Origin of the sequence: Paenibacillus sp. F411 (genome assembly GCF_017582705.1) — a bacterium.
In the GTDB taxonomy this organism is placed as follows: Bacteria; Bacillota; Bacilli; order Paenibacillales; family Paenibacillaceae; genus Paenibacillus_AQ; species Paenibacillus_AQ algicola.
The window spans coordinates 1-230,126 of record NZ_JAGFIP010000004.1 but is presented as its reverse complement, the minus strand read 5'-3'; the positions used below and the strand labels follow the sequence as shown (position 1 = coordinate 230,126).

The following is a 230,126-nucleotide window of genomic DNA, read 5'->3' as shown; positions in this document are numbered from 1 at the left end:
CGCTTCCGACCTGGGAAGAAGTAGAGCAGGAACAGGGCATTACCGCTCACATCGAGCGATAGAACGCATGGAACCCATTTCATTGCATCCGCTTACTTAAATTGAAGAATGACCTAAATTGAAGAATGGAGTGTATCTCTTAATGAAAAAGCTAAAATTGATTCAGCAAATTCACGAAGCCGGCGTGGTCGCCGTTCTTCGTGCCGATTCACCGGAAGAAGTCGTTTCTATGGCCAAGCATGCCATTGAAGGCGGCATCAAGGTGATCGAGATTACATTGACGGTGCCTTTCGCTCTGGAAGCCATTACCGAGCTGGCGAAGACCTATTCCTCTGCTGACCCTGCGGCAGACAATTACGCAATCATCGGTGCCGGCACCGTCCTGGATCCTGAAACCGCGCGTGCAGCCATTCTGGCTGGCTCGGAGTTCGTCGTGGCTCCAGGCGTTCACCGCGAAACGATTCTGCTGTGCAACCGCTACCGGGTGCCGGTGATGCCGGGTGCCGTAACTGTATCGGATATTACTGTGGCTCTGGAGCTTGGCGTTGACGTATTGAAGCTGTTCCCGGGCAACCTCTACTCTCCTTCGGTCATCCCATCCCTGCGGGGTCCACTGCCACAGGCTAACATCATGCCAACCGGCGGCGTCAACCTGGACAACCTGGGAGAATGGTTCAAGGCCGGGGCGTTTGCAGTAGGCATCGGCTCCGATTTAACGAAGGATGCCGTCAAAACGGGTGACTTCTCCTTGATCTCGGACAAAGCGAGAGCCTATATTGAAGCTTTCCAAAAAACCAAGCAAGCGTAAGCTGCACGGCGTTCCGGCTTCATATACGTATAGCTTTCTGTTGTAGAAGAAGCGGCGATTTCCGGCTCATCGGGCCGGATCGCTGCTTCTTTATTTATAGACCTGCTTACGAAGGGTACACAGACCGGTAGCCAGTGCACCTGCCAGAATCGTAACCAGCGACTGGACAAAGGTACCGCCGCTTAACAGCACCCCGCCGGCACCTATTATAGCCACATCCATAATCAGAATAATGATCCCGACATTCAGCGGCACATATCGCGTCAGAAAGTGTGCCAGCAGGTCTGTCCCGCCCGTGCTTGTCTCAAATCGAAGCATCAGGCCGAGTCCGGCACCGATGAAGGCTCCCCCCGCCGCCGCATTGAAAGCAATGCTGCCGCCAATATAGGAGGGTGCCCAAGCCTGCAGCGGAGCCAGCAGATCAATCATGAGCGAAGAGATGAGCATCCCTGTCAGGCTGTTATAGAAAATATCCCGATTCAAAAGCCAGGCCGCGAGAAACATCGGCACACTGCACACAATAATGACAAAGCCGATTGGCAAGCCGCTCAAATAGTTAACGATCAGCGCAATGCCGATCACGCCGCCATCCAGCACATGGCTGGGCACGAGAAAAGCATTGGTTCCCATGGCGATGAACAGGCTGCCCAATACCATTATGCAATATTTGACCCAAGACATTTGCATCTTGCACAGCCTTTCATTTCAGGAATACCTATGTATATGCTTGTCTCTTGGCAAATATTGATCATGGACTGATTTTTATATAGCCCTGCTAGATGCCATTCTCCGTTTGTGCTCCACCGGTTTTAAACTTATACTAATAGAAGAAAACGTTCACAGTACAGAAGAGGTGACCTGTTATGGATCAGATGAAAGAAGCCTATGAGAAGCTTGGGCTTCCGGAAACCGCTAGCCGGGAGGAAGTCGAAGAGCGCTATACCCTTCTCATGCGCCAGGCCCGTTCCGAGCAGCGCAGAAGCCCGGAGAAAGCCGAGGCGGTAGAAGCCAGGTTCTCGGAAGCGACCCGGGCCTACCGATATATTACCGAGGAAGACGATCGTAAATCACTGGAAGAAATCAGCCGCCAGAAATACGGCAAGTTCAGAGGTCTCGCGGGCCCGGCTGAGAAAACCGAGCACTTCTTCCGTTACTACCGCTATCATGTGCTGGGCGCCTTAGCTTTGCTCGGGCTAGCCATTTACATTGTAATCAGCATTGTGAACTACCGCGCGGAGCAGGAGCGTCTCGCCCAGCTGCCTCCGGTCGATCTTTCTATTATGCTGCTCGGCACATATATGATGCCGGACGGCGGCACAGAGACCGAGCCGCTGGAGCAGGCCATACTGGAGCAGTTCCCGGAATGGAAGCGGGTGGAGGTCAATATGACCTACGTTCCGCCACTGAATTCCTCTAACCCCTCCGACGCCGCGCTGCTGCAGAAAGCGCTGCTCATGATTAGCTCCGAGCGCCCGGACCTGTACATCGTAGACCAGAATTCCTATGAGTGGGTTGGCAACCAGGGAATCTTCCAGCCGCTGGATGAGAAGATCAATCAGGACTGGAAAGACATCGCTGATCCCGGACTGCACATTAAAGGCCAGCTGGATGAAGATCCTGCGGAAAGGGTGTATGCGGTCAACATTACAGACAGCTCGCTGGTAGAGGGGCTGCCCGTAGCCAAGAATGAAATGTATGCCGGCATCAGCCCTGTCGCAGAGAATGAACAAAAGGCCTTCGCCTTTATCCAGGCCTACCTGGAAGCTGTGCCAAGTCAATAGCCGACTGCTCGCCCTCCCGGGGGCTGTCCCCATAGTAGATTCTTATTTACTCATATAGGACAGCCTCTGTTTTTATCTAGGCATGACAGCGTGATCTTGCTATAATATAAAGAATGAATTTCAGAGCGCTAATAAAGAGGAGATTATCTATGTCTGGACAAATTAAAATATTCGCCGACAGCACCTGTGATCTGCCGCCGGAATGGATTAGTGAGCATCAGATTGGCATAGTACCTTTATATGTAGTTTTCGGGGAGGATTCCTTGCGGGATGGCGTCGACATTACCCCTATTGAGCTGTACGCCAAGGTGGATCAGACGGGCGCACTCCCGAAGACCGCAGCCCCGTCTCCTTCAGATTTTATGGCTGCGTTCACTCCTTATATTGAGCAAGGAGATCAGATTTTGTACATCAGCCTCTCCTCGGAGCTGTCTTCTACCTACCAGAATGCCATGGTAGCAGCCGAAGAGCTGCCAGCCGGTCAGGTCACCGTCATTGACTCCCGCAACCTTTCCTGCGGCATCGGGCTGCTGGTAATGAAAGCAGTGCAGGCTGTGAAGAATGGCTCCGACATGCCGCAGATTGTCGACATGCTAACAAGCACCATCAACCAGGTCGAAAGTGAGTTTGTGATCGATACTCTGGAGTACTTGTATAAGGGCGGACGCTGCTCCGGCATGCAGAACCTCATTGGAAGCCTGCTCAAGATCAGGCCGGTGATCAAGGTCGATGACGGCGTCATGACACCAGCCTATAAGGTGAGAGGCAAGAAGGAGAAGGCGCTGGAGCAGATGCTCACGAATGCCTTGGCTAAAGCCGGGGACATGGATAATGATTTGATCATTGTCGTACATACAATGGCAGAGTCTGAGGCTAAATACCTCCAGCAGGCTCTCCAAGAGAAGACAGGCGCGCGCCAGGTAGCCTTATCCACCGCAGGCTGTGTCATCAGCAGCCACTGTGGACCGCAGACCGTCGGATTGATGTATACTAAGAAAATCTAGAGCCTGATATAATAAGAGCAGCCTGTGAAGATGATCTTCACAGGCTGCTCTCTTCTTTATGCTTCTACAGTTTCAACCGGCAGCAGAAACTCAAAGGTGCTGCCCTCCCCTTCCTTACTGTCCACAAAGATAGATCCGCCCATCAATTCCACCAACTGCTTGCAGATGGCCAGGCCCAGACCGGTGCCTCCATATTTACGGTTCATGACCGGATGCAGCTGGGAGAAGGATTTAAAGAGCTCATCCAGCTTGCCTTCCGGCACGCCCACCCCGGTATCTGACACCATAAACTTCAGGACCGCCATTCCATCTGTTCGGCGGGAAACCGTCTCGACGTGAATACTGATTCTTCCTTGTTCTGTAAACTTCACCGCATTCCCGACCAGATTGACGAGGATTTGCTTCACCCGCTGAGCATCTGCATGAATGATCTGAGGAACATTCTCTTTCATTGCCATATCCAGCGCCAATCCCTTGTCGCTTGCCTGACTTTGAAACAGACTGACGACGTCGTGAACGAGTGGACTCAATTCGAATACGGATGGGGCCAGCTGCATTTTGCCAGCCTCAATCTTGCTGAAGTCCAAAATATCATTCAAAATGCTCAGCAGCGATTCCGAGCTGCTCTTCAGCACCTCTGCATACTGCTGCTGCTCCTCTGTCAAGCCGCTGTCCATTAACAGATCTGCCATGCCGATCATTCCGTTCATCGGGGTGCGGATTTCATGGCTCATCACCGCCATAAACTCCGATTTGGCCCGTGCCGTCTGTTCCGCCGATTCCTTCGCCTTCAGAATTTCCCGCTCTGTGGTAATGTCGTTGAACACGACTACCGCACCCTTCAACTCACCCTGATCATAAATCGGATTGGTATGATAGCTGACGAGGAAGCTTGAGCCGTCCTTGCGCCAGAATACATCCTCATGAATGAGGCGCGGCAGCCCGTCTCTCAGTGTCTGATGAATTGGACAATCCTCAATGTCATGATGAAGTCCGTCGGCGCGGGTATGATGGATCACATCGTGCTGAGCTGATCCCATGAACTCCTCCGGCGTAAAACCGAGCATCCGGGAACCGGCAGGATTGACAAAGATCGCTTGACCCTCCTTGTCGAGACCGTAAATTCCTTCCATCACCGAATTCAAAATAAGACTGTGACGGCTGCTCAGCTCTTCCAGCTGCCTTAAATAGTGAATCCGCTCTGTAATATCCATCGCAATTCCGTAGACCCCGACAATATTGCCGTTGATAATAATCGGAACATTTGTGACATGGATTCGGCGCTCTTCTCCATCTTTACGAATAATGGTGCATTCATAGTATTGGGGATGTCCATCTCTCGCCAGATTAAAATGTTTGAGCGTGTGCGGCAGGTCGCTTTCCTTAATCTGCTTGTGAAAGCTCATAGATACCAGCTCCGCATGAGTATAGCCTGTTAAAGCCTCCAGCTGCTTGTTCGCGGACTGATAATTTCCATCCAAATCAAAAGAATATACGCTGGAGGGATTAAACTCTACTAAGGATTTATATCGCTGCTCACTTTCCTCCAGCTTTAACCGGGCCTCCCGCTGCTCTGTAATATCTCTGGTCACAGCCACAATCTGCTTCACTTGACCGGTCTGATCATAGATAAAGCGTCCTGTGCTCTCCATCCATACATAATGTCCCTCTTTATGCTTCAGGCGATAAGAAACCGTATACATGCCATCCCGGTCCAAAATCTTTTTCAAATACTGTACGACCAGAATCCGGTCATCCGGATGCTGGTAATCATACGCACTCGTCCCGATCAGCTCCTCCGGCTCATATCCAAGCAGCTTAAGCGAAGCGGGTGAAGCATATGTATATCTCGCCTCCGCGCTCGGTTCATGCAGGGATATAAAATCCATGGAGTGCTCCGCAATAATCTTAAATTTGTTCTCGCTTTCCCACAGTCGGAGCTGCGCTCGCTTCTCCTCGGTCACATCCCGGGCAATGCCGTAAACGCCGATCGTTTCCTGCTGAACGATAATCGGTACATAAGTGACATGCACCTCGCGGATGCTGCCGTCTCTATGTGTAAACACGGTCTCATAATCTTGTGGAGACCCCTTCAATGCTTCCCTCATCTTGCTGGATCGGTGATCCTGGGCCGTCTCGGCGAGAAAGTCCTTCGGAGATGATTGAAGAAACTCTTCTCTTGAATATCCCGTGAGCTTCTCCGTGGACGGATTCGCATCCAGATAAGCGCCCTTCGTATCCATAATATAGATCGCATCGGGATGATTCATATATAGTGAACGGTAAGCACTGCCCTCAGAAATCAATTGCTCCAGTACTTGATTATTTTGAATCAAAGCAGCCTCATCCTCTCAGAAGTAGTACCACAGAGAATATACCACATTTCTTGACAGATGATATCTAAATACGGCATAAATGCGTAATAAAACCTCAAATTTGTGTGACATGCTGATTTAACCCTGATTTAAAGACACCAGAGTCCTTAAGCATGAAGAAATCCTGGCATAAATAAAGGCGACACCAGGAGCATTCTTCCCGATATCGCCATATTTATATCTATATATTATGCAGAATCAATTCATTCACAGGTTAGCTCAGCCCGGCTTCCTTCACGCCCAGCAGCTCTTCCAGAAGCTTCATAAACTGGACTGCGCGAATCGGCTTGGTTACGTACTCTACAAAGCCGGCTTCAAGCCCTCGTTCAATGTCTCTTGCCTCCGCAAACGAGCTTAAAGCAATGACCGGAATGTCCCGGGTCTTCTCATGCTCCTTCAGGCGCTCCAGCGCTTCAAACCCGTCCATTCCCGGCAGCTGGATATCCATGATAATCAAATCGATCCTCTCTGACTGAGCGATCTCGATGCCCTGCTCCGCCGTTACTGCTTCTCGAAGTATGACCCCGTGCAGCCTCTTGATAACGTGGCGCATCACTTGCATGTTCAGCCGGTTATCCTCCACACACAGCACGCTTCGTGTCAAATCTTCACCCTCCTCCTAAACACAAAAAAACCAAAAAGAAACCACAGTCAGGCCCTTTTTTGGCTTGTGTCCGGCTCATGGTACGGTACATGTCCGATTCATTACCACCAAATATTTTTCTATGTTATCTAAATAGGTTAGTTAAAAACGTAAGCCGCAATACCTTTATCCTTGTCAAAATCCCAATCCACATAAACATCCGATAGTTCTTTCCCGAGTATTTCGCTCACCTGAATATCCTGACCGAACATTCTCTTCTCCAGCTTGCGCTTGGTCGTTCTCAGGACGTTCCCGTACCCGAGCTCCAGCAGCTCCTTCTCCAGCAGAATCAGAATGCCTTCACGGACGATAATCAATGTCTTGGGATTAACCCACCAGGAACGGATTCGTTCCGGCAGCTTCTGCACCCTTGCTGTCAGGATTGCGACTTGCTCGTGAACCTCGGCTTGCTCGTCATAGGTGTACTCGGTTAGAGATGAGCTTTCAAACAAACCCACAATAATTCCGGTTGCATTTTGAAGGCCCCAGTCGTAATACATCTCTTTTACATCAATACCTGTTTCATTCTTCAGATATTGCGTTAATTCAGGTAGAAGAGATTTCATTAAGAGCTCTCGCGTGTAACGAAATGCCTGTTCTTCCTCCTTACTGAGCAGGAACTTCTCCACGGGACCGATAAAATTGCGGATGTGCAGCGATATGCAGCCATCTCCGATGGAAACATGCACAGATTCAGGACCTTTACCAAAGCGGTCTCTGAGCAGCTTCCCCGTGTAGCTGGCAATCTGGTTTATTAGGGACTGGGTAACCAAAATTTCACTCCTACCAAACAGAATACATATAAACAGCTTCTCTTATCTATTGTAACGCTTTTAAACTATAATACAACCAAATGATTTGGTATAATGCCAAATATTTTGGATTCCTTCAAAATGAAATCTTCCAGATCTGGATAACCCTTACTTTGAGATACGAATTCTCACATGCTACGGGCTTTTTTTAGGTTGTGGATGTGAATTTCAATCTTTGGCCAAAACCTCATCACAAAAAGGCCGCTCCCTGCAGAATGATCCACAGACAGCAGCCTTCTTAACGATGCTAGAACGAAACGGCAGCATAGAGCGGGCTGTTCAATGACTCCAGCGTGTGCACGCTTCGGATGTAGCGAACGGTCCGGGTACGAGAGTACATCATCACAGAATGCGTTTCCGCGCGTCCGCCTGGCAGAAACTTGACACCAGGCAAGAAGTCTCCGGAGGTCACGCCGGTTGCCGTAAACAGTACCCCGCTTCCGCCAACCATATCCTCCATGCCAAGCAGCTGTCTCGGATCCTGAAGCCCCATACTCCGGCAGCGAATGTGATCTTCCGTTGTTTCAGGAATTAACTTCCCTTGAATCTCTCCTCCCAGACAGCTTAACGCTGCCGCTGCGAGTACCCCTTCCGGAGCTCCGCCAGATCCCACATACAGATCCACTCCGCTGTCTGTGCAGGTTTCGATAGCTCCCATGACATCTCCATGACTCAAGAGCTTGATTCTCACACCCGATTGACGCAGCGCGGCAATCATCTCCTGATGGCGTTCCCGGTCCAGGATGGACACGGTAATGTCTGCAAGAGATCTGTTCAAGATCTGGGATGCCTTGGCCAGTGTCACCTCGATCGGGTCCTCCAGGCTGAGCTTACCCGCCAGCGCAGGTCCTACCGCCAGCTTATGCATATAGATATCCGGTGCATGAAGCAGGCTGCCTTTCGGCGCGGCGGCAATCACAGATATCGCATTATTGAGGCCGTTGGCCACCGTCTCAGTGCCTTCCAAAGGATCGACCGCAATGTCCATCTGCGGCCCTTTCCCGCTCCCGATGCGTTCTCCGATGAACAGCATCGGGGCTTCATCCATTTCTCCTTCACCAATAACCACGGTTCCATCCATCGCCACTTTGTCAAAGTGGGTTCTCATGGCTGCCGTTGCAGCGCCATCCGCGCTGTTCTTGTCCCCTCTGCCTGTCCAGCGGGCTGAAGCCAGCGCCGCCTCCTCTGCCACTCTTACCAGATCCAATGCCAATGGACTTTCCATCGTAAATCCCTCCCGGAGAATTGTTTATATGCTCGGCATGCTGCCTTCTTGCGATAATGATTGAATAATGAGTCCTGCGGTTTCCTCAATAGCTTTATCAGTAACATCAATGACCGGACAATTCAGCTGTTGAAACAAATTATGCGCATATTGAAGCTCTTCCTCAATACGCTCCAGCGCCGTATACTGTACCTCATTGGGCAGCCCCATGACCTTGAGCCGTTCGGTGCGGATCTTGAGCAGATGCCGCGCATCCATCGTCAGTCCGAAGATCTTGCCCGGGCTAACCTCCTTCAGCTGTGAAGGGGTGGACAGCTCTGGTACAACGGGATAGTTCACGGTCTTGTAGCCTTTATGGGCCAAGAACATGGACAAGGGGGTCTTGGAAATGCGGGAAACGCCAAGCAAGATAACATCTGCTTTCAAAATAGCCCCAACATCCTTGCCGTCATCATATTGAACCGCAAATTCCATCGCTTCCACCCGGCGGAAATAGCCTTCATCCAGCCGGTGCAGCAATCCTGGCATCCGTTTCGGGTAATCATTGAAGGTATCGGCAATGGCCTGAACCATCGGTCCCATAATATCGACAGCTCTGACATTCAGCCGTACCGCTTCCTCCCGAATGACCTCGCGCAGCTCCGGCTGCACGAGCGTATAAGCTACAACGCCATTTCTGGCGGAAACTTCATTCATCAGCTGAACAATTTCATCCTCTTCACGTACATTCATATAACGCTTGATCTCGGCACCCTTCAGTTCAAACTGCCTTAGCGCCGCCTGAACGACGGCTTCTGCCGTCTCTCCGATGGAGTCCGAGCATATTGCAATAAAATGAGCCGATGACTGATACATCCCATTCCTCCCACTACTCTTCTGAAACCATGTCGAGCAACATTTTTATGATATTCGTCTTGGTGATCCGGCCCACTACTTTCCAGGCATCCGGATTGTCACTTTCGGATTTGACAACCACGGGAAGGCTGTCAATCTGCTGGGCAATAATCTTGCGGGCCGCATCCAGTACGGTGTCCTCCGGCTCAACCGTGGTCACATTTGCCCTGCGCGTCATAATGAGACTGACCGGCATGGACGAGGCGGATGGATTGCCCAGAGTAACCTTGAGCAGATCCTTCCGGGAGACGATCCCGGCGAGATGGCCCTCCGCGTCCGTCACGATCAGGTTGCCTACATTTTCAAGGAACAGGGACACAACCGCTTCCTGTATCGTTGTCGTCTCCCGAATAATAATGGGAACACTGTGCAGGTCTCCGACCTTCATCTTCAGCAGGCTCAGCTTCTGCTCCCGCTCTGCTGCTCCCCGGTTGCCGAGAAAATATCCGACCTTCGGCTTCGCATCAATATAATCCAGAATAACCAGCTTGGATAAATCCGTTCGCAGCGTCGCGCGGCTGACATTGAGCATTTCTGCAATCTGCTCTCCTGTAATGGGAGCATGCTTCTTCACAACATTCACAATTTCCATTTGCCTCGCTGTCAGTTCGATGTCCTATCCCTCCTGCACCCGACCCTCTGGCTCCATGAGCCGGACCGGACCTCAACATTCAACACGTGAAATGCAGCTGCGCTTTACAGTCACCAATATGCATTTCATATTTCATAATTAACGATATATTACGTCATATATAAAGAATGTGCAATATATTGAAAGCTGAAAATTATTAATCATCCTGATACATCTTTTTTATCAGAGACTTGATTACGCCTCGGTTTGAGGACTGCAGGACGGGGATTGGCACAGTCCGTGGATGATTTTCACTCCATTTGTCGGTAAGGTATCCACCATTTCTCCGCATTTGGAGCAGATCACTAACCCTAAATCCTGATTGCGCTGCCCTTGCAGCGACCCTGTACCCTCGTTAAGCATTGTTTTCATGATTGCTCCTCCTCAAATTTGAATTAATCATCCTGTTTGTTGATTTGATTATATAATACGTCATATATATTTATTATGCAACATATTTTAACCTATTTTTTTCCGGCATAATCATCGGGACCGCAAAAAAACCGCATAGCTCTATCAGCCATACGGTCATTCCATTCTATTGAGCTGTATTGGGAAGCTTGAAGCCTTTACGTTGAACTATGTTTCCTGCACTCATCCCGTCCGCAATAGCTGTGAAAGATTTTTACCCCATCTGTCGGCAGCGTATCGATCATTTCTCCACATCGGGTACAAATGACCAGCCCCCAATCCTTACTGCACTCATTTTGTCGCTGTGGTGCACCCATGCCTGCGAGCGTTTTCATAAGTTTCCTCCCTGCTCCCGATGGACAGCCGGCAAGGCTCATGCTCCGGGACTGTTCTTGGTTTGCTTACCTTATTGTATTTTGGTGTAAAAGATGTTATGCGTGATTTATTATGCAACGGAAGCCGTGATCCTGAAGTATAATGGAGCATGACATCTAAAATACATATATTGGAGGAATCACCTTGAGCCAGCTTGGTCAAATGATTAAACAGGGCAACACCTCATCAGGCATTGCTGCACTAGGCAACACCTGCCTGGCTATTATCAAAGCGATTGCCGCCGGGATTAGCGGCAGCGGAACGATGTTCGCGTCTGCCATGCATTCCATCGCCGACGCGGTGAATCAGGGCTTCGTCTTTGTCGGAAGCGTGCTCGCTGAGAAAAAACCGACGAAGAAATTTCCCGCCGGCTTTGGCCGGGTCATCAATCTCGTATGTATGGTCGCCGTCATTGTCGTTACGGTAATGGCTTATGAGACCATTCTGAAAGGCTTCAAGCTGCTGCAATACCCGGAGGAATCAAGCAATTTTCTGCTGAATCTGATCGTACTGCTTATTGCAGTCGTCATCGACGGCTCTATTTTACTCAAGGCCATGAAGGAGATTGTGAAGGAGACCAAAGCCGATATTAGCGCTGACGGTCTTGTCAGGTCTGCTTTTCAGAATGTGGGACGTGCAGCACCGCCGACCCGTCTTGTTTTTTACGAGGATATTGTTGCTACATTGGGCGCCTTATTCGCTCTTGTTGCGATCGTATTTGCGGAATTCTTCAGCTTCAGCCTGCTGGACGGCATCGCCACTATTCTGATCGGCTTCCTGATGATCGGCGTTGCGTTCAAGGTAGGCTACGATAATATGGTCGGATTGATCGGGGTATCAGCTCCCCGGGACGTAGAAGAGAAAATTTCAAACCTTATTCTTGGAAATCCCGATGTCACCGACATTCGCCGGCTGCGCATCATTCAGGAAGGCCGCACCTATCATGTGGAGGCTTATATTGAGCTCAGATCCGGCATGACCCTGAGTGAAGCCACACAAACCAAGACCCGCATTGCTGCAAAATTAACGGCAGATCACGACGTATCAGACGTTGTGCTGGGCATTCTCGAGGATGATGGCGTCCGATTGTGGAATCCCAAATATGATCTGGAGTAACAACATATCAGGCTGTCTCCCTTGCCCAAGCGGGCAGGAGGAGACAGCCTGTTTTGATGGTATACCAAGGTTAAGAGATGCTGTGCCGGTCGAGAAAATCTGCGATTCTGGCGTATGCTATTTTTTCGTTATCTTTTTTTGCAATGCCGTGACCTTCGTCTTCAAAGACGAGGTATTCTACATCTCTTCCCTTCTCACGCAGCGCTTCCACGATCTGATCCGACTCCTCCTTCACGACCCGGGGATCATTGGCCCCTTGGATAATGAGCAGAGGATTTGTCATCTGATCCAAATAAGTGATCGGGGAATCCTTGATAAATCGTTCCCGGTCACGTTCAGGATTTCCGATCCAGCGTTCCATCATCGGCTTCCAGTGCTCCGGCACAGAATTATAGAAGGTCAATAGATTGCTTACGCCCACGATATCCACGGCAGCCCGGAAATATTCCGGATTGCGCCCGGCAAGCAGCAGTGTCATGTATCCGCCATAGCTGCCTCCCATAACAAAGAGCTTCTCGCGATCAGAGATCCCCTGTTCAAACAGCCACTCCATTCCAGCAAGGCAATCCTTTCGAGGACCTTCGCCCCAATCCTGCTCAACCAGCTTGACGAAAGAGCTGCCATACCCGGTGCTGCCACGGAAATTAGGGCAGAAAATATGATATCCTCTCGCTAAAAGATATTGAAACATGGCACGAAACTGCTTCCGCTCTGCAGCCTGCGGTCCCCCGTGCGGCCAGAAAATGGTCCTGCCATTCTTGTTCTCTTCCTTCGCCCGGTAGAGCAAGGCTTCAATTTGCATGCCATCAAAAGAAGAATAGGTGACGGTTTCCGGAGAGGAGAGCTCATGATCCGTCAGACCGGTAATAACATTTTTGGTCAGCATAGTCCAGGCTTCATCTTGATAACGATAAATATTATGAGGCTTTGCTGCACCTCTGGCCAGCACGTACAGTGCACCGGAGCGCGCCGCGACGATCTGGTCCACGATATCTCCAGGAAGTGCTATAGCAGCAAGCCTGCCGGTACGGAGCTGATAGCTGTAGAGCCGATCCTCAACACCCTTGTCGGTAAGAATGTACAGCATACCGGAGCCCTTGTCATACTTTATTCGGCTGACAGCCTCCCGCTCCAGCTGAACCAGAGGACCGAACTGCTCCTCCTGTATGTTATATTCCGCAACATAAGCATATTCTGCATCATAATCTGTCACAAACACCAAGCGTTCTTGGTCAAGGTAAATCGCATCCCCGGACATATGTACCTGCTCTGGGTCCGGAGTCAGGCAGGTGCTCTGCCCATCCTTTAGCAAGTAGCTGACATAATAAGTGTTCGCATAGGATTGGGTATATACCAGGCTGCTTTCATCCGGGCTTACAGCCGATAGCTCTGTCGTGACATCCTTTCCTTCCAGCAGCAGCTCATCATGACCCGTGTCCAGGTGATATCTGCGAGTGTTCAGGCAGGATGGATTGTCTCTCGACGTGTTGTAGTACAGCCTTGTCCCGTCCTCTGAGAGATGAACGAAATAATGCTTATCCTCCGGTGACACATCATCAAACAAAGACAGGGGCTCACCACCATTCCAAGGCAGGGCATACAGCTGGTAATTTTCATCGCCGTCTCGGTCAAATGAAGTCAGAATATGCCTTTCCAGCGGATCGGCTTTAATGAATTGGCATTGCTGACCATTGTATGTAAGCGGATACGGATAGGAGCCTTCTCCATCCAGATCCATCGCCCAAAGATTGAATGCCCCGTTCAGATTACTGCTGAACAGCAATCGCTTCTCATCCCTGCTTAAACCGAAATGGCGAATAATATAAGTCTGGAAGAACTGCTCCACGTCAGGCTTGGGAAACTGCAGCATCCATAACCCCCCTTAATAGTTCAACTTTTTTTGTACAAGTTTTTCATTATTATAAGTCGCTGAGATCCCTTTTACAATCAAAAAAAACTCCGGCAGTCATGCACCGGAGCCTTCTTGATCAATGTCTCTCTGTCTATTAACCGATGGATTAATAGAAACAAGAATATGAGCTGATCCTGCGTAAATCAATCCCGAAATAATACCAGAAGCGGCCTGACCAGCGGAAGCCGGCAGCTGAATTACGGCCTACAAACGTAGGGTAATACCAGAAGCTTTCGCCGTTATTCAACCAGATATAAGTATTCCGGTAAAGACAGCCGCGGATCCCGCCCGGATCGACCGCCATCAGCGAAGGTGAAGACTGCTGGGGTACAGCGGCTGGCGGCGGCGCGGTTGGCGGCGGCGCGGTTGGCGGCTGGCCGGTTGCTCCGGGGCCGGGTCCAAATCCGGGAGGACCGAAGGGCCCTCCAGGCCCAGGTCCTGGTCCAGGTCCGGGCCCAGGTCCAAATCCGGGTCCTTGCGGTCCGGGCGGAAACCCTGGCAGGCTAAAGGGTAAGAACATTCCCATTTCAAACACTCCTTGTCAAAGTAGGCTGATACACAGTATGCGGGAGTGCTTGACTGGGTTTGGGCTCTGCCGGGTTTATTTCATGCGCTTTAGCAGGTTCAGAACCGACTGAGCGGTTTCTGCCCGATTGGCTGCCGATGCCGGATCAAAGACGGATTCTCCCCGTCCGGACATCAAGCCCAATAAGATCGCTTTGTTCACGTCCTCCCCAGCCCAAGGGGACACCTGAGTGCTGTCCATATAGTTAGAAAGGAGATTCCCCCCTGCCATTTCCTCATGAGACAGCCACTCATAGGCTCTTACCAGCAATACCGCGATTTGCTCCCGAGTAACCGGCTCAGAAGGTGCAAAGCTGCTGTCGGTTATCCCTTGCACCAGCCCTGCCTGTACTGCGGCCGCAATGTCATCTGCATACCAGGCGTTGTCCGGCACGTCTGTAAAGTCTGTATCCCCTGCAGACGCAGCCAGTCCCAAGGCTCTGACCAGCAGCGCGGTAAATTCTGCTCGCGTTGTTACTGCCCGGGGAAAGAACCGCTCCTCGGTCATGCCCTCTACAATATGCTTGGCGGACAAGATTTGCAGAGTCCTGTGAGCCCAATGCGTCATTGGCACATCCACGAAGGTTTTGTTATATTCAAGAATCGCGTAGGTTCCCGGACGATCCAGCTCGGCCGCTGCCTCACTGCGTCCCTCCATGATCTCGCCACCGACAAACACCCAGGTGCTGCTTGAATCGTTATACCTATACATACCGATCAATTCCTCATCTACCTGAGTACTCAGGTACGGCATTTCCAATTTCAGCGGTTCGCTAAAGGTATTCATATGCAGCTCCTCTCCCGCTGAGCTCCGAAGGTACATATGAACCTCCAATACTTCAGAGCCTGCCTTCAAGACGTCACTGTCTGTTCGCGGTGCTTCCTCATCAGGCTCTTGCAAAGAGACAATCATCTGTGCGTCTGTTACCGACGGATACAGTTTCTTCAGCTCTTGAAATGTAGAAAAGGGTACATGTAACGTTCCATGTTCCGATTGGACTTGAAGATGACTCCCATCCAGCCATTCATCGGCCTGATATGGCAAGACTGCTGCATCCATTCCTTGCTTGAGAGAGATGGATACGCCTCCTTGATCAGCATCCTTTTTCTGCAGCTCCGCAGAGCCAAAGCTCTGCTCCCCTTCTCTAACCGGGGGTTGCGGAGTCTGCGGACTTACAGGTGCAGGCGATGCCGGATTTTGAGTTACAGGAGCATTCGGTGACCCCGGAGGAGCCGGCTCCTCCGCTGCGGTGACCGTAATTTCAATCGTATTCGTAGTAGCAGCAGCGGTATCCTGCAGCACAGACGCAGAAATGGTAACCGTGCCCTCCTTCAATCCGGTCAATACACCGTCTTCTATTGAAGCAATCGAAGCATCACTAATCTGGTACGCAATGTCCGTTCCATCGGAGTTGCCATTAAGGCCGTTCATCAGCTGTAAGGTGACCGGCAGCTCCGTAGACTGTCCTACCGGAACAGAAGCCGATTCAGCGCTGAGCGATGCTCCGGTCATCCGCACCGGAAGCCTCATTAGCTCGGAGCCTTTTTTGTAATACACGCTGCCGTCCGGACCCAAAGCCATCACATGCACATCCGGCGTAATCAGCTTGTTGTAAGCCAGCGTCTGCGGATCAAACACCATCAGCTGTCTGCCAATGGTTGTATACAGCAGACCATCCGGAGCCCAGTACAGGAAGAACGGACGCCAGTTGCTCGCCTTCTGTCCGGTCGTTAAGATCCGGTAACGCAGGATATCCTTATTTTCCGGATCCATCACAAACAGGGCTGAGGAATTTTCCGACGCCAAGGACGTGCCCCACATGATCCCGTACAGATTGCCGTCCGGACCGATGCTGAGCTCTCCGATCATTTTAGGCTCAAAGCCAGGCACATTCGGGATAAACTCCGCTGTTTTGCTCGCTGTGGCCGCGTCCCATTCAAACATTTTTGCGGAGGTTTCACTTGGATCAATACCAAGCCCGCCCCAAATGGAAGAGCCTCCATACAGCTTCCCGTTATGATACGCAAGACCAATGATGCTCTGATTCTGAATGACATTCTGATACGTATTCCATTCATCGGTTGGCTCATGGTATACCGTCAGTGCTCCTCCAAGCTGTCCGTAATCCGCCACGGAGCCGATAAACAGGCGGTCATCTCCGCTTGTAAAGGTCATCGTCCGGCTCTGCATTGCCGGTATATCGTGATAGAAGCCAGGGTTTACCCCCAGATTGTACGGCTGAGATAGATCATAGCGCCAGATCTTGGCCCCTCCGTAGAGTCCGAAATACACCTTGTTATTCAAGAAGCCCGTGCTGGAGATCTGATGCGGCTCCTTTTCTTGTCTTTCAAAATAGCCTTTATTCGTATCATAGATGCTCATAGCACCCTGATACCCGCCCATATAGAACTTGTTATCCGGTCCCAGCTCGAAGGAATTGATCTCAATCCCGCTCTTCGCTACATCCGGAACCTTCGTTTCCAGCGTATGGCTTACAGGGTCGAATATAGCCAGGTCCACTTCATCGGAAAGCATGGACAGCACCTTGCGTCCTGCATTCGGACCTTCGGTCAGCTCCACCCAATTCATCGCCTTCAATCGCTTGTCTGGCAGAATCACTTGTGGCGTGACCGCTGCCGCTTCATTAGTGACCCGGTTATAGGTCCACAATTCAGACGTATGCTGATTGCGATAATACATCAGGTCGCTGTTGTGAGGAGATGGCGGGGAGATTTTGCCATCGGATGCCTCCGGATCCTCGTAAAGAAGACGTTTAACTGTAGTATAGGTAATGGTCTCTCCGCCAGCGTCATAATTGTTCTCATCTTCATTCATAATGAGCAGAGAGGTGCCATGAGTGAGGTACAGCTTCTGATCATATACCTCAATGCTGGAGATCCCTGCCCGGATTCCGGTAATCGGTGTATTGATCTCGATCCTGTCACCGGTTTGGCGGTCAATCCGGATAAGATGGCCCTCTGTCGTAATGCCGGCATAGAAATATTTGTCCGTCACACCGGAGCCGCGCACATACTCTTGTCCCGGATACAAGGTGCCGTAGTCACTATACTGTCCGGTCGAAATGTCATACTCGAATGCTTTGGAATCCGGATACGTGGAGCCGTAAATTTTACCGTCTGCGCTGGCGTCCAGATCCCAGATCCATTTGTTCGACGGATTTTCTCCCAGGCTTTCCAGCTCCTGCGTCGCTCGATTATAACGATACATAATACCGGACTGCGTCCCCGCAACATAAGGGTTTCCGTCCGACCCTACCGTAACGGCCCAGATCACGTCAGTAGATGGAATCTCCGCTGTGAATTTCACATCCCCCGTAATAGCGTCAAGTGCGTAGAACTGCGCGGGGGAGCCGCTCGCACCAAAATAAATTTCACCGTTACCGATCGCACCGCCGTTCGTCTTTGCGACTACCGTTGCATCTCCCAAAGAAACAGGCTCGCCAAATTCGGTGGTCATCGTAAGCACGGTCACTTCCTCAAAAGTGACGTCATCATAATAAGCATCAACATCAATCGTGCTGTATCCCGAATATAGCAGAATGCGTGCTTTTACCGCTCCGGCAGGGGCTTTGCCTTCAACTGTAACCCGGTTCCAGGATTGTACAGGGGCCTCTGCGCCCTGAGACATGGAGCCGACCTCATCGTTTGATGCATCGTAATATTTAATATAGATTCGCCCAGAGCCCTCGGCAATGTACAGATTGGTAGAAGCCCCGTACGACTTGCCCGCCTCGACATCCATATAGTCACTGTAAACCAAGACCGCAGATTCACTGTTATCATCGGTAATTCTAAGGCTGTGGCTGCCACTGGCTGCCTGTACCTGACTCACCTCTACCATCGTATTTGCCTTCAATGGATTCGGGCTCGTTGTCCAGCCCGGGATGACACCGTCATTCACCGGCTGCTCGAACCCGGCATTGGGAGGTGTAGTTTCCTCCGCGCTCACCTGGTATCTATACGCCTGAACATGATCGTAATAGCCTTTGAACGTATTGTCCCGATGCGAGTACAGGAACACAATCGCGTACTGCGCCCCTTCCGGAACCGGCGGTGTATCTCCGCCTAGCTGCACCCATTGCCCCTGAACAACCTCGGCTGCCGGAATTTTAAATTTGACGTCCTGGTACTGAATTCGGTTGGCATTGGTAATGACATCGGAGTTGAAATAGCGAACCCACATATCGATACCGCCATCTGATCCCGTCGTGCTGAACTGCTCTGCATATACACTGGCTGTAACATTCAGAATCTCGCCCTCTTGAACAGCAAATGCCTTACTTTCAACACCTACATTCTGCTGATCAACGTCAAAATGAATGCTTTGATTCCCCGTGGCATAGACGGAGTCACTGACCGTAACGTCAGCTGAAACCCCGCTGATCCAATATCTCCAATCCATCGGAAGCCCTTTATCGTTCAGCTCGCCCTCAAAGTCTCCATTCTCCAAGCCCACTGGAAGCAGCTGTGGACTGGAATCTCCATACACCTGCTTGTCCGGCATGTTCCATGGAACCATAGTCAGAGTCAATGCGACCGTCAGTAAGACAGCCATGCTTCTGCGGAGTGCTCTGTGCAACGTCATCTTCCTTCATCTCCTCGCTTCGTATTTGGGTTCACCAGCTTTGAATCCGCTTACAAAGGTAGATCCTTAGACCGTGCTGACTGCCTTTAGGCACCGCCGGATCCCCAGATCCAGGTATGTACGTGAGAGCTGCAGTCCCCTCAACTGGATCATATGATGATCATAACAGCCGTTTTTTGATTGCACAACCTTGATGTAATGTATTTACAATGACCAAAATATGACCATAAATATTTGAACCAGAGCACAAACTCTTCTGGTATTTCAATTTCGGCATACAAAAAAGCTCCCGCAGCGGAGGGGGCCATTGAAAAAGTCCTGACTAAATCGAAGAAGGTACTGCACCCGAAATAATTAAGGGGTCGCTGCAGGAAGAGGGGGCTTCCGATCGCTGTTGTCCCCAGATTTCTTGTTCATACCGCTTGGCGGATGAAATCCGGGGACAAAGGCGAGCGCTCCGCTTCTCCAGCCTCCCTCTTCCCTCCGCTCCTTCGTCATCTACTGCAAAAACCGTTAAGATAGAACCGAAGCCCTCTGTTCCAGAATCAACCTTCGTTTTCATTCAGCCCGTACACGTCCTTGTATGACCTGATCGTGCCTAAAGACAACCTGCTCCGCCAGTTGAACAAACAGGTGGATTTTTCGTTTGTGTACGAGGAACTGCGAGCGAACTACTGTCTGGATCATGGGCGTAACATCATCGACCCTGTACGGATGTTTAAATATCTCCTGTTAAAAGCCATTCTCGGCCTCTCCGACGTGGACATGGTATAGCGCTCACGTTACGACATGTCCTTTAAACCCACAGATTACGCAAGGGGGACGCAAGAAGAAATTTAACAAAGATGCGGGCATGTATGTTTGAAACGCAGGTCACATGGCGATTCGCAAAGCGCGTCAAGGCAAGACGTACTCCGTCACCATTAAATCCGGGGTGCACGCCGAACAAATGGCGTTTCAGGAAAGTGAGGCTTTCAAAGAAAAAGCCAAAGAGCGCTACAAAATTGAAGCGAAGAACAGCGAACTCAAGCACAGACACGGGTATGATGTGGCCACATCCTTGAAACTTAATTATGGTAGTTCTTCAGTGGCCTCCTATTCAGAAGGGACTTTCTATTCTTACGGTTTTATTCCTTGTATCTGTCAGGGTAAAGCTCCCGGTTCAGTTGGTCAGTTTCTTCGTAGAACTTTGTCAACAAGGATTCGCCGTTTACCGACTTGCTCATTTGCAATTTTTCGAATTGGGCGATCAACTTACCCTTTTCCTCTAGCTGGTGCAATACTTGCTGAACTAAAGGGTCGGTGGAATCTTTTTTGTCTTCGTAATGTGCGCTGTGAATAAGGTACAAGTCTTTGTAGCCCGCAAAAACTTCATTAAATTCTTCCAGTGCAGTTTGTGGATTAAGTTCCAGTTCCAAATCGGCAGCTCTGGTTGCCAACTCTTTCAGTCTTTGCTCGTCTTCTGTGGTTGCGCCGGGTGCATCAGCAATTTTCTTCTGTGCTTCGTAGCTTTCGACCGCATACGAAACTTTCTCCTTCAATGTCGGGCTATTCGCGTCAGCATGGTTGGACTTGAGATTAGCCAATGCTAATCCGCCGACGACGACAGAACAACATACCGTGAGTACAACCCATGTTTTCTTTTTCAACTTTTCCCACTCCTTCACGTTGTATTAGGATTTGATTTTGATTGATACCATCCAATCGCCATATGCGACGTACGACTTCAATGAAATGTTTTTATTCCATGTGCCGCCGGTTATAGAATGTTGGGCAACTTTAAGATCATTGCCGGGGCCGTAACCATTGACAATTTGCGAATGGATTGTGTCACCAGTTGAGTCCACATGCTGGACAAGGTCGCCACGATAAAGTTCATTGTATATTGGCTGGAAGTTGGCAGCCAATTCGGTTGCTGTGTATTTTGTGGCTCTGTATGCCTTTTTCCCACCGACGCCATTAATAACAGCAAAATGTTCCCGGAATTGATGCGCTCCAGTCCAAGAAGAAGTTCTTGGGTTAGTCGCTGGAGGGACATTCGGACCGTAGTAATACCAGTCGATGGTATTTCTATTTTGCCCTTTTGTGCTGTTAAATGCGAGCCCATGTGTGTGGTACTCACCATACGCGAGTCCATAGCTATCACAGTTGGTTCTGCAAGTGTGATATCCACTGGAATCGGTGCGACCAGGATGAGCCTCAACGAAACCAGGTTGCATCACAATTAATGCGATCAAGATTATTAAAAATTTCAACTGGTTCATATCCATTATAATTTTACAATTTAGGTACGCTGCTATAATAGAAATGACCGCGCACTGGGTGATCCAGATGTGCGGTCATACTATGTTCTCAAATATTTCTTTTCAATACATCCGAAACATCCAAACATAATTCGCTTAAATATCACTAATGCCATCTACTTTTACAACTATGCTATCCTATAACTCGTTACCGATAAATGCATCAAATCTCCACAACCCGTGCTTAGGCAAAGATATTGATGTTAAAACATATCGATCTGCTGGTACAGTTTGCAAATTATCCCCTGTAACATCGAGAGCTAAAGCAACATTTTCTTCGATTATAATTTCATCCGTTGTTTCTTGGTTTGAAGCCACTAGCTTAAAGTTTTTGTTTCCGCCGAGTTGTTCCTCGTTCCCCCAAAGGTGAAAGACATAGAATTGTCGTTTGTCGGTTATAAACGATTTATCAATAATACTCATTTTACTTGTTCCGCGCATAGTTTGCGCATTGTATTCATAAGTCGGACTAGGAACCCATCCTGCTTTAGAAATTTGTTCTTCCTTGTAACAAGATGCGAGGATACAACAAATTATGAGAAGTAGGAGATAAATTTTCTTTCTCAAATCAATCACCTCGTGGAAATTGTAACACAATAAATGAATTAATAACTGTACTTACTCAAAACCAGTTCCATGAAATGTAAATAGAGACATACTTAACTCTCAAGCGTAAAATAGAAGTACCACCAACTACCTACGCAGGAGAGAAAAGATATGTCTCATACGAATACGTTATCACAGCAGGGCCATTGGAACAACTATTTTAAGCAGTGGAAGCCCCCCTTTATTTCACTAAACCAGCGCTTCGTCACATCCATCATTTTGTGGATGGCATGCTTTCAGCGGGGTTCACTGGAACCTTGACCGACATTCATCGGGAAAGTTTACACGAACGAGACCGCAGAACGTTAAGCCATTTTTTGTCTCACGGCAACTGGAACAGGTCTTTTCTCCAGCGTATTACTCAACGTGTTGCTTTTCAAGAAATCAACAAGACTGCCAGGCAAGACCAGAGTCCCATTTTTGTCATCCTGGACGATACCTTGTGTGAGAAAACGAAGCCTTCGTCACAGGCTGTGGACACCATACAAGGAGCTTCGTTCCAGTATTCTCATCTTAAAGACGGAAATGTTTATGGCCATACGGTGGTTCAAGCGCTACTTCGTACAGGCGATGAGGTATATCCATTTGCTTTGGAACGTTACGATCCTGAAGGAAAGAGCAAAATTGATCTGGCCTGCGACATCACCTTCTTTGGATTTAAAACCCATTACGCTATGAGCGACGAACGGATCATTACCGCCGCGACCATAACGACGGGAGAGAAGAGTGATGGGAAGCAACTGCAGCCACTCATTGAAAAAAGCGTCGCGGCTGGCGTAACTGTAAAGACCGTGATTGGCGACACGGCGTATTCGGAGAAAGACAACCTGATCTACACCAAAGGGGAGCATATCATCGCTTTTATTGCGAGCTCGGTGCCCCTTTTTTTATATTAAAGTCTTTTGAAACTTAATTATGGTAGTTCTTCAGTGGCCTCCAGAGGAGCAGGCTTATCTCATTCGCCTGTGCTGTTAGGGAGCTGCACTATTATTTTCTTTTGGATAAATTGAACTATTTATTCACCGGGTTTCTCAACTCCAGCAGTTGCTGAACCCGCTCCCACACGGCCTCCGCCTCCTCCATGCCAGCCCAGAATAGCATCAGCTCCCGCCGAATAGCAATAATATCGCGGTGATGCAGACCCAGATCTGTCATCAGCTTGAAAGTGGGGATAATTTCACGATACATATGAAACCGGGAAGGCCGATGAAGCTCATCCACGCCCTTCCATTCTGCAGCCCGCTCCAAACTCGGAATCGAGAGTGTCTGCTTGCGGATCATGAGCTGCGCCTCCTCGGAGAGGAGAAAGTCCACCAGCAGCTTGGCTGCATGCTTGTGCCTGGATCTTGCATTAACCGCGAGCCCGGTGGTCAGCAGCAGTGTTGCGGGAGTGTCCCTTCTCGGGATCGGCGCAATGTCATAATCGACGTCAGCCGATTGCATTTTATTGAGGCTGTAATAGGTACACAGAATCATGGAGGCTTTGCCTCTTGCAAATAGCTCTTCCACATCGGCATTGCTCTCGGAGAAATGAAGCGGTGAGTAGCTCTGGTTAACAATCAGGTCCCGGCACTCCTCAATACTGGCTATGAACTTCGCCTTCTCTGCCTCTGCGTTCTCCGCACCGTTTACAAATCCGTTCTGCAGCAGCATGATCGGCCATCGGTTGCTCGACGGCATATGATAATAGAATCCGAAGCCGCCATGATCGGCAGCCAGCTTGGCAGCCGCTGCTTTCAGATCCTCCCAGGTCCAGCTGCTGTTCGGCTCTGTCAGTCCGCTTTGTGTAAAATGAGATTGATTATAAGCCAGGATGACCGGCGAGAAAATCCATGGAACGGCCAACAGCCGTTCATTATAGGTGAATAGTTTAGAGAGGAATTTATAGGTTCCCGGGAAGGAATCCAGCTCCTCCAGATACTCCGACTCGGTATCTGTGCTGAACAGCTTGAAGTCACTGTAATTCATCGTCATGACATCCAGCCAATCATTGTCCATGAACTCCTTCACTGTCGTATGATAGGGATCATACGGCAGAAGAAAGCTCTGCACCTCAATCTGGGGATATTTAGCGTGAAAAGCCTGCAGCAGAGCATCCAGCTTCGCTTCCTTAGCTATATTCTTATAGCAGCCAAGCTTGATCTTGATCTGGCGCTCCGGGACGGGGTGCAGCACCCGCGCTCCTACCTTGGGCAGCTTCATAATCAGTTCTTCCTCGCTTAGCAGCTCCAGCCCCTTGCGGACCGAATTCTTGCTCAGTCCATACTGCTCTCCAAGCTCGGCGATCGACGGCAGCATCTCTCCCGGAGCGTAATTACCGCTTACGATCTGATTTCTCAGCGTGGCGATCATATGATCCAGCCGTTTATGAAATGTGCTTCGCTGTGGTTTCTTGCCTGTCATGGATTCTATTGCTCCTTTTTACTGACTTTTCCTGTCCTCGACAATATTCGTAAAGCATACCATATCCAAAATGTTCCCGTCTATTTCTTCTAAGCCAAAAGCCCCCCAGCGCATAGTCCTGGAGAGCTTGTATCCAACTCGTATCCTATATTTGAAAAAAAGACTGTATCACCTGTTACAAAGTTACCAGCTGCGGCTTGCACAAGCGGATGTAGCGGTCGCTCATCGCTTCCACATCGGCCTGGTCATGCGTAACAAACAGGCAAGTCATCTGGGCTGCCTTGACGATGTCCCGCAGCTCCCGCCGAATGGAATGCTTCAGTTCTGCATCCAGGCTGCTGAACGGCTCATCCATAAGCACCACATTCGGCCGCGGGGCCATCGTCCGTGCCAGGGCAACCCGCTGCTGCTGTCCGCCGCTCAGCTCATGGGGATAACGATCCTCAAAGCCCTGCATCCGGATCAGCTCCAGGAGCTCGGCGACCCGCTGTGCCCGTTCTTTGCGGGATTGCTTATGCAGTCCAAAAGCGATATTGCTTCTTACATTCATATGCGGAAACAAGGCGTAGTCCTGACTGACCATGCCGACCCCGCGGTGCTCCGGCTGTACAAAGGTGTGAGCGCCATTCACCTGAACCCCGTTGATCCGGATGACGCCGGAGTCCGGCGCCTCCAGGCCGGCGATCAGGCGCAGCAGCGTGCTTTTTCCATTCCCGCTGCTGCCGACGATGCCGACGATTTCTCCCTGCTCCACCGCCAGGCTCAGCTCCTGAATGACCGGCTTCATCGCTCGAGCATAGCTGAAGGTCAGCTGCTCAATCTCAACAATACTCATGCTTCCCACCTCTTATCCAGATTGTGAAGTACATATACCGAGATAAAGCTGATGCTAATAATAAGCAGTGCCGGCACCGAGGCCTCATGAATCTGCTCATTATTGGCATATTGATACGTCTTCGTAGATAACGTTTCAAAATCAAACGGACGCAGCAGCAGCGCCAGCGGCAGCTCCTTGCAGATTTCAACAAAGGTCAGTATGCAGCCGCTGAGGACAGCTCCTCGAATCAAAGGAAGCTCGATCCTCCAAAAGGTCGCCAGTCTGCTTCTGCCAAGCAATCGTGAGGCTTCCGTATAGCGCGTGCCTGTCTTCTCGAAGCCAACCTCCACGGCATTATAGCCTGTCGCCATAAATCGGACCACATACCCGAAGATAAGCATCCCGGCTGTCAGACTCAGGATCACAGGGGTTCCTGTTCCTCCCAGTGCAGCATGCAGCTTAATATAAGCCTGGTCGAGACGGAGGAAGACGCCCAGCACACCGATTGCGATAATAGCACCGGGAATAGAGTAACCGGCAATAACCAGCCGGGACAGCAGTGCAGCCCCCCAGGTCCGTGAGCGGGTGGCATTGCCGACCACAAGCGACAATATCATGATGATGGCCGTTGCGGCAGCCGCTGTATATAAGGTTCTTCCTACATAATACATGAACTGATCATTCCACACATCCCGGAACGTCCAGCCTGCCCAGACAGAAAGCTGCACGATCGGTACAGCAAACGCTGCCGCCAGTACCGCAGCCCCGTATAGCAGAATACCCATTCCCTTGACCCGGCTCAGCTTCGCTGGCTGCAGCGGTTTAGACTTGCTGGTGCTGGAGCTGAATCGGCGGCTGCGGCGCAGCAGGCGCTCCAGCAGGAATACGCCGGCCAGAACGACCATCAGCCAGGCGGCAAGCCTCATGGCTGAATTCACATCATACATCCCGAACCAGGTTTTGAAGATGGCTGTTGTAACGGTCTGAAGTCCAAAGTACTGGGTAACCCCGTAGTCGCTAAGCACTTCAAAGACGACCAGGCTCAAACCCCCAACAATCGCCGGGCGGCTAATCGGCATGACGACACGAAAAAAAATCGACAGGCTGCCTCTTCCCAGCAGTCTTGCATTCTCAATAAAGGCCGCACTTTGCCTCTCCAGAAAGGCTCGCGTTACGAGATACACATAGGGATACAGAAATAAGGTGAATACGACGACGGCGCCGCGCATAGAGGTCAGGCTGATCCACTCCTGAGAGGGCTCAAGTCCGAAATCCCGCAGCGTACCCTGTACCACTCCGGTGTAGCTGAACATCGTACTGTACGTATAAGCCCCGATATAGGGCGGAACCGCCAGAGGCAGCACCAGCGCCCAGCGCAGAATGGATCTTCCCGGAAAATCAAACACGGTCACAAACCACGCCAGCGATACGCCCAGCAGCATCGTTGTAACCGCTGTTATTCCAGTCAGGATCAGCGTCTCCAGCATGTAATCCTTAATCAAGTATTGCTTGATGTGGGCCCAATGCTCACTCGGTGGTTCAAAGATAGATAGAAATACAAACAAAATAGGCAGCAGTATCACTGCCGCCCCCAACATGCTGATGAGCCACCAGCCGTTTAGCTTATTTATAAAATACGAACGTATCTGTCTAAAAAGCATGTATTATTTCCAACCTGTCTTATTCATGATTTCTACAGCTTCAGCGTTACGCTCACCCAGCTTGCCAAGCTCAATCACCTGAGTCTTGAAGCTGCCCCAGGATTTGAGAAGCTCCGGAACTTCAGCTTCCGGGTTCACTGGGAATTCGTAATTCTCTTTCGAAATCATACCTTGAGCTTCCTTGCCTGTCAAGAATTCAATCAGCTGAACTCCATAATCCTTGTTCTTGGCATGCTTGGTCAGGGCTGCACCGCTGACGTTGATATGAGTTCCGGTCGTCTCCTGGTTCGGGAAGAATACGCCAACCTGATTCCCAACCTTCACTTCTTCCGGATCTGCAGAGTTCAGCAGCAAGCCAATATAATACGTGTTCATAATCGCTACATCGCCAACGCCTGCTACAACGGCTTTGGCCTGATCGCGGTCATTGCCTTCCGGCGTGCGGGCCATATTCGCCACCAGACCTTGGGACCATTGCTCTGCCTGCTCCGCACCGTTCAACTCGATAAAGGAAGCCAGCAGCGATTGATTATACAGGTTAGAGGATGGACGAACTAGCACTTTTCCCTTCCAGTCGGGACCTGCGAGATCTTCATAAGTGGACAACTGCTCCGGCTTCACCCGATCCTTGGAATAGACGATGACACGGGCACGGCTGGACAAGCCAACCCATTGATTCTCAGGGTCGCGCAGCTCTTGAGGCACCTGCTGATTCACGGTTTCAGACGTAATTGGCTGCAGGATGTCCGCCTGCTTGGCCGTGTTCAGCACACCGCCGTCAACGGTCATGAACACATCTGCCTGTGTATTTTCACCTTCGCGCTTCAATCTTTCAATTAATTCCTCCGCCTTGCCGTCAATCACCTTGACCTCAATGCCGGTTTCTTCTTTAAACTTCTCGAACAACAGCTTGTCTACATCATAGCTGCGGGAGGAGTAAACATGAACCACTTTCTCGGTTTCCGCAGCCGTGCCGGCTGCGCCTCCGGTGCTCTCCTCTGCTTCTTTCTCAGCACCGCAGCCTGCCAGCAGGCCTGCTGCCATCACAATACTTACCATAGGCGCTACAAACTTCCGAAATTTCAATCTCGACACTCCCTTTTTTATGTAAATGATTATCATTATCACTTGCTACCCGAAATGAATCATAATTCATTACGTTTAACCTGTCAAGCATTACTTATGCGGCTTCTTCTACTATTCCCGGCGGCGGCGGAATATACATATCAATAGCCCTGCGAAGAAATGGAGGAACACACAATGCCATCCACGGACCTGAAAAAGCTGGAGTATGCTATTGCCGAAATTACCGAGGTCGCCGCAAGCCTTGGCCTGGATTTCTATCCCATGCGCTATGAGATTTGTCCGTCGGACATTATTTATACGTTCGGAGCTTATGGTATGCCTACCCGCTTTTCTCATTGGAGCTTTGGAAAGACGTTTAACAAAATGAAGCTCCAGTACGACCTGGGCCTAAGTAAAATTTACGAGCTCGTTATCAATTCCAACCCCTGCTATGCGTTTCTGCTGGACAGCAACTCCCTCGTTCAGAATAAGCTCATTGTGGCGCACGTGCTGGCCCATTGCGATTTCTTCAAGAACAATGCCCGCTTCTCCAAGACCAATCGCAATATGGTCGAGAGCATGACCGCGACTGCAGAACGAATCAGTGACTACGAGAAGCAGCACGGAGCCTTGGTCGTGGAGCAGTTTATTGATGCCGTGCTCGCCATCCAGGAGCATGTCGATCCTTCCATCGTGAAGCCTTACCGGATGTCGAAGGAGGATTATGTTTCTTCCATGCAGCAGCGCGCCTCTTCTAAAGGTAAGGCTGCCGCCGCTTCACCCTATGATGACCTATGGTCGCTGGAGAACTCCAAAGAGCCGGAGAAGAAAAAAGCGTCACCGATATTCCCTCCCCGGCCGGAAAAGGATCTTCTATGGTTTATTGAGGAGTATTCATCCATTCTTGAGCCGTGGCAGCGGGATATTCTGACCATGCTGCGCGATGAAATGCTCTATTTCTGGGCACAAATTGAAACCAAGATTATGAATGAAGGCTGGGCCAGCTTCTTCCACCAGCGAATCATGCGGGAGCTGGATCTGACCGCGGAGGAAACCGTGGAATATGCCAAGCTGAATGCCTCCGTCGTTCAGCCTTCCAAGCATACGTTGAATCCGTATTATCTGGGCCTGAAAATATTCGAGGATATTGAGAAGCGGTGGGATCATCCCTCCCCGGAGGAAAGGGAACGCTTCGGCCGGGTACCCGGCAGCGGCCGGGAAAAGATGTTCGAGGTCCGCGAGAATGATGCCGATATCTCCTTCATCCGTAATTATTTGACGAAGGATCTGGTTAAGGAGCTGGATTTGTATGTGTTTGAGAAAAAGGGCCCGGAGTGGAAAATTACCGATAAATCCTGGGAGAACATCCGGGATCAGCTGGTTTACGCCCGCGTTAACGGCGGCTTTCCTTACCTTGTCGTCAAGAACGGAGACTACCTCGGCCATGGCGAGCTGTACCTGCTGCATCAGTTCGAAGGACAGGAGCTGGATTTGAAGTATGTAGAGCGTACACTGCCCTATGTGTATCAGCTGTGGGGAAAGACTGTTTACCTGGAAACGGTGGTCGAGGAGAAGCCGCTGCTCATGGTATACGATGGCAAAAAGGTAAGCCGCAAATTTCTATAAATCTATACGAAACAGGGCTGATCCGCGGTCAGAATAAAGTCTGCCGCAGATCAGCCCTGCTTCTTGCGCTTCTTAAAGAATCCCGACTGCAGGCTCGGCTGCTGCCGCTGTCCGCACTTCGCTTTCATCCGGCTGACCGGTACGCTGCAGCGCCTCCAGATCATTCGCCAGCTTCTCCATCATCTTGACGAATGAGGACAGCTCCTGCGAGCTGGCCGCCTGATGGCGTGCATTCATCGCCGACTGCTCCGAGTCCTGCTCCACCTGCTCCAGCTTGGCGATAATGCTGTTCACCTTATCCTGGATCTGCTCCATCGCACCGCGCGAGTGACTGGCCAGCTTGCGTACCTCGCCGGCTACCACCTCAAAGCCTCGTCCAAATTCCCCGGCATGTGCCGCTTCAATCGCAGCATTCAAGCCCACCAGATGACTCTGATCGGCAATTTCCCGGATCAGGCTGCCCATTTCGTCAATCTGGCGGACCTCCTGGTTCAGCTCTCCCGTCAGCTCATAGGCTTTGTCCTGCGCTTCAGCGGCCCGGGCTGCATTATCTGCCATGACCGCTGCACTCTGATCCAGCTCCACAATCATCGCGCTGAGCTCCTGAACTGCCGCCGTAATGGTTTCCAGCATATGCTGCTGCTCGTCCGCCAGCTGCTGAATATGCTCCTTCTCCTTTAATTCATAAGCTTCCAGCACCAGCTGGGAATCCAGGTTAAACATTTTACTAAGTGCATGCACGACCTGCATCCAGCTTCCGGGCGCTTCCCGCTGAAGCAGCTCCGCTGCAATATCCAGATATATCATATATGAACCGAGATAATAGTCCGTCGTCAGCCCGATCCGTGAATGAATCTGACCTACGAAAATCCGGTTGTTAATATAGGCCTCATCAATCACACCTGCCGCCAGAGACATCCAGTACTGACGCTGCGTTTCCTTCAGACGCTCCAGGCTGGAGTGGCGCTCAATAATCACCTTCAGCTCCTGCCGGCTTGCCATCTGCTGATACAGCCGGTCCACGACCTCGTTGACAATCTTCTCAAATACCTGCTTGTGATCCGTAAGAAGCTGGAGCTCCTTCTCCTGCAGACCCATGTAGCTCAATTGCTGAAGTCTCTCCGGCGAAACATTAATCATCATCCACTCATCTCCTAAGGCTGTAGTCCGGTAGTCCTTCTCTTACATTCTTTACCTCGTCCCCCGGTTCATTATAGACCAAGATACCCTGAATTTCCCAAGCCTAAAGACCTAATTGGTTGTATATATGCACCAGAACATGCCAAAAACGGCCTCTTGAGAGGCCGTTAGGGAGATGGCTATGGAAATGAATTTACCGGTTCAGCAGACTGCCGACATACCGCAGCAGCTCATTGGCACAGACCGGACAGTAGCCATGCTCATCAATCAGGCGAGTACTGACCTCATTGATCCGCTTCAGCTGGACGGCATCCGGAGTTTTCGTGGATGTCGTAATTTTGACAATATCCTTCAGATCTGCGAACAGCTTCTTCTCAATCGCTTCCCGCAGACGCTCGTGATTGGAATAGTCGAATTTTTTGCCCTTGCGGGAATACGCGGAGATTCGAATCATAATTTCCTCGCGGAATGCTTTCTTGGCATTTTCAGACACGCCGATCTGTTCCTCGATGGAACGCATCAGGCGCTCATCCGGATCCATCTCCTCATCGGTCAGCGGATCGCGGATTTTAGTCCAGTTGCAGAACGCTTCAATATTATCGAGATAGTTCTCGAACAGCGTCTTGGCCGACTCCTCAAAAGAGTACACAAACGCCTTCTGCACTTCTTTTTTGGCCAATTCGTCATACTCCTTGCGGGCTGCCGAAATAAAGTTGAGGTACCTCTCCCGCTCCTCCTTGGTAATGGAAGGATGCTGGTCCAGACCGTCCTTGATCGCTCTGAGCATATCCAGCGCATTGATGCATTGAAGGTCCTGCTTGATCAGTGCGCTTGAGATCCGGTTGATGACATATCGCGGATCGACGCCTGACATCCCCTCCTCCAGGAACTCATTCTGCATTTCCTTCAAATCTGCTTCCTTGTAGCCCTCAATTTCCTCGCCGTCATACATACGCATTTTCTTGATGAGGTCCATTCCCTGCTTCTTCGTTTCCTTTAATCTTGTCAAAATGGTAAAAATCGCAGCCGACCGCAGTGCATGGGGAGCCACATGGATATGGCGCATATCACTTTGGCCGATCAGCTTCTCATATATTTTTTCCTCATCGGTGACGCGCAGATTGTACGGGATCGGCATGACGATCATTCGGGACTGCAGCGCCTCGTTCTTTTTGTTCGCAATAAAGGCCTTGTACTCGGACTCGTTCGTATGGGCAATGATGAGCTCATAGTTAGTGTACTGATAATTCTAAATAAGATAGGGGTTGTTTCGATGGAAAAGAAATACGTGACCGTGTTTAAGCATAGGGGGTTCGATATTCAGACCCTAAAGACAGCCACCCCTTCACGTGGTGATAACTTAGGGTATACCATAAACAACGGTTTTTTCGTAGGTCGCAATTACAGACTGATCGATGATGCGATTGATGATATCGATCGAAAACTAGAAAACGAACAGAATCAGTGTTTGATATAAGAAAGCAAAAAGCCGCTCAGTCATTCTGAGCGGCTTTCCTTTTGGCTTGTTTGATCGCAATATCTGCAATCGTTTTGTAGAGATCATCCAGAGCGCTGGTTGGTTCGTCACATGGAGGAATGACAATGCCAATGAGTCCGTTTTTACCTTGGATGTACTTCGTGACGCGCTCTTTAATATCGACCTCTGTCTCCGACGGGTTTTGGACATTCGCCTTCAAAGGATCCAATATGCTCTGCCCCCTCTGCTGCGCGCTAGTTTATAATTATTCAGGATTGACCCTCATCATGTTCGTCTTGTGGCGTGATTAATTTTTTAATATCGATGATTTTGAAGTAGTCCAGATTAAAGGCCAATCGATAAAATGCAGTCCATCTAATCTTTGCATATAAATCCTTGCTGATCGGCGGGTTAAAAACAAAGGAGTAGACTTTCATGTCGGTTATTGTTTCGTCCTTCATGTAGCGTTCTTGGATCAAGAGGCGTTCCCGAGGATACAGCTTGTTGACCGCCCGTTCCACCTTTTCGCAATAGTTTTGCCTGGCCTGTGGAACGTAGACGTTGTGAATAGCGATGTCTGCCGTTTGATCGCTTGTCACGTTGGTTGGACCGTGGAACCTCTCTGTGCTGCTTGCCGTTACGCTGGCTTCACGCTCTTCAAATGTTATAGATTTAAAGATTCTGTATTTTTCTAAAGCCGACTCGACGGCCGCCTGCGTCTTTTTCCTGTCCAGCTCTGGTAATTCAAAAGACATCTGACCCACTTTATCACCTCAATCTTTTGGGGGATCCCCGGCCGGAGCCGGGGAGTCATCATATTACTGCGGCAGCTCATCTTCGTCCGTCATTGGTGGCTCTTCCTCTGTAGCAGCAGCCTCATCGATCGTCATCTGATTCTGGTCCACTTCTACTGTGCCGTCATGGTTGATCTTGCCGCGGACGCCCTCTCTCGGCTCATTGAATTCCTCAATGCTCATCTGACCCGGAGCAACCTTCAGGGTGACGTTGCGGCCGGCGAATCTGTAAAGCTTAGCTGCTTTCTCATCACTATCACCCTTGATGCCAAACTTCATCACAGTCTTTTTGCTGTCGCGCTGAATGGAGATGAACTCAGCATTCAATTCGCCGCAGACATCGTCCCCTCCGACCTCCAGCGAGATAATTACGATATCACCGGACAGATCAAACAGTTCTGCTTCGCCGTCCAGATCCTCAGCGCCCTTGATTTCAAACTTCAGGATTTCTTTCTTATCATCTTTCTGCATCGACTTGAAAAGCACGTTCATATGGATCATGGTTTATTTCCCCTCTCGATTATGATTTGGATTAAACATGGCTGCACATTCGCAGCAGATGGCAAGTACGTTCCCATTCTTGGTGTTTTTGATTCTATGTCTTGCGGGCTTCTCTTTGCATAATTCACAGGTTATACTCAATACTCCCCACCTCGCTTCAGATACTTACCGTCACGCCCTTGGCGCGGAGCGGTGATCTCATATTGCATGGCGCTGCCCTTTGGCTGTGGCGGCTTGTCTGCTCCGATTGCCTTGAGATGTGCGGCGACCTGCTCCGGTGTCCAGTGTTCGACTTTGCAGGCGTTCACAGCGCCTTGCCTCCATGCCGCTGCGGCCGGGTCGCGTTATAGGCCATCTTTTCGGTGATGGCTTGTTCCAGGTCAATCCCATAACGGCCGCAGGCGTCGAACACCCGGATCACAATGTCAGCCAGCTCGGACGGGATGCCGCAGGGCTTCCATTCCGGGTATCTTTGCACATCGAATTGAACGACTGGCCCTTCATAGCCATCTGCCTCGTACCATACTTCCGCAAGTGGTTTCCCGTTCCGGTGGTCCTCCATCGCCTCCGAAGCTTCCGAGTGAATCAGGGCGATAATCTCCCCGAAGCTCCGATCCTCTTGCCACCAACCCTTGTCTACTGCATTCTGATGTGCTGCTTGCACCAATTCATTAATAGATTTCATCCGTTCATCTCTCCCTTGTATCATTTAACTTCCAGTAGTAAAGCTTCGAGAACAGTTCCATTTCCCGTGTCCACTTGCTTGCATCTATGCCTTTAAGACGTTCGTAAAGGTCTCGATAATCAATGACATTCATAAGTCCATGCGCGGCTGCACGATCGCTGTCCTGCGTTCCGCTATTTCCACATATTGCTCGCCCATCTCGATGATGGTGCATTCCCGGTTGTTCTCCAGAGCAACTTTAAGAGTCGTTCCGGATCCCCCGAAAGGATCAAGGACCCTGCCGCCGACCGGTGCGCCCGCCAAGATGCATGGCTCAATGAGTTTTTCAGGAAATGTTGCGAAATGAGCTTCTGTGAATTGAGCTGTGGGTACTGTCCAAACAGACCGTTTATTCCGCGATCCAAAGTAATCAACATCTTCCCTATCCGCACGGTGCTGCTTCGATTGTCCAGGTACATCGCCCTCATTCACCTTCCGAGCAAAACTGTATGCCTTTCCCACCGCCTTCATCGGTCCGTTGGTCTTGGCCCCGCCGTTCGCGCGTTCACTCCCGCGCTGCTTCTTGAGGTCCTGTGATAATCTTGCAGCGCTGGAGGCGGCCATCTGCTCCTTGATCGCAGCGCAGTCATAGTAATACCGTTCAGACTTTGCCAGCAGGAACATGTATTCATGAGCCTTGGTCGGCCGATCCCCTACACTCTCCGGCATGCAGTTCGGCTTGCTCCAAATGTTGTCCATTCGCAGGTACCAGTCGTCAGCCTGGAGCGCAAAGGCTACGCGCCAAGGGATGCCGATCAGATCTTTTGGCTTCAGATTTGGCGGCTGCTGACGTTTAGGACGATGTAGATCAGAAGCAGCCTGCTTGTCTGACAAGTAATGTTTGCCGTGCCATCTTTCATTCAAGCCTTCATCCCGTTTAATTCCGGCCCCAGAGTAACTGTCTCCGAAATTTATCCAAAGTGTCCCATCCTCCCGGAGCAACCGCCAGACCTCTCGAAATACCAGAACCATATGGGCAGTGAACATTTCAGGTGTAGGTTCTAGGCCAAGGCAGCCGTTCCATTCCGGGACCGTTACTGGCTGCAACCCGGGCATTGGTGTGTATGTCGTTTCCGGCCAGTATGTTGATGGTAAACCGTAATCGCGGAGCCCCCAATACGGCGGAGATGTCACACAGGTATGGAATGATTCAGCCTCGAGTTGCGGCATGACCTGAATGCAGTTACCTTGCAGAATCATTTTGTCTCATCCCTCCTGTATGTGCTGCTTATACTGCAGGAGTACCAGACATCTGCGTTTGCTTCTGCCGATTTGCCTCCAGCCTGATTCTTTAAAGCAGTAACCTGGGTTTGTGCTTAAAACTTTATCTGCGTCAACATAAGTAATGATTCCATCTATTGGCGGAGATCCCCATTCACTGATGGTCGCCTTTACAGCTAATCGAATTAATTCACTGCTAATGCATTTCGATTCATTCCGGAATATCGTGCATTCCCACGCGTCTAAACCGTCATCTCTCACACCAGACCACGTAACCCATACCGCATCACCGGCTGCCGTTCTCAACGTCAAATTCCGTCCTGGGCGTGTAAACATTGGATGTCCGGGATGCTGCCGGGAATAATGCCGATCGGCAAGGAGGCGGCAAGAGCGATCGCCCTTATGGGTCATAATCCATGGTCCATATTGCGGCATGTCCAGCATGAGTTGGTTCACGTCTTGTGCCCCTCCTTCGGCCCTCATCTAAGCATTTACTCCGACCACTTTATGACCGAAGATCTCCGCTGCCATTTGGAGACCAGTTCGAAAAGCAACGGCAGCTGCTTCTCCATACCGAGCACTCGCCTTTTCAAATTCCTGTAGCAGCAGTTCTTCAGGACTTCTCTCGATCTCATAGCCATAGTACAGCGCCTCGATCAGGACGTTCATGGGCAGATCGTTCAATGGACTCAGTTCGCCTTTCCACTCGGCCTGCACATGGAGTAAGGTCTGCGCATGGAGTAGAACGATCTCATGCGGTGCTTTAGCCGTCAGCACAGCCTTCAGAGCATCGCACTGGGGTGCCATGAGGGAAACGGGAAGGTGAGGGATTTCTGTTTTTTCAGACTTATTGGACTCAGGCTGCGCCGGCGGTTCCTCTTGTTGCAGCGATGGATCAGCTGCTGGAGCTTCCTCTTTCACTTCCGAAGGTTCCGACTTCTCTTCCTCAGGCTGATCGCTTTTTCCCAAACCCGATTGATGTTTGAACAGAGCAATCTCTACTTCTTCAGATGCCTCGTCCTTGATGCCCCACTTTTTAGCAAGCCAGTATTTTTCAATGCTGGCTAATGTCGTTCCCATTTTTTGTGCAGCCTTGTTACGAGAGTATCCTGCAGCTCTCAGTGCCAAGTAATCCTCTTTTTTGAGCTTTGCCATGGCTTCATGCGCCTCCTTAGGATTTGGATTGGGTCTTATATCAATTGGTTTTTTATGTGATCGAGCGATTGGCTGCCCGATGATTTTTGCGACCTCTTCCGGTGGCAGCGTGTATTCTTTGACCGGACCAGGCGGAGAGCCGATTTCGTTCTTACGGTTGGGTATTGACGTCCCCATACTGGGCCTCCTCTCCGGCAGGTCGGACCATGAATCTACGACCAGCTATGATGATCAACTCCTCACCTTGCAGGTCGTAAATGTAGGCCTCTGTGGCTGTGAGGCCATGGATTAACTCGGTGGCTGTTTTGAATTGTGCATCCTCAGTGTCGTTGATCGTCACTGTCTTAAGACCATCCCACTCTTCTCGGATCTCTTCGGCTTTCAGCAGCACCTGATCGACCATCGGCTTACTGATCCGAGGATGACACTCCATAGCCTCTTTCATGTGATTCATACCCTTGGCATAGGCCCGGGTGTGGACATCGTTCATCCATTGCCAGAAGGTTTTCATGCTTAGAGTTTTAATCCACTGAAATACTCGGCGTTTTTCATTCTCATCCATTTTCTATGCTTCCCTCCTCAAAATAAGATCGTTTGTTCCGCGTTTTGGGTGTGACTGTCCGCCGCCGCAGGCTTCCCCCGGCGCTTGGTCGTTTTTGATTTTGGCTTTTTTGGCTTTTTGACGGTATCCGGATCAATGATGGCCATGATGACCTCTTGCTGGTACACCGGATATTCTTCGAGCTGCTGGCCGTTTCTGACCCGGTACACAGCCTCTGCGATCATGGAGAGCACGTAGGCATCAGCGATGTTGTCCGATGCTGCTCTATATCCCCAGTGCTCATATACAGCGTCGATGACCAACTGTTTTGCAGCCTTTCCCTTCAGCCTCTTTTTGCTTCCAGGCTCCCCGACCCATTCAGAGACGTTTACGTATTTCTTCAGCTGGTTTGGCCGAGGGGAGACGAAGCTGCCGATCACCCGATCTGTGGCCATACGAGCAGCCCAGTTACATCCGCTGCTGACCTTGTTGGTGTCCTGGGCATCCAGCGCAAACCCTTCTATGCCGACCACATCACCTGGCTTCAGGTGTCGTAAAATCTCATCGTGCAGCGTCCGGACCATCCGAGGAGTGTCTGCCTTGATCCCAGTTATCTCCTTCGCTCTCAGTAGCGTGCCGTCCGGGTCCCGGGCGATAAATCCGGTTTTAGTGGCCGGGTCAATCCCGACAAAGCGAGTCATCTTGAGATCTCCCAATTCCGCTGCCGAGCATATTCCTTGATCTTATACAAGTGATCAGTGTTGGCCCGTCGGATTACGTTATCGACCACCCTGGTTGCTTCTTGTGGCGGCAGCATCTCCCGTGCCTGCTGCCGGATCAGCCCGATCGTTACCTGCAGCACATCCATCAGCTCGCTGAGCATCCGGCGCTGATCAAAGTCCGCGGCTTCGACTTCTTCAATGAGCTCATTCACTTCTTCCTGCAGCTTGAGCCGCAGGTCTCCAGGCTGGTACCCTTTCACCGGGTAGTCAATCACCGGCACGGCCAGCACTATAAATTCCTGCATCCGTTTCTCCTCGCTTTCTAATCATCCAGCCAGCTGGACATGTTTCTCTTTGATGGTGCTGGTGCCGTTTCTACCGGCTGCTGTGGTTCTTGCTGAGGCGGTTCGGGCTTTGCCTCTTCCTTCTGCTTTGGTGGATCTTCTACAGCCTTTGGCTCTCCGAGATCCTGCCATTCCCACTTGAGTATTCGGTACTGCTCACGCAACCCTGGGTAGGACTGTACCATTAGGCCACGGCGGTAATATTGGATGAGGCTTGCCGTACGGTCATAGATAAGCCGCTTCTTCTCTTTTATGCCTTCGGATAAAAGCGGATCCTCGAGCTCAATAGCCAATTTAACAAGTCCGTCCAGAGCCTTCTTGTATTGATCATCGTTTTGAATGAGTTTCCCTTTCACGCTCTCTCACCTTCTCTGCGAGCTTTTCTTTGTCTTCTTTCGTCAGGTTGATAAAGCGACCGTTTTTTCGATTGAACACCATTTCGATGGTACCGGTACCGATCTTCCGCCCTTTGGCGATGATTATTTCCATAATGCCTTTTCGGATGGTATCTGGATAATAGTAGTCGTCACGATATAAAAACATGATCACATCAGCATCAAATTCGATGTTCCCAGATTCGCGCAGATCAGACATCATCGGGCGCTTGTCCTGGCGTTCCTCGCACTTCCGGCCGACGGAGCTGATAGCGATCACCGGCACATCAAACGTTCGAGCAATCTGCTTTAGCTGCTTAGAGACGTAGTTGACTCGGTCGGCGTTCTGATTGAATCTTTTTTCGCTCTCGATGAGCTGCAGGTAATCAATGTACACGATCAGGTTTGCATGCTTTTTCTTCATTGCCTTGACCTGGCGCCGGATGTACTCAATACTCATTCCTGGAGTATCGTCAATGTAGAGCGGAAGGCTGTCCAAGATATCGAGCGCTTTGTCGTAGTTACCCCAATCATTTTCAGTGAGCTTCCCCGCTCGAACCTTCTTACTGTCGATACCGCCTATGGAACAGATGAATCGTTCAGCCACGTCTGCGCCAGGCATTTCTGCTGAGAATATAGCTGGTGTATATCCCGCCCTGGCTGCAGCCGTAGAGTCGTTAACGATATAGGCCGTTTTCCCGATGCTCGGCCGTGCCGCGACAATGGTCACATCTTGCTTTTGATGACCACCAGACATTTCGTTATAGTCATCACTGGCCGTCTTCACTCCAGTAATCCCTAACCTGCTTCCGCGGGCCATGATCTCCTTGTGATGACCATCAAGCACGGCTGACATTTTCTTCATTCCGTCCATTATGGTCTGACCCTGCAGCTCCTCTAATTGCTCCAGGCTCTCTCTCACTGCGCTGAGGTTCAAGGTCCCTCCATTCAGCGCAGCCTTCATGGCTTTGGCGGCTCTTGCCTGGATGCTTTCATCGCGTACAATTTTCTGATATTGATCAAAGTTTGATGTCGAAGGTACGGAGCCCCGAAGCTGCATCAAGTATGTGATCCCGCCGATCCGAGAGAGTTGGGATCCCCAATGCTCCGCAAGGAGCACCGGATCGAACGGATCTTTCACACCTGGCTTGTTTGACAGATTTTCATAAGCCCAGCCCAGAGCCTCAAACACCAGACCGTTGTTACCTTCAGAATCGAAATCATCAGCTCGGAGGAAACAGTCATCGAGTAATTCCGGCTTTTTTAATATGGAGCCTAGTACGGCCTGTTCTGCCTCAAAACTCACTGACCGCCCACCTTCTTTTTCTGGAGCATTCGATCACGCTTCTCCCGGATGTGGTCCGGCATAGGGACCGCATGATCGTTGTATTCAGCCAACGCCATCCGATCTGCTTCCTCCTCCGCTCGTTGAAGCTCGTAATAAGAAGGTTCCGATGTCGACTGATTCACGATGTCTGCAATAGCTGGAGCGAATCGGCTGGTTCGAATATGCTGCCGCAGCCTCTCTTGAGCGGTTTTGTAGTCCAAGTCCTGCAGCATAGCCTGCCATAAGCGGACGCCCGGCTCTGTAATCTCAAAAAAGGGATAAGCGGTTTTTATCATTGCCAGGAAGTTTGCGGTCTCCGTCTGTTTCACGCGCTGCTCCCTCCTCATAAAACTGGTTAAGAATATTCATCTCTTCTGTGTTCCGCTGCTGTTTGGATTTAAGAGAGGATTGATATTTATCAAGGTCCTTCTTGATCCAGACTCGGATTGTCTTGTTGTGATCCTTTTTATGCTGATTTGGCTTTTTATTGGTCTGCCATTCATCCAAAGCTTCAATCGTGTTATCGACTTTGGTTTTGCCAAACTCATTGCAGAGTTTTTCGTATTGCTCGATTGTCAGGAAAACAGTGTCGTGGAATTTAACCTTTTCAGAAGGGATACTCATATCATTTATCTCTTCTTTCTTTATAGTTTTCTTTAAAGACTTTCTTTTTTGGGTGTCTAATCCGACACCCCTAGAAGCGTCTAGAGGTGTCTTTTTAGACATCGGGGGGGTGTCTAATTCGTCACCCCTAGATAATTCGGGTAGTGATGTCTTTTTAGTCACCTCTAGCAGCCTCCATGAGTCATAATCTTTGTTGAATTGTATAATTCTTGAACGAGTTCCGGTTTGTTCGGAGACAACCTGTACTACGTTCATTTCGATCAATTTAGACAGTTCTCGAATCAGTTGGCGCTTGATGATGTCGGTTGCTTTAGCCAAGAATGATATTGATAACTCAGCGTCCTTCTTCCCAAATCCGTATGAATAACGCCAAATGATTAGAATAATTCGAAGTTGGGTTCCATTGAGTTTGAATTTCGGTACTTGCTCCAGCAACTCATTTGATACTTTGGTAAATTGATCAGGTTGCGGATTCGCCATGCCACCTCACTCTTTCAACTGCTGATGTCTTTAAATCTCATTCCGGCTTCTTCCGGTGTCCGCGCGCCCTTCCTCGAGTTGCACTCAGAGCATGCAGTGACCAAATTTTCTAAGCTTGCTTCTCCTCCGCGTGACTCAGGGAAAATATGATCTGCAGTTAAGTCCTTGTATGAATCGCAGTATCTACAGCGATATCCATCCCGTTCAAAAACCGACTTTTTAATTTTTGTAGGGATTTTGGTTTTTTTCTTGGCACTAATCTGTGTATGGGCTTCTGGAGATCGGAACATCAAATTGTATGCACTGTCCAGACAGGAGTCGCAAAGAGTAAAATCTCTTTCGGCCCAATATAGATATGGTCTTCCATCAGTTTTTTCTTCACACTGATCGCAGATATGGACATTGAGCTCGTCGCCACATACGAAAGTTGTTTCTTCTAATTTCACTTCGTTCACCTCACCCGTTCATTTTTATCCGACATTCCGAGGTTCGTATCTGTTGCTTGTACCAAACAAATCTGCATGAGCCGGCGCCCAATTAGGCGGTCCGTATTTGCTGAGGTATCCGAGCCGGTTAATGTATCTGTCTACCGGATCCTCATTGTGCATCGCTTCAAGCAGCTTCCAGCAGCCTTCAACATCGTTCAGAGCTCTGTGAGCTCCCTGTAACTCGACCCCATACTTACCGCACATGTCTGTCAGCTTGTGAGGGTATGTGTGACGCTCTCGGCTGATCGTGAGTGTGTCGATGAATGGATTAGTGAATGTTTTACCAGCCATTCTCTGAAGCGCATAGTGCAAGAACTGGAGATCAAACGCTGCATTGTGAGCGACCAGTAAACTGTCAGCCATAATATTCCGTAGGATCCGGAATGCAAGCTCTTCCTCCATAGCCCCCTGGAGCATTTCCGGATGGATGCCCGTGATTTCCGTGATCTTCGGCGTAACCTCCACCTCTGATTTAATCAATGCGTGAAAACCAGTCACGATCTCACCATTAACAACCCGTACAGCAGCCATTTCTATAACTCTATCGTTCACTGGATCAAGTCCAGTAGTTTCAAAGTCAAATACAGTCAAATTGTTAAGCACTATACCACCTCCAAGTGATAATGTTTTCCTGCTTCGAATCCTCGCTGCCGGAGTGCCATCTTCACGGTCATCTCGGCCAGCTGCGGCGTATTGTTTTCTCCAGACAAGTGAGTCAGATATATCCGCTCCCCGCGGCCCTGGATCAGTCTCTTGAGCACTGCCGCCGTCTGCTCATTGCTCAGATGCCCAATGTCGGAGAGTATCCGCGCCTTGACGCTGTCGGGCCTGCTGCACAGCTCCACCATATCTGGCTCGTGATTGGCTTCAATGAGAACGTAATGGCTGCCCTCCATGTACTCAATCATTTCTTCCGTCCATTTCCCGGTGTCAAAGACCACGCAGCAGCGATTGCCTACATCGTCCTCTATGGCATATCCGACCGGCTCCCTGGCGTCATGGTGAGTCTCGAAGGGATACACACGCACGCCACCCAGCTCGATCGTCTCGTACTTACTCCAACGGGTTTCCGCTACCTTTCGCAGCTCCTCGTCTACGCCGGAGATTCTCTGCCACTCGCCCTCCGTTGCCCATACCGGAATCCGAAATTTGTTGGCCAGTGGCACTCCCTTGATATGATCATTGTGAGCGTGAGTAATGAAGATCGCTGCGACCCGGTCAGGGCGGATGCCTGACTCCAGCAGCCGCTTTTCAATCTTGGTTCGAGCCACACCGGCATCGATCAGAATTGTTTTCCCGGCTGTCGTGATCGCCACGCAATTTCCAGAGCTTCCTGAGGAGAGGATATCAATCTTCATATCGCACGCTCCTTCTTCATCCGTTCACGCCACTCTTTCGGCAGCTCGCTCCCCTTCGCCGGCTCTTCATAGCACCGCCGCCCCAGGCAAAACGAGACAAATTTATCGGTGGACGCCTCGTAGTAAAATCCATTCAGGACCCGGGAAGGACCCGGAGGAGAGACGTCAAGGTCTCCGCCTCCGAATAGGTCCAGTTGAACCGGTTCGTCTTTTGCGCTCATCCTTGCTCCCCTCCAACGCCTCTTTGCAGATCCCGCAAACTCGGGTACCGTAATGATCTTCCTCTCGACCGGGATTGATCTCTCGGCCGCATATCTCGCAGTCCGGACAAAGTTCAAATATCTCGACCCGCGCCTCCATAATTACTCCGGCAGAGAGTCTGCTGCCTGATCCGCTGCCTGCTTCTCTTGGATCTCCATGTCCATGATCTTAAGGTAAGCTTTGATCTCGGCTTCGGTCGGTGCGTCGCCCTTCATTTTCAGGTACAACTGCATGTGATCGTTTCTGGCCTCTTGAGAAGTTATGCCAAGCTTTTTGTAGTTGGCTTTTACTTGAGCCTTGAGTGCATCGATGCGAGCAGTTGATTCATCTTCTTTGGTGGTTTGCTGAGAATCCTCGTCAACATTTTTTTCAGATGCCGGAGTGATATCTTTCCGTTCATATGGACTGACGTTCTCAGCCGGCGGACGTTCTAAATCTTCATCGCCAAACTCAAGCCCGTACTGCTTTTTCAGAGCCCGCTGCTCGACATGCTTGCCGAACATATCCGTGGTCCATTTATTCCAATTCTCTTTGTTTTGACCGCTGAACATGTGCTCAATCTCTGAGCGGTCCATGATCACCGTTACAGGGCGATAATCGTCCCGGTACGCGATAGAGTAAGCGCCAATGATCTTCCCGCGGGGGAATCCGATCTCGTGCAGGACCACTTCCATTTCCTTGGTCTCCGGGTTCTTTGCAATTTTGAACTCGTCGTTTTCACAGACCATTTGGGTGTCCGGAGGCTGGAAACCTTCCTTCTCCCGAGCCTTGGAGAGGTATGCTTCTGCCGCAAACTGGATCCGCGCCTGGTTACCATATTTGATGAAGAAGATTTCGTTTTTGAAAGGATCGAGCCGGTAAGATGCAGCCTTATGGGCAAAGAGCAAGAACTCCGGATCAGAAGCTGTGGGGCAAAGGGAAGTGCGGATTACCTCAAGGACCTCTACCGGGAATGCCTCCTTGATCTCGGGAGTCAGGGTCATGAGCTGAGCTTTGGGATTTGCCATATGGATAAGTGCCTCCTAAATGTCAATGATTTTTGTGGTACCGGTATTGCGGTGGATGATGTGCAGCTCGCTGCCATATTTCATGAAGACCAGCCAATTGTCAGGGTTAAACCCGGCTGCTTTGATGGCAGCCTTCTGTCGGCGGGTAGGGTTCTTGCCGTTCTTCAACGTTCGTATCCTCCTGCAGCAAGGTTAAGTACTTCCATTGCCTGCCGGATCGCTTTTCTCGCTGTCCGATCAGCCTCCGTATCTTTCGGATACTCGTCCAGCAGGGCACTCAGACGACTCTGATCGGCAATGCTGATGAATGTTTCAGGGAATAACTCCTTTGGCGGCTCCAGCTGCTTGATCGGACCGATTATTTCGTCGAGGGAAAATTTAAGTCCAACAGCTTCCGAGTGTGTCATTTCAATGTTTGGTGTATCTTCGAGGAAAGGAAACGCGATCGTTACACTTTGATCTTTCAAGTTTTTTTTAATTACGATAGCTTCTTGATCAACTCCATACCTCCAAGAGCTATACGTCACTGTTTTAATCAATCTGATCACCCCTGTTCAATTTTTAGTTTTTGATCTGCCACCACTCTGCAGGTGATAAGCTCGCCAGCGGGTGACTTAAAGCGCGTGATGCTCTCAGCATTGTCCACGAAGCAAGGTGCGATCATTTCGCTTTGAGTGCTGATCACATCCCGGACCTCTAGCCCCGCCCTGATTCCCTCGGAAAGCGAGAGCTGTGCCGGCGTCTTGCCGTCCATCTCGATTACAAAATCCGCTTTGATCTCGCCGTTCTTCTGTTCTTTGAAGAGCCGGATCGTCAGGGACTGGAACATGTTCTGCACCTTGGCTGCCTGCACCTCAGCTTCCTTGGCTTCAAATGCCTTGATCGCATCCAGGATAAAGATGGAGTCGTTGCGGCTTTCAAGCGTGGCTGCTTCTTCATCACGGGCTTTGGCCAGATCGGACATGAGAGCTTCCCGGCGCTTATGCCCGGCGATGGTGTCAGCTGTAACGTCTCTCCGTTGCTCAAGTGTCCTCATCTGCTGCCAGAGCTCTGATACATCTACCAGCTCCACAGCAGCCAGCTCGGCCTCGAGCTCTTTCCTGCGAGCGACTAGCTTGTCATGCTCCTCACGCAGCGGCTTCTTTCGATTTTCCTTGTTAGCTTCCGCAGCCTTCTTTGCCCCGTCGTCAAATGGGCGCTTACAGGTCGGGCACTCCTCAGCGATCTCCTCACCGTGGACTCTCATATATCGATCACGGGCAGCTACTACCTGCTGGCGAAGATTGTCGAGAGTCCCTTCGAGCACAGCTTGCTTCCGCTTAGGCTCATCAGCCAGCTCAATCTTTTCGTGTATCGCCCTGATCTGCGTTACAAGCTCGGCGTCCTCAGCCTTAATGGCTTCAATGTCTTCTGGGATGTCCGGCAGCTTATGGATCTGATCCTCCAGCGCTTCAGTCCGGCCTTGAGCTCGTTTGTGAGCAGCGTCCTTGTCGTTCTTGTTCTTCTTATGGATTTCCACTAACTGCGGCATCGTGTGTTTCTTGACCAGCTCCGCCAGTTTCTCGGCCTGTGGATTCAACTTGATGTCCTTATGTTTTTGGTCCGGGCTCGTCCGGCTCATTTCTGCAAATATTTCTTTCTGAGTCGGTGCCGCTGTATATCTCAGCATCAGCTCACGCTGTTTCTCCCAGTGAAGCGAGAAGAAATATGATGGGTTATAAAGAGCGAGAAACAGGTCCTTATCGAACAGCGACTTTACAATGTCATCAAAATCACCGGCCTTGCTGGGCACATCATTGACGTAGTAAGTGATCTTGCCTTTTTCGATCCCACGCCCGAATTTAATCTCCTTGCCGTCCACTTCCAGCAGCGTCTCAGCCATCACATGATCATATTTGTAATTGGTCGGAGTCGGGTCCATCTTGCTCCCAAACGTATCCGTGCCGTACAATGTCCATGTAGGGATTTCCAGTGTGCTGGACTTTCCCTCCGCGTTGTCCCCCGTGATCTTGGTCAGGTCGCCAAACTTAACGCAAAGATCACGGTGGGATTTGAAATTATGAGCAGTGCTCTCGATCAATTTAATTTGAGCCATGATCAACCTCCAGATTGTATTTTTTCTCCAACATTTTCATACTTTCGCGGAGCACTCGCCTTGCCGCAGGGTCCTGTTCATCAAGATACATCTCATATGCAAATAGGTAGCGGTTAATATCCATCTGGACATCAGGAGACAGTCTGTTTCTAAACTGCTGGAATAACTCGCTTTCAGATCGCAATCCCGTCGAATTTCGCATTACAACCTCCTTCAAATCGGGTTTTTGGCAAAAAAATAATAAGCTTAACCTTCAGCGACTTCTTGCCACTCCACAATCACCGGGCAGTTCTCGATGCTTACAATGACTTGAGCGTTCTCATCGACCACCCAAAACTCCGAGATATTGTCATCCCCAACCTGCTTAATCTCAATGACTTCTCTGCGATTTACCTCTGTCCCAACTTCAAACACTCGCGTTGGATTACTGACCACCGTCAGCTTCTGGATCACTTGCATTGACTTGTTCACCCCCTAATTTATTCGCAATCTTCACAGGTTCGTGGATAGCCAGGCTCTTCCATATCGTCCATGTAGCAACCGCATACCTGGCACATCAGACCTTCCAAAATCATTTCGGTCATCTCGCTCATCCTCTTTCTCACCTCCCTTCAGAAGAGTGCGGCCTATACGGCGTTTTGCGCTGGCTTGCGATCGCCCCAAAGCTTCAGCAGCTCCTGGCGGTATTTACGGTAATCGCCACGGAAATCGAGAGCCTTCAGGTAGTTTCTTTTCTCCAGCATCCGGCGCTCGTTTTGCAGGGCCTGTACCATTTTCATGCGCAGATAATTCTGTTCGTTCAAGTTCGCTTCTCCTTTCGTTCAGCTCGGCCACCAGCAAAACGCGACAGACCAACCATGCAATGGATAAAAGCCATAAGGTGATAAGCAGCCCGATCATGCCAGATACGGGTCCCATGTGCCCCGATCCACTCGATCCACAAAATCTTGAAATGTGATCCCGTAGCGGCTCCCGACGTTGTGATGCTCAAAGTACACCCCGAGCTTTTCAACGCGGTCCAGCTCGCAGCCGTTTTCCTGCAGCACCCGGTCCGTCATCGACTTGATTGTTTCCTGGGCTTTAAAGTCTGCAATCATGCGGGCAGCCTCGTAGCCTTTCATAATCCCAGTAGCGTAAACCGGACCGCGGGTAAGTCCCTGCGCTTTAAGTGCTGATGCTAAACTCATAAGTATTTCGCCTCCATTTCGTCGAGTTTCATTGTGATCTCTTGCACCCATTCCATATCTCCGGTGGTTTGAGCTTCTAGAGCTAAGTTCTTAAGCTCGTCCGATTCGCGTACCAATTCAAGGTTTAATCTTAGTAGCGGCAGGATCATACTCAGGTCCAGAAGACTCATCCGAATTACGCCGTTTGAATCGGTGTTCATTAGCGTTATGGCAGCCAGCTTACGGTGTGCCGGATGAATGAAAACGGCCATGGTCTGCTCACCACCCTTTCGTCAGCGCCTTGATCGCTGTCTTCAGATTACCGACCTCTTCACACAGTCGCTTGTTCTCAGCCAATACTTCTCGCAACCTTTCTGATGTGTGTTCAGGAAGATTAGGGGTTTGAGCACTAACCGAAGAAACAACATTCACTTCAAGTCCAATACTATGACACACCTTTTCCAATGACTCCTCGTTCCAGCGGCGCCGGCCATTAAGCAGATCGTAAATGTACTGATAACTGTAGCCCGTAGACTCCGCCAGTTGTTGCTTGGTGATATCAGCCTTTTTCATTGCTAATTTGATGCATTCTGAAAAGGAAAACATAACTTGTTCACTCCCTGCATATGCTATTATCAGTGACGTGTATTTCCGTCATCTTGATCAAGTTTAAATCCAGATCGAGGAAGTTTGCCAACTTGGACAAAGTTTCAACACTCGGCATATATCGACCGTTCTCGATATCCGAAATATAATTACGGGACAAGCCTGTTTTCTCGGACACCTCATACTGCCTGAGCTTTTTGCTTTTGCGTTGGCTTTGAATGATTTTACCAATCAACTTTTTATCCATAATTTTCATCACCTCCTGTGTTAATAATGTAGTGTATAACCGTCTATTTTGTAAAACATGGAATTCTCTTAAAAAAGAGCAAATCAACGAGAAAAGCATATATTACCGTGTATTTCCGTCTATTTCCTGTTAATTACTTGTTTTTCCGTCTTTTTGTGAATTGTATTGCCGACATTTTAACTTTATAATCATCATGAAAATAAAATAAACTGATAGTAGAGGTAGGTTAGCGCAAAAATGATTGGATCTAATATAAAAGCGTGGAGAAAACTAAGACAACTTACTCAATACCAGTTAGCTGAGAAGACTAACCTCTCAAGATCATATGTTGCTGACGTAGAAAGAGGGCGCTATAACCCAAGTGTGGAGACGCTGGAGGCTATTGCCAAAGCTCTGAACGTGAAAATCTCCGAGCTCATGGAAAATGAAAAAAACTCCGATCTTCATGAAGAGTCGGAGCTGGCGGATATTCCTATTGAAAAGCTGAACCAATACACACTCTCTTATAAAGGACACACACTGAGCCAAGAAGAGGCAGATGACGTCATTGAGCTTTTGGAGGCAGCGCTGAAACGGTGGAAGAAATAAGCTTATTCAAATAGCTGGTAACATCCTTCACTTCCAATCCTTTCAACTTCATTGCGTTCAAGTAGGCCTCCAAATCAATAATTTTCGAGCCGATAGTGCATCACTCCTTAGATGTAATATATTCCCGTTTTTGAAATGTTAAATTGAGTATATCATCACTCGTTTAAAAATGCGAACATTAAGCGAACATGAAGTGAACAAAATTTGAATAGAGATGAGGATTGCGTCTTGGCATACTCCCGTGGGAGGTGCCTGCTATTGTACTGGCTCAATAAACGCAACATCACACAAGCAGAGTTTGCCCGCCGGACAGGCTGGTCCACTCGTATGGTTTCATACTGGTGCAAGGGCGAGCGTTTAATGAGCGTCGAGGCGATGTATGCTGCTGCTATGATTCTTGAAATCCACATGGAAGATTTATATCAGTGGAGATTATCGGCCGACTAAGCAGGCATGTTGCGGATTAATCCGCCCCCTGGAGTTTTTGTGAACGTATAGGTTCACAAAATGCAAACAATCATCTTTATTTTAATCCCAGTTTGAGTTTCATTTCCCCCACATTAGCTTGAAAAACTTTGAACGACCTCCCCTCTATGCTGTACTTGCCGGCTCCCAGTCCGACCACCCATACGTAAGGGAATATCTTTTTTCCTGCCGGCTGCCACGCCTCTTTCTCCCATTCGCCGCTTAAATAATAGTTCTCATACCTGTTCATTTTTTCCTGCATTACCCTGTCCGAAAACTGACTCCGCTGGATCTCCACAAACCACGGAGCTCCCTTCCAAATGCAAAACACATCCGGCTCAGGTAGTCCCTTCCCGCCTAATTTCGGCTCCACATTAACTACCCGCGGCAGCTCGATCTGTCTGATCTCCTTATAGAAGTCCACGATCGCCAGGAAGTGCCCGATCTTCGCACTGTCCTTTTTGATGCCGGGTACCGGAAAATAGATGTATTTCCGGCGCTCCGTAGAGCAACAGATGATCTCATCCCGCCGCAGCCGCTTAAGGACCATGTTGGCTTGCGTCACTGGATTCTTAACGTTGGAAAAGTGGAGCTCCGCCACATCATCCCGCGTGAGGCAACGGAAACGCTCCAGGTCGGCCACAATAGCCTTATCACGCGCATTCACACCTACAACACCCCTATCTCTATCACATCGTCCTCTACTGGCTCTGGCTGCGGCTCCTGTGCCCCTGTCGGCTCCTCTACGGCCTTGTAAGGCTCTAGTAGTGTTTTTGCCTTTGGCAGGTCCAGATAAGGCCCCTGCACCGTCTTTGTGCCGTCCAGCTTGAGGATCATGCGGCCCTTTTGGCTCTGCTGGATGTCAGATGCCTCCCCGCTGCCAAGAGTGATGCGGCTGTTGATCTCATCGCTGTGCCTAAAGGCCATTCGGACTGTGAGGTTGTTTTTCAGCTTGCCGTCCAGGACGTCACTATCAGGCCGCTGCATGGAGAGGATTAAGAACACACCCAAGGCTCTGCCGATCGCGCTGATCTCCTCGATGCCGTCCATCAGATCCCTTTCTTTTTTTAGCAGCGCCACCTCGTCAATGGCCAGAACGATATACGGCGGCCGCTCTTTTCTTGGCAGCTCATCCACATGGGCCATCCCGGCCCGGTCCAAGACATCTCCCCTCTTACGCATATCCTTCCGGATCCGCAGCACGATTTGGTGCAGCCGGGGAGCTTCAACCACCACTTGCCGGGCTATGCCTTTAAAGAGGTGAAACTCTGACCGCTTGAGATCAGCGCAGTACAACTCTATACGGTCCCCGGCCGTGCGTATCAGGGTGGTAAGTATGGACCGCAGTGCGACGGACTTGCCGCTGCCAGTTTCTCCAGCCACCAGCAGATGTGGATGCTCCGTCATATCGTATACCTCGTCACCTGTCCGGCTGCGTCCGACATAGATCGGCAGCCTGAGCCCGGTCACAGCCCGCTCGACGGTAGCAGAATCGTAATCAAACCTCTGGACATCCTGCTGGTACACGTTGAGTGTGAAAGTCTTAGCTGTGCCGCTTAGATCAATGTTATCGCCAAAGGTCTGCTCAAAGAGCCACGCTCGCTTGTGGATCTCCTTTGGGTCCAGGCCATCCGGCAGCACAAACACCACCTGCACACAGTCATGGTATACAGTCACCCGGCTCACCTGCGGGTACCTGCAGACCTCCTCCCCTTTACGTTTCTTCCGTTTATAACAAATCTCCCCAGTGATAAACAGCCGCCGCATCTTGGCACGATATACCGATTCAGGGCCGCTGCGCCAAACTCCCCAAGCTCCACCAATGCAGCCGGCAGCCGTCGCCAACTTTAAAACCATAAGCCCCCCTGCTCCGCTCATTATCATTCGCTTCGCCCCTTTTCGCTCGCGCTCAAAACAAATTTACAATTCCCCATCATTTCAACGTTTTTGCTTGTATTACAAAAGTCACGATACTGTTGCACTTACAAAGCTATCTGCAAATGTATTGAGATGTATCTACAAAGACATTTACAAATGTACTCCAAACGTATGGGCAACCTCTCTGAGACAATCCCACCAGGCGCTAAACGCCACATAAGCGCAGGCCACATACGAGCCGATCCGGACGTACATCACTTTACCGCCGTGCCCGATGTGTTCAAGCACATTGCCGCTAAAATGAGCCACCACGCCAATGCCCAGCACTTCAAAAACTGGAGTCAGGTCCACCATCTTAATCGCTCCCCTCAAATAAAACCCTCTACCGCAAAATCATCTGTCTCCCGGATCGCTGCCGCCGGCTGCTGTTGTGGCAGGGCGCTATCCACATCTCGCTGAATCAGCCTCTTAAGGTAGCCGGATTTATTGGGCCGCTCCTGGACGTGATCGTAGAGCTGCAGCTGATCCGGATCCAAAATATTAAAGGCGACCTGTATGATCTTGATCTCTTTAGCCATACAACTTCCTCGCGATCAAATAAAATGCTTTGACGTTGGCAAAGCTGGTATCTCCCTCAATCATCAGGACACTCGGGAAGTACGCCCGCAGGCTCCCCAGGACGGCCCCTGCCCCTCCTCCGCATACAAACACCTTATCAGCGGCTTTCCAGCCTCCAGCAAGCGCCCTGAGGGCGATCTGCCGAGCAAAGTCTGCCGGCTGGACAGAACGCAACGTCTCCATGCCGGTACCGAGCGTGAAGCTGCCCCGATCGTTAAACCGGCGATCGATCAGGGTGCCGAAATTAACCGTGCCGCTGCCAACATCGATGATCCGGACAATTCCCCCGCCTGGTACCAGCAGGCCTGCCGTGACCCCTTCAGCAGCCACCTCGCACCGCCGGATCACGATGATCTTTCTCTGTCCATTCACCGTCAGCTCATGCCGGCCGCAGAGCATTTCCTTTATGGCCGCTTTCTCCGTCTCTTGGTGCGTGCTGATCGGCTGCCCCACAATGATCTGATGCTCGGTGCCTTCCGCAAACCTGTGCAGGGCCAGCAGTACTCTCAGGCGTGCATCCGGGTGTGCTTTGGTCTCTCCCTTGCGGCTGTCTGCACATTCGCTTTCATACATGGCCAGCGTACCGGCGAATCCTCTCTGCCCTTCATACTCCCAATCAAAGTCATAATCACTGTACTGCTGACGGAGATTGCGGTCCCGGTACTCCCCAATTAGCGAGGGGAATGACCGCAGCTGCTTACCGTCATAAAATTTAGTTTGATAGTTGCCCGCATCAATGGCCGATATCATGAGCATCCCGCCTTGTTGTATAACTGATTACGGTACCGGGCCGGCGCCGGAGCCCGTTGTGCCGTATCTGGTTACATATCTATGCCCTACAGCTTGCCTATGTTTCCTAGTTGCATGTATAAAATTTTCATAGATTGTCCATCCTCGAAATATAAGGGGGATTGGAGCATGATTGGATTCGGATTAGGGAAAAAGAGAACTAAGCTGGGAAGGTTTTTGGATAAGAATCAAATTACTCAGGGGTGGCTCGGGGAAAAGGCAAACTTGAATAAGAACACATTGACTATGCTTTGTAGAGATGATCAGTACGAACCTAGAGCGGAGACTGTGCAAAAGATCATTTCGATACTACGGAGTCAAGGGTACGACGTTAGGGCTCATGACTTTTGGTCATAAAAAAAGACCCCACTTTTGTGGGGCTAATTCATGTGGATGGCCATTCGCTGATCCAATAGCAATATTCTTTCAGCGTATCCATCATCATCGAAGGTTACTGATACCATATAAACGTCTTGCATTTGTTCGGCGTTCTCTTTGCGTTTTGATTTCTCAGTCAAGAAAACTCCTTCTTTTGTATCATAGGCGTAATCAAGACTTTTAGGAGCATTATAAAGAACGTTGTCTTCGCCGTACTCCTTTAAGATATCGCCTTTTAGCATTCCTATCTTTATGTCTGGCGTTTGAAATACATTGGCAGCATCTTCATCGATTGATATACCCGCGACTATGTCATCGCGATACATGACATTAACGCCAGAATCATAAGCGAACCCAAATGAAGATTTCTCCCCTTTACCGAGGACATTCTCTACATCAGATCGATCCATCCCATACACAATTTTAGCTTTACTGTCCTCGATCTTGCTAATCGATAGATCTTCTTTGGTTAGTCCTAATGATGAATCACCACACCCTCCCAGCATCATTGCAACTAGGATTAATAAAATGACTCCTCTTAACTTCAAAATTCAGCCCCCTCTCTTGCCCTAAATATTAACAAATAAATAGTTTCGAATCCATGAATTAAGAACCATATATTTTAATAATAAGTCCAATAATCCAAGTTGCTGCTATCCTGTGCCGGCAGCTGGGGCTGTTCATCTTCCTCTTCTCGGAGAACCTGAATACCCTGCGTAGTCCCCTTATCAGGCCAAGTAATGAACTCTTTACTCCTCAAGCTTTCCAGCCCCTGGATGATGTCCACTTTAGCACGGCCAGTTAACTGCTCAATCAGTTTCATCGTGGGCATGATCCGGCGGTGCGCCGGATAATTGACGAGTATACGCAGCAGCTTACGCTCCAGATCGGGCAGCATACCGGGCACCTCCCACTCTCTTTGTGGCCAGAATGTTCTCGATGACGAACACCCGCGGGGCTCCGGTCTTTAAGCACAGGGCTCTTACTCGTCCATCTCTAACCCCGAGCACCTCAATCTGCCTCTGTGTGATGTTGTTTTTGCGGTCTATGTAGATGATCTCAACAACGCCTCCGATGTACTTCTCCATCATGTTCGCCTCCAAAATAAGAACGTTTGTTTGTATTATAACCAAACACCGACATTTCAAGCAATCGAAATTTTAATTTTATGTTCTTGTTATGTTCGCTTGTATTACACAGGTGATTAGGGTATATTTATATCAGAGCAAAGGACATTAAAGAAAAGGAGCGAATGAAAATGAAAAACGTTATGGTGAGAGCTTGGGAGATCGCAAAAGCGGCTGTTGTGAAATTCGGAGGTAAGGTAAAGGAGTTCTTCGCTCGAGCTCTTGCCATGGCGTGGGCCGAAGTAAAAGCCCCTAAGTACACAGAAGTGGAATTGAAGGCCGATACTCGCAAGCACAGAACGTGGATGGCTCAAATCGTCGGCACACACCCAACCTTCAAACTGGATCGCAAATTCTTAAACGAAGATGGCACAGATGAGTTTGGTGACAAAATTTTTCGCTTGAAAGACGGCGCGTATGAGTTTAACAACGGTAACCGCCGTGGGTTCTTCTTGATCCAAAACGGCATGAAGGTCAGCGTAACGCAAAACGAGATCAACTCTTACATCGCATAATAAACCAAATAAAAGGAGCGATTTAAAATGAAAATCCAATTTGAAAACAAAGAAATCACCCTGAAGCAAGAGCCTTATATCGACGGACCGGCCGGAGAAACTCCGATTTACAAAGCACAAGCATCTGACGCTGAGGGCAACGAGTATTTTGTGACATGGGCAGCGGTTGAAGGCTGGGAAAACATCGAAGACGAATCTGAAATGTGTGATTGGGATCACCCTACTGGCCTGATGCTGGTAAAGTAGTACCGCCCCTTGAATACGTTGGAGCTGCGTGGGTCGCCCGGCACAAGGGCACCTCGCAGCAAAACGTCACTGAATCCGGCATGAGAGCATTGAATCCGAAATACCGAGGCTCCATGATCAAACCGGATGCATTGTTTGAGGGGCGGCCGCTGTGGCTGAGAAGCCGTTTTGAGGTAGATAAAGATGCCTAAAAAGATTGACCTGATCGGGCAGCGTTTTGGAAGATTAACAGTAATCTCTAAACTGCCCCCGAATGGGGGACCCTCACTTTGGCAATGCTTGTGTGATTGTGGGAACTCAAAAGTAGCGGCCGCTAATGTTTTACAACGTGGAGACTGTAAAAGCTGCGGATGTTTGCATCAAGAGTACCTCGCGAGTAGACACGCTAAAACCGATATTGATTTATCGGGCAAACGGTTCGGAAAGCTCATTGCTCTGCACAAAGTAAAAATTGAGGGCAAAAAGTCTATTATGTGGTTATGCCAGTGTGACTGTGGCAAACAGGTCCCCGTAGCAGCCAGTGAACTGAAACATAACCATGTCCGCAGCTGTGGCTGCCTGGTATCTGATCACGTTAGTTCTTTTTTTGATGAAGGTACGAATGTTGCTGCTTTATTAGCGAATACAGTCAGCTCCCGCAACAAAAGCGGAACAAAGGGCGTATTTTATGATGCAAGTCGGAATAAGTGGTCTGCGGAAATCATGTTCCAAGGGAAACGTTACCGACTTGGCAGGCGCTCAGACAAAAAGGATGCGATCCGTCTCAGGGAAGAAGCCGAGGAAAAACTGCATGGCGATTTTTTAGCATGGTACAAAGCAAAAAAAGACCCTGCCAGCGATTAAGCCGGCAGGGTCTATACTTATTTCTGTTGATTATTAATAAATCGACTCAGCATAACCGCCATTTCCTCCCGAGTAATCGGCGCACCCGGCCGGCTTCCATCCACGTAACCTTGTTCGGTCATTGCTTTCCAGGCTGATGCAGCCCACGGGCTTACAGCATTAATATCACGTTCATTCTTAGACACTCCTGCTCCCTCCCTTTTCTTCAGGCCTAGATGCTTAGCAACCCCGGTCACATGTCCCTGAATAATAGCATCCAGCACTTCCTGACGTTTCAGCAATCCGGCATCCTTTGCAACGTCAACAAACAGATTTTCTGTCAGCACAGCCGGCATCTTGCTCTCCCGAACCATGTGCAGGTTCGCACTCTTTTGCCCCCGATCCGTAACCCCGTAAGGCTTAAGCGCCGACATGATCTCGCGGTGCAGTACATTCTGGAGAGCTACGGAGGCTGCCATTGCATTAGTGAAGCGAAATGTCTCAAAGCCACCCGATCCGCCTGCAGCATTACAGTGAATGGATACCAGGATGTCAGCTCCCGCTCTGTTTGCCTTGTTTGTGCGGTCGGACAGCTCAAGAGATACGTCCGTGTTCCGGGACATAAGCACCTCCACACCCTCGTACTCAGCTTCCAGCTGCTGCTGGATCCCTTGGGACACCTTCAGCACAATATCCTTCTCCTGCAGCCCATTCGCTGTAGCGCCGGGGTCCTTACCGCCATGACCTGCATCGATCCACACTTTCTTCATTCTTGATCAGCTCCGATCTTGGCTTGTTTCACGGCCTGGTGACCAAAGACTGCAAATGCGCCGGCCAGGATACCCTGGATGACTGATTCCACAGACCAGCCAATCAAACCGATCGTTAAGAGGATGGCAACCATAACGACGATGTAAATAATACTCCAGTTGGGCACCTTCGGTGTTTGTTTTAACACATAGCCAATCACCCAACATGCGGCCACAACGATCAACAGCCGCGGATCAACCAATTCAAAAATCATGTTCCATTCCATTCTCACTCATTCCTCCCTTTATTTCATTGCAGCTAGCTTAAAACCAGCCCATACAGCCGCCACAAGCCCCGAGGCAGAGCTTGCAATAATCACACCGTAAAAAGCACGCTTCATCCACTTACGCCCCTCTGCCTGTTCTCGCTGTACCTCCAGCGCTTCTTCTGCCTTTCTGAGCGCCGTCTCTGCCATTTCGCGAGTGCTCGCCCATTCAGGCTCCAAGGCGGTTAACTTGTCCTTAACTTGCTGGGCACAAGCTAAAGCCTCCTTGGATGTATCCCTGACCTCCGCAACGGATGGTACCAAAGCAGCCAAAGGCTTCAATGTTTCCTCGATTCTGGCCAATGCGACTTGTAGGCTGACTAATGTATTGACGTCTGTCACGTCACCCACCCCTTCTGGTTTCATTCCCCTCTCCCCCTATCTCTCTATAATTAAAAAGCCCCCGGACCACCCAGGGGCATAAAAAATACGCCTTGCGGCGTAGCTGGTGAAACTATTCTTCAATCAAAAACTCCAGACCGCTGTCAACCAAGATATCACGCACGCCCGGCTGCAGCGTGGATGGTACAGCACTAAATGCTGTCTTACCCAAAATCACACGTTGAGCAAAAAACATCGCCATCATGACCTCACCTCCCTTCAAGCGGCATACAAGCCAATAAAGCAAGTTGAGTATCACTGGTACACCTGATTGGCCATCTCTGCGATGACGTCCTCGATAAAGTCAGCTCTTTCTGATAGAGCAGCGTTCTGCGCCTTGAGGAGCGTGTTTTCCTGCTTGAGCACATTGATCTGTTCTGACAACGGCGGCTGATACACTGGCGGCGCTTCGGGATCAGCCGGATCGGAGTACTGGAAAATAGGCACAGATTTTTCGAGATCGATTCCGACCCATACCCCTTCCGTAAAATCCTGAGAGTAATCTCCGTACTCTAGAACCACCACTCCTACTGTGTGCGGCTCTCGTTCCGCAAGACTTTTGTATATTTGAAAGTCTTCCTGTCTCGTAGTTTCTCTTACAGCCCCCATTCTCTCTCCGGTTTCGACGATGGCATTACCTGACGAGATATCATAATATAATTTTCTCCCAACCTTTACCATTCTGTAACCTCCGTATTCGCTAAGTCTTATTCTGAAGCGAGCCAGTTATACGTAACTCCGCCGTCGCTAGGGCTAAATTTAAACACACCATAACCAACTTCAGTAAACACGTTAGTTCTGTTAGATCGGTCATACGCTCCGTTAGTTCCGTTTAGTCCATACACCGCGTACCTTGAACCTGGGTTGTACACAACGATAACTCTAGGCGTGAAGTCCAATCCAGTTATAGGTACTACGACATTGGCACCAGTTGAGGTGAATGATCCTTCTGCCGTCTTCTTGCCTGTGTATATCTGCGATATCTTAGCTGCGAGTACTGCATTACTGTCGGCAGCACTAGCGGGAACGCCTTTCGAAACAATGGCAGATATAATCGCGTTGCGATCGGTCGTTGTGAGTCTTTCCAATAGTCCTTGGACGTTGAAAATATTAACATCCTTAGGTAAGTTACTAGATATTAAATCCGGATCTCCCAATATCGTAATCGGCGACGAGTAATACCCGGCATCTTTGGTTTGATTCGAAGTGCCCGGCGTGACGGTCCCGCCTGCGCCTCGGTTCGGCATCGTTCCTACCAATCCGTTCGCTCCCGCGTTACTAAACGTAGACCCCGATAATACCTGCGCCGCCGTCGCGTTACCTGTTGCGCGAATAACCGCAGAAATCTTCGGTATCAATTGCGCCCAGGTTTCTGATGTGGATGCCGTCACCCCGATGGAGTTAAGCGCGGCAACCACTTCCGCTTTACGCTCAACTCCAAGCTGCTTTCCCGCGAGGGCTTCGTCGTATGCAGCCTTGACCGCTTTTTCTGTGGCTGCGACGCTCTCTCTTGTACCATTCGTTGCATTCGAAAGCTGCACGAGTCCTTTTTGGGTTAGAGAGGCATCCGGGATATCAGGGTCCAGACCTGCCAATGCTTCATCGAGTTCTTTGTGTGTAACATAAGCAAGATTTGTATCGACCGAAAGCGTCACGCTCTGGGCTTGGCCCACATAAACCAGCACGTCGAAATTTTTGTTGATTAGATCCCCGGTCCCGGTAGGCGGAATATAGTCTGCTGTATCTCCCGCATTGAGGTAATAATATAGAATTTCACCCTCGTCCGGGTCCATGGCAAAAACGCCGATTTCTCGAAAGTAAAAGCCCGTTGTAACGTCCTGATTAGACAGTACAAATCCCACCGTAGCCTGATTCGGCGGCGTCATTTTTAAACGCGTGACGTCTATTGTCTTTTTAGAGCTGATCACGTTTGTAAGTGCTGTAATGGACTGCCCTCCGAGTTGACCGTCGCCGATTACGACCTTGGTATATTTTAGTTGCGCTCCTGCCTGAGCCTTGGCCTGTAATGATCGGCCCTTATTTGTTAATCCCTTTGCGCTAAATGATGACATTTGATCACCTACCTGATTAAGATGTACTCGCTAACGTGGACGCCCGCGCCGTGGTATAGGTTAAAGCTCTCGGTTTGTGACAAGATTACCTCTTCCATGTGAGCGGTGAGACGTTTTACCGATTCGACCGCACGGTAGAACTCCTGTGCACGGTCCAGGGTTACCTCCGGATTATTGGTGGTGACTCTGAAATATCCAGGCTCCCCACCATACTGAAACCACTCTTCGACCTTACCCTCACCAAAGAGGATTGTGATGAGGTCCTCGATCGCGCCGGGCGTCCCTTTGATCCGGTGGAACTCTTTTGCATTTTTGAGCAGCTGCACCTTTTGTTCCAGAGGCAGCGTGGTGTCCCAAAAGTCCACGTGATCCTGCCAGGCCCGCTCGTCTGCCTCTGCATCCGTGATCCGGCCCTGCATCAGCCTGCGATAAAAGGACAAGTCCTCTACCTCTTTGTTGAGCTGCTGCACATGACTGTCCAGCGCCCTGGCCGCAGCCGAGACGGTAGGATCTGCCTGTGCATTCGGCGGCAGCAGGTCATACACGCTGATCTGGTCTATGTTAATCATCTGCAAGCCCTCCAAATACCACATTCACGTTTGCTTCCTGCGCGACCTGCAGCTGAGACACATCCATAAACATCGGAGCCCTAACAGCAACCCTCAGTGACCCTGCCGACATGACACGCCAAATAAGCTCTGAGGGATTTACATCCCGCCCGAGCTTTGATCTTTGCCAGAGTTTATATGCCTCCACCGCCGCATCGACAGCACTTTGGATAACCGCTAATTCAGCAGCACGGTCACTGTCAATGTAATAGGTCAGGTCAATGTCATAGGGCGCTGCTTCAGGCGCCTGGACAGTCACCCGATCTGTTAGAGGGCGTATCCGCCTGCCGTTGACTTTGGCAGCCACTGCATCCAGTACAGCCTGCGTGGGGATTTGCCCCCCTTCCAGCAAAGGTACCACCGTAACCTCTCCCGGCGACTCGGAGACAGCCGCTACGTCCACGATGGCGGCGCTCGCTGACTTAGCCCAGTATTCGTATCCTTCTTCCGGTCCGGCCGTAGAAAAGGACTCAGGGGCCATTCTGATGCGCTCACGGTAAGAATCATCATCCTCGGTATCTGCGCCGCCTGCGGTTGTCGTCTGGTTTGTCACAGACGCCACAAACGGCAAGGGGTCGATGAGCGTGGTCAGCTGACCCGGCAAGAATCCGTTGCCGATGACGCCAGGCGTCAGACACTCGATCAGCACGTCTGCTGTAGTCACCCCTGCAGGGATGGTCGCCGCTGTTTTGGTGGCAAACAAAATGGAACCCTCTGCCCCCTCGGGAGCAATACGGGTTCCAGCTGGGATAATTTGCGGAGTGACTAACGGGATCGATAGTGTAAAGCGTTCTGTGGTGATCGCCGGTTCAGCCTGCAGCCGGGGTGTCTCTGGATCACCCAAGTAGTCCAGGACAATCCCCTTGGCATACCGAAGCAGCTCGCCCTTGGCCACCTTGTTGATCAGCACCCTTTGCTGGATGATTAGCTGAGCAAAGGCCCGCAAAGCCAGCATTTCCGGATCCGCTCGATTTAAGGTCCGCCCGGTAAACCCTTGGAATACGGCGACCATCTCTAAAAAGACCTTGTTAGCATCATCCTCGACAAATTTGATATCGGGTAACTCGACAAGTTGCGCCATTACTGCACCTCTCTTTGAACAAACTTGATGACAGCATGATATTTACCCTGTGCCGCCTCTTCCGGGGTCTGCTCATAGTCTATGTCAGTGATTTGAGCCCGCGGCTCACCCTCCTTGATGGCTGCCATGAGCTCATTCACAAAGAGAGCCTGAGCTATAACCTCGGGCTGGTCAACGACTCCCGGAGATATACCTAAGGCACGATCCAGAGGGACCGTGCCTGCGTATGTCGTTGCTATGACCTGTATGTTTTGCTTGATGGATTCAATGCCTGTCAACCCAAATCTCATGGCTGCCGGCTGCGTTACGTTTACTGTATGTTCGATCATACGTATTCCTCCAATGTGATCGATAAATCTGCCTTGATCAGGTTGCCCTCCCGGTCAATGTCAGCCCAGGATTGGGACAGGCTCAGGATCTTCCATTTTCCTTGCCCTAGCGGCTTCCCGCCTACCTGCAGCAGGAGTACTTTTCCATCGCGCTGATAGACCAGAAGCTTCTCCATTTCTTTCCGGGGGTTCATACCAAGCCGCGCATCTAATTGCATGGTGAACGATATCGTATCAAGCCCCGGGCCGAGAAACTGGCTGCGGGGCTTATGCAGGTGTATATCATTGCTCCCCCATCTGGCCGAGGAATCGCGCTGGAAATCCCGGAATGTGCGCACTTTAATCGGGGTCTTGAACGACGATATGAAGACCACATCCCCCAGTGCTCCAAGCCCTAACTTCATAGGTTCTCACCGCCTCGCGTTATGCTGCCATCAACCGTTAGATTACCGGCTATGGTCACATCTCCTTCAAGAGTCACGCCGCCTGCAGCCTTGACCTTCAGCTGCTGAGAGGTGCGATCATAATAAACATACGATCCGTCCTCAAACCACATCCCACGCTGATCAGCAGTTCCGGCGGGGTCTTCTTCATCTTCAATCACTCCGAGGCATATCCCATCGGAGACACCATTCGCCAAAAACAAGCATGCCACTACTTGCCCAGGTTCTGGCAGCTCGTTTCTACGTGCCCAGCCACCAGGAGTGAGAACAGGGAGGTCACCAGAAACCATATCCTGCCGATCCTCGAAGGTAGCCGTGATCGTGCCGGACTCTGGATCAGCTGTGGAGCAAACGCCGATACGAAAAATGTTTAAAAATTGACTCGATCCCATGGTTACCACCCTAGCACCTTTCTAATTTCAATATCTGTTTGATACGGGTTAACTCCCAGGCTATGTTTAGCGCTCTCGATAATGTACTTGCCGTCAAACTGTCCATATCCCTTTATGTTGACCGTTATTCCCGAGGCAAGCCGGACATCCCCATCCAGTGTAAACCGGGCCTTGCCAGCCTGTTTGTTTTGTTCTCGCAGCCGATTCCGGGCCATACGGTTGGCTTCTGCCACAGTTTCAACCCGCTCGTTGATGCGGAGTACCGGTAGATTATCTGAGTTGGGTAAGCTGTATTCTCCTGTTATAACCTTTGAAGTCACCGTTTTCGCCGGTACCGCAGCAGCTGTCCCTTTCGGTACGGTTTCTTTACCTTTCTTAGCATTAGCTTTTTTGACTGGAGCAGGCGGGCGATATGTGACTACACATGAACCATAGGCTGTATTGGTGCTACTCTCTCCGAAGCCATACATAACAATGTTACTCTCGCCCCTAACGATATCCAGGGCTGCTGGCTTCTTTTCATACTCAGCTTCGTCAAAAAGCACGAGCTTGCCGCCTGATATTTTGGCTGCTATGCCCTCATCTTTTGCTATCTCGACCAGAAACGAGAGATCGGCCTGATCCGTTTGATCAAGGCGGTCATATGTGGGGTTCACATTGGCCGAATACACCAAAGAGAGTTTCGCTCGGGATGCGATATCCTGGGCGATGGTCTTGAGCTTCACCTTTTCCCAAGCCTTTGTGCGGGGCTCCTGCTGCGCCTGAGCTCCCCCGAGGGGCAGAGCTACAGCCTGCAACATTACCTTGTCCGGAGGGCCGTCTATGTCGATGGCATCCACCTCGAAAGTGCCACAGGGCAGCTTCGCCTTCTGACCAGGAATATCCCAATTGACAACCGTGATCTCAGCGATCAGCTTGTCTCCGAATTCCGGCTTCCAGGCATTTAACCAGTTTGCTTCCCGATCATCCAAGGAGATTGATATGCTGTCCTGATCCCCGGGCGCTCCGTCCGAGTACGTAAAATCCATCAAATACTTGCTCAAATACTCGGTACCGATTTCCTTGCCGTTATACTTGAGCATGAGATAGGCGTAACGGCCGTCTACCACGGTTTTCATGATCCGTCCTCCTGCCGCCAGGGTGGTAAAGTGGATGCACGTTCGACAGGGATATCCGGCACCTGCAGCAGGACTCCTGCCGGAAAGATAACCACCTCGGCATAGTCTGGATTAGCATTCATCAGCTGGACCATAAATGACTCTTTTCCGGCAACAGAAAAGGCGATACTGTCCCACGTATCACCCTGAATTGTTCTGTAAGTTTTCATTGTGTCATGCTCACCCTCTGTCTATTGCGCTGATATGCGCCTAAATGCGACTCCCACTCTTTCTGCGCATCACCGATTACCCTGCGAACCGTTTGCTCATCAGCATTGCCCTGAATGACTATTGATGGGCTGTAGATAAATTGACCTCCGCCTGAATCAGACTGATCCACTCCAATCATCTTACCTGTCAAAGCATGGAGATCACGGGAGCGCTGATCTTTGCGAATTGGAATAGCCATCTCAGGCCCAGCCTCGCCGAAAATGGAAGGTTTGTTTGCCAGGCCGCCTTCAGCATACATCTGCATGGACTGCATACCCAGCCGCGGTCCGGCCACATCGCCATACTGTTTCCAATGAACGCCGATGTTGATTGTCTTCTCTAATGGCATGTCGGCCATCATCTGATTAAGCTCCATGATCTGCTCTTTGGCTGCATCAACACGTTGTTTCTCTGTTGCACTCAGTTCACCATACTTGCCCATTAGTTCATCAATAGGTGCACCAAGATTCAAATTGATCAATGCGACCTGCTTATCATACAGCTCTTGAAAGCTATCTTTGGCATTCGCGATGTCTTTCTCTGTGTTCTCAAAACTAATCAGGTTTGATTCGAAAGCCTTTTTAAGGTCCTGTGTTTCGAAAGCTAGATTGGCCCAGTTATTGCCGTAGTATCTACCAGTTGCAACTTCAATTCTATCGGCTAATTCAGAAAGCTTTCTAGCCTGTTCTTCTCCGGTAGTTGTATCAATAATTTTCTGTTGAGCTGTCAAAAATTCTTGATACTGAACATACGACCTGCGGGCATCCTCATAAGCCTGTTCAAAGCCAGATAAATTCGACGTCAATTCATCGTAATTTTCCTTGAGTTCAGGCAACTGAGACTTCTTATCGAGAATCTCTGCGTCAATCTTTCTCTTTTCTCGTTCAAGCTCGGTTGTGTTCAAGCGATTGGCTAGATCAAGTTGGTCCCGGAAGCTTTCCTTTTTTGCATCCTCGGCTTTGAGAATTTCAGGATTAAGCGCAATGAGCTCTTCCTCAACAATTTTCTGTTTCCTACGCGCCTCAGCGAGTATAGCAGCCGGCGTAGCTGTGTCGTTGATTTTCTCCTCCAAGCGATCGTACTCACGAATCAGATTCCTAGTCCTCTTTGTCTGGTGTTCAATGTCTTCATAATTATCAAAGACATGTTCCAGATCATCGCCCATGTTGAGCAATTCCTGCCGCGCCTCTTCCTGGTGATTTTTATATGCAATCACCCCTGCCGTCAGAGCGCCAACCGCACCAACAGCTATCCCAATCGGATTCGAAAGCAGCCCCAGCACTCCGCCGAATTTACCGACTCCCTTTGTGGTATCGAACACTGCTTTACCGACCTGACCCAAATCCTTTGCGATCCCAACGGTATTTTTCGCAAGCATGGCAGCCGGAACAGCGAGCCCGATAGCTTTAATGACGTCTTTATTATCTTTTGCCCAGGCTGTCATGTCTTTCAATACCGGCATAAGGTCCTCACCGATCGGGATGATCACCTCATCCATAAGTTCACGACCGAGCACCTTGAGCTCCTGCGTCAGATTGTCGTATTTGACAGCAGCCATCTCTTCCATGGTTTGTTTCGTCATATCAAACTGCTTGTTGGTTGATCCCAAAGCACCGACGACATCCTTCTCCAGATCCTCCCACTGGGAGCCAAAGAGCTCAACGCCGAGCTGATTACGGTAAACCGTGTCCTCAATGGTATTGAGCTCAGTGATGACCCGCTGCATAGCATCCTTGCCTTTGATGGCTCCAGATCTCAACTGGTCTAGGATGCCGAATCCTTCACCCAATCTACCGGATAACGTGGTTAGGGTATCTTCGGCGCTCTTTCCACCCTTCTGCAGATCCTTGACCATTTCCTTGGCCGTATCGGCGGAGACATGCTTCAGCAGCTCCAAGTATTGCGCAGATTTAGTACCACCTTTGGTTAAAGCAGCGGTGAAATCCTCGATACCTTCGGGAGCAAACAGCGCAGCCATAGCATCGCTTGTTTTTTCGCTGCCGTCCTGGAGACGGATGTTAAACTCTTTGACCGCATCTCCTACTTTATCGAGATTGAAGGCACCTGCTTCCAAGCCGGCAGAAAAGACATCAAACATCTCATTTGCGGAGTATCCAAGTGCTGCAAACTGAGGTGCATACTCATTTGCGGAGTCCAGAAGCTCCCCAGACTTATCCAGGCCCTGCTGCGCCCCCTGGGCGAGAAGGTTCATAGACTGTTCAGAAGTGATGCCAAACTGCCTCATCAAGGTGTCAGAGGTCTTTACAGATTCAGGGATATCAAACCTGAACACGTCCTGCAAAACAATAGCGTTCCTCGTCGTCTGAGCGAGTTCATCGCCCTGCTGTTTGGTGACATTGCGGGCAGTGATCAAGGCATCCGTGAGGTCATTGACGCCTTCACCGAGGCCTTCGCGGTACATTGACTGTGAAATTTCTTGCAGCTCTGCCAATTCCTCTGCTGTTGCACCGGTGGCAGCACCTAATTGACCAGACTGTGCATCCAGATCCCCAATTGTAGTGATCATACCACCGATAGAATCGGTTAATTTGTCAATAATGGCGTAGGCTCCGGTAAACTGTAGCGTACGTTCGAACACTTGACCAAACTCACGAACATCCTCTTTCAGCTCACCGAAGGCACCAGATGCTCGGCCTGCATCGCGTGTAATCTCATCAAAGCTCCCGCCTTTACGGAGGGAGTTAAGGTCTTTTTTGAGATCGAGCACATCGCTTCCAAGATCGCTAAAGGCTCTCTTTAGTCGGGGGTCGATCTCGCCGTTCAGCTCGAATGACATTTGATAATTCTTCGGCATGTCTATCCCCCTCCCTTTCGAGCTTTTTCTTCATCGTAAAATTCCTTAGCAGCCGCATGCCATTCGAAAAGCAACCAGATCGGTGTGCTCATCCAATATGAGACATCGCCTTTCATGGCTCGTGATAGCCCTATCGAGATTTTCATAAGACTGCGAATAGGGTTATCCGCTAAACCAAACCGTTCAAAAAATATTTTGCAGCACCTGTCACTTTCAGGAAGTCGCGTGCAGTGAGTTTTTTGAGCATTAACGGATTCACACCTGATGCTTTGGCAGCCACGACAGCGTGATAGCCCGGATGCTCTGTTTTATATTTCACAAAAACATTCTTCTGACCCGCGATGAAATCCATAAAATCCGATTCAATGGCCATAATGTCATCACCGGACAAACCTTCAAAATCAAGCGTCAGTTCTTTGTATTCCGTATCTTCCCAAGTAATAGCCCGGGACAGCTTAATCGCTGTTCCGGCCGTTTGGATTTCTTCCAGATTTTCTGTCCTTGCGACTACATCACTCATAATTCATTCTCCCTTCTTAATTAGGCCAAGCCCAGCGCTTTTCTTACGTCCAGCAGAGCATCTTTTCTATTGATCCGGCAAATGTAATTGAATTTGTCGAGCTCAAAAACCGCTTGGCCATCGATGAAGATTTTGAGGTATGTCGCCTCGATTGTATTTGTTGTGCCGGTAGTTGCATTTTGCGCAAGGGTTCCAAGGTCGAGGCTTTTGCTGAAGCCGCGAACCACCACTTTAATCGCTCTGGTTACCACGCTGCTTCTTGAGTTATCGAATTCGCTGAAAGCACCACGGATCTCTAACCCTTTAAAATCGGGACTCACCATGTCAAATGCCTCTTTATTAATTGTCCGCCAGGCGATCCCTACCTCTAACGATCCATAATGACCTTGAGAAGGAAGATCGACTTCTCCTAAAATAGACGCCCCGGACACTGTTGATGTCAGAGGCGTTAAATTCGGGAGGGTGATATCACCTGTTGCGAAGTTATTATTGCTCCCTTCCGGGAAAACAGATAAACCTTCGACCTTGATCGGAATAGTTTTCATGAAGTGAAGCCTCCTTAAGCCGCTGTCAAAGCAGCCAGATATGATACGTCGTAAGCGACGACAAATTCGATTTCCTGCGCCATGGATGGCGGCGTAATAAAGATACGGTAAACCATCTTTCCGGCGCCAAGCTGGTCGTCCGGATTATCTGCAGCAAGGAACTCCACGCGGCCGCCGAGAAGATACCCTGCACCAACCAAACCATTGAGCCAGACATTCGCTCCATCCGCGATCGATTCGATCAGGCGGCGATTCAGCGGGTTGTCCACCTGCTGCCAGTGCCGCAACACGAGCTGGTTTTTGATAAAAGAGAACATCCGCCGCACAGGGATGAATGTACGCTGTGCATCCGTGTACTCCGGATATGCTCCCGTGTAGTTGCCCCACGCCCTGAATCCATCCGTCCAGCGGATGCCGGTGACAATGCCATTGGCGTTCAGCGCATTAGCCTGGTCGTACGGGATCCGGACGGCTGTTCCATCTTTGTACACAAGCCCGTCAGCTGTGATAGGCTGATTCGATGGAGTCTGATAAGGCACGCCTTCGTTGAGGGCATCCGTTGCCACCATAGCTGCTGTGACCAGCGTGGACATGTGGTAAACACGGCCCTTATATGAGGCCATCGGGTAGGCATTGGTTTGGAGGTGGCTGACATATCCGTTATCCTCTTTCCACGACGCGGCGTCCACGTATTTCTGGCTTGCGTCCAGATCCGTGACCACATGAGCCTCAAATAGACCGTTAATGCCCTGTGCCTTTGCTACCATGACGGCTGCAACTACAGGGTCATCCGACCAGCCCGGCGCGACAACCAGGTTAGGCACAAATGATGTCTCCAGGAACACGTCCTCGATCAGTTCCAGGCCTGTTCTGTCACCAGTCAGCGCATCCGTGCCGCCGATGATCCGGCTGGCCGTCACATTGGATGGCTTCAGAGCGCTGTATCCGACCTGCAGGGATGTGGTCCCCGCCGGAATCGCGCCGCCGCTTACGATGGCAATCACCAGCTTACCAGCAGCGTTGAAGGTCAGCGTATAGTCAGTGCCTTGTACAAACGTCGTGGAGCCGTCTGCCACCGTCACAGAGTCCTTCAGCACGCCCTCTGTGTCGATTGTGTGCATGCCATCCTTAAACGTTGCTGCAGCCGCTGGCACTGCCTCTACGTCCGTCACATCCAGGACATTCACAAAGGCAACTGGTCCCTGCTCCGAGTCAACAAAATGAGCGTGGGCAGCCTCGCAGAGCGTGAAGGACTCCCAATCATCGGAATAGCCCAGCTTGGTGCGGAAATCGTCCAGATTCTTAGCAAGAATGACCTTATTCACCGCTCCGGCAGGGTTCGCGACCTGGTTGATCGGGGCCGTGCCGAAATAAATAGGCAGCGTGTTCGTCTGAACGACCGCTGCCTTCGGTTGAAACACCTCTTTGGCTTTTACACCGTGAAATTCAGCCATTGTTAAACTCCTTTCATCGACAGGGCAGCATGATTTAATGCCGTACCCGTCATTCTAATTTGTTTTAAGGAATCCTGCAGAGTATCCACCGGCACAAACAACGCCCTAATATGTGGATAATCTGTGTACAAGGGTTTGAGATACGCCGGATGCCCGCCGAGGAACACCTGATTTGTTCGTACCACGACTCCATTCTTGCGGATAGACGGCCCGATATAGATCAGCTGCACCGGCTTGTCGGTGGCTGCAGGAGCCTCTGGAGCAGATGCAGCCGAGACCCCCTGTTGTTCTGTTCCCTGCTGTGCTACCGCTTGCTGTTCCTTATCTCGTTCTCTTTTAGTAGCCATTCTTCCATACCTCCTGTTCGATTGATGGCATTTCCCATGTTGTAGAAAGGTACCCGGTCCAATACGGATCCGCCTGTTCTTCGTAAAAACCCAGTGATAAAGGGCGGGATAGCCTGAAGGACCATCCTTCCCATGTTTCCCGCAGCAGGTGAATACGGACGTGCTCCATCAAATGCAAAACGTCCATGTAGCCGCCAGAGCCGTTGCCGACACAGCCGAATATCAAGTCGATGTCTGCAGTCCGGTATCCTTCTTCGTTTTCCTCAGAATTAAGAAAGAAGACGATGATGTACGGCCAGCGTTCATCCCGCCCAGGCGCGATCGTTGTCTCTACTGGAGCAATATCAGTATTCTGCGAGACTGGGTCATAGTCAGGAGTAGCACGAGCTGGCAGGTCCACTTTATAAACATTAGGGCGCAACTGCTCTGGACCGAGAGACATGCCCTCCGTAATCTGCTGCAGGTACGCCTGTAATTGATCCATCATCAAGCTTGGGGTCATGTCTTCAGCCTCCCTAATGTCCGATCAAGCTCATGCGGCAGCCTCTTCAGCATTTCTTCGCCGTAAACACGCTGTACATGCTCCCGGACTTCATCGCTGGCCATCATGGACGGCACCGCAGGTCCGCGGAGCTCCTTGATTGGCAGCCGCTTCTTGCCCACGCGCTCAAACACGCCCGTATGATGCCCAGTTTGAGCGATAAATGCCCCAGGTATTGGTTTTCGAGCTCCGCCACGGAGTACGGCTGCTTTAATGGCTTTGGGAGCCCGCTTCAATTTACGTTTGGGGGAAACGTTGAACTTAATCAGAGGGAGTGTGTGACCCTTAGATGTCAAAGTCGCCGTCAGCGAGTTTCCGGCAGCCTTACGGACCCGGATCGTCTCGACAACCTCCCTCTGCTTGACCACATACCGTTCCCGAGTCTTTCTACCGGCTTCCGTCTTCGAACGCTGCGTGGCCCGGTTAAGGCTGGACAAGACCGCCTTACGAACAGCCTTGTCCATTTGCTTTAGCGACCGATTGACCTGGCTGAAATTGTCCTTTATATCAATGAAGTCACTCATGGCCGCTTACCGTTTGCCTCAAGGACAATCTTCAGGATGCCCGTGTCATTGGAGACGCCCTTGATCACGTATCGCATAAAGTCCAAATAAAAATACTGGTCAACCCTTGGGGTATACACCAGTACATCGGGATCGATATGGATAATGACATTGTGGGCGGAAACTCCCTCAGCGCTCTGAATCGGCTTGCCGTCCAGAGTAAACTTCTCGACGATCATCTCCAGCTGCCGGTCTTTACGGCCGGTTTGTTTAGCATCGTCGGTGTAGGTCGTGACCGTGTGGATCTCGGCGAATTCATTCGAGTTCATGAAGGTCAGTTGGACATCCTTCGCCATCTGCTCTCGAAGGTTCATAGCCTCTCACCGCCTTAGTTTTGGTCGTCAGCTGTCACTTGTTCGGTGTACCATTCTTCAAATTGGGCGACACGATCCTCCGCTTTCCCAGCTGGATCGATCGATAGTGATTCAAGGAACTCCTTCTGCTCCTCCGCCTTCAATTTTGTGAATTGTTCAGGTGTAGTCAGATCATTCAAAAGCGGATTATCCTTATCAGGTTCAGGCTCGTAGAATGTATCCCCTTCTTCCTCTGCAGCCCCCAGTTCAAGTAATCGCTGAGCTTCTTTTTCGGTCAAACCGAGGATTTCCTTCCCGTGCTGATAAAGTTTTCCGTTATGAATAACCTTGTTAATTGCTCGAATCATCGTATTTTCCCTCCTCTAAGTTAAAGTACTTTCGCGACAACCCAGCCAGCAACGTTTGCTGGTACAGGCAACGGGCGGGAGAGCATCTGCAGCCAGCGCTGAGCCGGCTCTACAGTTACCCAGGACTGCGGCGTGATTTTACCCATGACTCGAACGAATTGCTCTGAGCGCGGATCCATGATCACATTCGCTCCATAGTGGAACGTGAACTTGTCTCTTGTGGACATGATCGCGATTGTGCCGGCTGGAATGAACGGAACTTCTTGACCAGCATCGTTGGTGTAAGTGCCCGTGTAGCTGTATACATCCAGTCCAACGTCACGCAGGCGGCCGTGATAGGTAACGCCGTCAGGAAGCAGTGTCGTGTCGATCGTACCGACATCAACACCTCTGTTTTCGGCCAGCTTAAGAATCTTAGGGTGACGCATCAGTGCTACGGCTGCATCATAATCAGCCAGGACGATATTCGGAGTCGGAGCGTTACCATCCATGACCACTTTACGCTGAGACGCGAGGAATCCAATTGGATCAGAATTTGCGTCACTCCAGAGATCCGTACCAGACAGGGTTACGATATTCGTGAAATCGTAATCGATAACCTGGCTCACACCTTCACCGACCTGGGTTACTTTGCCGGTGAACATCAGTTCAGCTGCTTGCTGAACAAGACGGCGGGTGATGGTATCCCGGAGATCGATGATATCCTTTGCAAGCAGTTTACGGGCCCGCACCTCTGGCTGATCCGGATTGATCAGGTTCTCCCCGGCTGCTCTCACCTTAAGGTCAATAGCAGTGATCGGGCGAGCTGGTTTGATCAGGGCCGGCTTGTATTGTTTCGCCGTGAAGCCTGTCCGCTGGATGACCTTTCCCGGCTGCAGTTCGGACACATAAGGTGCGATCGGCTTATTGCCTTTCATCGTTTGAATTTCTACAGTCTCGGTTTCAAATGACTCGCCGTCTTGGAAGAATGTATCCAGGATATAAGTGCTTGGCGGCGGCAGCTGACCGATTACTTTCAACAGAGTCGGAAATGAATACAGATCTTTAATGGCCATCGTTGTGAGCCCTCCTTAGTTTACAACCCGTTTGGTATAAATTTTTGCGTTGTTGAGCGCAGCTTCGTGGTTTGCGATTGTATCGGTTCCGCCGAAAATCAGAGCTTCGCGATTAAACTCGCCTTGTGTGTAAACCGTAGCACGCTGCTGAACAGTCGATGCATCCACGATTTCATCTGCAAGAACAGCCACGGGAACCTTTTGAGCAGCACCGACAGCTGCTGAATCTACAATCGTGCAGATCCACGTTCCGTCAGCCGCGAATCCTGTTCTGGCCATTACGGTTCCGCGGGTAAAGACAGCTCCCGTAGCCGGCTCAATGATGATGGACTGGGTGACGATCGGCTGGACCATTCCGGCAATCAGGTTATCATAGGGTACACTTTCGTATGCTGGCATTATTTTCGACCTCCAATCATGTTATTGATTTCTGCAGTAAGGGCATCGGCTTCGGCTTTAGATACAGCTTCTGGATCTGGCTTCCCAGGCGCTTCGTCCGAATCGACATTGCCTACACCGCTGTTCTGGGCGTCGTTATTACGACGAGTACCTTCATTGGCTACACGTTCAGCAGAGGCCTTAACAATCTCCATCGCCGTTTCGCCTGCTGTTTTTCCTTCAGAAATGGCTTTGGCGACGATCTCAGCGGCTCCTGGCGCTGTGGCAAGAGCATTAAGTTCAGTGATGCGACCCCTTTCTTGTGTTACACCAAGATTCACAACCTCGTTGTATAGGTCAGGGTGCTGTGCTTTCAATTCTTCCAGTTTCATGGGCTGTTTTTCCTCCTTATTTTGTGGTTCAGCACTTTCTTGCTGTTCCTCATTTTGATTTTCAATACTATTTGTGATCTGAGGCATAATTGACGACAAGTCCAACCCTGCAAATAGACCGGACCTGTCGTTATACTTCGAGCCATCCTTCAGCATTGCGCTAATCAGCACATCACGAAGCTTTGCCTCGACGTCCGGCGGTATCTCTCCGCTGATACTGTTGGTAACGGTCATCAGCGTATTTTCCTCGTCGAACAAAATACCATCCGCAAAGCCGAAGCTCACCGCCTCCTGGGCATTCATCCAAGTAGTCTTATTCATCAGCTCCAGCAATTCATCCATATTTTTCCCGGTCTTAAGACGGTATGCGTTGGTGATTGAGACATCAGTACCACTTAACATATCTGCGTTGCTGTAATGAACGTTTTTGTCACCTTCCGCCCCATTCCTTGCATTGTGAATCATCAATTGTGATGTTGGCGACATCTTGATTTCGTCAGCTGCCATCAAAAAAAATGAGGCTGCACTAGCGGCGACACCGGTTACCTTCGCAGTGACCTTACCGGTATACTCCTTTAGGAGGGTGTATACTTCAGAACCAGCAAACACCATTCCTCCTGGCGAATTAATGTAAAGTTCTACATCATCTCCCCGAGCATTATCTAATTCTTTTGACAACCTTGAAGCGCTGATGTAGGGGATACCCACCCAATCGTATAGCCATGCGCTCCCATCACCGATAACCGGCCCGTTAAGTTTGATCTTCTTCGGCATCTTCTTCATCACCCCCCTTCAGGCCTTGTGCGCTCTTTCCTGAAACTAAGCCGTTTTGTTCCCGAATCTGCTGCTCATATGCCAGTTGCCGGACGTTGCTCTCATATTCCGTACCTGTCAGCTCTGCAGCTTCTCGAGCACGGGTACTGAATCCATTCTCAACCCGGATCACAGCCGCATTTGCTTCCTTCACCGGATCGAGCTGACCCTGCGAAGGTCCGTGCCACTCCGCTTTGGTGTAGGCCTTGAACAGCAGAGGATCATCGAATATACCTGGAGCATCGATCCGCCCTTTGATCACTGCCTCAGCGAACCATTCCTCATAGATCGGCTGACAGAAATCTGCTGACATCCACGCCCGCCGCATCCGGAACATCTTCCAAGCTTCCAACAAGGCTGCTCTTGACGCAGAGTAGGACGCTGTGAAGTGTTTTAGCAGCAGTTCATACGGAAGCTCAAGCGAAGCGCCTACCTGCCGGAGGATTGATGTGACGAACGGATCGAAGCCGCTGTTCGGACGCCCCGGATTCGCGATCGTCGCCTTCTCCCCAGGATTCAAGAACTGGACCGCCCCGACCCCTAGCTGTAAATCTTCATCGCCGCTAGGCAATGGTTCTCCTGTTGGGTTCTCTATCGGACCCTCAGGAGATAGACCGAAGGCATCAGTATCCTCGCTCTCCGTCTCAATAAAGACGGTGAACATCCCACTAATTACTGCCGCCATTAATTCGGCCTCAGTGTATCTCTCCAGCTGTTTCAGTGATTCGATAACAGGCGCCAAGATTGGAACGCCTCGGCGCTGCTCCGGCCGCTCTGTCTCCATGAGATGAAGAACATTCCGCCGTCCACTCTCTTCCCCGATGGCCGCAACCCGCTGCCACTTCATACCCGGGTCAAAGTGACCGGGATGTTTACTGGAGAACCAATAGGCAGCCACCATTCCATCAGCATCAACTTCCACACCGCTCTGCACCCGCTTGATAGACTCAAGTGGTTCATTCTTCGGTGTACTGCATCGATCGGCTTCCAGGATGCGGACCCTGAGGTCATAAACGGTATGTTTTCGCTCAAGCAATGGCAGTAGAACAAAGGCGTCACCGCTCATGACCCACGACAGGAAGGCCAGCTGCTGCAGCTCATAAAAATTTTGAAGCCCGCCGGCATCACAGTCTTTGGAGTCGGCCCACAAGGAAAACTCCCTTTCAATCTGCCGGCGAAGCAGTGCCGACTTCTCCTCAGACAGGCGCAAAAAATCGGCATCGAAGGAAGGCTTTAGCTTTAACCCCGTGCCGATTATATTGGTTCTGAGCGTCTTGAGCGCTCCATTTGCGAGCGATCCGCCCATGAATAGGTCTCTCGCCCGCGGACGCAGGGCTTCAAGGTTTGCATGAATGTCCTCATCGGCGTTTCCAGCTGCCGGGGTCCATGTTGTCAGAGACTTCTTTCTGCGGCTGGCTCCGTGATCACCGTAACCCTGGTTGAACACGTCCTGTACGGCCCGCTGCCGTGCAATCTCCGTTCGGGCCCTTTCACGCTTAGCAGCGAACCCTGGAGCAACAGCGGCCACTGTTTTATCCAGCCAGCTCATAGATCAATCGGAACATACCTGCGCACTTTTCGACGCGGGCCCAGTCCCTGCTCAAAACGAATGGCATCATTCAACTGCTTTTGCCAATACTGAATCTGCCGCATGACCTCGGTTAGGTTCACTCTTGTGAGCGATCGGCCGGCGATGCTGTACGATTGCCCCGTAGAGAGCGCCAGCTCCGCTGCCATCCAGGCATCCAAGTGTTGCTGAGCTACTTCTTTTGTGTACAATGGCATTTTCCTATTCACCTCCTCTCAAGCGTTAAACGCTGCTTGCCACGCCTCTTTTCTTGCTCTTCCTAGCGCGTTGCTGACCGCCTGTATCCGGATCCACCTTCGGGCCATTGGGCTGCTGTTCAATCGGTAAGGAAAGATTCGGACGGAGCAGCTCCACCACGGCCCGATTATAGACCGCCAAGTCAAACGGCTCGTTTCGATCACGGGTCTTCACCCAGACCTTATACTTGACGCCGTCTTTCTTGACCGTCCTGTGAGTCTCAGCAGTCAGGCCGAGGAAATATTCTTGCGTATATCCCTTGCCTTCATCATCAGGGAAGTGACAATACAGTGGTCCTGGCTCCTCGACCTTCAGGCTGTCGTATACCTTCACCTTGCCGTCATCCACACCTAAGTGGATAAGGATCGCATTGTACATCTGGGTCCGGGAATGCCGGGCGATAAACGGTACATGCTCCGCTGTTTTGGGGTTAATCCCCTGGCCTTTGATCGCGTAAATCCGGCGATGCTCCCGAGCACGGGTGAATTCGTACACTTCTTTGGTGTAGTGACCACCAGAGTCCATGCAAGCTCCAATGATGCGGAATTCCCGGCCCTCTGGACCTATCCAAGAACGACAAAGAAACCTGTCCAGGTCCTGCCACACTTCGGGCCTGTTCAAGTCTCCATAAATCCGTTGGTATTCGATACGCCATGATTCTTTTCCAGCCCCCCAGCCAATAATCTCGACTTCAAAGCGATCGTCCTGGGTATCAATGGCTGCCGTGAGCACCTTCACGCCTTCAGGCACCTCATACTCATATCTCTCGCGACGCTGCATAAGCGTTTTGTCGTCCATGCCTTTGACCTTCGTCTCCCACGGCTCTCCAAGAACCGTATTGACGAATACTTTCAGCTTGTCGACGCCCTCTCTCTTGGCCACCAAAAAAGCCTTTGCAACCTCGCGCCAATCTGACCATGGGCTGGAAAGCTGATTGATATGAAATCCCCGGCGGGTGGAGTGCTCTTTCCTGGCAACCCAGGCACCCTCGCCCCGCTTCCATTCCTTTTCTGAGCCAAGATTGCCGCAGTATGCGCAGCGATGCTCGGCTTTGGTCACAACGATCTCACCGGACTCCGAGACATAATGCTCGAATACGATGCCGTTGTCTTCGCCCCGCTTGAATTGCAGGGGCTGTAACTCCCCACAGTGAGGGCAGGGCAGGCACCATTGCTCCATCGTGCTGTCTTCGTACAGCTGATGGATGCGAGATGTTTCCTTGTCCACTGGCGTTGAGACGAATAGATGCCGGCGCTTATGCCGGAATGTCTTGGTCCGGGCCGTAGCTAGGGCAATCGGATCACCCTCCTTGCCGGAAGATACCGGGAACCGGTCCACCTCATCGCACAGAACAATCTGCACTGGCCGGGAAGACAGTCCCGAAGGCGCGTTGGCTCCGACGATCGTCACATAACCGCCAGGGAAGGATTTCTCTTCGATGGTGTTGCTGCTGTCCCTCGACTTGGCGACGCCGATCTTATTCCGCAGCACTTCGCTGTTATTAATCATAGGAGTGAGCCGCTTTTTGGAGTAGGCCTGGATCAGATCCTCGTTTGGAAGCACGTGCATAATCGGGCAAGGCTCCTGATCGATGTATGAACCGGTCACATTCAGCAGAAATTCGGTTTTTCCCACCTGAGCTGAGGCCATGATAACGACCTCTTCCCAGTGCTCTATGGAATCCATGATCTCCCGCTGATATTCCGCCCGAGACGTTCGCCAAGGCCCCGCTTCCGCGCTGCTCTCTGTGGTTAGTACCCGGTTCATATCCGCCCATTCTGAGACGCTCAGGCGACGTCTAGGCTCCCACTGCTTGTTGGCCTGTGAAAATAAATCAACCGTCTTCCGGGCTGCCATGTTCCAATTCGCCCCCAATCTTATCTGGGGTGTATTTTGCCAGGGATGACAGCGCGGTTTCGATCTCCCGGCGGACAATTGACTCTACTACATCCGCAGGCTCATTCTCGCATTCGGTAGCAATCCTGCTGGGCACCCCGAGCAGCCGTGATTTCGTAGTAAGGATTAGGCCGGACAAGAGGCGTTCCACATCTGCCGCTGCATGCAGGTTGCCTTTCATTTGCTCCAGCTCAAGCAGGGCCTTTTCTGCCTTCGTTTTCTCGTGCTCCGTCTTATAATCAATCAACCTCGGCTTCGCATCTTCCTCTTTACCACCTGAAACATGCTCACAGTATGCCTGCACCGATTCGCCGAGTTTGTATTTGCCCCGGCCGACCTGCCTCAGGATTCCATCACGGGTTAATTGACGCAACCATTGGGGCGTTTTCCCTACGATCGCAGCCAATTCGGATGTCAATATTTCTTTGTCCTGCAGCTTATCTGCTTTCGCCTTTGATTTTGTCAATCAACCCGCCTCACTTTCGTCTTTAGATGGAATTGTACTGTTTTGAATATTTCAGGCATTATTCGAAGCGAAAAATAAAAACGCCCTCGATCGGCTGCCTGCCAAGCGAAAGCGAAAGCAAAATTTTGAAAATAAAACTGCACCAGAATCGGGGTCATTCGCACCCGCACTCATTTCGAACCTCCAGAAGGACCCGTGAGCTACTATAAGCCTCGTCACGCCCTTATTTATAACTTTTGTAGATATTATTCATACAGACGTTGTAACGCTACAGGGCATCTTTAATTCGCTCTATACATCCTTCTTTTCAGGCTTGTTCGTTTTTAAACTGATATGGTCAATTTTATTAGGAAATACCCAATTCACTGATTTTAGGGCACTCTTATAAATGAGATCCTGCTTGCTGTCACGGTTTGTATATAACACTTCTGTATTGGATTTATAATCTACGATAAGAGTAAGTTGTTCGCCCCGTAATGAGACATAGTCAAACTTTACATACTCCTTCACAGCCGTTGTTCCGTTAGCCTTACCACCTGGTGGGATCAATGGTATAAATAGTTCTATATCTTTTTCCATTGCCCCAACAAAGAAATCGTATGTTTCAATTTGTTCTGAATCATTCATTACAAAAGACACTTTAAGTTGAATATGACAATCCGTTATAACTGGAGCAATACCGTAGTGTGATATTTTTAAATATGGGACTTGATAGGATTTATACTCTTCAGTGTGTAATTTATTTTTAAGTTTCTCAAATTCATTGGTGGAAATAATACGGCTGTTCTCATGTGTTTTAACACCTACTAACATCATCGTTGCCCTGAACTCTTGAATATCAACATAAGAACGGTTATTTTCAATTTCTCTCTGTTCATCTAACTCCCTTTGTTTTCTGAATTGGAAAAGTGCTATCAACACTGCTCCAAGTACGCCCAGGAAATTCGCAAAGAAACCTAACCACTCACCTGTACTTCCATGAACACCGGGTCCTCGCCAACTTAACAATCCATAATTGATCGCTATGGGGATTATTAAAACAAAACATATGCCCAACGTTATCCTTCGCCAATTCATATTTCATCCTCTCCTTCAGTCATTCATAATTCGACATAAGGAAAGATTTACCTGCATAAGTCAACGTCAAACCTCCTCGGAGCTGCATGCAGGAATGCAATGATATTCCCATTGTTGCTCTTTGGCAGCGTCTCGAAATGATCTCTGACCTCAGCTTCCCATTCTTCATGGGTGATGCCTGCGGATTGGATCTCCTCAATCTGACCATAGATCATCTGATGCTGCTCTTCCGTTATCCTCATATGCTGTTTGTTTTTCTTCTGTTGGAAGTATTTCAGATACGTTTTGATAAAAGAATGATCATCGTTTGTAAAAGCGATGTATTTATTTAATCTTTTATCATTCGTTGGTACTTTATCATTCGTTACTAGTGTTGGATTTTCCACAACTGGAAAACCCGATTCTGGATGCTCGTATATATCGATCTCCCAGGACATGATTTTACCTCGGCTGTCCTTGATGACGTAACGCTTGATATAACCGAATGATTCAAGCTCTTTGAGCGCTGCCCGAATGCTGTCCTTACCCTCGGTCGTATGCTTGGTCAGCTCATCCAGGTAAAAGCGGAAATGGTCCGGCTTGGTCAGCATGTAGGCGAGCAAGCCGCGGGCTTTGAAAGAGAGCCTGGCATCCTGCAGCGAGCTGTTGACGATCCGGGTGAAGGGCGGGGCTCTCTTGCCTGATTTGTTGACTCGGTGTGTTGCCACCTCACTCCCTCCATAATTAATGATTTATCAAGATGATCTTGCGCTCATTAGAACAACAGCAGGGTCTGATTCTGATAAATCTTTAATCCTGCGTGCTGGTACCCCGGCGTACAAACCATTAGGCTCGCAATCTTTTGTAACGACGGCGCCGGCTGCTATAATACAACCTTGACCCACGGTGACCCCGGGTAAGATTGTAACGCGTGCTCCTATCCAACATCCGTCATCAACTTTGATGGGGAGTAACTTCCTTTCTCCTCCTCTTTCGTCACTAGTGCCGATCTCGTGAGTGTCAGTGCAAAACATAACCTGCATACCAATACCACAGCGCTCTCCAATTTCAACCACGGCATTGTTTTCGAAATAACTTTCGTTGTTGATGAACGTGTTTTTACCAATGGTCACGCGGTTGGTGCGAAAAAAAGCACCCGCACTAATATTGTAAGTCGATATATTCATACCGCTTACTTTATAAACCAATCTCCTCAATACTCTTGGTGTTAATTTTGAAGAGGCCAAGATGTTTACGAATAGACTCCAAGGTACTTGAACAAGGTCTGCTTTAGTCCAGTGAATGATGTTCCTTAAACTCACAAAACCACTCCCAATTCCATCCATGATTTACCTATACTTATACCACGACACGGGTGGAATTATCTACAAAATCGAACTAATTTTTGTTGTCCATGAAACCGTTGAGTTAGCCAAATCAACCTTGAAATATGCTCCCGACCAAACAGGGAATGAGAGCATCATAATTTGACCGATTGGACCACCTTTTGGCACAATTAACCTCGCAGGCATAACGTTTCCACTAGATAGAGTTGATGAGCTTCCGACTGTAACAATTGCTGTAGCATCTGTATCGGCTGTTGGATCCAGTTTGATAGCCATATTAAAGAACAATCCCGATCCTGTTTTGTTCTGATATATAACGCCGTTCTGAATATTCGTCGAGATGTCGTTTCCTATCAATGTTTTTCCGGGCGTGAAGTAACAACCTGTACCATACGGGTAGAACGCCTTGCTGCCGACACTTGTTTCAAAATCTGGAGAAACAAATCCTATGTCTGTCAAGGAACCCAGACCAGCACTCAAATTTCTTTGTGAGCTCGTAGGTGGTGTTACTCCACTCGGCAGAGTACGTCTTCCATCGATCCATACCTGTGGTCGTATGAAAGTCATTAAATTAATTTTGTTGGTAGCATTGTTCGGGTTTTCCAACGATATGCCATGCGCAGACCCACCTACGAAAACCGAGCCATACAAGTTGGTGAACACGGCATTACCAGAGTTAACAACTCCCTCACCCAAGTGTCTTAACACTCCACCACCGTAACTTCTAAGATTAGTAAATGTGTTGTAGAGAGCATTGACCATGTTAAACGCATAATGATTTCCATCATGTCCGAATACTTTGATGTTTGACCAATCCGAGCTAAACAAACCGTCGTCATAACCGCCGGTGATTGCTGGAGATTCTACAGTGATCCCATGCCCTGTGTTTTGAAAGTTGCGGTCAAACAGAATCCCAAAATCACGCAGATTGACGACTGGAGCGACGCCTTGCACCTTGATGCCGTTTTTCCCTTCCCCTGTCTGTACAATGACAGATCCTTTAAGGTAAGGGGCTATTGTAGGGAAGTTTTGAGCGTCAGAGCCTGTTGTGGCAGATCCGAATAATTCATATACTCCAATTCCCTCAACAGTAACCAATGACGGTAATTCAATGTCTTGAGATATTTTGAAGTAACCCTCAGTTATAATCAGCTTGTAATTTTTGTTTTCATTCAGAAATTCAGCGGCTCGGCGAAACGCATCATCATTGTTATGACCTGTCTTTGTGCTGAAATTGTAATCTCCAATTCCGCCGAAATCCTCGATTGAGACAGAGCCCATTTTTGCCGAAAGAGCTAACGCCCTTGCAACTTTATCCACTTATCCCACCGCCTTTCCCTTAACCGCCACATTCCCACCTGCTACAGCCCCAATCCGCGCCCGGAATGAATACCCTGCTGGAACCTCAACCTGCCAGCTCTCTGGAGCTGTATTGCTGCCGCCTGTGGTCTGAGTGCCAAACTTGGTCGGATCAGTCACGTTAAAAGCTGTGTGCGGCGTGTAAACCCCGCTCGGCCCCGCAATCTCGAATAGGACTGTGCGGCTGGTGCTGGTGCCAGTGATCTCAAACGTCAGTGTATGATTGCTGTTCTCCGGCGCGAATGGGGTGCCGTTGCCGGCAGCCGTAGCGTTGTTCTGCAGCGTCACTGTTTGAGCTGCTGCCGTTCCCAACACTCTCACTCTTTGAGCTCCGTCCGGATCAACACCGTCAGCGGGGTTTACGATTTGTCCTGCACTATTGTACTGCCGGCCTGGTACCGGCGTTTCGTAATATGAGCTGCTCATGATATGCGTCACTCCTTCATCATTTTGATTGGTGGTTCTGCTGCTGGCCAGCAGGCTGTATGCTCTTTGCTCTGGCGACCCTTGGACTCGAATGCGCTGATTGGTGATGGACAGAAGGTGAATGGGTACGATCAGCCGCTGCAGCGCTGCCGATGTTTGCATCAGCTCGAACACCCTGCGCGGGATGCCGTTAAAAAACACTTGGCCGAAGGATAATCCGTGTTCAGGTATCGTCGGCCCGATATAAATGGACTGGTTTCGTATCACTTTGTATCACCTCCCTCCTCCCTTTGAGCAAAAGAAAAAGCACCCAGGTGGGTGCTTTTGTGCTTTAGGCTATAACTTTATCCATTCCCTGATTTCCTTTGCTACAGCGTATGCTTTGTTCCAGGACGAATTTTCTTTAATAAAGGTATGTCCTTCCGGTGTAATTGTTGCCGTAGTGTAAATATATGCGCGATCATCAGCAAACAATATATTTTTCGCTAAATTATTGCTCACTACGTATCTGAAAGCATCTGTGAATTCTTCTTCAGTAACGCCGAATGTTTCTTCGTCGTAGGTCTGATTACCTTTTTCAATTTCCTTCAGAATAGCGAATGCCAATTTCTCGGTCTTCATCAGTACCACCTCCTCATGCAACTTAAAGCTTAATCCATTCTCTTACTTCCTTTAGCCCTCTATACGTCTTTGACAAAGGGCTATTCTCCTCGAGATACTCCAGTCCAGCCATTGTTATCTTTGACGCATTCAACCATACGATTCTGCCACCTGCTATGGCAACATTCGACAACAATCCCTCGTCTTTGATGATTTGAGCAATATCAGCAAACTCGCCCTGTGTAACACCGAAATCATCTGCCTTAGGCTCATTTCCAGCTTGAACCTCTTTCAGAATACTATAGATGATTTTTTTCCTATTCAATACGATCACCTCCTCGACATCATCATTCGACGCCGATTCCGCGATTTCCTGCTTTTCCCAACAAAAGCGGACAGCGGGACTCGAACCCGTCTTCTCCAGCTTGGAAGGCTGGGGCACTGCCTTTATACCATGTCCGCAGATAAACGCCCCTCGCGAACCTCAGACACGTAGAACGTGCCCTCCAGCAGTCGAGAGGGGCGTTTGGTGATGTGGGCAGGACTTGAACCTGCATGCTCCTCTACCATATCGGGTGATCAGGCCGATCAGCCGCGTTACTGATTAACCGGAGGAGCCACCCGCAAGCGTCTACCATTCCGCCACCACATCAAAATATAGATACCAAGATAAGACCTCATCTCAGTATCTAAAGATTAATTACCAACTGGTTATGATTGCTCCAGTGTCTTTGACAAACCCAATTACGTCTCCACTATCATTTTCAATCCAGCCTTTCCAGCTGCCAACCTGCGACAAAGCAGAGTATTCACGATATTTCAAATCATTCACCCCTATTAATTAATTTAAGGAAACCGTAAGGGATCTTTGCACCACTCCAATAAAAAAGGCCGGCAGCTGCCGACCCGATCTGCAGAGCATTCATGCCCCTGTGGTGTCCTCTTATCGATTTCCTATGCTACAAATATATCACTTCTAAAACCTAATGAGGTATTTATAGTTACTTAATTTATTCTTTTTGATTACTTTTCTTTTTCTTTAAGTTTTCGTCGATATCATTGCGGCTATCCTTTTGGATTGGTTATAATAGAAGCGATCATGATAAAACCAAAAGGAATGAGGTTTGCTCATTATGGCATTAAGAGCTCAGGATTTATTGGATTTGGGAATTGAAAGCATCCTCAATTATCTGCGACGTTCACGAGCTGATGAAGAGCAAGAGCGGCGCACCGGTGAGGATGTGTTGCAGGCTCAGAAAGAGCTCATGGACCGTGTGCTAGAGCCTCTAGGCATCCCATACGACCAGAGATCAGAGGTTGGGTCCGGAGATAAAATATCCACCCGCCCCGTCTTCCAGACCGTCATCAAGGATCTCCAGTCCGGCAAATTCCAAGCCATTGCAGTCAAAGAGATATCTCGTATGGGCCGCGGTTCTTATACGGACATGGGAGTTATTTATGATCTTATTACAGATAAGCGGATATTCATCATCACGCCATACAAGACCTTTGACCCGAACAACCCATCCGATTTGAGACAAATCAGATTTGAGTTATTTATGTCCAGAGAGGAATTTGAGACGACCAGGGAAAGGCTGTTTGGCGGCCGGGTTAACCGCGCCATGGAAGGTAAGTGGGTATCCGGGGAGGCTCCCTTCGGTTTCGACTACAACCCTGCCACTAAAAAGCTTGATATCAACGAGCAGCAGGCAGAGCAGATTAGAGCAATTTTTGATTTGTATGTGAATGGCGTCCCTGATGGTGCAAATGGTAAGCGCAGGGATGTTAGCTTTAGAGCGCTGGCTACGTATTTATCGCGACACACCGTCATCTGCACGCCTAAAGGCAAAAAGAACTGGCATCCCACGTATCTAAAGGGCGTTCTACAAAATGAGCGGTTTATCGGGATCCTGAAGTTCAGAACCACCAAGCGCGTTAATGGGAAGATTGAGACTCGGCCTGAGGAAGAGCATATTATCGTCCATGATGCGATGCCCCGGATCATAGACCAGGAAACATGGGACAAAGCTCAGGCAAAGATCAATGACACCGCGCATAAGCCAAGAACAAAAATGGACTTCTCTCCCTGTGAATTGGCCGGTCTATGTGTGTGCTACAAATGCGGCGGGAGAATGGTTCGACAATACAGCGTACAAAAATACGAAAAGCAAACCGGTGATGTGGTAGAGTATCATAAGGAATTCCTATGGTGCACTCGACCTGGCTGCACATTTGTGAAATATCGATCTGTAGAGGAAGACCTGTTAGATGTTCTCCGGTATTTCAAAGATTTATCAGCAGATAGACTGCGAGAAGAATTGGTGGCCAACCTGGCGCAGGATGGACAGCAAAACAATTTTATTCCAGATGTAAACGAGTATATTGAGCAGCGAGCCAAGGAACTCAAAAACCGAATGAATTTCATCTTTGAAAAATATGAGTCCGGTCGATATACTGATGAAATGTTTGATGAGCGTAAAGCTGAGATCGATAAAGGGCTTGCGGAATTGTCGGAACTTGAAAAGAAGCATAACAGCGAAAAGCCCGAGTCCAAAGAATACAAAATTGATGTAGATGTCGTAAGAACAAACCTTAATTCGCTTCTCGATGCCTATGCAGAGGCCGAGGATAAGTCAGATAGGAATCGCATAATGCGGAGTGTGTTTGAGCACGTAACGATCGAATTGATCGAGCGTGGACGCGGCAGAATACCGTCAAAGTATAATATTTATCCCGTATTTAAAAAGGGATTGACTGATTCTGTGATTTTGGTATGATGATGACACCTACTATTCATCCGCGCTGATCAGTGCAAAGCGGCCGGCTTTGAAATTACCCTCCTGTGTCAGGGACAGCAGGTTCCACAGAAACTTCTCGTCACACTTCAGCATCTCCTGAAATTCCATCAGGCCGCGGTTCGCCTTGTTCAGTTCTCCGTCAAAGCGGTACGCCCGGGGATCTGATTCCGAGCCGAATTCAGTAATCGTTGAGAAATCAATGCTGCCGGTCAGATCGGCAATGTCCTGTGATTTGGGATCGGAAGGACTGAATGTGCCGATGCCGGTGCGGCCTTCCTCCGAGATCAGCACGCGCTCTACCATCACAGACTGGATGTCACCGCCGTATTCGGTTCTTAGCCTCATCTGGCAGGAGGGACAGAGATTGCCTTCAATTCTGACGCCGAGCTCCTGCTCCACCTCGGGCCTTAGCTCTAGCGGGATCAGATGCAGCGGCTCCTCGTGCATGGGACAGCCCGCAATCGCATATACTGCACCGCCGGGCGTTCGTGAATACTTCTCCAGTCCCCGCTTCAGCAGTGTAACGAGTGTCGATTTGCCGCCGCTGACAGGTCCCATCAGCAAAAGAATCCGTTTTCTAACGTCCAGTCGCCGGGCCGCAGAATGAAAATATTCCTCCACAAGCTTTTCCACCGCACGATCGAGCCCGAAGATTTCCTGCTCAAAAAACTTGTATTTTTTGCGTCCGCCGCTCTCCTCCACGCCGTAGGATTCAATCATGTCATAGACCCGCGCATGGGCGGTCTTCGCCGGCGCCGGGTTTGTTTTCAACAATTCTATATAATCTTTGAATGTACCTTTCCATGCCAAGCGGTCGCTTTCTGCCTGATACGATGCGATGCGTTCAAAAATATCCATCCCATGACCTCCTATGACTTTATACTTTGAGGATTGGTTCTTTTCGCTTCCCAAGACTCCTTCACGCCTTCAGCCACCGAAAAAAGTGTATTACATACCTATGCGGCAGGCGCGGAATAGTTGACCTCATTTCATAGGAAAGCCGCTCTTTTTTCGCCTAGAGCCTCCGGATTTGCGGCAAGGAGACCCGCACCTGTTCCCGGCATGTTATACTGATGGAACAAATAATTCGCGGCGCAAGCGGCCTGAACAGACTATGTATGGACATAAAGGAGAGAAGCCATGGCGATTCAGCACGAAGCCGAGCTGTATGCTCCATTAAAGGCTTTTTTTGAGGAAGAAGGGTATGCTGTCAAGGGTGAGGTACGCCACTGTGATCTGGTGGGCATAAAGGAAGGCAGCGAGGAGCTGCTCATTGTAGAAATGAAAAAAACGTTCAACCTCGCTCTGCTGCTGCAGGGCATCGAACGTCTGAAGATGAGTCCGTTTGTGTATCTGGCGGTGGAGAAGTCCCGCGCCAAGAAGGGGGCCGTCAACCAGCGCTGGGGCGAGCTTACGGCTCTGTGCCAGCGGCTGGGACTGGGGCTCGTGACGGTCACCTTCTACAAAACAAAGCCGCCCTTTGTCGAGAAGCTGTGCCGTCCTGCCGAGGAGCCTCCGTCCCCGCGGGGCTCTGTCCGCAAGCGGGACCGGCTGCTGCTGGAGTTTCACGAGCGGAGCGGAGATTATAACACCGGCGGCGTCACGCGCGCCAAGCTGATTACCGCCTACCGCGAGAAGGCGCTGCGCGTCGCGCAGGCCGTTTCCGCCTTGAATGCCCATGCAGAGGGCGCGGCAGACAGCCTGAAGGGGACATCTCCGGCGGCGGCCAAAGAGGCGAGCGGCATCGGGAATGCCGCCGCTATATTGCAGCGCAATTATTACGGGTGGTTTGAGCGGACTGGCCGGGGCCGGTACGTCCTGACCTCCGAAGGCTTTGCGGCGCTGGACAAGTATGCTGCGGTGCTCCCTGCCCCGAAGGCCTGATCTCTCTGATTTCTCTGATCTCTAGCTGCGGGCCGTAAACTCTCTCAACGCTTCGCTGATCAGATTCATGCCGAGCATGAGCTCATCCCGGCCGGGATGGGTGAAATTCAGGCGGATATAATCATGATTCTCTCCGTCCGGCGAGCACATGGAGCCCGGCAGGAAGCTGACCCCCTTCAAGGCCGCAGCCTTGAGCAGGACATCGCCGCTCAGTCCGCCCGGCAGCCTGACCCACAGGAACATGCCGCCCTTCGGCAGCTCATAGGAAGCACCGCTCCAGGCACTGCGCCGCAGGAGCTGATCCATCAGCTTCAGGCGGGTGACATACTCCCGGTTCAGAGCGCTGAGATGCTCCTCCAGATGGAAGTGCCGGGATAACAGCAAATGATGCAGCATCCGGTGGATGAGCATGCTGGACTGCCAGTCTGCCATAAGCTTGACAGCCGTCATCATGGAGATGACCTCGCTTGGCCCCGCTGCCCAGCCCGTACGCAGCGCCGGCGCCACCGTCTTGCTAAAGGAGCCGACATACAGCACCTGCTCGCCCTGCCTTTCCTCCAGCGCCGCCAGCGGCGGAAGAGGCTGGGCCGCAGGACTGCCGGGAAAGCAAAGCTCGCCGAGGGAATCATCCTCTACGACCAGCAGAGAAGTTCCGGCGATAACCTTGAGCACCTCAAGGCGCCGTTCCAGCGACCAGAGGGCACCTGTCGGATTATTGAAGTTCGGGGCCGCAAAGAACAGCTTCGGCTGATGCTTAAGCAGCAGCTCGGCCAGCTGCTCCGGCAGCACGCCGTCATGGTCGCTTCGAACGGGGATCATGCGGACACCATGAAGGCGCAGCACCTGCAGGAGGCCCGGCGATGTCGGATTCTCGACCAGTACGGTGTCTTCGGGGTTCGTGCAGGAGCGGACCAGCAGATCCATCGCCTGCTGAGTTCCCGTCGTCAGCAGAATGCGGTCCGGCTCCATATGTAGTCCCTTGCGCCGGCTCCAGCTCTCGCTGAGCCACTGCCGCAGCGGTCCGTAGCCCTCCGCCTCCCCGTATTGCAGGGAGCGGGGATCGGCGGAAAGCACAGAGCCGGCGGCCTCCGCCAAGGCGGATACCGGAAACAGCTCCTCCGCTGGCAGCTCTTCCGCCAGAGAAATCAAAGAATCCCGCTTCGCAAGCTTCTGGACACTGCGCAGCGGGGAGGTTAGTAGAGAATGTGTACGGGAAGCAAAGGAATACTGCATCTAGGCCTCCTCCTTCATCCGTGAATACGTGAATACGTGAATATCACACCCACTAAGACTATTCTTGGACCATCCAGATTATAACTCAGTGAAGCACCTAGGCATACTGCTGTCGCCCCTTGCGGGTGTAAAGAGCGTATTTCTCGATCGCTTGAGCTCTCGTATTCACACCCAGCTTGACGTAAATTTTACGCAGATAGTTGTCGATAGAACGGCGGCTGACCTCGATTTCAACTGCGATTTTATCATACGTAATGCCCTGCACGATTCGTTCCATAATGAAGGTCTCTGTTTCAGTTAACGGCAGATTGCCCTCGGCGATTGGCGAGGCAGGGAGCGGCCAGATTGCCTGCTTGACCCACTCCAAAGGCAGTGCAGTGACCTCTTCGCGCAGGCCGGCAATCAAATGAATGAGCTGAAAGGGCGATGCCTGCTTGGACAGCATCCCGCTTGCCCCCCGGCTGATCAGGCCCTGGAGAAGCGATAAGCCATCATGATCGGTCATCATCACGACATGACTTTGTGGAGACACCTGCTTCATTTGCTCCAGCACCTGCTCTGCGGATTGCTCGCCCAGACGATAATCCAGCAGCACGAGATTCGGCCTGTGGTCTTCGACAAATTTCACACCCTCCTGGCCATTCTGTATCATTCCGATCACCTGCAAGTCTTTTTGTTCCTCCAGAATCAACTTGGTGCCCAGCATACTCGTAGGATGACTTCCAATGATGGCGATCTTCCAAACCTGACTCATGTTAACCCCCCTGTTTCCTGTTTCAACACGTGGTAATTTTCGTTAAACAATGTAGTGTGCCCTAAAACCAGCAGAACTCCGAGCTAACTTCGCACGAATTCCGGTTGTTTCCCGCTTTGGCGTATCAGACACGAAGAGATCCTATCCAGCGCAGGCAGAGTAAGGCATTAGGCTCAGTTCATGCATCTATAACATGGCAAATGGCTTATATGTATCTCTCTTTGCTAGCAAATCTATACAGATTGTATCCTATTCTTGTTATTATAGGCAATCTCTTTTTCGTCAAATGTCATTTTTTGTTCGTCTTTGCGAAATATATGCACGCGTGATAGAATGATGATTGGAAAAATTGATAGGAATTACAAGGGGTGAAGAGATGCCAATACTGCAAACAGAGAATGAATCTCCCTATCCATCCCGCGAAGCTTCCAGAAAGAGCCCGAAAGCGCGTTACTTTTGGTTGTTTTGGCTATTCATGATCGGAGCGGGAGTGGCTGCCGCCTACTATTACAGTAATCATCTGCAGCAGGAGATGATGCTGGGGCTTCAACAGGATACACAGCGAGAAATGGCAGCATTGAAAGCTCAGTACGACAGCCGTTTTGCAGAGCTTTCAGCACAGATGAGTGAGATTGACAGCAAGGTGCAGTCGTTTAATGAGCTGCTTACCTTTACGAAGGATCAGGCCACCGGGGAGACGGACAATAGCAACAAGCTGTATACACAGCTGAATGATGTCAGGCAGCAGCTTTCCAAGCTGGAGAAGAAGCTGGAGCTGTTGAAATGAGATCTATGATTCAGATGACACCCAAGCAAGTCAACCGGTTGTTCCTGCTGGTGCTGGCCCCTTTTATCGGGATCGGGCTGAGCATCTGGCTCTTGAGCGAGCCTCCGCGGCTGCAGCTGGATATTTCGAGCTATACTCCGCAGCAGAGCCTGGAGACGCAGACCGGAAACGTCAGCCGAGGGCTGGAGCTTGCCAGTGCTACAGTCGATCAGACGATTGCTTCTATTGAAAGAACAGGTCAGCTATATCGTCAGACCACCTCTGCCATGAACAGCATCCGGGCCCAGGCGGAGTCTCAGGCTGGATTACCGGAATACATTTATAACCGCCGGATTACGAGCAAGCTGGGGCGTCCCATCGAAACGGTGAATACCGAACGGATCACGCTGGAGCTGTATAAAGTGAATCCGGGCTATTATCAGGGACATGCACTGAAGATCAAGCTGAAGGATCCGAACGCCATGACCATGGTTCTCGGCAACGGCCAGCCGGGCAAAGCCATCACCACCCTGCAGGCGGTACGAAATCATGGAGCGGTGGCCGGCATTAATGCTGGCGGGTATGCTGACGGTAATGGCGGACGCCACCCTTTAAGCACCACCTTCATCAACGGAAGCTATGTTACCGGATTTCAGCCCAGCTTCAAGGATCTTGCCTTTGTCGGCTTGAATGAAGACGGCAAGCTCATCGGCGGGAAGTTCAAGAGCCGGGATGAGCTGGATCGACTGAAGCCGAAATATGGCGCAACCTTTGTGCCTGTCCTTATGAAAAATGGGGTGAAAACGCCAATTCCGGCGAAGTGGAAGACCGATCCTACGCGCGCGCCGCGCACTGTGATTGGCAACTACAAGGATGATCAGCTACTGATTCTCGTCACGGAAGGATATAATGAAACCGGAAATTCAGGTGCAACCCTGCAGGAGCTTCAACGAAAGCTGGAGCAGCTCGGCGTGAAGGACGCTTACAATCTGGATGGAGGAGGCTCCTCCTCCCTCATTCTGAACGGCCGGGTAGTAAACCGACCTTCGGATGGACAGCTTCGCCCGGTACCGACACACTTTCTCTTTTTTAAATAGAACACATGTGGCATGAACTTGCATGCATATTGCCATTTCTTTTTTGGGGCATGCTGGGTATAATAGAGAGTAGCTTAGCAGGAGGTGGCCTTAAATGTCCTTTTCATTAACGTTCTGGATTATCATGCTGGTGTTTGCACTGTATACCGTCGGTATTCTGACCGCCGCATACAATGAAGACAAAACCAATGGCCTGTAAGGCGCGGCTTCCTCATTCGGGGAAGCTTTTTTTCATGTCATGGAGCAGTTATTTCAGGCCCTTATATATAAAAAAGCACCGCTTCTGCGGTGCCGTGGCTGCTCTCTATTAACCGTGCTTCGGAAGCTGGGTCATCTCATTCATGCAGGAAGAGCAGATATAACGATCCTTGAACTCGCTGACTCCATCCATCGAGCCGCAGAATACACATTTCGGGCGGTAGCGCTCCAGAATAATATGGTCACCCTGAACCAGAATTTCGACAGGGTCTCCTTCATTCATCTGATATCTCTTACGCAGAGACTTTGGCAGCACAATTCTCCCCAACTGATCCACTTTACGTACAACACCGGCCGGCTTCATACGATTGAAACACCTCTTTCATTCAACAAATTCTAAGTATACCGACAATATGATCTTATAGACCTAGTATAATAGTTCGATAACATATTGTCGAATCCTGCTAGTTTTTTTATAAAACATAAATTTTTTAGGATTTTCCCTCTGTTGAATGCAAGAGGCTGTTTCGGGGCAAGCTCGGCCGAGGCTGCTAGAAGATCTTAGTCTCCTCCCCCGCCGCCAAGCAGCTTGAGAAGGTTGCTCGGAAGCGCAAACTGCTGATTCTGGATGACGATTCGCTGAAGCTCCTGCTCTGCCGCATCATCCGCATCCTTAATCTCCTGGATTTCACGGTGCAGCCGCTCCATCTGAAGATCCAGTGCATTCGCGGCGTCTGCGGCACATTTCAGCTCCTGGGTCAGCCGCTCCGGCACCTCTTTGTTGTATTTATAAAATATTTTATGCTCCAAGGAAGCCCAGAAATCCATCGCAATCGTACGAATCTGAATTTCTACGCAGGCCCGCTGCTCACCATCGGACATATAGACCGGAACATCAACCAGAACATGCAGGCTCTGATAGCCATTAGGCTTCGGGTTCTTGATATAATCCTTGACCTCCAGCACCCGCAGATCACTTTGCCCGCACAGCAGCTCCTGGACACGATAGATGTCGGAGATGAAGGAGCAGGTGATCCGGAGCCCGGCGATATCCTTGATGTGATGCTTGATGCTGTCGAAGGAGAGCTCGTGGTTTTTGCGGAACATTTTGTTCATGATGCTCTCCGGGGTCTTGAGCCTGGACTTGGTATGCTCGATCGGATTGTAGTCATGGAGGGACTGAAATTCCTCCTTCAGCACATCAATTTTCGTCTCCATGTGATCGAGTGCAAATTTATACGTCATTAGAAATCGCGTAATGTCATATTTGAATTTCTTGAATTGGTCGATGGGATACGGTGCATTCATGATACAGCTCTTCCTTCCTTGATCCGTTTGACACTATTATATAAGAAACCGCACCAATACTGAAATGAGACAGGTGCGGTTCTTATTAAAGGCCCTCCCTCCTCAAATGCTTCTGGCATCATCGTGGAGCAGATCATGGCAATGATACCTCCTCCCGCTAAAGCTCCCAGGACGGCCTCCATTTCATCTGTGAGCTGTTCAAGAAACAAAAATCCTCCCATGGAGGATAAAGAGGCACACAGGAACACAGCGCCCCACATCAACAGGATTTTGCGGCGGGAAAAACCACTTTTGACTAAGCCGTCTGTACTGGATATCCCTTCTGAAATATTGCTGAGGAAAATGGAAACGGCAAGAACGATACTGACTCCATTCCCTGTCAAAAGGCTGGCACCGAGCATAATTGATTCCGGAATGGCATCCATCACACTACCTGTGTTTATAGCAAAAGGAAGACCTACTCATGAAAGATGGAGTCGCTACAACACCAATTCGATGAGAGATCTCGCCTTGAGCCTTTTGAATCAGATTTTGTTTATGCTCTGCGCCTGGCTCCATACCGTAAAAGGACCTCTTCCGTGGCCGCAGCCGTTAATCCATCGTGATTGCAAAGCCTACCGGATATGGGGTGGGTGGGATATTGGAGGTGTCGATCACAAGACCATCCTCAGAAAGCTGCCATGCCACACCTCCTTGTCCCAGCACGGCTACGTTTTTAATCACGCTCCGAAAATGCCGTGAATCCAGAGATAAGGATGATATGACCACTTCTCCATGGCTTGGCAGCTTCAAGACATAGGCGTATAACGTCCCTCCCTTGAAGGTAAAGCGGATATCTTTTTCCGTGTAGGGACTGCGATTCCCTTCCGTGTGCATCTCTTCGCCCGACTGTGTGGGGCCCTCCCCATAGATTTTCCAATGAGTAGTATCAAAAATGCCTTCTCCGTTCACCGCCAGCCATTCACCTATAGCGAGCAGAATCGACTCATCCTCCTCCGGGATGGTTCCATCTGCCTTGGGTCCCACATTTAATAACAAGCAGCCGTTCTTGCTTACAATATCGATCAGATCACATACGATGTCTGCGGGGTCCTTATATTGATTGTTCACGCTGTACGACCAGGAGTTACGCGCGACCGAGGTGTCTGTCTGCCAAAGCTGAGGCCGAATATCATTCAGTTGCCCCCGCTCAATGTCAAAGACTGCCGTCCCGTGCATAAAGGCGTCAAGCTTGTAATTGATTGCAACCTCACTTCCCCATTGGGCAGCGCGGTTGTAGTAATACGCAGCAAACTTTTTGAGATACGGCTTGAAGCGGACGTTCATGATCCACCAATCGAACCATACAATTGAGGGCTGATAGAGATCCACAAGCTCACAGGTGCGAAGCAGCCAATCGGTAAGGAAGGCCTCGTCCGGCCCTTCCCCGTGAATGGTCCATTCCGGGTCTCGCGGCTGTGCCGGTCCGTATAAGCCCCGGTAGCTGTCATCCTGTACGTCAGATTGAAACGCCATGCCCCCGTCAAAGAACCACCAGTTCTCGGCCCGATGTGAAGAGACCGCAAAATTCATATCCTTAGCTTCTACAGCGTTCTTCAGTTCCCCGATCACGTCCCGCTGCGGTCCCATCTGCACGGCATTCCATGGCGACAGTTTGCTGTTATACATTTGGAAGCCATCATGATGCTCAGCAACAGGCATTACATATCGTGCTCCCGCTTTGCTGAATAGTGCTGCCCATGCCATGGGGTCAAACTTCTCTGCTTTAAACAGGGGAATGAAATCCTTATATCCGAATTCATGCTGCGGCCCGTAAGTCTGAAGGTGATGATCAAAAATGCTCACCACCTGTTTATTCTCCCGATTCGCACTGTCTTTCAAGTACATTTCCCGAGCATACCATTCATTCCCGTAAGCGGGAACGGAGTATACTCCCCAGTGAATAAAAACACCGAATTTGGCATCCTTGTACCATTGCGGTATGGAATAGCTGCTCAAGGATTCCCAATTGTCCTGAAACGGCCCCTGGTTTATGACCTTATCGATCTGCTGTATGTTTATCATGATCATTCATTTACTCCTTTTGCACATCATAACGTGATAGAGCTTCATAGATAAGGATCAATATCGACCTCCAGTATGCAAATCACGACTTTTTGCGTCATAGCCTGACTGCAACTTTCTAGACTCATTAAAAAACCTGCAGTCCCATAGGACCACAGGCTTCATTTCATGAATATATCCAGCATTTCATTTCTCAGCACTCAACACCCTTTAAACTTTGGAGCCCTCTTCTCTTGAAAAGCCGCCTTGCCCTCCTGTGCATCCTCTGTGGTAAAGCAGAAGGAGAAGAGGCTGTTCTCATATTGCAATCCGGCATCCAGCGGCATGTTCATCGCTGCGCGCAGCGCGAGCTTGGCATGCTGGACCGCAATAGGACTGTGGGCGGCAATGGCTTCAGCCGTTTCATAGACCAGCTTCTGCAGCTCCCCTTGCTCTGCAACCTGCTCCACTAAGCCGTAGCTCAAGGCCTCTGCGGCACTTAGCAGCCTGCCTGTCAGCACCATTTCAGCTGCTTTTCCCGGACCTACAATTCGAGGAAGCAGCTGTGTGCTCCCGCTGCCTCCAATCCAGCCCAGCTTGATTTCCCCCGCGCCGAACCTGGCACTTAAGGAGGCGTACCGGATGTCTGCATGCAAGGCAAGCTCCAGCCCTCCGCCAATAGCATATCCACGGATCATCGCTATCACTGGCTTGCGAATGCTGCGAACGGCCATGCAATAATCCTCGCGATTGCTCAGCTCCCAGGGACTTCCGTAATCGTCCAGCACCTCAATATCGCTGCCCGCTGAGAAGCTCTTTTCCCCTTCCCCCGTCAGCACGACGACCCTGACATTCTGGTCCTGATTGATCTCTTGGCAAAGCTCGTTAAGGCGTATCCCCATCGCCCGGGTGACCGTATTCAGCTTCCCGGGTCTGTCTAGAGTAATCGTTCCGATGTGATTGGACAGCTCATATCTGATCCCCGAATGCTCCATCGACCTAGCTCCCGCCAGCGTTTTCTGCTGCGCGCTCAAGACCAAAATCTCTATTAATAGCAGACGTGTCTTCGCCGATTGGAGGCGCGCCCTTGCCATGCTTGAGCAGATGGCCGTTCACTCTTGCGGGGTATCGGGTCGTCTTAAACACAGCACCGCTCGGCCTTACGACCTCCTGAAACATGTCCAGGGCTTGAATACCCTCATGCTGGAGAGCCCGCTCCCAATCCAGCACTTCCGCACACCAATAATCAGCCGGCTCCAGAATATCCAGCCAGTGCTGTGTCGTTCTCGTCTTTAGATGCTCATTCAATCGCTGCTTGATTTCATCCCGTTCATGAAACCAGGAGGTCTGGTCGGTGTATTGCAGCAGATCTGCACGCCCCAACAGCTCACCTAAAGCGATTATCGAGCCCATAGCCAGAGCAAGGTGACCATCCTGTGTTTCGTAAATACCGTACGGTGCGCCTAAATAAGCATGGGCATTGCGGAACTGACTGCGTCCTTGAAGCTCTCTGGGCTCCTTGTTTATATAAGCGCTCAACACTTCAAACTGGAAATCCAGGGCAGCCTCCATCAGGCTGATTTCCACCTGCCCCCCGACACCGGTCTTTTCGCGCTGGTACAACAGTCCGAGCACGGCTTGAACAAACATGGAGCTTGTATGAAGATCAATGGTCGCGAGGCCAAAAGGAACGGGCGGCTGATCTCCGTCTCCATTCAGCCAGGTCAGACCGGACATCGACTGTACGAGCAGATCCTGCCCCGGCTTGTTCTTCCAGGGACCTTCTGTGCCATAGCCGGTAATGCTTCCGTAAATAATACCGGGATTTAATGCCTTCACCGACTCATAATCGAGACCAAGCTTGTGCATCGAGCCGGGACGAAAGTTCTCAATCATGATATCCGCCTGCTGAATCAGTTTCTTTATTTTGGCCAGATCGTCTGGATCCTTGAGGTTAGCGGCATAGCTTTCCTTGTTCCGATTCATGGATTGAAACACCGTGCTCTCACCGTCGACCCGCAGATTCGACAGGGTTAACTGACGGCTGCCATCCCCTGCATTCGGTCTCTCGATCTTAATAACGCGGGCTCCCAAATCTGCTAGGCGCAGCGCAGATACAGGACCTGCAAGATATTGACTGAAATCCAATACAACAATGCCTTCCAGCAGCTTCATCTCATTTCCCCCCTGACTCTTGCATCATTCCCCCTGCTTTGCCGCTGCATTTCATTCAAGGCTTGAATCACGGTGCTTCGGTCTGGCATTGCACTAATCAGTCGATTACGAATCAAATGTCCGGCCTGCTCCTGAAAGTCGATATATCCGGGATATCGAGGCCGCATGGAGCCATGGGTTAAGGTATCCAGCGTATTTTTGAAAAAATCGCCGGACAGCCGGTTCACCTCCGGGTCCAGCCATGCCATCCGGTGGCCCGGCTGACCTCCATGTTGAAAAAATGAAGTCCGCTGAAAATCCGCAGACGCAACCATGACAGCAAATTTTGCCGCAAGCTCGGCATACTGACATTGTGAAGAGATGGCAAGCCCTACGCCGCCGATCATACTGCCGCAAGGGTTGCTGCGATCCGATGGAATATTTCCGAAGCTCGTCACAAATGGCCTGAAGCCTGCCCTTGCATAGTTGGAGTAGCCGTAAATGAGCGGAATGTAGGCGATCTCTTCACTGCTCCCCATTCGGTCCAGCATCTGGATGGGATCCTGATAGAGAGACTCTTGGTGTACATAAGGCATCCAGCTTTCCATGAGCTCCAGTGCCTGTATGCCAACCTCTAATGGAAGATCCAGCCCCTCACTCCAGTACGCCCGGTTTGACAGCTGGGCACACAATGTGAAAAAGGTGGAGTAGGCATGTACCGGCACAAGCGGCAGACCGATCTGCTGCCCCTTCGGCAGCGTCCTGGCCAGGGTGAGAACATCCTCCCAGCTACGAGCCGGCTCCAGTCCTGCCTTATCCAGCAGGTCCTGGCGGTAAGCGCTCACTTGAGCTGCTGCATCTACAGGCAGCGCCCATTGCTTTCCTTCATACGTATAGCTGGCATAGCTTTGACCCGTGGAGTGAAGCTCCTGATCCTGCAGAAACGAGGCTTCCATGAGATCATTCAAGGGCAGCAGGAGCTCTTTGTCCACAGCCGTCCCGATATGGGGATGATCAATCATGATGAGATCATAGGTTTCTGCCAGCAGCTCCAGCGGATAAAGCTCAAAGTCCGCCAGAGAACGGGCGTCCCATTGTATTTCAACGTCAGGCTCCAGCTTGCGGAATGCTTCGGAGGCGGCCAGCAGCGGGTTTAGGCCTCGCTCGTGAGACCAGGTCATTCCTTTTAATTGCATATCAGCACCTTCTCTTTACTCAAATATTACGATGATGGTCAGCTGTATTCAGAGAACACGCTTGAGATTCGATCCAAGTATTATGCTCTCCAATCCGTGGAGCCCCTTTGGCGTATTGGAGGCGATACCCATTGAATCGAATAGGACACGCTAATGCGATCATGTCGATGTCAGGATCTCTCTTTATGTTTTGCGTCATCTGAAGCTTGTGAAATACGTCTTGGCTCCGCAGCTGCTCCCAGTTCAGCAGCTTCTCACAGGCAATGCCATGCTTTATGAAGATATCCACCCAGTAGTCTGCAGGCTGTGTCAACAGCCGCTCTTGCATGAAGATGACCGCTTCATCTCCGCTCATCGAGGATGCCAGCTCCACATCAAGTGCAGCCGCGAGCACCTCTAAAGGCATATCTTTTAGAGCGATATATTCCGTTGCTGTTGGATACAGCCCTTTGACAGTCCGCCTGAATTGAATCCGCCCCGAGGATGCATGAGCATGGGCGGCTGGCATCCACAGCTCATCCCATACCTCCTGCATCACATCCAGCGTAGACTCCAGCATATTGACCTCCACCAGCGCACTCTTACCTTGAGCAGATCGTCTTACTAGAGCCGCCAGAATGCCCTGAACCAGATGTGCACCGCTTATCATATCTGCTATTGCCAAGCCAAACGGGATTGGCCGCCGCCGGTGATTGCCGCCATGCAGCCACGGAAGTCCGGTCAGCGCCTGCAGCAGCAAATCCTGTCCGGGTCTGCTCCGCAGAGGTGTTTCTTTTCCGTATCCACTAATGGAGCCGTAAATGAGCCGCGGGTTGATCTGCTTGGCCTCTTCATACCCGAACCCCAGCTTTTCAATGACACCTGGTCGAAAGTTCTGGATCATGATGTCCGCATGCTGCAATAGCTTGCGCACCTTGATCTTGCCTGCTTCCGACTTCAAGTCCACCGCGTAGCTCTCCTTATTTCGATTAATAGAATGAAACAGCGTGCTGTCACCGTCCAGCTCTAGGTTGGATATGTACAGCCTTCTGCATAGATCTCCGCCGTCCGTGCGTTCAATCTTAATGACTCTCGCGCCTAAATCAGCTAATCGCAGCCCGGCGTATGGGCCCGAAAGAAATTGACTGAAATCCAGCACAAGCAAGCCTTCTAACGGTCTTGGCATCATGACACTTCACTCTCGCTTCATGGTATTCTGCGGTGACGCAGCTAAATCAGCTTGAATTCCTCTTCAATGGCTGCATTATCCTCACCGGCCCGGAGAATGCCGCGGCGACTGTTCAGGTGAGTGCTGTCGATCTTTATCGGGCAGTGTGGAGTTACAAATAAGCCCTGATCCTCCACCTCAATCTGCTGCAGATGCTGCAGAGCCCGAAACCCTTCATGTTGAAGAAGATCCTGAGTAGTCTGCACCTCAGCACACCAGTACCCGCCAGCTTCCAAATCCTTCTCCCAGGCCGAAGCAGGCCTGCTCTTGAGATGCTCCGTCAGATTAAGCTTGATTTCGTCCCGATGAACAAACCAGCTCGCAGGATCTTTATATTTCGCTAATGCATCGCAGTGCAGCAGCTTTCCCAGCTCTAATACAGAGCCCATGGCCAGCGCCAAATATCCGTCACTCGTCTCATACACTCCGTAAGGCGCTGCAAGGTAAGCATGTGCATTGCTGACAGCACTTCTTTGCGGCTGCAGTCCGCCATCATTCAAGTGCGTAGTCAGCACCTCGAACTGAACATCAATCGCAGATTCCAGCAGGCTAACCTCAACGAGCATCCCAGAGCGGGTATGGGCACGATGTACAAGCGCAGCCAGAATCCCCTGCACGAGATTAGCGCTTGCAAACATTTCTACCGTGGACAGCGGAAAGGGAATTGGTGGATCATCTGCATTCCCGTTGAGCCAAGGCATACCGGTCAAGGCCTGAATAAAGAGGTCATCATAGGCCTTGGTGTCTTCCACGTCCCGGCCACCGCAGCTCGTAATCATAGCGTGAATGAGCTGGGGATGATTGGAGCGCCACTTCTCCCTGGAAGCCCCTCCGAAAGGTAACGCCTGAAGAGAAGGACCGTCTAAATAAATATCAGCTGCAGCAATCAGCTGGTTCAGCTTGCGGGTATCCTGGTCACAGGCAGCATTGTACAGAAAGCGTTCCTTGTTACGATACAAGCTGATCAGAGGCAGTGAGCCTTCCTCTGCCTGCTCAATCCGGATGACACGGGCTCCAAGATCCGCGAGTCTTACGCCGGCAAAGGGTCCAGCGAGCCCCATACTATGCTCCACAACGAGTATCCCTTCTAAAGGAAGCAATGGATCCCTCCTTAGCGATAATGCGGTCGTATTTTGTTGATCATGCTATGTTACCCGCAGCTATTCTAGTTCCCAGAGCTCCGGGTTATATCGATAATAGCTATGTCCGTATTCTTCACGCAGCGTATTGCTCTCCTGGAGATGCTTGAGACATTGACGCTTTGCTTCTGCCTGATCACCGATCAGCAGCAGATATTCATTGCTGGCTAATTCCACGCCGCCTTGCTTCAGCGTAAGTGTAATCGTGAACTGGCCTGCAGCATTTGCATGGACCTTCCAGTCAATCTCGCCGAATCGGGCGGAGCTGTTGGAAGCCACGGAAGCGTGTAGAATCCCACTTTTGACAACCTCGCCTCCAGCATCTGCTAACGTCCATTCCAGCACCGCATCATGATAAGCCTCATGATAATCATTAACGATCCACAGCTCGCCTTGGAAGGCTTCGCCCGGATTCCATCTTCTCTTAGTGAAGGCCAAGCTTGGAAGAAGCGGCTGGTAGCTTCTCTTTACATAATCAAAGCTAATCTTCTTCTGACCGTAATAGTCAATCAGGCCCCACTTGATGTCTGGCCAGTGTGTAATGAAGTGACAAAGAGATACCCCGCTCATCCGCGGCTTCCGTCGACGGTACAGCTCAAGCGCAAATTGCAAAATCGTTCCGTGCGCAATCTGAGTCGATTCTACAAACTGCTCCAGAGAATCCATTCTTTTGTCTCCAAACACCTCGATATTCAGTCCTTGAAGGATATGAATATCTGCCCAATGATAGCCCCAGCTGGGTCCCATCGGCCATAGCTCATTTTCCGGAATGAATTTTTTGAGACTCTCGATCGATGGGGCCGATGCAGCCGTTAATTCAGGAATGATGGAGCAATCCAGAGCCGGATAATATTCCTCCATAAAACTGTGGCCGCCGCCGTAGTAATGGTCATTCGCATGCTGTGACTCTTTAGGCTTGAAGCCCATGCTCTGGCCGAACTCATTGCTGAGCGGGGATGCCAGTCCGTAAGGCGTCGATGTGTAATCTCCAATGGCTACCCCAATTGCCTCCATCAGCTCTTTGTTACCACTTTCGATGTGAGCGTCTGTGAAGAACACCTCTTCTCCGCCCATCCAAAAAATATTTGAGGGATGATTGCGCCGCAGCTTCACAATTTCAATACATTCCTTCTCTACAGATTCTACAAATGCGGGATCATTGGAAAATGCTTGTGTAGAGAACGTAAAGTTCGTCCATACGGTAATACCGAGCTCGTCGCACAGCTTATAGAAGGTCGGAATCTCTGGCGGGTGCCAGCCGAAAATTCGCAGATTGTTTATGTTAGCTTCTTTCACCTGAGTCAGAAGATGCTCATATTTACTCGTGCTGTTCCGGCCGTAGAAAAAGGACGGCTGTCCACCCCAGCATGCAGAGCGCAGAAACTGACGTTTTCCATTAATTACAAAGGTCCATGGGTATTCACATTCCTCATCCGTGAAGCCCGGGTTCTTCTCCATTTCAAGGGTCCGAATCCCGATTACATCCTCTACTCGATCCAGCACCGTGCCGCTATTCAGCACCTTCATCTCCAGATGATACAGATTCGGCGTTCCCATGTCCCAAGGCCACCACAGCTTCGCGTCTGAAACGTCCACGACGGCATTGGCCATCTGAGTGCCGGCGGGAACCTCTACCTCCACCGTCTGGGTGATGGTGTCTGAATCAAAGTTGTGGCCTTTCATTGCAACCTCGATCTGAACCGTTTGAGACTCTGCCGTCATATTGTCCAGTTCAATCTGCAAATGAACAGCAGCGCCTCCTTCTTTCAGTTCCGACTCACTGCGATAGTTCACGATGCGTACATGGTCTGTTGCAATCAGGCGTACCGGACGCCAGATCCCGAAGGGCACTAGGCCCGTAAAATAATCACCGGAGAAATTCACTTTCTTGCCGCCCACGTTGCGGAAATTCTTAGGAGGCGGGTCCAGCTTGACAGCGAGCTGATTCGAGCCGCCCGACCAATGATCAAAATTCAGAAACTCACTGACCTCGAAAGAAAATGGGGAGAACATACCCTCATGACTTCCCAGCAGCTGACCATTCAGCCACACGGTGCAGCTATAATCAACGCCTTCGAACTCCAGGTGAATCTTCTTCCCCTTCATTTCCGGAGAAACGTTGAAGCTGCGAATATACCACCATTCATATTCCTGTACCCATTTTGCTTTATGCATATTGCGCCCATAATAGGGATCTTCCAATTCACCTGCACGCTGAAGATCGGTATACACATCCCCAGGAACGCTCGCATAATTCCAGCTGAAGATGACGCCTTGACGTTCCGCAGGCAGGATATGAAATCCTTCCCGCTCTCCTTCGCCAACTCTCATTTTTTCCATTTGCCACAGCTTGCCGCTTAAATCCTTTACGATTCGAGACATCTTCCGACCTCCACTATGATATAATTTAAAAATCAAAACTAATAACCATAAAAAAAACAAAATAATATTCTTTTCGGAATACTGTTCCATTTTTTAATGATTATACTGCTGAACCTAGTGGGCGTCAATGATGTTTTTGTGCATTAACGTTGGTCCCAAAATAATAAATCGTTCAAGGGAGAAATTCGGGGTCAAAGGCGACCGCTACCGCTGGTCCGGAATCTTTTCGTCCTCTCTGCTGCTTAATGCATATCCATCCCCCAAAACATAGGTAACACAAAGAAACCGTCCTTTGATAGAATGGAAGTGTCTAGCAACCATCTAAAAAAGAGCGGTTTCATTTGTACATTCAATACTCCATGGATCAATTTTATCTGCCCATGGTGCTGGGATCACCTCCCTGACTCCACCATGTCTTTATTTTTTGCTTCCTACCTCACTCAAGTGAGCTGCCTCGTTAAACAACTGCCGAAACTGTACTGATCGGCACTAAAACTCTACCATTTACATTCTTGGGAGCAACATCAGTTGCAACGTTCTGCCCGATTACCAAGATATCTTTCCTGAACCATAAGCATAGACTCCACCGAAGATTAGAGAAATTCCTAAAACAGCAGATGACACAGACAATAGCATCTTTTTCTTCACTACAAAATCCTCCTTTAGAAATCGACTTATTGTTTATTGATTTCAAGAAAAATAACCGTCCCCATTATAAGCATAGCGACTTCTTTCCTTCACCGCTTACTTTGGTCAGTGATTCATACGTGTATTGTCCGGCTTCGCCATTGTTCTTTTACTAAAAAAGTCACCCCCTTCTAAGCAGCTACTAAAAAAAGCACCCCCAACCATCGTTGGAGATGCTTCCTTCCTTTACTCCATACCCGGAAAATCCAGCTGCCGCAGGGCCTCGAAGGCGACAATGGCTGCGGAGTTGGACAGATTCAGAGAACGGACCTTGTCTGTCATGGGCATGCGGATCAAATGCTCCCGGTTAGCTGCCAGCAGCTCCTCCGGCAATCCCTTGGTTTCTTTCCCGAACACTAGAAAGTCACCGTCCTGAAACTGAACGTCGGTATAGCGCTTCTTCGCCTTGGTGGTCGAGAAGAAATATCGGCCATCCGGATATTTCTCCTGCAGCTCCGCAAAGGAATCATGGTACTCCAGATTGACGGCATACCAGTAATCCAGTCCGGCCCGCTTCAGTGTTCTGTCGTCCGTATTAAATCCCAGCGGACGCACCAGATGCAGATGAATCCCGGTTGCCGCGCAGGTTCTTGCGATATTTCCTGTGTTAGCCGGAATCTCCGGCTCCACGAGTACGATGTGTAATGCCATATGTGCTGTCTAACCACCTTATCGTCTATTTCTGTCTATTATAACGCATTCTGTCATGAAAAAAGAGCCTCCTGCTGCCATTAGCAGAGAAGGCTCTTCTCTTTCATGAATGCGCCAGCCGAGCGGCTTGAACGGCTCCCGGCATGCTTAAGCAATCTGCCAGGAACTTATTGGTTCTTGGCTTTGAAGTCATGCATGAATTCCACCAGCGCCTTGCAGCTCTCGTAAGGAACCGCATTGTAAATGGATGCGCGCATCCCGCCCACGCTCCGATGTCCTTTCAGACCGATAAAGCCTTCCTGCTCAGACGCTTTGGCAAAAGCCTTCTCCAGCTCCTCTGAGCCCAGGCGGAAGGTTACGTTCATGTCCGAACGACTGCCTGCTGCTACGCAGCCACGATAGAAGCCTTCGCTGCTGTCAATGGCATTGTAGATCAGCTCAGCCTTTTTCCGGTTCATGGCCTCTACACCTTGCAGACCGCCGTGCTCTTCAATCCACTTCAGCACTTCGTTAATCATATAAATGCCAAAGGAAGGCGGTGTATTGTATAGAGAGTTATTGCCGGAATGAGTATCATAGCGGAGCATCGTCGGCAGATGGCTCGGTGAGCTCTCAATCATCTCTTCGCGAACCAGCAAGACGGTTACGCCGGAAGGACCGAGATTCTTCTGAGCCCCCGCGTATACCATACTGAACGCATTGAGATCGAAAGGACGGCTTAAAATATCACTCGACATATCGCAAATCAGCGGCACCGAACCGGTGTCTGGAAATTGCTTGAACTGGGTGCCCTCAATCGTTTCATTCGAGGTCATATGCAAGTAAGCCGGCTGTTCCGACAGCTGAAGCTCGGACAGCTCCGGCACTCTCATATACTGATCCTGCTCGGTCGAAGCTGCGATGTGAACCTGTCCAAGAAGCTTCGCTTCCTTAATCGCCTTATTCGCCCAGCTGCCGGTCTTCACGTAGTTAGCCTGCTTGCCCTCTTGCGCGAAATTCATAGGAATCATGGCAAATTGCGTACTCGCTCCGCCTTGTACAAATAGCACCTTATAACCCGAAGGGTTCCCGAGCAAGCCCAGCAGCCTGTTCTGTGCTTCATTGTGTACGGATTCATAAATGTCACTGCGATGGGACATTTCCATAATAGACATGCCGCTTTCCCGGAAATCCACAAACTCTGCCTGGGCACGCTCCAGCACTTCCAAAGGCAGCGCTGCCGGTCCGGCGTTAAAATTATATGCTCTCTTGCTCACTCCACTCTCCACCCTTTCGTATGTACGCTCATTTCATGTTATCGAATATCATAGCAATAACCCGGAGGGGTCTGCAAGTGCTTTTTTTCTCTATTTAAAGACGCCATTCATAAGTAACGAGAAAACGCAGGAGGATGTACCTCCTGCGTCTCGTATTAACAATTATTACAGATCGTAGTAGAGCGAATACTCATGTGGATGTACCCGAATGGATACTGATTTCGCTTCGCCGCGCTTCAGGGAGATGAAGTTCTCCAGGAATTCCTTCGTGAACACGCCGCCCTCGGTCAAGAACTCATGATCCGCTTCCAGAGCGTCCAGCGCCTCATCCAGGGTGCCAGGCACACTGCGGATTTCCTTCTTCTCCGCATCCGACAGCTCGTAGATGTTCTTGTCGAATGGACCGTAGCCCAGCTCTTGCGGGTTAATCTTGCGCTTGATGCCATCAAGGCCAGCCATCAGCATCGCGGAGAAGGCCAGGTACGGGTTGGCTGTGGAGTCCGGTGTACGGAACTCAATACGGCAGCCTTTCGGTGTTACTGCAGCTACCGGAATACGTACGGCTGCAGAACGGTTACCTTTGGAGTATACCAGGTTTACTGGAGCTTCATAGCCAGGTACCAGACGCTTGAACGAGTTCGTGCTCGGGTTCGTCAGAGCGATCAGGGCCGGTGCATGGTACAAGATGCCGCCGATGTAATGCAGTGCAGTTTCACTCAGGTTAGCGTAGCCGCCTTTTTCATAGAAGAGTGGAGTATCGCCATCAAAAATGGACTGATGCACGTGCATTCCGCTGCCGTTATCGCCAAAGAGCGGCTTCGGCATAAAGGTTGCTGTCTTGCCATACTGGCGAGCTGTGTTGTGTACAATGTATTTATAAACCAGCAGGTTATCAGCCGTTTTCTTCAATGTATCGAAACGGAAGTTGATTTCCGCTTGACCTGCAGTAGCTACCTCGTGATGGTGACGCTCTACACTCAGGCCCGCTTCATCCAGCAAACGGCACATTTCACTGCGGATATCCTGCTGTGTATCTACAGGAGCTACCGGAACGTACCCGCCCTTTACTCTTACCTTGAAGCCGAGGTTGCCGCCTTCTTCCTTGCGGTTTGTGTTCCAAGCTGCTTCTTCGGATTCTACGTAGTAGCTGGAGCTGTTCATGCCGCTTTCGTAGCGAACATCATCAAACAGGAAGAACTCCGATTCCGGTGCGAAAAATGCCGCTGTGCCTACGCCGCTGTCCTGCAGGTACTGCTCGGCACGTGCAGCAATGCAGCGAGGGTCACGCTCATAGGATTCGCCGTCTGGTGTGTGAATGTTGCTCATAATATTCAATGTAGGATGTGCAGTGAACGGGTCCACATAGCAGGACTCCGGATCTGGCATCATCACCATATCAGATTCTTCAATTCCACGGAAGCCCGGGATCGACGAACCGTCAAACGCTACGCCGTTCACGAAGGTTTCACTGTCTACCGCGGATGCCGGCAGGGTAATATGGTGTACCCGACCCGACAGGTCAACAAAACGGAAATCCACCCATTCAATGTTATTCTCTTCAATTGTCTTTAACACGTTCTCTACCGACATGTCTCTTCCTCCTAATACCCGAACATTAAGCGAATAAACCTCTGTGAATGTTCATGATTTTCGATTTCTTTTCAGTTATTATATTCTGTCTAGAAGCAAGTCGTCAATACTCATGTAAGGTATTTTTCTTCATTTGTGTTATATAACATAACATTTAGACTATTATCCTCCTTCGACACGAAAAGACGTCTTTCGCAGGGAAAGACGTCTCGTTAAAGCGATGAGAAGCATCGTTATCTCTTGCTGTTCAGGCGTGACTCAGAGACCTCCAGAACCTCTTACACTCTCGCAAAATCTGCAGCGGGCGCCTTTGCGGTATTAAATGATTTACCCATCAACGGAGCCAGCTGCTCCAGCTCCTTCAAGAGAACTGCAAACTGATCCGGGAACAGCGACTGAACTCCGTCTCCCGTCATGGAGTTATCCGGGTCGGTGTGCATTTCCACAATCAGTCCGTCTGCCCCTGCTGCTACGGAAGCCTTTGACATGGGAGCAACCAGCTCACGGCGGCCCGTGCCATGGCTCGGGTCAGAAATGACTGGAAGATGGCTGAGCGATTGCAGCACTGGAATGGCAGACAAATCCAGGGTGTTGCGGGTGTAAGTTTCGAACGTTCGGATTCCGCGCTCACACAGCATAACATTCTGATTTCCGCCAGCCAGAATGTATTCCGCCGCATTCAAGAATTCATCATAGGTCGCACTGAAGCCCCGTTTCAATAGCACTGGCTTGCCGCAGCTGCCCAGCTTGCGCAGCAGATCGAAGTTCTGCATATTACGCGTCCCTACCTGTAATATATCAGCGTATTCAGCGCAAATGTCTACATACTCCGGAGTCATTACCTCGGTAATGGTCAACAGCCCGTGCTTCTTCCCGGCCTCTGCCATCATAATCAGGCCTTCCACCCCGATGCCCTGGAAGCTGTACGGCCCGGTACGCGGCTTGAACGCACCGCCGCGAAGCACCTGAGCACCCGCCGCCTTGACCAGCTTCGCAATGTCGTCAATCTGCTCCGCCGATTCTACCGCACAGGGCCCGCCCATGACGACCAGATTTCCGCCGCCGATCTTGACGCCCTTCATTTCAATCACCGTATCCTCAGGATGGAAGTCACGGCTGGCCAGCTTGTAAGACTTCGTAATCTTCACCACGTTCTCGACGCCCTTCATCTGCCGTAAATGCTCCGCGAGCTTGGGGTTAACGCTTCCGATCAGTCCAATGACGATGCGGTCGGTACCTCTGGAAATATGAGCCTGAAGGCCTTCCTTCTCAATTTCGGTTACGATATGCTGAAGCTGCTCCTCTGGCACTTGGCCCGATGTGATGACAATCATGTGAGATCCCTCTTTCATATAATGGATTCTGCAACAGCCTTCCGGATGCCCGGTGCCTGTTCTGCAGGATTACGCTTTATCGCTTGTTCGCTTTTGTGCTTGTGTGCTTTTAAGCTTTTATGCTTTTAATGACTAAAGTAAATATACAGGATTACAGCTTTACCGTCAAGCCCAAGCTTACACTTCACGGAAAAGCCGTATTGGTAATTAGGTTAGCCGCTTTTGTCGGATTGTCTTCTGGGTTTTGGGAATGAGCGGAATCAGGATGGAAATATTCGTGCCTGCCCCCGGACGGCTATACAGCGTTACACCATATGGAGCGCCATAGTGAAGCCGAATACGCTGATCCACATTACGAATGCCATAACCGGCGTTCTCCAGCTGATCTACAGACAGCGGCCCGCTGAGCGTCCTCGGCGGAAAGCCAACTCCGTCATCAATGATGTTGAATTGGAGACCCTCTTTACGCACTTCCCCGCAGATGCGGATATAAATCCGATCCCCTGTCCAGGCATGCTCCAGAACATTCTCGATAAATGGCTGCAGGATCAGCTTGACCGTTTCATACCGCACCACCTCGGGAGCGAAGCAATATTGTACCTCCAGTCTCTCTCCATACTTGATTCGCTGGATATCAATATAAGCCTGAACCTGCTCCAGCTCATGCTGCACAGGAATCATGTTTCGACCCTCATTAAGCGACAAGCGGTAAAACTTCGCCAAATCCAGCACCATCCGCTGCAGCTTGTCCAGTTCACCAAATTTGGCAAGACGGCTGATGGAAGACAAGGTATTGTATAGGAAGTGAGGATTAATCTGGGCATGAAGGGAGTCCAGCTCCGCCTGCTTTTTTTGAAGATCAGAAAAATACACCTCCTGAATGAGTCGGCCAACATTCGCTCCCATCTCATTCAGCGCATGAGCGATCTTCGAAAATTCATCATTTCCCTGGAAATGAATTCGCTTGTGAAACTCTCCTTGCTGAAATGAATCCAAGACCTTCACAATTTTATACACTCTTCTGCTAAAGTAACGGGAAAGTCCGGTGCCTAACACTAAAATAATGAGGATACAGCCCAATCCAATCAATAAAGTGAGATTTCGGACCTTGATCGTATTTTGGTCCAGCAGGTTCTCCGGAACGATGGCGACCAGCTCCATGTTAAGACCCTGAAGCTTCTCTCGGATTACCAGATCTCCCTGCTTCCCTTCCGGACCTTGGATTTGAGCCTCTATATCCGAAGACAGAGATGCGTCATCTTCTGCTATGCTTCCTGCTCCGGATGAAATCATAACCCCTTGCCTGGAATCGTAAATATAGATGGTAGTACCGTCTCCGATTTTTTTAAAATCAACACTGTCAAACAAATCCTTGAGCGAAACGCTGATTCGCATAAACCCGATCTCATCATGCGGATACTGCATGCTTCCAATGTCTACAAGACGGCGCAGCAATGAAATTCTTCCGTACTGTGCATCATCCTCGATCTGCTTCCATTGCATTGTGGTTCCATACACTTCATCCCGGGGATAGGAACGATACCACTCCTTCTCTACAAGCCGGGGGTATTGATACACATCGTAAAGTCTGGATTTGGTCGAAAGCGGATCGGTACCTTCATAAATATTGTAGGTTTCCCGGAATACCTCATTCTTCAGGTATATAGACAGCCATAGGCGTCTGTTTGCCGTTTCGACAGCCGTCTGGAATTTGGGAAACAGAATATTCTGGGTCGCATCATAACTCTCCCAGCCTTCCCGGTTTGCTCGCAGCGCCCGAGCAAGCCTCTCGTCAAAATAGAGCATATCCGAGATCCGCTTCGTATCCTCCAGCTTGAAGGCGATGTTGCTTTTCATCTGGGAGAGCGTACCCTGAATGGTGCTCCCCGTCTGCTGCCGAATCGACTCTACGTAAATATCATTCACGAGCTTTCCGATGAGCAGCACCGGAACCATCAGCAGCACACAGTAGGACAGCATCAGCTTGATCCCGAAAGGAAGACGCAATCTGCTCATGAATGCTGTCTCCGGTAGTCCAGCGGCGTCATCCCGAAGGTCTCCTTAAACTGCCGGCTGAAGTATGGCAAATATTGATACCCGCATTGGGCCGCGACCTCATAAATTTTCAGCTTCGTCCCAGTAAGCAGACTCTTCGCGTGATCCATACGCAGACCGATGACATAGTCACTGAAGTTGTGCCCGGTCTCCTCTTTAAACAATACGCCCAGGTAATTCGGGGAGAAGGAGAAGCGGTTCGCCACATCCCGCAGAGTAATGCTCTCATGCAGCCGTTGCCGGACGTCGTCAACCATTTCCTGCACGAGCCGGCCGTTCTTGGAGCTTTTGCGGTTATGCAGCTGCTCTGAGATTTCAAACACCTTTCGGCGCAGCCAGCTGAAAATATCGTCAATGGTTTCAAATTGCAGCAGCACGTCCAGCTTGGCAAGCTCTAGCCCCAGCATCTGAAACAGATCTTCCTGCATCGTATGCAAATGATCATTAAGCTTCATGAGGATATACAGCGATAAGTTACGAACCGTAAACCGTGAGCGCATGCCGGATACGAGCACAGCCATCTGCTCCAGCTCATCATGAATAGACACCAGGTTATAGCTCGTCATAGCCTGCATCAGCGCGTCCAAACGAAGATCCAGCGTTGCTGCATGCTGCATTTCTTCTCGCGGGATATCGGTGAAATTAATCCACTGTCCCTTCCCCCGGAACATCTTGTATTCCAGAGCGGTCACCGCCTGCTCATAGGAGGCATGAAGCTCCTGCAGATGATGGGCAGGCTCTCCCGTTCCGATAGTTAGAGTAAAGGGGAACTCCTCTGCCAACTGCTCTCTGATGAAATCAAAATCCTCTGCAGAAGCTTCTGCCGGCAAGAGCACGGCCGTTCGGTGAGGCTGCATGGTGCAAATATACTCCAGGCCTTTTCGCAGGAGAAGCTGCTGCAAGCGCAGATGCACATCCTCAATCAGCCGCAGCCGCTCCTCCTTCTCTACGTGATTCAGCAGCAGTGCAGCATCGTCGAGTTCAAACAGGCCCGCACGCACCGGCCAGGCAATGCGCTGAAATCGATACTGCGGATTCATAGCTTCCCGCGGAACCCGGTGTAGAGGCTGCTGCAGCAGCTGAAGCAAGTACTGGTGCTTGACCACAGGAATCGCTTTCTGATAAGCCGTCTCGGTCTCCTGTCGTCTGCGCAGATGATCCAGCTTCAAGCGAACCTTGCCCAGCGCCTCTATCAACTCACTGTCGTCCATCGGCTTCAGCACATAGCTGCAGGCCTGTAGTGCCATGGCCTGCTTCACATAGCTGAAATCCTGGTAACCACTTACAAATATGATTTGCAGCTGCTCCTGCAGCTCCAGCGCCTTCTGAGCCAGCTCCAGGCCGGACATATTCGGCATCCGGATATCAGATACGAGCACATCAATCTTCTCGCGCTCCAGCACCTCGCAGGCTGCAAAGCCATTATTGACACCCGCTACCACAGTCATACCGAGGCTTTCCCACGGGATAAACTGCTTCATGCCCTCCAAATCCAGAATTTCATCATCGGCCAGCAACACTTTATACATGAAATGCAATGCCTCCCTATGAAAAAACCCAAAGGTATACTGCGCAGCGCAGTATACCTGTCCATGGGTTTACGTGTATATCCAGGGCACTTTGTGTTTCCAAGTGTACCTGTATCTATTTGCCCTGCATTTTTTGAATATTTTCCTGCCACTTCTTGGTCTTGTATTCCAGCAGCTTGTTGTAGCCCGCGGACTGTGCATCGGCCTCGGCCTTATCCAGCACCGCATTGACTTCCGCATCATCTTTAGCATACAACGCTTTCGCTCTTGACTCCAGGAAAATGTCCTCTACGCGCTGACGGATAATGCCTTCCTCGCTGTCTGGCATCGGATCGAGGTTAATGAACGGTGTGCCGTCTCCTTGCGTTTTCCAAGTAATCTCATACTGCCAGTGAGTCGCCCAGTTGCGCTGCTCGATTGGCAGGGTGCTTTCATATTTCGCTTTAGCCTGGTCCACATATACCGTATTACCGTTCCAGATCAAGTTGATGGTCGCATTCTGCAGCTTGACGAGCCCTTCAGCGTCCGTCACGTACTTGTCAGTAAATTTCGGAGTCTGGTCTGCCTCTACACCATCCCAGTATCCTCCCTCGGGTCCCCACATCATGGTGCGCTGGCCCTCAGGTCCGGTGTACCAGTCCAGGAAGGCAAAGATCGCTTCCGGGTCCTTCGCTGCTTTCGTGATGACACTGACATTCCAGCCCAGCTGAGTGTACGTACCTGCCAGTACCTTCTTCGGATCCAGCCCCGGCTTGTGAATCGGCCAGATCATGAAATAGCCTGCATCCGGGTCACTCTTCGTCAATTCAATATGTCCCAGCTGACCGAGCTCTGTCGGGCTTGCAGAGGCCAGGACGGCAACGCGTCCGGAAACGACCTTTTCCTTCACCTGGTCTGCAGTCTGAGTCATAGCGTCCTGAGACATCAGCTTCTCACGGAACAGCTTAGCCGAATACTGCATGGACTCCCGGTAAATCGGATCCGTGAAGATGGAGGTCAGTTGATCGCCATTGGGTACACCGCGAATGCCAACCCAGGTATTCAGCACATTCTCGCCAAAAGCCGTGTACAGCACGTTCAAGCCCTGACCGTCCTTCGCCAAATGCGGCTCAAACGGCACGACATTCGGATAATTCTCTTTGACCTGTTTCAGATAATTGTACAGATCCTCCGTCGTTTCCAGCTTCGGAGAGCCGAGCTCTTCATAAATTTTCTTATTGACGACATAGCCGGCATTGCCGTTTGGCTGGCTTGTGTACCAGTTCGGGAACTGATACAGCTTGCCGTCTTCGGAACGAAGCAGATTCAGCCCGGATTCTCCCAGCCATTCCTTCAGATTCGGATATTTATCCAAATAATCATCGAACGGGACGAGCATGCCTGCCTGGCGAAGCTTCTCGACATCCGGTCCCCGCTCCATCCACATCACATCCGGCAAGGATGCGGAAGCAATCATCGTATTCAGCTTCTGGGATGCATTGCCTCCGCTATGAATGGGAGTTATGTTTACCTTCATGTTTTCCTTGACCCACTTGCTGGAATCATCGGCTCCCCATGTAGGCATTGTGTACCAGTCATAGTTGCCGTAGAAGGAAAACTCCAACGGATTTTGACCAAGCACATAAGCACTGGAGGAGCTGCCTTCACTCGGTTTGTTGTTTCCGGAATCTGCCGGGGGATCCGAGGCTGTCGTGCCTGAGCCTCCGGTACAGCCTGTCAGCAGCACGGCTCCAGTCAGCAGCAGCGTCATCGAGGATTTCCAAGCCTTTTTCATAAACATGTTATATTCCCCTTTCGTTGTATCTGTGTGACGATATGTGCAGGCTGTTTCCAGCCCTTGACACTGTTCCAATAGACGGCAGGTGCTACTCCTTCAAGGAGCCCACCAGCACGCCTTTGACAAAATATTTTTGCACAAACGGATAGACCATAATAATCGGCAGCGTAGCAATCATCATCGTAGCCATGGAAAGCGACTTGGAGGAGACCGTCTGCATCCTGGCCATCTGGCCCTGAGCAGCCGAATCCATATTCGCCATCTGATCCGAGACGATATTGGTGTTCAGAATTTGCTTCAGCATCGTTTGAATCGGGAGCAGGTTTTCATTATTGATATAAATACTCGGCAGAAACCAGTCATTCCAGTGTCCTACCGCCGTAAACAGAGACAGAGTTGCGATGACGGGACCAGATAATGGGAGAATAATTCGAAAAAAAGTGCCCCAGTTGCCGCAGCCGTCAATTTTTGCCGATTCCTCCAGCCCTCCCGGTAAACCTTGAAAAAAAGTACGGAAGATAATCATATTCCACACGCTGATCAGACCTGGAATAATGAACACCCAGAAGGAATCCATCAGCCCCAATCCCCGGACTAGCAGGAAGCTTGGAATAAGGCCGCCGCTGAAATACATGGTGATGATACACATAATCATGTAGAACTTGCGGCCGATCAGCTCGCGCTTGGTCATTCCATAGGCGAACAAAGCGGTGGCGATAATCGAGAGAACGGTTCCGATCACCGTGCGCAGCACAGAAATCATAAAGCCGTTCAGCAGGCGGTCGTCATTGAGGACGACATGATAGTTCTCCAGCGTGAATTCCCGGGGCCAGAAGGTGACCCCGCCCAGTGCTGTGTTGGAGCCCGTATTGAATGAAATCACTGCCGAGTTCCAGAATGGATAAAAAGTGGTAAACGCCAGCAGGGCCAGAAAAATATAGATGAAGATGACCATCAGCCGGTCGCCATAGCTCAGCCGAACCAAATGCATCCACTCCTTTCAGGTTCAAGGTGTTTGAGTCCTACCATAAGCTGTTACCGGATCGGCGGGCGATATAGTTCGCGATGGTAAGCAAGCCGACACTGATCACAGCCTTGAACAATCCTACAGCCGTAGCATAGGAGAAGCGCGTGTTCTGAATGCCGATTCGATACACGTAAGTGTCAATCACATCCGATACCTCTCTCAGCACCGGATTGACACCCAGCAGGAGGATATCCTCAAAGCCTGCCGTCAGCAGATTCCCAATGGACAAAATCATAAAGATAATGACCACCGGCATAATAGACGGCAGCGTAATCGTAAAGATTTGGCGGAACTTGCTGGCTCCGTCCATGTCGGCCGCTTCATACATATGCGGATCAACTCCAGCGATCGCTGCAAGATATACGATCGAGCCAAAGCCAATTTCCTTCCATATTCCAGTCGTTACCAGAATAGTCCAGAAGTACTCGGGAACAGACAGAAAGCTGATCGGCTCTTCAATAAATGACAGCTTCTGCAGGAAAATGTTAACGCTTCCATTATCGGTGGAAAGCATCGACATCACAAAGCCTGCTACAATGACCCAGGATAAAAAGTGAGGCAGGTAGCTCACCGTCTGTACAACCCGCTTAAATGCCATACTCCGAATCTCATTCAGCATCAAGGCGAGTATAATAGGAGCCGGAAAGCCAATGAGAAATTTCAGCAGGCTGATAACGATCGTGTTTCTCATCACGGTATAAAATTCCGGAGATTCAAAAAACATCTCGAAATGCTTCAGCCCTACCCAGGGACTCTCGCTCATTCCTCCGAAAATATTATAGTCTTGAAACGCCATCAGCACCCCGTACATCGGAATATAGCTGAAAATAAAGACCAGAATCAGAGCAGGCAATACCATGAGCTGGATATCCCACTGCCTCGCAAACCTAGTAATCAGGCTGCTCTTCTTCGGCTTGGCGGCGGCAGGCTTGGATTCAACAGATATTTGTGACATAACCACCCTCCCATGACATCTTCGTACGTTGTTTGTCATCTGATAGCTTTATTGTAGCGGAAGGGGGACATTCAAACTATTTGCCTGAGCAACGAAAAATGATACTATTCAATTCATTTTTGAAACGCTTACATTAATAAGGGAAGAAGAATGAGAGCCCTATCTACCCTTTTACCGCACAAAAAAGCTACCCCTGCTGCGCACCTCTGTGCAGGGATAGCTCATCCTCAAACTGTAATCAGCTCTTCGTCGCTGCCTTGACAGGCGGCAGCAGCTTGTTCATCTTCACTGTCCGCTTGATTTCCCAAGTCTCCGGCCGGTCATGCTCATACTGCTCCAAATAAGCAATGACCTCCTTCGTAATCGGCGTCGGCGTGGAGGCGCCCGAGGTCACGGCCACCTTCTCGACCCCGCTCAGCCATTCCCGCTGCAGCTCGGTAACATCGCTGATCCGGTGAGCAGGCACCCCAGCAATATCCAAAGACACCTGGGCCAGCCGATTAGAGTTGTTACTGCGCGGATCTCCGACGACGATGACGAGGTCGGCCTGACCGGCCTGCTCCGCCACCGCTTCCTGACGAACCTGGGTCGCCAGACAAATCTCATTATGAATCTCGGCACCCGGAAATCTCTCCAGCAGCCGGCTCATAATATGCTTGATGTCCCACTGACTCATCGTCGTCTGATTTGTAATGATGATCCGGTCGGCGGGAATGTGCAGGCTTTCGATTTCCTCCAGCTTCTCAATCAGGTGCACGTGCTGCGGCGCAACTCCAATCGCGCCCTCCGGCTCCGGATGGCCCTTCTTGCCGATGTAAATGACCTCATAGCCATCAGCGGTCTTCTCCCGAATCAGATCATGCGTTCTGGTCACATCGGGACAGGTAGCATCGAGCGTCGTCAGCCCTTTCTCCCGCGCCAGCTGTCTGACTTCCGGAGACACGCCGTGAGCGGTGAAAATCACTGTGCCGTGCTCCACCTGCTTCAGAATGTCCATCCGGTTCGGCCCATCCAGAGTAATGATGCCTTCATCCTCAAACGATTGGGTCACATGGCTGTTATGCACAATCATGCCAAGTATATATATAGGCCGGGGAAGATCCAGATTCTGTGCCGCCTGGCGAGCCAGCACCATCGCGTCAACGACGCCGTAGCAATAGCCCCGGGGTGATATTTTGATCACTTCCATGGTCCTCACCTGCTTTCTGTCTGCTAAATTACACTCCCTGTATTATAACGCTATTCCAGCGGCGGGGCAAAGATTGCCGGCAGCCAGACTATAAACGTGCTTCCCTCTCCCAGCTTGGTTACGACCTCTACCGAGCCGCCGTGCACGTCGATAATCCATTTTGCAATAGAAAGTCCGAGTCCTGTACCTTCCGTGGCGCCGCGAGACTGATCTGCGCGGTAGAAGCGCTCGAAAATATGCGGAACCTCATCCTTCGCCATCCCGATTCCCGTATCCGCCACGCGGATGCCAACCTGACCTCGGTACAGGACAACATCCAGAGACACTTCTCCTTCCGGCGTATACTTGAAGCCGTTCTCTATGAAGATAAACAGCATCTGCTGCAGGTAGTCCCGATTCCCTTCTACATAAACGCCATTCAGGGAGGAGAGGTCACCGGCGCTCCAGGCAGCCGTCTTCGGAAGAAACTGGGCGCGGCGGATCACCTCGATCAGCAGCGGCTGCAGGGCGATCGGTACCTTCTCAAAGGTTTGGCCTGTATCCGCACGGGCAAGAGAGAGCATATCCGTAACCAGCCGTGTCATGCGTTTCGCTTCATCCGAAATATCGCCGATGGCTTCAGCTGATATTTGACGGAGCGTCTCCTCATCCAGATCGGGACGATCGCCCTGCGGCCCGGTCCAGATCTTGTGGAGCAGATCCACATTTCCGCGGATGGTCGTCAGCGGAGTCCGGAGCTCGTGCGAGGCATCCGAGACAAATCTCCGCTGAGCCGCGTAAGCATCATCTAGCTCTTTGTAAAAGCTCTCCGTCCTCGACAGCATGTCATTGAAGGTGCCGATCAGGCTGCCAATCTCATCCTGCGGACCGTCATATTCAATCCGTACACTGAGATCGGTCCCCTTCTGAATCTGATTGGCCGCATCTGCGACCTTCTGAATGGGCTTCATGGACTTGCGGGCCAGAAACAAGCCGAGCGTCGAGGCGGTAATAAGCGTAGCGAGTGTTCCCATAATCAGAATGGACTGCAGACGGTCCAGTGTATTCTCCGAGGTGCCTGTGTAGGCTCCAACCTGAAGCCAGCCGTACACCTGCCCCGTATTGGGCAGAACAACATAATCCTGATAGATCAGAAAAGGGTTGCCGGATACATGGATTGACTTGAAGCCGCGCTGCTTCTGGCCATCCTCCATGGACGGCACTTCATATTCCAAGCCGCGAAGCCTCATATTGTCAGACTGCCATGCTTTTTGATTATGATAGGTATACGTCTGGACATAGAAATCCGCTTCCTCCATCCGCAGGACTGAAGATCGGTCAGGAATGAAGACCAGACCGCCATCGTCAGCGTTGATTGAGACCACAGGGCGGATTTTGTTATACTGCTGCTGAATGCGTGATTTCAGCTCATCGTACGTATACAAATGTACGAATCCGTAGACGGCCAAGCTGAACAGAAGCAGCGTGACGAATAAAATGCCGGAGTACCATGCTGTAAGCCGCCAACGGATCGACATGCTAGCGCTCCCCTCTGAGTATGTAGCCTGCCCCGCGGATCGTCTGGATCAAACGCTTGCCTCCATGCTCCTCTGTCTTCTGGCGCAGCATGGCAATATATACTTCCAGGACATTGGACTCGCCGCTGTAATCATATCCCCAAATCTTATCCATGATCAGATCTCGCGATAGCACTCGCTTCGGGTTCAGCAGGAACAGATGAAGCAGCTCGAACTCCTTCGCGGTAAGCTCCAGCCGCTGTCCGCCGCGAAGCACCTCTCTGGCGCTCACATCCATACTGATATCTTCGAACGTCAGCTTGCTGGTGCTCTGCTCGTCGCTGCTGTTTCTGCGAAGCAATGCCCGGATCCGCGCCAGCAGCTCCTCCAACGCAAAGGGCTTGACCAGATAATCATCCGCTCCAGTATCCAGGCCCTTTACCCGGTTCTCCAGCTCATCCTTAGCCGTCAGCATAAGAACGGGAATACGGCTTCCCCCCTCACGCAATCGACGCAGCGCCTCAAAACCATCCACCTGCGGCATCATGACATCCAGTATGACGGCATCCGGCTCCTCATTGAGCACCATCTTGAGGCCCTCTGCACCATTGGCTGCAGTATGCACCTCATAGCCCTCAAAGGCCAGTCCTCTACGGAGCATTGAAATAATCTTCTCATCATCATCCACAATCAAAATACGCGGTCTCATGAAATTCCGTCACCTCTACCGTTCTGTCATTGTATAGTTATTATAACGATATGGCTGTAAACAGGACAAGCGGAAGGGAGCGATCCCTTCCGCTTGTCTATTGAAATACAGCTTACTGCTGCTCTGTCAGATCATAGTCGTTGCGGTCACCGATCTTGATCGGCAGATCCAGTGCTTTGCCATTGCGGTTCACATTCAAGGTCATTTCATCGCCAACGCTCTTGGATTGAATGTACTCAATCAGCTCCGCAGCCGTGGCGTACTTCTGGCCGTCTGCACCAACAATGATGTCGTACTGACGCAAATCGGCTTCATACGCCGGGGAACGGAAAACGACCGAGTTCACGTAGGTGCCTTCTGTAATTTCGGTTCCCAGCTGTTCTGAAATTTGAGGCGTCAGTGTACCCAGGCTGGCCCCAATAAACGGCTGCGGCTCTTTCGGAACTTCTTCATTGTTCTTCAAATAGTCAAGCACTTCATTAATCGTCTCCGCCGGAATCGCAAAGCCGATGCCTTGAGCTTCTGCACTAACGGCTACGTTCATACCGATAACCTCTCCTCTCAGATTCAAGAGCGGCCCGCCGGAGTTACCAGGATTAATGGACGCATCCGTCTGAAGCAGATCCTCATAATTCCGGTCGGCTTCACCGTTCTGACCGGCAATGTCGATCTGGCGCTCCTTCGAGCTCAGTACCCCGGCGGTCACAGTATGCGAGAAGCCGTGCGGGTTACCGATCGCCACCAGCCATTCACCTACCTCCAGATCCTCCGAGCTGCCCAGCGGAATAGCCGGGAAACCGTCCTCGCCCTCAATCTTCAGCACGGCCAAATCCAGCTCATAGCTAGATCCCAGCAGCTTTGCTTCGTAAGGCTTATTCGTTCCCTCAACGGTAACCTGGATAAGATCCGCTCCGTGGATAACATGTTCATTCGTCAGGATATAGCCCTCTTTGTCAAAAATAAATCCGGAGCCGATGCCTGAAGGCTGCAGCTGCGAGGAATCGGTGCCGCCTTCGCTGCTACTGCCGCCTCTGTTACCTTGGGAGCCGTACTGGTCTCCAAAGAAATAACGGAAGATATCGTCATCCATGCTGCGGCCGCCCTGTCCCTGGCTGCTGACCATCGTCTCGATCAGAACGACAGAGGGGCTCGCATGATCGACCACAGAGGCTACGTCGCCCTGTCCGGAAGGTATCATTGCGGCTGCCGTGGACGCGCCGCCGCCTTGATTAGACGGAGCCAGCGCTGCGGCTACCTCACTGCCACTCCCCTGCGTGCCCAGCGGCTGGTCCGGTGTAAACAAATTGCTGCGATCAGCCACATACATGCTGCTTACCATGACAATCATACCGGCGAGGAAGGAGAGGAGCACTGCTTTTACCGGGTTCTTTTGCTTGCGGCTGTAGTTCCAGCTCCCTTTCGGCTTCTCACCGCCTCCATTACCGCCGGCCGGGCGCTGCGAGCGGCCCGCTTCGAAGGAGGACATGGATGGAACCGGCTTTACCGGCTGGGGATGACTAACCTCCACCTCCTGCGGATCTCTGCGGACATAGTGGCTTTGGCTGCCCTCGTCTTGTTTCTCGGAGTCGCCCAATGACTTAAACGGTCCATATGAATAATAAGATGATGAGTTCGATGGTGATTCTGACTGGGTCTCAGATGCTTGACGAGGTTCAGCCTCGCGTTCAAATTCGCGGCCAGCTTCAGGCTCCCGCTTGTGCTCCTCGTCCTGCCCGTCTCCGAAGCCTCCAAACCGGTTTCTTTGATCGTCCATGCTTCTACCTCCTATAAGATCACCGTGCCTGCGGCCGGTGGCTGTGTTTGATATGCTCTTATTGTGTACTATAAACCTTAACGACACCTTAAAAACAATTAAAAAGGAGATAAAAGCTGTGTACGATCACCTATGATTTTACCCAGCCCTTGCGGTGGGCAAAGATGGCCAATTGTGTCCGGTCCTCCAGCTCGCACTTCATCAGCAGATTGCTGACATGGGTCTTGACCGTCTTGATACTAATATGCAGCTCTTCTCCGATTTCCTTATTATTCTTGCCTTCGGCGATCAGCAGCAGCACTTCCTTCTCCCGCTCCGTCAGACCTGCCTGATCGTCCTGGGCTTGATGCTGACGGATGCCCCGTGTCAGTGCCTCCGATACGTCCCGGGTCATGACCGGCATCCCCCGGCAGGCTCCCTGCAGGGCGTAAATCAATTCATCCGCAGATACCGTCTTGAGAACGTAGCTTACAGCTCCGGCTTCGACACACTCCAGCACCAGCTCATCCTCCAGAAAGCTCGTTAAAATTACAATTTTCTGATCCGGGAACTCCTGCATGACCGCCCGAGTCGCCTCGGCCCCGTTCATCACCGGCATCATGAGATCCATCAGGATCAAATCCGGCATATCTTCCGGCCCGCTGCTGCGCAGCATGTCTAGCAGCTCCATACCATTCGCGGCCTCGCCGATGACCTCAAAGGCGGGCTCCAGCGACAAATATGTTTTGAGTCCCATCCGGACCATATCATGGTCATCGACCAGCAGTATTTTTACAGCCGTCATAGCTACCTCCCCCTGTTGCTCTTATTTCCTGCGTGGACCCTGCTCAGTATGTTCTGCTCCGCCCGCCATAAACAGCGGTATATGTACTCTCACCGTTGTGCCTGCTCCCCGGCGGCTCACAATCTCCACCTGTCCCCCCAGCTTGTCGGCGCGCTCCTTCATCGTGCTTAGCCCATAAGACCCCTGCTTGGGTCTGCCTTCATCAAAGCCCTTGCCATCGTCGCTGACGCTCAGCACGACCCGCTTCTCTTCCTCCCGCAGCGACAAGCTGATCATACTGGCTTCTGCATGCTTGACGATGTTAGCAATTGATTCCTGGATAATAAGAAACAGCTGATGCTCGATTGCATCCGACAAGCCTCCGTACAGCTCGACCTCGCGTATCCCCTTCAAGCCGTTCTGGCGGCAGTAATCCGGGAACCAGCGCTCCAGCGCCTCCTCCAGCGTCTTGCCCTCCAGCTCCACCGGGCGCAGCTGGGCGATAAGTGCCCGCATCTGCTTCTGCGCCGTATGGGACATGGAGACGAGCTGCTCCAGCACCTGCTGTCCCTGAACAGGATCCTGCTTCAGGACCCCCGACAGCGAGGAAGCCGACATATGGATAGCGAACAGCTGCTGGCTTACCGTGTCATGAAGATCCCGCGCCATCCGGCGCCGTTCCTCCAGCACCGCAGACTCTGCTGCAAATTCCTTCTCCAGCACCTCTTGCTCGCCCAGGCGCTGCAGCAGCTTCATTTTGTTCTCAATCGCTTCTGTCATGGCATTAAATTCAGAATATACGCCGGCGAAGGATTCATCCTCTGCCTCCGGCATCCTCACAGTCAAATTTCCCTTGGCCACCTGCAGCATGTTCAGGTGCAGGAGATCCAGCGGGCGCTGAATGCGCTGCGCGGCAATATATCCTGCAATGACAGTAAACAGCAGGATACCGGCTGTGTAATACCACCACAGCCGGTGATCCCGAATCGTCAGATAGCCTCCCTCGCCCGCAAGGTACAGAAACAGCGCAACAACAGCCCCGATGGTCAGGAAGTACATGACAATGACCCACTTGGTATTTTTGACAAATCCCATCCGGTTACCCTACCTTGTTCACTTTGACATCGCCGATGAAGGCGCTGATATGAATCACGATCTTCTTGCTAGACTCGCGGTAATCCGGACTTTCCAGCCCGACACTGCTCAAGAAGCCGCTGCGCTTCTGTCCCAGCACCGACATATCGCCAATGAACGAGGTGGTAGAGACTCGGATGCCCACATCGAGATCATTCGGCAAGAACACTTTAATGTCGCCGATGAAGGCTGAGATATTAATCTTGGTCTTGCCGTACGGAATCTGCGCCCGGGTAAGATCAATGACCGTATCTCCGATAAATTGCGAGATGTTGGTCGGCTTTAGTTCGAAATAATCCTTACCCAGATGAATATCGCCGATGAAGCTGGATTTATTCGTGTAGCGCTTGCTGTTACCGCAGTTATGGTATTCCTTGTACGCTCCGTCATCGTCCTGATCTCCATATTCGTAGTGACTGTCACCCTTGCGGCGGGATCTCCTGCGGCTGCTTTCGTATTCCTGCTCCTCATGACGGTCGCTGTAATCCCGATAGCTGCTGCCCCCCTCCCGCCTGTTACGGTCTGCATCCCGGGGACCCTTGAGATCCCGGTCGCCGGAGCCAAATCGCTGCTCAAACACCTCATCCAGCGACGATTCCAGCTCTCCCGGTGCGGGAGGAGGCGGCGCATCATGCGCATCATATGCATCATATGCATCATTCTCACGCCCAGGCTTGCGATAGTCATCATCACTTGCCTCCTTAAAGGCTTTATCCCGCTTGCGCTTCGGACTAAAGATAACGTACAGTCCGCTGCCGATCAGGATCACAGGCACTGCAATCCGCAGCAGGTCTCCGAATGAGAACCAGAGCAGGTTCAAGTTATGCCCCAGGAAATACACGCCGATAATGAGCGGGATGAAGGAGCCTAATACGGCGCACCCGTCTTGCTTTGCACTGAAGATGCCCTGCAATCCTGCATAAATCAGAATGACCGGCCAGAATGTGGAGAACAGCTCACCCAGACTGAAGCTCTGGATTCCCAATTCATTTAAGATAAACAGCGCGCCGATGCCAATCAGCAGCAAGCCGCCAAACAGCTGGTTCCATGTTTTTTTACTCATCCCTGCATCCCTTGCCTTTCTTTAGTTCCTTATGTGATATGTACAGTGTACGACAACCAGCCTTCGATTGAACAGCTGCGGCGGGATGAAACTGGAATCGGTCTACAGACCGATAGGCTGGGAATGGATACCTTTTTCAGCAGTTGCCGGCCATCGTACTCCAATCGTAAAAAAGCTGTCCCCTGCAGATGACACTCTGCGCAAGGGACAGCTTCTGATGGGTACCATCATATAAAATGCAGGTTAGCGGTTCGTTTTCGGGTTGTTCGTCTGGCTGAACTCAGCAAACTCCGCATCGTATTTCTCGTTCGGTGTGCTGTAGCTCTCCTGTACCTTTTTGGCACCCTGCTCGGATACCTTGCGGCTCACGTTTTCCTGGCCAAACTCCTCGTTGTACTTCTCGTTCGGTGTTTGGTAGCTTTCTTGCACTTTTTTCTTGCTCATGATTGTCACCTCCCTGTAGTCTCAATACCTCATCCTCTTCGGGGACTGCTCCCCGAACCATAGTATGTGACGGACCGATGCTCAATATACAGGGATTGCGAAACCTCCGCAGTGCGAAAGCAGCTCGCAGAAATGACTTAAATGGCCTCATCCAAAAAAGAAGAAGGCAGGTAGCGGTACGTAGCTATGGCTTCGCCCACGCGCTCCAGCATTTCCTGGGTGCAGCGGCCGGAGCCCCGTTTGATGACCTGCACCTCGACATCTTTTTTGCCCCATTCCTTAAATACCTGCTGCGTCGTAGTAAAATACAAATCGATCTTGGAGCCTTTAATGGCTGAACCGATATCCGCCACGATGCCGTAGCCGTAATCCGGAATATATATAATGCTGCCGATGGGAAACACCTTGGGATCTGCTGCAATAGTGGACAACGCTTCCCGGTCCCGCTTCACCTTCACGCCGGAATACGTAATCCCGTACTGCGGATGTCCCGGCTTCTTGCCGGTTGATTCATAACCGGCCGTGTAGCCGGTCGCCGTTACCTTTACCGTTCTCAGCACCTGATTCGACCGCGGCGCCGAGACGGGAACGGAAGGATCGCGCTGCTCCTCCACAGGCCTATGAAGCTGCCGCTCCTTTGCATGATGCACGAGATACTGCCCCAGCTCGCCCATGCCTGCGGCATGAAACGCGTACAACCGTGAAATCTCCACAAAATAGCTGCCCTGGATAACCTCTTCCCCGGAATCCGTAACGCTATAGGAATCAGCGGACACCGGCAGCAGCCGTGCTGCTGCTTCTGCGGGTGATACTCCGCCCCACCATATTAACGCCAGACCCGTGCATAACAAAAGCCTCTGCCATAGATTCCAATGCTTCATGTGAATACCTCCCCCTTACTAGCGAGGGTTCCCACACGATCCTTGAAATATACCTATGAACAGAGGCTTGCTCTTACCTGTACCTTGGCGTTAGACCGCGCGGGTCGTCAATTCTTCACGAAGCTTTTGGATGACCTCGCTCAGCGGCTGCGCCCCGAGATCTCCCTCACCGCGCTTGCGGACCGATACAGCCTGTGCTTGCTGCTCGTTCTCACCGACGATGAACATATACGGAATTTTTTCCAGCTGGGCTTCACGGATCTTGTAGCCCAGCTTCTCGTTCCGAAGGTCCGCTTCCACAGACAGTCCGGCTTTTTGCAGCTGCTCGGTGACCTCCTTGGCATACCCGTCAAATGCGGTCGATACCGGGATGACCTTCACCTGAACCGGAGACAGCCACAGCGGCAATGCCCCTGCAAAGTTCTCCAGAAGGAACGCCGTGAAGCGCTCCATGGTGCTCAGAATACCGCGGTGAATCACGACAGGACGATGCTTCTGTCCATCCTCACCGACATATTCCAGCTCAAAGCGCTCTGGCAGCAGGAAGTCCAGCTGTACCGTGGAGAGGGTCTCCTCTTTGCCCAGGGCAGTCTTGATCTGAACGTCCAGCTTCGGACCATAGAACGCCGCTTCGCCTTCTGCCTCGAAGAACGGCATGTCCAGGCTCTCTACAACCTCGCGAAGCATACGCTGTGACGTTTCCCACATCTCGTCATTCTGGAAGTACTTCTCTGTATCCTCCGGATCGCGGTAGGACAAGCGGAAGCGGTAGTCTTCAATGCCGAAATCCTTATAAGCGGTCTTGATCAGCTCAATTACCCGCGCGAACTCTTCCTTGATCTGATCCGGACGGCAGAAGATGTGCGAATCATTCAGGGTCATCGCGCGTACGCGGTGCAGACCGGTCAATGCGCCGGACATTTCATAGCGGTGCATCATTCCGAGCTCGGCGATCCGGATCGGCAGATCCCGGTAGCTGTGCATGCTGCTCTTATACACCATCATATGATGCGGGCAGTTCATCGGACGGAGCACGAGCTCCTCGTTGTCCATGACCATTTTGGGGAACATATCCTCCTGGTAGTGCTCCCAGTGGCCTGAGGTTTTGTACAGCTCTACATTTCCGAGGACCGGTGTATACACGTGCTGATAGCCCAGCTTCTCCTCCAGATCTACAATGTAGCGCTCCAGCGTACGGCGCAGCTTCGCACCGTTCGGCAGCCAGATGGGAAGTCCCTGTCCAACGAGCTGCGAGAAGGTGAACATCTCCAGCTCCTTGCCCAGCTTGCGGTGATCGCGCTTCTTCGCTTCCTCCAGCAGGCGCAGATGCTCATCGAGCTGTGCTTTTTTGACAAAAGCTGTACCGTAAACACGCTGCAGCATCTTGTTCTTGCTGTCTCCACGCCAGTAGGCGCCGGCGACGTTCATCAGCTTGAACACCTTGATCTTGCCTGTCGAGGGCAGATGCGGACCGCGGCACAGGTCGAAGAATTCACCCTGCTCGTAAATCGTAATAACACTGTCCTCCGGGAGCGCTTCAATCAGCTCCACCTTGTATGGATCACCCAGATCTCCGAAGATCGACAGTGCTTCCTGCCGGCTGACCTCCTTACGGACAATCGGAAGGTTCTCGGACACAATTCTTTCCATTTCCTTCTCCAGCTTCTGCAGGTCCTCCGGATTCAGCGGCTCCTCCAGATCCATGTCGTAATAGAAGCCGTCTTCAATAACAGGACCGACGCCCAGCTTTACGGATTTCTCCCCGTACAGGCGCTTGGTCGCCTGTGCGAGCAGGTGAGCCGTGCTGTGCCGCATGACCTCCAGGCCTTCCGGTGAATCCAGCGTTACAATTTCAACCAGGGCTCCTTCTTGCAGCGGGGCCGCCAAATCCACAACGATGCCGTCCATTTTGCCAGCCGCCGCGTTCTTGCGCAGACCGCTGCTGATGGAAGCGGCTACGTCTTCAATACTGCTGCCTTCTGCATATTCCCGGACCGAGCCGTCCGGCAGCTTGATGCTGATTGCCATGACACATTCCTCCAACATAAAAGTGGTGTATTTTCGCTCCGTCACCGGAGCCGGATATTTTCACGTCTGAACGCCATCACTTTTTGCAGGACAATATAAAAAGCACCCGTCCCGCAAAGGGACGAGTGCTACACTCGTGGTTCCACCCTAATTCGATCCCGCCGCGCAGCCTGCCATCGAGGTCATGGTTGCTTGGAAGAATCCTTCATTGGCATGAGGTAACGGTCATGATCCGGCGAAGCCTACTGGTCTCATCAGGACTAGCCTTGGAGCTTGGTTCGACGACGCAGCTACAAAGGGGTAAATCTGCAGGTTCACCGGAGGAAATTGCAGCCTGGTTTCCTCTCTCTGAAGCGGTGCTGTCTTCTGAACAGATTCATGTCTTTGTCGGTGCTTTTCTAACGTAAACGTGAATTATCAGTTATTATAATCCCGTCCGGCGTGCAGCGTCAAGCCTATGTGATTCAGCCCCTCGATAAACGGAGTGCACTCCTGACAGCTGTAGCAGACCTCAGCCCGATGATCAAAAATCTGAAGCAGTGTCCCGATGACCGGTAATCCCGGCTGGCGGGTATGAATGATAAGCCTTGCCGGCGCCGCCGAAATCAGCGTGCTGACGACCATATCCTCGACTTCCATCTCCTGATCGAGCCTTTCCATGACGAGACCCTCCTGCTTGCCGGCCTCAATCGGCTTCAGACTTCCGTCGAGCAGAAGCAGATCTTCTCCGCCCCGATGAATCACATGAACCAGCGGAGTCAGCGGCTCTTGAAAATAGACGAAATATTTGAGCAGGCTAATAAATTCTTCATATTGCTGGTCCAGCATATACTCATCCACCGCATACTCGGCCAACTCCCGCAGCTCCTGCTCATAATCGCGAAGCCGGAACGCCAGCAGCCCATCGAGATTCAGCTCGGCGCTTTCGGCAAGGCACTGCCGTATGGTGCGGTCCAGCTTTTGCCGGCGCCGCCGGGCGAATTCCGCCGAGGTGCCCTCATCCTTTTCCAGCAGCTGCAGAAAGCAACGGAGCACCTGCTCCAGCTCCTCGCCATCCTGAAACTCAAACTCCTCCTGCAGCAGTCTTGCCGCAATCTCCTGCTCCTTCTGCTTGGCAATGTACGCGGTGACGGCCTCCGATATTTCAGCCCGCAGCAGCTCCCCGCTCATGCCCCAGGATGTCAGCGGCAATTTACCGGAGCAGGTCCAGATGACCCGGTTCTGACTGGCACTGAATTTGAATTTCAACGGCTTGCACTGCTTATGTAATGCCTTCTGCTTGTCTAGAAAAATGCGGTAAAAGCTTTCTTTCTCCAGCTCGGTGCGCGTGTTGACCGTAATGCTGAACAGCTCCATGGAATCGCTCCTTTCGGGTTCCCTTGTTCAGTATATGGGAAGCCTGATGGGGATATACGGAGCCCGCTTTTGGAAAAGTGTGTTATGTCTCTTCCAAGCATCAAAAAGCCCCCTCAGCCGTAAGGGCCAAAGGGGCATGTCCTGATCCCAAATCAGCAGCCGACATCCTGCAGATTATGGGGTCCGGTCTTAGTTTTGCATGATAAAGTCACGCTCTACAGAGGAATTACCGTCAAATGTACGCAAAATCTCATATCGGGTGTTCCGCTGTGCCGGAATATATCCCGCTTCCCGAATCATCGTCAGAATCGTTTCAATGTTGACCTTGTGTACAGCCCCTGCTGCTGACACTACATTCTCCTCCATCATGGTGCTGCCGAAATCATTGCAGCCGTAGGAGAGCGACAGCTTGCCGACTTCTGGCCCCATCGTGACCCAGGAGGACTGCAGGTTCGGCACATTATCAATCGCCAGCCGGCCGACGGCTACGCTCTTGAGGTACGCCTCCGGCGTTTCGCGCTCGCGCTTCAGGTTCGTATTGTCAGGCTGGAACGTAAATGGAATAAAGGCCAGGAAGCCCTTGGAATTCCAGCCGTTCTGAATGCACTCGTCCTGCGCATCCCGTATCCGGTGCAGATGCAGAGCCCGCTCCTCCATCGTCTCGCCCAATCCGATAACCATGGTCGCCGTCGTATTCATGCCAAGCTGATGCGCTGTCTGCATAACGTCCATCCATTGACGCCAGCTTCCCTTCAGCCTGCTCACCTTGGAGCGAATCCGGTCATCCAGAATTTCTGCGCCGCCGCCCGGCAGGGAATCCAGTCCCGCATCACGCAGCTCCCGTACAACCTCGTGCAGCGGAAGGCCTGATACCTCGACCATTTTCATAATTTCTGCTGGGGAGAAGGAGTGCATGGTAATATTGGGAAACCGCCCTTTAATTTTGCGGAGCAGATCTGTGTAATAGCTGAACGGCAGGTTTGGATTTGTTCCGCCTTGCATCAGGATTTCGGTGCCATTGACATCCTCGGTTTCCTGGATTTTTTGCAGAATCGTTTCGTCCGACAGCACATAGCCCTCTTCATGGCCCGGTCTGCGATAAAATGCACAGAAACGGCAGTACACATCACATACGTTCGTATAATTAACATTCCGGCCGATGACGAAGGTCGTCACGGGATCCGGATGCTTGCGCTTGGTCATAATATCGGCGGCGTGGCCGATCTTCTCCAGCTCATCACTTTCAAACAGCCGTGTGGTATCCTCCACCTGCAATCGCTCGCCCCGGAGCGCTTTGTCTAAAATACGGTCAATTGTGCCCATATGTAAATCCTCCTTTACTCCTTCGACGAGAAGGCCTTTCCTCATTTACGGTGTATACATGTCTTCCTTCCCATCGTATCACATCAGGACCGCAAAAACGACATCCCTTCGCTTTCAGGGATGTCGTTTATGTTACAGCTTTAGATGCTTGCCTCCAGCGCCTGGCTTAAATCGGAGATCAAATCATCAATATCCTCCAGTCCTACGGAGAAGCGGAGCAAGCCGTCTGTAATGCCCCGTTCATGACGCACCTGCTCCCCCATCGCGGCGTGAGACATCATGGCCGGGTACGAAAGGATGCTCTCGACCGCGCCCAGGCTCACCGCAACCAGCGGCAGCTTCACCGCATTCAGCACCTCCTTGGCGCGCTGGCCAGAGCCAACATCAAAGGAGACGACCGCGCCATAGCCGCTGCTCTGCTTCTCATGAATCTCCCGGCCGGGATGGTGAAAAAGCCCGGGATAATGGACAGCTTGTATATCGCTGCGCCCGCTCAGCCAGGCTGCCAGCTTCGCTGCACTCTGCTCACTGTGCGCCATCCGGGCGCCCAGGGTCTTCATGCCGCGCATCAGAAGCCAGGAATCCTGCACGCCCAGCACGGTGCCCAGTCCGTTTTGCAGCTGCTTGAGGCGTTGTCCCAGCTCCTCTGTCCGGGCCACCGCAAGACCTGCCAGCACATCACTGTGTCCTGACAGAAACTTGGTGGCGCTGTGAAGCACAATATCAACACCAAACTCAATCGGCCGCTGGTAAAGCGGCGTCATAAAGGTATTGTCCAGTATTGTAAGCAGCCCCTCTTCCCTCGCCCAGCAGCTGACCGCTTCGATATCGGTAATTTTGAGGGTAGGGTTGGACGGAGTCTCCATGTATACAGCCTTCGTGGTGCTTCTTAGGGCCTCCTTAACCTGATCCAGATTCGTCATATCGACGAAGGTACACTCAATGCCCAGCCGGCTCAGAATGCTCGTCAGCAGCCGGTATGTGCCTCCATATACATCCTCTGTGACGATCACATGATCACCGGAGGAGAGCAGCATCAAGGTGCTTGAAATGGCAGCCATGCCTGATGCGTATGCGAAGCCGCAAGCGCCTCTTTCCAGCTGAGCAATGTAATCCTCCAGCACTTGGCGGGTTGGATTGCCGGAACGACTGTAATCATGGAGCGGCGGGCTGTGGATATCATGATGGTGAAAGGTCGAGGCCTGATACAGCGGAACACTTGACGCTCCAGTGGCCTCGTCGATTTCCTGCCCGAAATGCAGAAGCCGGGTTTCAAATTTCAGCTCGTTGGGGCCGGCTGCGTTCCGATGCCCTTCCCGGTTACAATGCTCCCCGCTCATGACCGCGTTCCTCCTTCAACCTCAGCCGCCGCTTTGGCAAGCGCCTGGCCCAGATCCTGAATAAGGTCCTGCTCATGCTCAATCCCGACCGAGAAGCGCAGCAGGCGTTCATCAACACCGACCGCCTCACGGATTTCAAGAGGAATATCGGCATGGGTCTGCACCGCAGGATACGTCATAAGAGACTCTACGCCCCCCAAACTTTCGGCAAAGGCAATCAAAGAAATATGGCGGAGAATTGGCTCTACATAGCGCGCATCCTTCACCTTAAAGGACAGAATGCCTGTATTTCCGCTGGACTGCCTGCATTGAATGTCATAGCCAGGGTGATCCGGCAGGCCGGGATAGAACACCTGCTCCACAGCCTCATGGCTGCTGAGGAAGTTGGCTACAGCCAGCGCATTCTGCTCATGGCGCTCCATCCGCAGCGCAAGGGTCTTCATGCCACGCATCAGCTGGTACGAATCGGACGGACTTAGCACGGCGCCGATGGAATTGTGAAGAAAGGCCATTTTGTCCGACAGCTCTTTACCTTTCGTTACGATCAGACCCGCCAGCACATCATTATGTCCGCCCAGATATTTCGTCGCACTGTGCACAACGACATCTGCCCCCAGCTCGATCGGGCGCTGAAAGAACGGTGTCAGCAGCGTATTGTCAACGATGGACAGCAGGCCGTGCCGGTGCGCCCAATGGCTGACGGCTTGAATATCAGTAATCATCATAAGCGGATTCGTCGGTGTCTCGATAAACACCGCCTTCGTGCTCGGCTTCCGGCAGCTTTCCAGTGCGTCCAGGTCGTTGGTATCCACGTAGCTTGCGCTGACGCCAAAACGGGACAGGATCGCCTCCAGTAGCCGATAAGTCCCGCCGTAAAGGTCCAGCGAGACGATTAGATGGTCCCCCTGGCTAAACAGGGCAAACACCGTTTGCAGGGCAGCCATACCGGAGCTGCAGGCGAAGCCGGCATCGCCGGACTCAAGTCCTGCACAAGCCTCCTCCAGCACCTGCCGGGTCGGATTTTTGGTGCGGATGTAATCAAAGCCCGTGCTCTGGCCAAGCCTTGGATGGCGGAACGCCGTAGCCTGGTATATTGGAAAATTGATCGCGCCGGTAACCGGCTCCTCCACCGACCCAATCTGTGCCAGGCGGCTTTCTATGTTCAACTGGTTTTTGTCCACGCTTGGTATACTCCTCTCCAGATACCTATCCTTGACATGATATTTTAGTTTTGCGGACCGATGTCATACGGCGTCGCTTGATAGACATAGTAATTCAGCCAGTTCGAGAACAATAAGTTGGCATGGGCCCGCCAGATTGCCGGCGGCTTGCGCGAAGGATCATCTGAAGGATAATAATGCTTCGGAAGCTCGACCTCCTGGCCCTTGGCGGCATCTCGTTCATATTCCCACCGCAGCGTATCCGCGTCATATTCGGAATGACCGGTAACGAAGATCTGGCGGCCATCGCGGGAAGACACAAGATAAATGCCCGCCTCCTCGGACTCGGACAGAATTTGAAGATCCCCGTGCTGCTCAATATCCTCCCGGCGCACCTCCGTATGGCGGGAATGCGGAGCATGAAACATCTCGTCAAAGCCGCGCAGCAAAGGCACCGTGGGGTCACTGGTCGTATGCGGGAACACCCCGAAGCATTTGTCAGGCAGTGTGTACTTCGGCACGTCATAGTGATAGTACAGTCCCGCCTGGGAAGCCCAGCAAATATGGAGCGTCGAGGTCACATTATCCTTGGTCCACTCCATAATCTCCCTCAGCTCATCCCAATAATTCACGTCCTCAAAATCCAGCTGCTCCACCGGAGCACCTGTAATAATCATTCCGTCGAACCGGCGGTGCTTCACTTCCTCGAAGGTTTTGTAGAACGCCTCCAAATGCTCTGCCGACGTGTTCTTGGATGTATGTGAGCTCGGATGCAGCAGTACGACATCGACCTGCAGCGGGGAGTTCCCGATCAGGCGCAGCAGCTGGGTTTCCGTCGTTTCCTTGTTCGGCATCAGATTCAGGATTGCAATCCGCAGCGGACGGATATCCTGTTGAAAGGCATGACTCTCATCCATAGTGAAAACATTCTCCCCTGCAAGCACTTCCTTAGCTGGCAGGGTATCCGGAATTTTAATGGGCATAAAGTGTTCCTCCTTCTTGGATTCCATCAAAAAAATGACCCTTCTCTATAACTGAGAAAGGTCATATGTACGTAAACGTAGATTATGATTCTCTCTCATCTGTCAGGGTGCCGTAAATGCCTGTCCCGGCATTCACTTCATCCTGCAAGAATTAGCACCGTGCGATATTGCTGCCGGTTGCCGGGTTTCATCGGGCTAGTCCCTCCACCTGCTCTTGATAAGATTGACAACGATATGAAATTTTAATAATGACTGACACGAATCACTTCTGACATTACTTTAAAACATTCTTTTTTTCCCGTCAAGACGGTTTAAGGCGCATTTTGAAGAACCTGTTTCTCTTTTCCTTCATACGGTGAGATGAGGGCCTTGAATGCGCGGAATTCAGCCTTGAAAGGTCCCTAACCCGGCGTTATACTAGACGAGTGCTAATCGTTTGCAGGGAAAGAGGTGACATAAAAATGGACGGTGACCCGGGCCAGAGGCTTGTACTCCGTGACATACAATCGCATAGGAGACCCATCAGCTTCCCGGCCTGCGGCGACGTTATTTTTATGGTGATTACATAAATATAATGAACCCATTCAGGCTGGCTGCTGATACCTGTGCCTTATTCAACGACCGTATCCACGTGTTCTGTGAAAAGGAGGATATCAGATGAAGATCCGACTGGTAAACGCCGGCGTTTTTACTTCGGTGGATGACCTTGAAACGACCCTCACTCCGCCAGCCGAGGGCTTCTACTGGATAGATGCGGATCTGGAGGATCTGGCTGCGCTTCAGCCCTTATTCTCTCTGCATGATTTGGCGGTAGAGGACTGTTTGACGGAAGAGGAGCAGCGTCCCAAGATTGAAATTTATGAAAGCCATTATTTTATCGTTGTGAACAGCATCCGATTTGATGATGAAGAGATCTTTCTGCGGGCGCTGAATATTTTTCTCGGACGGCATTTTATTATTACAGTGACCCGCCAGAAGATTCATGAGCTCCGTGCCATCAAGCCTCTGCTGTGGGAAGAGGAAGTGAACTCCCCGGACCGGTTCCTGTATGTTCTGATCGATCTCGTCACCGATAATTACTTCACGGTGGGCGACCGGATCGAGGTGCGGATCGAGCAGCTGGAAGAGGATATTCTAATGCATACCAAGAAGTCGCATCTCAACGAGATTGTCGGGCTGCGCAGTGAAATTCTGTGGCTGAAGCGTGTTCTCGGGCCGCAGAGGGATGTGATCCATACCTTAAATAAGAAGGATCTGCGATTGATTGACGATCAGCTTCAAAAGTATTTCAGCGACACGTACGAGAATGCGGTCAAGATCTCGGAAATCTTCGAAACGTACCGCGATTTGATGGGCAACCTGCGGGAGGCCTACCAGTCCAGTATCGCGATCCGCGCTAACGAAACGATGAGCATTTTTACCGTAATCACGACCATCTTTATGCCGCTGACTGTCATTACCGGCATCTATGGCATGAATTTTGATTTCATGCCGGAGCTGCACTGGAAATATTCATATTTCATTGTACTGGCGGTCATGGTTGCCGTGGGCTTCGGAATGTATTATTTGTTCCGCAAAAAAGAATGGCTTTAGTTACAAGAGAGGCTGTCCCAAAAGATCCAGGGTCTTGCGGAGGCTACTGAAAAAGTCCTGACTGAATCGAAGAAGGTACTGCACCCGAAATAATTAAGGGAGCAATACCTTTTTTTGTTGTAAAATAAGGTTCACGCAAAAGATGGTGTATCCGCCAACGAAGGCGTGGTCGCTGCAGGAAGAGGGGCTTCCGATCGCTGTTGTCCCCAGAAAACAGGTAACACAAAGAAACCGCTCTTTGGCAGAATGGAAGTGTCTAACAACCATCTAATAAGGAGCGGCTTCATTTGTACAAATCTTTATTTTTTGCTTCATATTTCCTTCAATTGAGCTGCCTCGTTAAACAAGATTTACTTTTGGGACAGCCTCTTTCAAATGAAGCGCTCTGCCTACACGGCCCGCCGGCCATGTGACTCCGCTTCCCGCCGGTACCGGATTCGTATGAGCCGCAGCCGTTCGTACAGCTGCTCCTGGGACAGCCCTTCTCTCTCCTCTTCCCCGTAAACACGCTGCAAAATCGGCTTTAAAAAGGTGTCCCCAAGCTCCTCCAGCGCCTTCCATACATGGTCCTGCTCCTCTTCCGGCATGACGGCAAGCTCGGCAGAGATCAACGGCTCCGTATTATATCCTGCCTTCTCCAGCGCTTCCACAGCCTCAATGACCGCGCGCCGGGACATTCCGGTGACCTCGCTCAGTGCCTCCATATTCAGGCTCCGCGCAATGCCTTCCAGCAGCTGCCGGTTGGTCCGATATTTCTCCAGCTCCAGCTTGTATTTCTGCTCCTTCTGCGTATATAACCAGGACATGAACTCATCCTCCTCCAGAGCAGCCTCAACCCAGTTTAAGGGAAAGCCATGCACCCTCTCCACACGGGATGTCATTTCAAGCCAATCCTCCCCGTGCTCCTGCGCCTTGGTGCTGCCGATGCCCGGCAGCTGCAGCAGCTCCTCCTGCGTCTTCGGAATGAAGGCGCTGATCATTCGCAGCACCCGGTTACTCGCGATGAAGTAGGGTGCCTTTCTGCCTGCCGCCGCCTTTCTTCTTCGCCAGGCGCACAGCTCACTGTACAGCTCTTCACTGCCGCTGCGCTCGCTGTAGCATTGCAGGCGCAGTGCGTGCCGGTTGCTGCTCCCGCTCTCCTCCGGCTCATGGAAGACACCGGCAATGACCGGCCGATAGCCTAGTGCAAGCTTCTGCGCGAGTCCATGGCGGTACACACAGAGCAGCTCCTGCCAGGACCCTCCCTCATACCAGGCTTCATCGCCGCCTTCTCCCTCCCCTTCCGATCCGCGCCAGCCCAGGTACCAGCTGCCTTCCTCCTCACCAATCCATAGCTGCGCTGTTTCGTGTCCACCCGACCCCGGGCGGCTCATCTGGTTCATAAACACGATATCCATACCTCTTCCTCCCTTATTCCTGAATATTTCAGCACACGCACACGCAAAAAAAAAGCACCCTCCATCTCGCTTTCGCAGCGAATGAAAGGTGCTTCCCTTTAATACTTACGTCCGTTATACTGTTACTCTATATATTATCCAGGATTTGTAACAAGGTCAATCCCTATTATTTTGAAGCTTTGTTTTGTCCCATCTTAATTTTGCGTTATAATGTTTCGTATTCAGAGCACGCAGAAAAGGAGCATTTCTACTCATGGATCAAGACAAAGAGCAGCTTGACTATTTATCCGACAGCACGGAATCAACCTCTACACGGTTCGTTACCTTTATTGGACCGTCCCTGAAGCGCTTCGATCTCGCAGTGACCTCCACAGATCGTTTTTACGGCAAGAAGCTCGTGACCGATTTGCAGTTCGGACGCTCGGCGATCCTGGCCGATGATGATCTGGAGGAAGAAGGCTTACTGGAGCGCACCTTCCGGCTGGAGCGGGAAGAGGCCGACGATATGCGCAGCTTTTTAAGCCTCGTACTGGGCAGCCCTCATTTTACGGACTGATCTGCGGCAGAATTCATAGGCTACAATAAATAGAAGACATGGCAGCGCAGGATGATCTCCCGCATCGCCATGTCTTTTATAGGTTTGATTTCAGAAGAGCCTCACTGCAGCTTCAGCCTGTCTTAGCCCTTCGCAGCCAGCTTGCCCAGCATCAACGCTCCGCACAGCCCTGCATTGTCTGCCAGCTGCGGCGGCACGATATACTGGTCAATGCCTTCATTCAGGCTCGGATGAGGGACATAGCCGTTCAGCAGCTCCTGCAGCTTGGTCCGAATCAGCGGGAACAGCTGCGGCTGCTTCATCACACCGCCGCCCATAATGATCCGCTGCGGAGACAGAATCAGCACATAGTTCATCAACGCCTGCGCGAGATAATAGGCTTCCATGTCCCATGCCGGATGATCCGGCGTCAGCTCTGCTCCGGCAACGCCCCAGCGTTTACCAAGGGACGGACCTGCTGCCAGACCCTCCAGGCAGTCCTTGTGGTACGGACAGGTGCCTTCATAGCGGTCCTCCGGATGACGGCGCACCAGGATATGTCCCATTTCGGGGTGGGATAGTCCATGCACGAGCTTGCCGCCTACCACGGCCCCTGCACCGACGCCTGTGCCAATCGTAATATACAGGCAGCTATCCAGACCCTGTGCTGCACCCAGCGTATACTCGCCCAATGCGGCTCCATTGACGTCGGTGTCGAAGCCGACAGGGACATCGAACCGCTCCTTCAAGGCATTCACAACATTAAAGTTGCTCCAGTGCGGCTTGGGGGTTGTCGTGATCGATCCATACGTCGGACTGCCAATCACGGGATCAATCGGTCCGAAGAAGCCCGCTCCGATCGCTTCAACCCCTTGATCTGCAAAAAAGTCATATACCTGCGCCATCGTCTCTTCCGGTGTCGTCGTTGGAAAGCTTGTTCTCTCCAGAACTGTCCCGTCCTCCGTACCGATGCCGCATACAAATTTGGTTCCTCCTGCTTCAATGGCTCCCAATCTCATCTCTGTCATCCTCTCGCAAGCTGTTTATATGTAATTAAAAATAGCGCCTTAAACAAGCCAAGCACAGCTCAAGGCGCTGATTCAAACTTGTAGTACCCCGTGTTGCTACGACACGCTCGCCGCGCCAATCAGATGGCTAAGGCTCTTCATCTCCAGCTCTTCCAGCTTGGCATGCGCCACCTGATCGTCAATGTGAAGCAGACACTGCCTGATTTCACATTCCAGCGGGACCTCACAATGAATTTCAGCAAGCCGGCGGGACAGGTGCAGCATGTCGAGATCAGCTTCGATCTTGGCCCGCACGCCTTTCGCCAGAGCATCCATATTCGCAAGGATCCCCTCAATGGATCCGAACTGCTGAACCAGCTTTAATGCCGTCTTCTCTCCAATGCCCTTCACTCCGGGGTAGTTATCGCTGGTATCGCCCATAAGCCCCTTCATGTCAATAATTTGCCGCGGGGTCAGCCCCTTCTCCTCCAGGAGCACCTGCGGTGTATATTTCAAATAATTGCCGTGGCCCTTCTTCATAATAATAACCGAGGTAGAGTCATCAACCAGCTGCAGCAGATCATGATCTCCCGATAAAATCATAATATGCATCTGGTCTTTATACCGGCAGGACAAGGTACCAATGCAGTCATCCGCCTCATAGCCCTCCATCCCGAGATTCGGAATGCCCAGGCTGTCGGTCACCTCACGCACCAATGAAAACTGCGGCACGAGATCCAGTGGTGCCTCCGGTCGGTTGCCTTTGTAAGCGGCAAATTCTTCACTTCTGAAGGTCTTCGATGCCATATCCCAGCAGCAGGCAACATGGGTCGGCTTAAACTGGTCAATTGCATCCCATAAATATCTCAAAAACCCGTACACCGCATTTGTGGGCAGGCCGGATTTCGTTCTGCGGATATATCCGCTCGACGCTGTGGCATAATACGCGCGGAACAATAGAGCCATACCGTCAACGAGCATCAGGGACGGCTGCGGTAATGTTGTCATATCTAAAGCTCCCCTTTCTCTCAGACTTACATACAGCTCGTTTCAGTATATCATATTCCGCATTTCGAATGGCGGGGAAAACGCAGCTTACGCCTTCCAATTCTCGTTAAAGACCTCTTCCTTGAAGCCGACCGTCGTCTTCGCTCCGTCACTGACGATCGGGCGCTTGATCAGCATTCCGTTAGAGGACAGCAGGCGGATTTTTTCATCATCGGTCATGCCGGCGAGCTTGTCCTTCAAATTCATTTGCTTATAGACTTCGCCGCTAGTGTTGAAGAACTTCTTGATATCCAGCCCGCTTCCCTGAATCAAGGCCTGCAATTCCTCTGCAGACGGCGGTTGATCCTTGATATGCTGAAGCTGCAGCTCATGGCCTTCGCCTTGCAGCCATTTCACGGCTTTTTTGCAGGTCCCGCAGGCGGGATAATGATATACGGTTAATAAACTCATCGCACGACACTCCTTTAAAGAAATCTAATCTTATAATATAATCCAGCCGTATGCTCTCACATCTCACATCTCACATTGGAAACAGCGTCTCGATCTATCTGTCATCGCCGTGCTGTATCAGCCGGCTTCGCAGCAGCGACATATCCTGGGGCAGCGGCGCCTTGAAGATCATTTCCGTTCGCTGGATCGGATGAAACAGCGAAAGGCTGGCGGCATGAAGAGCCTGCCGCGGGATCAGCGCATCCAGACGCTCCCACTCTTCTTTACGCTCCGGCTGCAATAATTCCTGAGGATACATGGTATCGCCGATCAATGCATGGCCCAGGCTGCTCATGTGCACTCGAATCTGATGGGTTCGCCCGGTCTCCAGCTTCAGTCCCACCATGGACGCCCAGTCTCCGTAGCGCTCCTGTACCTCATACCGGGTCAGCGAGGGATAGCCGGAGGGTGTGACTATCCGGCGGTGCGGCTCCTCGGGATCACGATCGATCGGGCCGTCCAGCTCGCCTTGAGCCTTGGCGGGAACCCCATGCACCAGCGCTATATATCTTTTGTCTACGGTATTGGCAATCATTTGCTCTGAAATATGCTGATGAACGTATGGGTTCTTTGCAATGCAGAGCACGCCGGAGGTATCTTGATCCAGACGGTGGACCGCCCGGAAACGATACTTCAAGCCCTGCTTCTCCCAATAGTCCACCACACCATTCGCCAGCGTTCCCGTGTAATGTCCATGAGTCGGATGAACAATAACTCCCGGAGGCTTGTTCAGCACCAGCAGATCCTCATCCTCATAGAGGATGTCCAGCTCCATCGGCTGCGGCAAAATATCCGCCGAGGTCTCCTGCTCCATCCGGATTTCGACCCGGTCCCTCGCTTTGACGGCTGCGCTGATATATACCCGGACACCGTTAAGCTGAATTCCTTCCTCCGTCAGCTTCAGCCGGGACAGGAGCTTCCGGGACACCCCCATCCGCTTCTGCAAAATGGTCTTGAGCAGCATCCCGTCCTCCTGCTCTGAAACCATATAAGTGATTGGCGGGTAATACTGCGTCATACGTTTACCGGAACACCTTTCCGCTGCGCTCATATTCTACATCCGGCACACCGGCACGAACATTCGCGGTTCTCGCTGCCACGAAGAAGTAATCGGATAACCGGTTCAAATATCGAGTCACCTCATGGTTAATGTCCACCGTACGGGACAGTGTAACCGTCAGTCGCTCGGCACGGCGGCAGACGGTGCGGCAGACATGAAGGGATGCCGCAAGGTGGCTGCCCCCCGGAAGAATAAACCGTTCAATCGGCGGATTCTCCTCTTCAAAGAGATCCACCCACTGCTCGAGCTGCTCCACCATTCCGGCATGAACCTTAACCTGATCTTCTTTAGGCTTGGCATAGGCCAAATCCGAGCCGCAGTCAAACAGCTCGTGCTGAATCTGAAGCAGCTGTTTCGCCAGCTCGGTAAAGCCGGCGTCCTGCGCAAGGCATAGCCCCTGACCCACGAAGCTGTTCAGCTCATCGATGGTGCCATAAGCCTCGATCCGAGGATCATCCTTGAGCACGCGTCCGCCAATGATGGAAGTCTCTCCAGCATCGCCGGTTCTTGTATACATTTTCATGAATTTTGTCCTCCATATCACTACACAATTTCGTGGTTCAGCTATTCTCACGTCTCACTATATCATATCCCGCTCTCGACGAAAAAGAGGCCCTGCAGACTGCCGCAGGGCCTCATAAAGGCTCAGCCTACTTCTTCTTCGGCTGGGCTTTCATATATTCATTAATCTTGAGATCCAGCAGGCTGCTGATCTCGATCACAATTTCAGAAGTAAAGGATTGCTCTTCCAGAAAGATCTGCTCCATTCTCTGTCGAAGCAGATGGATTTCTTCTTCTAGGGAAATGTCCTGCGGTTCAGAGTCTGCCGTCTCTACGTTCCACTCTTCACGGTCAGAACGTTCTGCTGTGAGATCACCGCTGTAATGCGACAGTTCGTATTCACAGAACATAAGCTTCCCTCCTTGATAAAGTATTTCTTCTCCCGAAACAAAATTATATCATAGTTTTGAGTTATGAAAAGATTTATTTTTGCTAAATCAAGGAAAAGGAACAACTATCTTCTTGTCATACTAACTTTTCGACAAATTTCCCCATACGCTTCAATGCTTCGTCAAGCTGCGCAATCGACGTAGCGTAGGAGCAGCGAATAAAGCCCTCTCCTCCCGAGCCGAAGGCTGTGCCTGGAACTGCTGCTACCTTGGCTTCTGTCAGCAGGCGCTGCGCGAATTCCTCAGAGGACAGGCCCGTGCGCTTGATGCTCGGGAAGGCATAAAAGGCGCCTTGCGGCTCATGGCAATCCAGTCCAATCTCACACAAGCCTTGAACAATCATTCGGCGGCGCTGGTTGTAGGACTCCACCATCCGGTCCTTCTCCCCCAGTCCGTTTCTCAGGGCTTCAAGCGCTGCCACCTGGCCCATAGCCGGTGCGCACATGACCGTGTACTGGTGAATCTTGGTCATGGCCCCAATCAGGTCCGGGTGGGCACAGGCATAGCCCATTCTCCAGCCGGTCATGGCGAATGCTTTGGAGAAGCCGCTGACGAGAATCGTCCGGTCTCTCATGCCCGGCATCGAGGGGAAGCTGACATGAGTGCCGTCATACGTCAGCTCTGCATAAATTTCATCCGAAATGACGATGAGATCATTCTCCTCCACCACTTTTGCAATGGGAAGCCAATCCTCATACGTCATTGTGGCCCCTGTCGGATTGCTTGGATAGCACAGAATCAGTACCTTGGATTTCGGTGTGATCTTGGCTTGAAGATCTTCTGCTGTCAGCTTGAAATGGTTATCCGCGGTCGTCTCGATGCCCACGGGAATGCCGCCGCTAATCGACGTAATGGGTGAGTAAGAGATATAGCACGGCTCCGGAACGAGAATCTCATCTCCCGGCTCCAGCAGCGCACGCAGTGCAAGGTCAATCGCTTCACTGCCTCCGACGGTAACAAGCACCTCGTCTTTAGGATCATACGAAACCTGGAACCCCTTCTCCAAATAACGGGAAATCTCTTCTCTCAGCTCCGGCATGCCCGCATTTGATGTGTATTGAGTAAATCCCCGCTCCAAAGAGTACACGCACGCTTCTCTGACATGCCATGGAGTTACAAAATCCGGCTCCCCGACGCCCAGTGTAATTATATCCTTGTTCCCGCTGACCAGATCGAAGAACTTGCGGATTCCTGACGGCTGAATATTCTTGACTCCCGTGGCCAAATAAGAGCTCATTGATTTGTTGTCATTTCCGGTTGAACGTTCCTGATTCACAATCATATCCACTCTTCCTTTACGGCGAGATCAGCAGACGCTTGTCTTCTGGATTTTCTTCGAAAATAATCCCGTCTTGTTTATATTTTTTGAGAATAAAATTCGTCTTCGTGGACAGCACCGAATCAATGGGAGACAGCTTCTCCGAGACAAAGTTCGCGACCTCTCGAAGACTGCGCCCCTCTACCTCTACCAGGAGATCATAGGCTCCGGACATCAAGTATACCGACTTCACCTGAGGGAACAAATAAATACGCTCCGCAATTCCCTCAAAGCCTCTTCCGCGCTCCGGTGTAATCTGTACTTCAATCTGTGCGTACACCTTCTCCTCTTCCACCTTGCCCCAATTCACAACCGTCACGTATTTGACGATAACATGATCACGCTCTAGCTCCGCGATGGCTTCCTTCACTTCCTCTTCAGATGCCCCCAGCAGGGTCGATAAAAGGGCCGGAGTCCTTCTCGCATCCTCTTTCAACAGGTCAAGCACTTTCAATTTAAACGGGCTCAGCTCTTCCATACTTGCCATCCTCCAGCGCATTTATCAGGCCATTCGGCTGCATTCAGCCGGTTCCTGTAAAGAGATTAATACCTATATTACAATAACTTTTGCTTTCTGTGCAAAGAAAAACCGATGGCTCGGATAAAGTCCGATCAAACCATCGGTTCATGGGTGCTGAGTCGTCGGTCAACGGACCGGGTACAAGAAATTAGTGACCAGGCTGTACGTTCGTAGGATGACTGGCCACGTTGGGCGTATGCGAGTACGACTCCAGCCCCGAGGTTCTCTGTGCTGTAAAGTCACGGGTGGCTTGACTCGTTTGCTGCATAGCCTGCAGCTGCTTATCGACATCTGCTTTAATCGCCGTCGGCACGGAAGCCGGGTATTGCTTCTGCCGCTCAATAAGCTGATACAGATCACCCTGCATTTGCAGGGTTTCGGCCGTCAGCTCCGAGAACATCCGGCGAATTGCAGGACAGGAAGCCTCGGTCGTTGCTGTGGTGTACTCACGTACGGTACGCTTCAATTCATTCAGGATGCTGTTGAGCAGATCTTCTTCCGGAAGAAAGGATGTCCCTTGTTGGGATGGCATGTTGGCTCCTCCTTTAATGGTGGTCATAGATTGCGATTGAATCATGCAAAGCTAACCTTTAATGCGACGGGGATACAGCCAGGCTTTGGTGCTGCTGCAGGGACTGAACGAGCCTGTCCATATGCTGCTCGTGCTTGTGCATCATACCAAGCAGAGATTGCTGCACTGCCGGATTTGTTATCGCTGCAGTTGTAGCTGCGCAGTGCTTCGCAAGCGTGCTTTCATTAGAGATGCAGTCTACAAGGTAGTCCAGCTCCTTGGACGTCAGCGGCTTCATTTCTGCGTTGTTCACGGTTTCCATCCACCTTTCCCTTTGAAGTAGCTTCAATAGTATGGCTTGGATTGTATGGTTCTATGTGGTAAATAGTAAAGCTTGTGCAAGAGAGCTGATATCCCATAAAAAGAAAGAGGGTATTTGACATGAAGCTTACCAGCGGGCCAAGTCCATGGGAACAGGAATTCAACGATACGTATCCTTCCTATCCACAGCTTGAGGACAGCGTCACATGCGACGTTCTCGTCATCGGCGGCGGCATCAGCGGAGCGCTCGTCTCTTATGAGCTTACAAAGCGCGGACTGGATGTCCTGCTTCTGGAAGAGCACACCGTAGCAGGCGGCAGCACCTCTGCCAGTACAGCTCTGCTGCAATTTATGAATGATGATTCCATAACCGAGCTGATGAAGAGGTTCGGTGAGTATAAAGGCAGCCGTTTCTATAAAATGTGTCTGGAAGCCGTAGAGCGCCTCGCCTCCGTTGCCTCCCAGCTGCCGGAAGATATCGGCTTTCGCCGCCGGAGCAGCCTCTACTGCGCCAGCACCCGGCAGGATGTGAAGCTGCTGCAGCAGGAGTATGAGAACCTGCGCCGTTACGGGTTCGATGTCGAGTACTGGACGCCCCAGGACATTGCTGCAAGGTTTCCGTTCACGAAGCCGGCGGCGCTGTACTGCCATGGAGATGCCGAGGTAAATCCGGTACATATGGTCAAGGCATTGCTGAACTACAGCCACACCCGGCAGGGCCTGCGTATTTATGAGCACAGTGGTGTAGTCCGGGTGGAGGAGGATCATCTGGGCGGTGCCATCGCATATACTCATGGCATGGGCAAGGTTCACGCCAAAACACTGATTTGGACCGTCGGCTATGAAGCCCAGGACTGGAAAAAGGACGCCCAGGCTGTGCTTGAATACACCTATGCCATTACGACCGAGCCTGTCGAGGATCTTTCCTCGTGGCATGAGCGGGCGCTCATCTGGGAAGCAGCCAGGCCTTATCTGTACCTGCGCACAACGGTTGACGGACGCATAGTAGCCGGCGGGCTGGACGAGCCGCTCGCCGAAGGCGGCTTGACCGAGGAGATTGTACAGGAGCGCAGCCAAAAGCTGCTGAAGGAAGTCATGGCACTTTTTCCACAGCTCGGTCCTTTAAATATAGAATGCAGCTGGTCCGGCGTATTTGGCTCCACCAAGGACGGTCTGCCACTGATCGGACGCGACCCCCGTTTTCCAAGCAGTTATTTCGTAGAGGGATATGGCGGCAACGGCACGGTATACAGCATGATCGCGGCAGACATGCTGGCAGATACGCTGACTGGAAAGGAGCCGGAGGAGCTGTCCTGGTTCTCTCCGATTCGGAGAAAGCAGAAGCATTAAATCACAATTCAGCGGGAGACTTTCCATGTTTGAAGATGCTCGTACAGCGCAGGAAAATCATCAAATCTTGCCTGTACGAACCTTCACCTTTATATACAGATTTCAGATTTCGCTGTAAGCATACGTTATACACTTTTCCTGCGAGTCATCACATCAAAGACAACGGCAGCGGCCAGAACTCCCCCGCGAATCATATATTGGTAGGAAATTCCTACCCCTAACAGATTCATGCCACTAGATAGAGAGGCCATAACGATTGCTCCGATGATGGCGCCAGTAACCTTCCCGACACCTCCGGCAGACGATACGCCGCCAACATAAGCTGCAGCAATGGCATCCAGCTCGAACAAGGTTCCTGCCGTCGTTGTGGCCGACTGTAAACGTGAAGTGAACAAAATTCCTGATAATGCTGAGAGCATACCCATCGATCCGAAGACGATATACGTTATTTTTTTAACACTGATCCCGCTGAGATGTGCCGCTTCCGGATTGCTGCCCACCGCATAAATATGTCGGCCCAGTACGGTTTTGGTGGTAAAAAAATGATAAATCAGCACGACCAGAACCATGATGACCACCGTCCACGAAAATCCGTTGTATCCTGCCAGTATCCAGGTGATATAGGCGATGATGGTCGATATAAATATTAATTTCAAGGCAAAGATCGGTTTGGACATGACTTCAAATTGATACTTCACTTTGTTGCGGCGCGTTGAAATTTCACTTATGACATACAAGATGATACAGATCAGACCCAAGGCCAAACTCAGAACATGCAGACCCTGTATTTGAAACAGAGAAGGAATAAATCCATTGCCGATCGCATTGAAATGAGTATCTTTTACAATAATGGTTCCTGTTTTCTCAGTGATCTGCAGCAAAGCTCCGCGGTACACAAGCATGCCCGCCAAGGTGGCTACAAAAGACGGAATCCCGATCTTCGCCACCAGCAGACCGTTGATCATGCCCAGCGCGATACCAAGTATCAGAATTACGGGTATTGTGATATAGACCGATACGCCAGCTTGCGTAAGCAGGATCGCAGCGATGGCGCCAAGAAAACCGGCGGCAAATCCTACCGATAAGTCAATCTGGCGGATCACAATGACGAGTGTCATACCTACGGCAAGTACAGCGATATATCCGGTTGCATCTAGCAGGTTGCTGATATTACGGGAGGACATAAATAATCCGTTCGTCATAATGGTAAACGTCAGTATAATGACAAACAAGGCGATAAACATGCCGTAATCCCGAATATTATCTTTAACCAAATGTCGAGTTTCTTGAAATAAATTAGGCTGCGGGCCGGATGTGACCGGATCCCGGTTTGGATTGATTTGCATGTGCACCCCTCCTATTGTGTCGCCAGCTGCATAATTTTTTCCTGATCGGCTTCGGCAGACAAGAGCTCGCCCTTTAACTTGCCTTCTGCCATCACATAGATGCGGTCACTCATACCAAGCACCTCGCCAAGCTCCGAAGAAATCATAATGATGCTCATGCCGCTGCTGATTAATTGATTCATAATAGTATAAATTTCAAATTTGGCTCCGACATCAATCCCCCGTGTCGGTTCGTCCAGAATTAACAGCCGGGGACTGGCAAACAGCCATTTGCCCAGAGAAACCTTTTGCTGATTTCCCCCGCTTAACTTTCCGACAAGCTGTTCTACAGAAGGTGCTTTAATATACATGGAATCTTTATATTTGTTCGCCTGCTTAATCTCTTCATTATCATTAATGATGCCTTTTTCCGATATCCCCTTTAAATGTGCAGCTGTAATATTGCTCTTAATATCTTGGGCTAGAAACAATCCGTTGCCCTTCCGGTCTTCCGTAACATAAGCAATACCGGCCTTGATCGCATCACTCGTGTGCGAGAACTTCACGGACTTACCGGCAAGCAGTATATCTCCTTCGAGTCTGTAGTCTTTCGGATTACCAAAGACGCTAAGTGCTAACTCGGTTCGCCCCGAACCCATTAGTCCGGCGATCCCGACGATTTCACCTTTTCGCACATGCATACTGATCTGATTGGCCACAGGACGACCCAGCATGGAATCATACGCTGTCCAGTTTTTCAGTTCAAGAATGTTATCACCGTATAAGGGGTTGGGACGTTTCGGATAAATATCCTCAATCTTGCGGCCGACCATATGCTGAATAATGGTTTGTTCCGTAATCTCACCCTTGGCGGCATCTAGTGTACAAATCGTCTTTCCGTCCCGCAGCACGGTAGCAGAATCAGCGATCGAAATGACCTCTTTCAGCTTATGAGAAATCATAATGCAGGTAATGCCCTGCTTTCTCAGTTCACGCAACAGTTCCAGTAAATTTTCGCTGTCATCTTCATTCAGTGCGGCAGTCGGCTCATCAAGTATCAACAGCTTCACTTCCTTGCTTAACGCTTTCGCAATTTCAATCAGCTGCTGTTTCCCGACGCCCAGATCCTTGACCAAGGTTTCCGGGTTTACTTTCAGCTTGACCTTCTCCAGCATTTCTTTGGATCTCTTGATTGTCTGATTCCAATCGACAAGATGGCCCCGCTTCACTTCATTCCCTGCAAAAATATTCTCATACACCGATAAGTCCGGAAACAGTGCAAGCTCCTGGTAGATGATGACAATGCCAGCCTGCACACTATCTTTAATTTCATTAAATTGCTGGATCTCGCCATCAAAATAGATATCTCCCTCATATGAACCGTAAGGATATACCCCGCTGAGTACTTTCATTAATGTAGATTTTCCAGCTCCATTCTCACCGACAAGACAATGGATCTCCCCTTTTTTCACGTCGAATTGAACGCTAGACAATGCCTTGACCCCTACAAACTCCTTGCTGATCTGATGCATCTCCAAAATGTTCTCACTCATGGCTTGCCTCCTTCGATGGGACGGTCATTATGAATTGCGTAAAAGGGATAGAGTCCTCTATCCCTCAACGCTTCCATGCTCGTGCTTACAGACCGGTGAAGTCTTCCGCTTTGTAATATCCGGAGTCGAGCATTTCCTTTTGTACATTGGATTTGTCGACCACGATGACATCAGTTTGCTTCGCTTTCACTTCAGTATTTCCATTGTTATAGGAACCCGTTGTTTCCGGTGTGTTACCATCCAGAATTGTAATGGCCATACCCATAGCATCTTTAACCAGCGTCCGCACATCCTTGAATACGGTCATCGACTGCTTCCCGTCAATCACGTACTGAATCGACGCCTTCTCCGCATCTTGACCTGTGATTACGTAATCGGTAATTGCGCTGTCGGAGCCAAACACATCTGCGATGTTACGAGCCGTACCGTCATTCGGTGCCAGAATGGCCACATTCCCTTTCACATCGCTGCCGGCTGCTGTCAAATGCGTTTGAGCTTTGTTTTTCGCTTCATTCGGATCCCAGTTCGTTGTCACCTGACCAATAATCTTGCTCTGCTGGTCCCGGGACAGGTCGGCTGTACCTTTCAGTGCTTCTGCTTCACTGGAGTTAGCGATTCTAAACGTACCGTCCGCAATCTTAGGCTGAAGAACAGTCCATGCACCTTGGAAGAACAGGAATGCGTTATTGTCTCCTGCGGAGCCTGCATACAGGTAGAGCGGTACATTGGTTCCGCTTACATGATCCACCAGGTACTGCGCTTGTGCCGCTCCCACAGCTGCACTATCAAAAGTGACATAGTAGTCAACGGCATCCGTGTTGGTGATCAAGCGGTCGTAGGAGATAACCGTGATACCTTCTTTCTTGGCCGATTCCACCGCTGCAGCCGCTGCATCTCCATCCTGAGGACAGATAATCAGTACTTGAATACCGCGGTTAATGAGCGTTTCCACATTTTCCTTTTCTTTAGCCGATGAACCTTGGCTGAACAAAATTTCCGTTGTGTATTTCGAATCCGACAGTGCTGCTTTGAAACGTTCTTCGTCCTGAATCCATCTAGGTTCGTCTTTGGTTGGCAGAACAATACCAACACTTACTGTACCGCTGCTGTTTTGATTGCATGCTGCGGTAAAGACAGTCAGCATCATCACAACCAGCACAAAAGCCATAGGTTTAAGTATCTTTTTCATGAATTGGTGAGCCCCTCTCCATCTACAAAGTTTTAAGACACCTAAAATATAGCACCGTAGGGTGAAGCAGCAGGAAAGCATTCATAGCACTTTTTTTAGATCATCTGTACTTTTTTGTACCCTTCCAGTTCGTCCCAACTCCTATTTGGTCAAATTCTTGTCTTAAAAAAACACCAGGAAGTGTCCTGGTGCTATGCTATAAAATTCGAGCGTAAGCGTGATCGCAGTATGGTTATTAATCGAAGCGGACCAGTGTGAATTTCAACTTAGCCTATATCGTTTGAGCTTATTCAGTGCCATACACTTCTGAACGAGAATGAAAGCCATCCGCAATGATCGTATCATTCATTGTTCTCCGGTTTACAACAATGGGGGTCAACAAGAGTGAAGGGACGCTTACCTGGCCATTGCTCATCAACCGGTTCGCCGTCACTGGTTGATTCTTCGCCATTTTCACTGCAATTGCAGCCGTTGCTTCAGCCATAGAATGTATCGGCTTATATACCGTCATGGTTTGTGTTCCTTCCACAATTCGCTTTGCTGCTGTTAAATCGGCATCTTGCCCGGCAACCGGAACTTTTCCGGCAAGGCCTCTTGCAGCAAGCTCTAAAATCACGGCATTCGCTGTGGCATCATTGGCTGCGATGACTGCATCAATGTCATTGCCGTTCGCGTCCAAAGCAGCCTTCATGTTATCCCTGGCATTCGCTGTTTCCCAGTTCTCGGTCCACTGGTCATACACCACGCTAATATCACCTCGTTCAATGAAGGGCTGCAGCACGTTAAACACCCCCCTTTTCAGCAGCAGCGCATTATTATCAGTCTCTGCTCCTCCAATATATGCATATTTACCGCGGGGAACGAGTGCAGTAATCGCCTGCGCCTGGAGCTCTCCCACTTTCTCATTATCAAATGAGATATACATATCTACACTAGCATTGCGGATGAGACGATCATAAGCGAGAACTTTGATACCTGCGGCATGTGCTTTATGCACAATCATCGCCATGGCTTCCGCATTATGAGGAACAACGACAAGCAGATCAACACCTCGGCTGATCAGTTCTTCGGCCTGAATAATTTGCAGCGCATCATCCCCATTCGCCGCCATCACGTCGACTTCAGCGCCCAGCTTCTCGACTTCTGCCTTGAACAAATCACGGTCCTTTAACCATCGTTCTTCCAGCAACGTATCCATTGAAAATCCGATAACGACCTTTTTCGTTTTTGCTGCAGCTTGAGTGTCCGGTATATTGGTGGTGACTGCTGGAACATCGTTTTCGGTATTCAAGTAGTCAGTAAAGTAAATGGCTCCTAGTACGGACATTATAATGGCAAGCAAGCACAATCTTTTCGGAACCTTCGCCACTACATCAAACCATAATGTTTTCTGATTTTTCATAGAGCCTCCTTCTACCGCACGGTTGATCCATTTTCCGGCTTTTCTTCATTTCCCTGTAGCAGAGCTTTTCTGTATTCTGTAGGAGATTGGCCGCTCGACTTCTTAAACACTTTGCTAAAATAATTCGGGTCATGGTATCCGACTTCGAATGTGATTTCCTTCATACTCTTGTTTGGATCCAGCATCAGCTGCTTCGACCGTTCGATGCGGCATTCCGTTAAAAAATCAATATAATTGATGCCAAGCTGCTCCTTGAACAGCTTACTAATATAAAAGGGATTCAAGCCTACCTGCCTGCTGATCATATCCAGAGAAATGTTCTCATGCGAATGCTCGAAAATGTATTGTTTCATCGTATGAATCGTTTCTGTCGATGCATGCTGGTAAAATTGTTCATATGCCTGCTCAAGATGTTGCAAAATATGCAGAGTTTCCGTACAAAACTGCCGATAATCCTGAGCCTGAAAGGTATACATGGGTGCCGGGAGCATAATCCCAAGCTCGCTTAATATTCGAGTGGTCAACCACAACACCTCTAAAATCCGTTGCTGAGCCTGAATCAGTGGAATTTGCTCTTGTTCAAATGAGCGGATCAGTTCCATCACACTACTTAGAACCTGTTTCCAACGTCCCAGCCTGATATGATCCAGCAGCTGCCTTTCCTGCTCTCGATTCAGTATTTCTCTAACGGAATTGATTACAGGCAAATCTTCGTAAAATCGGTACTTAACTGCTGATGTTGTTGTATGAATTGAAGAAAGCAAGGCTTCTTGAAAAGATTGTTTACTATCATGCAGGGAGCTGCATACACCACCGATGCCCACAAACCATCCTTCCTTTGAAGGCGAAGCCACACGCAGTATCTCTTGGGCAATATCTACCGCTTGAGCGCGGAAGGACCGGTCCGGTCGACGAAAGACGAATACAGGAATTTGTAGACCGCACATTGCACCAACCCAGCAGGAGCAGGCATTTTTCAATCTTTTTTTAACTGCTCTATACAGTAACTCTTTGTTTTCAGATAGTGTGATTTGGACGGCGAACATTTCGTTTGAAGAACTTTCACCAATCAGGTCCAGCAATTCTTGTAAATGGATATCATGCACATGATCAAATAATAACTGAGTCACGATGTCAGTTTCGATCAGCGGTATAGTCTTCTCCATAGCAGCCTGCTGGCTGGAAAGCTGGGAACGGTACAATCGTTCTTCTCCAATCTGCTCCAGCACTCTGCTAACCGTCGCGACAATTTCGCGGGCTTTACTTGGTTTGAGCAGATAATCCTTCACGCCCAGCTTGATGGCCTGACGAGCATATTCGAAGGTGTCAAACGCAGTAACCATAATAAAACGAATCCACGGATTCTCCTCAGCAATGATCTGTATCGCCTCCAGACCCGTGATGCCTGGCATTTTGATATCCATTAAAACGAGATCCGGTTGAAACCTGCGTACCCATTCTATCGCAGCATTGCCGCTGGAGGCTTCTTCGATCATCAGGTTGGGATAACCACGCTGCAATATCAGACGAAGTCCTTCCCGCTCTATTCGTTCATCATCCACGACCAGTATTTTGTACATCGTTTTCGCTCCCCCTTATCTTTGGCAGATTTAAGATGACTTTTGTTCCCGCACCGGAAGTACTTTGTATAACAATCACATTCGATATATGATAAAACAACCTCAGTCGCTGGACGACATTGCTAAACCCGATCCCGGTAGAATGACTGCTGACCTCTATCTCCTGCTCGTTAAGAATAGAATGTATTAGATGTTCTGGAATACCCGGACCGTCGTCTTCAATGATTACACACACATAATCTGTTTCATCCCTGATTCTAAATTGAATGACTCCGCCCAGCTCCCTGGGCTCCACAGCATGTGTGATAGCGTTTTCAATTATGGGCTGAAGAGTAAGGCCGGGAATCTGAATGTGCATACAGGACTCATCTATTTCTGAGTGAAAATGTAATCGTTCCGAAAACCTTGCTTTTTGAATCTCGATATACTGATTTATCACGCGTACTTCCTCATAAAGTGTTACGGAACGGTTTAAACGTTTAAGATTATATCGAAGAAGACCTGCAACATTGACCAGCAGATCACTTGTTTCTTCAGATCCCTCTAGATAGGCTTTTTTTGAGATCGTATCCAGTGTGTTAAACAAAAAATGCGGGTTGATTTGACTCTGCAGACTGCGAAGCTGGCTTTCCTGGAGCAGTAGCTTATTATCTCGGAGTTCTTTTTCGAGCTGAGCCTTTTCCTGGATTTCTATGATCAGGTTGTTGATATTTACCCTCATTCGCTCAAACATTTTGGCAAGGAACGATATTTCATCACTGGACTGCACTTCAATCTTTAAATCAAATCTACCCTGGGAGAGCTCTTTGGCAGCTCTGCTGAGTGACAGCAGCGGCCTTGTAATACTCAACGAGAACCAGTATGTAAATATGATCAGCAGGAATGTAATCAACAACAGCAGCCACAAGCCCAGCCTTTTTAACGCCTCTGATTTTTCCATAATTCCTTGATAAAACGGATAATACGTATTCAATTCCTTATTGATCAGTGTCAAGGTCATTTCAGAGATGTACATGGAGATTCGAGTAGCTTCTGCAAACGTCTGACCAACTTCTTCTGTATCTTTCTCCGCCTGTAGCACCAGTGTGCGGTCCGCGGCCTCAGCGAGACTGTCCATCATATGAATATAATTGCTCAGTTCAAATTCATTATCAGCATTGCGTAGCTTGTACACTTCATATTTCGCTTCATGAATTTTTTGTTTACTGGTTCCCAGAACTTCTTTTTGCGCCGTCTCCGATGAGTGCAAATAATTGTTTAATGAAGAGATCAGTTCTTTACTAGCGATGCTTGCTTCATTCATACTGATGTATCGCTGCAGTATTTCGTTGTACTGCTCTTGGGTCTGCTGATTGTAGTAAGTTAACGCAATCCATATGGAAGCCATAAGGCTGAGAACGACGGCGGCAAGAATCCAGATTTTTTTCAGAATACTGATATTCATGGGCGGCTGATCGCCTTAACCATCGTGATATCTGTATAATAGCCGTCCACATCCAGTGGAATAGTCTTACCTTCCAGCCATCTCACCATCAGATTCACACTGGTTTTTCCTATCTCTTCGGGCGATTGTTCTATCATCCCGTCCAGCTTGCCTGTCTCCAGCAGAGACCTCGTTTCAGGACTGTCATCAAACGAATAAATAAGATATCTTCCGTTTTGATAGCGCTTACCTATCGCATTAACCAAGGCATCCGTAATATTCGAGCTTACGGCTACGAAAGCATCCGCATTCGGATATTTGTTCATCATCTCTCTTGCAGAGCTGATGACTTTCTCCCGCTCATCAGAGGTCTCCGAATAGACAGTTACGAGCTCGGGATAGGCTTGAAACACTTCGCGAATTCCTTTTAGACGCTGATCCTGATCATACTGCTGCCTGCTGCCACCGATCAGGATGACCGTGCCTTTAGGGCCCAGTTTGGAAATCAGTTCATTGGCGACCATGCGGCCTGCTGCTGTATGATCTGACCCGACGTAGGTTCTTCTCAAGCTATCGTTCATTGGTACGTCGCTAGCCACGGTAATAACCGGAATCCCGCTTCGACCAGCTTGAATTTTAGTGAGCTCCTTGAATTCTGCCGTGTCCAGCCCCTGAACAATGATACCGTCAACTTTTGAGGCAATAGCGATTTCCATGTGTTTTAAGAAATCATCCTCATTGTTCTCATAACTTCCCCATACCTGCAGGCTGACATGGTTCTTGGCCGCTTCCTTCACTGCTGTCTCGCCGACCGTATCCCAGAAGGGTGTGTTCAGTTCCTGTGTAACTAGCACGAATCGGTACTTTACCTGTTTCTCCTTTAGTTCTGCGGGTACAAGACTGCCGGCTTCATACATACGTTCAACAGACAGAAGGGTAAAATAACAAAGGACCAATCCTGCGATGCTGCACATCACTACGACCGTCTTGCGCAATTCCAGCGACCTCCTTAGCCGAAATGAGATTTTTCAGTTCGCATTGTTTTACAATTATAAAGGCATCGGATATATAAATAAAGATGAGATTTGTGATCATCGGCGAACTCAAAAAAAGCAGCCCTGAACGGGCTGCTTGATTAATATATGCATGCTTATTCCACAGACGGCTTCGACAGCCTTTGGATCAGTCGCTGACGATCATCCTCGTCTAATGTGTACTGCACCTGGAAACAGCCAGAGCAGACGTACATATTCACATGAATCGGCGAGGATAGCAGCGGGCCCTGCAGATGGGGGAGCTGGACAGGCTGGAAGCCTTCTCCGCCCATAGCCTGCTTGCCGGCAAACAGCATGTACTCCCGGCAGTGAATGCATTCAGGCACTTCATCCTGATGATCCAGCGCTTTTTCGACCCCCTCTTCGTAAGAAATGAGGTCATAATCATCACCGTACTGCTCCAGCACCCGAACGCCCGGATCCAAAGTGGTTTCACCGCTCCAGAAAGGCTGGTTAAACCCTACAACCTCTTCTGGATCTTCACTATATTTATCCTCTGAAGCCTCATCTGCCTCAGCTTCTATATCCATCTCTACATTGATCGTCCGGTAGCCCTTCAGCTCATTCTCGCAGTGCGGGCAATGCTCCTCCGGTCCGATCTCTTCGTCCCACACAATCTCACTCTGACACCAGGGACAGACTATCGGTTCCATTGTTTCATTCATCCTTTCACAGCCTTTGGCGTCATCGCCAATGCAGTCTTATGACTCCTAATTAATTCATCGACAAGTATACAATGCCTGACACCATAAAAAGCAAGGCGGCCACAAACAAAATTCTAGGTAAATATTTCAAGCTCCTCAACCTCCGTTAAGTAATGCCAGCTCCGATCACATAGGAGAGAGAAACGGTGATAATCAGAACAATCAAGCCGACAGCCCGATTGTCACGTCCGATCTCCTCATCTACGGAAAACACCGGCGTCATAAATTCCAGCAGCAAATAAGCAGCCAGCAGTAAAATGAAGCCGAAGAACGACCATTTCATCATGCCATATACGGTCTCATTATGCTCAATGCAGAAACGTATGATATTGCAGATGCCAAAAATTTTGCCGCCCGTCGCCATGGCCGCCGCCACATTGCCTTTCCGAATCTCGTCCCAGCATTTGTACTTGGTGACCCATTCGAAGCAGGCCAGATATACGATCAAAGCCAGAATAGCGACCGAAAAATAGCCGATTAGCGCTCCCACCGGATGGGACAGCAGCCCATCAACGGCTTCCATCATCTCAGATTCCCTCCCCCGCTGCGTTGCCACATCACCTGGCGGTTATTTCAGCTCTGCAATCGTCACGCCGGTACCGCCTTCGCCGTAATTGCCAAGCCGGTAGCTCTTGACATGACGGTGTCTCCGCAAATATTCCTGAATACCGGTGCGCAGTATGCCCGTCCCTTTGCCGTGGATAATGTACACCTGTCCGAGATTGCCAAGAAACGCCTCGTCAATAAAGCGGTCTACGGCGATTAACGCCTCTTCCAGGTTCTCGCCCCGCAAATCCAGCTCACTTCGGGTATTGGCGTCCCGGGTACGCTTGAGGACGGTTGCTGTTTTTTGCGGCTTGGCGGCCTCTTTGCCGTTTCCGCTGGACACCAGCTCCAGATCACTTAAAGCGACCTTCATCTTCATAATCCCCAGCTGAACCAGAGCTTCCTTGCTCCCTGCCATTTCCACAACATGGCCTTTTTGATTCAGGCTGTATACCATAACTTCATCCCCGGCGCTGATGGCCCGCTTCTCATTCGCGCTTCGCTTCGCCGCCGATTTCTTCTTCTGCTCCGGTTCTGCCTCATCCAGCCTCTTGCGGGCGGCGATCAGCTTATGCTCCTTCACAGAGGCGCCTTCCTCCTGCGCCAGCTTCCGTAGATCCGCGATAATCTCCTCTGCCTCGCTGCGTGCTTTGTCCACCAGGCTGCGGGCTTCCTGCCGCGCCTTGTCCACCAGCTTGTCACGCTGCTCTTCCAGCCTCTCCAGCTCGCGGCTGTGCCGCGCCCGAAGCTCCTCCAGCTCTTGACGCACCGCCTGAGCCTGCTCCCGCTCTACCTCGGCTCCGTGACGGTTCTCCTCCAGCGATGCAATCATATGCTCGATACGCTGATCCTCTTCCTTCACTTCTCCGCGGGCGAACTCCAGAATGTGCAGGGGCAGTCCCAGGCGCTCGGCAATCGCAAACGCGTTGCTTCGGCCCGGTACGCCGACAAGGAGCCGGTATGTCGGACTCAGCGTCTGAACATCAAACTCCATGCTGGCATTGATCAGCCCTTTGCGCTCATAGGCATAAGCCTTTAGCTCGGAATAGTGAGTTGTTGCAATCATGCGGCAGCCCTTTTGATGAATGTGCTCCAGAATGGCAATCGCAAGCGCGGAGCCCTCAGCAGGGTCCGTGCCGGCACCGACCTCATCCAGCAGCACCAGACTCTTCTCTGTCATCCGGCCAAGAATAGAAATAATGTTTGTCATATGGCTGGAAAAAGTACTCAAGCTCTGCTCAATGCTCTGCTCATCGCCGATATCCGCATAAATGGCATCGAAGACGCACATGCGGCTTCCTTCCTGCGCCGGGATGAACAGCCCGGACATGGCCATCAGGCTGAGGAGACCGACGGTTTTGAGCGTTACCGTCTTACCGCCCGTATTAGGACCTGTCACAATAATTGAGGTAAAATCATTGCCCAGCTCCGCATCCAGCGGCACGACCTGCTCTGCAGGAATGAGCGGATGGCGACCCTTTTTAATTTTTAGATATCCTCTGTCGTTCATCACGGGCAGGGTGGATTTACTCACATGAGCCAGGCGCGCTTTAGCAAAAATAAAATCCAGCTGGCCGCATACATCGACATCATAAGCAAGCAGCTCGACCTGTTCTCCGACAAGCGCAGTCAGCTTCTGCAGAATGATCTCAATCTCGCGCTCTTCCTTCATTCGCGTTTCGCGGAGCTTGTTGTTCATCATGACAATGGACTCCGGCTCAATGAACAGTGTCGCTCCCGAGCCTGACTGATCGTGCACGATCCCGCCGAAATACGAGCGGTACTCCGCCTTGACCGGAATGACGAACCGGTCTCCCCGAATGGTGATGAGCTGATCCTGCAGCATTTTGGCGACGGTCTGGGAACGGATCATGCCTTCGAGCTTCTCCCGAATCCGCGCCTCACCGCCCCGCAGCTCCCGGCGAATCTTGGCAAGCTCTGCACTTGCCGTATCCACCACCTCTGCGCTGTCATCAATGCACAGCCGGATGCTGTCCTCAAGCGGCTTCTGCTCCGAAATGAAATCACTCAGCTGATACAGCCGTTCAATCTTCTCATCCTCATGAATCTGCGCGATCAACCGCTTCAGCCGCCGGGAGCCAAGAATGGTATTGGCTATTGCGAGCAGCTCATGCGCATTGAGCGTACCGCCGATCGCCGCTCGTTTGAGAGGCTCGTTTATGTTACTAATTCCCCGGAAGGAGGGCGTTCCCTTCAAGCGATCCACCGTGTACGCTTCATCGGTAATTGACAGCAGGCGGATCACGTCATCCAGCATCACGCTGGGCCGCAGCTGCTCACAGGCCTCCTTGCCCATCGTAGTCTGGGTATATCCTGCCAATGTATTTAAAATTTTACGGTATTCAAGTGTGTGTAGAATCTTTTCGTCCAAGAAGCACAACTCCTCTCATGCATGACCTTATTATAACGAAGTGCTCCGTGTTTCGCTATTTCTAAACCTCTAAACTCTTGTTCACCAATTCTACATAATGAACATGAAGCATTGTCCCGCATTTTACGTTATCATAAACAAAGATACGGTTTTACATTATTTATGGTAAGGGGAGAGCTATTCATGAAAAAAGCCTTAATGTCTCTGTTATCCCTCATGCTTCTGTTCGTGCTTGCAGCATGCGGTGGAAATAATGACGCGTCCTCCGGGGGAGCAGTTACCGATCCCGCAGTTGCACCTGAAGCGGAGCTGGTCATCTCGGCAACGAACTATGAGTTCAATCAGCAGGAGTATACGCTGAAGAAGGGCGTTCCGGTTGAAATCAAGTATGAAAATAAGGAAGGAAATCATGGCATTATGATCCCGGCACTTGGTGTGCAGCTGGATCGCAACAAGGATTCGATCGTGGTGACCCCGGACAAGACTGGCACCTTCGACATTTCCTGCTCGATCATGTGCGGAACAGGACATTCACAGATGATCTCCAAGCTTATTATTGAAGAATAAACAAGACAACAACCTCCGGCATGTTCGATGGCGATCCATCGAAAGCCGGAGGTTGTTGTTTGTCAGCTCTGATCTTGCTCAATCAGCTCAATCCACTCATTATATTCTACCTGCAGCTTAGCATATTCATCCTGAAGCTTCTGATGCTCCTCTTCAAGCTGGGCTGCATGTCCGGACTGCATTTCCTGCTGCGTCTGAAGCAGCCGGTATTGATGGGAAATAATCTCATACTGTTCCCCTAATTCCGACAGCTGACAGGATATATCCTGTTTCTCCTGCAGCAGCTGATCCTGGCTCTGCTCGGACGCTGCAATCTGCTCCTGCCAGGATTTCAGCTCTTCCTTCCATGCGGCTTCCTGCTGCTCCCATTGATCCTTAAAGCGTGATAAGGAGTCCGCCTCCGACTGCCATTCCTCTAGCTCCGCCTCCACCTGCTTCAGGCGGTCTGTCAGGCTGCTCTCCTTGGCTTCCTGCTCGGCGGAACGTCTGCGCAGCTGCTCCAGCTGCACGGATGCTTCATGATATTCTTCCTCCAGCATTCCATACAGCTTGCGGGTCTCTTCTTCCTGACGATACGCTTCGGCTCTTCCTTGCTCAGCCTTCTCCAGCTGCAGCTGCAGCTCTTTGCGCTCCTGCTCCGCCGTCTGGCGGCGGGAGCTCTGAAGGCGTGCTTCCTCCTTCAGACCCTCAGCCTCTTCACGCAGCTCAGAGAGCTCCTGATCCTGCCCTTCAGCAGCCTCCAGTGCCTGTACAAGCTGAAGCTCCAGATGATCCTTCTCGCCCTGACGCTCTTCCGCCAAGGACTTCCAGGTTGAGCATTCATTCACAGTCTGCTCCAGATCCTCATGCAGCTTGCGGGAATGCTCATTAGCATCGACCACCAGGCGCTGCAGCCGCCGCCGCTCCTCTTCCGAAGCAGCAGCCTGGCTCTTCAGGCCATCGCGTTCTTGAATCAGCTTCTCTGCCTGGGTCTTTGCAGTCTCCAGCTGCTGCTTGAAGGCTTGGTGCTCCCCGGTTACGGTCTCCAGCTTCTTCCGAGCCTGCTCCAGCTGGTTCTTCAGCGATGATTCCTGCTGCTTCAAGACGGCCAGCTCCTGATCCCGGCTGGCAGCCTGCTTATGCAGAGCTGCTGCTGCCTCCTGCTGGGAGGCAAGCCTTGTTTCTAGCTCCTTCACGGCGGACTGGTGTCGCGATTCCTGCTGGGAAGAAGACTGCTTGTACTTCTCTTCCATTTCCCGAACACTCTGAGTATGGCGGCTTTCGGCCTCTCTTAACGCCTTGGAATGGCTGTATTCCAGCTGGCTTGCAGTCTCGGTATGCTGCTCTGTCAGCTGCTTCACTGCCTGCTCCCGGCTTTGCTCCAGCTCCTCCACCTGCAGTGCATGCTGAAGCTCCAGCTCTTCGAGGGCCTCCTGGCGCTCCCGCTTCAGCTCCTCTTCGGCGGCTCGATGTCCCTGCTGCAAGCCTTCCACCTCGTCCCGATGCTGCTGCTCCAAAGCCTCCACCTTCGCCTGGTGCTGCTGCTTCAGCTCTTCTATGGCTGCCTGATGGCGGCTCTCCAGCTGCTGAACAAGCTCCTGCTGCTGGGTCTCCAGCTGCTCGGCCAGCTCCAGATATTCGCGCTGCAAGGACTCCACTTCTTCCGCATGCTTCTGCTTCATCTGCTCCGCGGACTGCACCGCCTCAGCAAGCTCCTGCTGCAGCTGCTCCAGGAGCTGCTGCTGATCCTGGGTAAGCTTGTCCATATCGCCCTTGTACTTCTGCTCCAGCTCCTGCAGCTTGCGCTTGTAGCTCTGCTCCGACTGCTCGGCAGACTGCTTATGGCTCTTCTGCAGCGCCTGCAGCTGTCCTTCCTGCTGGGCCTTCCATTCTTCCTGCGCCTGCTTATATTTCTTCTCCCACTCCTGGGTTTTGTTTCTCAGCTGATCCTGCAGCTGCTGCTTCTCCTTGGAAAGCTCGGCAGAACGCCCGCTCTCCTTCTCCTGCAGCTCCTTGCTGCGCTTGGCATCTGCAGTAAGGCTCTCCTTGGCTGCTTGAAGCTCGGTTACGAGCCCCGTCTTCTCCTTCAGCTGCTGTTCCAGGCTGCTCTTCGTCTCCTTCAGCTGCTGCTCTAAGCTGCCCTTCGTTTCTTTCAGCTGCTGCTCCAGGCCACCCTTCATCTGCTCAAATCGCTGCTGCTGCTCAGAGAGCAGGCCCTGCACCCGGGCGAGCTCGGAACGGAGCTCGCTGCGCTCAGACGTAAGCAGCTTGACCTCCTGCTGAAACTGCTGCAGCTGCACAGCCTCTTCAGCCATATGTACGGCAGCCAGGACCGCGATCCGCGGCGTGTCGAGGCGGGAATGATTCTTGGATATAGAGCGCATACGCTCATCTACATAATTGGCAACCTGCTTCATGTATTCACTGCTGCTGCCGACAAGCTTATAGGAAGTGCCGTAGATTTCTACGGTCACGCGATTACGGTCCGGTGTAGTCACAGTTGTGCCCTCCTTGTATGGTCTGTGGATTCTAGGATGTCTTCACGGCCTTGCCGGGTCTTCACTATGCTATATATATGATTATATAGGAGATGCCTGCCCATGAGAAATTCCTGCCCGGAAAAGAGCCGCCTATCCAGTCATGTATAGGTTCGTGAATGCTCATATTCACGCAAACGGGAAACCTTAGGATGCCAAAAAAACCGCATCGAATGGTGTAATTCGATGCGGCTTCTATGAATTCCTGCTATTTTCTTAATTCCGCTCCAAAAGATTGCTCCAGTGCCGCAACCGCTGTCTCGACAGCGCTGCTAACCTCTTCATCAGTCAACGTACGCTCCTGATGGCGGAAGCTTAGGGAGATGGCGATGCTTTTCTTGCCTTCGCCAAGCTTGCTGCCCTTAAACACGTCAAACACCCGGACGCGCTGCAGCAAATCACCGGCATGCTTCTGCACCGTCTCGATCAGCGCGGCTGCCTCTACCTGCTCATCCACCACAATGGCCAGATCCCGCTCCATTCCCGGATATCTTGGCAAATCACGATAGACGACCGTACTGTTGACAAGCTCATACAGCGGAGCAAGCAGCAGCTCGGCCACATACGTGTCCTCCAGATCCTTATCCTGCTGCAGCTGAGGATGGAGCTGACCCAGTGTGCCCAGCTTGACCTCTCCCAGCGGTGTATCCGCATAGAGTGTAGCTGAACGTCCCGGATGATAATCAGTCGGCTCATCCGCTTTATATTTCACCTGATCTGCAGTCACTCCCAAATAATGAAGGATAGACTCTACCGCTCCCTTGAGATCGAAGAAATCCACAGGCTGCGGCTGAACATTCCATTGCTTCATCCCTTGGCGTCCTGTCAGCAGCAGCGCCAGCGCTGGCTGCTCCTCCGGCTGGCGGGTCAGCTGGTCCTCTTCGGTGTGGAACAGATTGCCCAGCTCAAACAGCGCCAGGTCCGGCTGCTTGCGGTTCATATTATAGACGGCCATATCCAGCAGCTGCGGGAGCAGACTTGTGCGCAGCACGCTGCGGTCTTCGCTCATCGGCATGGACAGCGGAACCGCTTTGCGGCCGGGAACCAGCGAGTGGAAGGTCTTCGCCTGCTGAGGGTCGATGAAGGAGTAGCCCAGCACCTCCTGCCAGCCGCCATGAGTCAGGAAGCGGCGCAGCGCGCGGCGCACCATCTGCGGCTTGGTCAGGGAGCCCGGTGTGGTCTCGCCCTCAATCGCGCTCGTCGGAATGTTATCATACCCGTACAATCTTGCAATTTCTTCGATCAGGTCTACATCCAGCGTAATATCTCCGCGGCGGGTCGGCACCTCCACCTCGATGTGATCCTCGCCGGCATCGCCGAATGGAAAGTGCAGGCGGCTGAACAAGGTTTTGACCTCCAGCAGCGACAGCGCCGTGCCAAGGAGCTTGTTCACTTTAGACAAGGACAGCGTAATCGTCGTCTTCTCGGTCACATCACTGCCGGCCTGGACAACGCCTTGATGAACAGCTCCTCCGGCGTACTCCGCCATCAGGGCTGCGGCGCGGTTCAAGGCAGGAATCACGGCAGCCGGATCCACTTCCTTCTCAAAGCGGGAGCTGGCTTCCGATCGTAGCCCCAGCTGTCTTGATGTCTTGCGCACTGTACCGCCATCGAAACGGGCAGACTCCAGCATAATATTTACGGTCTGATCTGTAACCTCGGAATGAAGTCCACCCATCACGCCTGCAAGCGCAGCAGGACCATTCTCACCCGCAATGACGAGCATATGAGGCTCCAGCTTGCGTTCCTGTCCATCCAGTGTAACCATGCTCTCGCCTTCACGGGCCAGGCGCACCGTAACCCCTCCGCCCGGCAGACGGTCGGCGTCAAACGCGTGCAGCGGCTGACCGTACTCCAGCATGACATAATTCGTAATATCGACGATGTTGTTAATAGGGCGGATGCCGGCAGCCATGAGACGGTTCTGCATCCACAGCGGCGATGTGCCGACGGTTACGCCGGTAATGTAGCGCGCACTGTAATGAGGGCACTGCTCTTCGGCCTCAATGGCTACAGAAATATGCTCTGCCGCCGCTCTGCTCACCTCGACAAGCTGCTCCTGTGGATCAGGCAGCGCCAGCTCGCGGCCCAGAATAGCACTCACCTCGTACGCGGTGCCGAGCATGCTGAGGCAGTCTGAACGGTTGGGCGTAAGATCGAGCTCCAGCACCTGATCATTCAAGCCCAGTACGTCTTCAATCGGCAAGCCGATGACAGTCTGCTCCGGCAGCACCAGAATGCCCTCCTGCAGTTCTTTCGGGAGCAGCTTGTCGTTCATGCCCAGCTCTTTGGCGGAGCAGATCATTCCTTGGGACACAACACCGCGGAGCTTCGCTTTTTTAATATCCAGTCCGCCGGGAAGCTTCGCCCCCACCAGAGCAACCGGCACCTTCTGACCGGCATCTACATTTTTCGCGCCGCATACAATCTGAATATCCTCATCCAGTCCGGCATCCACGATACATACGTTCAGCTTATCGGCATCCGGGTGCTTCTCTTTGCTTTTGACATAGCCGGTAACGACCTTGTGAATCCCCTGATTCCGGTTCTCGATGACATCAATTTCGATGCCAGCCGCTGTAATACGCCGGGCAAGCTCGGGCGCGGTTACCTCGCTCAGGGAAATATATTGGGACAACCATTCGGTTGATACTCTCATGACAAGCTCACTTCCTTTTCACCAAAAATTAAATACGCGCAAACTGCTTCAGGAACGTTAGATCGTTATTGTAGAAATGGCGGATATCATCGACACCGTATTTCAGCATCGCAATCCGCTCTACACCCATACCGAAGGCGAAGCCGCTGAGTGTCTGCGAGTCATAGCCACCCATTTCCAGCACCTTCGGATGGACCATGCCACAGCCCAGAATTTCCAGCCAGCCCGTGTGCTTGCACACCCGGCAGCCGCTGCCGCCGCATTTGACACAGGATACATCAACCTCGGCACTCGGCTCGGTGAACGGAAAGAAGCTCGGACGCAGACGTATCTGGGTGTGCTCGCCGAACATTTCCTGAACGAACTGCAGCAGCGTGCCTTTCAGGTCACTCATGCGGATTCCCTCGCCAATCACAAGCCCCTCAATCTGATGGAACTGGAAGGAATGCGTCGCGTCGTCGTCGTCGCGGCGGAACACGCGTCCCGGACAAATAATTCTGACCGGTGTTTCTCCCTTCTTGGCTAGCATCGTCCGGGCCTGAACCGGGGACGTCTGTGTGCGCATCAGCAGGTCCTCGGTCAGGTAGAAGGAGTCCTGCATGTCGCGTGCCGGATGGTTTTTGGGCAGATTGAGCGCTTCGAAGTTGAAGTAGTCCGTCTCCACCTCAGGTCCTTCTGCCACCTGATACCCCATGCCGATAAAAATATCCTCAATATCCTGAATCACGCGGCTAAGCGGATGCACTGCACCTTGAGTCATCGGGCGGCCCGGCAGCGTCACATCCACCTTTTCGGCGCGCAGGCGCTCTTCTGTCTCCCGGCGCTGAAACTCCTCCTGCTTCCCGGTAATAAGCTCCTCAATCGCACCGCGAACCTCGTTGCCCACCTGTCCGATGACCGGACGCTCTTCGGCGCTGAGTGCGCCCATCCCTCTCAGAATTTCCGTGAGCGCTCCCTTTTTGCCTAAATACTTGACGCGCAGATCATTCAGGGTCCCGGGGTCCGTGACTCCTTGCAGCTGTCCAAGCGCTTCTTCCTTCAATGCCAATAATTTGTCTTTCATGGTCTTTCACGCCTCCTTGCATAATTGTCCTCTTCCACGCTGTGCACAGAACCAGCAAAAAAAGGCCTTCTCTCCCGTAAAGGGACGAAAAGACCGTGGTACCACCCTTGTTAACCCGTTCTCCATGAAACATGCCATGGCTATGGGGCTCACTTTAACCGACGTAACGGATCGGCGCCCGATATCTCCTACTGTCTCGCGTCCATAGACCCAAGAGTTCAAAGAACTGCTCCGGAGCGAACTTCACCAGCCTGATTCTATGCAGACACTCTCAATCCAAGGCGTCCGCTCCCTGTACAGAAGCACTGCTTACTCTTCTCCATCCCAGCATTTCAAACTATGCACAAAATGATCTGGTATCATTATATGCATTATTGGTGCAGATGACAAGCTGGTGAGCTTATTGCCGGGAGCTCTGTCCACAGAATTGACGTCACACCCCGCGGATAATATTTACTGCCAATCGCAACTCCTGACAACATTTGATCACTCCAGCTCCAGAACGCATTCCGTGGATCTGTCAGCCATGCGACATGAGCTTCGTCAGCTCGACGCCCTAGCTCATCCCAAGGCATTCCCAGGATACGGGTAGCGACGAATTGACACAAGTAGATTTTGCTCAGCCAAGAATTATCACTGGTTGAAGAAAGCTTCCAGCCTCCATCCTCAAACAAACAGATGCCGGGGCGGAGCACATGCTCAAGATGGCGCTTCATGGCAGCGATGTAGGATGCGAAACGTCCATTCTTGTCAAGCGCATCAATACAGCCGAACGCGTACGGAAATACAAGTCCTTCAATAGCAGGAATAATCTTGGAATCGTTATTTTCTCCCAAGATGGCAGGAATATAGCCGTCTTCCTTGGCGAAGGAGACTATTGATGTGGCACAGCGATCTGCCTGTTCCGCAGCAATGCCTGCGGAGACGTCGTTGCCGGCATTGCGAAAGATTTGCTCGAGAGCCACATAGGCAGCCCAGCATTTACCGGCCAGGTAGATGTTGTTACGCGCTTGACCGAGCGATTGATCCAGACTGTCGTACGTCGTAATTTCTGCCCCTCCCTTGCAGCGAGAACTGTCTAGTCCCATAATGCCGTTGCGCTTCGAGGGATCCGGATGATCCCTGTTCAGCATGCTGGTCAGACATTGCTCCAGTAGCGGGAGCCGTTTCTCAAGCCACAGCGTGTCATTCGTACGATGAACGTATACCGCAGCGCATAATAGCCAATTAACCAGTTGCTCGTGAGTCATCTGGGAGAAGCAGTCATCCAGCCCCGCCAATTCATACGCAGAATGGCCGGGACGTGAAAAGGAGTTACCCACACCCATGTCGTGCGTGAAGCTGATCCCGCCGGGATACAGCGTATCGTCATTGGGGAACAAGACCTGATCCTGATAGCTGTAGCGGTCTGCATAAAGATCCAGCTCACAGCGAACCGTCCACGGATTCATCCGGATTTCATAGAACAACTGGTCCACGGTCAGATCAAATGTATTCATCATCCGATACTCGCCTTCGTTCACATTCCAGAGCGGCTTGCCGTTCCAATCCAGCAGTTGAGTGCTGCCGTAGTAGCTTCGGATCGATTGAGCCAGCATGAAGCGCTGATCCTCGGACAATCCGGTGCCAGCCAACCAAGTATCCGCCTCGAGAGCACGGGACTTTAATTCCTTAAAGTACTCCAGAGCAAACCTGGCGGCTGCTTCAATATTTGCGAAGTAATTCGTATACCAGTAGCTGGCATCGATATCGGTTGTCACATAACCGCCACGATAGAAACAAAGGGCGAATCGGTACGTTCGTTTCATCCCTGCAGGTGTTTCCATCAGCAGTGCACCGACACCGCCCAACCCGAAATCGTAATTTTCTTCATGTTCATTTGTAATCAGCTTCTCCATCGAGAAATGCTGTGTCGGCGTCACGTCTTCATCCATGGTCGCTATCAAGGACATGCGTCCTTGCCCAACGCCGCAGATGCCACCGGTTAACTCCGGCTTTAGTCTCCTCATTACGCTGTACGGATCCGCACCCTGATATCCGAACCATGCCTTGCGCGGTTGAGTCCCTTGAGTATTGTCGACTGTCACCTCAGCGATCACGGCCGGAACAAGTACCATACGCAGCTCTTCTTCTCCAGCTTTCTCTGGATCGGGAACAGGACTCATCTGAGAATAAATCGAGAAGGTCAAGTCGCCAGCGCGCCATACGTCACTGCCGACACTGAAGCTCCTCTGAATCTCCTCCTGGTCGTACCTTTGCAGCAGTCTCTGTGATTTAGGCTCATCCGGAGAGTGCTCTGAGCTGTACCGTTTACTTTCATCTTCACCCGCCTCAAAAAAAGGAAGCCCACAGTAGACTGCACCAGCGGCGTCTTCAAGCAGCAAGAATACGTTCTCCTTTGGTGGCTGGCCTCTCTCCAAGTCAAAACCTCCGCTTGCCCCTGGAAATCCGAGTGTAAAGCTCGAGAATGCCCCGATCGGAGAATGATGTGCGTTGAAAAATTGTGGAGTTGTCATTCAGTTTTTCATCCCTTCCTTCATAATAGTCTAACAATACGAAGGAAATGAGTAAAAATGGATGGGCAAACCGTGCAACTTTATGGACAAAGCTTACCTGACTAATAATGAATTGACTATAATAGAGAGCATGAAGAATTCTAAATCTAAAGGCGGTTTATCGATGGCGAACAAACAGACTGATTCAAATGAAAGCAGATTCGAGGAATTGTTCCTTACGGACGTGGACATTGCCGTGAGGTCATATGCTGCTCACAGCCGGATCGTTGAGCCAGGATGGTTGTTTCAGAGCCACAACCATCCCATGTTCGAATTAAATATGGTGCTTTCGGGGCAGCAACTTTGCCGCGCAGATGGCAAAGAGTATATCATGGAGCCAGGCGATATCGTGCTGCTAAAGCCGGAGGTAAAGCATGAGTGTGAGGCCACGGGATTGTTGAAGGTGCATTATTGCTGCGTTCATTTTGATCTCGACGAGCCAGCGCTGCGCCAGGCTCTCTGTAGCATTCACCATACATATCATAAGGCGGAGTCCCCGCTTGCAGCCGCGCTTCGGCCGATTCTAGTGCATCTTGCTGAAGCGAAGCCTACGAAGTGGGAAGCGCTCCCGTTTATTTTCCAGCTGCTCACCGCCTTAAGCCGCCTTTTGTCAAATCCACCGGAAGGATTGTTAGGATCCTCGCAGGAGTCTGGTGGACTCGCAAACCGGATTGCAGAGCGGCTCAATGGACTGCTCGCTGAGCGACATGGAGATGCTGACGATGATTATCGTATATCTGCCATCGCGGAAGAACTCGGCTACAGCGCGGCATACTGCAATCGCATCTTCCGCAAGGTGTTTGGAATGTCTCCGAGACAATATCTATCTAAGATGAAATTGAGAGAGGCACGGCTGCTTCTATTGAATGGAGAGCTAACGATCGACGCCATCGCGGAGAGGTTAGGATACAAGGACACTTCCCAGTTCAGCAAACAGTTCAAGCGCTGGACACAGATATCCCCCTCGCAATACCGACAGATGTTCCGGTAATGTTACTTTTGCGCCTGCGATTAGCTATTACACCGAGAGTTTCACTCCGATACCATGCTCCATAGCGTTACGCCAGTAATAGCCCGCGACAGCAATATCGAAGATAGCAAGGCCCATCGGGTTAAAAAAAACCGGCTCCAATCGATCCACAGAACGCAAGCGCTGCCCGCAAACGACATCTGCAAGCGTGTGAACATCCTCTTTGTGCAAGCCATGCTTCTGATGCAGCTGTTCAATATCGGTATTTTCCCGGCACACCTCATCCCAGTCGTCCACCACGATCGCTTTCAAATGGGCGACGCATTCCGGAAGATAATCCCGAAGAGAAACGCCCAGCAGCAGCATACCCTCTCTCGGCTTTTCATTAATATAGCGGGAGGAGGCTACCGTGCAGGTGGCCATGATGTCTGCATGCCGGTATACCTCTTGCCAATTTCCTGCGATGACGGTCTTAAAGCGCAGGACCTCAGGAATCGTTATGGGATCGATTCCCCGAGGATCATAAATATACACCTGCTCCAGCTGCTCACCCAGCATAGCGGCACACATCTCTAGATGAAGACGTCCAATCGGTCCCCAGCCGAGAATGCCCAGACAGACGCTGACAGGCTGCCGCGCATCCATATAGGCCTGCACCATCAGGCTGCTGACGGCGGCGGTCCGCAGTCCGCTAAGCCGGGCACTGTGAAAGAAGGCCAACGGCTCGCCCGTATCTATATGGTTCAAAATAACTGTGTTATGCGCACGCGGAAGCCCTTTTTCCACATTACCCGGAAAGCTTGCAATCCACTTCATCCCGGATAGTCCGATGTCGCCCCCGACGTAAGCCGGCATAGCAATGATGCGATTCTGCGGATTTTGGAAGCGTAAATATGGCTTGATCGGGTGAGCACTGTCCCCGGCAGCATCCATCATCAGCGCATGCCGGACCGTATCCCTCAGAGCATGCCAATCTGTACCCATAGCGGCAATATCATTATCATTTAAATACAGCATCATAGACCTCCCTTGCTACCGCGGGGATTCCAGCCTAGCACCCGCTGCACCCAGTCATCGTTGTACACTGTATCCAGATACCGCTCACCCCGATCCGGCAAAATAGCGCAGCAAACAGCATCCCGCGGAATGGATGACTTCATCCCCAGCAAGGCTGCGATGACGCCGCCGGAGGAGGCGCCGGCCATGATGCCTTCTTTTTCCACCAGGAGCCGGCAGCCCTCTACACAATCCCGGTCGGTGACGTACCGGACCTGATCCGTCATCCCGGATCTGAACTGCCCCGGAACCATGGCTGCTCCCAGGCCCGGAAATTGACGTGAACCCTTCTCTCCGCCAAAAATAACACTGCCGCGCGCATCCACCGCGACCACCTTCGTGCTCCAGCCCTTCGCCGCGATATAATCGGCACAGCCGCGAATCGTCCCGCAGGAGCTGACACCGCAGAACAAGTAGTCCACCTCGCCAAGCTCATCTCCAATTTCAGTCATGGTCGTTTCATAATGCGCCCGGCTGTTATCTGGATTACCATACTGATTGGTCCAATACGCCTGTGGAATCTGGGACAGCAGCTCCTGGACTCGCGCGATCCGTGCAGGCAGATACTCACCAGTCACCGGGTCCGGCTGCTCCACCAGCTCAATCTCCCCTTGAAAGCTGCGAATAATTGACTTATGCTGCTCGGTCGTGCGCGGGTCCACCACACAGATAAAGCGCAGACCAAGGAAGCAGCACAGCTGGGCCAGGCTGATCGCGAGATTCCCCGAGCTGGACTCGATCACCACGCTGCCCGCAGTAAGATCACCTCGCCGAATGGCTTCCTTCAGCAAATAGAGCGCCGGGCGGTCCTTGGCACTGCCGCCGGGATTCATGCCCTCGAGCTTCCCGTATACAGCAAACGGCTCGCGGGCAAACAGAGACGAGAGCCGCACCAGCGGGGTCTTCCCGATGCTATCTACAATGCCTCCCTCCAGCTTCATGCCGATCCCTCACGATGGTTATAATGTATTTTTTTCTGTTTGACCGCGCTGCGGTGGTCCTGGTCCTGAAAGCGCTGCTCGGTGACGGTAATCCTTCCGATGATTCCAGCCTGAACCATTGCGGCGATTTCCGGAATCCGCTGCTCCAGCTCTCTTCCTGCCGCTTCCAGCTCAGCCGATGTAAATGCAGGCTCGCCGCTAGTAGGATGGTCAGGGGAATAGACTTTCACCTGCAATCCGTGAAGATCCATATGAACCCGCACACTTCCCGTTCCCAAACGACGGTAAAGGACATCCTCAATATCGTAGATGCTGATTTTTTCGCCATGCTTCAGGTCTGGCCCTACCCGTTTAACAATGCTGTCAAAGCTCATCCGCTGCACCCCGTTTACCTCAATCGGCCTCAAGTCCCGCACCACATCGTAGGTGACATAACGGATGGCGGGGAACGCCTCTCTGACCGACGAGGTCAGCACCAGAATCTGCTCTCCAGGCGGCAGCGGCTCCAGCCCCTCTCCAAGCTCCTCAGCCCCCACGCCTTCGGCTGTAAGCCCGTCTGTCAGCACGTATCGTCCGTGCTCGTGAGAGTAATAGGCCATCGTTCCGATCTCAATCGAGCCGTACGTATCTGTCATGTCCGCAAGCGTCAGGTTTAGCTGCTCCGCAGCGCGGGCCATCCAGCCCTTCGGGGCGATTTCACCGACGAGAATCACTTTCCGAATGCCGTAAGCCGCCGGGTCGGGAGAGGTCAGCAGAATCCGCTCCAAAATGGAAGGCATGGTATACAGCACCTCTGGCTGAAACTGCAAAAGCTTCTCCAAATGCTGCTCAATCGGCAGCCTGAAGGAAATGGACTCCGCCGTCATCCCGAGCCGCTGAAACACCTCCACCGCTGTCGCTTCGGCGTGACCGGTACCCATGTCTGCCAAGGCAGAGCGGTAGGAGTCAGCGCCCAGGATGGTACGGTATACGTCCAGCTTGATGTTTACGTAATGATGTTCATCAGAAGGGGTATAAAAAATCGACTTGCGCCGCCCCGAGCTCGTACCGGACGTGCGGTACTCCAGCATCCCGCTTTGAGCAGACAGGCCGGAATCCGGCGTGTAGTAATACTGCTCCAGCACCGAAGAAGTCATCAGCGGAAGTGAGGATAGCCGGAGATTCCGATTTTTGAAATCCAGCCCGGCCCAGGTGACATACCAGGGACAGCAGCCGCTGACCCGGGCAATCATTTCATGGCATTGTTCCGAGGATATCATGGGCAGAAGCTCCCCTTTCATGGATGTGCGATTCAAATCAGCTTATGCAAATCCATGCCGCACGGTCCGTCACAGACGGCTATGCTTACAGCATCTGTACACTTTCGGAGATCATTCTCCTCCGCCTCTCTGGGCTGTAAACCATACCCAACACGGTTTAGCGCCATATAATAAGGTGCTGATTGACATCCTGAATCTGTGAAAGGAAGGAAACCAAGGTGGCCAAAAAGCTTTTGGGCGGGAAGCTGAAACGAACAGCCCTGATGCAGTCCAGCCGCATGCTGGCTCAACATATCCCCCACACCCAGCGATTGAATCGACAAGCCTTGTTCCACATGCTTCATCAATACGGCATGGTGTACGTGAAGCCCGACTACGGCTCCCAGGGCCGCGGCGTGATCCGTGTAGAGCGGCTCAAAAAGAGCTATTGCTATCAATATGGCACCAAAGTTTACTGCTTCAAGACGTTTCAGGACTTGTATGTATCGCTGAGCCCTTACTTCAAGCAGCGCAAATATCTGGTCCAGCGCGGAGTACATTTGCTTCGCTCTCAGGGAAGACCGTTTGACTTTCGGGTTATGATTCAGCGCAATCCTGCGCGGCAGTGGGAGTGCACGGGCACCTTCGCTCGACTGGCGCATCCTCGCAAAGCGGTAACGAACGGCAGCCAAGGCGGCTCGATCTATCCGCCATCGGTACTGCTTCGCCGGTTCGCCGGCCAGCGCCGGACGCAGCAGCTGCTTCGGCACATGAACCGGCTCGCCCACGTCACTGCATCCACACTCTCAGTGCATCATCGTGAACTGAATGAGCTGGGCCTAGACATATGCCTCGACCGCAATCTTCGGCCCTGGATTCTGGAAGTGAATACGATCCCGGACCCCAAGCCATTTATGCTGCTGCCGGATCACCAGCGGTTTATTCGCAGAATCGTTGCATACGGCTGCGCCTATGGCAGACGCTACAATCTGAAGGTAACCAAAGCCAAGCGGGGATAAAGGCTTGTTCCCTGCGGACAGCAAAGAACGCCGGACCCCATCCTGTGAATGGGGTCCGGCGCTCTTTAGTCGTCGTGGTTTAGGATACGCTATTCTTTTCTGGCTGCCGGATGAGCAGCCAGACATGATATCCTAAAGAATGTGCAAACAAAAAACCCTTGCAGCGCAAGGGTTCTTCATGATTAAGCGGGTGATGGGAATCGAACCCACGCTACCAGCTTGGAAGGCTGGAGTTCTACCATTGAACTACACCCGCATCAACTAAAAAATCGGGACGACACGATTTGAACATGCGACCCCCTGGTCCCAAACCAGGTGCTCTACCAAGCTGAGCTACGTCCCGTTAGCAGTAAGCCGTCTTAACGACAAAAATAAATATATCACGCAGCAATATAAATTGCAACTCTTTTTTTATGCTTGAAGCGCGCAGTGCAACGGAATGACTCCAGCAGTTCACCTGCTCTTGAGCAAGCAAAAAAGCCCCAAGCCTCTTCAGGCTCGGGACTGTCAGTGCACTTACTTGTCAAACGTCACTTCAGGGGTAGTCAGCTTGTCATAGAAGTCTACAGCCTTATCTTTGTCCTCGGAGGCCCGAAGCGCCATCGCGGATCTTGGATGCTCGTCCAGCGTACCTGTAATCATGTACGGGATAATGTAGCCCCACTCTTCCTTCTCGCGCAGTGGGATCATGAAGCGCTCAATAATATCGAGCACAGGGCGCAGCTGATATTTCGTGCCCTTCAGGTGGGTAACCAGCAGCTCGGTTGGGCAGTTGCCCGCCGCACGGCCCATGCCATATACCGAGGCGTCCAGCAGCTCTACACCATGCTCTGCAGCCACCAGCGTGTTGGAGAAGGCCAGCTGCATATTGTTATGCGTGTGCACACCCAGGCGCTTGTTCGGCAGATGCGTCTTGAACTTGTTGACCAGGTATTCAATATCCTTGTGATCCAGGCTTCCGTAGGAATCCACGATATAAACGAAATCCACCACGCTGTCCTTGATCATCTCAAAAGCTTCCAGCAGCTCGTTCTCCATCACATTGGACAATGCCATAATGTTGATGGTGGTTTCATAGCCGCGTTCATGGAATACACGAACCAGCTCCAGCGCTTTGTCCACATCCTTGATGTAGCAGGCTACACGGATCAAATCCAGCATGCTTTGTTCACGCGGCAGAATGTCGTCCACCTCAACGCGGCCGATATCGACCAGCGCGGACAGCTTCGTGGTGCCCTTGTTCGGAATGACTTCACGCAGAAAATCATCGTCCAAAAAGCGCCAAGGTCCTGCCTTGTCGGCTCCCTTCAGCAGCTTTGGTGAATTCTTATAACCGATTTCCATATATTCTACGCCTGCCTCATTCAAGCCGGCATATAAATTCTGAACAAATTCCACGCTGAAATCCCAATTGTTGACCAAACCGCCGTCACGGATGGTACAATCTACGATTTTGGTATGACTACTTTTCATCCAAGCTAAACTCCCTTCACCCCGGTTTTTCTCTTCATCATACTTGAATGGCTGTGGAAAAGTAAAGCAAAAAGTCCGCTGAACGCGGACTGCACAGAGCAGGCAATGCCTGATTTTGCCTCTTGCCTACGGCCTTATGTCGAAGATTTCCTCTTGGGAGCGTACCCATTCCGTAAGGGTCCGCACCATGACACCGGTACCGCCCTTCGCTTCCAGGCCGCTTTCCTTCCGGCTCCAGGAGGTGCCAGCGATATCCAGGTGAATCCATGGCAGTCCGTCTGCAAAGGTGCCGACAAACAACCCCGCTGTAATCGCGCCCGCCATACGTCCCGTGGAATTGCGGAGATCTGCTACATCGCTTTTGAGCATATCCCAGTATTCCGGATACGATGGCAGCGGCCACACATTCTCTCCCGCTCTCCGGGAAGCGGTGATCAGCTCCTGCATAAACACATCATCGTTGGTAACCGCTCCCGTCGCGGCCTGTCCCAGTGCCACCTCAACCGCGCCGGTTAATGTCGCTACATCGATAATTCGCTCGGCTCCCAGCGCCTTGGCATAGGTTACCCCGTCCGCCAGCACCATCCTCCCCTCGGCATCGGTGTTGAGCACCTCAACGGTCCGACCGCTCAGCGTGGTGATCACATCGCCGGGCTTGACGGCATTGCCGTCTGGCATATTTTCTGCTGTTGGCACTACCATGACCACATTCACCTTGGGCCGGCGCTGTCCCAGCACCTCCATGACGCCAAGGACGGCAGCAGCGCCGCCCATATCACCGATCATTTCCTCCATACCGCTGCCGCGTTTTAAAGAAATGCCTCCAGTATCAAAGGTAATCCCCTTGCCGACAAGTCCTGTCACATGCTCCCACGTATCTGTCCCCTGATACTTGATCACGATCATCTGAGGAGGGTGGGCACTGCCCTTGCCGACAGCCAGCAGTGCTCCCATGCCTAGCTGCGCCAATCTTTCTTCATCTATAATGTCCGCTTCCATACCATACCGCTCAGCAAGCTCCAGCGCAGCTTGAGCCAGGTCAGAGGGGACCAGCAGATTGCCTGGCAGGTTCGTCAGACGGCGCGCCAGGACAACCCCATCGCCGATTGAGCTGCCCCAGCGAACCCCTTCCTCCCATGCCTCCAGAAAGCCGGGCTCCACCGGTCCATCCAGCTGAAACGTAATCTCCTCAAGCTGAGCCTGCTCCGGCTGCTCTCTCCGATAATGCTTAGCCCGTTGCGATCCCAAAATAAAGCCTTCGCACAGCGCCTGAGCGCATCCCTCCGCATCCTGCTCCACCATAAATTCCTGCATCGTAGAGGGAATGTCCATCTCCAGCCTTCTAGCCCCCAGCTTGATGGCGGCTCTTGCGGCATAAGCTGCCGCCTGGCGCAGCTCTCCAGCGGTCAAGGGGCCCTCCGTTCTGCCTGTCAGAATATAGGTCTCAAAGTGATCCTTTTTCCAGACTGGCAAGATATAGGTAGACCCCGGCTGGCCCTGAAAGAGTCTTTTTTCCACCAGAGATTGAAGTACCGGTTGAAGCTGGCGATCTAAACTGGCATGGAATATCTGATGTCTGCTGATCAGCAGCACTCGTGCATCGGGCCCCGCGCTTTCTAAAGGGTCGTGAATACTTCGCAGCTTCCATTTCATCGCTGTCCCTCCCTGTTTTGTATCTGCTCCGGATTTCACCATCCCTTTACCCTTTTCTTACTCTTGCGCAACATCCATAACTGGAAGCGTTATCATAAAGGTTGTCCCATTTCCGACCTGACTCTCTACTGCAATTGAACCTCCATGGTTCCGTACAATGCGATAGCTGACAGACAGTCCAAGTCCGGTTCCTCCCTCTTTTGTCGTAAAAAATGGATTAAACAGGTGATTCAGCGTATGATGGTCCATCCCCTTTCCATTGTCCGCAATTCGGATATGTACTTGCTTCTCCACCCGCGAGGCCCAAATTTCAATTCTGCCCTGAATGTGGCTGTGATCGCCGTCCATGGCGTCCAACGCGTTTTTGACCAGGTTCAGGATGACCTGCTTGATCTGCTTCACATCGACAGAGATGGCTGTTTCATCGACTTCATCCATATGAAGAACAATCTGACAGCCTTTCATTAGAGCCTCACTCTCTGTAAGAAGCGCAACCTCTTTTAGTAACGACAGCACCGAAATCATGGTCGTTTGGGGAGCAGACGGCTTGGATGAGTTCAAAAATTCGTATATGATATCGTTCGCACGATCAATTTCCATCAATATAATGCGTACATATTCATCTTTTCCCATCGTGATCAGGTGTGGACGAAGGAGCTGAATGAATCCGCGGATTGAGGTGAGAGGGTTCCGGATTTCGTGGGCAATCGAAGCTGATATTTTACCCAGCATGGCGAGCTTGTCGTTCTGGTAAGCGGTTTGCTCGATTTGTTTAAACTCGGATACGTCCTTGACACTTATTAAAAAATCTCCTTCCATCTGGTCACCGTACGTCATAGTAATGAGCCAGGATCGGCCGTATTCATCAACCAGCTCGTGGTTTTTTTTGCGGTGAAAGACGGTTTCGCGAAAAATCCGTATAATTTTCTTTCGTTTAAAGCGGGTAATTCCGGGATGTCTTAGCAGCTGTGTCAACGTGCACCCCGCCATAGATGTCCTAGGCACTCCCAGCAGTCTGGCCATCTGTACATTAACAAACGCAAGTACCCCTTCACTGTCAAAAAGAATAATTCCACTGTCCAGGTTCTCCAGAATATTCTCATACTTATTTCTCACCAGCTGACTGCTTTGTAAAGCCCTCATGTCCTTCGGGCCGGCTTGTTGAACATCACTCAACAAACGAGCTCCCCCTCTCTCCATCAGATAATGAGGTCGAAAATGGTAACGGCATACGACAAAACAACATAACGGCGGCGGAAAAATTGTAAAATCTGTATTTTCTCCATCATAGTCACTGGAAGGAATAGCCGTCAATCAGAGAAACTGTCGAAATACATCAAATGCGCAAAAAAACATTACGGGTTATGTAAAGGTAAATTTATATGGAAGAGCCGCCTTGTTCATAAAGTGCATGCTTCCGGCCTCTTGAGAGACTATTGTCGGGTTCGCTTTTTCGCGTTCATATGGCGCGGGGGCAGGCGAGCGACGCATCGAGTTCGGTTTTTCGCGTTCGTTTGGCGCGGGGGCGGACCTGCGACGCATCGAGATCGCTTTTTCGCTTTCGTTTGGCGCGGGGGCAGGCGTGCGACGCATCGAGTTCGGTTTTTCGCGTTCATTTGGCGCGGGGGCGAGCGTGCGACGCATCGAGTTCGGTTTTTCGCATACGCTGCGCCTCCGGGCCGCCTCACGGCCCCCAACGACAACAAAAAGGGGCTGTCCCTCAACGCACTGAAGCGTTCCCGGGACACCCCCTAGATCTATGCTATGCCTTATGCTGAAGCTGCAGCCTGCGCTGACTCATCACCGCAAGCCGGCGCTTGAGCTCGCCTTGCCATTTCTCATCCTGCATCCATTTGGCTACGGCCAGGAGATCGAGAGACATGTCAATCTGGCTCTGTACAACCTCCAGCGCATCCTCGGATTCGCGGTTCACCACATTTTCGAAGATCGTCTCTTCATCTTCCATCACGTAGTCTTGAAAATCCACATGGGCTGCACCGTCGCCATGAGCGTATTCCGCGAGGATCTCATACTCATTCTCTACCCGATGATGAACTTCAATACGCTGACATACCGGACAAAACAACAGGGGAACATTATGCACCTGGGTCCGATAATGCTTCAATGTACCTTTTGTTCCCACCATACTAGCTCCGCAGCAAAAACTCATACTGTTCACCCTCCCCTGTCAATCCATAGCTTATGCTTTCGATATTGTATTCGCTTTCAGCCCCTATGATTCCTTCAAGCTGTCCCGCTTACCTCAAAATTGAGTCAAATGACCCTTACGTTATGTTATGAAAGAACTACACGAATATACAGATCCTATGCTAACCAGAATGTCTACTATCATATACACTAAACTTGTGCTACTTATATTTCAACCCCGCGGGGATCAATTAAACATCATTATTGAAACGAAAAAGCTCTCGTTCCCTTCCTCTATCAAGGGATTGAGAGCTTTCGTATGAAAAAGTCCAGGTTCAATTACAGGTTCGTGTCGCCTGGCTTCCAGTTCATTGCACACAGACCGCCGGATTGCAGAGCTTGCAGAACACGCAGCGTCTCTTCTACACTGCGGCCAACGTCATTGTGGTTAACGACTTGGTACTTCAGTTCGCCTTCCGGATCGATGATGAACAGGCCGCGCAGAGCTACGCCTTCTTCCTCGATCAGGACGCCGTAGTCACGAGCAACGTTCTTCGTGATGTCAGAAGCCAGCGGGAAGTTCAGCTGACCCAGGCCGTTAGCATCCTTGGAGGCATTGATCCAAGCCTTGTGGCTGTGAACAGAGTCCACGCTTACGCCCAGAACCTCAGTGTCCAATGTCTTGAATTGATCATATGCATCGCTCAAAGCTGTAATTTCAGTAGGGCATACAAAGGTGAAATCCAGCGGGTAGAAAAAGAATACAAGCCACTTGCCGCGGTAGTCGGACAGGCTGACTTTACCAAAGTCTTTGCCATCGCCGGATACGGTTTCCATTGTGAAATCCGGTGCAGCTTTACCAACCAAACGTTCTGCCATGATTGATTTTCCTCCTTAAGGTATACAAGCCAACAGCTTGTACATACACATAATTTATGTTCCGGGAACAGTTCCTTAATGATGTTATCATTGCAAAATGGCAAAGTCAAGATTATAGATGTTATTTTATTATAATCATTATAATTAAGGAAATCAGTCCATTACGCTTTGCGGATGGCCTTCGCAATCAGGTCGCCCATCTCTGTAGTGCTTAGCGCTTGGCTCTTGTCTACCGCAATGTCCGCAGTGCGGTGACCGGCATCCAGCACCTCAGCTACAGCCCGTTCAATCGCATCTGCAGCGTCGGAATAACCGAAGGTCAGACGGTACATCAGCGCTACCGAGAGGATCGTTGCAATCGGGTTCGCAAGGCCTTGGCCTGCGATGTCCGGAGCTGATCCGTGTACCGGCTCGTACAAGCCATAGCTGCCTTCGCCCATAGAAGCCGAAGCCAGCATGCCGATCGAGCCTGTCAGCATCGCGGCCTCGTCGCTCAGGATATCACCAAACATGTTCTCCGTTACGATGACATCAAAGCTTGCCGGGCGGCGCAGCAGCTGCATCGCACAATTGTCAACCAGGACATGCTCCAGCTCGATCTCCGGATACTCTGGCGCGATGCGGTTGACGGTTTCACGCCACAGGCGGGAGGTTTCCAGAACGTTCGCTTTATCGACCGAAGCCAGCTTCTTGCGGCGCTTGCCCGCAATTTCAAATGCCTGACGTACAATACGCTCGACCTCAGCCGTGTTGTATACGCAGGTATCAACTGCTTCTTCGCCGCCTGCTCCTTCACGTCTGAACTTCTCACCGAAGTAGATTCCACCAGTCAGCTCACGGACAACCATCAGGTCGGTGCCTTCCAGCACTTCCGGCTTCAAGGTGGACGCATCCTTTAAGCAATCAAAAATAACGGCCGGACGAAGGTTCGAGAATAGTCCCAGCTCTTTGCGAATGCCGAGCAGACCGGTTTCAGGACGCAGCTCCTTCGAATTATTGTCCCACTTCGGACCGCCAACCGCTCCAAGCAGCACCGCATCCGCATTCTTACACACCTCCAGCGTTTCCGCCGGCAGTGGAGTTCCCTTCTCGTCAATGGCAATGCCGCCAAACAGAGCATGCTCTGTGCTGAAGGAGTACCCGAAAACCTCTTCCGTTACCTTTATAATTTTCTCTGCCTCTGCTACAACCTCGGGACCAATCCCGTCCCCAGCAATAACCGCAATTTTCTTCGTTTCTGACATGTAAATCCACTCCTTCATATGTAAATGCGTAATTCATCCGTTTTATCCTACTCACTGTTGTATCATAGTTTAGTCAAGCTTGACCAAGATATAGAATCTATGAACTTAATAAGCTTTGCCTATAAGTTAGCTGCATTCCCCTAGATTTGCTATCATCCGTGATCCTTCTTTAGAATAGAGAGAAGTACGCTGCAGTTCATTAAACTACGAAGGAGATGACAAAATGCAATTTGCTCCGCTCGGAAAATCCGGCATGAAGGTCAGCCGCCTCTGTTTAGGCACCATGAATTTTGGACCTGTCACTGATGAAAAAGAGGCCTTCCGGATTATGGATACTGCGCTGGATGCCGGCATTAATTTTTTTGACACCGCCAATGTGTATGGCTGGGGTGAGAATTCCGGTTTGACCGAAAGCATTATCGGGCGCTGGTTTCAGCAGGGCGGCGGACGCCGGGAGAAGGTGGTTCTCGCCACCAAAATGTACGGTACGATGAGCGATCCATTAGATGGACCGAACGATCATGCCGGTCTGTCCTCCTACAAGGTGCGCCGTCATCTCGACGCTTCTCTAAAGCGCTTGCAGACTGATCACATCGAGCTGTACCAGATGCATCACAGTGATCTTTCGGTCACCTGGGATGAAATGTGGGGCGCATTTGAGGTCGCCGTGCAGCAGGGCAAAATCGGCTACGTTGGCTCCAGTAACTTTGCAGGCTGGCAAATTGCAGCCGCGCAGTCTGAAGCCAAGAGCCGGCACTTTCTGGGCCTGGTATCCGAGCAGCACAAATATAGCCTGAACTGCCGCCTGCCAGAGCTGGAAGTGCTTCCTGCCGCTCAGCATTACGGTCTGGGTGTCATTCCGTGGAGCCCGCTGGACGGCGGACTGCTTGGACGCAATGCATTGAAGAAGATTCAAGGCTCACGCAGCGGCGGCAATGACGAGCGGGTTGAGCAGCACCGGACACAGCTGGAGCAGTTCGCCTCCCTGTGCCTGGAGCTGGGCGAGCCGCAGGACGTTGTAGCGTTGGCCTGGGTGGCCGCCAATCCTGCGGTGACGTCTCCGATTATCGGCCCTCGTACACTGGAGCAGCTGGAAAGCTCTCTGCGTTGTCTTGAGGTGACGCTGGACGAATCCGTCATGAAGGCTCTCGACGACATTTTCCCGGGTCCCGGAGGCACTGCGCCACAGGCCTACGCCTGGTAACGGATACGACAATCTCTCTTGTACAAAAAATGGTGCCGGATTCAAACATCCCGGCACCATGTTTATACACTTTCCTGCGGTTGTCAGATTATAATGTCACGCGGTCCCGCTTCCCGAAGGTCTTCCGCTTCTCAATCAGCTGATTGACCGCATCCACATAGGCTCTCGCGCTGGCTTCCAGAATATCTGTGCTCAGCCCGCGCCCTTGCGCAGACACCTCGTTCTGCGTCAGAACGACATGTACTTCACCTTGAGCGTCCTTACCCTGCGAAACCGACTTGATGGAATAATCAGACAGCGTAACTTCTTCAGCCGTGACCTTGTCGATGGCGTTATAAATTGCATCCACAGAGCCGTTGCCCTCAGCTTCCTCTTCAATCAGGCCGTCAGCAGTTTCGATCGTAATCTTGGCCGTCGGTGTGGCTTCATTGCCGAACGTCACGAACATCGTTTTGAGCTGGAACACTTCCGGAGTATCAATGAGCTTCTCCTCCAGAATCGCCAGGATGTCCTCATCCGACACTTCCTTCTTCTTGTCTGCCAGAATTTTGAACTTGGCAAAAGCGTCGTTCACCTGCTCTTCACCCAGCTCATACCCCAGCTCCAGCAGCTTCTCGCGGAACGCATGGCGTCCGGAGTGCTTGCCCAGCACCAGCTTGCTTTCCTTCAGTCCGATGGATTCCGGAGTCATGATCTCGTACGTGGATTTCTCCTTCAGCATACCGTCCTGATGAATCCCGGACTCATGGGCGAAGGCGTTCGCGCCTACAACCGCTTTGTTCCCCGGTACCACCATACCCGTCAGCTTGCTGACCAGACGGCTCGTACGTGCAATCTCCGTCAGCGTCAGATCGGTCTTGGCCTGGAAAAATTCCTGACGTGTTGCTAGCGCCATCGCTATTTCCTCGATCGCTGTATTACCGGCACGCTCTCCAATACCGTTAATTGTGCCTTCAATCTGGTCGGCACCGTTCAGAATTGCTGCCAGGGTGTTGGCTGTTGCCAGACCCAGATCGTTATGACAGTGGGCGCTGAGCTGTACTTGCTCAATACCCGGCACACTTTGCTTGAGGTGCTTGAAAATAGCTCCGTATTCCGCCGGATTCATATATCCTACGGTATCCGGAATGTTCACAACCTGAACACCCTCGCGTACCGCCATGCCTACAACCTCGGACATGAAGTCCAGCTCCGTCCGGCCAGCGTCCTCGAGCGAAAATTCGATTTTGGAGAAGTATTTCTTGGCATACCGGATCGCCGCCTGCGCGGTTTCCAGCACCTGGCTTTTCTCCATCCGCAGCTTAAACTTGCGGTGGATCGGCGATGTCGCCAGAAACACATGGATGCACGGGTCCTGTGCACCAATCAGCGCTTCCCGAACGGCGTCAATGTCATTCTCTCGGGAACGGGACAATCCGATGACAGTCACATCCTTAACCGCTCGCGCTACAGCATTTACCGCGGCCAAATCCCCGGGTGATGCGGCTGGAAAGCCTGCTTCCATGCGGTCGATTCCCAGCTTTTCAAGCTGATGGGCGATCTCTACCTTTTCACGCGTGTTCAGGTTCACGCCCGGTGATTGCTCCCCATCCCGCAGTGTCGTATCAAACACATAAATCTTACGCATGCTGACACCTCCTTAAAGTTCTTTGGCAGAATATATAGTTCCGGCGGCAGGAACAAGGCTGTCCCTAGCCGCCGGCGCTTGGTTATGAATAGTCCAGTATACGCTGTTACTTCTTGATCCAATGCATCATTTCACGCAGCTGCGCACCCACAACCTCTACCGGATGCTCGGATTCGTTGCGGCGTGTAGCGGTCAGGAACGCACGGTTGGATTGGTTCTCCAGGATGAAGTCGCGGGCAAATTTACCCTGCTGGATGTCGGACAGTACTTCCTTCATCGCTTTCTTCGTTTCGTCGGTAACGATGCGTGGTCCGGTTACATAGTCACCGTACTCGGCTGTGTTACTGATGGAATCACGCATGGAAGCCAGGCCGCCTTCATAGATCATGTCAACGATCAGCTTCAGCTCATGCAGACACTCGAAGTATGCCATTTCTGGAGCATATCCAGCTTCTGTCAGTGTTTCAAAGCCTGCTTTGATCAGAGCGGATACGCCGCCGCACAGAACAGCCTGCTCCCCGAACAGATCAGTTTCGGTTTCTTCACGGAAGGAGGTTTCAATAACCCCTGCACGCGTGCAGCCAATACCCTTGGCATAAGCCAGGCCGATAGCCTTAGCATTGCCTGTAGCGTCCTTCTCGATCGCGATCAGGCCAGGTACGCCAAAGCCTTCAACATACGTACGGCGAACCATGTGTCCAGGGGACTTTGGTGCTACCAGCAGCACGTCATTTTCTTTTGGAGCTACGATTTGACCGAAGTGAACGTTAAAGCCGTGGGAGAACATCAGGGCTGCGCCTTTTTTGAGGTTCGGCTCGATGTCGTTCTTGTATACTGAAGCTTGAGTTTCGTCTGGCATCAGGATTTGAACCACATCAGCTTGCTGAACAGCCTCGGCTACGGAAAGAACCTCGAAGCCATCATTCTTCGCCTTGTCGAAGGATTTGCCTTCACGAAGGCCAATCACAACACGGAGTCCGCTGTCACGAAGGTTTTGCGCCTGGGCATGTCCCTGGCTGCCATAACCGATTACTGCGATCGTCTTGTCTTTCAGTACACTCAGTTCTGCGTCTTGTTCATAGTACGTTGTAATTGCCATTAGTATAAATCCTCCTTTAATATAAAGCCCCTTCATGAATGAGCGGGTATTTCAGCAGACCTGAGAATGTCGTCCAAAATCTACTCAAATTCCCGCTCATTCCAGGCAGGCTTGCGGATCAATGATAACTTGCCCGTATTACAATGTTACTGTGCATTGCCCCGGATCATCGCGGTGACACCGGTTCTGGTAAGCTCCTGAATGCCATATGGCTTCAAAAGCTCAATGATGGCATCAATTTTGCCGGTATCGCCTACAGATTGAACCATCATGCTGTTTGCACCAATGTCGACAACGGAGGCCCGGAAGGTCTCTACTACGCCCAGGATCTCCGGTCTTGCCGAAGGCTCGGCTTTGACCTTGATCAGTGCCAGTTCTCTGGCTACCATCGGCTTGGAGCTGAGATTAATCACCTTGATGACGTCAATGAGCTTGTACAGCTGCTTCTCAATTTGCTCCAGGGTGGTATCGCTCCCTGTGGTAACAATGACCATCCGGGACAATCCGACCTCTTCGGACTGTCCCACCGTGATACTCTCAATGTTGAAGCCGCGGCGGCCGAACAAACCTGCAACCCGCTGGAGGACACCAGGCTGATCGTTAACCAATACGGCAATCGTATGTTTAAAACCGCTCATCTCACGCATCCCCCATCAGCATTTGGTCAATAGTGGACCCTTGGGTCACCATCGGATATACATTCTCGCCTTTGGCAACGACAAAGTCGATCAGCACCGGCCCTGGCGTATCCATGGCCTCCGCCCATGCCTTGCGAGCTTCTTCCTTGTTCGTCGCGCGCAGTCCCTTGACACCATAAGCTTCAGCCAGCTTTACAAAATCCGGACTGCCGGAAAGATCAATATGGCTGTAACGGTTATCGTAAATGAGCTCCTGCCACTGGCGAACCATGCCCAGCACCTGGTTGTTAATCACTACGATTTTGACCGGAATCTTGTTGATCGCGCAAATCGCCAGCTCCTGGGAGCACATCTGCATCCCGCCGTCTCCGTTGATCGAGATGACCAGCCGGTCCGGGTGAGCCATCTGGGCACCGATCGCAGCAGGGAAGCCGAAGCCCATCGTTCCCAGTCCTCCGGATGTAATCCAGGAGCGCGGCTGGTTGAACTTGTAATACTGGGCTGCCCACATCTGATGCTGTCCCACGTCCGTGCTTACAATTGCTTCTCCGTTCGTTGTTTCATTGAGCATCTCAATGACCCATTGCGGCTTCAGCACTTCCTCTGAATCCTGGTACTTGAACGGGTGAGTCCCTTTCCATTCGGAGATCTGGGCTCTCCAGGCATCGGCTTTGGCTGCAGCCGGTGCAATCGGGTTCAGCATTTCCAGCACCGTCTTCACATCGCCAACGACCGGAATGTCTGTCGGCACGTTCTTGCCAATCTCGGCAGGATCGATATCAATGTGAACGATCTTGGCATGTGGTGCAAAGCCGTCCAGCTTGCCGGTGACACGGTCGTCAAAGCGGGCACCGATGTTAATGAGCAGATCGCTCTGCTGAATCGCATGGTTCGAGGTGTAGGTACCGTGCATGCCCGGCATGCCGGTCCACAGCTCATGTCCGCTCGGGAAGGCTCCCAGCCCCAGCAGCGTAGTCGTAATCGGAATCTGCGTCCGCGTCACGAATTCATACAATGCTTCATGGGCACCGGAGTAGATCACGCCGCCGCCAGCGAGAATCAGCGGGCGCTCTGCCTCGCCAATCGCCCGGCAAAGCTTGTCGAGCTGCAGGCGGTTCGGCACGGTCCGCGGATTGTAGCCTCTCAGCTGTACGTCACCTGGCGGCTGGAACAGCTCCTTCGCGGCGGATACATCCTTCGGAATATCAATCAGCACCGGTCCCTTACGGCCTGTCGAGGCGATATGGAAGGCTTCATGGATGATGCGCGGCAGATCCTTCACATCGCGCACCAGATAACTGTGCTTTGTAATAGGCATCGTAATGCCCGTAATGTCCGCCTCCTGGAAAGCGTCGGTGCCGATCAGGCTTGTTGCCACGTTGCCGGTAATGACAACCATCGGCACAGAATCCATATATGCTGTTGCAATGCCGGTGACGAGGTTCGTCGCACCAGGACCGGAGGTCGCGATGCAGACTCCGACCTTGCCGCTGGCACGGGCATATCCGTCAGCCGCATGGATGGCTCCTTGCTCATGGCGTGTCAGGACGTGCTTGAAATCCTCAAATCCATACATGGCATCGTAAATATAGAGAACGGCGCCGCCGGGATATCCAAAGACGCATTCGACACCTTCCAAAAGAAGACTCCGAAGCAAAATTTCCGATCCGGAAATTACTTCAGGCTTCATCCATTTCTCACGTAATTGCTCTGTAGACCGCACTTCTGGAGTTTGCGCGCTCATCAGTCATCCTCCTCTCAAAAATTACCTGTCAAACCTACATTACATCAAAAAAACCTTCCGCCCCCACTGCGGACTATAGCCGCGTGAGGGACGAAAGGTTTACGCTTCCGTGGTACCACCCATATTTGCTTCACATTTCGCAATGTAAAGCCTCAGCAGGTATGAAGGCCCTTTGTTGACATACAAAGGCTCCAATATCTGACGTTCGTAACGTGAACCAAACGATTTTCCCTAATAGACGGTGAACCTTTAATGCGTTGAAGCGTAAGGTTCTGGGTTTTTCAGGAAAACAGCTCCGAGGTGAGCTCGTATAAAAGGGATTTTGGTGGAGGTTGCAGCAAATCTCTCCACTCTCTGAGCAAAAGAGCCCTTTAAACTTCGTCCTCATCATTGCCGATGGAATATATTTCGTTAAAATGTTTAGAAACATTATATGATTCATTGAATCCAGAAGTCAACTGTTTTATTTTACGTTCAGCGTCAGCTTTTTTATTCGTGCCATTTACATCAACGGCTTCACGCTCCGTCAAGACTCCATTTCACCTGCTTCAGCCTTGCAGCATACAATAATGCAGCCCTTGAAAGTTCATGGAAGGGAGGCGTTCAGAGATCATCCGCTACCGTCATCCCGGCCTCGATGATCCTGCCATTGTCCAGCTGATCGAGACCCAGCTTGTTCCCCTGACCCACCTGAAGCCCAAGGAGGTTGAGGTCATCCGCAAGGATATGCCGGCCCGGCTTCGCCGCGGAGTAACCTTCGTAGCCTGCAGGGACTCAGGCGAGGCTCCGGTTGGCTTCATTCACTTCATGCTGCATGGGGAGCTGATGTATATTGATATGCTGGCCGTGGCTCCTGCGGCCCAGAGAAGACGCTTTGGAGCCGCCCTCATGGAGCAGGCTGAAGGCTTCGCCCGCTCCAGGGGCTGCAGGCTTGCCAAGGTTATGGTGGATGCCGGCAACCGCAAAGGGCTCCGGTTCTACCACAAGCTCGGCTACCAGATTATTCGTACCCACAGCACCAGCCACTGCTATGAGCTGGAGAAGACGTGGTGAAGCCTACCAGAAGAACCCTCCGTACGGCGGGTATCCTCCGTAACCCGGCCCGGCTCCCGGGCCGTACCCGTATCCTCCTGCGCCATAGCCGCTGCCATAGCCACCATAGCCTCCACCATAGCCACCGCCATAACCGCCTTTATATCCGCCTCCATAGCCGTATTGACCATAAGCAAACGGCGCTGTCCCGATCGCTAGCAGATCAAACAGCACGAGCGGAGCAATCGCTTTGATCCTGGCCTCTTTGCCTCTCCCGGCTTCAAGATAAAGCCGGTCTCCCGAAATTCTGACAAGCTTGCCCTTTACCACTGTGCCATCCTTTTTATATGCCACAATGGTCTTACCTACATACCGCTTCGCCTCTTTCTTGCTGACAGGCTTCTGCATGAAATCCCTCCTCGGGTAATATAGATCCAGTCTATGTTCCCTGTACCGATTTCGCTTGTTTCATCGCCCTCTGCCAGCAACATAGGCAAAGCATAAATAAGAGAACCGCTCCATACCGGAGCGGTTCTCTTATTTAACAAAAGCTATAATTAAGCATTTACCTTTTCTTTAGCAACTGTAGCCAGAGAGTTAAATGCATTCAGATCATTTACAGCCAGATCAGCCAGCATTTTGCGGTTGATGTTCACACCTGCAAGCTTCAGGCCATGCATCATTTTGCTGTAGGACAGACCATTTTGACGTGCAGCCGCATTGATCCGAACGATCCACAGCTTGCGGAAGTTACGCTTCGTCTGACGACGGTCACGGTATGCATACAGCATGGATTTCATAACTTGTTCTTTAGCTGTTTTGAAAATGCGGTGTTTGGAACCGAAATAACCCTTTGCAAGCTTCAATACTTTTTTATGTCTGCGACGAACCACAAAGCCGCCTTTAACTCGTGCCATATTTAAGAACCTCCCAATATATGTTGTTTACTATTTCAGGTTGGACAGACCTTGCTTCAAACGCTTTACATCCCCAGGTGCCATAACCGGGCTTGTTCCAAGAACACGCTTCGCACGCTTGGACTTGTGGGACAGCAGGTGGTTTTTGTAAGCCTTATAACGCTTTACTTTACCAGTACCGGTGATTTTGAAGCGGCCTTTCAGGCTGCTGTGTGTTTTCATTTTAGGCATTGTACTTCTTCCTCCTCTAAATGTCTCTTAGGCTTTAGGAGCCAAGATCATAATCATGCTGCGGCCTTCCAGCTTCGGCTGGCGCTCGATCACGCTGAGCTCGGCCACTTCCGTCTTCACGCGCTCCAGAATCTTCTGGCCAATATTGGCATGCGTGATTTCACGGCCGCGGAAACGAACGGAACATTTCACTTTGTCGCCGTCCTTCAAGAATTTCACCACATTGCGAAGCTTCGTTTGGTAGTCATGCTCCTCAATGTTTGCACGGAACCAGACTTCCTTGATATCGACAACCTTCTGGTTCTTGCGCGCTTCCTTCTCTTTCTTCTGCTGCTCATAACGGAATTTACCATAGTCCATGATGCGGCAGACCGGCGGTTTCGCCTGAGGGGCTACGTTGACCAAATCAAGATTGAGGTCGATTGCCATCTGCAGCGCTTCCCGAATCGGCTTGATTCCGATCTGTTCACCTTCCGCGCCAACCAAACGTACTTCCCTCGCCCGAATTTCGTCGTTGATCATATGTTCCTTACTAATCGTTCTCCACCTCCGATTTTTTGTTCGTGAGAATACTAAGGTCAGAAGACTTAAAAAAATAAAGGGATGCCGGTCAATCGCCGGCATCCCGTGTGATACACAATCTTAACATGAACGTAAATGTTCGTTAGGGTTCGTGATCATACCAGCCGACAGGAGTCGATCAGGTGAGAAGCGGCGCTTCTGCTTGCAATCAGTATTCTGTTCAAGACACCCAATGAGTGTATCACAGAGAACATAACCCTGTCAACCTTTTTCAATACTGAGCTTACCCCTGCTTGCTCTGCACTTCCTCCAGGCGTACTACCCGGGTATGCTGAGTATGGCTCCACTGCTTATTGTTCTGCGTGAAGAACGCATACACCGTGATTGGATACCACGACAGCAGATACACCGGGAAGAGCACCAGATAAGCATATACCTTCTTGAAGGTAACCTTCTCCAGAATCATAGCCGTCAGGAAGGTGAGCACATTCGCCGCGATTGCGGTAAAGCTCAGCCACACTGGAAGCTGTCCATACAGATTCGCGATGTTCGGACCGTCGAAAAAGGCTGCATCTGCCCAAAGCACGGCTGTCAGGATAAAGGTGAGCAGTACAATATATACGTTCGCTCCATAGAGCGCCAGATCCAGCTTCACAATGCTGCGTTCCTTCAGTGCGCGCCACAGGAGCGGGAAGAAATATCTTCTTGCTACGGTGAAATGACCTTGCATCCATCTCAGGCGCTGTCTGGCAGAAGCCTTAAATGTGAGCGGCTTCTCGTCAAACACCTTGGCATGATAGTTGAACTTCGGATGAATGCCCCGCATCACGCTGCGCATCGTAAACTCCAGGTCCTCTACCAGGCTCGTTGCACCCCAGCCGATTTCCTTCAGCAGGTTGGTTTCGAAGCACATGCCCGTGCCGCCCAGGAAATTCGCCATATTCAGATTATGGCGGGAATTTTGCCACAGACGGTTAATATACCAGTAGGATACTCCGTAAGCCGCAGTAATCCAGGAATCCTCCGGATTCTTGGTATCAATGTAGCCTTGAATGACCTTCGCGCCGGAGCACAAATCGTCATTCATTTCCTTCAGAAAATCTGGATGAGCCAGATTGTCGGCATCAAACATGACAACGGCGTCAAACTGCCGCGGCATAGCCCACAATTCCTTCAGCATCCACTCAATCGCATACCCTTTGCCGCGCAGGTTCTGGTTCGTACGTACGCAAGCATGCATGCCATGCTCTCGGACGATGTCTGCGGTACGGTCTGTGCAGTTATCGCAAATGACGAATACCTCGTAGAGCTCCCTCGGATAATTCAACTGCTTCAGGTTCTCCATCAGTGCACCGACGACCTGCTCCTCGTTATGAGCGGCCACCAGGACGGCGAACGATTTTCTCGGTTCAAAATGCTTCTTTTTCTTTTTGGTGTACATCCCAAATATAGAGAATACAAACTGGTACACACCAATCGCAGCCAGCAAGACCTGCAGTGCGATAAAAATGGCGTCTGTCATGATTCCCCGCTACCCCCTTTTTTCTACCCTGAGAATGTTTTTTTCTCTCTGATGATTGTAAAGCTGCATGACCCTTTGTGGTGCCGGAGAAGCTGACGTAAAAAGCTTGGGTTCTTTGTATTGTATCAAGCTCTGCACGTCATTTCGATTTTCCATCCTTTACGTGCGTTTGTCAAAAGCGCCAGAAGCTCTAATTCGTGAGATTTTCTGTTAAAAAGAGCTTTCCCGCCGAGCTTCATGCCAGCAGGCTCTTCCTCAGCACGCTTTAATTTCTATTTTCATCCGTTTTCATGCTTTTTATTTCATGCCGCGTTCATTTTTTTCCTGAACTTGTTGTCCGCCCCATTTCTTTAACGCTAAAAAGACCCAAAAGGTTTGCGTTCATGTTCAGGTTTTAATAACCTGTCTTGCCATCTTTTGAATCACGCAGCTCTAATTGTAGCGATCCTTTCGGAGGCAGTCAAAAGGCCTTAGACCCTTCTTGGCAGGTAAGCTTTGGGAACGGCAGACCTATGAACCCGGGACTGCACCCTGTCACCTATAGCGTCAATCAGGCAGCGCGCATAGCAGCATTGGTTTGCTTTCCTCAACAGAACACATTATGTTAGGATTACAAAAATTGCATCAGGAACAGGTGACGAAACGTGGCACAAAAAAGAGTCCTGCTATTGTCCGAGGGCTTTGGCGCCGGCCATACCCAGGCTGCTCATGCGCTTGCAAGCAGTCTGCGCCAATGCGCACCGGACGTTCAAACTAAGGTGCTGGAGCTCGGCAGCTTCTTGAACCCGAAGATGGCTCCGCTCATCATTTCAGCATACCGCAAAACCTTGATTTCAAAGCCTCGCCTGATCGGATATATGTACCGTCATCAGAAATCCTTCAACCGCTTTACGTCTCTCGCGCTGCACCGGATTTTTTATACGAGCACCCAGGACGTCGTGCAGCAGCTGAACCCGGATCTGATCGTCTGCACACACTTCATTCCCAATGCCGTCATTGCCAGGCTCAAGCGCCTGGGCGCCCGTGTCCCGCTGTGCACTGTGATTACGGATTACGATGCTCATGACACGTGGATCAGCCCGGAGGTAGACCGATACTTTGTCTCTACACCGGAGGTCAAGCGGAAGCTGCGGAGCAGAGGCGTGTCCCGGGCCAAAATTCAGGTTACAGGCATTCCCGTCCATCCGGACTTCTGGAAACGCCATAGCAAAGATGAAATTCGCCGGGAGTTCGGGCTGTCCGACCTCCCGGCGATCCTGGTTATGGGCGGCGGATGGGGGATGATGAAGGATCAGGTGGTCCATGAATATCTGGCTCGCTGGAAGGATCAGGTCCAGATCATCTTCTGCTTCGGCAGCAATGAGGAGGCACGCCGCGAAATGGAGGCACAGGACCGCTACGGTCATCCTCATATTCATATCCTTGGCTTTACCAAGGAAGTGGACCGGCTGATGGAGGTGTCTGACCTGCTCATTACGAAGCCCGGCGGCATGACATGCACGGAGGGACTGGCCAAAGGCATTCCCATGCTGTTTCATCACCCGCTGCCGGGTCAGGAGGAGGAGAATTTTCAGTACTTTACGGCACAGGGCCTGGGAGAGCCCATTGATTCTCTAGAGGTGCTGGGACGCTGGATGCACCGTTTAGTGGAGCATTACGACGACGTCGTGCAGGAACGGCAGAAGAACCTTGCCAATACCGAGAAATATTTTCCGAAGCAAAGCGCACTCAGCATCTTGGAAATGCTTCAGGAACAGCCTGTCCAGCACTGAGACAGGCTGTTCCCATAAAATAAAAAAGAGACTCCCCACCACGTATGGTGAGCAAGCCTCTCTCCGCTTAGGCTAGACGCCGTATTTCGAAAGACGCTGCTTCCGGTAACGCTCCAGCGCTTCCTGTCCTACGATCGCCTCACAGCGATGAATGTTCATGCCCTGCGAGTAGAACTTCGACTCATACTCCGTCATGACAAACTCCTCGTTCGGCCCTTCCGCATGCAAATCCAGCGAAATGTTGGTCATTTGCAGTCCGTAATCGGCAAATGCATTCAGCGAAAATTGAAAAAGGCTGACTGAATCCGTCTTGAAGTGGATCTCTCCGCGCTCATTCAGAATGCGGACATATTTATCCAGAAATCTTGGATGCGTCAAGCGGCGGCGGCCATGCTTCTTCTTGGGCCACGGATCACTAAAGTTCAAATAAATTCGCTCCAGCTCGCCTTCTTCAAACACATCCTCGACGTTCTCAATATTCATCAGCGCCAGCTGCAGATTAGGAGGAGAATCTACCTCTTCCTCCGCCCACGCGAGGCGTCCTTTCTCACTGGCACGGCGAATAAGCTCATCATACATATCCACGCCAATGAAATTAATCTCCTGATTGCGGTAGCTCATCTGACTGATAAACTGACCCTTGCCCATCCCGAATTCGACATGAATCGGCCGATCATTGCCAAATAGCGACGACCATTTTCCTTTATATTCCTTGGGATTCAGAACAACAATATCCTGCTGCTCCTCCAGGCTTTCCCGGATCCCTTTTCGTCCCCGTAAACGCATAATATACCTCCGACCCTATTGCTATAAAATTACGAACCTTGTGATATTGTGCCGAACTTGACCTCAAAAGTAAAGAGCTGCCTCCAACTTTGGGACAAAAAGAAAGAGGACCCCTCTCTCTTTGCAGAGAAAAAGGCTCCTCCCTCAATATATTTGGAATTGGGGTTCCGCGAATGTCAGTCTGTGGTTAATGTGACGGATGAGAAGGGGCAAATTCAAAGGTTTTCTCAAATGCATCCCTGATCTTGCGCTGGGCGCTTGATTTGACCTTCGGGTTACCGTTAAACTCCACACCGGTCAGGGCTAGTGCTTCCTCCGGAGTTAGTTCCACAGAGATTTTGTCCTTGCTGGTACTGCTGGTTGACGATGAATTCATTCTAATCACCTCTTCTGTAGATGTAGATCAGTATATCCACCAAACTCTACACTTATGAGATAATCCTGAAGAAAAAATTTCACGTCCTGCTAATATTATACCCATGAGTCAAGCTGCTGAAACTTTGTCGTACAGTACTCTTTCTAAAATATATCAAATGGCAAATGAAATGATCAAGTGACAACTATTTGTTACAATGGGTACGATCATATATAAAGGAGATCCTATGCTGACATCCACTCATGAAGCTCCCCTGCTGTGGGGCGACAAACGATTTCATACCTGGAATGCAGAAATGCGGGAGGTGTTCCAGGAAAAAGTGTTCAAGGTGACACTGGACGCCGGCTTTACCTGCCCGAATCGTGACGGCACGATCGCCAAGGGCGGCTGCACGTTCTGCAGCGCAAGGGGCTCCGGTGACTTCGCTGGCAGCCGCCGCGATGACCTGGTGACACAATTCAACACCATCCGCGACCGGCAGCACCAGAAATGGCCGCACGCCAAGTATATCGGCTATTTCCAGGCCTATACGAATACTTACGCTCCCGTAGAAGAGCTGCGAGTGTATTTCGAAACCATTCTAAAGCAGCCGGGTGTCGTCGGGCTGTCGATTGCTACTCGGCCAGATTGTTTGCCGGATGATGTCCTGGAATACCTCGCTGAGCTGAACGAGCGTACCTATCTATGGGTAGAAATGGGTCTGCAGACGATACATGAATCCACCTCCCAGCTGATCAACCGCGCCCACGATACACAATGTTATTATGAGGCCGTAGAAAAGCTGCGCAGGCACAATATCCGGATCTGCTCCCATATTATTTACGGCCTGCCACAGGAGGATCATGAGATGATGCTGTCCACTGGCCGCGCGGTTGCAGGGATGGACGTTCAGGGCATCAAAATCCACCTGCTGCATCTGATGCGCAAGACCCCTATGGTCAAGCAGTATGAGGCGGGGTTGCTCCGTTTTCTGGAGCAGGATGAATATATCGGGCTTATTGCAGACACACTGGAATTTCTTCCGCCGGAGATGATTGTCCACCGGCTGACCGGCGATGCTCCTCGCGACCTGCTGATCGGTCCCATGTGGAGCAGACGCAAATGGGAAGTTCTAAACGGCATTGATGCCGAGCTGAAGCGCCGTAATACATGGCAGGGCAAGCTATGGAAGGAGCTGGGCTGATGGGATTTCTATCTGTGCTGAGCTTTGCGCACAAGCTGGTAACCGATCGCCTCTCTGCCGGGGGCATCGCCGTGGACGGCACCGCCGGAACAGGCGCAGATACCCTTTTTCTTGCGGAGAAGGCTGGAAGCAGGGGCAAGGTCTATGCGCTGGATATCCAGGAGCAGGCGCTGCAATTAACCCGGGAACGCCTGGAGCGAGCGGCTTCAAAGAAACTTGCCGAGGTGGAGCTTGTGCTGGGCAGCCACCATGCCATGCTGGAGCTGCTGCCTCCCTCCTGCCGCGGCAAGGTGTCTGCGATCATGTTCAACCTGGGCTATTTGCCGGCAGAGGGGGCTGACAAGGCATTAATCACCTCACCTTCAAGCACACTGCCCGCACTGGAGGCGGGCCTTGAGCTGCTGGCGCCAGGCGGCATCATGACCATTGTCCTCTATCCCGGCCATGAAGGCGGCAGAGAGGAAGCTGCTGCTGTAGAGGCCTGGTGCGCCGGCGTTCCACCGCTTACCGCGCAGTGTATTTTGTACCGCGGGCTGCAGCGGGATGATGCGCCTTATCTTATTGCACTGGAACGAAAAAAGCCGTTATGATAGATTGAATCCAAAAAACACGTGAAAGGCAGATGATTACATCATGACAAAACCGTATCCGCTATTATTTCAGCCCGAATTCAAGGAACGCGTCTGGGGCGGACGTGCCCTGGAGCAGTTCGGCCTTAACCTTCCGGAAGGACAAATCGGCGAAGGCTGGATGATCGCCGATCATCCCAACGGCACTACGACGGTTGCGAACGGCGAGCTCGCCGGAACCGGACTGGACCAGATCCGGGAACAAATGGGCCGGGAATGGTTCGGAAATAAAGGCTTCTCTGAGAAGAACGGCCGTTTCCCCCTGCTGATCAAGCTGCTGGACTGCAACGATGATTTGTCCGTTCAGGTACACCCTACAGATGATTATGCAGGACTGCCTCAAGGAGAGCTCGGCAAGACTGAAATGTGGTATGTGCTTGACGCCAAGCCCGATGCCAAGATCATCTACGGCTTGAAGGAAGGCGTGAAGCGCGAGGATTTAAAGACGGCTCTGGAGAACGGCACCGTCATGGATTCTCTGCAGGAGGTCCCTGTTAAGGCGGGTGACACCTTCTACATCCCTGCCGGTACCGTTCATGCTCTTTGTGCGGGTGTTGTCGTTGCTGAAATCCAGCAAAACTCCGACACAACGTACCGGATTTATGATTATAACCGTCCAGGCCTCGACGGCAAGCCGCGGGAGCTGCATGTGGAGGATTCCCTGAATGTAACTGCTTATGAAGGCTCCGGTGCGACAACAATGAGCACAGACCAGGCAGTACCGGGCCAGTGGCTTCAGCTGGCTGCCTCTCCTTATTTTGTCGTGGAGAAGGGCATCGTGGAGGGAGAATGGAGTCTCGGCACTACCCAAGACAGCTTTACGATTCTTGTAACCTGTGAAGGGGAAGGCACCCTGACATGGGAAGGCGGCTCCCAGAAGTTCACTTCCGGCCAATGCTTCCTGCTTCCAGCGAATCTGGGATCCTACTCTCTTGAAGGCCATGCAGTGGTGCTCCGCTCCTACCTGCCTTAAGCCATTTTATGATGTCATCAGATTCATAACCGCTTTGCTTCAAACCAGGACAACGCATGTGGAGGTGGCTGAGTGATGCAGCACGAAAGCTTCACCATGCTGAACGATGCCGGCATGGACATTTTCGTACAACGGTGGACCCCGCCGGCCGGAGTCCCTGTCAAGGCTGTGCTTCAAATTGCCCATGGTATGTGCGAGACCAGTGATCGTTATGCTGAACTCGCCGCTCTGCTGAGCTCAAACGGCTATGCGGTGTATGCCAATGACCACCGCGGCCATGGCCGCACTGCGGGTCAGATCGATCGGCTAGGTGATGCCGGGGAGAACGGCTTCAACGGCATGATCGCCGATCTGCTGCTGCTGCAAGGCATCATTCGGAAGCAATATGGGGAGCTTCCGCTCTTTATGCTGGGACACAGTATGGGGTCCTTCCTTATCCAAAAAATCATGTGTACCGAAGGGACTGCCTATGACGGCTACCTTCTATCAGGCTCGAACGGTCCCCGCGGTCTATTGTCATTCGGGCAGACCCTTGCCGCACTGCAATTACGGCTTCAGGGACAAATGCACCGCAGCCTGCTTCTGAACACGATCGTGTTCGGACCCTACAGCAAAGGCCTCGGCCCCATCCGAACCGCCTTTGACTGGCTCTCTCGGGATGAAGAAGAGGTACGTCGATATGTTGAGGACCCGTACTGCGGCCAGATCTGCTCCACCCGCTTCTTCATGGAGTTCTTCTCACTGCTGCGTGAGATTCACCAGCCGAAGCTGCTGAAGGGGCTTGTGAAGAACAGGCCGATTTATATTTTCTCCGGGGAGGACGATCCCGTCGGGATGCGGGGCAAGGGAGTACGGAACCTGATCCAGATGTATCGGGAGCGCGGGGTACAGCAGCTGGAATACCGCTTGTATCCCGGCGGCAGGCATGAAATGCTGCATGAGACCAATCGGCGGGAGGTCGAGGGAGATGTGCTCCACTGGCTGGACAGCCATGTGCAGTGTGAAGAGCCTTTGAATCCCGCGCCTCTGATGTAACCTAAAAAACGTCCGGAAGCCACTCTTATGAGTGATTTCCGGACGTTTTGGGTTCTGTAATGCTTTAGATTTCTTACCGTTCCAGCTTGGCGGTAAAATACCGGGGCTTCCCGTCCGGCGTGTGCTGCTGATACAGCACAACCAGCAGCGTGGCCTGAGAAGAATGATCCCTGCTAAAGGCCGCGGAAGCAGCCGCATTCCCTGACCCGCCTGCTGCATCCAGCACTTCTGCTTCTGCCAGGCCGCGCTTCGCCACCACTTCTTCCAGGTCGAAAGGCAGCACCTCGATCATCGCATGCTTCTGCAGCTCCCGCTCTCCAATGCCTAATTGTGCGAAGTCGCCAGTAAAGTCCTGAGCCCGCTCGACAGCCTTTTTGACCAGTGAAGTCCACTCGTCTTTATTCTGCGTGAAGTCCCACCAGATTTTGCGCGGCTTATATTTATGACCCAGGAAATAATCGAGCTTCATCAGTCCCTGAATGACATCCATTTGCGGCGTGCCCCGCTCCAGCAGGAAGGCGTTCAGCCGAGTGAACAGATCCTCCAGCTGATGACCGATCTTCTGCCAGCCCTGCCCCTCCCAGTAGTCTCCAAAGGCCTGGAAGAAGTCGAAGGGGGACGGAAAGCTGTGGGTCATTAGATAGTTTAAGGTATGGTCCATCCGGTGGGCATTCCAATACTTCTCCAGCACGTCCTCCAGCCGCTTCAGACGGACAATATCGGTGAAGGGCATCACATCGCTGCTCAGCATCTCATACGGCGCATGGTCCATGTACGTGTAATTGTATTTGGCTGCATCAATTCGCAGCCCTGTACCGCGAAGCATTTTCAGGAAGCCGAGCTGCAGCTCCTCCGGCCCCAATGCGAATACGTCATTAAACGTTTTGCGGAACGTATCGTAATCCTCCAGCGGCAGGCCGGCAATGAGATCCAGATGCTGGTCAATCTTGCCGCTTTCTTTGATTTTGGTTACCGTGCGGGTCAGCTTGGAGAAATTCTGTCTGCGCTTCACCAGCTCATTCGTCGGGTCATTCGTGGACTGTACCCCGATCTCGAAGCGGAAGATTCCCGGCGGTGCATGCTCGGCCAAATAATCCAGCACCTCCGGCCGCATAATATCAGCAGTAATCTCAAATTGAAACACACAGCCCTGATGATTCTCAATCAGAAACGCGAACATATCCAGTGCATAGTCCCGCTTGATGTTAAAGGTCCGATCCACAAATTTGATGAGCTTGGCCCCTTGGTCAATCAGATACAGAATGTCCGCCTTGGTCCGCTCAATATCATAGTAGCGCACGCCCACCTCAATACTGGACAGGCAGAACTGGCAGTTAAAGGGACAGCCCCGGCTTGTCTCGAAATACACGACACGGTTTGCCAGATGCGGAACATCCTCTTGAAACCGGTGCGGCGAGGGTAAATCCTTGAGCTCCGCCTTCGGGCGCGGAGGATTGATGACCGTCTCACTCCCCTTGCGGTATGCAATCCCGTACACGAAATGATACTTCTGATCTCCCTCGATCGTCTTCAGCAGATGGTGCAGCGTCTCTTCCCCTTCGCCCATGACGATAAAATCAACGTTGACGAGCCGCTCCATCCAATACCCGGTATCGTAGGACACCTCCGGACCGCCGAGGACGATGGTCACCTCCGGCATTACTTTTTTGAGAATATCAATAACCTTGATCGTCTCTTCAATATTCCAGATATAGCAGGAGAAGCCCACCACTGCCGGCCGGCGCTGAAACAGATCGGAGACGATATTCATCACCGGATCCTTGATCGTATACTCTGCCAGCTCAATGTCAAAGTCATGCTCGCTGTACGCCTTCAGGCAGCGAATCGCCAGGGAGGTATGGATGTATTTTGCGTTTAATGTAGACAGGATGACTTTCATGCTTCACGACCTAACTTTAATTTAGTATTCATCCGAACCGCCGTCTGCCCCCTGGCTTTGAAAAAACTGCAGGAATGGCAGGCCGTATTTCCGGTATTTCACTTCTCCGACCCCTTTGACCTGGAGCATATCCTGCTCCGTCTGGGGACAAATTACGCTCATCTCGCGCAGCGTAGCATCATTAAAAATAATATAAGAGGGAACATGCTCCCGACTCGCCAGCTCCCGCCGGATCAGGCGCAGCTGCTCGAACACCGTCTCGTTCACAGCAGACGGAGAGGTATCCCTCGCGCTCCGGCGCTGGGAGACGGCCTTGGATGGCCGCGGCACCCGCTGCGTAACCTCGCGCTGTCCGCGCAGCACCTCAGCGGCAAGGCTCTGCAGCCTCACGACCGGATACTGGCCTTCCGAGAGGGCCAGATAGCCTTCCGAGATCAGTACATTGATACTTTCGGCAATCTCCTTCTCTGTCCGGCCATTCATAACGCCGTAGGTAGGCAGGCGGTCAAAGCCGTACTCCAGCAGCTTTTTGGCACGGGAGCCCTTCAGCACGGAGGCAATCATCGACACCCCGAAGCGCTCGCGCATTCTGTGGATACAAGAAAAAATCTTCTGCGCATCCACCGTAATATCAACAAGCTCGCGATCATCCGTGCAGGAGCTGCATGTGCCGCAGCGCTCGTCGCCGTGCTCTTCTCCGAAGTAATCCAGCATCGCGCTGCGCAGGCAGCGGGTCGTGTAGCAATAATCGATCATCTGCTGCAGCTTGCGGTATTCATTATGCTTGCGCTCCCCATCCTGGGGATTCTGCTCGATCAGAAATTTTTGGGTCATAATGTCCTGGGCGCTAAACAGCAGGATGCACTGGCTCGGCTCTCCGTCCCGGCCCGCGCGGCCTGCCTCTTGAATGTAGGACTCCATGTTCTTGGGCATATTGTAGTGAATGACATAGCGGACGTTAGATTTATCAATCCCCATGCCGAATGCATTCGTAGCGACAATCACGCGAATGTCGTCATACAGAAACGCTTCCTGGCTCGACGCCCGCTCGTCATCGCTCATCCCTGCATGATACCGTCCTGCGGCCAAGCCTTTCAGCTGAAGCCGCTGACATAGATCATCGACCTCTTTGCGGGTTGCGGCATATACAATGCCCGACTCATGAGCATGCGAGGCCGCATAATCCAGCACGAACTCCTTCTTGCTCTCACCGCGGAGAACGGACATATGCAGGTTGTCCCGACCAAGTCCGGTAACGAATACCTGCGGAGTCTGAAGCTGCAGCAGTCGCTGAATGTCCTCCATGACCTCCGGTGTTGCGGTCGCGGTAAATGCGGCGACAATGGGACGTCTTGGCAGTCCCCGCACGAACGGTGCCACAGACAAATAGCTTGTCCGGAAATCATGGCCCCATTGAGATACACAGTGAGCTTCGTCCACCGCTACACAGGAGATGTCCAGGCTCCCCATTTCCTCGCGGAACCAGTCCAGCTCCAGCCGCTCCGGAGCTACATAGAGCAGCTTCAGCTCTCTTGCCTTGGCTGCACGGATCCGGTCGTTAACCTCACGGCCGCTCAATGTGCTATTGATATATGCTGCAGCAATGCCGGCGCTTTGCAGCGCATCCACCTGATCCTTCATCAGGGAAATGAGCGGCGATACCACGAGAGTCAGGCCCTGATAAATAAGCGCCGGAATCTGATAGCAGATGGACTTGCCGCCTCCGGTCGGCATAATGCCGAGCGTGTCACTGCCTTCCAGCAGGCTGGCGACAATCTTCTTCTGGCCTTCACGAAAATCAGGATACCCGTAATATTTCTGCAGATACTCCTTCGCTGTATGAAAATCAATAGATTGTTTATGGATCAATGATAAAACTCCTTCTGTTCACCTTTAAGCCCCTAGGAGACATCCTCTCTTGCTGCGTGATCACGGGATGCTCCGGGCTTTACAGCGCTCCCTATTCCTCTCTAATTTTACCGGGCTTTGGCAGGATGGGCAACCACGAAGGAGCACTGCTTTTCCCCCTGTGATCCCGGATCATGGTCAGAACGGTTAAAAACGTCTTCGAAACGGGTAAAACAAAGACATAGTCTGTCTGCCCAAAGGATTAAGAACCAGGGTTCCTGGAAAACCTACCTTACAAACTCGATGTTAAAGGGGAAAATGCTATGAAACCTGTTTCCGATGAACGTATTACGCTACACGGGTTTAACAACCTGACGAAATCACTGAGCTTTAACATGTACGATATTTGCTATACGAAGACGAAAGAAGAACGCGAGGCATACATTGAATATATTGACGAGCAGTACAATGCCGACCGCTTGACCAAAATCCTGACCCACGTCTCTGATATTATCGGCGCCCATGTGCTGAATGTCGCCAAGCAGGATTATGTGCCGCAGGGTGCGAGCGTAACGGTCCTCGTGTCCGAGGGTCCGATTGTAGAGGTGCCGAACGAATCCTATGAGGAATCACCGGGGCCGCTGCCCGACAATGTCGTTCTCCAGCTGGACAAAAGCCATATTACGGTGCATACCTACCCGGAGTACCATCCGCATGAAGGAATCAGCACGTTTCGGGCAGATATCGACGTGTCCACTTGTGGAGAAATATCTCCGCTAAAAGCACTGAACTATTTGATTCATTCCTTTGACACGGACATCATGACCATTGATTACCGAATTCGAGGCTTTACGCGCGATATTAACGGCCAGAAGCTGTTCATCGACCATGATATCAGCTCCATCCAGAATTACATTCCCGACGAGGCCCAGGAATTATACGATATGATTGACGTCAATGTGTATCAGGAAAATATTTTCCATACCAAATGCAAGCTGAAGCAGTTTGATCTGGACAACTATTTGTTCGGCTACACGAAGGACAAGCTCTCCCGCAAGGAGCAGGAAGCCATTACCGAGCGGCTGAAGCTGGAGATGGATGAAATCTACTACGCCAAAAATATCGAGCGTTCCTGAAGACTGCACGGATATGTATTCATAGTGCGGCGCCTTGCCCTAGTGCAAAGGCGCCGTTTGCTTGTATATGGGGCTTGCAGCATGTCCCCAGACAGCAAAAAAGACCGGGAGGCCCGGTCTTTTTTGCTGTCTGTATGTTGTGAAGTCATAATGTTAAAACATTGGAAACACGTAATTGATCAGGAAGTATAACAGCCCGAAGAAAATAATAAGGTAGGCAGCATATTTAATAAACGTGGAAGCTACCATACTGTTATCGTTTCGTTCTTCAACATTACGGGTTTCGACTTCAACATTTTCATGACGCTGGCGGGAATCCATCTTCTATTCCTCCCTTTTCTCCTGGTCAGCCAGGATCTGGTTTGCAGCTGCTTGCTTATTCTTACACATTATGCAGGCGCTTGAACCAATCCTACCCCATGACGCCAATCAGCACGGGCAGCAGGATAAAGGAGGACAGCGTCGTCCACAGGATGCACCGCGATACGAGCTTCGGGGCCGCGTCATACTGCTCCGCCAGAATTACCGCGTTTACAGCCGCAGGCATGGAAGAGAGGATGAGCAGCACGGCAAACAGCGTACGGTCCACCGGCAGCAGAACCAGGAGCCCCCAGGCAGTTAACGGACCAATGATCATCCGCATTGCCATGCCGGACCAGAACCCGGCGGGTGTGACAAGGGCTGTTTCCTTGCCTTCTTTTACCCCCATCATCTGTGCACCCAGAATGACCAAAGCTAACGGCGCATAGGCCGCAGACAGCATAGACACCCCGGTATCCAGCGCCTCCGGCAGCACGGTTCCGCTCATCCGGAGCAGCACCGCACACACCGCTGCATAAATCGAAGGAAGCGTGAAGACCGATTGAAACGCCTTCGCTGCGGAGAAATGGGAACGTGCGGCGACAAATACCCCAAAGGTGTTCACAATAATAATCTGGATAATAACATAAACCGAGGCCTTATCCAGTCCCAGCTGACCGAAGGCCAGCAGCACGAGGGGCAGTCCGTAATTGACACTGTTCGTGAACAGGGTCGTCAGCGCAAGGCCTGCCTGCTCCGGCTGGGACAGCTTCAGCAGCTTTCCGAGCAGGGAGCAGAGCAGCCATAGCACCACCACATTGGCGACGCAGAAGACGGCCGTCACTGCCACATCCGATGTCGTGATCTCGGCATGCAGCAGGGTGTCAAAGATCAGTGCTGGACTCATGATATAAAGCGACACTGCAGACAAGGGCTTGGTCGCCAAGCCCTTGTAATATCTCAGTAAAGCCCCTGCCACCACCGGCAGGGAGATCGGAAGAAACACATGATATAGCGTAGTTAAGAATGATGTCAGCATGCTGCAATATAACTCCTCAAATTCATTAATCCGCTCCTGTTCCCGCGCTTCCGCCATCAGAGCTGCTGGCTGCATGAGTGCTATGAGCTCCCGTAGCTGCTGAAGAGGCCGTTAGAGGCATCAGATGGCTCTGTGTATACAGACATGCTGACAAGGCAGCATGCTCATCCAAGTCCCGGTGGGTGCCTGCAAGCTGCTGATCAAGCTCGGCCTGCTTCCTAAGCCACCCTCCGGCATCCAGCAGCACAGCCATTTCCCATACAAATTTCCGGTTAGGCCCTTCTTCCTGAAGCGGCCCTGCCTCTGCATCCAGCTGCGCCTTCCAGCGAAGCAGGAGATAATACATCTCCAGTCCCTGCTTGCTTAAGCTTTTCTTTGGCATACTGAGCAGCCCCGCGGCGGTGCCCAGCACCACCATAGCATGATACGCAGCCAGTCCGCCATACATAACCTGATAGCCGCCGAGCATGCTCAATCCCAGAAAGAGCAGCATGACCCATTTCGGCTGTGGCGAACGCAGAGCCCATAGCCCTGCACCACCAAGCACTAAGGTAGTCCACAGCAGTGAAGAATATGGAGCCGCATCGAAATACTTCATCAGAATTACGATTGTGAAGTGCACCGCGACCGCAGCGATGAGCGCCACCCTGTACATGCTCGATGGGGCTGCGAACCGGTGGTATGCCTCCATGGAGGCAAGCTGGCTGCTCCATTCCATCACCTTGCGCTGAGTAAGCTTCCATAAAGCAGCATAACGCTTGTTTGCCAGCTCATTGCGGCTGTGCTTCTCTGTGGAAGTCGGTCCCGTGATAGACTCAAGATAAAATATCCTCCGCCCTTCCTGCTCTGTAAACAGCCAGTCAATCAGGAGCACATCTTCTTCACTGAGCGCCGGCAAGTCCGGGATCAGCTCGAATTGCAGCATGACCTTCGGTGCATAAGGATCGCTTGCCAGCCTTGGCGAGGCCTGGACCTCCGAAATGTGAAGCAGGCCGCGCTGGTGCAGTGAGAACAGGCCGGAGATGAAATCCCGTTCCTGCAGCCGGCCCCTGCGGTAAATATAGGCTACCTGCTTGGGATCCAGGGTCCACACCAGTGACAGGTCCTTCCGCTGCGCTGCTCTTCGGGCCGCCACCTTCTGCGGCGCCAGCCACAGCAGCACAACGCCCCCCCAGACCGCAGCGCCCAATCCTAGTAGCACCCACCGCAGTCCTTCGAACCGCTGTTCCCGCTCGATTCTTCGTTTCATCTGCTCCTGCTCGGCCGCCAGCGTAGCACGGAGAGACAGACTCTGCTTGGCAAAAGGCGCATCAACTACCACCTCCTGCGGAAACAGCACCCGCAGCCGCGCATTGCCGATTTCCGACAAGGTGTCATAGTGTACTCTTACAAAGGCTCCGGAATGGGGGTTTTTATGCATGACTCCGCCCCTGGTTCGGTCCTTGATGAAGGTGTGTACATCCACCCCCGTAAACCGGTCCGGCAAAAAAACATCAATATTGACCTGGTTCAGCTCCTGGTCATTCTGCTCAAAAAAGCTCCAATCGAGGTCTGCAGCCTGCTTGGTACGTTTCACCACCTGACTGATCCGATAACGGTAAAAGTAATGCCTGGTTTCGTCTTCGGACGGGCTGGACGCGTAGAAGAAGCCACTCTCCTCATCATACCCTGAGTCAAGAAGGGGCAGCTCATCCAAGGGTAGCGAGCTTCTTTCATGCGACTCCAGCTCATACGCCTCAAAGAACTCGACCTGACTGCGCTCCTCCACCGCTAAATGGCGGGTAACCCTGTTGTAAGGACCGTTAAAACGATAGGTGTGTATTTCCTCCACATACAAATCCCCGTCCGGCATCACGTAAGCATAAACGTCGCTTTGCTCCATGGAATACGACCGCTCGTGATCACAAGCCGTGGTGAACAAAGCCAGGAGCAGCAGCGCTGCACTGAGCATATACCGGTATATCCGCCGGCTTATCATCATGTCATGGGTCCTCCTCCTTGTCCCAAAGTCAAAAAACCGTCCGTGGCATGCGACATTTCCGGACGGTCTTTTGGCAAAGAGAAGCTGCTCTATACTTTACGTCCGACAATTACGAGGTCGCGCTTGATACCATCCAGCTCTGCAACACCCGGAAGCAGTCCCCATTGCTCAAACCCGAACTTGCGGAGCAGGCCCAGGCTGGGATCATTATGGCCGAATACAAAGCCGACCAGATTGCTCACCTCAAGACGCGGGCATTCCTCTAGCGCTTTCTCAATTAAGCGGCTGCCCGCCCCGCTCCCGCGGTAATCCTCATGTACATAAATACTTACCTCTACCGTTGCATTATAAGCTGGCCGGCCGTAGAAGGACTGAAAGCTCATCCATGCCGCAACCCGGCTGCCGTCCTTCATGACCCAAAGCGGACGGTGCGCCGGATCATGCTCCTCAAACCAGCTCAGCCGGCTCTCGGCTGTCACTGGATTAAGATCCGCCGTGACCATCCGGCCGGCGATCGTTGAATTATAGATGTCGACGATGGCCGGCAAATCGGCCTTGGCCGCAAACTCAATCGTGAATAAAGATGCCATTGAATAATTCCCCCGTTAATATGAGCTCACAACATATTTATTTTAACGGAGGTGGATTAAAAATGCTTTATTTTTTTATGAGAATGGTATGATAAAATGCAAGCTATTGAAGGATACAGACCCTATTTCCAGGAGAAGGAGACTTCTATGAATCCAAAATTAAAGGATATCATTTCCACAATGGAGCAACACGGGTGGGATACCGTGCTCCTTACAGATCCTAAACATATCTATTATTTGACAGGTTATGCCAGTGATCCCCATGAGCGATTCCTCGGACTTGTTCTGCAGCAGTCGTGCGAGCCGTTCCTGCTTCTTCCTGCACTGGACGCGGATGTCGCCGCTGCGGCCTCAGGGGGGATCTGCATTCTGACACATCGCGATACCGATCAGCCGTATGACATTTTGAAGAGCCGGCTTGAGGCGCCGGTCGGTGTCTTGGCACTGGAGAAGTCACATATGACGCTCAGCCGCTTTGAGCAGCTGCAGGAGACGCTCTCAGCGCATCATTATGCCGATATCGGTCCGCTGCTTCAGGACATGAGAGCCGTCAAGTCGCCGCATGAGATCAGCATCATGAAAGAAGCAGTCCGCATCGTTGAGCAGGTGCTTACCGAGGGATTAAGATCTGTACGCCCGGGGGTCCGGGAGCTGGAGCTTGTTGCGGAGCTGGAATATCTCATGAAGAAATCCGGCGCCCAGGCTCCCTCCTTCGACACCATGGTGCTTACCGGCAGTCATACCGCCCTCCCGCACGGCGTTCCGGGAATGCGTGAGATTCAAGAAGGCGATCTGCTGATGTTTGATTTGGGCGTGTATTACGGCGGCTATGCCTCCGACATTACCCGAACCTTTGCCGTTGGCCACCTTTCGGCAGAGGCACGTCACATCTACGATACCGTTCTCGCCGCTAACCTTTCTGCTATTGCTGCTGTAAAGCCAGGTGTTTCTTACGGCTCCATTGATCAGGCCGCACGGTCACTCATTGAGCAAGCCGGATACGGAGAAGCATTTCTTCACCGCCTCGGTCATGGCCTTGGTCTGGATGTGCATGAGGCGCCTTTCATCCACGGCCTGAACAACGAGCTGCTGCAGCCGGGCGCTGTGTTCACGATTGAGCCGGGCATTTATATCCCGGGGATCGGCGGTGTCCGCATCGAAGACGATGTATGGGTCACCGAGCAGGGGGTTGAAATTCTAACGACTTTTCCCAAAGAGCTGACCGTGCTCGGCTAAGGCCACTGCACAAATAGCGCGCAGGATTGATACAGGCACATCCTCTCTTTTGAAGAAAGGTGAGACTGTAACCATCCTTGCGCGCTATTTTGCTAGATCTATAGGCTTATGCCTGCATGACGTCGATTTCCTGATTCCGCTCCTGATACACCTTCTCATCGACCTGATTCAGCGCTTTGCCGGTAATCATCCCGGCCGTCATGGAGCCGTTGACGTTCAGTGCTGTACGTCCCATATCAATCAGAGGCTCTACAGAGATCAACAGACCTGCCAGTGCAACCGGCAGATTCATCGTGGACAGAACGATCAGGGAAGCAAAGGTCGCTCCGCCTCCGATGCCCGCCACACCGAAGGAGCTGATCATAACCACGACGACAAGCGTCAGCAGGAAGGTCCAGTCCAGCGGATCGATGCCCTGGGTCGGCGCAATCATAACCGCGAGCATAGCAGGATAAATTCCGGCACAGCCGTTTTGCCCCATCGTTGCCCCAAATGAAGCCGACAGGTTGGCAACGCCTTCCGAAACGCCCAGCTTCTTGTTCTGGGTTTGCACGTTTAACGGAATGGTTGCCGCGCTGGAGCGGGAGGTAAATGCAAAGGTCAGCACGGGCAGCACCTTTCTCAAGTAAGTCACCGGATTAAAGCCGAACACCAGCAGGAGCAGCAGGTGGATGATAAACATGACAAACAAGGCAACATATGAAGCCAGGACAAAATCGATCAGGTCGAGAATGACCTGCAGATCCGTGCTGGCAATCGTCTTGGCCATGAGGGCCAGGATGCCGTAAGGGGTCAGGCGCAGCACCAGGGTGACGATCCGCATCACGATGCCGTACAGGGAGCGCACCAGCTTGCGGAACGTTTCCGCCTGCTCTGGCTGCTTCCGGTCCAGACCCAGTACAGCTATGCCGATAAAGGCCGAGAAGATGACGACAGCAATCGTTGAGGAGCGCCGTGCCCCGGTCATATCCGCGAATGGATTGGAAGGAACGAATTCCAGAATCTGCTCCGGCAGAGACTGATCCTGCACCGTGCCAAGCCGCTCCTCCAGAGCAGCACCCTGCTCCTGCTCCACTGCACCGGCCTGGATATTCTCGGCAGAGAGATCGAACACATTCGCAGCGGTAATGCCGACCACAGCCGCTACACCGGTGGTCAGAATGAGAACCGCGATAATGGAGGCGCTCATTTTACCCAGGTTGCTGCCGCCCTTCAGGTTCATAATTGCCGATATAATCGACACCATAATGAGCGGAATAACCATCATTTGCAGCAGACGCACATATCCGTAGCCGACCAGATTGAACCAGTCACTGGACTTTGAGATCGTATCCGAATCGGCGGTGTAAATAGCCTGCAGAATGACACCGAACGCAACGCCTAGCACTAATCCGGCAAACACCCTTTTGGTAAATGAATAGTGCTTCTTCTGCATCCAGAACAAAATACCGATCAGTATGGCGAGCGAAAGCACGTTTAAAAACACCCATAAGTTTTCCATGATATGGACTTCAGCCTCCTGTTTATGTATTTCAGCCTTAATATGGATTTTCGATCCCATTCTTATGTAAACATTAACCTATATATACGAATCGAATATAAGAAAATCCTCTACTCGGCTGTAGCCAAAATCAGTAGCAGCACGCTGTAAAAAATGGCCCCGAACACAAATGGCAGCACCCGGCTTTGCTGCTCCTTGGGCAGCTCCTCCTTGAGGACATTTAATAGAATGCCTCCAGCCAGAAATGCAAATATGATCGAGACGACAGCCGCCTCCACCTGAATGACCGTCCCTGCCAGCCATCCTGCCAGCACCCCTGCAGTCAGAAACCAGCGTCCCGCCAGATCATAGCGGTGTTTATGCGCTGCCCGCAGCGAATGATCGTTGACCATAAAGTGAAGTGTCATGGCAATGGTAAACAGAAGCAGGCTGTAGAAGGAGTGTGAGGTGCGTTGAAGCAGCAAATAGCCAATCAGCACGTTGTATACGAAAAAGATACTCATATGAAACCAGAAGACGCCGACTCCCGGTGTCCCCTCGCCCCGTTGACTGCCAGAATCTGATTCTGCACTGGCCTTGACCAGCCTCTCCATCACATAAAAGAACATCAGGCCAAGCATCGCTACGAGATACACATGATGCTCCAGAAACGCAAGACTCTGAGGCGTATGGTCCTGGATCACGTTCTGATGCTGCTGCAGCTCCGGGAGAATGTGGACGAACACATATGCAACCGACACGCCGCCAGCGGCCGAAAGCACCCAGCTTCTGGGGATGACACGAAGAAAGCTCAAATGTCCTGAAAAGATATGGGCACAGGCTATGACGCATGCCATAATTAAGGTTACACTCATCCTACCATCCTCCAGCTGAATACCAGATTTTTGTATACATAACCGGATGGCGGGGAGTCTAATCAAATGAAGTGAAGGATGGAGGGAACAGGATGAAAGCGGATCGTAAGGTCTCGGTATTTATCGCGCCCACCTTGGACGGGTACATTGCAGGAAAGGATGATTCCCTGGATTGGCTCTTTAAGGTAGAGGGAGAAGGAGACAATGGGTACAGCGAGTTCTATGACACCGTGGATACAATCCTGATGGGTAAACGGACGTTTGACTGGATTATGAACCAGGGAGAGGCATTTCCCTACAAAGGAAAGGCCTGCTACGTATTTACTCGGTCAGAGACAGCAAGCCATGAGGATGTGACCTTTGTGAACGGCAGCCCCTCGGAGCTGATTCAGAAGCTGAAAAAGGAAGACGGCTCAAAAATCTGGGTCGTCGGCGGAGGCGATCTGCTTCAATCTCTGCTGTCCGAGCGGCTGGTGGATGAATTGTTCATTACGATTGCACCAGTGCTGCTGGGAGAAGGAATACCGCTCTTTAAAGGAGGCGGACCGCCGCAGGAGCTGCTCTTCAAGGGCTCCAGAAGCTTTAATCAATTTGTGGAGCTGCATTACGAGGTGAAATCATCACTCGGGAGATGAAAAAAAAAGACGGCATTCGCCGTCTTTTTTACATGGTGTAAGCGTACAGGAGAACTAAGCATTCGGTTTAGGCACGACTGTGCATCAGCAACACAATTTATTCCCTCTTCTGCGCCTCTCTTGGAGAAGCCGTCAGCAGCACCTGAGGTGACCCGTTAGAGGGATGGCTGACGATCGAAGTGTCTACACCAAAAATGTCTCTGAGCCGTTCCTCTGTCAGCATGTCCTGCGGCGTCCCTGCGCCTGCCGCCCGTCCATCCTGGAGCAGCAGCAGCTTGTCGCAGAATTGAGCCGCCAGATTCAGATCATGCAGCACGCTGATGATCGTAATGCCGCTCTCCTGGCGCCATTGTGATACCATTTCCATGAACTGCAGCTGATAACGGATATCGAGATAGGTTGTGGGCTCATCCAGCAGCAGCAAAGTCGGCTGCTGCGCCATCACCTTGCCGAGTGCTGTCCGCTGCCGCTGACCGCCGCTCAGCTCATCCACCGGACGGTTCTGCAATACCAGCAGATCCAGCTTCTCCATAATGGAGTCCAGTAACGGAGCAGGGTCGTGAGGTTCACGGCCCAGCCAGCCCTGGAACGGGTATCTGCCCATCTCCAGCACTTCCCGTACTGTAAAGCTTGTCGCGGGCAGCCCTTCCTGCTGCAGGACGGCAATGAAGCGAGCCAGTTCCTTGCGGCTGTGCTTGCGAATATTGCGGCCGGCTACAGTAACCGTGCCGCAGGAAGGCGTCTCTACACCGGAAAGAAGCTGCAGCAGGGTAGATTTTCCGCTTCCGTTCGGCCCGATCACCCCCCACCACTCTCCTGCCTGGACCTGCCAGTCCAGAGGCTGCAGCGCCATAACCTCGCCGTACCGTCTGCCGGCACCCTCAAGAGTAATCATTGCTGTCCCTCCCTGCGCTGCCTCCGGCTGCGATACAGCAGGTAGGCAAAGAACGGAGCACCGATGAAGGCCGTCACGACACCAATCGGTATCTCAGACGGAGCCAGCAGCGTTCGGGCCGCCGTGTCGCTCCAGACCATGAATACCGCCCCGCCTAAGGCAGAAAGCGGAATAATGATCCGGTAATCCGACCCCGTCAGCAGGCGGATCATATGCGGAATGACAAGCCCGACGAAGCCGATCACGCCAGATACGGACACAGCAGCAGCTGTCAGCAGGGTAGCCACCACGAGCACGCTTCCCTTTAACCGATCCACATTCAACCCCGTATATGCAGCCTGGCGCTCTCCTAGTGCCAGCAGGTTTAAGGCTCTCGACCGGCTCCATAAATAAATCAGGCCCGCTGTGAAATAAGGCAGCAGCACCAGAATATACGTCCAGCCCCGCAGGCTGAGGCTGCCCAGCGTCCAGAATAAAATATCATTCATCGTATCTCGGGACATAATCGTCAAGAAAGACACCACCGCTCCCAGAAAGGACTGCATAATGACACCAGCCAGGATCAGCCCGTGCGTTGGAAGCTTGCCCTGTTCCCTCGATAATGCCAGCACGATCCACAGCGTTACAGCGCCAGTGACAAATGCAACGAGCGGCAGTGTCCATGCCCCCGCAAAGGAATACTGCATACCGTAAAAAATAAGCAGCGCTGCGCCCAGTGACGAGCCGGAGGCCACGCCCAGTGTAAACGGGTCCGCAAGCGGATTACGCAGCACTCCTTGAAAGGCCGCCCCTGCCGTTGCCAGGGATGCACCCACCAGCATGCCGAGCAGTATACGGGGTAGACGCACCTTCATAATAATTTGTTCCGCCGAGGACTCCCAGGCTGTCGGAAACCGCTCTGCCAGACCGGGAACCCGCTGAAGCAGCATGGCTCCGATCTGCCCGGCAGGCAGATGAACGGAGCCGATACCCAGGCTGACCACAAGGGTCAGCACCAGAAGCAGCAGTCCCGCTATCGTATAGCCTGCCAGCTTGGAATTCACGGAGTCATCAAATCCGGATAGATCGCCTTAGCTACTTCAATCAGGCCCTGCGTAACACGAGGTCCCGGGCGGCTAATCAGATTGTCGTCCAGCTTGAACAGCTGTCCGTCCTGAATGGCCTGGATTTGATCCCAGCCGCTGCGAGATTGAATGAGCTGATCTAAAGACTGGTTGTTCTCATCCATGACATTTGCGGAATATAGAATGACATCAGGATTCGCAGCAATAATGTTCTCTTCACTTACCTCAAACCAGCCTTCTGCCTCGCCCGCCGCATTGATGGCATTGCTCAGCTTCAGCATTTCATCCAGGTAAGTTCCGCTGCCTACTGTCCAGCCCGGTGAAAATTCAACATACACGGTCTTCTTGTCTTCTTCCTTCACGTCTTTTACCGCGTTCTTCACCATGTCCAGCTCCTGCTGCATCTGATCGGTAATTTCCTTGGCTTGGGCCTTACGGTCTGTAATCTCTCCGACCAGCGCGATATTGTCCATCACTTCAGCAATGGTCTTGGGATCATTGACGAACAGCTTGACATCCAGATCACGAAGCTTGTTGATATTATCCTCATTCATGGCAGCCGTGAACACTACATCTGCTCCAGATGCCACAATCGCCTCTACATCCATCTCATATCCGCCCATCTTGGGCTTGGACTTCGCCGCCTCCGGGTAATCGTCCACCTCGGACACACCAACGATCTGCTCATCAAGGCCGAGCGCAAACAGCTTCTCGGTTTCAGACGGAGACAAGGAAACTACCTTCGCCGGTGCCGCTTCGAATGTCATTTCGGTCCCGGTCGCATCCTTCACCGTTAACGGATAGACGGTCTTGTCGGCTTCGCTGTCTTTGCCCTCTTCCTTCTGGGTCTCATCGTTATTGGCTTCACTTCCCTGTGACTGCTCTTGCTGCGCCGGCTGTGTCTCGTTCTCTTCGGCCGGGCTTGTGCACGCCGCCAGCATCATAGCCAGCATCATCGTCATCAAGAGCGTGGATCCGAACTTTAACATCTTGTTCATTGGTTTCTCTCCCCTTATTTGTATAATTTCGAGATATACAGCTTGCTCCACTTTAACATCATTCATCTGGCGTTTCGGATTTGGACCGCAAAAAACCCCTGACTCCTCGTTAAAGAATCAGGGGTTACGTTATTGGATCGGTACACCGGCATAAAGCCGGGCGAAACACCTCCTGCTGTTACTTCACAGCCAGGATCTGTTCCACTGCATGCACGGCAGCTCCAAACGTAATCCTCTCCTCGAAGGACCGTCAGATCATCACGCAAGGCAGGTCTCCTGACTTGCAGGTGGTGCTTCTCCCCCGCCTTCCCGAGCCTAGTGCTACAGCCAGTGGCATCGTGGGGGAGTCTCCTGCTTTACAGTGGCGGGACCGTGCCGGAATTCCACCGGCTTCCCTTTTCACCCGAGGCTAACGATTTAAAGGTTAAGCCCGGGACCTCGCATGTATGTGTATGGATTATCTGGTTTGATATACAAGCTTGTTCTCTGTTGTGAATTATAGGACATCTGGACAAGCCTTACAACCATTATCTACTCGGGGGCACTGCCTGGAAAGAGTTGCTGCTCCGGCAGCAGCGCTCCCGGAGAGGGCGCAGAACGCTGTTCCAGAAGCAGCATGCGGTTCCCCTTATGCGGGGGCTTGACATGGATGCTTCCTCCTCTCTGCACATCCCCTGCCCCATAAAACACCTCACTAACCACCGTGCTGTCTCCCCGGGCAGTCAGGACCAGCCCGCGATCTGCATGATGAAGGCCATCCTGCCCCTCCAGCTGAAATACAGGCACCTGTGCCTCCAGCTGATGATAAGCCCTGAAATCTGATTTCGTCAGCCTTGAAGCTGCTCCCGTAATGCCGGAGCTAGAACGCTTCACCCACAGCACGGCTGTACTTTGCGCCGGAAGGATCACCTTGGCGTCGAAGTCTTCGCCGCTTCTAACAGACAGCTCTGTTGAGTATGCCCCGAACACATAATAAAGAGCATACCGCTCATTGAAATCAACCGCTTCCTCCGACATGTTCACAATCTCCACGAATTCAAATAAATCAGCCCCGCCCGCGCCTTCAATCACACCATGGTGAGAGCGGTCATCGGGATATACCTCCGTAATATATACCGGCATGGCTGTAACAGAGCTTGCGGTAAGCTCCCGCGGAAGGTGGGGCTCCGCTTCCGCTGCCCGCAAAGCACCCTGAAACAGGAGGAGGCCCAATACACTGAGAAGTCCAAGTGTGCGCGCTCCTATTTTTCTGTCCAGCAAATACGTCGCCTCCTGTCATCCTTTCGTTTCTACCAGTTAACAGGACGAACATGAGGTGTGTGTTAATTCTGATGGCGATCTGTATGAAGCTTTTGACAGGAAAGGCATGGCGTTCTGGATCCCTCTCTCGTATGGCTTTGCCCTTGAAGCGGGTCTTCGTTTACAATAGAACCTGGACAAGACTGAATAAGCGGAGGCGTAACCTATGCTGTTTATTGATAATCAAGGAATCCATGATCCCGCCATCAATCTGGCGATTGAGGAATATGCGCTGAAGCATCTTCCTATGGACGACAGCTATCTTCTGTTTTACATCAACCAGCCATCTATCATTATCGGCAAGCATCAGAATACGATTGAAGAGATTAACCAGGAATACATCCGCGATCACCGGATTCAGGTCGTACGGCGTCTGTCCGGCGGCGGAGCAGTCTACCATGATCTGGGCAATCTGAACTTCAGCTTTATTACGAGGGATGACGGACAATCTTTCCACAACTTTTTGAAGTTCACACAGCCGGTCATTGATTTTCTGCAAAAAATGGGCGTTCCTGCCGAGCTTAGCGGCCGCAACGATCTGCAGGTCGGGGAGAAGAAAATTTCTGGCAACGCCCAGTTCTCCACGCGCGGCCGTATGTTCAGCCACGGCACCTTGATGTATGACTTGAACCTGGATGACGTACAGGCCTCCCTGAATGCCAATCCGGAAAAGTTCAAATCCAAGAGCACCAAGTCGGTCCGCAGCCGTGTAGCCAACATTAAAGAACTGCTTGGAACGGATATGACCATTGAGCAATTCCGGGCAGAACTGCTGCGCTCGATCTTCGGCATGGAGCCGGACCAGGTTCCGCAATATGTGCTGCAGGAGAAGGACTGGGACATGATCCATCAGATCTCCAGGGAACGGTATCAGAGCTGGGACTGGAATTACGGACAGTCGCCAGAGTCTAATGTGAAGCATGCCCGCAAGTTTCCCGTAGGCATCATTGACATTCGGATGAATATTAAAGACGGACATATTGCGGAGATCAAGATTTACGGCGATTTCTTTGGTGTCGGGGATGTTGCAGACATCGAGGATGCACTCCGGGGCAAACGGTATGAGGAGAATCAAATCAGAGAAGCCCTCTCTCCCTTTAACGTCAAGCACTACTTCGGGAACCTCGCTCAGGAAGACCTGATTGGGCTGATCTTTCTGGAGGAATAACAGATAGATCCTGCAAGAGACTATAATAGGCTGCCCCGGAACCAACATTCCGTGAGGCAGCCTATTATGTCTTTAGTACCCATGTGGGCACGGATTGCAGCATGCTGAAGGGCAGATTAAGCGATGAATACATACCATAACAGGACAAAGGTCAGAATCATGCATATATTCTCCACCATATTGCCCCATTTCGTTCCTGTACTCATCAGCTTCAGCTTCAGCCTTAGCTTCAGCGGCGGCAGGGGGCGAATCCCCCGATTCGTCAGGGTATCTGCGGCCAGATGCAGGGCATAGGACAAGGCGCCGGCGACCCAGAGGCTCGTTCCATGCTCCGCATTCTGAGCTGCAAAATACAGCAATGCTCCCCAGCCTGCAACAGCGTACAGGCTATGTGTCAGTCCCCGGTGCGAGACTAGTGAGCTGATCATCAGCACACAGCCGGCAATCAGGTTCCACGGGTTGAAGAACTGACCAAATTGCACCAGCCCCAATCCGATCATAAACATGACAATATGGCGAAGCGTCCGGCCCGGTAAAAAGGATACGACCGCAATCAGGCCTCCCAGCGCCAAATTCCAGGGAGAGAAGGCAGCTCCGTAAAAATAAATAAACGCCGCTCCGGCAATCAGCGCCAGCTGCAGCACACGGAGCAGCCCTGTAGGGATGGCCGTGCGGACCAGGATCGAATTCGGTTCATCAATATCCGGCAGCAGTGAGCTCACCACGGCTACCGCCGCCGCGGGGAGCGTGACGGGAATACCGGCCAGCCCCATTACAGAGAGGGTGACTCCGGTGCTGATGACCAAGTGGGCTCTTCCCATCATAGCTATAAATTCCTTTCCTTACCGTGCAGTCTTTCGTACAGCATATATGAGAATATACGTTCGATTTCATTAGTATAGCAATCGGCGCGCCTATTTGTCTACCCTTGTCCTGCGTAAGAGAATGGGATACAATTTGATCAAATTGTGTGCTTAGAGAATACTACGTGGATAGGAGTACACATTGCCAGATCAAGAGAGGAGCAATCATAATGACGCAGTATAAATTAATAGCTATTGATATTGACGATACACTGATTAATGATGAGAAGGAGGTCACCCCCGGAGTTCAGCAGGCTTTGGAGCAGGCTGTAGCCAAGGATGTTGTCGTGACTCTGGCCACCGGACGGGCTTATGCCTCCGCACAAAAGATTGCCCGCCAAACCGGGCTAAATGTTCCCATCATTACATACCAGGGTGCGCTGATTAAGAACCTGCTAGATGAAAAGGTGCTGTATGAGCGATTCGTTCCGATGGACGCGGCCCGCAAGCTGTTTGACTATTGCCTGGAGCATGATCTGCATCTGCAGACTTATATTGATGACAAGCTCTATGCCCGGGAGGAGAATCAGAAGCTTATTGACTACTGCGCCTTGAACAAGACTCCTTATTACGTAGAGCCTGACTTTGCCAAGATGATTAATCAGCCGACACCCAAAATGCTCATTATTGACGAGCCAGACTATTTGGATGAGCTGATCCCGATCTTTCAGGAGCTGGTCGGCGACCAGATGCATATTACGAAATCAAAGCCTCACTTCCTGGAGTTCATGCATAAAGAGGGCACCAAGGGCCATGCGTTAACATTCCTGGCAGACCACTTCGGCTGCAAGCTGGAGGAGACCATTGCCATCGGCGATTCCTGGAATGACCATGAAATGCTGGAATGCGCTGGACTAGGGGTTGCTATGGGCAATGCTATTCAGCCTTTGAAGGATATCGCAGACTATGTAACAGCCAGCAACAATGAGGATGGCGTCAAGCAGGTCATCGAGCAATTTGTCTTGAATCAAGACTGATCCTGACTCACAGATAGACCACAGCCAAGAAGCCCCGCGGCAGCCATTGCCGAACGGGGCTTTTGGAGCTGTGCTGCGGGGAGAAGCCTTTGGGCATCACGCTTGGCACAATACTATGGCGCTGCATACATTTATGGCATGATGGTTTACCCCTCAGCCTTGCCTAATGCGACCTCCATGCCGGTATGTGCCAGCAGCACACCGGCCGGAAGCGCCGGCAGACAGGTGACATCTACGTCATGGGACATATGGGTATAAATCGCTTGCTTGGGAGACACCTCTTCCAGCAGCACGGCAGCCTCCTCCATATCATAGACCGAGCGGGTGCTTCGCTCTGCCCTTTCCTGGACAAAGCTTGTCCCGAGCACCAGCAGATCCAGTCCGTGGAGAGGCTTCTTCTCCTGCTTCTTCAGATGGATGGAGTCCGAGTTATATACCCATGCATAGCCGTCTTTTTCCAGCCGATATGCATAGGAATAGCCATTCTTCCCGTGATTTACCCTCCAGCCCTGGATGCTCCAGCCCGCCAGAGTGCAGCCGTCGTCTGTTTGAATCATGCTCAGGTGGTTGGACAGCCAGGGATACTGACTTTGAATAACGTCCAGAACCTCCCGGGGAGCATGCAGTCTTCCCTTGTGTCCCAGCCACCGGCAGGCATCCGCCCACTCCGGCAGTCCGGCAATATGATCGAAATGGGCATGCGTCACCAGCACGTCCTGGACCTGACGGATGTCCAGCCGCTCCATCATCACACGCCAGTCGGGGCCGCAGTCGATCAGGAAGAACTGCTCTCCGCTGCTTACCATGGCCGAGGACCGGAACCGGCGATTTCTGCCTTCTGCCCTGGCTTCCATACAGACCGTACAGCTGCAATAGACACGCGGGACCCCCATGGCGTCACCTGTCCCCAGAAACGTTAATGTATCCAACACCTTCACCTCTTGTTTGTCGTCACCGTTGAGATTACTTCATAGAAAAAAGCCGCCCGGCACATACACCGAACGGCTGAAGCCTGTCGTTAGTCATCATTTTCCCCTCAAGAATAACAGAACGGATATGTATCCGCAACCTTCTGTTTGAAGATTCTAGATTCCCGCTAACACCTGATACCAGATGCCACGCTTGGAATACAGCTTCTCCCGGACATGATCCCACCCGCCTAAGTCCTCAATGCGAAACAGTCCTGCCGGCTTCGCAAATTGCTGCTGTGTCTGATCCCAGGTCTTCGGATTAACGGGACGGAAGCCGTGCTTGACGAACGTCTCCTGCGCGGCCGGAGCGTGAAGATAGCTGACGAACGCCTCTGCCAGATCTGTTGTGCCCCGCTCCTGCGCATACTTTTGGACGACGGCAGCCGGATTCTCAATCAGGATCGTGTCCTCTGGTACAACAATGTCGTAAGGGACCCCCTTGGCAACCCGGGCCAGCAGCTCGTTCTCGTAGGTGACGATGACGTCACCAACCCCGTATTCGAAGGCCGCCATAGAGGCGCGTCCGCTTTTGTCCAGGGACTCGATATTATGATGCACCTGCTTCAGGAATTGCTTGGCTGCAGCCTCCGGATCCGGATGCCCTTCAGCCTCAGCCTTCCGCAGCCCAGCTCCGTAAATCGCATTAATGTCCCACTGCGCACCCCCTGAGGTCTTCGGATTGGGGTAGAGCACCCGGACATCGCCCAGGGTCAGATCCTCAAAATCCTGAATTCCCTTGGGATTGCCTTCCCGCGTGCCCAGCACGACGATTGAGCGGGTGATCATCCCCCCTGCAGGCTGCTCCTTCCAGTCCGGGCTGACATGACCTGATCTCACCAGCTTATCCATATCCCCCTCCAGCGCCAGCAGTGTGACATCTGCCTCAAATCCGCCGGCAATCGAGCGCGCCTGAGTCCCGGAAGCTTCATAGGATTCCTGAAAAACAATTCTTTCTCCCGTTTGCTGCAGCCAATGCTCCTGAAATGCCGGGAGAAGCTCGCCCATTGCATCCTTTACAACACTGTACGCGCCTATTACGAGTGTCCGCTCCCCCGGTGCTGCAGCGGCAGTCAGATCAGCCTTGTCCCCGTCTGCCGGACTGAAGCAGCCGGTCAGCAGCGTCAATCCCAGCCATATCGCCAGCATCCCCGTCCCGCTCCGCTTTGTGTGCTTTTTCAAACGGTATACCTCCTCTCTCGGCTGCTTGCTAAATCATAATCGGCATCGGATCAACCTTCAGCCGGTTCTCTTCAATCCAGCTGTTTTCCTCATTAAAGAGGTATGCGCGATGAATCAAAACTCTAATCTCCTGGCCCGGCCGCAGCGTTTCCTTCTCCAAAGAGCGGTAGGTGACAAGCTTCTGTCCTCTAACCTCTACCTCCACCAGCCATTCACTGCCCCGGAAGTGAAGATGCCGCACTATGCCCTGTTCAGTAGCTGAAAGGATCGGAAAGTCAGTATGTTCCCCCAGCTCGATATATTCCGGACGGATTAATGCGCGTGTAGGACCCAAATGATTGAATCCATCAAAGCCTTTCAGCAGCGACGCCTCCTCCACCATGGTGGATTCCCCGATAAAGGAAGCGACAAACGGTGTTCGAGGCTCCTTATAAATGTCCCACGGCGTTCCCTTCTGCTCGACTCTTCCTTGCTGGATAATCATAATTTCATCTGCCACCTCAATCGCCTCATCCTGGTCGTGCGTCACGAAAATGGAGGTGATCCCCACTCGCTCAATCAGCTCCCGCAGCCAGGATCGCAGCTCCTGCCGGATCTTCGCATCAATGGCGGCAAAAGGCTCATCCAGCAGCAGCAGCTGCGGCTCTGGTGCGAGTGCACGGGCAAAGGCTACACGCTGCCGCTGTCCTCCAGAGAGCTGGTGTGGATAGCGCTGCTCAAATCCTTTCAGGCCTGTCAGCTCCACCAGCTCCATGACCTTGCTCTGGATCGCGGATTTAGAGGCTTTTTTGACCCGTAGGCCGAATGCAATATTATCAAACACGGTCATGTGCTTGAACAGAGCATAGTTCTGAAATACAAAGCCGATGCCCCGCTCCTGCGGCGGCAAGTCGTTGACTACGCACCCGTGAAAGGAGATCTCCCCGCGGTCCGGCGTTTCCAGGCCTGCGAGCATGCGAAGAATGGAGGTTTTTCCGCCACCGCTCGGGCCCAGCAGACCGATTAAATGACCCTTCTCAATCTGAAAGCTGACGTCCTTGACAGCATGAAATTGGCCAAAATGCTTATCAAGCTTTGAGACCTGGATATGCATATCAGTGCACTTCCTTTCTTTTTTTCACCCATTCCATCAACAGCAGCAGCCCCGCTGAGAAGGCAGCCAGCACGAGTGCAACTCCGCTCGCCGCGGCAACATTGAAATTCTCGACATCCTGATACACCAATGTTGTGGCCGTCTGTGTCTTGTTCATAATGTTGCCGGATACGACCAGCACCGCTCCAAACTCTCCCAGCGATCTTGCCACTGTCAGCACCATCCCGTACACGACCGCCCAGCGAATCATTGGCCACGTAATTTGGCGAAACGTCAGCCAGCTGTAGGCCCCCAGCGTAGCAGCGGCCTGCTCCTGGTCGGTTCCGATCTCCTGCAATACGGGCATCACTTCACGAACCATAAGTGGAAACGTCACAAACAGCGTAGCGATAATCATCCCGGGGAACGCATAGACCACCTGAAAGCCCGTACCCTCCAGAAATCCGCCGATGATGCTGTCCGGACCCAGCAGAAGCACAATCATAAGACCGCCAATCACAGGAGACACCGCGTAAGGAAGGTCTACAATGCTGTTCAGAAGACTTTTGATTTTGCCGGACAGCCAGCTGGCTCTGACGAGATACAAAGCCATCATAATGCCAAAGAGGGCATTAAGCAGTGTGACAACAACCACAATCGCCCCGGTCATCATGAGAGCATGCAGCGCTTCCGGCCGGCCTAACGCCCGGCTCAGCCCTGCCCAGCCTCCGCTGAAGGCACTGCCTGCAATTTTGTACAATGGCGCTGCAAGCAGAACCAGAAATACGGCATAGGTCAGTCCGATCCACAATTTTCTCATGACCGCCCTCCCCGGCGCTGTACCCGGTTCATCAGCCAGAGCACGCTAAAGGACAAGGTCAGCAGCACAACGGAAACCGCAGCCGCCCCTACCGGATTGTCGCTTTCCACCTCACCGTAGATGAATACAGAAGCGACGAGCGTCCGCCCGGGAATGTTCCCGGCGATCAGGACGACCGCGCCAAATTCCGCCAGAGCCCTGGAGAATGCCAGCATCCCGCCGCTCATAATGCCTGGAAGCATGGAAGGCAGAATCACTTGAAAAAAGGTACGTGACCGCGAAGCACCGAGCGTATATGCCGCCTCCTCCTGCGAGGATTCCAGCTCCTCCAGCAGCGGCTGAACCGCCCGGATGACAAAAGGAAACGTAACGAACACCATAGCGATCACAATAGCCGGCTGATGAAATACAATTGAAAATCCAGCCGCCTCAGCGGCGCTACCCAGCCAGCTCCCTGGTCCCAGCAGCAGCAGAATCATCAATCCTCCCACCGCCGTAGGAAGGGCAAATGGCAGATCCACGAGGCTGTTCAGCACAGCTCTGCCGGGGAAACGGTAGCGGGTCAGCACCCATGCCACCATCGTGCCCACCAGCACATTGATGAAGGCTGCAAGCAAGCCTAGCTTCAGGGTGAGCAGCACCGCCTTCCAAGCAATGGGATCCAGCAGGCTAGCCGCAAACTCTCCCCAGCCTGCGGAGAAGGCCTGCACATACACTCCACAGATCGGCAGCACAATTAAAATCAAGAAATAAAGCAGTATCGTACTCCGAAATCCCCATGTCCAGCCGTGCTGGCGTAATCCTGCCGTCATCTGTCAGCCCCCTCAACCCGAATCCATTCAGTAACCTGCTTACGTCCGGGAATTAAATTTTACATTTCCTATGAGTATACTTGGTTTAATATTTTACACTTTACCAAAAGAGAATCCTCACCGTCAATCCATCTTCTGTAATTTATAGGGTAAAATATATTCATCATGGAATAAGGAGCTGTTGTTATTTATGCTGTATCCTGTAAAGCTGTCTACGACACAACGAGATGAACTGAGAGACATTACCCGCGAGGTGGCTGCCCGGGTTCAACAAAGCGGAGTACAGAGCGGCACGGTCCTCGTCTATTGCCCTCATACCACCGCGGGCATTGTCATTAATGAAAATGCCGATCCCGATGTCAAAAAGGATGTGCTGATGCGCCTGGACGAAGTATATCCGTGGGAGCACCCTCAATATCGCCACGTAGAGGGCAATACAGCCTCCCACCTGAAGTCGATAACCTGCGGGCCTTCCCAGCAGCTGATTATTGAAGGCGGGCGCCTGCTACTAGGGCGCTGGCAGGGTATTTACTTTTGTGAATTTGACGGCCCTCGAAGCCGGGAGTATTATGTGAAAATTATGCAGGGCTAGGGATAACGAAGACCCGATTCATTCCAGCACAAAAAGGGACATGTTTCTATCAAAATAAGAAACATGTCCCTTTTACGTTATAATGTGACGTTTCAACGCTACAACGATGCAATAGGGTGAAGCGTGAGGATGCCAAAGCTGTGCCTCCTGCAATCTGCAGGGGGTGTCAATCCATTTCCTAAACCTTTGTATAAAAGCTGCGACACAAGGTTTTTACATGAGCTACGGCAGCCGGCTTGATCTCGTCAAAGCTAACCCGGTCCTGAATATAAAAGGATATAAAGCCATGCATCCCGAGAAACAGCGACAGCGGCAGATGATGCCTCTCTTCGTCGCTGCAGGCATCCTCCAGCAGATGCTTGCGCACCAGGGAAGAGAACATATCGAAGCAGCGGCTCTGCTCCGAACGACAGTACGCCAGTAGCTCTTCATCCCGAATCATGAACATAATTTCGTATTGATACGGATGATCCAGTCCAAAGCGGACAAACTCGAGCAGCAGCTGCTCGATCTTTGAATGGCCATCCCCGGATGCCCGGCCTGACACCTCATTCATCAGGATGGCCAAATCGTTGAAGTCTTTCATGACAATGGCGTAGAAAAGCTCCGCCTTCTCTTTGAAGTGATAGTATAAGGACCCATGGCTGTAACCCAGGTGCTGTCCAATGCTGCGCATCGAAATCGCCCTGTACCCCTTGGTAATAAACAAATGCCTGGCCGCTTCCAAAATACGCTCCCTCGACAACTCGCGTTCTACCGCTCTTCTTGCCATATCATTTATTCCCCTTCAATAAAAAAAATCGACGCTCCCTCCGAGATCACGGACTGTCCTTGTGTCAAATCCACCATCCACGCCTGGAAGGCCTCGCTCTCACCGACTACCGGCAGACAGGTTAACGTTACCTTATCCGCAAACACCGTTTCCCCCAAACGGACATTGCGGCTGCGAAGCTCATTCTCTACCTTACCCAGCCAGGTATAATCCAGCTCGACAAAAACCTCCCGGTGCAGCACACGCGTAATGACCTCCCCGGCTTCCAGAGCCGCTACAGCTCCATCCGTATAAGCGCGGATCAGTCCGCCGGCCCCCAGCATAATCCCTCCGAAGTATCGGGTAACGACGACGGCCACGTTCTTCAGGCCTTGGTTGCGGATGACCTCGAGGATCGGCTTACCAGCCGTTCCGCTCGGCTCCCCGTCATCAGACTGCTTCTGGATTTCATCCCGCTCTCCGATGACATAAGCTGAACAATTATGCGTGGCATTCCAATGCTGCTTCTTGATGTCTTCGATGAATGCGGCAGCCTCCTCTTCCGATTCTACCGGCTTGCAATGGCCGATAAACCGGGATTTGCGGATCACAATTTCCTTGGACCCGGCTGCACGCACCGTTTTGTAGGCTTCCAGCATCTTCTGATTACCACCCCTTATGCGAGAAGAAAGCAGTCCTTAGGCCATAACAAGGCCGCAGGGACTGCTTTCATCAGCTGTTCTGTCCCCATGATGACGGGATTGCTGAAAGGGTACCTAGAGTGAGGTCCCGTCATCATGAAGGTGTTTATTCGGAAAGTCTGGCTTCCAATTCGGCTTTCTCTTTCTCGTAACCCGGCTTGCCGAGCAGAGCGAACATATTCTTCTTGTACGCTTCCACGCCCGGCTGGTCAAACGGGTTCACACCCAACAGATAACCGCTGATTCCGCAGGCCTTTTCGAAAAAGTATACCAGATATCCGAAGGAATAGGGAGTGAAATCTGGAATTGTCACAATCAAATTTGGAACCTGGCCATCGGTATGCGCCAGCATCGTGCCCTGGAACGCTTTTTTGTTGACGAAATCAAGCGTTTTGCCGCTCAGGAAGTTCAGTCCGTCCAGATCATCCGGATCGGATTCAATCGTAATATGGTCTGCTACATTCTCGACCTGAAGCACCGTTTCGAAAATGTTCCGGCTGCCTTCCTGGATAAATTGTCCCATGGAGTGCAAATCGGTCGAGAAATCGACAGAAGCCGGGTAAATTCCTTTATAATCCTTGCCTTCGCTCTCGCCGTACAGCTGCTTCCACCACTCCGACACGAAATGCAGGGAAGGCTCGTAGTTCACGAGAATTTCGATGCCTTTGCCTTTACGGTACAGGGCGTTGCGGACCGCCGCGTATTGATACGCTTCGTTCTCCGCCACGTTCGGGCTGCTGTACTCCTTGGAGGCGTCAGCTGCACCCTGCATCATCTCTTCAATGTTAATGCCGGCTGCAGCAATTGGAAGAAGTCCGACCGCGGTCAGAACGGAATAGCGTCCGCCTACGTCATCCGGGATAATGAAGGATTCGTAGCCTTCTTCAGTGGCCAGCTTCTTGAGTGCCCCCTTCTCCTGGTCCGTTGTCGCGTAGATCCGCTTGCGCGCTTCTTCCTTGCCGTATTTCTTCTCCAGCTCTGCGCGGAAGATACGGAAAGCGATTGCCGGCTCTGTCGTCGTGCCGGATTTGGAAATCACATTAACGGAGAAATCCTTGCCTTCAATCAGCTGCAGCAGGTGCGTTACATACGTGGAGCTGATGTTGTTGCCGGCAAAATAAATTTCCGGTGTCTTGCGCTGATCCTTCGACAGCTCATTATAGAAGCTGTGGGACAGCATCTCAATCGCTGCACGCGCGCCCAGGTATGAGCCCCCGATGCCGATAACGATCAGGACATCGGAGTCCTGCTTGATCTTGTCCGCTGCCTGCTGGATACGGCTGAACTCTTCCTTGTCATATTGGGTCGGGAGGTCAATCCAGCCCAAGTAATCGGAGCCTGCGCCAGTGCCATTATGTAATAGCTCGTGGGCCGTACGGATCGGCTCGGCAAAATAATCAATTTCGTGCTGGTTTACAAAAGTCAGGGCCTTGCTGTAGTCAAACTTAATTTTTTTCGACATGGTATAAACAGCCTCCTGTTTTCATAGTCATCATTGGCATTTCTGCTACATTACCATACTTCAATTAACGCCCCGGTTCAAGCTGGAGCAGGTGGTGCGGGTGATGCTGGTGATGCTGGTGATGCGGGTGATGCGGGTGATGCTGGTGGTACGGGGCGATGAGGGCAGGCCTCATCTGACTGTTAGCTAGACTTAAGCAGACGGGTAAGAGCAGCAGTAATCGGTTACTTTGCGGATCTCCAGCTTGAAGGAGGCCTTCGCAGGTACGTGAAAAGTGGCTTGCCCTTGAATTTCCATCCAGCTCTCTTCACCTGGAAGCAGCACCTTCAAATCACCTGACAGGATCTCCATAATTTCCGGTCCATCTGTTCCGAATTCATAGCTTCCCGGGAGCATGATACCCAAGGTAACCTTCTCCCCATTTTCCAAGATCACCGTGCGGCTGGTCACTTGACCGTCATAGTAAATATTAGCTTCCTTCTGAACTGAAACCTGATTGAATTGAGACATGTGCGGTTTCCCCTCTCGCTATATAGATAGGTCGGCACCCGCAGTGATAGAGCAAGAGCAGGTGCCGACCTTGATAATCATGATGTCAATCTGAACAGTGAAGCTTACAGCAGGGCTTTGATGCGGCTAACGACATTCTCGACTGTGAAGCCATATTCAGCAATGACGCGGTCTCCCGGAGCGGATGCGCCAAAAGTGCTGATGCCAAGAATATCGCCCTGATCGCCAACATAACGCTCCCATCCGAATGGATGAGCCATTTCGATGGCCAGACGGGCTTTTACCTCTGGAAGCAGGACAGAATCCTTATATGCCTGATCCTGAGCATCGAACAAATCCCAGCTTGGCATGCTGATGACACGGACCTGAATACCATCCTGTGCCAATGCTTCCTGAGCCTTGACCGCCAGCTGTACTTCGGAGCCGGTAGCGATGATTTGAGCCTGTGCTTTCCCTTCCTTGGCATCGGAAATCACATAAGCACCGCGCTTGATCCCTTCACGCGCCTGATCTACGGCGCCTTCAAGCACTGGAAGATTCTGGCGAGTGAGCACCAAAGCAACCGGACGATCCTGATTCTCCATAGAATATGCCCAGGCTGCGGAGGTTTCGTTAGCGTCCGCCGGACGGATTACCGTAAGGCCCGGAATAATACGCAGGGAAGCCAGCTGCTCAATCGGCTCATGCGTAGGTCCATCTTCGCCAACAGCGATACTGTCATGCGTCAGCACATAGGTCACTGGAAGCTTCATAATAGCAGCCAGGCGAATTGCCGGACGCAGGTAGTCCGTAAATACAAAGAACGTACCTCCAAATACCTTGAGACCGCCGTGCAGGGCAATTCCGTTGTTGGCTGCTGCCATTGCGAACTCACGTACACCGTAGTAAACATTACGGCCTTCATAGCTGTTCGCTGTAAAGTTGCTCAGATCGTTCAGATGCGTCATCGTGGAGCTCTCCAGGTCAGCCGAGCCGCCCAGCAGCTGCGGAATTCCGCCTGTCAAGCCGTTCAAGGCTTTACCGGAAGCAATACGGGTGGAAACAGCTTTGTCCTCCGCAGTGTACTTCGGAAGGTCCTGATCCCAGCCCTCGTTCAGCTTTCCGGCTACTGCAGCTTCAAATTGAGCCGCCAGCTCAGGATAAGCTGCCTTGTACTGCTCAAACTTATCTTCCCATGCCTTGAAAGCTGCAATGCCGCGTTCCTTCACTTCGGCAAAATGAGCTGCAACCTCTTCAGGAACATAGAAATCCTCTTCGGAAACCCAGTTATAGAATTCCTTCGTCAGCTTGGTCTCTTCTGCACCCAGTGGAGAGCCGTGTGTACCGCCATGACCGCCTTTGCCCTGCTTGTTCGGGCTGCCATAGCCAATCACCGTCTTTACCTCGATCAGTGTCGGACGCTGCGAGTCGGCCTGAGCTTCCTTGATCGCCTGCTCGATTGCAGCCAGATCATTACCATCCTCTACGCGCAGCACCTGCCAGCCGTAAGCTTCGAAGCGCTGTGCTGCATTTTCCGAGAAGGACAGGTTCAGCTCGCCATCCAAGGAAATGTCATTGGAATCATACAGCATGATCAGCTTGCCCAGCTTCAAATGTCCCGCCAGAGAAGCCGCTTCAGCGGAAACGCCCTCCATCAGGTCGCCATCGCCGCAAATCGCGTACGTATAGTGATCCATGACGTTGAAATCCTCTTTATTGTAAACAGCACTCATGTGCGCTTCTGCCATCGCCATACCGACAGCCATGCCTACCCCTTGTCCCAGCGGACCGGTTGTCGCGTCAACACCCGCAGTGTGGCCGAATTCCGGATGTCCCGGAGTTTTGCTGCCCCATTGACGGAACTGCTTCAAATCCTCGATCGACAGATCATAGCCGCTCAGGTGCAGCAAGCTGTACAGCAGCATCGAGCCGTGTCCGGCAGACAGCACAAAACGGTCGCGGTTGATCCATGAAGGCTGGTCCGGGTTGTGATTCATCGTCTTCGCAAACAGCTGATAGCCCATGGGTGCAGACCCCATTGGCATGCCGGGATGTCCAGATTTTGCTTTCTCGATCGCGTCAATCGAGAGTGTCCGGATTGTAGCGATGGACAGATTGTCAATCGTCTGATTACTTGTCATAAAAAAAATCCTCCTCAGGTTCAGTGCTTGATTCAAGCGTTCTTGGGTCTTCAACCTGGAGCTTATCCAGATCAGAGGGCAATTAGGTAAGTTGAAATTATCAATTTGACTCTTATTGTATCATCTGATGCGTTTCTTTGCTATACGGGAATTCATGTTCATGTGTTTTCATTTTAGCTCTGCTCGTTTTCATTTTATATGGACCGGGCATTTTATTTGGACCCGGCATCCTGAGCTGATCCTCGGCTATCGTGGCGATTTCATTCCAGGTCTCTCTGAGTAACATCCACGCATTGCTTCTGCAGCCAAAGCCCTTCAGCATTATGCCCTCTCTACGAGGGCTATAACCTCATGAACGGTTATTGAAGCAGCAAGCTGGAAGGTGAGAAAAAGCAGATGAGGAGCGGGTAGCTCCAAGCTAGATACACATGGCAAAGGTTCTCTATGGGATATAAAAAAACGACGGTGCCAAGGAATACTCCCTGCACCGCCGATGCTGTATTTGGATCTATTGTTGAGTTGTAGAGTCTGGGACCGCAACAGTTGCGCGGGAGCCGCAACGGCGGCGCAATGAGTTCGGTTTTTGGTGTTCGTTTGTGCCAGAGCCACCTCGGCAGCGCAACGTGTTCGGTTTTTGGTGTTCGTTTGCGCCAGAGCCGCAACGGCGGCGCAACGAGTTCGGTTTTTGGTGTTCGTTTGCGCTAGAGCCGCACCAGCGGCGCAACGAGTTCGGTTTTTGGTGTTCGTTTGCGCTAGCACCGCCTCGGCGGCGCAACGAGTTCGGGTTTTGGTGTTCGTTTGCGCGGGAGCCGCAACAGTGGCGCAACGAGTTCGGGTTTTGGTGTTCGTTTGCGCCAGAGCCGCACCAGCGGCGCAACGAGTTCGGGTTTTGGTGTTCGTTTGCGCTAGCACCGCCTCAGCGGCGCAACGAGTTCGTTTTTCGCGTTCATGCGGCGTGACGGCAGCGCTGGGCGCTGACGCTCCTGCAGCACTATTTGCGGCGCGTGCGGCTTTTGGCCTGCAGCAGCCGATCCATGGAAGTGCCGCCCTGCTCCGCTGGCGGCACCCCGCCCTGCCCGGCCGGCTTCGCCCCGGCCGGCGCCGGCTCGCGCAGCGGGGCGTCCCGCCGCTGCGCCGGCACCCCCGGCGCGGCTGCACTGCCGCCGCG

235 protein-coding genes, 4 tRNA genes, 6 pseudogenes and 2 riboswitches (1 of these 247 running past the window's edge) are annotated in these 230,126 nt (G+C 51.5%); of the genes and pseudogenes, 39 read left to right on the top strand and 206 right to left on the bottom strand.

Translation table 11 applies throughout. The features are described from left to right. Both JJQ72_RS06710 and JJQ72_RS06705 read left to right on the top strand, forming a co-directional pair. Nucleotides 1-62, top strand: partial view of a sugar kinase gene (locus JJQ72_RS06710; RefSeq protein ID WP_208203154.1) — the final stretch only. It extends 901 nt beyond the left edge of the window; 62 of the gene's 963 nt are visible here — the last part of the coding sequence; its start codon lies off the left edge, out of view; its stop codon occupies nt 60-62. Nucleotides 63-142: 80 nt separating this feature from the next. Further along, the gene (locus JJQ72_RS06705; protein WP_138226559.1) at nt 143-808 is read left to right on the top strand and encodes a bifunctional 2-keto-4-hydroxyglutarate aldolase/2-keto-3-deoxy-6-phosphogluconate aldolase; all 666 of its coding nucleotides are present in this window, start codon (nt 143-145) and stop codon (nt 806-808) included. Between the two features lie 90 nt (nt 809-898). Here the strand turns inward: JJQ72_RS06705 and JJQ72_RS06700 are convergent, their stop codons facing one another. Further along, a complete protein-coding gene (locus JJQ72_RS06700) occupies nt 899-1,495 on the bottom strand; it encodes a YitT family protein (RefSeq protein ID WP_481856826.1) in 597 nt (198 codons plus the stop codon). A gap of 176 nt (nt 1,496-1,671) precedes the next feature. Here JJQ72_RS06700 and JJQ72_RS06695 point away from each other — a divergent pair, with 176 nt between their 5' ends. Further along, nucleotides 1,672-2,589, top strand: a complete 918-nt coding sequence (locus JJQ72_RS06695) for a J domain-containing protein (protein ID WP_138226561.1) — start codon at nt 1,672-1,674, stop codon at nt 2,587-2,589. Between the two features lie 149 nt (nt 2,590-2,738). Beyond that, nucleotides 2,739-3,593, top strand: coding sequence for a DegV family protein (locus JJQ72_RS06690; RefSeq protein ID WP_208203153.1), 855 nt, complete (start codon nt 2,739-2,741; stop codon nt 3,591-3,593). Nucleotides 3,594-3,649: 56 nt separating this feature from the next. On the opposite strand, the gene JJQ72_RS06685 is transcribed toward JJQ72_RS06690, so the two are convergent. From JJQ72_RS06685 to JJQ72_RS06650, 8 genes are all read right to left on the bottom strand, one after another. Continuing rightward, nucleotides 3,650-5,929 (bottom strand): PAS domain S-box protein, encoded by a 2,280-nt coding sequence (locus JJQ72_RS06685; RefSeq protein WP_138226563.1) that lies wholly within the window; start codon nt 5,927-5,929, stop codon nt 3,650-3,652. 253 nt (nt 5,930-6,182) lie between these two features. Further along, on the bottom strand, nt 6,183-6,572 hold the full coding sequence (locus JJQ72_RS06680; protein ID WP_138226564.1) for a response regulator: 390 nt from the start codon (nt 6,570-6,572) through the stop codon (nt 6,183-6,185). Between the two features lie 137 nt (nt 6,573-6,709). Next, nucleotides 6,710-7,384 (bottom strand): Na-translocating system protein MpsC family protein, encoded by a 675-nt coding sequence (locus JJQ72_RS06675; protein ID WP_138226565.1) that lies wholly within the window; start codon nt 7,382-7,384, stop codon nt 6,710-6,712. 286 nt (nt 7,385-7,670) lie between these two features. Further along, on the bottom strand, nt 7,671-8,648 hold the full coding sequence (gene glpX / locus JJQ72_RS06670) for a class II fructose-bisphosphatase (RefSeq protein ID WP_138226566.1): 978 nt from the start codon (nt 8,646-8,648) through the stop codon (nt 7,671-7,673). 24 nt (nt 8,649-8,672) lie between these two features. After that, nucleotides 8,673-9,503: a pyruvate, water dikinase regulatory protein gene (locus JJQ72_RS06665; protein WP_208203152.1), complete on the bottom strand. Its 831-nt coding sequence runs from the start codon at nt 9,501-9,503 to the stop codon at nt 8,673-8,675. Between the two features lie 13 nt (nt 9,504-9,516). Continuing rightward, a complete protein-coding gene (locus JJQ72_RS06660) occupies nt 9,517-10,134 on the bottom strand; it encodes a helix-turn-helix transcriptional regulator (protein ID WP_138226568.1) in 618 nt (205 codons plus the stop codon). Nucleotides 10,135-10,368: 234 nt separating this feature from the next. After that, a complete protein-coding gene (locus JJQ72_RS06655; protein ID WP_138226569.1) occupies nt 10,369-10,545 on the bottom strand; it encodes a GapA-binding peptide SR1P in 177 nt (58 codons plus the stop codon). A gap of 197 nt (nt 10,546-10,742) precedes the next feature. Then, on the bottom strand, nt 10,743-10,919 hold the full coding sequence (locus JJQ72_RS06650) for a GapA-binding peptide SR1P (RefSeq protein WP_233281025.1): 177 nt from the start codon (nt 10,917-10,919) through the stop codon (nt 10,743-10,745). 202 nt (nt 10,920-11,121) lie between these two features. Here JJQ72_RS06650 and JJQ72_RS06645 point away from each other — a divergent pair, with 202 nt between their 5' ends. Beyond that, entirely contained in the window at nt 11,122-12,075 is a 954-nt protein-coding gene (locus JJQ72_RS06645) for a cation diffusion facilitator family transporter (protein ID WP_175415430.1), read from the top strand. 70 nt (nt 12,076-12,145) lie between these two features. On the opposite strand, the gene JJQ72_RS06640 is transcribed toward JJQ72_RS06645, so the two are convergent. The 3 genes from JJQ72_RS06640 to JJQ72_RS06630 form a co-directional block, all read right to left on the bottom strand. Further along, nucleotides 12,146-13,945, bottom strand: coding sequence for a S9 family peptidase (locus JJQ72_RS06640; protein ID WP_208203151.1), 1,800 nt, complete (start codon nt 13,943-13,945; stop codon nt 12,146-12,148). 148 nt (nt 13,946-14,093) lie between these two features. Further along, a complete protein-coding gene (locus JJQ72_RS06635) occupies nt 14,094-14,513 on the bottom strand; it encodes a collagen-like protein (protein ID WP_208203150.1) in 420 nt (139 codons plus the stop codon). A 75-nt stretch (nt 14,514-14,588) separates the two neighbouring features. Beyond that, nucleotides 14,589-19,157: an S-layer homology domain-containing protein gene (locus JJQ72_RS06630; protein WP_208203149.1), complete on the bottom strand. Its 4,569-nt coding sequence runs from the start codon at nt 19,155-19,157 to the stop codon at nt 14,589-14,591. Nucleotides 19,158-19,691: 534 nt separating this feature from the next. Here JJQ72_RS06630 and JJQ72_RS20835 point away from each other — a divergent pair. Together JJQ72_RS20835 and JJQ72_RS20830 are read left to right on the top strand one after the other, a co-directional pair. Next, nucleotides 19,692-19,928 (top strand): annotated as a pseudogene (locus JJQ72_RS20835) (transposase); the annotation flags it as partial. 25 nt (nt 19,929-19,953) lie between these two features. Next, nucleotides 19,954-20,217: pseudogene (locus JJQ72_RS20830) on the top strand (IS5/IS1182 family transposase); the annotation flags it as partial. 67 nt (nt 20,218-20,284) lie between these two features. On the opposite strand, the gene JJQ72_RS06620 reads toward JJQ72_RS20830, so the two are convergent. The 3 genes from JJQ72_RS06620 to JJQ72_RS06605 form a co-directional block, all read right to left on the bottom strand. Next, a complete protein-coding gene (locus tag JJQ72_RS06620; RefSeq protein ID WP_208203148.1) occupies nt 20,285-20,806 on the bottom strand; it encodes a hypothetical protein in 522 nt (173 codons plus the stop codon). Nucleotides 20,807-20,830: 24 nt separating this feature from the next. After that, nucleotides 20,831-21,412 carry a YHYH domain-containing protein gene (locus JJQ72_RS06615; RefSeq protein WP_243895910.1) on the bottom strand — a complete coding sequence of 194 codons (582 nt, stop codon included), beginning with the start codon at nt 21,410-21,412 and terminating at the stop codon, nt 20,831-20,833. Between the two features lie 186 nt (nt 21,413-21,598). Continuing rightward, nucleotides 21,599-22,027 carry a hypothetical protein gene (locus JJQ72_RS06605; RefSeq protein WP_208203147.1) on the bottom strand — a complete coding sequence of 143 codons (429 nt, stop codon included), beginning with the start codon at nt 22,025-22,027 and terminating at the stop codon, nt 21,599-21,601. 269 nt (nt 22,028-22,296) lie between these two features. Between JJQ72_RS06605 and JJQ72_RS20825 the strand changes: the two are divergent. Further along, nucleotides 22,297-22,518, top strand: a pseudogene (locus tag JJQ72_RS20825) (IS701 family transposase); the annotation flags it as partial. 186 nt (nt 22,519-22,704) lie between these two features. Then, nucleotides 22,705-22,902 (top strand): annotated as a pseudogene (locus tag JJQ72_RS20820) (transposase); the annotation flags it as partial. Between the two features lie 175 nt (nt 22,903-23,077). On the opposite strand, the gene JJQ72_RS06595 reads toward JJQ72_RS20820, so the two are convergent. The 4 genes from JJQ72_RS06595 to JJQ72_RS06580 form a co-directional block, all read right to left on the bottom strand. After that, nucleotides 23,078-24,469: an extracellular solute-binding protein gene (locus JJQ72_RS06595; RefSeq protein ID WP_208203145.1), complete on the bottom strand. Its 1,392-nt coding sequence runs from the start codon at nt 24,467-24,469 to the stop codon at nt 23,078-23,080. Between the two features lie 175 nt (nt 24,470-24,644). Then, nucleotides 24,645-25,304 (bottom strand): ABC transporter ATP-binding protein, encoded by a 660-nt coding sequence (locus JJQ72_RS06590; protein WP_208203144.1) that lies wholly within the window; start codon nt 25,302-25,304, stop codon nt 24,645-24,647. Then, on the bottom strand, nt 25,301-26,884 hold the full coding sequence (locus JJQ72_RS06585; protein ID WP_243895909.1) for an ABC transporter permease: 1,584 nt from the start codon (nt 26,882-26,884) through the stop codon (nt 25,301-25,303). Before JJQ72_RS06585 ends, JJQ72_RS06590 begins: the two co-directional genes overlap by 4 nt. Before the next feature lie 66 nt (nt 26,885-26,950). Next, the gene (locus tag JJQ72_RS06580; protein WP_233281027.1) at nt 26,951-28,033 is read right to left on the bottom strand and encodes a Fe(3+) ABC transporter substrate-binding protein; all 1,083 of its coding nucleotides are present in this window, start codon (nt 28,031-28,033) and stop codon (nt 26,951-26,953) included. 174 nt (nt 28,034-28,207) lie between these two features. Here JJQ72_RS06580 and JJQ72_RS06575 point away from each other — a divergent pair, with 174 nt between their 5' ends. Further along, nucleotides 28,208-29,638: a SpoVR family protein gene (locus JJQ72_RS06575; RefSeq protein ID WP_208203142.1), complete on the top strand. Its 1,431-nt coding sequence runs from the start codon at nt 28,208-28,210 to the stop codon at nt 29,636-29,638. A gap of 72 nt (nt 29,639-29,710) precedes the next feature. On the opposite strand, the gene JJQ72_RS06570 is transcribed toward JJQ72_RS06575, so the two are convergent. The 31 genes and pseudogenes from JJQ72_RS06570 to JJQ72_RS06420 form a co-directional block, all read right to left on the bottom strand. Further along, nucleotides 29,711-30,781, bottom strand: coding sequence for a protoglobin domain-containing protein (locus tag JJQ72_RS06570; RefSeq protein ID WP_347880728.1), 1,071 nt, complete (start codon nt 30,779-30,781; stop codon nt 29,711-29,713). 190 nt (nt 30,782-30,971) lie between these two features. Beyond that, nucleotides 30,972-32,006: pseudogene (locus JJQ72_RS06565) on the bottom strand (protein prkA); the annotation flags it as partial. 265 nt (nt 32,007-32,271) lie between these two features. Next, a complete protein-coding gene (locus JJQ72_RS06560; RefSeq protein WP_208203141.1) occupies nt 32,272-32,484 on the bottom strand; it encodes a hypothetical protein in 213 nt (70 codons plus the stop codon). Nucleotides 32,485-32,524: 40 nt separating this feature from the next. After that, the gene (locus JJQ72_RS06555; protein WP_138226581.1) at nt 32,525-33,010 is read right to left on the bottom strand and encodes an ArpU family phage packaging/lysis transcriptional regulator; all 486 of its coding nucleotides are present in this window, start codon (nt 33,008-33,010) and stop codon (nt 32,525-32,527) included. 63 nt (nt 33,011-33,073) lie between these two features. Beyond that, nucleotides 33,074-33,550, bottom strand: a complete 477-nt coding sequence (locus JJQ72_RS06550) for a hypothetical protein (protein WP_243895908.1) — start codon at nt 33,548-33,550, stop codon at nt 33,074-33,076. A 137-nt stretch (nt 33,551-33,687) separates the two neighbouring features. Further along, the gene (locus JJQ72_RS06545) at nt 33,688-33,858 is read right to left on the bottom strand and encodes a hypothetical protein (RefSeq protein WP_208203140.1); all 171 of its coding nucleotides are present in this window, start codon (nt 33,856-33,858) and stop codon (nt 33,688-33,690) included. Continuing rightward, on the bottom strand, nt 33,855-34,235 hold the full coding sequence (locus JJQ72_RS06540; RefSeq protein WP_208203139.1) for a nucleoside triphosphate pyrophosphohydrolase family protein: 381 nt from the start codon (nt 34,233-34,235) through the stop codon (nt 33,855-33,857). The genes JJQ72_RS06545 and JJQ72_RS06540 overlap by 4 nt, the downstream gene beginning before the upstream one ends. 129 nt (nt 34,236-34,364) lie before the next feature. Continuing rightward, nucleotides 34,365-35,444 (bottom strand): DNA-methyltransferase, encoded by a 1,080-nt coding sequence (locus JJQ72_RS06535; protein ID WP_243895927.1) that lies wholly within the window; start codon nt 35,442-35,444, stop codon nt 34,365-34,367. A gap of 534 nt (nt 35,445-35,978) precedes the next feature. Then, a complete protein-coding gene (locus tag JJQ72_RS06530; protein WP_208203137.1) occupies nt 35,979-36,827 on the bottom strand; it encodes a hypothetical protein in 849 nt (282 codons plus the stop codon). Further along, complete coding sequence (locus JJQ72_RS06525; protein ID WP_208203136.1) at nt 36,802-37,212, bottom strand: hypothetical protein; 411 nt, start codon at nt 37,210-37,212, stop codon at nt 36,802-36,804. The genes JJQ72_RS06530 and JJQ72_RS06525 overlap by 26 nt, the downstream gene beginning before the upstream one ends. A gap of 17 nt (nt 37,213-37,229) precedes the next feature. Further along, the gene (locus tag JJQ72_RS06520; protein WP_208203135.1) at nt 37,230-37,892 is read right to left on the bottom strand and encodes a hypothetical protein; all 663 of its coding nucleotides are present in this window, start codon (nt 37,890-37,892) and stop codon (nt 37,230-37,232) included. Next, complete coding sequence (locus JJQ72_RS06515; RefSeq protein ID WP_208203134.1) at nt 37,889-38,218, bottom strand: MazG nucleotide pyrophosphohydrolase domain-containing protein; 330 nt, start codon at nt 38,216-38,218, stop codon at nt 37,889-37,891. Before JJQ72_RS06515 ends, JJQ72_RS06520 begins: the two co-directional genes overlap by 4 nt. A 17-nt stretch (nt 38,219-38,235) precedes the next feature. After that, nucleotides 38,236-38,613 carry a hypothetical protein gene (locus tag JJQ72_RS06510; protein ID WP_138226591.1) on the bottom strand — a complete coding sequence of 126 codons (378 nt, stop codon included), beginning with the start codon at nt 38,611-38,613 and terminating at the stop codon, nt 38,236-38,238. Continuing rightward, entirely contained in the window at nt 38,585-39,937 is a 1,353-nt protein-coding gene (locus JJQ72_RS20725) for a replicative DNA helicase (protein WP_208203133.1), read from the bottom strand. Before JJQ72_RS20725 ends, JJQ72_RS06510 begins: the two co-directional genes overlap by 29 nt. Then, nucleotides 39,934-40,287: a replicative helicase loader/inhibitor gene (locus JJQ72_RS06500; protein ID WP_208203132.1), complete on the bottom strand. Its 354-nt coding sequence runs from the start codon at nt 40,285-40,287 to the stop codon at nt 39,934-39,936. Before JJQ72_RS06500 ends, JJQ72_RS20725 begins: the two co-directional genes overlap by 4 nt. Then, the gene (locus JJQ72_RS06495; RefSeq protein WP_208203131.1) at nt 40,226-41,062 is read right to left on the bottom strand and encodes a replication protein; all 837 of its coding nucleotides are present in this window, start codon (nt 41,060-41,062) and stop codon (nt 40,226-40,228) included. Before JJQ72_RS06495 ends, JJQ72_RS06500 begins: the two co-directional genes overlap by 62 nt. A 14-nt stretch (nt 41,063-41,076) precedes the next feature. Further along, nucleotides 41,077-41,508 carry an HNH endonuclease gene (locus tag JJQ72_RS20720; protein ID WP_208203130.1) on the bottom strand — a complete coding sequence of 144 codons (432 nt, stop codon included), beginning with the start codon at nt 41,506-41,508 and terminating at the stop codon, nt 41,077-41,079. 24 nt (nt 41,509-41,532) lie between these two features. Further along, nucleotides 41,533-42,153 (bottom strand): 3'-5' exonuclease, encoded by a 621-nt coding sequence (locus JJQ72_RS06485; RefSeq protein WP_208203129.1) that lies wholly within the window; start codon nt 42,151-42,153, stop codon nt 41,533-41,535. Beyond that, complete coding sequence (locus JJQ72_RS06480) at nt 42,153-42,908, bottom strand: MBL fold metallo-hydrolase (RefSeq protein WP_208203128.1); 756 nt, start codon at nt 42,906-42,908, stop codon at nt 42,153-42,155. Before JJQ72_RS06480 ends, JJQ72_RS06485 begins: the two co-directional genes overlap by 1 nt. Beyond that, nucleotides 42,905-43,129, bottom strand: coding sequence for a hypothetical protein (locus tag JJQ72_RS06475; protein ID WP_208203127.1), 225 nt, complete (start codon nt 43,127-43,129; stop codon nt 42,905-42,907). Before JJQ72_RS06475 ends, JJQ72_RS06480 begins: the two co-directional genes overlap by 4 nt. Before the next feature lie 141 nt (nt 43,130-43,270). Next, a complete protein-coding gene (locus tag JJQ72_RS06470) occupies nt 43,271-44,176 on the bottom strand; it encodes a RecT family recombinase (RefSeq protein WP_208203126.1) in 906 nt (301 codons plus the stop codon). Nucleotides 44,177-44,191: 15 nt separating this feature from the next. Beyond that, nucleotides 44,192-44,344 carry a DUF6906 family protein gene (locus tag JJQ72_RS06465; RefSeq protein ID WP_208203125.1) on the bottom strand — a complete coding sequence of 51 codons (153 nt, stop codon included), beginning with the start codon at nt 44,342-44,344 and terminating at the stop codon, nt 44,192-44,194. After that, nucleotides 44,341-44,715, bottom strand: a complete 375-nt coding sequence (locus JJQ72_RS06460; RefSeq protein WP_208203124.1) for a hypothetical protein — start codon at nt 44,713-44,715, stop codon at nt 44,341-44,343. Before JJQ72_RS06460 ends, JJQ72_RS06465 begins: the two co-directional genes overlap by 4 nt. A gap of 5 nt (nt 44,716-44,720) precedes the next feature. Next, nucleotides 44,721-46,271, bottom strand: coding sequence for an AAA family ATPase (locus JJQ72_RS06455; protein WP_208203123.1), 1,551 nt, complete (start codon nt 46,269-46,271; stop codon nt 44,721-44,723). Beyond that, nucleotides 46,258-46,473 (bottom strand): hypothetical protein, encoded by a 216-nt coding sequence (locus JJQ72_RS06450; RefSeq protein WP_208203122.1) that lies wholly within the window; start codon nt 46,471-46,473, stop codon nt 46,258-46,260. Before JJQ72_RS06450 ends, JJQ72_RS06455 begins: the two co-directional genes overlap by 14 nt. Before the next feature lie 44 nt (nt 46,474-46,517). Continuing rightward, nucleotides 46,518-46,730, bottom strand: coding sequence for a hypothetical protein (locus tag JJQ72_RS06445; RefSeq protein ID WP_138226602.1), 213 nt, complete (start codon nt 46,728-46,730; stop codon nt 46,518-46,520). Between the two features lie 167 nt (nt 46,731-46,897). After that, nucleotides 46,898-47,074, bottom strand: coding sequence for a hypothetical protein (locus JJQ72_RS06440; RefSeq protein ID WP_208203121.1), 177 nt, complete (start codon nt 47,072-47,074; stop codon nt 46,898-46,900). Nucleotides 47,075-47,167: 93 nt separating this feature from the next. Further along, complete coding sequence (locus JJQ72_RS06435) at nt 47,168-47,458, bottom strand: hypothetical protein (protein WP_138226603.1); 291 nt, start codon at nt 47,456-47,458, stop codon at nt 47,168-47,170. Beyond that, nucleotides 47,455-47,709, bottom strand: coding sequence for a DUF7667 family protein (locus JJQ72_RS06430; protein ID WP_138226604.1), 255 nt, complete (start codon nt 47,707-47,709; stop codon nt 47,455-47,457). The genes JJQ72_RS06435 and JJQ72_RS06430 overlap by 4 nt, the downstream gene beginning before the upstream one ends. A 7-nt stretch (nt 47,710-47,716) precedes the next feature. After that, the gene (locus JJQ72_RS06425) at nt 47,717-48,043 is read right to left on the bottom strand and encodes a helix-turn-helix domain-containing protein (RefSeq protein WP_138226605.1); all 327 of its coding nucleotides are present in this window, start codon (nt 48,041-48,043) and stop codon (nt 47,717-47,719) included. Between the two features lie 7 nt (nt 48,044-48,050). After that, entirely contained in the window at nt 48,051-48,290 is a 240-nt protein-coding gene (locus tag JJQ72_RS06420) for a helix-turn-helix domain-containing protein (protein ID WP_233281030.1), read from the bottom strand. Between the two features lie 237 nt (nt 48,291-48,527). On the opposite strand from JJQ72_RS06420, the gene JJQ72_RS06415 reads away from it, so the two are divergent. Both JJQ72_RS06415 and JJQ72_RS06410 read left to right on the top strand, forming a co-directional pair. Next, nucleotides 48,528-48,878 (top strand): helix-turn-helix domain-containing protein, encoded by a 351-nt coding sequence (locus JJQ72_RS06415; protein ID WP_138226606.1) that lies wholly within the window; start codon nt 48,528-48,530, stop codon nt 48,876-48,878. 258 nt (nt 48,879-49,136) lie between these two features. Beyond that, a complete protein-coding gene (locus tag JJQ72_RS06410) occupies nt 49,137-49,325 on the top strand; it encodes a helix-turn-helix domain-containing protein (RefSeq protein WP_233281031.1) in 189 nt (62 codons plus the stop codon). A 76-nt stretch (nt 49,326-49,401) separates the two neighbouring features. Here JJQ72_RS06410 and JJQ72_RS06405 read toward each other — a convergent pair whose 3' ends face one another. The 8 genes from JJQ72_RS06405 to JJQ72_RS06370 form a co-directional block, all read right to left on the bottom strand. Then, entirely contained in the window at nt 49,402-50,010 is a 609-nt protein-coding gene (locus JJQ72_RS06405) for a replication-relaxation family protein (RefSeq protein ID WP_208203120.1), read from the bottom strand. A 2-nt stretch (nt 50,011-50,012) separates the two neighbouring features. Further along, on the bottom strand, nt 50,013-51,200 hold the full coding sequence (locus JJQ72_RS06400) for an FtsK/SpoIIIE domain-containing protein (RefSeq protein ID WP_208203119.1): 1,188 nt from the start codon (nt 51,198-51,200) through the stop codon (nt 50,013-50,015). Nucleotides 51,201-51,371: 171 nt separating this feature from the next. Beyond that, nucleotides 51,372-51,575 (bottom strand): hypothetical protein, encoded by a 204-nt coding sequence (locus tag JJQ72_RS06395; protein ID WP_175415322.1) that lies wholly within the window; start codon nt 51,573-51,575, stop codon nt 51,372-51,374. Between the two features lie 14 nt (nt 51,576-51,589). Beyond that, complete coding sequence (locus JJQ72_RS06390; RefSeq protein WP_138226611.1) at nt 51,590-51,799, bottom strand: hypothetical protein; 210 nt, start codon at nt 51,797-51,799, stop codon at nt 51,590-51,592. Continuing rightward, nucleotides 51,792-52,589, bottom strand: a complete 798-nt coding sequence (locus JJQ72_RS06385) for a ParM/StbA family protein (protein ID WP_208203118.1) — start codon at nt 52,587-52,589, stop codon at nt 51,792-51,794. Before JJQ72_RS06385 ends, JJQ72_RS06390 begins: the two co-directional genes overlap by 8 nt. A gap of 419 nt (nt 52,590-53,008) precedes the next feature. Then, entirely contained in the window at nt 53,009-53,554 is a 546-nt protein-coding gene (locus tag JJQ72_RS06380) for a hypothetical protein (protein ID WP_208203117.1), read from the bottom strand. Nucleotides 53,555-53,628: 74 nt separating this feature from the next. Next, on the bottom strand, nt 53,629-53,904 hold the full coding sequence (locus tag JJQ72_RS06375) for a hypothetical protein (RefSeq protein WP_208203189.1): 276 nt from the start codon (nt 53,902-53,904) through the stop codon (nt 53,629-53,631). After that, the gene (locus JJQ72_RS06370) at nt 53,882-54,097 is read right to left on the bottom strand and encodes a hypothetical protein (protein ID WP_208203116.1); all 216 of its coding nucleotides are present in this window, start codon (nt 54,095-54,097) and stop codon (nt 53,882-53,884) included. Before JJQ72_RS06370 ends, JJQ72_RS06375 begins: the two co-directional genes overlap by 23 nt. A gap of 167 nt (nt 54,098-54,264) precedes the next feature. Between JJQ72_RS06370 and JJQ72_RS06365 the strand changes: the two genes are divergently transcribed. The 3 genes from JJQ72_RS06365 (at nt 54,265) to JJQ72_RS06355 (ending at nt 55,737) form a co-directional block, all read left to right on the top strand. Beyond that, nucleotides 54,265-54,648, top strand: a complete 384-nt coding sequence (locus tag JJQ72_RS06365; RefSeq protein WP_208203115.1) for a hypothetical protein — start codon at nt 54,265-54,267, stop codon at nt 54,646-54,648. Nucleotides 54,649-54,675: 27 nt separating this feature from the next. Beyond that, a complete protein-coding gene (locus tag JJQ72_RS06360; protein WP_208203114.1) occupies nt 54,676-54,894 on the top strand; it encodes a hypothetical protein in 219 nt (72 codons plus the stop codon). Nucleotides 54,895-55,077: 183 nt separating this feature from the next. Further along, nucleotides 55,078-55,737, top strand: coding sequence for an AP2 domain-containing protein (locus JJQ72_RS06355; RefSeq protein WP_208203113.1), 660 nt, complete (start codon nt 55,078-55,080; stop codon nt 55,735-55,737). Nucleotides 55,738-55,754: 17 nt separating this feature from the next. On the opposite strand, the gene JJQ72_RS06350 is transcribed toward JJQ72_RS06355, so the two are convergent. The 38 genes from JJQ72_RS06350 to JJQ72_RS06170 all read right to left on the bottom strand — a co-directional run bounded on the left by JJQ72_RS06350 (nt 55,755) and on the right by JJQ72_RS06170 (nt 83,174). Continuing rightward, nucleotides 55,755-56,486: an N-acetylmuramoyl-L-alanine amidase gene (locus JJQ72_RS06350; protein WP_208203112.1), complete on the bottom strand. Its 732-nt coding sequence runs from the start codon at nt 56,484-56,486 to the stop codon at nt 55,755-55,757. After that, on the bottom strand, nt 56,483-56,752 hold the full coding sequence (locus JJQ72_RS06345; RefSeq protein WP_208203111.1) for a phage holin family protein: 270 nt from the start codon (nt 56,750-56,752) through the stop codon (nt 56,483-56,485). Before JJQ72_RS06345 ends, JJQ72_RS06350 begins: the two co-directional genes overlap by 4 nt. 18 nt (nt 56,753-56,770) lie before the next feature. Continuing rightward, the gene (locus JJQ72_RS06340) at nt 56,771-57,157 is read right to left on the bottom strand and encodes a hypothetical protein (RefSeq protein ID WP_208203110.1); all 387 of its coding nucleotides are present in this window, start codon (nt 57,155-57,157) and stop codon (nt 56,771-56,773) included. 88 nt (nt 57,158-57,245) lie between these two features. Beyond that, nucleotides 57,246-57,377, bottom strand: a complete 132-nt coding sequence (locus JJQ72_RS20645; RefSeq protein ID WP_267900157.1) for a hypothetical protein — start codon at nt 57,375-57,377, stop codon at nt 57,246-57,248. Nucleotides 57,378-57,427: 50 nt separating this feature from the next. After that, on the bottom strand, nt 57,428-57,853 hold the full coding sequence (locus tag JJQ72_RS06335; protein ID WP_208203109.1) for a hypothetical protein: 426 nt from the start codon (nt 57,851-57,853) through the stop codon (nt 57,428-57,430). Between the two features lie 26 nt (nt 57,854-57,879). Then, on the bottom strand, nt 57,880-59,244 hold the full coding sequence (locus JJQ72_RS06330) for a tail fiber protein (RefSeq protein ID WP_243895907.1): 1,365 nt from the start codon (nt 59,242-59,244) through the stop codon (nt 57,880-57,882). An 8-nt stretch (nt 59,245-59,252) separates the two neighbouring features. Then, entirely contained in the window at nt 59,253-59,813 is a 561-nt protein-coding gene (locus JJQ72_RS06325; protein ID WP_208203108.1) for a phage tail protein I, read from the bottom strand. After that, a complete protein-coding gene (locus JJQ72_RS06320) occupies nt 59,806-60,933 on the bottom strand; it encodes a baseplate assembly protein (RefSeq protein WP_208203107.1) in 1,128 nt (375 codons plus the stop codon). The genes JJQ72_RS06325 and JJQ72_RS06320 overlap by 8 nt, the downstream gene beginning before the upstream one ends. After that, a complete protein-coding gene (locus JJQ72_RS06315) occupies nt 60,933-61,262 on the bottom strand; it encodes a hypothetical protein (RefSeq protein ID WP_208203106.1) in 330 nt (109 codons plus the stop codon). The genes JJQ72_RS06320 and JJQ72_RS06315 overlap by 1 nt, the downstream gene beginning before the upstream one ends. Further along, nucleotides 61,259-61,666 (bottom strand): phage tail protein, encoded by a 408-nt coding sequence (locus tag JJQ72_RS06310; RefSeq protein ID WP_208203105.1) that lies wholly within the window; start codon nt 61,664-61,666, stop codon nt 61,259-61,261. The genes JJQ72_RS06315 and JJQ72_RS06310 overlap by 4 nt, the downstream gene beginning before the upstream one ends. Beyond that, the gene (locus JJQ72_RS06305) at nt 61,663-62,097 is read right to left on the bottom strand and encodes a phage baseplate assembly protein V (RefSeq protein ID WP_208203104.1); all 435 of its coding nucleotides are present in this window, start codon (nt 62,095-62,097) and stop codon (nt 61,663-61,665) included. Before JJQ72_RS06305 ends, JJQ72_RS06310 begins: the two co-directional genes overlap by 4 nt. 2 nt (nt 62,098-62,099) lie before the next feature. Continuing rightward, nucleotides 62,100-63,215, bottom strand: coding sequence for a phage late control D family protein (locus JJQ72_RS06300; protein ID WP_208203103.1), 1,116 nt, complete (start codon nt 63,213-63,215; stop codon nt 62,100-62,102). Further along, complete coding sequence (locus tag JJQ72_RS06295) at nt 63,212-63,424, bottom strand: tail protein X (RefSeq protein WP_208203102.1); 213 nt, start codon at nt 63,422-63,424, stop codon at nt 63,212-63,214. Before JJQ72_RS06295 ends, JJQ72_RS06300 begins: the two co-directional genes overlap by 4 nt. Continuing rightward, on the bottom strand, nt 63,421-66,279 hold the full coding sequence (locus JJQ72_RS06290) for a phage tail tape measure protein (RefSeq protein ID WP_208203101.1): 2,859 nt from the start codon (nt 66,277-66,279) through the stop codon (nt 63,421-63,423). Before JJQ72_RS06290 ends, JJQ72_RS06295 begins: the two co-directional genes overlap by 4 nt. 169 nt (nt 66,280-66,448) lie before the next feature. Further along, nucleotides 66,449-66,799 (bottom strand): phage tail assembly protein, encoded by a 351-nt coding sequence (locus JJQ72_RS06285; protein ID WP_208203100.1) that lies wholly within the window; start codon nt 66,797-66,799, stop codon nt 66,449-66,451. 20 nt (nt 66,800-66,819) lie between these two features. Beyond that, nucleotides 66,820-67,344, bottom strand: coding sequence for a phage major tail tube protein (locus JJQ72_RS06280; protein ID WP_208203099.1), 525 nt, complete (start codon nt 67,342-67,344; stop codon nt 66,820-66,822). Nucleotides 67,345-67,358: 14 nt separating this feature from the next. After that, nucleotides 67,359-68,798: a phage tail sheath family protein gene (locus tag JJQ72_RS06275; protein ID WP_208203098.1), complete on the bottom strand. Its 1,440-nt coding sequence runs from the start codon at nt 68,796-68,798 to the stop codon at nt 67,359-67,361. A gap of 2 nt (nt 68,799-68,800) precedes the next feature. Further along, entirely contained in the window at nt 68,801-69,145 is a 345-nt protein-coding gene (locus JJQ72_RS06270) for a hypothetical protein (protein WP_208203097.1), read from the bottom strand. Next, nucleotides 69,135-69,647, bottom strand: a complete 513-nt coding sequence (locus tag JJQ72_RS06265) for a hypothetical protein (protein ID WP_208203096.1) — start codon at nt 69,645-69,647, stop codon at nt 69,135-69,137. Before JJQ72_RS06265 ends, JJQ72_RS06270 begins: the two co-directional genes overlap by 11 nt. Further along, a complete protein-coding gene (locus JJQ72_RS06260) occupies nt 69,644-70,210 on the bottom strand; it encodes a phage tail protein (protein WP_208203095.1) in 567 nt (188 codons plus the stop codon). Before JJQ72_RS06260 ends, JJQ72_RS06265 begins: the two co-directional genes overlap by 4 nt. Further along, entirely contained in the window at nt 70,207-70,563 is a 357-nt protein-coding gene (locus tag JJQ72_RS06255) for a hypothetical protein (protein WP_208203094.1), read from the bottom strand. The genes JJQ72_RS06260 and JJQ72_RS06255 overlap by 4 nt, the downstream gene beginning before the upstream one ends. A gap of 14 nt (nt 70,564-70,577) precedes the next feature. Further along, nucleotides 70,578-70,910 carry a hypothetical protein gene (locus JJQ72_RS06250; protein ID WP_138226638.1) on the bottom strand — a complete coding sequence of 111 codons (333 nt, stop codon included), beginning with the start codon at nt 70,908-70,910 and terminating at the stop codon, nt 70,578-70,580. Nucleotides 70,911-70,930: 20 nt separating this feature from the next. Beyond that, a complete protein-coding gene (locus JJQ72_RS06245; RefSeq protein WP_208203093.1) occupies nt 70,931-71,965 on the bottom strand; it encodes a major capsid protein in 1,035 nt (344 codons plus the stop codon). A 15-nt stretch (nt 71,966-71,980) separates the two neighbouring features. Beyond that, nucleotides 71,981-72,364, bottom strand: coding sequence for a head decoration protein (locus tag JJQ72_RS06240; RefSeq protein WP_208203092.1), 384 nt, complete (start codon nt 72,362-72,364; stop codon nt 71,981-71,983). Then, nucleotides 72,364-73,509, bottom strand: a complete 1,146-nt coding sequence (locus tag JJQ72_RS06235; protein ID WP_208203091.1) for a head maturation protease, ClpP-related — start codon at nt 73,507-73,509, stop codon at nt 72,364-72,366. Before JJQ72_RS06235 ends, JJQ72_RS06240 begins: the two co-directional genes overlap by 1 nt. Beyond that, nucleotides 73,487-74,995, bottom strand: coding sequence for a phage portal protein (locus JJQ72_RS06230; protein WP_347880727.1), 1,509 nt, complete (start codon nt 74,993-74,995; stop codon nt 73,487-73,489). Before JJQ72_RS06230 ends, JJQ72_RS06235 begins: the two co-directional genes overlap by 23 nt. Nucleotides 74,996-75,093: 98 nt before the next feature. Continuing rightward, nucleotides 75,094-75,333, bottom strand: a complete 240-nt coding sequence (locus tag JJQ72_RS06225) for a DUF6148 family protein (protein WP_138226643.1) — start codon at nt 75,331-75,333, stop codon at nt 75,094-75,096. A 25-nt stretch (nt 75,334-75,358) separates the two neighbouring features. Beyond that, on the bottom strand, nt 75,359-77,230 hold the full coding sequence (locus JJQ72_RS06220; protein ID WP_208203089.1) for a phage terminase large subunit family protein: 1,872 nt from the start codon (nt 77,228-77,230) through the stop codon (nt 75,359-75,361). After that, a complete protein-coding gene (locus JJQ72_RS06215) occupies nt 77,208-77,735 on the bottom strand; it encodes a hypothetical protein (RefSeq protein ID WP_208203088.1) in 528 nt (175 codons plus the stop codon). The genes JJQ72_RS06220 and JJQ72_RS06215 overlap by 23 nt, the downstream gene beginning before the upstream one ends. Nucleotides 77,736-78,026: 291 nt before the next feature. Continuing rightward, nucleotides 78,027-78,812, bottom strand: coding sequence for a hypothetical protein (locus tag JJQ72_RS06210; protein ID WP_208203087.1), 786 nt, complete (start codon nt 78,810-78,812; stop codon nt 78,027-78,029). 47 nt (nt 78,813-78,859) lie between these two features. Further along, the gene (locus tag JJQ72_RS06205; protein ID WP_208203086.1) at nt 78,860-79,519 is read right to left on the bottom strand and encodes a helix-turn-helix domain-containing protein; all 660 of its coding nucleotides are present in this window, start codon (nt 79,517-79,519) and stop codon (nt 78,860-78,862) included. A 27-nt stretch (nt 79,520-79,546) separates the two neighbouring features. Further along, nucleotides 79,547-80,113, bottom strand: coding sequence for an acyltransferase (locus JJQ72_RS20715; RefSeq protein WP_208203085.1), 567 nt, complete (start codon nt 80,111-80,113; stop codon nt 79,547-79,549). Nucleotides 80,114-80,176: 63 nt separating this feature from the next. Next, nucleotides 80,177-81,457: a hypothetical protein gene (locus JJQ72_RS06195; protein ID WP_208203084.1), complete on the bottom strand. Its 1,281-nt coding sequence runs from the start codon at nt 81,455-81,457 to the stop codon at nt 80,177-80,179. Then, entirely contained in the window at nt 81,458-82,189 is a 732-nt protein-coding gene (locus tag JJQ72_RS06190) for a hypothetical protein (protein ID WP_208203083.1), read from the bottom strand. A gap of 69 nt (nt 82,190-82,258) precedes the next feature. Further along, nucleotides 82,259-82,543 (bottom strand): YjcQ family protein, encoded by a 285-nt coding sequence (locus JJQ72_RS06185; RefSeq protein ID WP_208203082.1) that lies wholly within the window; start codon nt 82,541-82,543, stop codon nt 82,259-82,261. A 22-nt stretch (nt 82,544-82,565) separates the two neighbouring features. Continuing rightward, nucleotides 82,566-82,847: a YjcQ family protein gene (locus JJQ72_RS06180; protein WP_208203081.1), complete on the bottom strand. Its 282-nt coding sequence runs from the start codon at nt 82,845-82,847 to the stop codon at nt 82,566-82,568. Between the two features lie 65 nt (nt 82,848-82,912). Beyond that, nucleotides 82,913-82,984, bottom strand: a tRNA-Gly gene (locus JJQ72_RS06175). 65 nt (nt 82,985-83,049) lie between these two features. Then, nucleotides 83,050-83,174: transfer RNA gene (locus tag JJQ72_RS06170), tRNA-OTHER, on the bottom strand. A 481-nt stretch (nt 83,175-83,655) separates the two neighbouring features. Between JJQ72_RS06170 and JJQ72_RS06165 the strand changes: the two genes are divergently transcribed. Beyond that, nucleotides 83,656-85,299 (top strand): recombinase family protein, encoded by a 1,644-nt coding sequence (locus tag JJQ72_RS06165; RefSeq protein ID WP_208203080.1) that lies wholly within the window; start codon nt 83,656-83,658, stop codon nt 85,297-85,299. Between the two features lie 15 nt (nt 85,300-85,314). Here the strand turns inward: JJQ72_RS06165 and JJQ72_RS06160 are convergent. Continuing rightward, nucleotides 85,315-86,178 (bottom strand): annotated as a pseudogene (locus JJQ72_RS06160) (protein prkA); the annotation flags it as partial. A gap of 282 nt (nt 86,179-86,460) precedes the next feature. Between JJQ72_RS06160 and JJQ72_RS06155 the strand changes: the two are divergent. Then, nucleotides 86,461-87,204 (top strand): DUF2161 family putative PD-(D/E)XK-type phosphodiesterase, encoded by a 744-nt coding sequence (locus tag JJQ72_RS06155; protein ID WP_208203079.1) that lies wholly within the window; start codon nt 86,461-86,463, stop codon nt 87,202-87,204. Between the two features lie 21 nt (nt 87,205-87,225). Here JJQ72_RS06155 and JJQ72_RS06150 read toward each other — a convergent pair whose 3' ends face one another. Then, nucleotides 87,226-88,437, bottom strand: coding sequence for an aminotransferase-like domain-containing protein (locus JJQ72_RS06150; protein WP_138226654.1), 1,212 nt, complete (start codon nt 88,435-88,437; stop codon nt 87,226-87,228). Between the two features lie 97 nt (nt 88,438-88,534). Beyond that, nucleotides 88,535-89,191, bottom strand: coding sequence for a response regulator transcription factor (locus JJQ72_RS06145; protein WP_208203078.1), 657 nt, complete (start codon nt 89,189-89,191; stop codon nt 88,535-88,537). A gap of 376 nt (nt 89,192-89,567) precedes the next feature. Between JJQ72_RS06145 and JJQ72_RS06140 the strand changes: the two genes are divergently transcribed. Beyond that, nucleotides 89,568-89,978 (top strand): hypothetical protein, encoded by a 411-nt coding sequence (locus JJQ72_RS06140; protein WP_175415329.1) that lies wholly within the window; start codon nt 89,568-89,570, stop codon nt 89,976-89,978. After that, on the top strand, nt 89,975-91,054 hold the full coding sequence (locus tag JJQ72_RS06135) for a phosphodiester glycosidase family protein (RefSeq protein WP_138226656.1): 1,080 nt from the start codon (nt 89,975-89,977) through the stop codon (nt 91,052-91,054). Before JJQ72_RS06140 ends, JJQ72_RS06135 begins: the two co-directional genes overlap by 4 nt. Before the next feature lie 307 nt (nt 91,055-91,361). Here the strand turns inward: JJQ72_RS06135 and JJQ72_RS06130 are convergent, their stop codons facing one another. The 30 genes from JJQ72_RS06130 to thrS all read right to left on the bottom strand — a co-directional run bounded on the left by JJQ72_RS06130 (nt 91,362) and on the right by thrS (nt 127,023). Then, nucleotides 91,362-91,616 (bottom strand): AbrB/MazE/SpoVT family DNA-binding domain-containing protein, encoded by a 255-nt coding sequence (locus tag JJQ72_RS06130; RefSeq protein WP_138226657.1) that lies wholly within the window; start codon nt 91,614-91,616, stop codon nt 91,362-91,364. Nucleotides 91,617-91,813: 197 nt separating this feature from the next. Further along, nucleotides 91,814-92,560: a GTP pyrophosphokinase gene (locus JJQ72_RS06125; RefSeq protein ID WP_138226658.1), complete on the bottom strand. Its 747-nt coding sequence runs from the start codon at nt 92,558-92,560 to the stop codon at nt 91,814-91,816. Further along, nucleotides 92,557-92,985, bottom strand: coding sequence for a ZIP family metal transporter (locus tag JJQ72_RS06120; protein WP_208203077.1), 429 nt, complete (start codon nt 92,983-92,985; stop codon nt 92,557-92,559). Before JJQ72_RS06120 ends, JJQ72_RS06125 begins: the two co-directional genes overlap by 4 nt. Nucleotides 92,986-93,151: 166 nt before the next feature. After that, nucleotides 93,152-94,624: an alpha-L-fucosidase gene (locus JJQ72_RS06115; protein ID WP_208203076.1), complete on the bottom strand. Its 1,473-nt coding sequence runs from the start codon at nt 94,622-94,624 to the stop codon at nt 93,152-93,154. A gap of 200 nt (nt 94,625-94,824) precedes the next feature. Continuing rightward, a complete protein-coding gene (locus JJQ72_RS06110; RefSeq protein ID WP_138226660.1) occupies nt 94,825-95,598 on the bottom strand; it encodes an enoyl-CoA hydratase/isomerase family protein in 774 nt (257 codons plus the stop codon). Nucleotides 95,599-95,602: 4 nt separating this feature from the next. Beyond that, entirely contained in the window at nt 95,603-96,778 is a 1,176-nt protein-coding gene (locus tag JJQ72_RS06105; RefSeq protein WP_138226661.1) for a CaiB/BaiF CoA transferase family protein, read from the bottom strand. Beyond that, on the bottom strand, nt 96,775-97,953 hold the full coding sequence (locus tag JJQ72_RS06100) for an ABC transporter substrate-binding protein (RefSeq protein ID WP_208203075.1): 1,179 nt from the start codon (nt 97,951-97,953) through the stop codon (nt 96,775-96,777). The genes JJQ72_RS06105 and JJQ72_RS06100 overlap by 4 nt, the downstream gene beginning before the upstream one ends. Nucleotides 97,954-97,972: 19 nt before the next feature. Then, on the bottom strand, nt 97,973-99,121 hold the full coding sequence (locus tag JJQ72_RS06095; RefSeq protein ID WP_208203074.1) for a CaiB/BaiF CoA transferase family protein: 1,149 nt from the start codon (nt 99,119-99,121) through the stop codon (nt 97,973-97,975). Between the two features lie 41 nt (nt 99,122-99,162). After that, nucleotides 99,163-100,260: a CoA transferase gene (locus JJQ72_RS06090; RefSeq protein WP_208203073.1), complete on the bottom strand. Its 1,098-nt coding sequence runs from the start codon at nt 100,258-100,260 to the stop codon at nt 99,163-99,165. 60 nt (nt 100,261-100,320) lie between these two features. Beyond that, complete coding sequence (locus JJQ72_RS06085) at nt 100,321-102,681, bottom strand: glycoside hydrolase family 2 protein (protein WP_208203072.1); 2,361 nt, start codon at nt 102,679-102,681, stop codon at nt 100,321-100,323. Nucleotides 102,682-103,227: 546 nt separating this feature from the next. Continuing rightward, on the bottom strand, nt 103,228-103,329 hold the full coding sequence (locus tag JJQ72_RS06080; RefSeq protein ID WP_138226666.1) for a TasA family protein: 102 nt from the start codon (nt 103,327-103,329) through the stop codon (nt 103,228-103,230). A gap of 225 nt (nt 103,330-103,554) precedes the next feature. After that, nucleotides 103,555-104,019, bottom strand: a complete 465-nt coding sequence (gene trmL, locus JJQ72_RS06075) for a tRNA (uridine(34)/cytosine(34)/5-carboxymethylaminomethyluridine(34)-2'-O)-methyltransferase TrmL (RefSeq protein WP_138226667.1) — start codon at nt 104,017-104,019, stop codon at nt 103,555-103,557. Nucleotides 104,020-104,186: 167 nt separating this feature from the next. Further along, nucleotides 104,187-105,275 (bottom strand): 3-phosphoserine/phosphohydroxythreonine transaminase, encoded by a 1,089-nt coding sequence (gene serC, locus JJQ72_RS06070; RefSeq protein WP_208203071.1) that lies wholly within the window; start codon nt 105,273-105,275, stop codon nt 104,187-104,189. Between the two features lie 165 nt (nt 105,276-105,440). Next, on the bottom strand, nt 105,441-106,865 hold the full coding sequence (gene glnA / locus JJQ72_RS06065; RefSeq protein WP_208203070.1) for a type I glutamate--ammonia ligase: 1,425 nt from the start codon (nt 106,863-106,865) through the stop codon (nt 105,441-105,443). Between the two features lie 278 nt (nt 106,866-107,143). After that, complete coding sequence (gene aroF, locus JJQ72_RS06060; protein ID WP_208203069.1) at nt 107,144-108,199, bottom strand: 3-deoxy-7-phosphoheptulonate synthase; 1,056 nt, start codon at nt 108,197-108,199, stop codon at nt 107,144-107,146. A gap of 207 nt (nt 108,200-108,406) precedes the next feature. Then, the gene (locus JJQ72_RS06055; protein ID WP_243895906.1) at nt 108,407-110,215 is read right to left on the bottom strand and encodes a cache domain-containing sensor histidine kinase; all 1,809 of its coding nucleotides are present in this window, start codon (nt 110,213-110,215) and stop codon (nt 108,407-108,409) included. Next, a complete protein-coding gene (locus JJQ72_RS06050) occupies nt 110,212-111,783 on the bottom strand; it encodes a response regulator (RefSeq protein ID WP_208203068.1) in 1,572 nt (523 codons plus the stop codon). The genes JJQ72_RS06055 and JJQ72_RS06050 overlap by 4 nt, the downstream gene beginning before the upstream one ends. A gap of 115 nt (nt 111,784-111,898) precedes the next feature. Next, the gene (locus JJQ72_RS06045) at nt 111,899-113,557 is read right to left on the bottom strand and encodes an extracellular solute-binding protein (protein WP_208203181.1); all 1,659 of its coding nucleotides are present in this window, start codon (nt 113,555-113,557) and stop codon (nt 111,899-111,901) included. Between the two features lie 91 nt (nt 113,558-113,648). Beyond that, the gene (locus tag JJQ72_RS06040) at nt 113,649-114,545 is read right to left on the bottom strand and encodes a carbohydrate ABC transporter permease (protein WP_208203067.1); all 897 of its coding nucleotides are present in this window, start codon (nt 114,543-114,545) and stop codon (nt 113,649-113,651) included. Nucleotides 114,546-114,582: 37 nt separating this feature from the next. Further along, nucleotides 114,583-115,542, bottom strand: coding sequence for an ABC transporter permease (locus JJQ72_RS06035; protein WP_208203066.1), 960 nt, complete (start codon nt 115,540-115,542; stop codon nt 114,583-114,585). Nucleotides 115,543-115,780: 238 nt separating this feature from the next. After that, on the bottom strand, nt 115,781-116,731 hold the full coding sequence (locus JJQ72_RS06030) for a 4-hydroxy-3-methylbut-2-enyl diphosphate reductase (RefSeq protein ID WP_208203065.1): 951 nt from the start codon (nt 116,729-116,731) through the stop codon (nt 115,781-115,783). Between the two features lie 50 nt (nt 116,732-116,781). Then, entirely contained in the window at nt 116,782-118,248 is a 1,467-nt protein-coding gene (locus tag JJQ72_RS06025) for a sensor histidine kinase (RefSeq protein WP_138226675.1), read from the bottom strand. Nucleotide 118,249: 1 nt separating this feature from the next. Next, nucleotides 118,250-118,936: a response regulator transcription factor gene (locus JJQ72_RS06020; protein WP_208203064.1), complete on the bottom strand. Its 687-nt coding sequence runs from the start codon at nt 118,934-118,936 to the stop codon at nt 118,250-118,252. Between the two features lie 112 nt (nt 118,937-119,048). Then, a complete protein-coding gene (locus tag JJQ72_RS06015) occupies nt 119,049-120,710 on the bottom strand; it encodes a S1C family serine protease (RefSeq protein ID WP_208203063.1) in 1,662 nt (553 codons plus the stop codon). A 130-nt stretch (nt 120,711-120,840) separates the two neighbouring features. After that, nucleotides 120,841-121,494, bottom strand: coding sequence for a response regulator (locus JJQ72_RS06010; RefSeq protein WP_138226678.1), 654 nt, complete (start codon nt 121,492-121,494; stop codon nt 120,841-120,843). Between the two features lie 21 nt (nt 121,495-121,515). Next, nucleotides 121,516-122,568 (bottom strand): HAMP domain-containing sensor histidine kinase, encoded by a 1,053-nt coding sequence (locus JJQ72_RS06005; protein ID WP_138226679.1) that lies wholly within the window; start codon nt 122,566-122,568, stop codon nt 121,516-121,518. A gap of 4 nt (nt 122,569-122,572) precedes the next feature. After that, nucleotides 122,573-123,670: a cell wall-active antibiotics response protein LiaF gene (liaF, locus tag JJQ72_RS06000; protein WP_208203062.1), complete on the bottom strand. Its 1,098-nt coding sequence runs from the start codon at nt 123,668-123,670 to the stop codon at nt 122,573-122,575. Nucleotides 123,671-123,913: 243 nt separating this feature from the next. Next, nucleotides 123,914-124,114 (bottom strand): hypothetical protein, encoded by a 201-nt coding sequence (locus tag JJQ72_RS05995; protein ID WP_233281033.1) that lies wholly within the window; start codon nt 124,112-124,114, stop codon nt 123,914-123,916. 137 nt (nt 124,115-124,251) lie between these two features. Continuing rightward, entirely contained in the window at nt 124,252-124,788 is a 537-nt protein-coding gene (locus tag JJQ72_RS05990) for a 3D domain-containing protein (RefSeq protein ID WP_233281254.1), read from the bottom strand. Nucleotides 124,789-125,085: 297 nt separating this feature from the next. Then, complete coding sequence (gene thrS, locus JJQ72_RS05985) at nt 125,086-127,023, bottom strand: threonine--tRNA ligase (protein ID WP_138226682.1); 1,938 nt, start codon at nt 127,021-127,023, stop codon at nt 125,086-125,088. 227 nt (nt 127,024-127,250) lie between these two features. Between thrS and JJQ72_RS05980 the strand changes: the two genes are divergently transcribed. Continuing rightward, nucleotides 127,251-127,430, top strand: coding sequence for a hypothetical protein (locus tag JJQ72_RS05980; protein WP_138226683.1), 180 nt, complete (start codon nt 127,251-127,253; stop codon nt 127,428-127,430). Nucleotides 127,431-127,440: 10 nt separating this feature from the next. On the opposite strand, the gene JJQ72_RS05975 is transcribed toward JJQ72_RS05980, so the two are convergent. From JJQ72_RS05975 to metA, 5 genes are all read right to left on the bottom strand, one after another. Next, entirely contained in the window at nt 127,441-128,379 is a 939-nt protein-coding gene (locus tag JJQ72_RS05975) for a putative sporulation protein YtxC (RefSeq protein WP_138226684.1), read from the bottom strand. A gap of 189 nt (nt 128,380-128,568) precedes the next feature. Beyond that, nucleotides 128,569-129,702, bottom strand: coding sequence for a cyclic dehypoxanthinyl futalosine synthase (mqnC, locus tag JJQ72_RS05970; protein WP_138226685.1), 1,134 nt, complete (start codon nt 129,700-129,702; stop codon nt 128,569-128,571). Between the two features lie 140 nt (nt 129,703-129,842). After that, nucleotides 129,843-131,042, bottom strand: coding sequence for an aminotransferase class I/II-fold pyridoxal phosphate-dependent enzyme (locus tag JJQ72_RS05965; RefSeq protein WP_208203060.1), 1,200 nt, complete (start codon nt 131,040-131,042; stop codon nt 129,843-129,845). Next, nucleotides 131,039-132,223: a PLP-dependent transferase gene (locus JJQ72_RS05960; protein ID WP_208203059.1), complete on the bottom strand. Its 1,185-nt coding sequence runs from the start codon at nt 132,221-132,223 to the stop codon at nt 131,039-131,041. Before JJQ72_RS05960 ends, JJQ72_RS05965 begins: the two co-directional genes overlap by 4 nt. Nucleotides 132,224-132,267: 44 nt before the next feature. After that, a complete protein-coding gene (gene metA, locus JJQ72_RS05955; RefSeq protein ID WP_138226688.1) occupies nt 132,268-133,185 on the bottom strand; it encodes a homoserine O-acetyltransferase MetA in 918 nt (305 codons plus the stop codon). A 92-nt stretch (nt 133,186-133,277) separates the two neighbouring features. After that, a riboswitch (SAM riboswitch) is annotated at nt 133,278-133,409 on the bottom strand. Nucleotides 133,410-133,842: 433 nt separating this feature from the next. Here metA and corA point away from each other — a divergent pair. Beyond that, a complete protein-coding gene (gene corA / locus JJQ72_RS05950) occupies nt 133,843-134,778 on the top strand; it encodes a magnesium/cobalt transporter CorA (RefSeq protein ID WP_138226689.1) in 936 nt (311 codons plus the stop codon). A 389-nt stretch (nt 134,779-135,167) separates the two neighbouring features. Here the strand turns inward: corA and JJQ72_RS05945 are convergent, their stop codons facing one another. After that, on the bottom strand, nt 135,168-136,175 hold the full coding sequence (locus tag JJQ72_RS05945) for an HRDC domain-containing protein (protein ID WP_208203058.1): 1,008 nt from the start codon (nt 136,173-136,175) through the stop codon (nt 135,168-135,170). 253 nt (nt 136,176-136,428) lie between these two features. Here JJQ72_RS05945 and JJQ72_RS05940 point away from each other — a divergent pair, with 253 nt between their 5' ends. Further along, a complete protein-coding gene (locus JJQ72_RS05940) occupies nt 136,429-136,731 on the top strand; it encodes a DUF3055 domain-containing protein (protein ID WP_138226691.1) in 303 nt (100 codons plus the stop codon). Between the two features lie 122 nt (nt 136,732-136,853). Here JJQ72_RS05940 and JJQ72_RS05935 read toward each other — a convergent pair whose 3' ends face one another. The 10 genes from JJQ72_RS05935 to JJQ72_RS05890 all read right to left on the bottom strand — a co-directional run bounded on the left by JJQ72_RS05935 (nt 136,854) and on the right by JJQ72_RS05890 (nt 143,886). Beyond that, nucleotides 136,854-137,729, bottom strand: a complete 876-nt coding sequence (locus JJQ72_RS05935; RefSeq protein ID WP_138226692.1) for an ROK family protein — start codon at nt 137,727-137,729, stop codon at nt 136,854-136,856. Nucleotides 137,730-137,834: 105 nt separating this feature from the next. Then, nucleotides 137,835-138,725, bottom strand: coding sequence for a 5'-3' exonuclease (locus JJQ72_RS05930; RefSeq protein WP_138226693.1), 891 nt, complete (start codon nt 138,723-138,725; stop codon nt 137,835-137,837). Nucleotides 138,726-138,812: 87 nt separating this feature from the next. Continuing rightward, nucleotides 138,813-139,175, bottom strand: a complete 363-nt coding sequence (locus tag JJQ72_RS05925) for an arsenate reductase family protein (RefSeq protein ID WP_138226694.1) — start codon at nt 139,173-139,175, stop codon at nt 138,813-138,815. A 94-nt stretch (nt 139,176-139,269) separates the two neighbouring features. Further along, complete coding sequence (locus JJQ72_RS05920) at nt 139,270-140,232, bottom strand: RluA family pseudouridine synthase (RefSeq protein WP_208203057.1); 963 nt, start codon at nt 140,230-140,232, stop codon at nt 139,270-139,272. Nucleotides 140,233-140,236: 4 nt separating this feature from the next. After that, on the bottom strand, nt 140,237-140,797 hold the full coding sequence (locus JJQ72_RS05915; protein WP_208203056.1) for a cob(I)yrinic acid a,c-diamide adenosyltransferase: 561 nt from the start codon (nt 140,795-140,797) through the stop codon (nt 140,237-140,239). A 127-nt stretch (nt 140,798-140,924) separates the two neighbouring features. Then, a complete protein-coding gene (locus JJQ72_RS05910; protein WP_138226697.1) occupies nt 140,925-141,185 on the bottom strand; it encodes an aspartyl-phosphate phosphatase Spo0E family protein in 261 nt (86 codons plus the stop codon). Between the two features lie 115 nt (nt 141,186-141,300). Then, nucleotides 141,301-142,506, bottom strand: a complete 1,206-nt coding sequence (locus tag JJQ72_RS05905; protein ID WP_138226698.1) for an aminotransferase class I/II-fold pyridoxal phosphate-dependent enzyme — start codon at nt 142,504-142,506, stop codon at nt 141,301-141,303. A 13-nt stretch (nt 142,507-142,519) separates the two neighbouring features. Then, a complete protein-coding gene (locus JJQ72_RS05900) occupies nt 142,520-143,020 on the bottom strand; it encodes an Lrp/AsnC family transcriptional regulator (RefSeq protein ID WP_138226699.1) in 501 nt (166 codons plus the stop codon). A gap of 190 nt (nt 143,021-143,210) precedes the next feature. After that, nucleotides 143,211-143,594 carry a spore coat protein gene (locus JJQ72_RS05895; protein WP_138226700.1) on the bottom strand — a complete coding sequence of 128 codons (384 nt, stop codon included), beginning with the start codon at nt 143,592-143,594 and terminating at the stop codon, nt 143,211-143,213. A gap of 58 nt (nt 143,595-143,652) precedes the next feature. After that, nucleotides 143,653-143,886 (bottom strand): hypothetical protein, encoded by a 234-nt coding sequence (locus JJQ72_RS05890; RefSeq protein ID WP_481856825.1) that lies wholly within the window; start codon nt 143,884-143,886, stop codon nt 143,653-143,655. A gap of 128 nt (nt 143,887-144,014) precedes the next feature. On the opposite strand from JJQ72_RS05890, the gene JJQ72_RS05885 reads away from it, so the two are divergent. Continuing rightward, nucleotides 144,015-145,244 (top strand): NAD(P)/FAD-dependent oxidoreductase, encoded by a 1,230-nt coding sequence (locus JJQ72_RS05885; protein WP_208203054.1) that lies wholly within the window; start codon nt 144,015-144,017, stop codon nt 145,242-145,244. 125 nt (nt 145,245-145,369) lie between these two features. On the opposite strand, the gene JJQ72_RS05880 is transcribed toward JJQ72_RS05885, so the two are convergent. From JJQ72_RS05880 to JJQ72_RS05835, 10 genes are all read right to left on the bottom strand, one after another. Beyond that, the gene (locus tag JJQ72_RS05880) at nt 145,370-146,488 is read right to left on the bottom strand and encodes a sugar ABC transporter permease (protein WP_243895916.1); all 1,119 of its coding nucleotides are present in this window, start codon (nt 146,486-146,488) and stop codon (nt 145,370-145,372) included. 113 nt (nt 146,489-146,601) lie between these two features. Then, complete coding sequence (locus JJQ72_RS05875) at nt 146,602-148,122, bottom strand: sugar ABC transporter ATP-binding protein (RefSeq protein ID WP_208203052.1); 1,521 nt, start codon at nt 148,120-148,122, stop codon at nt 146,602-146,604. Nucleotides 148,123-148,207: 85 nt separating this feature from the next. Then, nucleotides 148,208-149,311, bottom strand: coding sequence for a sugar ABC transporter substrate-binding protein (locus tag JJQ72_RS05870; RefSeq protein WP_208203051.1), 1,104 nt, complete (start codon nt 149,309-149,311; stop codon nt 148,208-148,210). A 286-nt stretch (nt 149,312-149,597) separates the two neighbouring features. Beyond that, nucleotides 149,598-150,713 (bottom strand): D-xylose ABC transporter substrate-binding protein, encoded by a 1,116-nt coding sequence (locus JJQ72_RS05865; RefSeq protein WP_243895905.1) that lies wholly within the window; start codon nt 150,711-150,713, stop codon nt 149,598-149,600. A gap of 11 nt (nt 150,714-150,724) precedes the next feature. Next, nucleotides 150,725-152,293, bottom strand: a complete 1,569-nt coding sequence (locus JJQ72_RS05860) for a response regulator (protein WP_208203050.1) — start codon at nt 152,291-152,293, stop codon at nt 150,725-150,727. Then, nucleotides 152,268-153,737: a sensor histidine kinase gene (locus JJQ72_RS05855; protein WP_208203049.1), complete on the bottom strand. Its 1,470-nt coding sequence runs from the start codon at nt 153,735-153,737 to the stop codon at nt 152,268-152,270. Before JJQ72_RS05855 ends, JJQ72_RS05860 begins: the two co-directional genes overlap by 26 nt. After that, nucleotides 153,734-154,711 (bottom strand): sugar ABC transporter substrate-binding protein, encoded by a 978-nt coding sequence (locus tag JJQ72_RS05850; protein WP_208203048.1) that lies wholly within the window; start codon nt 154,709-154,711, stop codon nt 153,734-153,736. The genes JJQ72_RS05855 and JJQ72_RS05850 overlap by 4 nt, the downstream gene beginning before the upstream one ends. A 155-nt stretch (nt 154,712-154,866) precedes the next feature. Then, nucleotides 154,867-155,424, bottom strand: coding sequence for a hypothetical protein (locus JJQ72_RS05845; protein ID WP_208203047.1), 558 nt, complete (start codon nt 155,422-155,424; stop codon nt 154,867-154,869). 157 nt (nt 155,425-155,581) lie between these two features. Beyond that, entirely contained in the window at nt 155,582-156,001 is a 420-nt protein-coding gene (locus tag JJQ72_RS05840) for a DUF350 domain-containing protein (RefSeq protein ID WP_138226705.1), read from the bottom strand. Nucleotides 156,002-156,043: 42 nt separating this feature from the next. After that, nucleotides 156,044-158,413, bottom strand: a complete 2,370-nt coding sequence (locus tag JJQ72_RS05835) for an endonuclease MutS2 (protein ID WP_208203046.1) — start codon at nt 158,411-158,413, stop codon at nt 156,044-156,046. A gap of 183 nt (nt 158,414-158,596) precedes the next feature. On the opposite strand from JJQ72_RS05835, the gene JJQ72_RS05830 reads away from it, so the two are divergent. Then, nucleotides 158,597-158,980: a cupredoxin domain-containing protein gene (locus tag JJQ72_RS05830; RefSeq protein WP_138226707.1), complete on the top strand. Its 384-nt coding sequence runs from the start codon at nt 158,597-158,599 to the stop codon at nt 158,978-158,980. 62 nt (nt 158,981-159,042) lie between these two features. On the opposite strand, the gene zapA is transcribed toward JJQ72_RS05830, so the two are convergent. From zapA to JJQ72_RS05810, 4 genes are all read right to left on the bottom strand, one after another. Next, complete coding sequence (gene zapA, locus JJQ72_RS05825) at nt 159,043-161,457, bottom strand: cell division protein ZapA (protein ID WP_208203045.1); 2,415 nt, start codon at nt 161,455-161,457, stop codon at nt 159,043-159,045. Between the two features lie 247 nt (nt 161,458-161,704). Continuing rightward, a complete protein-coding gene (pheT, locus tag JJQ72_RS05820) occupies nt 161,705-164,155 on the bottom strand; it encodes a phenylalanine--tRNA ligase subunit beta (RefSeq protein ID WP_208203044.1) in 2,451 nt (816 codons plus the stop codon). Between the two features lie 28 nt (nt 164,156-164,183). Beyond that, nucleotides 164,184-165,218: a phenylalanine--tRNA ligase subunit alpha gene (pheS, locus tag JJQ72_RS05815; RefSeq protein ID WP_138226710.1), complete on the bottom strand. Its 1,035-nt coding sequence runs from the start codon at nt 165,216-165,218 to the stop codon at nt 164,184-164,186. A gap of 371 nt (nt 165,219-165,589) precedes the next feature. After that, complete coding sequence (locus tag JJQ72_RS05810; RefSeq protein WP_208203043.1) at nt 165,590-167,734, bottom strand: glycoside hydrolase family 52 protein; 2,145 nt, start codon at nt 167,732-167,734, stop codon at nt 165,590-165,592. A 163-nt stretch (nt 167,735-167,897) separates the two neighbouring features. On the opposite strand from JJQ72_RS05810, the gene JJQ72_RS05805 reads away from it, so the two are divergent. After that, complete coding sequence (locus JJQ72_RS05805; protein ID WP_208203042.1) at nt 167,898-168,764, top strand: helix-turn-helix transcriptional regulator; 867 nt, start codon at nt 167,898-167,900, stop codon at nt 168,762-168,764. Nucleotides 168,765-168,791: 27 nt separating this feature from the next. On the opposite strand, the gene JJQ72_RS05800 is transcribed toward JJQ72_RS05805, so the two are convergent. Genes JJQ72_RS05800 through JJQ72_RS05790 form a run of 3 tightly spaced genes read right to left on the bottom strand, consistent with a single transcriptional unit; the run spans nt 168,792 to nt 171,999 of the window. Further along, nucleotides 168,792-169,763 (bottom strand): 2,3-diaminopropionate biosynthesis protein SbnB, encoded by a 972-nt coding sequence (locus tag JJQ72_RS05800; protein ID WP_243895904.1) that lies wholly within the window; start codon nt 169,761-169,763, stop codon nt 168,792-168,794. Next, nucleotides 169,760-170,740, bottom strand: coding sequence for a 2,3-diaminopropionate biosynthesis protein SbnA (sbnA, locus tag JJQ72_RS05795; protein ID WP_138226713.1), 981 nt, complete (start codon nt 170,738-170,740; stop codon nt 169,760-169,762). The genes JJQ72_RS05800 and sbnA overlap by 4 nt, the downstream gene beginning before the upstream one ends. After that, on the bottom strand, nt 170,737-171,999 hold the full coding sequence (locus JJQ72_RS05790) for a phenylacetate--CoA ligase family protein (protein WP_208203041.1): 1,263 nt from the start codon (nt 171,997-171,999) through the stop codon (nt 170,737-170,739). The genes sbnA and JJQ72_RS05790 overlap by 4 nt, the downstream gene beginning before the upstream one ends. Before the next feature lie 218 nt (nt 172,000-172,217). On the opposite strand from JJQ72_RS05790, the gene JJQ72_RS05785 reads away from it, so the two are divergent. Beyond that, nucleotides 172,218-172,997 carry a YheC/YheD family protein gene (locus JJQ72_RS05785; protein WP_347880725.1) on the top strand — a complete coding sequence of 260 codons (780 nt, stop codon included), beginning with the start codon at nt 172,218-172,220 and terminating at the stop codon, nt 172,995-172,997. Nucleotides 172,998-173,182: 185 nt separating this feature from the next. Here the strand turns inward: JJQ72_RS05785 and JJQ72_RS05780 are convergent. From JJQ72_RS05780 to leuB, 9 genes are all read right to left on the bottom strand, one after another. Beyond that, nucleotides 173,183-173,253 (bottom strand) — tRNA-Gly (locus JJQ72_RS05780). A 13-nt stretch (nt 173,254-173,266) separates the two neighbouring features. Next, nucleotides 173,267-173,340, bottom strand: a tRNA-Pro gene (locus JJQ72_RS05775). A 173-nt stretch (nt 173,341-173,513) separates the two neighbouring features. Next, complete coding sequence (locus JJQ72_RS05770) at nt 173,514-174,470, bottom strand: aldolase catalytic domain-containing protein (protein WP_138226715.1); 957 nt, start codon at nt 174,468-174,470, stop codon at nt 173,514-173,516. A 126-nt stretch (nt 174,471-174,596) separates the two neighbouring features. Beyond that, entirely contained in the window at nt 174,597-176,123 is a 1,527-nt protein-coding gene (locus tag JJQ72_RS05765; RefSeq protein WP_208203040.1) for a leucyl aminopeptidase, read from the bottom strand. A 57-nt stretch (nt 176,124-176,180) separates the two neighbouring features. Further along, entirely contained in the window at nt 176,181-177,302 is a 1,122-nt protein-coding gene (locus tag JJQ72_RS05760) for an ATP-binding protein (protein WP_138226717.1), read from the bottom strand. Nucleotides 177,303-177,485: 183 nt separating this feature from the next. Continuing rightward, nucleotides 177,486-177,767, bottom strand: a complete 282-nt coding sequence (locus JJQ72_RS05755; RefSeq protein ID WP_208203039.1) for a hypothetical protein — start codon at nt 177,765-177,767, stop codon at nt 177,486-177,488. A 118-nt stretch (nt 177,768-177,885) separates the two neighbouring features. After that, nucleotides 177,886-178,293, bottom strand: a complete 408-nt coding sequence (locus JJQ72_RS05750; protein WP_138226718.1) for a hypothetical protein — start codon at nt 178,291-178,293, stop codon at nt 177,886-177,888. Nucleotides 178,294-178,610: 317 nt separating this feature from the next. After that, nucleotides 178,611-179,150 (bottom strand): peroxiredoxin, encoded by a 540-nt coding sequence (locus JJQ72_RS05745; protein WP_208203038.1) that lies wholly within the window; start codon nt 179,148-179,150, stop codon nt 178,611-178,613. Nucleotides 179,151-179,311: 161 nt separating this feature from the next. Continuing rightward, a complete protein-coding gene (gene leuB / locus JJQ72_RS05740; protein ID WP_138226720.1) occupies nt 179,312-180,394 on the bottom strand; it encodes a 3-isopropylmalate dehydrogenase in 1,083 nt (360 codons plus the stop codon). A gap of 223 nt (nt 180,395-180,617) precedes the next feature. Here leuB and JJQ72_RS05735 point away from each other — a divergent pair, with 223 nt between their 5' ends. Then, nucleotides 180,618-181,598 carry an aldo/keto reductase gene (locus JJQ72_RS05735; protein WP_208203037.1) on the top strand — a complete coding sequence of 327 codons (981 nt, stop codon included), beginning with the start codon at nt 180,618-180,620 and terminating at the stop codon, nt 181,596-181,598. A gap of 88 nt (nt 181,599-181,686) precedes the next feature. Here JJQ72_RS05735 and JJQ72_RS05730 read toward each other — a convergent pair whose 3' ends face one another. The 5 genes from JJQ72_RS05730 to JJQ72_RS05710 form a co-directional block, all read right to left on the bottom strand. Further along, a complete protein-coding gene (locus JJQ72_RS05730) occupies nt 181,687-183,225 on the bottom strand; it encodes a 2-isopropylmalate synthase (protein WP_138226722.1) in 1,539 nt (512 codons plus the stop codon). A gap of 106 nt (nt 183,226-183,331) precedes the next feature. Further along, a complete protein-coding gene (gene ilvC / locus JJQ72_RS05725) occupies nt 183,332-184,324 on the bottom strand; it encodes a ketol-acid reductoisomerase (RefSeq protein ID WP_138226723.1) in 993 nt (330 codons plus the stop codon). A 146-nt stretch (nt 184,325-184,470) separates the two neighbouring features. Next, complete coding sequence (gene ilvN, locus JJQ72_RS05720) at nt 184,471-184,962, bottom strand: acetolactate synthase small subunit (protein ID WP_138226724.1); 492 nt, start codon at nt 184,960-184,962, stop codon at nt 184,471-184,473. 1 nt (nt 184,963) lies between these two features. Further along, entirely contained in the window at nt 184,964-186,706 is a 1,743-nt protein-coding gene (ilvB, locus tag JJQ72_RS05715; protein ID WP_138226725.1) for a biosynthetic-type acetolactate synthase large subunit, read from the bottom strand. A gap of 371 nt (nt 186,707-187,077) precedes the next feature. Further along, nucleotides 187,078-187,236: a hypothetical protein gene (locus JJQ72_RS05710; RefSeq protein WP_208203036.1), complete on the bottom strand. Its 159-nt coding sequence runs from the start codon at nt 187,234-187,236 to the stop codon at nt 187,078-187,080. Between the two features lie 58 nt (nt 187,237-187,294). Between JJQ72_RS05710 and JJQ72_RS05705 the strand changes: the two genes are divergently transcribed. Beyond that, nucleotides 187,295-187,759, top strand: a complete 465-nt coding sequence (locus JJQ72_RS05705) for a GNAT family N-acetyltransferase (protein ID WP_233281036.1) — start codon at nt 187,295-187,297, stop codon at nt 187,757-187,759. Between the two features lie 3 nt (nt 187,760-187,762). On the opposite strand, the gene JJQ72_RS05700 is transcribed toward JJQ72_RS05705, so the two are convergent. The 5 genes from JJQ72_RS05700 to JJQ72_RS05680 form a co-directional block, all read right to left on the bottom strand. Further along, complete coding sequence (locus tag JJQ72_RS05700) at nt 187,763-188,146, bottom strand: hypothetical protein (RefSeq protein WP_138226726.1); 384 nt, start codon at nt 188,144-188,146, stop codon at nt 187,763-187,765. A gap of 149 nt (nt 188,147-188,295) precedes the next feature. Next, the gene (gene rplT / locus JJQ72_RS05695) at nt 188,296-188,655 is read right to left on the bottom strand and encodes a 50S ribosomal protein L20 (protein ID WP_138226727.1); all 360 of its coding nucleotides are present in this window, start codon (nt 188,653-188,655) and stop codon (nt 188,296-188,298) included. 30 nt (nt 188,656-188,685) lie between these two features. Then, a complete protein-coding gene (gene rpmI, locus JJQ72_RS05690; protein WP_106766633.1) occupies nt 188,686-188,886 on the bottom strand; it encodes a 50S ribosomal protein L35 in 201 nt (66 codons plus the stop codon). Between the two features lie 27 nt (nt 188,887-188,913). Continuing rightward, the gene (gene infC / locus JJQ72_RS05685) at nt 188,914-189,408 is read right to left on the bottom strand and encodes a translation initiation factor IF-3 (RefSeq protein ID WP_138226728.1); all 495 of its coding nucleotides are present in this window, start codon (nt 189,406-189,408) and stop codon (nt 188,914-188,916) included. A gap of 283 nt (nt 189,409-189,691) precedes the next feature. Further along, a complete protein-coding gene (locus JJQ72_RS05680) occupies nt 189,692-190,930 on the bottom strand; it encodes a glycosyltransferase family 2 protein (RefSeq protein ID WP_138226729.1) in 1,239 nt (412 codons plus the stop codon). Between the two features lie 644 nt (nt 190,931-191,574). On the opposite strand from JJQ72_RS05680, the gene JJQ72_RS05675 reads away from it, so the two are divergent. Beyond that, entirely contained in the window at nt 191,575-192,702 is a 1,128-nt protein-coding gene (locus tag JJQ72_RS05675) for an MGDG synthase family glycosyltransferase (RefSeq protein WP_208203035.1), read from the top strand. A gap of 72 nt (nt 192,703-192,774) precedes the next feature. On the opposite strand, the gene trmB is transcribed toward JJQ72_RS05675, so the two are convergent. Further along, nucleotides 192,775-193,488 carry a tRNA (guanosine(46)-N7)-methyltransferase TrmB gene (trmB, locus tag JJQ72_RS05670; RefSeq protein WP_208203034.1) on the bottom strand — a complete coding sequence of 238 codons (714 nt, stop codon included), beginning with the start codon at nt 193,486-193,488 and terminating at the stop codon, nt 192,775-192,777. A 187-nt stretch (nt 193,489-193,675) separates the two neighbouring features. Beyond that, nucleotides 193,676-193,864: a hypothetical protein gene (locus JJQ72_RS05665; protein ID WP_138226732.1), complete on the bottom strand. Its 189-nt coding sequence runs from the start codon at nt 193,862-193,864 to the stop codon at nt 193,676-193,678. 226 nt (nt 193,865-194,090) lie between these two features. Between JJQ72_RS05665 and mnmL the strand changes: the two genes are divergently transcribed. The 4 genes from mnmL (at nt 194,091) to JJQ72_RS05645 (ending at nt 197,684) form a co-directional block, all read left to right on the top strand. Beyond that, nucleotides 194,091-195,047 (top strand): tRNA modification radical SAM protein MnmL/YtqA, encoded by a 957-nt coding sequence (gene mnmL / locus JJQ72_RS05660; RefSeq protein WP_208203033.1) that lies wholly within the window; start codon nt 194,091-194,093, stop codon nt 195,045-195,047. Beyond that, on the top strand, nt 195,047-195,637 hold the full coding sequence (gene mnmM / locus JJQ72_RS05655; RefSeq protein ID WP_208203032.1) for a tRNA 5-(aminomethyl)-2-thiouridylate-methyltransferase MnmM: 591 nt from the start codon (nt 195,047-195,049) through the stop codon (nt 195,635-195,637). Before mnmL ends, mnmM begins: the two co-directional genes overlap by 1 nt. Nucleotides 195,638-195,680: 43 nt before the next feature. Further along, nucleotides 195,681-196,649 carry a type I phosphomannose isomerase catalytic subunit gene (locus JJQ72_RS05650; protein ID WP_208203031.1) on the top strand — a complete coding sequence of 323 codons (969 nt, stop codon included), beginning with the start codon at nt 195,681-195,683 and terminating at the stop codon, nt 196,647-196,649. Between the two features lie 75 nt (nt 196,650-196,724). After that, on the top strand, nt 196,725-197,684 hold the full coding sequence (locus tag JJQ72_RS05645) for an alpha/beta fold hydrolase (protein WP_208203177.1): 960 nt from the start codon (nt 196,725-196,727) through the stop codon (nt 197,682-197,684). Nucleotides 197,685-197,757: 73 nt separating this feature from the next. On the opposite strand, the gene JJQ72_RS05640 is transcribed toward JJQ72_RS05645, so the two are convergent. Beyond that, nucleotides 197,758-199,584: a B12-binding domain-containing radical SAM protein gene (locus JJQ72_RS05640; RefSeq protein ID WP_208203030.1), complete on the bottom strand. Its 1,827-nt coding sequence runs from the start codon at nt 199,582-199,584 to the stop codon at nt 197,758-197,760. A 21-nt stretch (nt 199,585-199,605) separates the two neighbouring features. Further along, nucleotides 199,606-201,450 carry a DNA helicase RecQ gene (recQ, locus tag JJQ72_RS05635; protein WP_208203176.1) on the bottom strand — a complete coding sequence of 615 codons (1,845 nt, stop codon included), beginning with the start codon at nt 201,448-201,450 and terminating at the stop codon, nt 199,606-199,608. Nucleotides 201,451-201,755: 305 nt separating this feature from the next. On the opposite strand from recQ, the gene speD reads away from it, so the two are divergent. Beyond that, the gene (speD, locus tag JJQ72_RS05630; protein WP_138226738.1) at nt 201,756-202,568 is read left to right on the top strand and encodes an adenosylmethionine decarboxylase; all 813 of its coding nucleotides are present in this window, start codon (nt 201,756-201,758) and stop codon (nt 202,566-202,568) included. Nucleotides 202,569-202,721: 153 nt separating this feature from the next. On the opposite strand, the gene JJQ72_RS05625 is transcribed toward speD, so the two are convergent. From JJQ72_RS05625 to JJQ72_RS05610, 4 genes are all read right to left on the bottom strand, one after another. Beyond that, on the bottom strand, nt 202,722-202,889 hold the full coding sequence (locus tag JJQ72_RS05625; protein ID WP_175415334.1) for a hypothetical protein: 168 nt from the start codon (nt 202,887-202,889) through the stop codon (nt 202,722-202,724). A gap of 91 nt (nt 202,890-202,980) precedes the next feature. After that, entirely contained in the window at nt 202,981-203,907 is a 927-nt protein-coding gene (locus tag JJQ72_RS05620) for an AEC family transporter (RefSeq protein ID WP_138227844.1), read from the bottom strand. A 25-nt stretch (nt 203,908-203,932) separates the two neighbouring features. After that, the gene (locus JJQ72_RS05615; protein WP_208203029.1) at nt 203,933-205,888 is read right to left on the bottom strand and encodes a DUF2207 domain-containing protein; all 1,956 of its coding nucleotides are present in this window, start codon (nt 205,886-205,888) and stop codon (nt 203,933-203,935) included. An 89-nt stretch (nt 205,889-205,977) separates the two neighbouring features. Continuing rightward, nucleotides 205,978-206,478 (bottom strand): GNAT family N-acetyltransferase, encoded by a 501-nt coding sequence (locus JJQ72_RS05610; RefSeq protein ID WP_138226740.1) that lies wholly within the window; start codon nt 206,476-206,478, stop codon nt 205,978-205,980. Nucleotides 206,479-206,625: 147 nt separating this feature from the next. Between JJQ72_RS05610 and JJQ72_RS05605 the strand changes: the two genes are divergently transcribed. Next, complete coding sequence (locus JJQ72_RS05605; RefSeq protein WP_208203028.1) at nt 206,626-207,714, top strand: M24 family metallopeptidase; 1,089 nt, start codon at nt 206,626-206,628, stop codon at nt 207,712-207,714. Nucleotides 207,715-207,820: 106 nt separating this feature from the next. On the opposite strand, the gene JJQ72_RS05600 is transcribed toward JJQ72_RS05605, so the two are convergent. Continuing rightward, the gene (locus JJQ72_RS05600; RefSeq protein ID WP_208203027.1) at nt 207,821-209,215 is read right to left on the bottom strand and encodes an L-cystine transporter; all 1,395 of its coding nucleotides are present in this window, start codon (nt 209,213-209,215) and stop codon (nt 207,821-207,823) included. A gap of 110 nt (nt 209,216-209,325) precedes the next feature. Continuing rightward, nucleotides 209,326-210,069: a hypothetical protein gene (locus JJQ72_RS05595; RefSeq protein WP_208203026.1), complete on the bottom strand. Its 744-nt coding sequence runs from the start codon at nt 210,067-210,069 to the stop codon at nt 209,326-209,328. Nucleotides 210,070-210,161: 92 nt separating this feature from the next. On the opposite strand from JJQ72_RS05595, the gene JJQ72_RS05590 reads away from it, so the two are divergent. Beyond that, nucleotides 210,162-210,704 carry a dihydrofolate reductase family protein gene (locus JJQ72_RS05590; RefSeq protein WP_208203025.1) on the top strand — a complete coding sequence of 181 codons (543 nt, stop codon included), beginning with the start codon at nt 210,162-210,164 and terminating at the stop codon, nt 210,702-210,704. 97 nt (nt 210,705-210,801) lie between these two features. Here JJQ72_RS05590 and JJQ72_RS05585 read toward each other — a convergent pair whose 3' ends face one another. From JJQ72_RS05585 to JJQ72_RS05570, 4 genes are all read right to left on the bottom strand, one after another. Beyond that, nucleotides 210,802-211,599, bottom strand: a complete 798-nt coding sequence (locus JJQ72_RS05585) for an ABC transporter ATP-binding protein (protein WP_208203024.1) — start codon at nt 211,597-211,599, stop codon at nt 210,802-210,804. Next, on the bottom strand, nt 211,596-212,642 hold the full coding sequence (locus tag JJQ72_RS05580) for a FecCD family ABC transporter permease (protein WP_138226746.1): 1,047 nt from the start codon (nt 212,640-212,642) through the stop codon (nt 211,596-211,598). Before JJQ72_RS05580 ends, JJQ72_RS05585 begins: the two co-directional genes overlap by 4 nt. Then, complete coding sequence (locus JJQ72_RS05575) at nt 212,639-213,661, bottom strand: ABC transporter substrate-binding protein (RefSeq protein WP_208203023.1); 1,023 nt, start codon at nt 213,659-213,661, stop codon at nt 212,639-212,641. Before JJQ72_RS05575 ends, JJQ72_RS05580 begins: the two co-directional genes overlap by 4 nt. 249 nt (nt 213,662-213,910) lie before the next feature. Beyond that, nucleotides 213,911-214,117, bottom strand: a riboswitch (cobalamin riboswitch). 75 nt (nt 214,118-214,192) lie between these two features. After that, on the bottom strand, nt 214,193-214,921 hold the full coding sequence (locus tag JJQ72_RS05570; protein ID WP_208203022.1) for a lamin tail domain-containing protein: 729 nt from the start codon (nt 214,919-214,921) through the stop codon (nt 214,193-214,195). A gap of 205 nt (nt 214,922-215,126) precedes the next feature. Here JJQ72_RS05570 and lplA point away from each other — a divergent pair, with 205 nt between their 5' ends. Continuing rightward, nucleotides 215,127-216,128, top strand: coding sequence for a lipoate--protein ligase (lplA, locus tag JJQ72_RS05565; protein WP_138226749.1), 1,002 nt, complete (start codon nt 215,127-215,129; stop codon nt 216,126-216,128). 116 nt (nt 216,129-216,244) lie between these two features. Here lplA and JJQ72_RS05560 read toward each other — a convergent pair whose 3' ends face one another. Continuing rightward, the gene (locus JJQ72_RS05560) at nt 216,245-216,952 is read right to left on the bottom strand and encodes a metal-dependent hydrolase (protein WP_138226750.1); all 708 of its coding nucleotides are present in this window, start codon (nt 216,950-216,952) and stop codon (nt 216,245-216,247) included. A gap of 209 nt (nt 216,953-217,161) precedes the next feature. Here JJQ72_RS05560 and JJQ72_RS05555 point away from each other — a divergent pair, with 209 nt between their 5' ends. Further along, nucleotides 217,162-217,968, top strand: coding sequence for a Cof-type HAD-IIB family hydrolase (locus tag JJQ72_RS05555; RefSeq protein ID WP_208203021.1), 807 nt, complete (start codon nt 217,162-217,164; stop codon nt 217,966-217,968). A gap of 146 nt (nt 217,969-218,114) precedes the next feature. Here the strand turns inward: JJQ72_RS05555 and JJQ72_RS05550 are convergent, their stop codons facing one another. The 5 genes from JJQ72_RS05550 to cysT form a co-directional block, all read right to left on the bottom strand. Continuing rightward, nucleotides 218,115-218,897 carry an MBL fold metallo-hydrolase gene (locus JJQ72_RS05550; protein WP_175415336.1) on the bottom strand — a complete coding sequence of 261 codons (783 nt, stop codon included), beginning with the start codon at nt 218,895-218,897 and terminating at the stop codon, nt 218,115-218,117. Nucleotides 218,898-219,053: 156 nt separating this feature from the next. Next, entirely contained in the window at nt 219,054-220,085 is a 1,032-nt protein-coding gene (locus JJQ72_RS05545) for a sulfate ABC transporter substrate-binding protein (protein ID WP_138227846.1), read from the bottom strand. Nucleotides 220,086-220,146: 61 nt separating this feature from the next. Further along, nucleotides 220,147-221,211 (bottom strand): sulfate/molybdate ABC transporter ATP-binding protein, encoded by a 1,065-nt coding sequence (locus JJQ72_RS05540; protein ID WP_208203020.1) that lies wholly within the window; start codon nt 221,209-221,211, stop codon nt 220,147-220,149. Nucleotide 221,212: 1 nt separating this feature from the next. Next, nucleotides 221,213-222,010 (bottom strand): sulfate ABC transporter permease subunit, encoded by a 798-nt coding sequence (locus tag JJQ72_RS05535; protein ID WP_208203019.1) that lies wholly within the window; start codon nt 222,008-222,010, stop codon nt 221,213-221,215. Continuing rightward, nucleotides 222,007-222,822: a sulfate ABC transporter permease subunit CysT gene (gene cysT / locus JJQ72_RS05530; protein WP_138226754.1), complete on the bottom strand. Its 816-nt coding sequence runs from the start codon at nt 222,820-222,822 to the stop codon at nt 222,007-222,009. The genes JJQ72_RS05535 and cysT overlap by 4 nt, the downstream gene beginning before the upstream one ends. A 190-nt stretch (nt 222,823-223,012) precedes the next feature. On the opposite strand from cysT, the gene JJQ72_RS05525 reads away from it, so the two are divergent. After that, nucleotides 223,013-223,414: a secondary thiamine-phosphate synthase enzyme YjbQ gene (locus tag JJQ72_RS05525; RefSeq protein WP_208203018.1), complete on the top strand. Its 402-nt coding sequence runs from the start codon at nt 223,013-223,015 to the stop codon at nt 223,412-223,414. A 178-nt stretch (nt 223,415-223,592) separates the two neighbouring features. On the opposite strand, the gene JJQ72_RS05520 is transcribed toward JJQ72_RS05525, so the two are convergent. The 5 genes from JJQ72_RS05520 to tkt form a co-directional block, all read right to left on the bottom strand. Beyond that, nucleotides 223,593-224,186 (bottom strand): TetR/AcrR family transcriptional regulator, encoded by a 594-nt coding sequence (locus JJQ72_RS05520; RefSeq protein WP_138226756.1) that lies wholly within the window; start codon nt 224,184-224,186, stop codon nt 223,593-223,595. A gap of 5 nt (nt 224,187-224,191) precedes the next feature. Continuing rightward, entirely contained in the window at nt 224,192-224,824 is a 633-nt protein-coding gene (locus JJQ72_RS05515; RefSeq protein WP_138226757.1) for a YigZ family protein, read from the bottom strand. Between the two features lie 148 nt (nt 224,825-224,972). After that, a complete protein-coding gene (locus JJQ72_RS05510) occupies nt 224,973-226,328 on the bottom strand; it encodes a glucose-6-phosphate isomerase (protein ID WP_208203017.1) in 1,356 nt (451 codons plus the stop codon). 192 nt (nt 226,329-226,520) lie between these two features. Continuing rightward, nucleotides 226,521-226,838, bottom strand: coding sequence for a pyrimidine/purine nucleoside phosphorylase (gene ppnP, locus JJQ72_RS05505; RefSeq protein WP_138226759.1), 318 nt, complete (start codon nt 226,836-226,838; stop codon nt 226,521-226,523). A 104-nt stretch (nt 226,839-226,942) separates the two neighbouring features. Continuing rightward, on the bottom strand, nt 226,943-228,958 hold the full coding sequence (tkt, locus tag JJQ72_RS05500) for a transketolase (protein ID WP_208203016.1): 2,016 nt from the start codon (nt 228,956-228,958) through the stop codon (nt 226,943-226,945). Nucleotides 228,959-230,126 lie beyond the last annotated feature (1,168 nt).

Bases quoted from the DNA above. Each gene is read 5' to 3' on its own strand.
- JJQ72_RS06705 (WP_138226559.1), top strand. From the start codon at position 143: ATGAAAAAGCTAAAATTGATTCAGCAAATTCACGAAGCCGGCGTGGTC.
- JJQ72_RS06700 (WP_481856826.1), bottom strand. From the start codon at position 1,495: ATGCAAATGTCTTGGGTCAAATATTGCATAATGGTATTGGGCAGCCTG.
- JJQ72_RS06695 (WP_138226561.1), top strand. From the start codon at position 1,672: ATGGATCAGATGAAAGAAGCCTATGAGAAGCTTGGGCTTCCGGAAACC.
- JJQ72_RS06690 (WP_208203153.1), top strand. From the start codon at position 2,739: ATGTCTGGACAAATTAAAATATTCGCCGACAGCACCTGTGATCTGCCG.
- glpX (WP_138226566.1), bottom strand. From the start codon at position 8,648: ATGGAAAGTCCATTGGCATTGGATCTGGTAAGAGTGGCAGAGGAGGCG.
- JJQ72_RS06665 (WP_208203152.1), bottom strand. From the start codon at position 9,503: ATGTATCAGTCATCGGCTCATTTTATTGCAATATGCTCGGACTCCATC.
- JJQ72_RS06660 (WP_138226568.1), bottom strand. From the start codon at position 10,134: ATGGAAATTGTGAATGTTGTGAAGAAGCATGCTCCCATTACAGGAGAG.
- JJQ72_RS06655 (WP_138226569.1), bottom strand. From the start codon at position 10,545: ATGAAAACAATGCTTAACGAGGGTACAGGGTCGCTGCAAGGGCAGCGC.
- JJQ72_RS06650 (WP_233281025.1), bottom strand. From the start codon at position 10,919: ATGAAAACGCTCGCAGGCATGGGTGCACCACAGCGACAAAATGAGTGC.
- JJQ72_RS06645 (WP_175415430.1), top strand. From the start codon at position 11,122: ATGATTAAACAGGGCAACACCTCATCAGGCATTGCTGCACTAGGCAAC.
- JJQ72_RS06640 (WP_208203151.1), bottom strand. From the start codon at position 13,945: ATGCTGCAGTTTCCCAAGCCTGACGTGGAGCAGTTCTTCCAGACTTAT.
- JJQ72_RS06635 (WP_208203150.1), bottom strand. From the start codon at position 14,513: ATGGGAATGTTCTTACCCTTTAGCCTGCCAGGGTTTCCGCCCGGACCG.
- JJQ72_RS06630 (WP_208203149.1), bottom strand. From the start codon at position 19,157: ATGACGTTGCACAGAGCACTCCGCAGAAGCATGGCTGTCTTACTGACG.
- JJQ72_RS06595 (WP_208203145.1), bottom strand. From the start codon at position 24,469: ATGACAGGCAAGAAACCACAGCGAAGCACATTTCATAAACGGCTGGAT.
- JJQ72_RS06590 (WP_208203144.1), bottom strand. From the start codon at position 25,304: ATGAGTATTGTTGAGATTGAGCAGCTGACCTTCAGCTATGCTCGAGCG.
- JJQ72_RS06585 (WP_243895909.1), bottom strand. From the start codon at position 26,884: ATGTTGGGGGCGGCAGTGATACTGCTGCCTATTTTGTTTGTATTTCTA.
- JJQ72_RS06575 (WP_208203142.1), top strand. From the start codon at position 28,208: ATGCCATCCACGGACCTGAAAAAGCTGGAGTATGCTATTGCCGAAATT.
- JJQ72_RS06570 (WP_347880728.1), bottom strand. From the start codon at position 30,781: ATGATGATTAATGTTTCGCCGGAGAGACTTCAGCAATTGAGCTACATG.
- JJQ72_RS06555 (WP_138226581.1), bottom strand. From the start codon at position 33,010: ATGTCTTTTGAATTACCAGAGCTGGACAGGAAAAAGACGCAGGCGGCC.
- JJQ72_RS06550 (WP_243895908.1), bottom strand. From the start codon at position 33,550: ATGATCCATATGAACGTGCTTTTCAAGTCGATGCAGAAAGATGATAAG.
- JJQ72_RS06540 (WP_208203139.1), bottom strand. From the start codon at position 34,235: ATGAAATCTATTAATGAATTGGTGCAAGCAGCACATCAGAATGCAGTA.
- JJQ72_RS06535 (WP_243895927.1), bottom strand. From the start codon at position 35,444: ATGCCGCAACTCGAGGCTGAATCATTCCATACCTGTGTGACATCTCCG.
- JJQ72_RS06530 (WP_208203137.1), bottom strand. From the start codon at position 36,827: ATGGGGACGTCAATACCCAACCGTAAGAACGAAATCGGCTCTCCGCCT.
- JJQ72_RS06525 (WP_208203136.1), bottom strand. From the start codon at position 37,212: ATGGATGAGAATGAAAAACGCCGAGTATTTCAGTGGATTAAAACTCTA.
- JJQ72_RS06520 (WP_208203135.1), bottom strand. From the start codon at position 37,892: ATGACTCGCTTTGTCGGGATTGACCCGGCCACTAAAACCGGATTTATC.
- JJQ72_RS06515 (WP_208203134.1), bottom strand. From the start codon at position 38,218: ATGCAGGAATTTATAGTGCTGGCCGTGCCGGTGATTGACTACCCGGTG.
- JJQ72_RS06495 (WP_208203131.1), bottom strand. From the start codon at position 41,062: ATGGCGAATCCGCAACCTGATCAATTTACCAAAGTATCAAATGAGTTG.
- JJQ72_RS06480 (WP_208203128.1), bottom strand. From the start codon at position 42,908: ATGAAGATTGATATCCTCTCCTCAGGAAGCTCTGGAAATTGCGTGGCG.
- JJQ72_RS06475 (WP_208203127.1), bottom strand. From the start codon at position 43,129: ATGAGCGCAAAAGACGAACCGGTTCAACTGGACCTATTCGGAGGCGGA.
- JJQ72_RS06470 (WP_208203126.1), bottom strand. From the start codon at position 44,176: ATGGCAAATCCCAAAGCTCAGCTCATGACCCTGACTCCCGAGATCAAG.
- JJQ72_RS06455 (WP_208203123.1), bottom strand. From the start codon at position 46,271: ATGGCTCAAATTAAATTGATCGAGAGCACTGCTCATAATTTCAAATCC.
- JJQ72_RS06450 (WP_208203122.1), bottom strand. From the start codon at position 46,473: ATGCGAAATTCGACGGGATTGCGATCTGAAAGCGAGTTATTCCAGCAG.
- JJQ72_RS06445 (WP_138226602.1), bottom strand. From the start codon at position 46,730: ATGCAAGTGATCCAGAAGCTGACGGTGGTCAGTAATCCAACGCGAGTG.
- JJQ72_RS06435 (WP_138226603.1), bottom strand. From the start codon at position 47,458: ATGAGTTTAGCATCAGCACTTAAAGCGCAGGGACTTACCCGCGGTCCG.
- JJQ72_RS06430 (WP_138226604.1), bottom strand. From the start codon at position 47,709: ATGGCCGTTTTCATTCATCCGGCACACCGTAAGCTGGCTGCCATAACG.
- JJQ72_RS06425 (WP_138226605.1), bottom strand. From the start codon at position 48,043: ATGTTTTCCTTTTCAGAATGCATCAAATTAGCAATGAAAAAGGCTGAT.
- JJQ72_RS06420 (WP_233281030.1), bottom strand. From the start codon at position 48,290: ATGGATAAAAAGTTGATTGGTAAAATCATTCAAAGCCAACGCAAAAGC.
- JJQ72_RS06415 (WP_138226606.1), top strand. From the start codon at position 48,528: ATGATTGGATCTAATATAAAAGCGTGGAGAAAACTAAGACAACTTACT.
- JJQ72_RS06400 (WP_208203119.1), bottom strand. From the start codon at position 51,200: ATGGTTTTAAAGTTGGCGACGGCTGCCGGCTGCATTGGTGGAGCTTGG.
- JJQ72_RS06395 (WP_175415322.1), bottom strand. From the start codon at position 51,575: ATGGTGGACCTGACTCCAGTTTTTGAAGTGCTGGGCATTGGCGTGGTG.
- JJQ72_RS06390 (WP_138226611.1), bottom strand. From the start codon at position 51,799: ATGGCTAAAGAGATCAAGATCATACAGGTCGCCTTTAATATTTTGGAT.
- JJQ72_RS06385 (WP_208203118.1), bottom strand. From the start codon at position 52,589: ATGATATCGGCCATTGATGCGGGCAACTATCAAACTAAATTTTATGAC.
- JJQ72_RS06375 (WP_208203189.1), bottom strand. From the start codon at position 53,904: ATGCTGCCCGATCTGGAGCGTAAGCTGCTGCGTATACTCGTCAATTAT.
- JJQ72_RS06370 (WP_208203116.1), bottom strand. From the start codon at position 54,097: ATGATGGAGAAGTACATCGGAGGCGTTGTTGAGATCATCTACATAGAC.
- JJQ72_RS06365 (WP_208203115.1), top strand. From the start codon at position 54,265: ATGAAAAACGTTATGGTGAGAGCTTGGGAGATCGCAAAAGCGGCTGTT.
- JJQ72_RS06360 (WP_208203114.1), top strand. From the start codon at position 54,676: ATGAAAATCCAATTTGAAAACAAAGAAATCACCCTGAAGCAAGAGCCT.
- JJQ72_RS06355 (WP_208203113.1), top strand. From the start codon at position 55,078: ATGCCTAAAAAGATTGACCTGATCGGGCAGCGTTTTGGAAGATTAACA.
- JJQ72_RS06350 (WP_208203112.1), bottom strand. From the start codon at position 56,486: ATGAAGAAAGTGTGGATCGATGCAGGTCATGGCGGTAAGGACCCCGGC.
- JJQ72_RS06345 (WP_208203111.1), bottom strand. From the start codon at position 56,752: ATGGAATGGAACATGATTTTTGAATTGGTTGATCCGCGGCTGTTGATC.
- JJQ72_RS06340 (WP_208203110.1), bottom strand. From the start codon at position 57,157: ATGAAACCAGAAGGGGTGGGTGACGTGACAGACGTCAATACATTAGTC.
- JJQ72_RS20645 (WP_267900157.1), bottom strand. From the start codon at position 57,377: ATGATGGCGATGTTTTTTGCTCAACGTGTGATTTTGGGTAAGACAGCA.
- JJQ72_RS06335 (WP_208203109.1), bottom strand. From the start codon at position 57,853: ATGGTAAAGGTTGGGAGAAAATTATATTATGATATCTCGTCAGGTAAT.
- JJQ72_RS06330 (WP_243895907.1), bottom strand. From the start codon at position 59,244: ATGTCATCATTTAGCGCAAAGGGATTAACAAATAAGGGCCGATCATTA.
- JJQ72_RS06325 (WP_208203108.1), bottom strand. From the start codon at position 59,813: ATGATTAACATAGACCAGATCAGCGTGTATGACCTGCTGCCGCCGAAT.
- JJQ72_RS06320 (WP_208203107.1), bottom strand. From the start codon at position 60,933: ATGGCGCAACTTGTCGAGTTACCCGATATCAAATTTGTCGAGGATGAT.
- JJQ72_RS06315 (WP_208203106.1), bottom strand. From the start codon at position 61,262: ATGATCGAACATACAGTAAACGTAACGCAGCCGGCAGCCATGAGATTT.
- JJQ72_RS06310 (WP_208203105.1), bottom strand. From the start codon at position 61,666: ATGAAGTTAGGGCTTGGAGCACTGGGGGATGTGGTCTTCATATCGTCG.
- JJQ72_RS06305 (WP_208203104.1), bottom strand. From the start codon at position 62,097: ATGGGATCGAGTCAATTTTTAAACATTTTTCGTATCGGCGTTTGCTCC.
- JJQ72_RS06300 (WP_208203103.1), bottom strand. From the start codon at position 63,215: ATGAAAACCGTGGTAGACGGCCGTTACGCCTATCTCATGCTCAAGTAT.
- JJQ72_RS06295 (WP_208203102.1), bottom strand. From the start codon at position 63,424: ATGAAAACTTACAGAACAATTCAGGGTGATACGTGGGACAGTATCGCC.
- JJQ72_RS06290 (WP_208203101.1), bottom strand. From the start codon at position 66,279: ATGCCGAAGAATTATCAAATGTCATTCGAGCTGAACGGCGAGATCGAC.
- JJQ72_RS06285 (WP_208203100.1), bottom strand. From the start codon at position 66,799: ATGAGTGATGTAGTCGCAAGGACAGAAAATCTGGAAGAAATCCAAACG.
- JJQ72_RS06280 (WP_208203099.1), bottom strand. From the start codon at position 67,344: ATGAAAACTATTCCGATCAAGGTCGAAGGTTTATCTGTTTTCCCGGAA.
- JJQ72_RS06275 (WP_208203098.1), bottom strand. From the start codon at position 68,798: ATGGCTGAATTTCACGGTGTAAAAGCCAAAGAGGTGTTTCAACCGAAG.
- JJQ72_RS06270 (WP_208203097.1), bottom strand. From the start codon at position 69,145: ATGGCTACTAAAAGAGAACGAGATAAGGAACAGCAAGCGGTAGCACAG.
- JJQ72_RS06265 (WP_208203096.1), bottom strand. From the start codon at position 69,647: ATGACCCCAAGCTTGATGATGGATCAATTACAGGCGTACCTGCAGCAG.
- JJQ72_RS06260 (WP_208203095.1), bottom strand. From the start codon at position 70,210: ATGAGTGACTTCATTGATATAAAGGACAATTTCAGCCAGGTCAATCGG.
- JJQ72_RS06255 (WP_208203094.1), bottom strand. From the start codon at position 70,563: ATGAACCTTCGAGAGCAGATGGCGAAGGATGTCCAACTGACCTTCATG.
- JJQ72_RS06250 (WP_138226638.1), bottom strand. From the start codon at position 70,910: ATGATTCGAGCAATTAACAAGGTTATTCATAACGGAAAACTTTATCAG.
- JJQ72_RS06245 (WP_208203093.1), bottom strand. From the start codon at position 71,965: ATGGCCATTAAAGATCTGTATTCATTTCCGACTCTGTTGAAAGTAATC.
- JJQ72_RS06240 (WP_208203092.1), bottom strand. From the start codon at position 72,364: ATGCCAGCATACGAAAGTGTACCCTATGATAACCTGATTGCCGGAATG.
- JJQ72_RS06235 (WP_208203091.1), bottom strand. From the start codon at position 73,509: ATGCCGAAGAAGATCAAACTTAACGGGCCGGTTATCGGTGATGGGAGC.
- JJQ72_RS06225 (WP_138226643.1), bottom strand. From the start codon at position 75,333: ATGCCATTGTACACAAAAGAAGTAGCTCAGCAACACTTGGATGCCTGG.
- JJQ72_RS06220 (WP_208203089.1), bottom strand. From the start codon at position 77,230: ATGGCAGCCCGGAAGACGGTTGATTTATTTTCACAGGCCAACAAGCAG.
- JJQ72_RS06210 (WP_208203087.1), bottom strand. From the start codon at position 78,812: ATGAATTGGCGAAGGATAACGTTGGGCATATGTTTTGTTTTAATAATC.
- JJQ72_RS06185 (WP_208203082.1), bottom strand. From the start codon at position 82,543: ATGAAGACCGAGAAATTGGCATTCGCTATTCTGAAGGAAATTGAAAAA.
- JJQ72_RS06165 (WP_208203080.1), top strand. From the start codon at position 83,656: ATGGCATTAAGAGCTCAGGATTTATTGGATTTGGGAATTGAAAGCATC.
- JJQ72_RS06155 (WP_208203079.1), top strand. From the start codon at position 86,461: ATGGCGATTCAGCACGAAGCCGAGCTGTATGCTCCATTAAAGGCTTTT.
- JJQ72_RS06150 (WP_138226654.1), bottom strand. From the start codon at position 88,437: ATGCAGTATTCCTTTGCTTCCCGTACACATTCTCTACTAACCTCCCCG.
- JJQ72_RS06145 (WP_208203078.1), bottom strand. From the start codon at position 89,191: ATGAGTCAGGTTTGGAAGATCGCCATCATTGGAAGTCATCCTACGAGT.
- JJQ72_RS06140 (WP_175415329.1), top strand. From the start codon at position 89,568: ATGCCAATACTGCAAACAGAGAATGAATCTCCCTATCCATCCCGCGAA.
- JJQ72_RS06135 (WP_138226656.1), top strand. From the start codon at position 89,975: ATGAGATCTATGATTCAGATGACACCCAAGCAAGTCAACCGGTTGTTC.
- JJQ72_RS06130 (WP_138226657.1), bottom strand. From the start codon at position 91,616: ATGAAGCCGGCCGGTGTTGTACGTAAAGTGGATCAGTTGGGGAGAATT.
- JJQ72_RS06125 (WP_138226658.1), bottom strand. From the start codon at position 92,560: ATGAATGCACCGTATCCCATCGACCAATTCAAGAAATTCAAATATGAC.
- JJQ72_RS06120 (WP_208203077.1), bottom strand. From the start codon at position 92,985: ATGGATGCCATTCCGGAATCAATTATGCTCGGTGCCAGCCTTTTGACA.
- JJQ72_RS06115 (WP_208203076.1), bottom strand. From the start codon at position 94,624: ATGATAAACATACAGCAGATCGATAAGGTCATAAACCAGGGGCCGTTT.
- JJQ72_RS06110 (WP_138226660.1), bottom strand. From the start codon at position 95,598: ATGGAGCATTCGGGGATCAGATATGAGCTGTCCAATCACATCGGAACG.
- JJQ72_RS06105 (WP_138226661.1), bottom strand. From the start codon at position 96,778: ATGAAGCTGCTGGAAGGCATTGTTGTATTGGATTTCAGTCAATATCTT.
- JJQ72_RS06100 (WP_208203075.1), bottom strand. From the start codon at position 97,953: ATGCAATTAAAAGGAATGACCTGGTCTCACGAGCGAGGCCTAAACCCG.
- JJQ72_RS06095 (WP_208203074.1), bottom strand. From the start codon at position 99,121: ATGATGCCAAGACCGTTAGAAGGCTTGCTTGTGCTGGATTTCAGTCAA.
- JJQ72_RS06085 (WP_208203072.1), bottom strand. From the start codon at position 102,681: ATGTCTCGAATCGTAAAGGATTTAAGCGGCAAGCTGTGGCAAATGGAA.
- trmL (WP_138226667.1), bottom strand. From the start codon at position 104,019: ATGGCATTACACATCGTACTCGTGGAGCCGGAGATTCCGGCTAACACA.
- glnA (WP_208203070.1), bottom strand. From the start codon at position 106,865: ATGTCGGTAGAGAACGTGTTAAAGACAATTGAAGAGAATAACATTGAA.
- aroF (WP_208203069.1), bottom strand. From the start codon at position 108,199: ATGATTGTCATCACATCGGGCCAAGTGCCAGAGGAGCAGCTTCAGCAT.
- JJQ72_RS06055 (WP_243895906.1), bottom strand. From the start codon at position 110,215: ATGAGCAGATTGCGTCTTCCTTTCGGGATCAAGCTGATGCTGTCCTAC.
- JJQ72_RS06050 (WP_208203068.1), bottom strand. From the start codon at position 111,783: ATGTATAAAGTGTTGCTGGCCGATGATGAAATTCTGGATTTGGAGGGC.
- JJQ72_RS06045 (WP_208203181.1), bottom strand. From the start codon at position 113,557: ATGAAAAAGGCTTGGAAATCCTCGATGACGCTGCTGCTGACTGGAGCC.
- JJQ72_RS06035 (WP_208203066.1), bottom strand. From the start codon at position 115,542: ATGTCACAAATATCTGTTGAATCCAAGCCTGCCGCCGCCAAGCCGAAG.
- JJQ72_RS06030 (WP_208203065.1), bottom strand. From the start codon at position 116,731: ATGGAAGTGATCAAAATATCACCCCGGGGCTATTGCTACGGCGTCGTT.
- JJQ72_RS06025 (WP_138226675.1), bottom strand. From the start codon at position 118,248: ATGTCGATCCGTTGGCGGCTTACAGCATGGTACTCCGGCATTTTATTC.
- JJQ72_RS06020 (WP_208203064.1), bottom strand. From the start codon at position 118,936: ATGAGACCGCGTATTTTGATTGTGGATGATGATGAGAAGATTATTTCA.
- JJQ72_RS06015 (WP_208203063.1), bottom strand. From the start codon at position 120,710: ATGGACGATCAAAGAAACCGGTTTGGAGGCTTCGGAGACGGGCAGGAC.
- JJQ72_RS06010 (WP_138226678.1), bottom strand. From the start codon at position 121,494: ATGACGGCTGTAAAAATACTGCTGGTCGATGACCATGATATGGTCCGG.
- JJQ72_RS06005 (WP_138226679.1), bottom strand. From the start codon at position 122,568: ATGGGATTTGTCAAAAATACCAAGTGGGTCATTGTCATGTACTTCCTG.
- liaF (WP_208203062.1), bottom strand. From the start codon at position 123,670: ATGAGTAAAAAAACATGGAACCAGCTGTTTGGCGGCTTGCTGCTGATT.
- JJQ72_RS05995 (WP_233281033.1), bottom strand. From the start codon at position 124,114: ATGAGCAAGAAAAAAGTGCAAGAAAGCTACCAAACACCGAACGAGAAG.
- JJQ72_RS05990 (WP_233281254.1), bottom strand. From the start codon at position 124,788: ATGGGCGAGCTGGGGCAGTATCTCGTGCATCATGCAAAGGAGCGGCAG.
- thrS (WP_138226682.1), bottom strand. From the start codon at position 127,023: ATGGCAATCAGCATCAAGCTGCCGGACGGCTCGGTCCGGGAATATGCA.
- JJQ72_RS05980 (WP_138226683.1), top strand. From the start codon at position 127,251: ATGATCCGGCGAAGCCTACTGGTCTCATCAGGACTAGCCTTGGAGCTT.
- JJQ72_RS05975 (WP_138226684.1), bottom strand. From the start codon at position 128,379: ATGGAGCTGTTCAGCATTACGGTCAACACGCGCACCGAGCTGGAGAAA.
- mqnC (WP_138226685.1), bottom strand. From the start codon at position 129,702: ATGGGCACAATTGACCGTATTTTAGACAAAGCGCTCCGGGGCGAGCGA.
- JJQ72_RS05965 (WP_208203060.1), bottom strand. From the start codon at position 131,042: ATGAGCGGGGAGCATTGTAACCGGGAAGGGCATCGGAACGCAGCCGGC.
- metA (WP_138226688.1), bottom strand. From the start codon at position 133,185: ATGCCCATTAAAATTCCGGATACCCTGCCAGCTAAGGAAGTGCTTGCA.
- corA (WP_138226689.1), top strand. From the start codon at position 133,843: ATGAAGATCCGACTGGTAAACGCCGGCGTTTTTACTTCGGTGGATGAC.
- JJQ72_RS05945 (WP_208203058.1), bottom strand. From the start codon at position 136,175: ATGGATATCGTGTTTATGAACCAGATGAGCCGCCCGGGGTCGGGTGGA.
- JJQ72_RS05940 (WP_138226691.1), top strand. From the start codon at position 136,429: ATGGATCAAGACAAAGAGCAGCTTGACTATTTATCCGACAGCACGGAA.
- JJQ72_RS05935 (WP_138226692.1), bottom strand. From the start codon at position 137,729: ATGAGATTGGGAGCCATTGAAGCAGGAGGAACCAAATTTGTATGCGGC.
- JJQ72_RS05930 (WP_138226693.1), bottom strand. From the start codon at position 138,725: ATGACAACATTACCGCAGCCGTCCCTGATGCTCGTTGACGGTATGGCT.
- JJQ72_RS05925 (WP_138226694.1), bottom strand. From the start codon at position 139,175: ATGAGTTTATTAACCGTATATCATTATCCCGCCTGCGGGACCTGCAAA.
- JJQ72_RS05920 (WP_208203057.1), bottom strand. From the start codon at position 140,232: ATGACGCAGTATTACCCGCCAATCACTTATATGGTTTCAGAGCAGGAG.
- JJQ72_RS05915 (WP_208203056.1), bottom strand. From the start codon at position 140,797: ATGAAAATGTATACAAGAACCGGCGATGCTGGAGAGACTTCCATCATT.
- JJQ72_RS05910 (WP_138226697.1), bottom strand. From the start codon at position 141,185: ATGTTCTGTGAATACGAACTGTCGCATTACAGCGGTGATCTCACAGCA.
- JJQ72_RS05905 (WP_138226698.1), bottom strand. From the start codon at position 142,506: ATGATTGTGAATCAGGAACGTTCAACCGGAAATGACAACAAATCAATG.
- JJQ72_RS05900 (WP_138226699.1), bottom strand. From the start codon at position 143,020: ATGGAAGAGCTGAGCCCGTTTAAATTGAAAGTGCTTGACCTGTTGAAA.
- JJQ72_RS05895 (WP_138226700.1), bottom strand. From the start codon at position 143,594: ATGCCATCCCAACAAGGGACATCCTTTCTTCCGGAAGAAGATCTGCTC.
- JJQ72_RS05885 (WP_208203054.1), top strand. From the start codon at position 144,015: ATGAAGCTTACCAGCGGGCCAAGTCCATGGGAACAGGAATTCAACGAT.
- JJQ72_RS05880 (WP_243895916.1), bottom strand. From the start codon at position 146,488: ATGTTTATCGCCTTGTTTGTCATTATACTGACGTTTACCATTATGACG.
- JJQ72_RS05875 (WP_208203052.1), bottom strand. From the start codon at position 148,122: ATGAGTGAGAACATTTTGGAGATGCATCAGATCAGCAAGGAGTTTGTA.
- JJQ72_RS05870 (WP_208203051.1), bottom strand. From the start codon at position 149,311: ATGAAAAAGATACTTAAACCTATGGCTTTTGTGCTGGTTGTGATGATG.
- JJQ72_RS05865 (WP_243895905.1), bottom strand. From the start codon at position 150,713: ATGAAAAATCAGAAAACATTATGGTTTGATGTAGTGGCGAAGGTTCCG.
- JJQ72_RS05860 (WP_208203050.1), bottom strand. From the start codon at position 152,293: ATGTACAAAATACTGGTCGTGGATGATGAACGAATAGAGCGGGAAGGA.
- JJQ72_RS05855 (WP_208203049.1), bottom strand. From the start codon at position 153,737: ATGAATATCAGTATTCTGAAAAAAATCTGGATTCTTGCCGCCGTCGTT.
- JJQ72_RS05845 (WP_208203047.1), bottom strand. From the start codon at position 155,424: ATGGAACCGATAGTCTGTCCCTGGTGTCAGAGTGAGATTGTGTGGGAC.
- JJQ72_RS05840 (WP_138226705.1), bottom strand. From the start codon at position 156,001: ATGATGGAAGCCGTTGATGGGCTGCTGTCCCATCCGGTGGGAGCGCTA.
- JJQ72_RS05830 (WP_138226707.1), top strand. From the start codon at position 158,597: ATGAAAAAAGCCTTAATGTCTCTGTTATCCCTCATGCTTCTGTTCGTG.
- pheT (WP_208203044.1), bottom strand. From the start codon at position 164,155: ATGAGAGTATCAACCGAATGGTTGTCCCAATATATTTCCCTGAGCGAG.
- pheS (WP_138226710.1), bottom strand. From the start codon at position 165,218: ATGAAAGACAAATTATTGGCATTGAAGGAAGAAGCGCTTGGACAGCTG.
- JJQ72_RS05810 (WP_208203043.1), bottom strand. From the start codon at position 167,734: ATGACAACTCCACAATTTTTCAACGCACATCATTCTCCGATCGGGGCA.
- JJQ72_RS05805 (WP_208203042.1), top strand. From the start codon at position 167,898: ATGGCGAACAAACAGACTGATTCAAATGAAAGCAGATTCGAGGAATTG.
- JJQ72_RS05800 (WP_243895904.1), bottom strand. From the start codon at position 169,763: ATGATGCTGTATTTAAATGATAATGATATTGCCGCTATGGGTACAGAT.
- sbnA (WP_138226713.1), bottom strand. From the start codon at position 170,740: ATGAAGCTGGAGGGAGGCATTGTAGATAGCATCGGGAAGACCCCGCTG.
- JJQ72_RS05790 (WP_208203041.1), bottom strand. From the start codon at position 171,999: ATGATATCCTCGGAACAATGCCATGAAATGATTGCCCGGGTCAGCGGC.
- JJQ72_RS05770 (WP_138226715.1), bottom strand. From the start codon at position 174,470: ATGAAAAGTAGTCATACCAAAATCGTAGATTGTACCATCCGTGACGGC.
- JJQ72_RS05765 (WP_208203040.1), bottom strand. From the start codon at position 176,123: ATGAAATGGAAGCTGCGAAGTATTCACGACCCTTTAGAAAGCGCGGGG.
- JJQ72_RS05755 (WP_208203039.1), bottom strand. From the start codon at position 177,767: ATGCGTCGCACGCTCGCCCCCGCGCCAAATGAACGCGAAAAACCGAAC.
- JJQ72_RS05750 (WP_138226718.1), bottom strand. From the start codon at position 178,293: ATGAGTTTTTGCTGCGGAGCTAGTATGGTGGGAACAAAAGGTACATTG.
- JJQ72_RS05745 (WP_208203038.1), bottom strand. From the start codon at position 179,150: ATGGCAGAACGTTTGGTTGGTAAAGCTGCACCGGATTTCACAATGGAA.
- leuB (WP_138226720.1), bottom strand. From the start codon at position 180,394: ATGTCAGAAACGAAGAAAATTGCGGTTATTGCTGGGGACGGGATTGGT.
- JJQ72_RS05735 (WP_208203037.1), top strand. From the start codon at position 180,618: ATGCAATTTGCTCCGCTCGGAAAATCCGGCATGAAGGTCAGCCGCCTC.
- JJQ72_RS05730 (WP_138226722.1), bottom strand. From the start codon at position 183,225: ATGCGTAAGATTTATGTGTTTGATACGACACTGCGGGATGGGGAGCAA.
- ilvC (WP_138226723.1), bottom strand. From the start codon at position 184,324: ATGGCAATTACAACGTACTATGAACAAGACGCAGAACTGAGTGTACTG.
- ilvN (WP_138226724.1), bottom strand. From the start codon at position 184,962: ATGAGCGGTTTTAAACATACGATTGCCGTATTGGTTAACGATCAGCCT.
- ilvB (WP_138226725.1), bottom strand. From the start codon at position 186,706: ATGAGCGCGCAAACTCCAGAAGTGCGGTCTACAGAGCAATTACGTGAG.
- JJQ72_RS05705 (WP_233281036.1), top strand. From the start codon at position 187,295: ATGGAAGGGAGGCGTTCAGAGATCATCCGCTACCGTCATCCCGGCCTC.
- JJQ72_RS05700 (WP_138226726.1), bottom strand. From the start codon at position 188,146: ATGCAGAAGCCTGTCAGCAAGAAAGAGGCGAAGCGGTATGTAGGTAAG.
- rplT (WP_138226727.1), bottom strand. From the start codon at position 188,655: ATGGCACGAGTTAAAGGCGGCTTTGTGGTTCGTCGCAGACATAAAAAA.
- rpmI (WP_106766633.1), bottom strand. From the start codon at position 188,886: ATGCCTAAAATGAAAACACACAGCAGCCTGAAAGGCCGCTTCAAAATC.
- infC (WP_138226728.1), bottom strand. From the start codon at position 189,408: ATGATCAACGACGAAATTCGGGCGAGGGAAGTACGTTTGGTTGGCGCG.
- JJQ72_RS05680 (WP_138226729.1), bottom strand. From the start codon at position 190,930: ATGACAGACGCCATTTTTATCGCACTGCAGGTCTTGCTGGCTGCGATT.
- trmB (WP_208203034.1), bottom strand. From the start codon at position 193,488: ATGCGTTTACGGGGACGAAAAGGGATCCGGGAAAGCCTGGAGGAGCAG.
- JJQ72_RS05665 (WP_138226732.1), bottom strand. From the start codon at position 193,864: ATGAATTCATCGTCAACCAGCAGTACCAGCAAGGACAAAATCTCTGTG.
- mnmL (WP_208203033.1), top strand. From the start codon at position 194,091: ATGCTGACATCCACTCATGAAGCTCCCCTGCTGTGGGGCGACAAACGA.
- mnmM (WP_208203032.1), top strand. From the start codon at position 195,047: ATGGGATTTCTATCTGTGCTGAGCTTTGCGCACAAGCTGGTAACCGAT.
- JJQ72_RS05650 (WP_208203031.1), top strand. From the start codon at position 195,681: ATGACAAAACCGTATCCGCTATTATTTCAGCCCGAATTCAAGGAACGC.
- JJQ72_RS05645 (WP_208203177.1), top strand. From the start codon at position 196,725: ATGCAGCACGAAAGCTTCACCATGCTGAACGATGCCGGCATGGACATT.
- JJQ72_RS05640 (WP_208203030.1), bottom strand. From the start codon at position 199,584: ATGAAAGTCATCCTGTCTACATTAAACGCAAAATACATCCATACCTCC.
- speD (WP_138226738.1), top strand. From the start codon at position 201,756: ATGAAACCTGTTTCCGATGAACGTATTACGCTACACGGGTTTAACAAC.
- JJQ72_RS05625 (WP_175415334.1), bottom strand. From the start codon at position 202,889: ATGGATTCCCGCCAGCGTCATGAAAATGTTGAAGTCGAAACCCGTAAT.
- JJQ72_RS05620 (WP_138227844.1), bottom strand. From the start codon at position 203,907: ATGCTGACATCATTCTTAACTACGCTATATCATGTGTTTCTTCCGATC.
- JJQ72_RS05615 (WP_208203029.1), bottom strand. From the start codon at position 205,888: ATGATGATAAGCCGGCGGATATACCGGTATATGCTCAGTGCAGCGCTG.
- JJQ72_RS05610 (WP_138226740.1), bottom strand. From the start codon at position 206,478: ATGGCATCTTTATTCACGATTGAGTTTGCGGCCAAGGCCGATTTGCCG.
- JJQ72_RS05605 (WP_208203028.1), top strand. From the start codon at position 206,626: ATGAATCCAAAATTAAAGGATATCATTTCCACAATGGAGCAACACGGG.
- JJQ72_RS05600 (WP_208203027.1), bottom strand. From the start codon at position 209,215: ATGGAAAACTTATGGGTGTTTTTAAACGTGCTTTCGCTCGCCATACTG.
- JJQ72_RS05595 (WP_208203026.1), bottom strand. From the start codon at position 210,069: ATGAGTGTAACCTTAATTATGGCATGCGTCATAGCCTGTGCCCATATC.
- JJQ72_RS05590 (WP_208203025.1), top strand. From the start codon at position 210,162: ATGAAAGCGGATCGTAAGGTCTCGGTATTTATCGCGCCCACCTTGGAC.
- JJQ72_RS05585 (WP_208203024.1), bottom strand. From the start codon at position 211,599: ATGATTACTCTTGAGGGTGCCGGCAGACGGTACGGCGAGGTTATGGCG.
- JJQ72_RS05575 (WP_208203023.1), bottom strand. From the start codon at position 213,661: ATGAACAAGATGTTAAAGTTCGGATCCACGCTCTTGATGACGATGATG.
- lplA (WP_138226749.1), top strand. From the start codon at position 215,127: ATGCTGTTTATTGATAATCAAGGAATCCATGATCCCGCCATCAATCTG.
- JJQ72_RS05560 (WP_138226750.1), bottom strand. From the start codon at position 216,952: ATGATGGGAAGAGCCCACTTGGTCATCAGCACCGGAGTCACCCTCTCT.
- JJQ72_RS05555 (WP_208203021.1), top strand. From the start codon at position 217,162: ATGACGCAGTATAAATTAATAGCTATTGATATTGACGATACACTGATT.
- JJQ72_RS05545 (WP_138227846.1), bottom strand. From the start codon at position 220,085: ATGCTGGCGATATGGCTGGGATTGACGCTGCTGACCGGCTGCTTCAGT.
- JJQ72_RS05540 (WP_208203020.1), bottom strand. From the start codon at position 221,211: ATGCATATCCAGGTCTCAAAGCTTGATAAGCATTTTGGCCAATTTCAT.
- JJQ72_RS05535 (WP_208203019.1), bottom strand. From the start codon at position 222,010: ATGAGAAAATTGTGGATCGGACTGACCTATGCCGTATTTCTGGTTCTG.
- cysT (WP_138226754.1), bottom strand. From the start codon at position 222,822: ATGACGGCAGGATTACGCCAGCACGGCTGGACATGGGGATTTCGGAGT.
- JJQ72_RS05525 (WP_208203018.1), top strand. From the start codon at position 223,013: ATGCTGTATCCTGTAAAGCTGTCTACGACACAACGAGATGAACTGAGA.
- JJQ72_RS05520 (WP_138226756.1), bottom strand. From the start codon at position 224,186: ATGGCAAGAAGAGCGGTAGAACGCGAGTTGTCGAGGGAGCGTATTTTG.
- JJQ72_RS05515 (WP_138226757.1), bottom strand. From the start codon at position 224,824: ATGCTGGAAGCCTACAAAACGGTGCGTGCAGCCGGGTCCAAGGAAATT.
- JJQ72_RS05510 (WP_208203017.1), bottom strand. From the start codon at position 226,328: ATGTCGAAAAAAATTAAGTTTGACTACAGCAAGGCCCTGACTTTTGTA.
- ppnP (WP_138226759.1), bottom strand. From the start codon at position 226,838: ATGTCTCAATTCAATCAGGTTTCAGTTCAGAAGGAAGCTAATATTTAC.
- tkt (WP_208203016.1), bottom strand. From the start codon at position 228,958: ATGACAAGTAATCAGACGATTGACAATCTGTCCATCGCTACAATCCGG.